Consider the following 230686-nt stretch of genomic DNA (forward strand, 5'->3'; position numbering starts at 1 on the left):
CTTGATCACGTCGGCGTCGCCGGTGTTCACGAAGTACTGGTACCAGGCGTACGGGCTGGTCATCTCGGGGTCGAGCCACAAACTTCCGCCACCGGTCGACTTTCCGAACTTTTTGCCATCGGCCGAGGTCACCAGCGGAACCGTCATTGCATGAACGCTCTCACCGTCGACACGACGGTTGAGTTCGACGCCGGCAATGATGTTGCCCCACTGATCGGACCCGCCGACCTGCAGAGTGCAGCCGAGGTCGCGTCGCAAGTGCAGGTAGTCGTTGGCCTGGAGCAGCATGTAGCTGAACTCGGTGTACGACATCCCGTCCGACTCGAGACGACGCTTCACGGTGTCACGCGCAAGCATGACGTTCACGGAGAAGTGTTTGCCGACATCACGCAGGAAGTCGATGGCCGACATCTTGCCGGTCCAGTTCATGTTGTTCTCGATGACCGCGCTCGTCGGCGAATCGTCGAAATCCACGAATCGTTCGAGCTGACCACGGATGCGACCTGCCCAGTCCGCGACGGTATCGGCGGAGTTCATCGTCCGTTCCCCGACGTCACGGGGGTCTCCGATCAGGCCCGTTGCACCGCCGGCAAGAACGATCGGGCGGTTGCCGGCGCGCTGAAACCGCTTGAGCGCGAGGAGCGGAACCAGGTGACCTGCGTGCAGGCTCGGTCCTGTCGGGTCGAAGCCCGCATACAACGTGACCGGTCCGGCCTCGAGATCTTTACGCAAAGCGTCGAGATCGGTTGATTGGGCGATCAGCCCGCGCCAGGTCAGTTCGTCGAGAATATTCTCAGTCACGGACTCGATCATCCCATCTTCACGAAATGACCGGCGCTCGCGGGCTTCGGCGATACGCGGACACCGCTCGCGAGTCCGGAATCCACAGGCGCCACGGAACCTCCGCCGCGGTACTGACCCCCACCCGCGGTCCACTGACCCATTCCTTCGACTCCCCCAATTCGAGCCGAATCCGCGAGGCAGGGTTGAACACGTCTGTTCCGTTGTCCGCCAACGTGATTGCGACAGAAGCACCGAGATTACCCGGCCCTCTGGCCCATTGGTGAGATGGTCGATCCGGCGATCTCCGAGCAGACACCACATCGTGACCGGCCTCGATTTCGGCCGCTCGGAGCAGAACACCACCCGCGACACCATCCGGGCCGTACGAGATGTTCATACAAAAGTGCATTCCATAGCTGCGGTAGACGTAGAGACGCCCCGCCCGCCCGAACATCACGCTGTTCCGCGGCGTTCTCCCCCGATACGAATGTGCTGCCGGATCCGGCCATGGCCCGTCCTTCTCCCCTCCGTACGCCTCGACCTCGACGATCCTCAGCGAGATGTCGTCGACGGTCAGGGTCGAGCCGAGAATTGTCAGGCCCGCTTCCAACGGGTTCTCCACATTTTCCAAGGTCTCGATGCTCACCCTTCGATTGTGCCCACGCCGTTGACTCATCGGTCGGCCGAGTCGCATAATTCAACAAGTGATGAATTATTGAAACGAGACGAACCGTGACCACAACGCCGGCAATAGATATCCGCGGACTACGAGTCGTTCGCGGCAAGCACGAAGTTCTTCACTCGCTTGACCTGCAGGTATCAGCAGGATCGATCACCGGACTGCTCGGCCCGTCCGGCTGCGGCAAGACAACCCTGATGCGCGCGATTGTCGGAACACAGATCGTCGAAAGTGGTGAGGTCAGAGTGCTGGGCGATCTCGCCGGTTCCGTTGCTCTTCGCCACCGGGTCGGATATGTCACCCAATCCCCCAGCGTGTACGGCGACCTGACGGTCACTCGAAACGTCCAGTACTTCGGCGCTCTTTACGGCAAGTCCGGCGCCGACGTCGCAGCAGCGGTCGACGCCGTCGGATTGAGCCGATACGCCGACCAGACCGCCGCCGATCTGTCTGGTGGTCAACGCGGGCGAGTCTCGCTGGCTTGCGCGTTGGTGGCGTCACCTGATGTGTTGATCCTCGACGAACCGACCGTCGGCCTCGATCCGGTGCTTCGCGTCGAATTGTGGGAACGATTCGCTGACCTTGCTCGCAGCGGAACCACCCTGTTGGTCTCCAGCCACGTCATGGATGAGGCCGACCACTGCGCTGAGCTGATCCTGATGCGAGACGGGCACCTCCTCGCTCAACTCACACCCGATGAATTGCGCGCCAAAACCAGATGTGAACGGCTCGAGGACGCCTTTCTCGAGCTGATTCGGACTTCACCCGTCGGAGGCGAAATATCATGAGCATCAGGATCTTCGGTGCTACGACCGTACGCATTCTGCTTCAGCTCCGCCAAGATCACCGCACGGTGGCCATGATCTTGTTGGTCCCGTCGTTACTGATGATTCTGCTCTATTTCCTCTACCAAGACGTCCCGACGCCACCCGGCCAGGTTTCGCTCTTCCAACGAGTGGCGATCACGATGTTGGGAATCTTGCCGTTTGTCGTCATGTTCCTGGTCACGTCCATCGCGATGCAACGCGAACGCAGTTCAGGCACACTCGAACGCCTGCTCACCACACCGATGGGCAAACTCGACCTTCTCGCCGGATACGGGGCGGCATTTTCGCTCTCCGCCGCCGCTCAGGCAGCCCTCGCGTGCGCGGTTGCTTTCGGATTCCTCGGACTCACCATCGCCGGCAGTCTTGCCTGGGTCATCGTCATTGCAGTTCTCGGCGCAATACTGGGCGTTGCGCTAGGCCTGTTGGCCAGCGCATTCGCGAAGACCGAGTTCCAAGCGGTGCAATTCATGCCGGTAGTTGTGGTTCCACAGCTCTTCCTCTGCGGACTCCTGGTACCGCGCGACCAATTGCCGACCTGGCTCGAATGGATCAGCAACGTCCTCCCCTTGAGCTACGCCGTCGACGCACTTCAGCAAGTGTCGATGCATGCCGACGCGACGGGTCAGATGTGGCGTGATCTCGCCGTCATGGCGGGCTTCGCCGCCGCCGCACTCTCGCTGGCCGCGGCCACACTCGATCGCCGCACTCCATGACCGACAAGGACACGAGTCCTGCACCGATTCGTTCGGGGCGACGACCGGGCAAGTCGGAGACTCGCGCGCAGATCCTCGATTCGGCGCGACGGGCGTTCTCCCAGAACGGTTTTCGACGAACAACCGTTCGATCGATAGCTGCGGCCGCTGACGTCGATCCGGCTATGATTCATCACCATTTCGGGAGCAAGGAGCAGTTGTTCACCGCTGCGATCGCGCTACCGATCGATCCAGCAAAGGTACTGGGACCGGTTCACACCTCCCCGACCGAAAACCTCGGCGAAAGCCTTCTCCGGGCGGTGATCGGGCTATGGGATTCGGAACACCAGCCGGCGATTCTGGCGGCTTTTCGATCAGCCATTTCCGGCGACGGATCGCAGTTGATCCAGAGCTTTCTGCTCGATGTCGTATTGCGCGACATCATTCCGCGGGTGGACACACCACCTGGTACCGGCTTGATCAGAGCGGAATTGGTGGCATCTCAGATGGCCGGACTGCTTGTCACGCGATATGTGCTCGGACTCGAACCACTCGCATCATTGAGCGTTGACGCGTTGGTACCGCTGGTGGCGCCGAACCTCCAGCGGTACCTGATCGGTGAATTACCGATCTAGCCTTCAGCCCGCGCGAGCAACTTCTCGTGTTCGTCGTCCGCTACATCGCGTGCCTCGTCGATCAACAGAACGGGAATGCCGTTCTCGATCGGGTAGGCACGTCGCAGGCGCGGGTTGTAGAGCAACTCGTCCCCGACCAGCAGCAGCGGGCCTTTGTCCTGGGGGCAGGCCAAAATGCTGAGCAACGTCGAATCAATAGCCACGTGTGTCCTCTCGAACCGATCAAACAGAATGTCCTCAGGCTACCGTGCTCCGGTGCTCACCCTCGTCGGCATCAACTGCGCGGCAATTGCCTTGGTCAGCCGCTTGTACGACTGCGACTCGGAATCGAGGAACCAGGTCCGTGGCCCCGGCGCCGGCAATCCGGCCGCAGCCAACGCAGTGGAGCTCGGACGGTACGACGAACCCACCGGGATCTCGTCAACCACGTGCACGATATCCGGACGAGCGTCGAAAGCGATGCGCGAGAGGGCCTCTGCAAGCTCGGCAGAACGGAACTGCCGCCCCGGACGCCATGTCACGGCAGCGACCGCGAGCTGATGCGGCGCGTCACCGACTCCGTATGCGACGGCAAGATCCACCCGCGCCACACTCGACAACGCGTCGACGATCGGCTGGGTGAAGACGGGACCGCGGACCGTGGAAATGACCGTGTTCTTGTGGTCGATCAGCCAGTAGTCGCCGTCGGCGTCCCGGCGGAAGAGATTTTCGGTGGGAATCCACGAATCGCCGGCTTGGAAGAGACCTCGCATGGCTCCGCCCGAGAGATCGGCGGTGAATCCCGCGCGCCCGAGCAGCAATCCGACCTCGTCTTCGGCGCACTCACGGACAAATCCGTTTCCGTTCTCGAGGAGCCGACCACTCAGCGGGTCGTATGCCGCCAACCGCACCTGCGCGCTACCCGGCAGTGGGCGCCCCTTGGAACCAACTTTGGAGCCTGCAACATTGGCAAGAATCACGTCGCCTTCGGTCGACGCATAGAACTCGAGTACCTGCGCGGGGTCGAACGCCTCCGTTGTCCGCTTCCACAGACCATGGGGCATGCCCGAACCGATGAACAGGCGGACCGGATGACTACCGTCGATGAGAAGAAGATCCTCGTCGAGTATCTCGCGCATCATCGACCACGTGTAACTCACGACCGTCACGCCGTAGCGGTGGATTTCCTCGACGAACCTCGCGGGGTTCAGTCCACGTGAGAGCGCAATGCGTGAGCCACCGGCCATGGCACCACCGATGGTCGCGAGCAGACTCGACGAATGATGGAGTGGTGCAAGGCAGTACACGGTGTCACCGCGATCGAGATCTGCCGCCGTGGCCGTGCCGAAGGCCGACAGTGCCCACCGGTAGTTGGTGATCTGCTTGGCCTCGAGCACACCGCCGGATTCCGCAAAGATGATGAAGGCGAGTTCGCGGGCGACACCGGGATCCGGTCGGTACCACCCGGGCAGATTGACCTTCGTCGGATCGATTTGTTCGAGATCGATCACGTCGTGTGACGGATCCACCTCGAGGCCACGGGCATCGCCGCCGCCGAGCACCAGTACCGGCCGACCGGTAACCACTGCAGCATCGACGTTTTCCGGATCGGTGATGATCCGATCGACCGACCCCAGCTTGACCGCCGCCGTGATGTCGGAGCCTGGCGGAAGCATGACCGCGACGGCACCAAGTCGCGACAGGGCCGCGATGGCCGCGAGTGCGCTGGGGCGGGTCTCCATCAGGACACCGACATGCGCTGCCGGACGCACTCCCACGGAGATCAATCCACGCACGACATTGTCGATACGCGCGTTGACCGCTTCATACGTGTGCACGCGATTGTCGAAGAGGAAGCACTCGCCGTTCGGCGCCTTTCGACGCTGCTCCGCCAGCAACTGGCTCAGCGAGATCTTGGTGTGCGGCTGAATCTGGTTGAGTCGAGCCAGACGTGGCAACGCTCGTGCCGCTTCTCCCGACAATTCGAAAGTGCCGCGCAACGCACCGGCGGCAAGGTCACTGATTCCCTTGGTGACTCCTGCACCTACTTCAGCGACCGAGGCGACGGTGTGGATGATCCGATTGCTGATCGACACACCGGTCTGGTCTTCGAGGTCGGCGCCGTAGACCATGTTCGCGATACGGTCCGGGAGGGGTCCACCCGTCTCGGTCCACTGTACGAATTCACCGGTGGTCGGCCAGGTGTGATTGGCCGCGGTGGAACCGACAACCAAACCGAAATGGCCTGCACGCAAGGTAGATTCGTAGACCTTCGCCCGCGGAGCGGCTTGACTGATGCCTCGAACCGCTTGCGGCTGGCCGATGTCGTCGACCTCACCGACGAATGCCAGGATGGGGCAGGTGATCTCGGCGAGCGAGACCAATTGATCCTTGATGACGAACCCACCGGTCATCATTCGGTTGTGCACGATGAACTGCTTGAGCAGTTCGGCTACCGCGGGCCCCGACCACGCGACCCAACCCTCGGTCGCGAGGAAGCGGCGTTGCTGCTCCCGCGGAAGCAACGCCTCACGGTCGTGCAGTTGAAGCAGAAAGTCGACGCGCATCTTCAGCGTCTTCACGGGATCGAGCAACTGGAACCCGGTACGGGCCATCCACCCGGTGACCGCCAGGCGATTGAAGACGTGATCGGCGAGGAAATCTGCACCCTTGGTTGCCAATCCCGCCGGGATGCCGAAGGGTAGCGCGGCGAGTGTGTCGACCGGACTGCCGAAGGTGATGACGCTGGCGATGTTTCGACTACGCCGATACGCGGCAGCCTGATAGGCGAACATGCCACCCTGCGAATAACCGGAGATGTGAACATCTTTTCCGGTGTGACGGTGGATGTGATCGACGATGTCGCTGAGAGCGATGATGTGATCGGCGAGGTTACGATCCCAACCGCCCTCTTCGGAGTCGGGCGAACCGAAATCGACGACCCAGGGATCAAGGCCCATCTCGTGCAGAATTCCCACAGCGCCCTGGTCACGGGTCACGTCGTACACGTTCGCCGACATCATCATCGGCGGGATCAGCAAGATCGGTGCGCCGACGGTTTCCGGGTCACTGTCCGGGAAGTAGCGCCGTAGCCGATACATCGCTGCGCGTTCGACGATCTCGAACGGCGACGTGGTCGCATCCGTTTCCAGCCCACCCAACCGGACGACCTCGAGGCCGTTTTGTGCTGTCGCAACCACCCGACGAATCGGGCCCAGCACAGACTTGGAATTCAATCCCACCATTTCACTCCCAAGTTACTCACCATGTGACGTCAGTCTCATTTTTCCCGCGCGCGACAAGCCTACTTACGACGAATACGCGTACGCGGTCAGGGAGCAAATTCTGCTACCTGACCGCGTACGACCGAAGGACTACTGCCGAAAAGAGAGCGACAACACTCGTGACCGCGAGGTCACAGGGTCCATTCCCGCAGTGACTGCGCCACTGCTTTGACTCCGTCCAGCTGCTCGGCAACCCGCACCCCCGCAGTGCCGCCTCGCGCGTTGCGCGAAGCAATGGAACCCTCGACTGTCAGCACCTCACGAACAGCGGGTGTCAGCGCGCTGTCGACGCCGGCCAGCTCCTCGTCCGTGAGATCTTCGAGTCCGACCCCTCGTGCTTCGGCGACACGCACACACGCTCCGGCAGCCTCGTGGGCAACCCGGAACGGCACGCCCTGACGCACCATCCACTCCGCGATGTCGGTGGCCAACGTGAACCCTGCCGGAGCTAGTTCCGCCATGCGCTCGGTGTGGAACTCGAGCGTCTGCACCAGACCGGTGATGGCCGGGAGCAGCATCTCGAGCTGCGCAACCGAGTCGAAAACCGGTTCCTTGTCCTCTTGCAGATCGCGGTTGTACGCCAGCGGCTGAGCCTTGAGCGTCGCCAACAATCCGGTCAGGTTGCCGATCAAACGACCCGACTTACCGCGCGTCAGTTCCGAGACATCCGGATTCTTCTTCTGCGGCATGATCGACGATCCCGTCGACCATGCGTCGGCAAGCGTGATGTAGCCGAACTCCGGTGTGCTCCAGATGATGATCTCTTCCGCCATACGGGAGAGGTCGACACCGATCATCGCAAGCACGAACGCTGCCTCGGCCGCAAAATCACGCGAAGCCGTTGCGTCGATCGAGTTCTCGGCCGAGCTGTCGAACTTCAATTCCGCTGCAATGGCTTCGGGGTCGAGACCGAGCGAGGAACCGGCCAGTGCACCGGAACCGTACGGGGACACCGCAGCTCGCACGTCGAAGTCGCGAAGGCGCTGCACGTCCCGCAACAGTGGATGTGCGTGAGCGAGCAGGTGATGCGCCAACAGGACCGGCTGAGCCGCCTGCAGGTGCGTCTTGCCCGGCATCACGGCATCCGGATGCGCCCCGGCCTGAGTCGCCAAAGCATCGACCACGTCGAGAACTCCGGTGGAGATGCGGCGGACCGCATCGCGAAGCCACATGCGGAACAGCGTGGCCACCTGGTCGTTTCGTGAACGTCCAGCACGCAGGCGTCCACCGACCTCAGGCCCGACACGCTCGATCAGACCACGCTCGAGTGCGCCGTGTACGTCCTCGTCCGAATCACTGGGCCCGAAGGCGCCACTGGCGACATCTGCCGCCAGACGGTCGAGACCGTCGAGCATTGTCACGAGATCGGCTTCGCTGAGCAGACCGGCCTTGTTCAGCACACGCGCATGCGCCTGCGACGCCCGCACGTCGTACGGAGCGAGGACCCAGTCGAAGTGAGTCGACTTGCTCAGCGCCGCCATGGCAGCGGCCGGTCCGGACTCGAACCGCCCGCCCCACAGCGCACCTTCGTTGGTGCCGTGTTTTTGAGCGTCTCCGTCACCGCGAGCCGTCATGGCTCAGAGTCCCAGATCGCGCTTCGCGGCGACCTTCGACGACAGACCGTGGATCTCGACGAAGCCCTTCGATGCGGACTGGTCGAAGCTGTCGCCCTCGTCGTACGTCGCGAGGTTGAAGTCGTAGAGCGACTCCGGGCTGCGACGACCGTTGACGGTGATGGCTCCACCGTGCAGGAAGAGACGGATGTCGCCGGTAACGCGTTCCTGCGTCTTGTTGACGAACGTGTCCAGTGCGTCCTTGAGGGGCGAGAACCAGAGGCCGTCGTAGACCAGCTCGGACCAACGCTGCTCCATCTGACGCTTGTAGCGACCGAGTTCGCGTTCGAGGGTGACGTGCTCGAGTTCCTGGTGTGCGGTGATGAGAACCATCGCGCCGGGAGCTTCGTAGATCTCACGGCTCTTGATGCCCACGAGACGGTCCTCGACGACGTCGAGACGGCCGACGCCCTGAGCGCCTGCGCGCTTGTTCAGTTCCTGAATGGCTTCGAGAACCGACACCGGGCGGCCGTCGATGGCGACCGGGCGGCCCTTGTCGAAGCTGATGATGAGCTCGTCGGGTGCGTTCCAGTTGACCGTCGGGTCCTGGGTGTAGTCGTAGACGTCCTTCGTCGGCGCGTTCCACAGATCCTCGAGGAATCCGGTCTCGACGGCGCGGCCCCAGACGTTCTGGTCGATCGAGAACGGCGACTTCTTGGAGACGTTGATCGGGATGTTGTTCTCTTCGGCGAAGGCGATGGCCTTCTCGCGGGTCCAGGCGTAGTCGCGGACCGGTGCGATGACCTGCAGGTCGGGTGCGAGGGCGCCGAATCCGACCTCGAAGCGAACCTGGTCGTTGCCCTTACCGGTGCAACCGTGCGAGACGATGGTGCCGCCGTGCGAGCGTGCAGCTTCGACGATGTGCTTGACGATCAGCGGACGGCTGATGGCCGAGACGAGCGGGTAGCGGTCCATGTACAGGGCGTTGGCCGCGATGGTCGGCAGGCAGTATTCGTCCGCGAACTCGTCGCGGGCGTCGACGACAACGGATTCGACTGCGCCGCAGTCGATCGCGCGCTGACGCACGACCTCCATGTCCTCGCCACCCTGCCCCAGATCGATGGCGACGGCGACAACTTCAGCGCCCGTCTCCTTACCGATCCAACTGATGGCAACAGAAGTGTCCAGCCCGCCCGAGTAGGCGAGTACGACGCGATCGGCCATGGTTTTTGTGCTCCTTCGGTTGAAAATCTCTATCAAAGAATAAGGGGTCAGGCGAGCGATTCGATCATGGCCGCGAGTTCCGCTCCGGAAAGCGGTTCCCGGGCCACCACGAAGATGGTGTCATCTCCGGCGATCGTGCCCACGATGTCCGGCATCGAGGACCGATCCAGTGCGCTCGCGAGGTAGTGCGCGGCTCCCGGCGGTGTCCGGAGGATCGCCATGTTGCCGCTGAAATCGGTGGAGACCAACAACTCACCCAACAGCCGTGAGAGGCGGTCGGTACCGCCGGCCACACCGCGTACCGGGTTCCCGTCCTCCGGCACCACGTAAACACCGGCGCCGCCGTCGGCGGCACGCAGTTTCACCGCTCCCAGCTCTTCGAGGTCACGCGAGAGCGTCGCCTGCGTTGCTTCGATGCCCTCGGCACCGAGCAAGGCCGCCAGCTCCGTCTGACTTCGGACAGGGTGAGCCGCCAGAAGCGCGATGATGCGCGACTGGCGACCAGCCCGAGTGGGAGCGACGCTCACGCCGGGTCCAGTTGGGTTCGCTGTTCCAGCAGCCACACGAGCAATGCCTTCTGGGCGTGCAGACGGTTCTCCGCCTCGTCCCAGACAACACTCTGCGGCCCGTCGAGAACCTCGTCGGTGACTTCTTCGCCGCGATGCGCGGGCAGGCAGTGCAGGACGACGGCCTTCGGATCTGCCTTTGCGAGCAGCTCCTTGTTGATCTGGAACGGACGGAAAGGTCCGACCCGATCGAGTCCGTCGTTCTCCTGACCCATCGAGGTCCAGGTGTCGGTGACCAACGCGTCGGCGCCGACGACGCCGGCCTGTGGGTCCTGCGTCAGGGTGATGGTCGCGCCGGTTTCCTCGGCGCGTTTGCGTGCTGCTGCCACTACCCAGTCCGCCGGTTCGAAGCCGGCGGGGCTTGCGATGGTGACGTCTATGCCTGCGGTCACTCCGCCGAGCATCAGCGAGTGAGCCATGTTGTTGGCGCCGTCGCCCAGGTAGGTCAGCTTCAGCCCCTTGAGCTCACCCTTCTGTTCGATCAGCGTTTGCAGATCGGCCAGAACCTGACAGGGATGAAATTCGTCGGACAATGCATTGACGATGGGAATCCTTGCGCCCGTAGCCATTTGCTCCAGGCGCTTCTGGCCGAACGTGCGCCACACGACGGCGTCGACGTAGCGGGAGAGAACGCGTCCGGTGTCCGCCAAGGTCTCTTCACGACCGAGTTGAGTGCTGCGCCCGTCGACGACGACAGCGTGACCGCCCATCTGTGCGATGCCCATCTCGAACGAGAAACGTGTACGCGTCGAGTTCTTCTCGAAGATGACACCGACTCCGCGGGGACCCTCGAGCGGACGCCGAGCGAACGGGTCCTTCTTGAGAATCGCTGCGAGTTCGAGAACTTCGGCCTGCTGCGCAGGAGTCAGATCGTCGTCCCTGAGAAAGTGTTTCACCACGGTAGTCACTTCTCCCCCGGCTGGTCAGCCGATAGTGCACTGTCGAAGATGGCAGGTAGTGCTGCCACGAAGGTTTCGGCCTGCTCGTCCGTGAGGATGAGCGGCGGCGCCAACCGGATCACTCCGGGTTGCGCTGCATTCACAAGGTACCCGGCTTCGCGCGCTGCGTTTTCCACTGCCGGCGCGACGTCCTCGGTCAGCACGACACCCAGCAACAGTCCTGATCCCCGTACGTAGTCGACCAACGGATGGCCCAGATCTTCGATGCCCGCCGAGATCGATTTGCCCAAGCTGTCGGCGCGTGAGATCAGGTCTTCCGCTGCAATGGTTTTCAGCACGGCAAGCGCCGCCGCAGCGCACACCGGATTGCCACCGAACGTCGTACCGTGCTTGCCCGGTCCGAACAACTCTGCCGTTGCCCCGGTCGCGATGCAGGCGCCGATCGGCATTCCGCCGCCGAGTCCCTTCGCAAGAGTGATGACGTCCGGCACGATGCCGACTGCCTGATGTGCGTAGAACCAGCCGGTCCGGCCGATGCCGGTCTGCACTTCGTCGAGTACGAGCAGCGCACCACGTTCGGCGGTGATCCGCCGAGCCTCGACGAGGTATCCCTCGGGTGGCACCACGACGCCGCCCTCACCCATGATCGGTTCGAGGAACACAGCGGCGGTGTCGGAATCGACGGCCTGCTCGAGTGCCTCGACGTCGCCGTACGGCACGAACTCGACACCGGCGGGCATCGGTTCGAACGGCGCCCGCTTGGCCGGCTGACCCGTCAGAGCGAGTGCCCCCATCGTGCGACCGTGGAAGGAGCCTTCGGCTGCGATGATCTTCTTCCGGCCGGTGGCGCGAGCGAGCTTGAAGGCAGCCTCGTTCGCCTCGGTACCGGAGTTGCAGAAGAACGCGCGCCCGGTGACGTTGCCGAGATGAGCGAGCAGCTGCTCCGCCAACTCGACGACCGGCTCGCTGGCGTACAGGTTGGACACGTGGCCGAGTGTCGACAGCTGAGTAGTCACGGCTTCGACGACGGCCGGATGTCCGTGTCCGAGAATGTTGACGGCGATTCCGGCCAGGAAGTCGACGTACTGCTTGCCGTCGGCGTCGGTGAGTACGGCGCCGTCACCGCGGACGAGAGCAACCCGGGGTACGCCGTAATTGTTCATCAGCGAAGCGGACCACCGCTGCTGCAGATCGATCGTGCTCATGAGATAGCTCCCTGCTGGGGACCGGCGACCGAGGAACCCGGCACGACCATCGTGCCGATTCCTTCACCGGTGAAAAGTTCGAGTAGGACTGAATGTTCGAGCCGACCGTCGATCACGTGCGCCGACGGCACACCTCCGCGCACCGCGCGAAGGCAGGCCTCCATCTTGGGCACCATGCCGGCATCGAGACTCGGCAACAACTGAGCAAGGGCGTCGGTGTCGATCTCGGTGGCCAGCGAGGCTCGGTCCGGCCAATCGGTGTACAGGCCCTCGACGTCGGTGAGGACAACGAGCTTCTCGGCACCGATCGCCTCGGCCAGTGCGGCAGCAGCGGTATCGGCGTTGATGTTGTGGACGACACCGTCGGCGTCGGGTGCGATGGTCGAGACCACCGGAATACGTCCTGCTGCAATGAGATCGAGTACCGCGTCCGGGTTCACGGTAGTGACGTCTCCGACCAGGCCGATGTCGGTCTGCTCTCCCTCGACCGCAACAGTGCGTCGAGTAGCGGTGAACAAGTGCGCATCCTCACCGGAGATACCGACCGCGTAGGGACCGTGCGCGTTGATCAGCCCGACGAGTTCACGGCCCACCTGACCGAAGAGCACCATCCGGACGACGTCCATCACCTCGGGCGTCGTGACCCGGAAACCACCGCGGAACTCACCCTTCATGCCAAGGCGTGCCAGCATCGCGTTGATCTGCGGGCCGCCGCCGTGCACGACGACGGGGTGGATGCCGACAGTCCGCAGGAACGCCATGTCGGCGGCAAATGCCGTTTTGAGCGTCTCGTCGATCATGGCGTTTCCGCCGTACTTGACCACGACCACCTTGTCTCGGAATCGCTGCAGCCACGGCAGCGCGTCGGCGAGGACATGCGCCTTCTGATGCTCGCTGATCACGGGATACGTCTCGGTCATGACGAATACGCCGAGTTCTCTTCGACGTAAGCATGCGAGAGGTCCGTGGTGCGAATGCTCACGGACTCGTTGCCGATTCCCAGATCGATGTCGAGTTCGATGTCGATCCCACTCAGGTCCACCTCACGCGCCCCCGGAGCACCGACGCCGTCGATGCAGACGGGACTCCCGTTGAAGGACACACTGATTCGATCGGGATCGAGCTCGATGGGAGCGATACCCACTGCGGCGAGAACGCGACCCCAATTGGGATCGGAACCGAAAAGCGCTGTCTTGACCAGGCTGTCGCGGGCGATGGTCCGGGCGCCGATCAACGCATCGGACTCGGACGCCGCGCCGCGAACCGTCACCTTGACCCGCTTGGTGACACCCTCGGCGTCTGCCATCAACTGATCCGCGAGATCATCACACACGGCCAGCACTGCGGCGTTCAGTTCGTCCTGCGTCGGCGTGACACCGCTGGCGCCGGAGGCCAACAGGAGCACTGTGTCGTTGGTGGACGTGGCGCCGTCGACGTCGAGGCGATCGAAGCTCAGGTGGGTGGCGGCGCGCAGAGCGGTATCGAGCTGATCCGCCGTTGCGACAGCATCGGTCGTGACGACGCACAGCATGGTGGCCAGCGCAGGCGCGAGCATGCCTGCGCCCTTGGCCATTCCGCCGACGTTCCATTTGTTCGCGTGGTGCAGCGACGCCTGCTTCGGCACGGTATCGGTGGTCATGATCGCGTATGCCGCGTCGGTGCCGCCGGAGATTCCGCCGGCCAGTTCGTGCACCACCTCGGTGACACCGGGGATCAGCTTGTCCATGGGCAAGCGGTCACCGATAAGTCCGGTCGAACAGACAGCGACCTCGATCGCGCCCGTCTCGGTGCCCCAATTACTCAGTGCCGAAGCAACTTCCTCGGCAGTCTTGTGTGCATCCTGGAATCCACCCGCGCCCGTGCAGGCGTTCGCGCCGCCCGAGTTGAGCACCACCGCGCGCAGCTTGCCCGTCGTCAGGACCTGCTGAGACCAGAGCACCGGAGCTGCCTTGACCTTGTTCAGGGTGAAGACGCCGGCAGCGGCCAGATCGGGTCCCTCGTTGAGCACCAATGCGAGGTCCGACTTGCCACTCTTCTTGATACCGGCAGCAATTCCGGCACCGCGGAATCCGGCAGGTGCGGTGACGCCCTGCGTGCGGAGCAGACGTCCCCCGGCGACGTGAACCACGTCTGCAACGGTCGCGTCAGGCTCGGTTGCGTTGTCGATCTGCTGCGGATTGTCGGTGCTCACGGAGCTACTCCCACGGTAGAGAGACCTGCGGTCTCGGGTAGGCCAAGGGCGAGATTCATCGATTGCACCGCGCCACCGGCGGTGCCCTTGGTGAGATTGTCGATTGCCGAGATGACAACGAGCTGACCGGCGTCGGCGTCCACGGTGACCCCGATCTGCACGGCGTTGGATCCGATCACAGCGCCGGTCTGCGGGAAGATGCCGGCAGGCAGCACATGAATGAACGGCTCGTCGTTGTATGCCTTGTCGTAGATTTCGCGTGCCTGCTCTTCGGTGGCCGTGGTGGCTGCCGTGCAGGTCGCGAGGATGCCGCGCGGCATGGGCGCGAGCACCGGAGTGAAGGAGACACTGATGTCCTTGCCGCCTGCGGCCGAGAGATTCTGAATGATCTCAGGGGTGTGGCGATGGACACCGCCGACGCCGTACGCACGGACGGAGCCCATGACCTCGGAACCCAGCAGATCAGCCTTCGGTGCCCGGCCGGCGCCCGAAGTGCCACTGACCGCAACCACGTTCACGTGTGAGTCCACGATCCCCGCGGCAACGGCGGGGGCCAGCGCGAGGCTCGCTGCCGTCGGGTAGCAGCCCGGAACGGCGATGCGGGTTGCGCCTACCAATTTCTCACGGGCACCGGGCAATTCAGGAAGACCGTAGGGCCAGGTGCCGGCATGAGCGCTCTTGTAGTACTTCTCCCAGGCTGCGGGATCCTGCAGCCGGAAGTCCGCGCCGCAGTCGATGATGACCGTCGACTCGGGCAGCAACTTGGCGTACTGAGCCGAATTTCCGTGTGGGAGACCGAGGAAGACGACGTCGTGACCCGAGAGGATCTCGACAGTGGTCTCTTCGAGTACCCGCGAAGAGAGTGGAAGCAAGTGCGGATGATGCTCACCGAGCGTCGAACCGGCGTTGCCACCGGCGGTCAGCGAACCGATCACCAGACTGCCGTCGGCGTAGGACGGGTGCCCGAGGAGCAGACGCAGAACCTCACCACCGGCGTACCCACTGGCGCCGGCAACGGCGACTCTGATCGGCTTGCGTGCGTTCTCGGTCGTACCACCTTCAGTCATGTCACACAGTATGCATCATTGTGCATCGGAATGCATAATTACTTACCCATGGATCGTCGAATCTCCTCGAGCTTGGCCTTTGCGGCCTTCTGGCGCTCGTCCCACTGCTCGTCGACGGACTTTCCGGCAGGACTCTCGTGTGCCAATTCGGCCGAACCTATGGAAGTACCGAAGCGCCCCTCTATCTTCTCCCGAACACGGTCGAAAGTGGGGACTCCCCCTTCGGTGTAGTCGGGTTCGGGAATTCTCGGGTCGGTCGCAAGTACCACCGGGACGTCGATGATCTCGTCGACCTCCACAACGGTGTCGGGCAGTTCGACTTCTTCGGCGTCGGTGATCTCGTTCTCGTCCTCGACGCGGTTCGGCTCGAGGCTCGCGGCAGCGGTGTCCACCACGGAAAGAAGGACCGACAAGCTCGGACGGCGCTCGACCACTGCGCGGACGACCGCGAGGAAGTCCTTGTCGTCGAGTGCACTGGCGGCCTCGACTACCTGGTGCACGGACCCATCGTGCTCGGACCCATCATGTTCGGGCCCATCATTTCGTGACACTGTCAGTCCCTTCTCGAAAACGCCGACGGACAATTCCGATCCTTCCACGACCGTCCGTCGAAGGGGTCAGCGTGACGCGAGATACGCGGCAAATGCTTCCTCGCTCGAATATTCGGGGACGTATCCGAACTGTTCCTTGAGCCGCCGATTGTCGAGAACCGGTCGGTACTGGAGAAATCCGACGCGCTCCGGACCGTGTTCCGTTACGCCCAATCGCCGTCCGACGCGTAGAACGCCTCGCAACAACCATGCAGGAAGCGTCACCGTGCTCTTGCCCATCCGGGAAGCCAACTCGTCGACGGTCAACGAGCCGTCGCCCGCGACATTGAAGATGCCCACTTGGTTTCCGGTCACGGCCTCCGCAAAAGCGCCCGCGACATCGGTGTGCCAGACGAAGACGAAGGGGCTGTCGCTCCCGGCAACCTTGAGCAGCTTGCGGCGATCGAACAACGCGGTGATCTGATTGTCGACGCTCTCACCCAAGATCGTGCCGATCCGGAAGACAACCTGTTCCAACTCCGGGTGTTCGACGCGATATTCGGCGAGCATCTCTTCGACCAGGCGTTTGTGGCGACTGTATGTGAATTCGTCGTTGCCTCGGACAGGTACGTCCTCGGTGATCCACGGTGGGCTGTCGGAGTGGTAGCCGTACGCCGCTCCGGACGAAGACACGACGAACCGTCCAACCCCGTGTTCGACGCAGGCCGCGAGCACGTTTCGTGTCCCGTCGACGTCGACGCGATACTCCTGCTCTGCTGTCGTGTTCTTGCCGGGATTCACGATGGACGCAAGGTGGATCACGACGTTCGGTCGGTACTGACCGAACACCCGCCCCAATTCTGTGGGGTCGCAGACGTCCGCCCTGACGCGGCGGATGCGATCGTCCGGCGTGTCCTTGACCGTGAGGTCGACACAGACGACGGCGATGCCCTGCGCGATCAGTGCGTCGATGACAGCGGTACCCAGGAACCCGTTTCCGCCCGTGACGAGTGCGACGGTCATGCCGGTACCGCCTTTCGGGCGCGTCGCTTGGACCAGATCGTCGCCAGAGCCAACCCGGCGATGATGTCCCAGATTCCCCACCAGCCGGCCACGATGGCCATGCCACCGAGCCCGTCGAAGAACGTGAACACCAGGCCAAGCCCCAGCCCGGCATTGCGGATGCCGACCTCGAAAGAGACGGCGCGACGGCTGTATTCGTTCAACCCGGTGACGGCGCCGCAGAAGTATCCCAGTGCGAGGGCAACCGTGTCGTGCAGGAAGACCGCGAGCAGTACCACCCCGATGTAGTCGACGAAGTACGACGCATTCCCCGACACCCCCGCGACGATGAAGATCAACAACGCCACCAACGAACCGTTTTTCACCCAAGGCTGCGCTTTCGCGGCGATCTCCGGAAACCTTCGTGCCGCCCAGATGCCGAGAACGAACGGCACACCGATGATCAGGGCGATTTGCGCGACCATCTCGAGCGCATTCAGGTTCACGGACTGCAACAGAGCGTCGGTCTCCGGGCGTCGGCTCCCCCAGAACGCAAGATTGAGCGGCATGAGGAAGATCGCGAGGACGTTCGACACCGCCGTCATGGACACCGAGAGTGCGACGTCGCCGCCCGCCCGGTGAGTCAGGACGTTCGAGATGTTCCCTGGCGGGCAGCACGCCACCAGGATCATGCCGAGTGCTACCGACGGAGCCGGCGAGAGAATCAGCGTCAGGAGAAAAGTCACTGCCGGCAACAGCAGGAACTGCGCAGCAATACCCACCGCCATCGCCTTGGGTTTGGTGAGCGCACGACGAAAGTCGTCGACCGAGGTGTCGAGGGCGATCCCCAGCATGATCGCGGCCAGCACCACGTTGAGGATCATCAACGATCCCGGGTTGAAGTTGAGCACCACGTCGTCGATCGGCATCACTGTCCTCCCTTCGTCAGAGCGGCATCAAGCAGTCCGATGTGTCGCTTGATCGCCGATCGGTAGGCGTCCTTGTTCACGTAGTAGGCCATTCGTCCCAACTTCAGGTACTTGTATCCCCCGGACAGATCGGGAGGAGGACCGGCCGCCGCCGCCGAGAATTCCCGCGCCGCGGCGGGGGCTTCGGTACGTGCGGTGATCAGTTTGGCCACCAACTCGGCCTGCTCGAAACGGCCCTGCCACCCGAGACCGGATGCTTCGACCATGCCGAGAACAAAGAGATTGTCGTGGCGGCGACTCGCGACGTTGAGGAACAGGTCCGGGGCAGCGCCCGACCAGTCCAAGTCCTCGCGCGCGATGAAGGGATAGTCGAGGTGATACCCCGTGGCGCAGAGAACGAGGTCGTAGTCGGCAGACGATCCGTCGACAAACCGCACCGTCTTCCCCTCGAACCGGTCGACGTCGGCGCGCACGTGCACGTCACCGTGCCCGATGTGGTGCAGGATCAACGAGTTCACGACCGGATGCGATTCGTAGATCTTGTAGTCCGGTGCCGGAAATCCGAACCGCACCGGATCACCCGTGAACTGCTTGAGTACCAAGGTGTCGACGCGTTGTTTGATCCACGGCGGCAACGGCTTTCCCTGATTCAAGGTGTCCGAGGGTCGGCCGAACAGATACTTGGGGACGAAGTAGTAGCCTCGCCGAACGCTCAGGTCGACGCACTCGGCCTGGTGGACGGCATCGACGGCGATGTCGCATCCACTGTTGCCCGCTCCGATGACCAGTACCTTCTTCCCGCGGAAGATCTCGGCGCTGCGGTACTGGCTCGTGTGCATCAACGTGCCGGTGAAGTCGCCCCGGAAAGTCGGCATGTTCGGCTTCGACAGCGTTCCGTTCGCGATGATCACGCCTCGATACCGCGCGACTGTTGTCTCACCGCTGCGACTGCGCGTGGTGACCTGCCATAGCGAATCGACCGGCGAAACGTCGACGACGGTAATGCCGAAGGCAAAGTGCCTGCGAAGATCGTGAGTATCGGCGTAGTCGCGGAAATAATCGGCAAGTTCGACGTGGCTCGGGTAGTCGGCCACCGAATCAGCCATCGGGAACTCCGCGAATGCGGTGGTGCCCTTCGAAGAGATGAGGTGCGCCGACTCGTAGACGGTGCTGTGCGGGTTGTCGATGTCCCAGAGCCCACCGACGTCGTCGTGGCTCTCGAAGCCGTCGAACGCTATCCCGGCCCGATCGAGGTTTCGCGCGCCGGCCAATCCAGACGGGCCCGCTCCGATCAGCGCGTACTTCTCCTCTGTGATCATCCGTCGAGCGTCGCAGATAGTCCGAATCTTGCAGAAATATGCCGGATAATGACGTTATGAGCGCACCAGATACCGGCAACGGTCGCGGGATAGATGAAATCGATCTGAGGATAATCAATGCGCTCCAGCTCGCACCGCGATCGAAGTGGCTTTCGTTGGCCGGACCACTCGAACTCGACGCCGCGACTCTCGCCCGTCGTTGGAATCGACTCTCCGAATCGTCGTTGGCCTGGGTCACGGTCACTCCAGGGCCACAGGTCCTGGGCAGCATCGTCACAGCGATCATCGAAATCGATTGCTCACCTGCTCTTCTCGACACCGTCGCGGCACGGCTGACTCGCTCGGCCCACGCCGTGACCATCGAAGCATCAACGGGCAGAGCAGATCTGCTCGTCACAGCCGGTACCGCGGACCTGGCGTCGATGTCGCGCTTCATCTCGGAAGACGTCGCAACGATCGACGGTGTACTGGCGACACGAACCTCGATCATCACACGCTGGTTCACCGAAGGTGGGCGATGGAGACTCAATGCGCTGGCACCGTCCGAGAAGGGTGTGCTGACCACCAGCGAAAACCGTACTGCCGTGCGCGCTCGGTCGACCGGCATTTCCGAACAGGATCGCAAGGTTCTGACGAAGCTCGCCTACGACGGGCGCACTCCCATGAAGGAACTGGCCGACGCGATCGGTGTCAGTCCCGCTGCGTGCAAACGCCAGATCGACCGGCTCACGTCTTCGGGGTTGGTGGCGCTGCGGTGTGAATTCGCGCGGCCGCTGGCCGGGCTTCCCGTGCTCGCCACTTTGTGGTGCCGCGTCGAACCCGAGCTTCTCGATACGGCGGGACGAGTGCTGAGCCGAGCGCCGGAAGTCCGAAACTGTTTCGCGGTGGTGGGCGCCGACAACCTGGTGGTTCAGTTGTGGCTGCATTCTCCTGCAGAACTCGATGCATTCGAAACTCGTCTGCGCAAGGAGATTCCGGGTCTTTGCGTCACGGAACGATCCATCGTGCTGTATCTGCGCAAACTGCTCGGCCACGTGCTCGACCAGCAAGGGCGACGGACGGACACCGTTGCGCCAGATGTGTGGCTTTCCGATTCACCTCAGTCAAAAAGCCGATAACACGACAGAGCCCACGACCACCGGCAACGGTCGTGGGCTCTGTGATCAGTTGAGGAAATCAGCCACGCATCTGCGCACCGACAGCCTTGGAAGCCGCCTCCACTGCTGCATCGCGCGCGGCACTGGCCTCGTCCTCGGTCAGCGTCCGGTCGACACCACGGAATCGCAATGCGAACGCGAGCGACTTGCGGCCTTCACCGACCTGCTCGCCCTCGAAGACGTCGAAGAGGCGGATGTCTTCGAGAAGCTCACCGCCGCCGGAACGCAGAGCTTCCTGCACCTTGGCTGCCGGAATGTCGCGATCGACAACAACTGCCACGTCCTGGAGCACTGCGGGGAACGGCGAAATGCGCGGAGCGGGCAGATTCTCGACCAATGGCAAAGCGTCGAGATCGATTTCCAGTGCGCAGGTGCGCGCGGGCAGTCCCGCGCGCTCGAGAACAGCCGGATGCAGTTCGCCCGCATGACCGACTACGTTGCCGTCAACGACAACCTCGGCGCAACGGCCGGGATGCCACGGCAGGTACTGCGCCGCACGCAGTTCCACCTCGACGCCTGCTGCAGCTGCAATGACCCGCACGGCTGCAAAAGTGTCCGAAGCCTCGGCCTGACGGCCAGGACCCCAGGGGCCGCTCGGCTCACGCAAACCACTCAACACTGCAGCGATGTGCACGGGCTGAGCCGGCAACGACGCTATCAGGTTCGCGATCTGCTCGTCCGTCGGACGACGATCCACCGGCAATGCATCCACCGGCTTGGTGTCGGGGCCCGGCAGGACGACCTGCGCGATGCCGTACAGCGACAGATCACGCTGACCGCGAGAAGCGTTGCGAGCCAGGATCTCCAGCAGACCCGGGAGCAGCGTGGTCGCCAACTCCGGACGATCGGCTTCGAGCGGGTTGAGGACCTTGCTGGTGTTGCGGCGCGGATCATCCGCGTCGAGGCCCCAGACGTCGAAGACGTTCGTCGGCAGGAAGACCGGAGGAAGGACCTCGACGTAACCGGCGTGAGCCACGGCCTTCGAGACCGTGCGCTTTCGCCGCTGCGACGGAGTCAACCCACGTCCGGCCGGAGCGGCGGGAAGCACAGACGGGATCTGCTCGAGACCTTCGAGGCGAAGAACTTCCTCTACGAGGTCCGCAGGCTGCACCAGGTCCGGACGCCACGACGGCGGCGTCGCGACCAACTGGCCGTGTCCTTCTTCGCTGACGCCGACCTCGACGTTGCAGCCAACCTGGGTGAGGCGGCGAGCTGCGGTGCCGTTGGGGTACGTGACTCCGGCGACACGGTCGGGCAGGTCGATATCCATGCGAATGGCAGCGCGAGGGGCAACATCGCCCACGTCGGTCAGGACCGGCTCGATCCGTCCGCCGGCAATCTCGACCAGCAGAGCGGCTGCGCGGTCGACGGCCGCGAGCGGAATCGCCGGATCGACGACGCGCTCGAAACGCTTGCTCGCCTCACTCGGCAGCTTGTGCCGGCGCGCCGTCTTGAAGACTGCGAGCGGATCCCAGGTAGCTCCTTCGAGGAGGATGTCCGTCGTTGCCGTTCCCACCTCGGTGGTTGCGCCGCCCATGACGGCAGCCAGCGAGATGACTCCGGAATCGTCGGCGATGACAACGTCTTCGGGATCGAGCGTGCGTTCGACGTCGTCGAGCGTCGTCAGCTTCTCCCCCGCCTTGGCGCGACGGACCACCAGGTCGCCCTGCACTGCGGTCGCATCGAACGCGTGCAGAGGCTGACCGAGTTCGAGCATCACGTAGTTGGTGACGTCGACTGCCGGCGAGATCGGGCGAACACCCGAGAGCAGCAGTCGACGCTGCAGCCACCACGGGCTCACTGCCTGCGGATCGATACCCGTGATCTTCCGCATCACGAAACGCGAAGCCTTGGACTCCGGTTCGAGGCGCACCGGCCAGGCTTCACCCTCAGCCGGGTGAGCGGGAACCGAAGCGGGATCGGCGTATTCGAGATCGAAGCCGCACGCGAGTTCTCGCGTGAGACCGCGGACCGAGAAGCAGTAGCCACGGTCCGGGGTGATGTTCAGTTCGATGATCGTGTCACCGAGACCGAGCAACTCGTTGCCGTCCGCGCCGGGTTCGGCGGTACCGGGCTCGAGCACCAAGATGCCCGAATGGTCTTTGCCGATACCGAGTTCCGAGACGGAGCAGATCATGCCGTCGGACACCTGGCCGTACGTCTTGCGAGTGGCGATTTCGAATCCGCCGGGCAGCACCGCGCCGGGCAACGCAACGACGACGAGGTCACCCTCGTTGAAATTGCGCGCGCCACAGACGATGCCACGGGGCTCGGGTTCGCCGACCTCGACCTGGCAGAAGCGGATCGGCTTCTTGAACTCGGTCAGTTCGGTGATGGAGACGACCTTGCCGACGACCAACGGGCCGTCGATCGCCTCGAGTGTGTCGAGTTCCTCGACTTCGAGTCCCACCCGGACGAACCCGGCGTCCAGCTCTTCCGGGGTCACCTCCCAGTTGGGAGTTGCCCGCTGCAGGATCTCGGTCAGCCAGGATTGCGCTACTCGCACGTCTGCTCAGCTCTCTCGTTTGTCGATAAGTCTTTGTGAAGGTTCCGCGGACCGGATCGGTCAGCCTGCGACACCGAAGGGCAGCGTGAAACGCACGTCACCTTCGACGATGTCGCGCATGTCCGGGATACCGTTGCGGAACTGCAGGGTCCGCTCGAGGCCCATGCCGAATGCGAAACCCGAGTACTCGTCGGGATCGATACCGCTGGCGCGCAGAACGTTCGGGTTGACCATGCCGCAGCCGCCCCACTCGACCCAGCCTGCGCCGCCCTTCTTGTTCGCGAACCAGACGTCGACCTCGGCCGACGGTTCCGTGAACGGGAAGTAGTTGGGGCGCATACGGGTACGCGTCTCGGGGCCGAAAAGGGCACGAGCGAACGCGTCGAGAGTTCCGCGCAGATTGGCCATGGTCAGGCCCTTGTCGACGGCCAGGCCCTCGACCTGCGAGAAGACAGGCGTGTGCGTCGCATCGAGTTCGTCGGTGCGGAACGTGCGGCCCGGGCACACCACGTAGATCGGCACCTCACGCGAGAGCATCGTGCGGACCTGCACCGGCGAGGTGTGGGTACGCAGCACCTGGCGAGAGTTCTCGGGCGCCAGGTGGAAGGTGTCCTGCATCGTGCGCGCAGGGTGATCCGGCAAGAAGTTGAGCGCGTCGAAGTTGAAGTGCTCGGTCTCCACCTCCGGACCCTCGGCAACTTCCCAACCCATCGCGACGAATACGTCGGCGACCTGCTCGGAAATCAGGCTGATCGGGTGACGCGCCCCGACGGGGTGACGATCGGAAGGCAGAGTGACGTCGATTGCCTCGGCAACCAACACCGCGGCGTCACGCTCGGCGAGGAGGACCTCACGACGAGCGTCGTACGCGTTGTTGATCCGAGTGCGGAAGATGTTGACGCGCTTACCGGCGTCCGCCTTTTCCTTGCCCGGAAGGCTGCCGAGACCCCGGCGCGCGAGGGCGATCGGGGACTTGTCCCCCAGGTGCTCCACCTTGACGTGCGCCAGCGCGTCCAGGTCAGCGGCGTCCGCCAGCGCCTTCTCGGCGTTCTCAGCCGCAGCGGTCAACGCCTCTTCGGTGAGTACACTCGCGTCGACCTCCGGCGGTGTCGCGCCCTCATTTTTGGCCACGGCTGTGACGCTCCTGTCGCTTCTCGGTTTACTTCTCGTACTGCGTGCTTCTTGTACTGCTTACTTCTTGTACTGCGAGCGAGCATTCGAACTCGCTCGAGCATTGTCTCTGCTCTTGTATTGTCTCAGGCTTCCGCAAATGGGATTCCGTGAGGTCTTCGCGTGCGTTTTCAGCCGTGATCGGTGGCGCGATTTTGCACCCGCGCGCTTGCGTACAGGCAAATTGCCGCCGCTGTCGCGAGGTTCAAGCTTTCGGCGCGGCCATGGATCGGAATCCTGACCCGATGATCAGCCTGCGCGGCGATCGCCGGATCGAGACCGTGCGCTTCGTTACCGAACAGCCAGGCCGTCGGCTTGCTCAGCAACTCGTCGGCCTCGTCGAGATCGACCTCGCCGTCAGCTGCAGTCGCGAGAATCTGAATGCCGGCTGCGCGAATCTGCTCGATCACCGACACTGTGTCTCGATCGCGGACGACTGGCAGGTGAAACAGGCTGCCCGCCGACGAACGAACGACCTTGCCGTTATGCGGATCGACGCTGTCGCCGGCGAGGATTGCCGCGTCGGCACCCACTGCGTCTGCGATGCGAATGACGGTGCCCGCGTTACCTGGTTCGTTGACCTCGACCGGCACTGCGAGCAGGCGGGTCTCCTGATGGACGGCTGCGCTCAGCGGTACATCCAGTAGATCGCTGACGGCAACGAGTCCGGGCGGCGTGACGGTATCACTGAGAGCTTTGATGGCTCGATCGGTCACAAGAGCAACACGAACTCCAGCGGTCAGCGCCCGATCGATGACGTGCTGATAGCGCTCGGCTGCGTCCTCGGTGTAGAAGAGGTCGTGCACCGGGCGGGCCTCGCCATTCGAGAGTGCACCGTTCAACAGTTCGGTGACCGAGTTCTCGCCCTCGACGAGGAAACGTCCTGCTTTGCGTCGTTCTGCTGTGCGCAGGAGCTTGACAGCAGAAACGACCCGCGGAGTCCGCTCGGTGAGCGGGTCCACGGGCCGTTGCTGTGATGCGTGAATCAGGCTGCTTCTCCGGCAGGAGCGTTCACGTCAGCCGGCAGAGCGGCCTTCGCGAGTGCGACCAGGCCGGCAAAGGCCTCGGCATCGGAGACAGCGAGCTCGGCCAGGATCTTGCGGTCGACGTCGACCTCTGCCAGACGCAGGCCCTGGATGAGGCGGTTGTACGTGATGTCGTTTGCACGAGCTGCAGCGTTGATACGCGTGATCCACAGCTTGCGGAACTCGCCCTTGCGCGCACGACGGTCGCGGTACGCGTAGGTGAGCGAGTGGAGCTGCTGCTCCTTGGCCTTGGTGTACAGACGCGAACGCTGTCCACGGTAGCCGCTGGATGCAGCAAGAATTGAACGACGCTTCTTCTGGGCGTTGACCGCCCTCTTTACGCGTGCCACTTGAAAAATCCTGTCAATCTAGGGGCTGAAAGTACGGCCCCGGGTGGTCAGTAAGGGGGCGACTCAGATGCCGAGCATGCGCTTGATGCGCGGAGCGTCGTCAGGGCTGACAACAGCGACACCGTCGAGACGACGGGTAACCCTGCTGGACTTGTGCTCGAGAAGGTGGCGACGGCCGGCCTTCTGGCGCATGAGCTTTCCGCTGCCGGACACCTTGAATCGCTTCGAGGCGCCGCTGTGGCTCTTCATCTTGGGCATGGAGTCCTCAGTTCTTGTTACGTGGTGGATCTTGGGAAATCGACTAGCTGGCCGGAGCCTCGGGAGCGGCATCGCCGGTCGCCGGTGCTTCCGGAGCTGCTTCACTGGAAGCCGGTGCGGCCGGAGCCGGACGCGGAGCAGCCTGAGCCACTGGCGCCTGAGCGCTCTCCTGCGCCTTGACACGAGTCTTGGCGCCCTTGTGCGGTGCCAGGACCATCGTCATGTTTCGGCCGTCCTGCTTTGCCGAGGTTTCGACGAATCCGAGATCTGCGACGTCTGCTCCCAGACGCTGCAGAAGGCGGTAGCCGAGTTCGGGGCGTGACTGCTCACGTCCGCGGAACATGATCGTGACCTTGACCTTGGAACCGGCTTCGAGGAAGCGAACGACGTTGCGCTTCTTGGTCTCGTAGTCGTGGTCGTCGATCTTGGGTCGGAGCTTCTGCTCCTTGATGACCGTCAGCTGCTGGTTCTTACGTGACTCACGTGCCTTCTGTGCAGCCTCGTACTTGAACTTGCCGTAGTCCATGATCTTGCAGACCGGTGGACGGGCGTCAGGAGCTACCTCGACCAGGTCGAGGTCGGCCTCAAGGGCCAAGCGGAGTGCATCTTCAACACGCACGATGCCTACCTGTTCGCCGCCAGGTCCGACCAAACGAACCTCGGGAACGCGGATACGATCGTTGATGCGGGTCTCAGTGCTGATGGGGCCTCCTAGGTTGAACGGTGCGGTCTTCATGACCGCACGCAGCCCGTACCGCCCGCACCCCAACAAAAAAGCCCCGCTGTGATGATTGCTCATCCGCGGGGCCCGATGTCGACCGATCACATAAGATCCAGCTCACGCCGAAACCTATCTCCTCGACTGAGCGAGGAACCTGACGAAGAATGATCTCCGATAACAGGTGACCGGAACCACTGAACTGCAGTTTCACCTGCCGCGCAGAGGTGGGAGTCGGACTCCACTTGCTGCCCCCGAACAAGTCGGAGGCGGTCGTTGCAACAAGAGTAACAGGTCGCCACAGATGAAAGAAATCGGTGCCGCTCCCAGTACTGCCGGGAGAGGCCCGATTCAACACCGTCACGGCCTGATGGAATCCTTACATCCATGAGTGAGAACTTCGAGGCAGAACAGAACACCGACGGCGCGAACCCCGACGTCCGCGAACTCTCCGAAGTTCCCGCGGTCGAGGTCATCAGCCGTGCTGCAGTGATGCTGATGAGTTCGGCTGCCGAAAAACTCGGCCTCTCCGACGCCGATCCGTCTTCCAGCCCCTACCTGGACCTCGACGAAGCGCGTCGCGTCATCACGGCACTTGCCGGACTCGTGACTGCGTCGGTCGAATACCTCGGCCCTCATGCCGGACCCATCCGTGAAGGCCTCCAAGCCCTGCAGCGCGCATTCCGTGAGGCCTCCTCGCACCCGGACGAGCCAGGAAAGGGACCGGGCGAGAAGTTCACCGGTCCGGTCTACTGAGTTGGCAACCGCCAACAAGACTCAACCGACGCCCGAGGACGTCGACGCATTCATTTCACGCGTCGACGACCGCAAACGCGCCGACGCCGTGGAGCTGATCTCCCTGCTGTCGGCCGCAACCGGCGAGCCTGCTGTCATGTGGGGCTCGAGCATCATCGGATTCGGGGCACGGCACTACCGATATGCGAGTGGCCACGAAGGTGACACCCCACTGATCGGGTTCTCCCCCAGGGCCACCGCGCTCACGTTGTACTTGTCGCTGAACTTCGACGACTATACCGACACGCTCGCTCGCCTCGGCAAGCACAAAATCGGCAAGGGCTGCCTGTACGTCAAACGGCTGAGCGACGTCGATATGACGGCCCTGACCGAACTGATCACGGATTCCGTTGCCGCAGCCCGCAACATGATCGACTGAGTCACTCACCTACGGGGAGAAACAGGCCGAGCGTCTTCGGGCGGTTGCCCGAAGACGGTCGAATCGCGTGGTGTGAAGTGATCGTTCGTCAGCGTGGCCCGACGCATTCGATCGAGTCGAAACCACCGCACCGCGTCGCGCTGGCGACACCAGCCGATGAGAAACCACTGCCCACGGTCCTGCGCCAGAATGTGCGGCTCAACTGCCCGCACCGTCTCCGCACCGTCCCCATCCACGTAGTGCAACGACACGACGCGACTCTGCTCGAGACCCTGCTCGACGGCCTGCCGGTTCGCGCGCGAATCCGTCAGAGCCCCGCCGTCACCGCGAATCCACACGCGGCCACCGAGCTCCGCGACCTTGCGACGACTCTCCTCGTCCATCACATCGAGCAGTTTCGCCAGCGCTGCTCGCCCATCCGGCGCAAACGGAGCATCACCCATCGCCGTCAAGGCCAACGCGATCGAAACTGCTTGCGGAACAGTGAAATTCACCGGCGGTAGCGTAGCGCGACCCACGAGTCGGTAACCACCCCCGGGGCCTGAGCGCGCTTCGATCGCCGCACCCGACATCATCAGCGTCTCGATATCCCTCTTGATCGTCCGGGTGGTGACACCGAATTCCTCGGACAATCGGGAGCACGTAGTCCCTCGATCGCCCTGTCGCCGAAGTTCCTCGACGAGAGCATGCAATCTCGCAGCTCGATTCACGTTCACCAGTGTCTCAGATTCCGATACCAAACGGTGACATAATTGGTGACACTCTGTTGTCACCAACCCGGGTGCACTGTGAGTACATGAAAACTCACATCGTTCTTGTTCCCGGATTCTGGCTCGGTTTATGGGCTTGGGATGCAGTACTCCCACACCTCGAACATTCCGACACCCGCGTGACCAGCCTGACACTGCCCGGGCTCGACGCAGTGGACACAGATCGATCAGCGGTCACCTTCGACGCTCACGTCCGTGCAGTCGTCGACGCCGTATCGGACTCCGACGAGCGCACGGTCTTGGTCGTACACAGCGGCGCCGGCCCGGTGGGGTACGCCGTCACCGATCGCATCCCGGATCGCGTCGCTCGGATCGTCTACGTCGACTCGGGCCCCATGCCCGACGGCGCAGCGCTGCGACCGGATCTGGCCGCTGACGTCGTCGAGATACCGCTGCCGACGTGGGCAGAACTTGAAGCAGACGGCAGCAGCCTCGAAGGACTCGACGAAAAGGCTCTCGAGGCGTTTCGCGCCAACGCCGTCCCCGAACCGGCCGGGCCGGCGCGTGAGCCGATTGTCCTGACGAACGAAAAGCGCTACCAGGTGCCGTCAACCGTCGTTTGCAGCACGTTCCCGTCCGCGGTGATTGCCCAGATGGCCGACGGAGGTCATCCGATGGCCGCCGAACTGGCGAAACTCCCCGTGACGTACGTCGACCTCCCGACCGGCCATTGGCCGATGTGGTCGCGCCCCGAAGACGTCGCCCAGGTGATCCTCGAGGCCGCCGCTTCCTGATCGACAAAGCAGTGATGCCGGATCGGATTCCGACCCGGCATCACTGACCGACTTCTACTTGCTCACCTTCTACTAGCTCACGGAAGCAGCTTTCTTCCGTGGCGCCGCCTTCTTTGCGGCAACTGCCTTCGTCGCACGCTTCTTGGTGATCGGCTTGGCCTTGACCGGCGCGTGCTGTGCGGTGAGAACCTCACTGAGGAACTTGCCCGTGTAGCTCTCGGGGACCGCGGCAACGTCCTCCGGGGTACCTTGCGCCACAACGGTTCCGCCGCCGGATCCACCTTCGGGCCCCATGTCGACGACCCAGTCCGACGTCTTGATCACGTCGAGGTTGTGCTCGATCACGATCACGCTGTTGCCCTTGTCCACCAGACCGTTGATCACGATCAGGAGCTTGCGGATGTCCTCGAAATGCAGACCCGTGGTGGGCTCGTCGAGGATGTACACCGTGCGACCGGTGGACCGCTTCTGCAATTCGGCGGCGAGCTTGACGCGCTGCGCTTCACCACCGGACAGAGTCGGAGCCGGCTGACCCAGTCGGACATAGCCCAGGCCGACGTCGACCAGCGTCTTGAGGTACCGGTGAATTGAGGTGACCGGCTGGAAGAACTCGGCTGCTTCCTCGATAGGCATGTCGAGTACCTCGGCGATCGACTTGCCCTTGTAGTGGACCTCGAGCGTTTCGCGGTTGTACCGGGCGCCGTGGCATACCTCGCAGGGCACGTACACGTCCGGCAGGAAATTCATCTCGATCTTCAGCGTTCCGTCGCCGGAGCACGCCTCGCAGCGTCCGCCCTTGACGTTGAACGAGAATCGGCCGGGCTGGTAACCGCGGACTTTCGCTTCCGTGGTGGCCGCGAACAGGGTTCGGATCTTGTCGAACACGCCGGTGTACGTCGCCGCGTTCGATCGTGGAGTCCGGCCGATCGGAGACTGATCGACCTGCACGAGCTTGTCCAGCTGATCGAGACCGTTGATTCGTGTGTGACGCCCAGGTACCTGGCGTGCACCGTTGAGCTTGTTCGCCATGACGGTCGCGAGAATGTCGTTGACCAACGTCGACTTGCCCGAACCGGAGACACCGGTGACAGCGGTGAGAACACCCAGCGGGAAACTCACGTCGATGCCGTCGAGATTGTGCTCGCGAGCTCCGACGACCGTGACCTGGCGTTTGCGGTCCACCGGTCGACGAATGGCCGGAACCTCGATGAAGCTACGACCTGACAGGTAGGCGCCGGTCAGAGATTCTTCACACGTCAGCAGTTCTTCGTATGGCCCGCTGTGGACGACCTTGCCGCCGTGCTCGCCGGCGTACGGTCCGATGTCGACTACCCAGTCGGACGTGCGGATCGTGTCTTCGTCGTGCTCGACGACGATCAGCGTGTTGCCGAGGTCGCGCAAGCGCGTCAGGGTTTCGATCAGTCGTCGATTGTCACGCTGATGCAGGCCGATGGACGGCTCGTCGAGTACATACAGCACGCCGACGAGTCCGGAACCGATCTGCGTTGCCAAGCGGATTCGCTGGGCCTCGCCACCGGACAACGTGCCAGCGGCACGCGAGAGGGAAAGGTATTCCAAGCCGACGTCGAGCAGGAACCCGAGTCGTGCCTGAACTTCCTTGAGGACCTGACCCGCAATCGCCTCTTCGCGCGAGCCGAGAGTGAGGCTGTTCAAGAAGTCCGCGCAATCGGAGATCGACAGTTCACAGACCTCGGCGATGGACTTACTGCCGAAGTCCCCAGCCGCGATAGTTACCGACAGGATTTCCGGGCGCAGGCGAGCACCACCACACGCCGGGCACGGGGTGTCGCGCATGTACCCGTCGTACCGTTCCTTCATCTGATCCGATTCGGTCTGCTCGAGCCGGCGATGCAGGAACGGCATCACACCTTCGAACTCCGCGTAGTAAGAACGGGTACGGCCGTACCGGTTCTTGTACCGGACGTGAACCTGCTCCTCGCTGCCTTCGAGGATTGCTTTACGGGCCTTCGCCGGCAACTTGTTCCACGGCGTCTTCATGTCGAATCCGAGAATGTCGCCGAGGCCGGACAGCAAACGTCCGAAGTACTCCGAACTCTGGCCCATCGACCACGGCGCGATTGCTCCGTCTTCGAGACTCAGGTCGGGATCGGGAACCACCAGATCCGGGTCGACCTCCTTGCGGATACCGAGGCCGGTGCATTCCGGGCAGGCGCCGTAGGGCGAGTTGAAGGAGAACGAGCGCGGTTCGAGATCGTCGATCGCGAGTGCGTGGCCATTCGGGCAGGCCAACTTCTCGGAGAAACGACGCTCACGATCAGGTGCATTTTCTTCACGGTCGACGAAGTCGAGGACCACGATGCCTTCAGCCAAGCGAAGTGCGGTCTCGACCGAGTCGGTCAGGCGCTGCTTCGAACTCGCCTTGACCTGCAATCGGTCGACCACTACTTCGATGTCGTGCTTTTCCTGCTTCTTGAGCTTCGGCGGATCGGCCAGCGAATGGACGACACCGTCGACGCGCACTCGCGAGTAGCCCTGGGTGTTGAGCTGATCGAAGAGATCGACGAACTCGCCCTTACGAGTACGGACCACTGGTGCGAGGACCTGGAACTTGATGCCCTCCTCCATCTCGAGCACCTGGTCGACGATCTGCTGGGGCGTCTGACGTGCGATCTTCTCACCACACACCGGGCAGTGCGCCGAACCCGCGCGGGCATAGAGAAGTCGGAGGTAGTCGTAGACCTCGGTAATGGTGCCCACCGTCGAACGGGGGTTGCGGTTGGTCGACTTCTGGTCGATCGACACCGCAGGAGACAATCCCTCGATGAAGTCCACATCCGGCTTGTCCATCTGACCGAGGAACTGACGCGCGTATGCCGAGAGCGACTCGACGTAGCGGCGCTGACCTTCGGCGAAGATCGTGTCGAACGCGAGGCTGGACTTGCCGGAGCCGGACAACCCGGTGAAGACGATCAGGCTGTCTCGCGGGAGGTCGAGATCGACTCCTCGCAGATTGTGCTCACGCGCACCCCGCACGATCAGGCGATCCGCCACACCAATTCCCTTCATTGTCAATCGTCCGGGGCCGTCCCCCCGGAGAAGTCTCGAGTGGCCTCGCAAACGCGAGTCCTCGAGCGATCGTCATCGTAGGCCGAGCCACCGACACGTTTTTCTCACCAGGCGAGCCCATCGCTCTACCTGCCCCTATTCGAAGGTAGCCTGCGTTTCATGACGAATCAGCCCATCGTGATCGACGACTCCTACACCGGTCAGGTCTCCCCCGATTCTGCCCCTCAGCGGCGCACAGTCGAAGGCGCCGTCATCACGAAGATGTCGGTCGGCCCCATGGACAACAACACTTACCTCGTCGCCTGTTCCACGACCGGGAAATCTCTCCTGATCGATGCGGCCAACGAAGCCGAGAAGATCATCGCGCTCATCGAACAGGAAGCACCTGTTTTCGATTCCATCGTCACCACCCACCAGCACGGCGATCACTGGTTGGCCCTCGAAGACGTTCACGCCGCAACCAAGGTGCCGACCGCCGCGCACCCCCTCGACGCAGAGGTCCTTCCCGTCACCCCGGACGTACTCCTCGAAGACGGCGACAAGGTGACCGTTGGCAACTTGAGCCTCGACGTCATTCACCTGTCCGGCCACACGCCCGGCTCCATCGCGCTGGCTCTCACCGAACCGAGCGGACAGGTTCACCTCTTCACCGGCGACTCACTCTTCCCCGGCGGAGTAGGCAAGACCGCCGACCCCGAGAAGTTCACTTCTCTACTCGACGACGTGGAAAACAAGCTGTTCGGAAGGTACGACGACGCGACCGTCGTCTACCCCGGGCATGGCAAGGACACGACGCTCGGCGCCGAGCGCCCGCACCTGGCGGAGTGGCGCGAACGCGGTTGGTGACGTTTCACCTGTTCCATACTGGACCCCGCTAACCGACTTGGCTGTCGACCTGTTCACCGTTGACTCGAAGTCGCGGAAGCCAGGTCGACAGAGTCCGGCCCAGTCCTTCGACCATCCGTTCCCCGAACACACACAGCGTGCGTTCCCACGGATGGCCGAAGGTCCCTTCCGTGAAGTCGTCCCGACTGAATATGTAGTAGTCACCGTTCGGATAGACCGGGACACGCCACTCCGCAAGCTCCTTCGCAGCAGCATGTGCCTCCGCGTCGAAGGTGTAGCCCGGATGCTGCCAATCCAGAACAACGAAGTTGGGATCGTCGTTCCAATCGGTGACAAAACAGCGCAACGCTTCGGCGTTGATCGCATCCACGCGAGCGGCCCACGCCCCGGGAGTCGCAGCTGGCGCCGCACCCAAATCGAAGACCACGGACGGGATGGGCTCGGCGATGGCGGGCCAAGATCGTGCGTCGATGCCGGGCGTGAACCCAAAGCGGTCACGAAAGACCGCCCAGTTTCTCTCGTTCTCCTCGTCCGACAGCTGTCCCCAGCCGGTGGGAAGGGTCGAGCCGAAATTCTGAGTCATCTTGGTGGTCACAACACCATCGTGCTCGAACGGTGAGCATACTGTGACACCTTCGAACACGCCGTATGCGGACACGCGGTAACGGATGCTTCAGAACGGTGTGTCCGGATCAGTGGAGAAGTCATCGTCGCAGTACAGCGCGCTTCGGCGACCAGGAATCCGGCGACCGGGCCAGGCGTGCCGGGATCGCCGAACCGGACCAATTCCTTGTGAGATCGCTAGGGTGGAAAACGAACCTACATCGGGAGGCTTGAAACATGCTGGTACGTCGAATTGCTCGTCCACTGCTTTCCACGATCTTCATCGCCGGGGGAATCGATGCTTTGCGCAACCCTGCTCAGCGAGCAGCCAAAGCGTCACCGCTGATCGACAAATCCGTCGAGACGCTGCCAGGAGCAGTGACGCAGAAGGTGCCTGCTGATCCGGAAACACTCGTCAAGATCAACGCCGCCGTCCAGATCGGCGGCGGTGCCCTGCTGGCCACCGGCAAGGCGCCGCGGCTCGCGTCGTTGGTGCTCGCGGGGAGCCTGGTACCGACCACGCTTGCCGGTCACGACTTCTGGAACGAAACCGATCCGTCACTGCGAACGATGCAGCGCACCAACTTCATCAAGAACGTCAGCTTGCTCGGCGGACTGATGATCGCCTCCGTCGACACCGAGGGCAAGCCGTCGCTCGGCTGGCGCGGCCGTCGCGCCGCGAAGAAAGCCCAGGCGTCTATCGCCGCGGCACTTCCATTGGTCGCATCGCAGACCGATCACACGAGCGATCGCGTCGAGCATGCTCTGTCGGTGGCATCCGAACGCGGTTCCGAGCTTGCCGAAACCGCGAAGGCACACGGCACGGATTGGCTCGAACTTGCGAAGGAGCGCAGCTCCGAGTTCGCGGAGATCGCGAGCAAGCGAGCCGCGGAATTCGGAGAGGTCGCCAAGGAACGCGGCCCGGACATCCTCGAAGTCGCGCAGAAGCGCGGCTCCGAACTGGCCGAGACCGCACGCGAGCGCAGCGCCGAACTGGCAGAGCTGGCGAGCAAGCGCAGCTCCGAGTTCGCCGAACTCGCGCTCGAAAAGAGCAACGAGTGGGCCGAAACGGCGTCGGAGCAGACCGAGGTGCTGGGTAAGCGTGCCCGAAAGCGCGCCGAGAAGGCGCTCGAAAAGGCTCGCGCCAAGAAGGACGAATTGACGCACTGAGTGCACCGAAAACACGGTCAGGCCACCTTCGGGTGGCCTGACCTGTATCTATGCGGCAGTTCATCTGGGGGAACTAGACTGTCTTGGCGCTTTTGCAGCGCGTGAATTTCTCATCAAGCCTAGGAGATCCTTTGCCCGACGCGGACCCGTCACTGAACGAGCAAGAGCTCGAGCAGCAGTACGTGACGATGTTGTACTCCCGTCTCGACGATCTTCGAAAGTATGCCCAAACTCGCTTGAGCACGGTGCTCCTCGAGACCGGCGGAACCCCGCAAGCACGCAGTGAACGCGAATCCTTCAACGCCATGTACACCGAGGATCTCGCCAAGTACGACGCAGCCGAGAACGGAATGTGTTTCGGACGCATCGACTTCGACGACGAGCGACGCTACGTCGGCCGACTCGGAATTCTGGACACCGACAACGACTACGAAACGCTACTGCTCGACTGGCGAGCTCCGATGGCACGCCCGTTCTATCTGGCGACGCCCGCGGCACCTGAGGGCGTGAAGCGGCGACGCCATATTCGCAGTCGGAGCCGCACCGTCACCGGCATCAACGACGAATATCTGGACCTCGACGCAGCCCGCGCCGCGGGCGTGGTGACCGAAGCCGGCGGCGTCGCCGGTGAGAGCGCTCTCCTGGACGCTCTGAACGCAGCGCGTACGGGTCAGATGAACGACATCGTCGAGACCATTCAGAGTGAGCAAGATGCCATCATCCGCTCCGACCACAAAAGCGTTCTGGTGGTCCAGGGCGGTCCGGGTACCGGCAAAACCGCAGTCGCCCTTCACCGTGCCGCCTTCTTGCTCTACACCTACCGCCAGCAACTGGCCAAGGCCGGTGTTCTCATCATCGGGCCGAACGCGACGTTTCTCGACTACATCAGCCAGGTCCTTCCTTCACTCGGTGAGACCGGAGTTCTACTCTCGACGATCGGGGACCTGTACCCCGGAGTGCGTGCGACTCGTACGGATTCCCTCGCCGCCGGTGAGATCAAGGGTTCCCTCGCGATCCTCGACGTGCTCAAGAACGCCGTCCGGGATCGGCAGGAAGTTCCGTCGAAGCCGATTACCCTTCGATTCGACACGTACGACTTGAAGCTGGATCGAAAGACTGTCACGAAGGCGCGCGGGCGTGCTCGGTCGTCGCGTCGCCCACACAACCTGGCGCGCCCGATCTTCGTGGCAGCAGTCATCGAGGCGTTGGCACTGCAGATGGCCGAACTCATCGGCGGAAACCTCGTCGACGGTGGGTCACTCCTCAGTCGGGACGACATCGCCGACATTCGCGACGAGATGCGTGAGGACCCTGACATCATGTCCGCCATCGGAAAGCTGTGGCCCGAATTGTCGCCGCAGCAAATCCTCGCGGAACTGTGGACGTCGCCGGCGAGGTTGGCCAAGGCAGCGCCGCAACTCGACGACGCCCAACGCGACGAGCTTCTGCAGAGCGTCGGACCGGGTTTCAGTGCGGCCGATGCTCCCCTGCTCGACGAACTGGCCGAGATTCTCGGCGTCGACGACGCCGCCGAACGCGAACGCGCACAACGTGAATGGCGCGCGCAGATCGCCGACGCCCAGGGCGCCCTCGACATCCTCACCGGGTCTGCACCACAGGATCTCGAAGACGAGATGGATCCCGAGATCTTGATGGCGTACGACTTGATCGACGCCAGCCAACTCGCCCAACGCCACGATCAGGGCCAGCGCCAGACCACGGCAGAACGCGCTGCCGGCGACCGAACCTGGACCTACGGTCACGTGATCGTCGACGAAGCCCAAGAGCTCTCCGAAATGGCGTGGCGAATGCTGATGCGGCGCATACCGAATCGCTGGATGACGTTGGTCGGCGATACAGCTCAGACCGGTGATCCCGCGGGAACTTCGTCCTGGCAGAAGATTCTCGAGCCTTACGTCGCCAAGCGCTGGAAGCTCACCGAACTGACCGTCAACTACCGAACTCCCTCGGAGATCATGGATGTCGCGCACCGTGTGCTCGAAGAGATCGACCCGGAGCAATCCGTGCCCCGGTCGGTACGCGACAGCGGATTCGCGCCGTGGGCGCTCAAGACCACGGCCGAAGAATTGGAATCGACCGTGCGCCGTTGCATCGAGTCCGAGTCGCATCCCGGTATCACCGCAGTGATCGCCGGTTCCGAGGTCGTTGCCGATCTGGCGGGCATTGCGAGTGACACCGTAAGCGTCCTGTCCGTCAAGGACGTCAAGGGACTCGAGTTCGACACAGTGTTGATCGTCGAACCTGCCGACATTCTCGACGAGTCACCACGCGGAATGAACGACCTCTACGTCGCATTGACCCGCGCTACCCAGAGGCTCGGCATCATTCACGTCGAGTCGCTCCCCTCGGTTCTCGACGGCGTCGAAGCAGCAGAGTTGGCCTTCGATTCGTGAGCATCACGGAGTAGGTTCGTGCGTGACACCACGAATGGTGGTGTCACTCCAATTTGTGTCGACGACTGAAGGAATGACCCCTCGTGCTTGGCCTGCCCGCAAGTTCCGCCGCACCCATCCGCAAGATCGCTCGCGTGGTGATCGGCGTCGGGATGCTTGCGGCGGTGACAGCCGGTTGCTCAGAGGATGATTCGAGTTCGACGGCTGCTGCCGGCAGCGACGACATCGCTGCTGTTGCTGCCGCACCGACAGAAAAACCGGTAGACGAGGCAGATCGGCTGCGGGCGGCGCTTGCGTCTACCGGGGTCACGCCCGCCTTTTCCGACGACATGTTGCAGGCGCTCGGTGACGGCGTCTGCCAGCAGCTCGCGGCCGGAACGGATCGAGCGATGATCATCGCGAATCTGCGGGCGGTATCGCTGAACGGAGCAAGCGAACCAATGGTCACCTCCGGAAACGGCTCGGCCGCATCGACAACACCCCCCAGCGCCGATCAGCTGGCTGAAGTGTTCGTCGATGCGGCCGAGGCCGACTACTGCCGGTAGTTCAGCGAACGGTGTGCACGATCAGGACATCGGACGTCGCCTTGCGAGCGGCATCGGAAGGCACCGATCCGAGTAGACGCCCGGTCAACGTGTTCAATCCGCGATTTCCGACGACCAGCAAGTCGCCCTTCACCTCGTCGAGCAAAGCGAGAAGCGATTCGACGGGAGCGCCGACGACGGCGCGCTCGACAACATCCTTGGCCCCCTGGGCATGTGCGCGCTCACGAGCGGTGCGAAGGATCTCGTAGGTCGGAGCGGAACCGGTGACCTGGTAGGCCTCGTTACCCAACGCATCAGCGGCAGCGCTCACGTCCTTGGGATCAGCCGGGTAGTACGCACACGCGATGACGAGCTGAGCGTCCGAGCCACTGGCAATGGCGGCAGCTCTGTCGACTGCCTTCAGTGACGACTCGGAGCCATCGGTTCCTACGACAACGGTCCGGTAGGCACTCATTCATTCCTCCATGGTTACGGGACGGACGGTACGGCCGGCACCGGGCGCAACGCTGTTGCGCCCGCTCGACAACCGCTGCGCTGACATTAGCGGGATTGTGCCGCGGATAGTGTTATTTGCAGTACACGCCACAAGCCCACAATGAATGTGATTCTTCGTCACAGACACATTTGTTCGGTGGTGACCACTCAGCGAAGTTTGCCGAAGCGGGGCCCGAACAGCGCCGCCGGAAATACTTCCTGCTCGACCAGGGCGGTACGCCACGGCGTCGCCAATTCCAGCAATCGCTTGGCACCCTCCTCACCAAGCGCATCCCACGGAGCCAAAGCGAGGTCGTCCGTCAGGTCTTCGACGACGTCACGCAAGTCCTGCCCGTCCTCGGTCAGCGCGCCGGACGAACGATCGAGCAGTTCGCGATCCTTCAAACTCTCGACGGCCTCGTCCCACTGATCCTGCGACCATCCGCGGCGAGTCTGTGCGAATTTGCGCTGAAACCCGATTCCCGTCGCGGTGTGCGTGATCAACGCGTCCAGGCCGTTCAATCCCGCGGTCTGAAGGGCCGCAATGTGGCCGTCACCGCGATACTCACGCAGCAGTGTCAGCGCGTGCCAGAAACGCACGTGCGGCTCGGCCGGCCAGTCGAGCGACGCCCAACCCGCGTACAGGGGGCGGCCGTCCACTCCAGGAATGTTCTGGGCAGCAATCGACACGAGTTCGGCGGCCTCGGCCATGTCCGCCGAACCTGTCACGTCTGCACCGAGCAGGCGGACGTACGCCGCGTCGATTGCCCGATACCGCGCGGCGACAACCTCTGTGGGCCTTGCCAATTCCCAGGCACGTGGGATGACACTGGCGATCAATTCAGGATTGAAGTTGAAGAAGGTGGCCGTGACGACAGTCGCGGGTGGAGCGCCGAGCGGAGCTGATCGCCCGGCAAAGTACACCATTCGGCCAGGCTCCAACCCGACGCCGACAAGTTCCTTCTCCGTCTCCGGGACGAAGTAAGCCAAGGAATGGAGAAGTTCGAGAGTCCGCGCGGTCTTGCCTGCAGTCTGTGCATCCATACCTGAAACCGTAGCGGTCGAAAGCACGAACGCACGCGAGGCGACCTACTTGAGACCCGCGGCGTCCATTCCTCGAAGCTCCTTCTTCAAATCCGAGATTTCGTCTCGCAATCGCCCAGCCAACTCGAACTGAAGGTCACGTGCAGCGTTCATCATCTGATCGGTGAGTTCCTTGACCAGATCGGCCAATTCGGCCCGAGGCATCGATTTGGTGTCGCGCCCCTCGTACACACCCGCACTGACCGCACGACCGGCCTCACCCTGCGCACGCCGACCACGCGTCGCATTGCGACCCGAACCACCGACGTCCACGGACGCCGCAGTGTCCTCTGCCTCCTCGTACACCTGATCGAGAATGTCCGCGATCTTCTTGCGTAGAGGTTGTGGGTCGACGCCCATCTTCTCGTTGTAGGCGACCTGCTTCTCGCGTCGTCGCTCGGTTTCCTCGATGGCCTGCGCCATGGAAGCGGTGATCTTGTCCGCATACATGTGCACTTGACCGGATACATTTCGAGCCGCTCGGCCGATCGTCTGAATGAGGCTGGTGGAGCTACGTAGGAAACCTTCTTTGTCGGCATCGAGAATCGCGACCAGCGACACCTCGGGAAGGTCGAGTCCCTCACGCAGGAGGTTGATGCCGACCAGCACGTCGTACTCCCCCAGGCGGAGCTGACGGAGCAACTCGACTCGCCGGAGCGTATCGATATCCGAGTGCAGGTAGCGGACGCGAATACCGAGTTCGAGCAGGTAATCGGTCAGATCTTCCGACATCTTCTTGGTCAACGTCGTGACCAGCACACGCTCGTCACGTTCCGCTCGCTCGCGGATTTCGTGAACGAGATCGTCGATCTGTCCCTTGGTGGGTTTGACGATGACCTCGGGATCGATCAATCCGGTCGGGCGGATCACCTGCTCGACGAACTCACCGCCGGACTGACCCAACTCGTACTTACCTGGTGTCGCCGACAAGTAGACGGTCTGACCGATCCGCTGACTGAATTCTTCCCAAGTCAGAGGGCGGTTATCTGTTGCCGACGGTAGCCGGAATCCGAACTCGACCAGGTTTCGCTTGCGCGACATATCGCCCTCGTACATGGCGCCGATCTGAGGAACCGTCACGTGCGACTCGTCGATGACCAGAAGGAAATCTTCCGGGAAGTAGTCGATCAAGGTTGCGGGGGCAGTTCCAGGGCCACGGCCGTCGATGTGGCGCGAGTAGTTCTCGATGCCGGAGCAGAATCCGACCTGTTTGATCATCTCGAGGTCGTACTGCGTACGCATGCGCAGACGCTGAGCCTCGAGGAGCTTGCCCTTGCCTTCGAGCTCGGCGAGTCGCTCTTCGAGTTCCGCCTCGATGTCCTTGGCGGCACGCTCCATGCGTTCAGGGCCGGCGACGTAGTGCGTCGCCGGGAAGATACGAACCGTGTCGACCTGGCGAACGATGTCACCAGTCAGTGGATGGAGGTAGTACAGTGCCTCGATCTCGTCACCGAAGAATTCGATGCGGACCGCCAGCTCTTCGTACGACGGAATGATCTCGACCGTGTCGCCGCGCACGCGGAACGAACCTCGCGTGAACGCCATGTCGTTGCGGTTGTACTGAACGTCGACGAGCAGACGCAGGAACGCATCCCGCGGCACCTCCACACCGACGTCCAGCTGAATCGAGCGATCGAGGTACGACTGCGGTGTACCGAGGCCGTAGATGCACGACACCGATGCCACCACGACCACGTCCCGTCGTGACAGAAGGCTGGACGTCGCCGAGTGGCGCAGCCGCTCGACATCGTCGTTGACGGACGAGTCCTTCTCGATGTAGGTGTCCGTCTGGGCGATGTACGCCTCGGGTTGGTAGTAGTCGTAGTACGAGACGAAGTACTCGACCGCGTTGTTGGGTAGCATTTCCCGAAGCTCGTTCGCGAGCTGAGCCGCCAAAGTCTTGTTCGGAGCCATCACCAGAGCCGGGCGCTGCAGCTTCTCGATCAACCACGCAGTCGTGGCCGACTTGCCGGTACCGGTCGCACCGAGGAGGACTACGTCCTTCTCCCCCTCGTTGATCCGTTTCTCCAGCTCGGCGATAGCTGCCGGCTGATCGCCTGCCGGTTCGTACGGGCTGACGACCTCGAAGCGCGCGTCTGAGCGCTCGATGTCACCAACCGGCCGAAACTCGGAATGCGCGACCACGGGATGTTCGGAAGCAAACGCCATGAAACCAGGGTAAGCGCACCTACCGACACAATGCCCGCTCGTCCGCGTTCAGCCGAAAATGCAGTTCGGCGGTAGGTTCTTCGACCATGAGCGAGGAACGTCCCCACATTCACCGGCCGAAGGTCGAAACCTTCGACATCGCAGCTCGCACCAACGTCGATCCCAAGGGCTTCGTTCGCCCGGTCGAGCACTACCGCGAAGAACCGTGGGGGCTGTACATGGCGCGCCACGCCGACCATCCCCGGTTTCACTACCTGGAGTCCTGGATCATTCCCGAACTCGGAATTCGGGCGTCGATCCTGCACTTCACCCCGGAACACATCCGAGACTGGGATTTCTATGTCGACATCGGCGACTTCATCCGCGGCGACCAGGTCTGGACGTCCGAGGACCACTACCTCGACCTGATCGTGCAGACCGGACGCAGCGTCGAATTGCTCGACGTCGACGAATTGCTCGAGGCGAACACCGCCGGGATTCTCGACCCGAAGACGTCAGAGCGTGCGATGCTGAACGCGGCCCGCGCTATCGACGGCATCGCCGCCCACGGTCACGATCTCGACGCCTGGCTCACCTCGGTGGGCATGCCGGTCACGTGGCGCTGAGTGGTTAGAGGGACCAGCCTGATTTCTCGGCCCACTCCCATGCCCGGTGGAAAGCGGCGTCGAACCACGGCGTCTTGACTCCCAGGTAGGCGTCGATCGCAGCGGCGTAGTCGTCGATGCCTGCGGCGCTCTCGGCTGCCTTGACCTTGAGTTCGGCATATTCGGCACGCGCCGACGCATCGGCGCGAAGCCAGTCGCGGAACAGGATCGCGAACTGCTGACCTGGCCAACCGTCCACCCGAATGTGAATGTTCGCGCGGCGCCCTGGATCGGCACTCCCGTGGATCCGCTTCGCCCACACCGCCGGATCGGTCTCGCCACCGAGGTACGACGGTTTCGGGTCGTCGGCGACGATGTGCTCGATCCGGGGGAACCCGGCAGCGGCCAGATCTTCCGCGAGGTCGTCGGCAACGCCGAGGTGCTCGACAGTGATCTGAATGTCGATCACGTCCTTGGCATCGAGACCAGGCACTGCGGTCGATCCGATGTGATCGATACGGCGCGCGCGGTCACCGGACGCCAACGACAACCGGCCGATGATTCGTTCGGCCTGCGCCGGCCACGACGGGTCGGCTGGAGTCAGCTCGGGCAGTGCGCGCACTACCGTGCCCTCGCGGAGGTTCTTCTCGAAGGGAACAAGTCGATTCGCCCACAAGTCGCGGACCACGTCGTCGAGTGAACCCGGCTCTCCGCTGTTGTCGAGCCACACGTCGGCAACAGCACGACGCTGATCGTCATTTGCCTGCGCTGCGATGCGCGCACGAGCGTCGGATTCAGGCATGCCGCGCGAGCCCACCAAGCGTCGAACTCGTTCCTCCTCGTCGACGTAAACGATGACGACCAGATTGAATGCCGGCGCCATCGAACCCTCGACCAACAGCGGAATATCTTGAACGAGCACTGCATCCGACGGCGCAGACGAAATCTGCTCCATCGTCCGCGCACCGATCAGTGGGTGGAGGATGCCGTTGAGAGTTCCGCGTGACGTGTCGTCGGCAAACGCCAACGACGCCAGCGCGGGTCGGTTGAGGCTGCCGTCCTCGGACAGAATCCCGTCGCCGAATGCATCGACCAGAGCGGCAAGTCCCGGGGTACCGGGCTCGACCACTTCTCGGGCGATCAGGTCGGCGTCGACGATGACGGCTCCCAGTTCGCTGAGGATTTTCGACACTGTCGACTTACCGGCTCCGATGCCTCCAGTGAGGCCAACTCTCAACACACTCGACAGTCTCTCATCTCCGCGCCCGAGAGATTCAGACACGCCTACTGATCGAACACGCCGGGGCGTTCGAGGCTCAAATACCACAATTTCGGTGACCGTGCGGTTATGTTCTAGCGAACGCACCTGTACCTGCACCTTCTCGAGAAAGTGGACGCCATGCGAGCAGATCGCGACCATCACGGTCAGCACCGCCTCGGAATGCCGAACGGCGTGCACTGCATAGAGTTTCCCGAAGTTGCTTTTGCCCTGGCAGAGCACCGTCGTACGTGGTTCACGATGCTCGTGAGCCAAGGCCGACACAGCTTCGCGTCGATGCGTAAGCGCACAGCCGAAGCGACCGCCACCTACTGGGTGCCTGCTCCCGCAAACTGAGTTCTCTTCACGAAGTACAAAATGACCGGCAACCCCTCGGTGCCGGTCATTTTTGTGTTCACTCACTGAATTGATTCTTCGCTCGCAAGTGACACCTGGCAGAGAAAAGAACCCCGCCCCTGCACGTGCAGGGGCGGGGTTCTTCACAGATCTCGCCTGATCAGATCAAGCGGTAATCCTTATGCGTTGCCCGACAGCTTCTCGCGAAGTGCGGCGAGCTGTGCATCGCTGGCAAGCGATCCGCCAGCGGACTCGGCCGGAGCGGAGCCGGCAGCAGCCGGAGCCTCGGCGTCGTCTGCAGCAGCCGTCTCCGAGGAGTAGCCGGCAGCAGCGGTGGCAGCCTCAGCGGCCTCGTCTGCAGCGGTCTTCTCCATCTGAGCGGTGTGCATCTTGTGGCGACGCTCAGCCTCGGCGTAGCGGTTCTCCCACTCTTCACGCTGCTTGTCGAAGCCCTCGAGCCATTCGTTGGTCTCGGGATCGAAGCCCTCGGGGAAGATGTAGTTGCCCTGCTCGTCGTACGAGTCGGCCATGCCGTACTTGGACGGATCGAACTCGGCGTTGTAATCCTCGTTGGCCTGCTTCAGCGACAGCGAGATACGACGACGCTCGAGGTCGATGTCGATGACCTTGACGAGTGCATCGTCGCCGACGCCGACAACCTGGTCCGGAACCTCGACGTGGCGCTCAGCGAGCTCCGAGATGTGAACGAGGCCTTCGATTCCCTCTTCGACGCGCACGAATGCACCGAACGGAACCAGCTTCGTGACCTTGCCGGGCACGATCTGGCCGATGGCGTGCGTGCGGGCGAACTGACGCCACGGATCTTCCTGCGTTGCCTTGAGCGACAGGGAGACGCGCTCGCGGTCCAGGTCGACGTCGAGAACCTCGACGGTGACCTCGGTGCCGACCTCGACAACCTCGGACGGGTGATCGATGTGCTTCCAAGACAGCTCGGAAACGTGAACCAGACCGTCTACGCCGCCCAGGTCCACGAATGCACCGAAGTTGACGATGGAGGACACGACGCCCTTGCGGACCTGGCCCTTCTGGAGCTGGTGCAGGAATTCGCTGCGAACCTCGGACTGAGTCTGCTCGAGCCATGCGCGGCGCGACAGGACCACGTTGTTGCGGTTCTTGTCGAGCTCGATGATCTTGGCCTCGATCTCCTTGCCGACGTACGGCTGGAGGTCGCGGACGCGACGCATTTCGACGAGCGAAGCGGGGAGGAAGCCACGAAGACCGATGTCAAGGATGAGGCCGCCCTTGACGACCTCGATGACGGTGCCCTTGACGGCCTCGTCCTTCTCCTTGAGCTCCTCGATGGTGCCCCAGGCACGCTCGTACTGAGCGCGCTTCTTCGACAGGATCAGTCGACCTTCTTTGTCCTCCTTGGTGAGGACGAGAGCCTCGACCGCATCTCCCACGGAGACGACCTCATTGGGGTCGACGTCGTGCTTGATGGAGAGCTCACGAGAAGGGATGACGCCTTCGGTCTTGTAACCGATGTCGAGCAGAACCTCGTCGCGGTCGACCTTGACGATGGTTCCTTCGACGATGTCGCCATCGTTGAAGTACTTGATCGTGGCATCGATGGCGGCGAGGAAGTCCTCGGCGGAGCCAATGTCGTTAATGGCAACCTGCGGCGAGGTGACGGTTGTGGAGGGCATATGTTGAATTGCTCCGGACGAGTTGTGGTCGGTTGATGGATTTTGTCGGACGAGATGCGCAACTGTGGCGTACAAATGTTGGAAGTACTTTGTGAAGTACTAGATCGAAGTACCCAGCTGCATCAATAACGAACAACCGAATACCGGATCACATTCCACACCGCGGAAGCGCACCGCGAGCTCCCTCGGTCCGACTGATTCCGAGACCTTGGTAAAGATCTCGTATAGACAATCGGTCGGATGACAGACACTCGCGTGAGTAAGACTACGCGTCGGCTATCTTGCCGGGCAAACCCGGGTACCCTGCGCCCGCATCACCCGTTCTACTGTGTTGTTCATGTCTGACGAGCGCCATGCCGCTGCCAATTCCATTCTCGGTACCAGCGGCGTCGGCCGAGTCCGTGTCGATTCGAGTGCCAGCGACCGCGCCAGCCGTGCGTGGTGGGACGCCGACGCCGACGATTACCACCGAACCCACGGCGAGTTTCTGGGCGTGAACAGCGCGGAAGGTGAATTCGTCTGGTGCCCCGAAGGGCTGCACGAGGGCGATCACCACTTGCTCGGCGACATAGTCGACAAAGACATATTGGAAGTGGGTTGCGGCTCGGCACCGTGTGCCCGATGGCTCGCCGGACATGGTGCTCGGGCCGTCGGTCTCGACATCTCGATGGGGATGCTCGCCCGCGGGCAGGACGCGATGAATGCCGGCGGACCGGCAGTCCCGTTGATTCAGGCAAGTGCGGAACTCCTGCCGTTTGCCGACGAGAGTTTCGACATCGTCTGTTCCGCGTTCGGCGCCGTCCCGTTCGTTGCCGATTCGCAGCGAGTGATGAACGAAGTCGCCCGGGTTCTGCGTCCCGGCGGATCGTGGGTCTTTGCCGTCAACCATCCGATTCGATGGATCTTCCCCGACGATCCCGGGCCGAAGGGCTTGACCGCGACCCTCCCCTACTTCGACCGCACCCCGTATGTCGAGGTCGATGACAACGGAGTCCCCACCTACGTCGAGCATCACCGCACCATCGGCGACCGGGTTCGTGAGATCGTCGCCGCCGGACTTCAGGTGCGCGACATCATCGAGCCCGAATGGCCGGAGTGGTTGGACCGCGAATGGGGACAGTGGAGTCCCCTGCGCGGCCAACTCTTTCCGGGCACTGCAATTTTCAGCGCCGTCAAACCCTGACGGCTACAGCAGCTTCGACAGGAAAGCCTTGGTCCGGTCGTGCTGAGGATTGGCCAGGAGTTCCCGCGGCTCGCCTGCCTCGACCACAACTCCCCCGTCCATGAACACCAACTGGTCGGCGACCTCGCGGGCGAATCCCATCTCGTGGGTGACGACCACCATCGTCATACCTTCTTTGGCCAACTGCTTCATCACGGTGAGAACTTCACCGACCAGTTCGGGGTCGAGCGCGGACGTCGGCTCGTCGAACAGCATGAGCTTCGGGTCCATCGCGAGAGCGCGGGCGATGGCAACTCTTTGCTGCTGACCACCCGACAACTGGGCCGGGTAGGCGTTGGCTTTGGCGCTCAACCCGACCTGATCGAGGAGGTCCTTCGCTCGTTCGACAGCCTTCTTCTTACTGACGCGCTTCACCTGCGTCGGCGCTTCGATGATGTTCTCGAGAGCGGTGCGGTGCGGGAACAGATTGAAGTGCTGAAACACCATCCCGATGTCGCGGCGTTGTTTGGCCGCTGCTCGCGGGTGAAGTTCGTACAGTTTTCCGTTCTTCTCCGAGTAGCCCACCAGGTCGCCGTCGACGTACAGTCGGCCGGCGTTGACCTGCTCGAGGTGATTGATGCAGCGCAAGAACGTCGACTTGCCTGATCCGGACGGACCGACGAGACACAGGACCTGACCGGGGTCGATTTCGAGCGAAATCCCTTTCAGCACCTCCAATGCGCCGAAGTTCTTACAAACTCGGTCTGCTTTCACCATGGGTGTCATTTGCGTTCTCCTCCGGGGGTATCCGGAAGCGTTTCCACTACCGTAGCTTTTCCTTGCGCGTCGGCCAGTGCCTGAAGTTGGCGTGTGGTCAGTGCTCGGGTTGCGCCCTTCGAATAGTGACGCTCGACGTAGTACTGCCCGATCATGAGCAGACTCGTGATTGCGAGGTACCACGTCGCCGCCACCATCAACAGGGGAATCGGCTCGAAGTTGGCGCCCGAGATATCGCGCGCTCGACCGTACAACTCGAAGCTGTAAGGGACCGCCGTCACGAGCGAGGTGGTCTTGAGCATGCTGATGACCTCGTTACCGGTCGGCGGAATGATGACGCGCATCGCCTGCGGTAGAACGGTTCGTCGCATCGTCTGACTCCACGTCATACCCAATGCAACAGATGCTTCGGTCTGGCCCTCGTTGACCGAACTCACGCCGGCGCGGACGATCTCGGCCATGTAGGCGGCCTCGTTCAATGCCAAACCGATCACGGCAAACAGAAACGCTGCCTGCAAGTCCTGGAGATTGATGTGCGCAAACTGATGTACGAAGGGAATACCGAGATCGATGCTCTTGTAAATCGACGGGAACAGGCCCCAGAAGACCAACTGCACGTAGACAGGTGTTCCTCGAAAGATCCACAGATAGCCCCAAGCCGCGGCGCGAAGCACCGGGTTGGGAGAGAGTCGCATGACTGCCAGAATCACACCGAGGACGATCGCGATCACCATTGCCAGCACCGTCAGCTGGATCGTTGTCCACGCACCAGCGGAGATGCGTTTGTCGAACAGATACTGACCGTAAGTCCCCCATGCAAAGGCTTCGTTGGTCGCCGCGCCGTAAACGAACAGTCCGAAGAGGACCACGACGACGACCGCGGCAATCCAACGACCAGGTCTGCGTAGTGGAATTGCCTTGATCGGCACCGGATCGCCGGTCTCAGTTGTTGTCATGTTCATCAGCTTTCCGCGCCGTTGATCTTGGATACTTCGATGACGCCGGCCTCGACACTCCAGGTCTGCGCGATCTGTTGATAGACACCGTTGTCGATCAGGTACTGCATTGCCTGCTGCAGGGCGGGACCGAGGGCGGAGCCCTTCACGATCGGCCAGCCGTAAGGCGCCGAATCGAAGGGTTCTCCCGCAGCTTCCATCCGGCCCTTGCTCCGTTTGATCGCATAGCCGGTCACTGGTGAATCAGCGGACAGCGCGTCGACTCGACCGAGAATGAGCGCGTTGGCCGCGTCGTCCTGGCTGTCGTACTTGATCTTGTCGATCGGGGGTTTGCCCTCGGCCACGCAGGCCTCGCTCTTGGCGGGCACCTCGTCGATGTCCTCGGTGGTCGTGGTCTGCACCGCCACCCGAAGCCCGCACGCATTGTTCGGATCGACTGGCTTGTCCGGCCGCTGGGCCCACTGGATACCCGCGCTGTAGTACGTGACAAAGTCGACCGTCTTCTCGCGCTCCTTGGAGTCGGTGAACGAAGACATGCCGAGGTCGTAGCTTCCCGACTGAATAGCGGGGATGATCTTGTCGAAGTCGGCTTGGTTGAAGACAGCTTCGACCCCGAGCACGGCGGCAACGGCATTCATCAGGTCGACGTCGAAACCGACGATGTTGCCGTCCGCGTCCTTGAATTCGTTTGGCGCGTAAGGAATGTTGACCCCGACCTGCAGTTTGCCCGAATCCGTGACCTTGGACGGCAGAAGTGCGGCGATCTCGGGCACCTTCTGGACATCAAGTGGCGGCCCTTCCGGAACGAGACCCTCGTTGTTGGTCACACACCCGCCGCACAGTGCGACGATCAAGCCCACCAACAAGACTCGCACCACGTTGGCGCGGATACGCCCACCACTGCTCGAGCCATAACTCACGCCACGTGGCCTTGGTGCCCGTGCGTTTTCATCGACCACGACTCTGCTCTCCACTCGTCGATCGCCGCACTTGCAACGTCCATCCGAAATTCAGTCGAACGGTAGGTTACGGCAGGAGTTCCACCGTCGCCGACTTCGCAAGATTCCGGCCTGTCGTACAAGAATCAGCGACGCAGAGTGTGTGCGTACACGACTTCGGAAAATTCGCTGGTCGATGCCAAACCGCCGAGGTCGGCGGTCGCGATGCCCGACGCGATGGTCGTGCGAACGGCCTCTGAAATCCGGCGTGCTGCCGCAGACAACAACCGATCGCCACGCGCATCACCGAGCCAGTCGAGCATCATTGCACTCGAGAGGAACAGTGCCGTCGGGTTCGCCCGATTCTTCCCGGCGATGTCGGGTGCGGCACCGTGCGCAGCCTGAGCCATGACCTGCGTCTCGGAAGCGTTGATCGACGGCGCGGTTCCGAGTGAACCGGACAGCTCGCCCGCCAGATCCGACAAGATGTCGCCGAACATGTTTTCGGTCACCACGACATCGAAGTCGCCGCCGCGCCGAACCAGGTGCGCCGCCATCGCGTCGACGTGCTCGTCGTCGACGACTACGTGTGGGTACTCCGCAGCGACTGTTCGGCAGGCGTCACGGAACAGGCCGGTGGTCAGTGTGAGGACGTTGGCTTTGTGGACGATCGTGACGTGATTGCGCCGTCGCGACGCCAACGCGAAGGCAGTGCGTGCGATCCGTTCACACGCAGCGCGGGTGAACACACCGACGGCCAGCGCGATGTCGGGCGTCGGCATGAACTCGCCGCTGCCGACTGCCATGTTCCGATCCGCGTACAACCCCTCGGTGTTCTCGCGGACGATCACCAGATCCATGTCGGGGACCATTGCCTTGACACCGGGGAACGCCGCTGCCGGCCGAATGTTCGCGAACAGCTCGAACTTCTTCCGGATGACGCCGCCGGGTGTGAGTTGTCCGCGAAACCTCTCCGGATAGGACGCACTGTCGTGGGGTCCGAGAATCCAACCCTGCAGCTGCCCCAACGAATCGATGGTCTCGTCGGGAATCGGTGTGCCGTGGCTGTCGATGGCCGTGTTCCCGAGCGGAAGCTCGACCCACTCGACGGGCGGAGCATGAACCGCTGACAACGCCGCATCCACGATCTGCCGTGTCGCCGGGACGATTTCGTGGCCGATTCCGTCGCCGTGCATGAGTCCCAGCCGCATGGCCGAAGTACCGATTGCGCTCGCACCTGTCATCAGGCAATCATTGCTCACCATGGTCCAGTCGGTGGAATTGCTCCTCGATCCAGTGAGTGAGTCGGAAGTCCGAGCACAGTGGCAGCTTCTCGCCGACGCCGGTTTACCAAGTCAGGCCTCTCATCACAGCCCGTCCAACCGTCCGCACATCACACTGTTCGTCGCCCGTGAGATCCCCGCGGAGATCGACGAACTGTTGAAGCGGCGCTTCTCGGCCCCGGACTTCGAGGTCCGACTCGGTGGCTACATCGTGTTCGGCGGCAAGCAGATGGTCTTGGCGCGCTCGGTCATTCCTTCGCGCGCACTCCTTCACCTGCACCGAGAAATAGCCGAGGCAACCGTTGGTTCGACGGCGCTTCCCGCCCACGTCGAGCCCGGCGCGTGGACGCCTCATGTGACGCTCGCCCGACGCGTCGAACCTGCACGTCTGGGTGAAGCCATCGCCCTGCTGGGAACCGACGTGATTCAAGGGCGCTGCGGCGCGATCAGGCGCTGGGACGGCGAACAGAAGACGGAATGGTTACTGACGCCGCCGCTGTGACAGATCGGGTTGCACGTCGGGTCACCAGGATTCCCGCGATCACCGCGAGTGCACCAACCGGCTGATTCCAGCCAACGCTTTCGTTCAAGACTATTGCGCCGAGAGCGACGCCCACCACTGGACTGAGATAAGTGACGGTGGACGCCGCAGTCGGCCCCCACCCCTGAACGACATTGGTGTTCCAGATGAATGCGAGCCCGGTCCCCAGTGCGCCCAGAGCGATCATCGACAGGACAACTGCCGGCGTCAGGTGCATCGGTGTATTCGCGATGACCGGTGAGGCCAGAACCATCACGAATGCACCGATACTGATCTGTAATAGCGCGACCGTGCGGGTGTCGACGCCGAGAGGAAGCACGAAACGTCTGAGGTAGACAAACGAAATCCCGTACGAGGCAGTCGCTCCCAGGCAAGCGACCTGAGAACTGACACTTCCGCCGACGCCGAGATTCCACGGCGCCAATACGATCAGCACCCCACCGAATCCGAGAAGCAACCCCAGCGATTTGTATCGCGTCAGCGTCTCCCCCGGCAGAAAGGCAAGGGAGACAGCCATAGTCATCAGTGGCGTGGTGGCGTTGTAGATGCTCGCGAGTCCCGAAGACATGTTTTGCTCCGCCCAACTGAACAGCAGCCGCGGCACGATGCATTGTGTCGCTGCGAGAAAAGCCATGTGTTTCCAGACGCGAAAGTCCCTCGGTAGGCCGATCCGGCTGACCGCTGACACGAGAACCAGCGCGAGCGCACCGAAGACCAAGCGCCACAGAACTACCTGCGTGAAGGACAGACCTTCGAGCCCGATCTTCATGAAGAGGAAACTGGCTCCCCACACCACCGCAGCTGCGGTGTATTGAAAGGCCAGACTTGCCCTCAAAGGGTGAAGTCTCCGTGCGGACTGACGTCGTGACGAGTGTCGGGCGTTCGGCCGGCAAGAGCTAGTACGTTCAGGACCAGTAGGACCAAGACGCTGACGACGATGATTGCCATGTGTCCAGCCTGACGGAATGTCCCACGTGGCAGTAGTGGCAGAAAAGCCAGACTTGGACGATTTTCTGCCACTTTCCTGTTTTTCTGTCACACTCGAAAGATGCTCGCGAAAGTGGTGGTCCCACTGATGCCGATGACCGAGGCGTTCGAACTCGGCGTCGCATGTGAAGTCTTCGGCTTCGACCGATCCGACGACGGCCTCCCCACGTACGACTTCTCTCTGATCGCCGCAGTTCCGGGTCCGATCCGAACGCGGTTCGGGTACAACATCGATGTTCCGTACAACCTCGATTCTCTCGACGACGCCGATCTCATCGTCGTGTCCGCCGGCGGAACCTACGACGCCGGCGACGCGTACATGTGCTCACCGAGTCCCGACTCGAGTGTCGATCCCCTGTTGGTCAAACTCAACGAGGCCGTAGCCCGGGGCGCCAAGGTGGCGAGTCTGTGCACCGGAGCGTTTGTCCTCGGGGCGGCTGGACTACTGGACGGAAGGCGATGCACGACGCATTGGCGGCATGCAGAGAGGCTTGCCCAGACGTATCCGGAAGCCAAGGTCGATCCGGACGTGTTGTACGTGGACGAAGATCCGGTGTTCACCAGCGCAGGCACCGCGGCAGGAATTGACCTGTGCCTGCACATCGTCCGAAAAGAACAGGGTTCTCGCGTTGCCAATGGCATCGCGAGAAGGATGGTGGTGCCGCCCCATCGTGACGGTGGGCAAGCCCAGTACGTTGCCACTCCCCTCGCCTCGACGCCGAGTGCAACCCTTGCCCCGCTCCTCGACTGGATGACGGAGAACCTCGCCCTCGACCTCACTGTGGGCATGGTCGCAGCCCGCGCGAACATGTCCGCGCGCACGTTCGCGCGCCGTTTCCAAGCGGAAACGGGAACAACCCCCGCCCGCTGGCTCAGCGATCAGCGAGTACTGGCCGCCCAACATCTCCTCGAGAATTCCGACCTCTCCGTCGACGTCATCGCAGAACGCGTCGGATTCGGCGGCGGTGCCGTGCTTCGCCAGCACTTCATTCGTCTGCGTTGCACCACGCCGCAGGCCTACCGCCGGACGTTTCGGGCGACCGAGAACGCAAGCTGAAATCGGCTCAGGGAAGAATCAGCGGTTCCGGGGCGTTGCACACACCAACAGCCCGCACAATGGAAAGGACCCCTGTGGCCACCCAGACACTCACCCAGCAGAACTTCGACGAAACGATCAACGGCAGCGACGTCGTCCTCGTGGACTTCTGGGCCTCCTGGTGCGGCCCGTGCCGCCAGTTCGCACCGACGTTCGAAGCCTCTTCGGAGAAGCATGCCGACGTCGTTCACGCCAAGGTCGACACCGAGGCCGAGCAGGGAATCGCAGCGGCCGCCAACATCCGCTCCATCCCCACGATCATGGCCTTCCGCGAAGGCGTACTCGTGTTCAACCAGGCCGGCGCGCTTCCCGCCGCTCAGCTCGAGGAGCTCGTCACTCAGGTCAAGGCACTCGACATGGACGAGGTCCGCAAGCAGATCGCAGAGCAGACCGCATCTGCTGAATAGCGTGAAAAGGCTGGGCCGGAATCGAAGTCGATTCCGGCCCAGCCTTTTTCGTTGCTGCCTAGTGAGCCGCGCTGTCCCAGCTTCGACCGGTTCCCACCGAAACATCCAGAGGTACCGACAGCTCGATGGCTGTGGCCATCTTGTCCTTGACCAGCGCGGTGACCTCCTCCAACTCGGAGGCAACCACTTCGAGCACCAATTCGTCGTGCACCTGCAACAGCATGCGCGACTTCAATCCGGCGTCGGCGAGAGCCTTCTGCACGTTGATCATCGCCACCTTGATGATGTCGGCCGCAGTGCCCTGGATCGGCGCATTGAGGGCAGCACGTTCGGCAACCTCACGACGCTGACGGTTGTCGCTGTTGAGGTCCGGCAGGTAGCGACGACGACCGTAGAGCGTCGAGGTGTAGCCGTCCTTACGTGCCTGCTCGACCACCGCGTGGAGGTAATCCCGCACGCCGCCGAAACGAGCGAAGTACGCATCCATCTGCTGCTTCGCTTCTTCGGTCGAAATCTTCAGCTGCGACGCCAATCCGTAGGCACTGAGCCCGTAGGCCAGACCGTAGGACATCGCCTTGACCCGGCGCCGCAGTTCTGGAGTCACCTCTTCGATCGGTACACCGAATGCGCGCGAGCCGACAAAGCTGTGCAGGTCCTCACCGGTGTTGAATGCCTCGATCAGTCCCTCGTCGCCTGATACGTGCGCCATGATGCGCATTTCGATCTGGCTGTAGTCGGCAGTGAGTAGAACGTCGAACCCTTGCCCGACTACGAATCCGTCGCGAATCTCGCGCCCCGCGTCGTTTCGCACCGGGATGTTCTGCAAGTTCGGATCGGTCGACGACAGACGTCCGGTCGCGGCAACCGTCTGGTTGAACGTCGTGTGAATGCGTCCGTCTTCGGCTACGGCCTTGAGAAGACCGTCGACGGTCACCTTCATACGCGTCGCATCACGGTGCGCGAGAAGGTGTTCGAGGAACGGGTGTCCTGTCTTGTCGAACAGACCCTGCAACGCCTCGGCGTCGGTGGTGTAGCCCGTCTTCGTCTTCTTCGTCTTGGGCATGTCGAGTTCTTCGAACAAGACCACCTGCAGCTGCTTCGGCGAACCCAGGTTGATCTGCTTGTCGATCACCTCGTAGGCCGAGTTTGCTGCGTCGGCGACCTGGGAGGCGAAACGGCTCTGAAGATCGTGCAGATGCGCGCTGTCGACGGCGATGCCGGTGGCCTCGATCTGAGCGAGCTCGATCGTCAACGGCAGTTCCATGTCGGAGAGGAGCGACTTGGATTCGATCGACTCCAACTCGGTGTCCAGTGCAGCTGCCAAGTCGAGAACGGCCTGAGCGCTGAGCATCGCGGTCTCGGCCGCTTCGGCATCGAGCTGCTCGGTGTCGTCGAGCAGTGAAAGCTGTTCCTGGCCGGATGTTTCGGCGCGCAGTTCACGCTTGAGGTAGCGGAGCGAGAGGTCGTCGAGATTGAAGCTGCGCTGGCCCGGCCGGACGAGGTACGCGGCCAGAGCAGTGTCGCTGGTCAGTCCACCGAGCGTCCAACCACGCCCACGCAGAGCATGGATCGCCCACTTGGCTTCGTGCAGCGCCTTCGGCTGCGATGCGTCGGCGAGCCAATCACCGAGAGCTGCTTCGTCTTCCGGTGTTGCCGTCGACGCCGCGATGTATGCACATTCACCGTCGGAGGCCGCGATCGCGAGTGCAGTGACGTCGCCGGCGAACGGAGTTCTGGTTCCGAGCACCGTCACGCCGTGACGCTCACCGGTTCGTGCGTGGGCGTCGAGCCACGCGGCAACCGCACCCGGGGCGAGTGCGTCGCCGCTGACCTCGAACCCTTCCTCTGCTTCGGGCTCGGACGACGACAGGGTCGCGAACAGTCGATCGCGGAGAACCTTGAACTCGAGATCGTCGAACAACGCATGAATCTTCTCGCGGTCCCACGGGGCCAACACCAACTGCTCGGGCGTGTACGGCAAGGGAACGTCGCGAACCATTTCGGTGAGCTGACGATTGAGCAGGACGTTCGCGAGGTTCTCCCGCAGTGAGTCGCCCACCTTGCCGCGGACCTTGTCCACGTTGTCGACCAGTCCCTGCAGGTCGCCGTACTCACGGATCCACTTGGTGGCGGTCTTCTCGCCGACGCCGGGGATGCCGGGGAGGTTGTCACTCGGGTCGCCGCGCAGGGCAGCAAAATCGGGATACTGCGCCGGGCTGAGGCTGTACTTCTCCTCTACGGCCGTCGGCGTGAATCGGGTGAGCTCCGAGACACCCTTCTTCGGGTAGAGCACAGTGACGTTGTCGGTCACCAGTTGCAGCGAGTCACGGTCACCGGTCACGACGAGAACCCGGTATCCGAGTGCCTCCGCCTGCGTGGTCAAGGTGGCGATCACGTCGTCGGCTTCGAAACCTTCCTCGGCCATGACCGGGATGCCCAGCGCGCCGAGAACGTCCTTGGTGATGTCGATCTGGCCCTTGAATTCGTCCGGAGCCTTCGCGCGCTGCGCCTTGTATTCGGGGAACAGGTCGGCGCGAAACGTCTGACGCGAAACGTCGAAGGCCGCGGCCAGGTGGGTGGGCTGCTCGTCACGAAGAAGGTTGATCAACATCGACGTGAAGCCGTACACCGCGTTGGTGGCCTGCCCACTGTGTGTCTTGAAGTTCTCTGCAGGCAGCGCATAGAAGGCGCGAAATGCCAACGAATGCCCGTCGAGAAGCATCAGAAGAGGGCGATCGTCCGCCTTGCCGGTGGTGCCGGCTGAAGCGGTGGACGTGCTGGACCGAGTTGTGGTTGCGGGGCTCACGGTTCATCAGTCTAGGGATCGCGACCGACATCGACGCCTTCGCCGTTGTTTACGCAGGAACAGACACAAGAATCGGACAATTGATGCAGCCTTCGGCCTTCGATACGGAACCGAAACATCCCGGAAATCTCAGAACCCCATCTGAAGCGAACGGAGCCGTTAGAGTCCGGAAATCGCAGCAGCGAAACAATCCCTCTGCTGCGCGGCACTTTGTCCAGACGCGCTATTCCCGACCCGCTCGGAGGACGTACGTGGCCCCACCCGTAGTGAAACGGCAGACCCTCGCGACACTCAGCCGACTACTGGCCTTTGCATTACTGACGTTCTTCGCATTACTCAGCCTGGCCGGAACTGCTTCGGCTCAGGAACCGACCACTTCCCCTACACCGCCGACCCCGACAGCATCCGCGCCACCGACAGCACCGGTTCCCGACAACGCTGTCCCCGTCAGCGGCAATCTCAACAACGGCGGCACACGCCTCGAGGGCGTCACCGTGCGTGCACTCGATTCTTCCGGCACGGAAGTCGCCACCGGAGAATCGGCATCGAACGGCCGTTGGGAACTGGCCGTGGCACCGGGCACCTACACCTTCGAGATCGTTGCCGACACACTTCCCGACGGGGTCAGTGTGCAAGCCGCTGTCGAACGCGAGGTGGTGGCCGGCCGCGCGAACACCGTGATCTTCTCGTTCGGCGAGGTACGTACCGCCTCGAATGTCAGCTTCGGCGAGAAGCTGATCCGCACGACGGTCGACGGTCTGCGGTTCGGCCTCGTGATCGCGATCGCCGGTGTGGGTTTGAGCCTGATCTACGGCACCACTGGCCTGACCAACTTCGCTCACGGCGAGATGGTGACGTTGGGAGCCGTTGCTGCCTGGGTGATCAACACGTCCTTCGGCGTTCCGCTGATTCCCGCCACGATCCTCGCGATCTTCGTCGGCATCGGCATCGGCCTGCTGACCAACGGAATCGTCTGGAAACCACTGCGTAAGCGCAAGACCGGGTTGATCGCGCAATTGGTGGTCTCGATCGGCCTCGCGATTTCATTGCGCTACTTGATCCTGATCTTCTTCTCCGACCGCGCCGAACCGTTCGACGACTACCAGGGCCAGGTCGAGAAGAACTGGGGCCCGATCGCACTGACCGACGCCAACGCGATAGTCATGATCGTCAGTCTGGTCGTCCTGGTCGGCGTCGCACTGCTTCTGCAGAAGACTCGCATCGGAAAGGCCATGCGTGCCGTCTCCGACAATCGTGACCTCGCCGCTTCGTCCGGAATCAACGTCGAGCGCGTGATCATGTTCGTCTGGGGTCTCGGCGGCGGATTGGCCGCCCTCGGCGGTGTGCTGTTCGGCATCTCCGAACTCGGCGGACGCGTCCAGTGGGAAATGGGATTCAAACTGTTGCTGCTCATGTTCGCCGGAATCACCCTCGGTGGTCTGGGAACCGCGTACGGGGCGCTACTCGGCTGCGTCATCGTCGGACTTCTGGTCCAACTCTCGACGCTCATCATCAACCCAGACCTCAAATACATCGGCGGACTTCTCGTCTTGATCGTGATCCTCGTGGTTCGCCCCCAGGGCATCCTCGGATCCAGACAAAGGATCGGGTGACGAATATGGACATCATGGGAGCTTTCCAGGTTTCCTTCGCCCAGCTGATCGGGCCGTCGGCAATCTTCTACGCACTGTTGGCAATCGGGTTGAACCTGCACTTCGGCTACGCCGGACTGCTCAATTTCGGTCAGATCGGTTTTGCCCTTCTCGGCGGCTACGGCGTCGGCATCATGACCGTGACCTACGACCAGCCGCTCTGGCTCGGCATCCTCGTCGGACTCACCGCAGCCGGGCTCCTCGCGCTCGTGCTCGGTATCCCGACGCTGCGTCTGCGCGCCGACTATCTCGCCATCGTGACCATCGCCGCTTCGGAGATCTTGCGTCTGATCTTCCGCTCGACCGCGTCGGATTCGGTGACCGGTTCCACTAATGGCCTGTTCGGTTTCGCAGACCCGTTCACCGCACTGAGCCCCTTCGACTCGGCCAAGCAGTACTCATTTCTCGGCGTGAAGTTCTACGGAGACGACCTCTGGTCGATGGTCGTGGGGTGGACGCTGGTCTTGATCTTGTGCGGATTTGTCTACCTGTTGACGCACAGTCCGTGGGGGCGCGTCCTCAAGGCGGTTCGCGAAGACGAGGACGCAGCGCGATCGTTGGGCAAGAACGTCTTCGTGTACAAGATGCAGGCGCTGGTTCTCGGCGGCGTGATCGGTGGTCTGGCCGGGGTGTTCAACGCTTTGCAGACCAAGTCCATCAACCCGGACTTCTACTCGACCGCGCAGACGTTCTTCGCGTTCGGCGCACTGATTCTGGGCGGGGCGGCAACGGTATTCGGCCCGGTGGTCGGCGCAATGTTGTTCTGGTTCCTCCTCGCCATCCCTGATGCCTTGCTGCGTCAGGCGATCTCCGGCGAGAATCCGCTGCTCTCGCTGACCGAACAACAGGTCGGGGCCACCAGGTATGTCCTGCTCGGATTGATGATTGCTCTCCTGATGGTCTTCAGACCGCAGGGAATACTGGGTAACAAGCGGGAGGTGCAACTCAATGCTTGACGCCGATACCAGAGCACAGATCTTTGCCGACGTTCCTCACCTTCCCGGATCGGCGAAACCCGACCCGGTGTTGGTCGCTGACAACGTCTCGCGAACGTTCGGCGGTCTCAAGGCCGTCGACGTCGATCACCTCGAGATTCAACGAGGGTGCATCACGGGTCTGATCGGTCCAAACGGTGCCGGAAAAACGACGCTCTTCAACCTCCTTACCGGATTCGACCGGCCGGACACCGGTACGTGGTCGATGGACGGTCAATCGCTGGGCCGCATGTATCCCCACCAGGTAGCCAGGAAAGGAGTGGTACGGACGTTCCAGTTGACCAAGGCGCTCTCCAAACTCACCGTGCTGGACAACGTACGTCTCGGTGCCACCGGCCAACGTGGTGAACGCATTTTTGCATCTCTCGTCCCGTGGATCTGGAAAGGCCAGGAACGCGAGATCACCGAACGCGCCAACGAACTCCTCGCACGATTCAAACTCGACACCAAGGCCGACGACCTCGCCGGTTCACTCTCCGGTGGGCAGCGCAAACTGCTCGAAATGGCTCGCGCACTCATGACCTCGCCCTCGGTGGTGATGCTGGACGAACCGATGGCGGGGGTCAATCCTGCTCTGACGCAAAGCCTGCTCGGACACATCAAGTCATTGCGCGACGACGGAATGACCGTCGTGTTCGTCGAGCACGACATGGACGTAATCCGAGACATCAGCGATTGGGTGGTGGTCATGGCGCAGGGCAGCGTCATCGCCGAATCCACCCCGGACGAACTCTCGTCCAACACAGCCGTCGTCGACGCATATCTGGGCAGCCACCATGACCAGGCCCTCGAGTTCGACGACAACGGAAATCCGGTGGGCGAGACGGCCGTTCTGGCCGCCGCCCTGGCTGAAGCCGAGGTCGAAACCCTCGAGTCGGGCGGGGACCTGTCGGAACCCGACGTCGACAACCTTCCGGCCGATCTCGCCGCGACGCTGGAATCGAGTCCCGAGGAACCGCGCGGAAGGCACGAGAAGCCATGAGCGAGAACCACGCACGTTCACTCACGCCTGCAGAGTTCGCCGCGACGGCCGAGGAGCATCAGCGACTGTCGGCAGGTGCCCTGCTCCGCGCCGACAGCCTCGTCGCGGGCTACATTCCCGGCGTCAACATCCTGCGTGAATGCAACTTCTTCCTGAAGGAAGGGGAAATCGTCGGGATCATCGGACCGAACGGCGCAGGCAAATCGACACTCCTGAAATCACTGTTCGGACTGATACCGGTACGCGAAGGGTCGGTCACCCTACGCGAGGACAACATCACGTCTGCGCCCGCTCACGTCCTCGTTCAGAAGGGAGTCGGGTACGTCCCTCAAACGCAGAACGTCTTTCAGACTCTGACCATCGAAGAAAACCTCGAAATGGGCATTTATCTGCGTCCCAAGGCATTCGCGGAACGATTCGCCTTCGTGAGTGAACTATTCCCTCTTCTGAGTGAACGACGAAAGGTGAAGGCCGGCGCACTCTCGGGTGGCGAACGCCAGATGGTCGCGATGGGCCGGGCCCTGATGATGGATCCGTCGGTGCTGCTGCTCGACGAACCGTCCGCGGGCCTGTCCCCCATGTTCCAGGACGAGGTGTTCATCCGCTGCAAGAAGATCAATGCTGTCGGTGTCTCGGTCATCATGGTCGAGCAGAACGCGCGCCGCTGCCTTCAGATCTGCGACCGCGGTTACGTACTCGATCAGGGTAAGAACGCGTACACCGACACCGGCGCCAATCTGATGAACGACCCCAAGGTGATCGAGTTGTACTTGGGAACGCTCGCTGGAAGCAAAGAGAAGTAGGACAGACACGAGAATGGGCCAGGGTCGCGAGACCCTGGCCCATTCTCCTTGGCTGCTTACTTGCCCACCACCACGAATCCTTCTGTGGTCAGGGTGTTCTCAGGGCCGAACTTGAGCTTTCCGTACGAACCGATGGACGGCTCCCCCGAATCGTTGAAGTCCAACTCACCGGTGATGCCGTCGTAGTCGATGTCGGTTCCCGCCTTCACCAACGGCAGGCACTCGACGTAGGACGTGCACTTGGTGCCGCCTTCGGTGACGCTGTTGATGTTGGCCGCGATGTCGGTACCGGCCGTCGACTTCGCCTGCTCGGCAGCGAGCGCTGAGATCACCACCGCGTCGTATGACTCTCCGGCGTAGTTGAAGTCGATCAGAGAGGGGTTCACAGCCTTCAGACGATCCTGGAAGGCAGCTCCGACGTCCGTCAGGGGCGTCGTTCCCTGCATGGTGTCGAGCAACGGCTTCGCCACGGATTCGCCGAGAGCGTTGCCCATGTTGCCGTCGACGCCGTACATCGCCATTCCGTCCGACGGGCCGATGCCCACTTCGTGCATGCGCGTGATGATCTTCGCCGACTCTTCGAAGCCCACCAGTGCCACTGCATCCGGATTGAAGTTCTTGACTTGATCGACTTCGGAGTTGAACGACTGCGCGTTCGGGTCGTAGATGATCTTCTCGATCTGATCGGAGGGGACACCCGAATCGATCAGATTCTTTTCGATGTTGTCCGCCAGACCCGTCCCGTACGGGTCGTTGAGGGCCATGATCGCTACGCGCTGACCACCGTCGTCCGAAATGAGCTGTGCGACGGCCTGAGCCTGCAGTACGTCCGTCGGAGCGGTGCGGAAGTACATGCCCTTGTCTGGGTAGCAGACGAATTGGTCCGAGGTGTTGGCAGGCGAGAACATCACGACGCCTGCGCTGGCGATCTTGTCGATCACCTTGAGCGAGACCGAAGACGACGCGGCGCCGACGATGACCTGAGTGCCTGCAGCCAATTCGCGGTCGACGGTGGTATTGGCGGTGTCCGTTGTGGTGTCACCCGAATCGCCGGGAATCAGCTGGACCGGTTGGCCGAGAACGCCTCCGGCTGCATTGACGTCGTTGACTCCCAGCTGGGTGCCCGCGACCATCGGCGGCCCGAGGAACGACAAGCTGCCTGTATCGGGAAGAAGCGTGCCGATGCGCAGCGCTTCCGTGGACGGGGTGGCGCCGGCCTTGGCCTGCTCCGGGGTGCAATCAGTCGTGACGGATGTCGTCGCGGCAGAAGCGCCGGACGTAGAGCCACTCGAAGACGAGTCATCCGACTTGTCCGAGCTACAGCCTGCAAGTGCCAGTGATGCCGCGCCGAGAACTGCAGCAGTACGCACAAGTGTTCGTCTAGCCATCCCACGCTCCTAAGATCAGCCGGTGCTCGCGCCACCCGAACTGGCGCTCGCTGTGGGATCAGACGCTAGACCTTGGAACCGTTTCGCGATCCTTCAAGAAAGCCCTGTGACCTGACTGTTATCTGAAGGTGCACAGTGTTTACACGGCTGTAGCGCTGCGCGACGTTTCGACGGTCGACGCAGCAACCCGGTAACCCGGACACTTTGCTCAAGCGTCCGGTTCACCGCCCAGAGTTTCCAGTACGACCTGTGCGACCGCCTTCATCGTGGAGCGCCGATCCATCGCGGCGCGCTGAATCCACTTGAACGCCTCAGGTTCGGTGAGCGCTTGGCGCACCATCAGAACACTCTTGGCTCGCTCGATCAGCTTGCGCGCTTCGAGCCGGTCCGAAAGATCAGCGACCTCACGCTCGAGCGCCGTCACCTCGCGGAAACGACTGACCGCCAATTCGACAGCGGGAACGAGGTCACTGATCGAGAACGGCTTGACCAAGTAAGCCATGGCGCCGGCATCGCGTGCGCGCTCGACCAACTCGCGCTGACTGAACGCTGTGAGAATGACAACAGGAGCGATGCGTTTGGCGGCAATCTCCGAAGCGGCGTCGATGCCGTCTCTCCTGGGCATTTTCACGTCCATGATGACCAGATCAGGCTTGAGCGACTCGGCCAACTCCACCGCGACCTGCCCGTCACCCGCCTCACCGACGACGTCGTAGCCCTCTTCGCGGAGCATCTCGACCAGATCCATGCGGATCAACGCCTCGTCTTCAGCGACGACAACACGACGGGGTGCGAGCTGATTGCCTTGCGGCTGCGGCGAATTCATGGCCACCATCCTCCTCCATCGAACCGCCCCGACACGAGACGCGAACGATTAGAGGGTACCGGTGTTTGACATTGAAATCGCATCTTCTAATGTAGTCATCGCAACAAGCCCTCGTATCCCAATTGGCAGAGGAAACGGATTCAAAACCCGTCCAGTGTGAGTTCGAGTCTCACCGAGGGCACCGGGAACGCCCAGCTAGTAGCGTTAGTCGCTCACTGGTCTGGGGCTTTCTCATTGCCACCCCGGTTCCACCCCGTCTACCGAGCCGCCTGTACCCTGTCTGCCGCAGGTGACAAGATCCGGCCATGAATTCAACTTTGCACGTCGAACTGATCAACTCCTCGAATTGGTGGCTACCGGTGCTCGGTTCGGCTGTCGTGGCTGCAGTCGCACTCGTTGGAGTGTTGGTCAGTAACGCGACAAATCGAGCCGCCATCACATCGGCGGATCGCCGAGAGATTGACGACTGGCGAAGAACCAAGAATCTCGAAGCTATTGGCAATCTCCTTCGTGTGTCTCAGTCGATTTCGGGAGAAGTCGGCGACCTGCACGGCAAGTTGCTGTCAACCATCGCGGGGTATGCGAGTACTGGCAATTTGCGCAACCACACGGGCGAGTTCTTTTTCACGGAGGCAGATCCCATCGTGCAAAGGTTGCGTTCGTTTCGGACCGAAGTGGAGATATTAGAGTCAACAATTTCGGTCATCGCGCCTAACGATGTGTTCGTTTCGTCAACCGAACTCGCCAACAAGGCCCGCGAACTACTGTTTGCCGAACGCGAGGCGATGAGGTACTGGTACTTGTTCCGCGTGAACGAGCCATCAGACGACGCCCACGACAAGGATTCGTGGTGGCACTACGAAGGCCAGATCGTCGCTCTCACAGCAGATGTGAGAGCCGCGCACGATGCGCTAGCGAACGTCTTCAGGCTCAGCATTGCGCAAGAGTCGGCAGTAAGCTTCGACGCAAGAGTGGACCCAACCAACAGAAGGAGTACGAACTCCACCTCAAGCGAGCAAACCGAGGGAGCGCTGTCGTCGACCGACTAGGCCACCCCCAGCGCCGTTGCTCGACGGGCCTGTCGGTACCGCTCGATATGCTCACCGAATGGAACTGAGTACCGCAACAGCCTTCTGGAGCTATGCACACGCCGACAACGACGCAACCGGTGGGCACGTGCGCGACCTAGCAAAACAGGTCGAGGGCGCATACCTACTGGAGACCGGTGAGAAGCTCACGCTCTTTGTAGACCGCGACGAGGAATCGGGTTTGAAGTGGGGCGACGAATGGCAACAGAAAATTAATTCAACCATCGCGGGCACAACCTTCTTCATACCGATAATTTCAGCAAGCTACTTGAACAGCGATAATTGCAGAGCGGAGTTTCTCGACTTTTGGTCGCGAGCCAAAGAATCCAATCTTGGCGAGCTATTACTTCCAATTGTCTACGCGGATGTTGATTTGTCCGACGAAACTGAGGATGAAATCCGCCAGATTGTCAAGCAGATTCAGTTCTTAGATTGGAGAGACGTACGACTGGAAGACGAATCCTCTTCGGTTTACAAACGTGCACTCGCTAAAATTGGCCGAAGATTAAAAGCTATCGCGAAAGATGTCGAAGCTAAACCCGAGCAAATACCGGCTGCGTCAAGGCTCAAGCCAGCCGAGGCCGACGACGCCGACGCCGACGCCGATGACGAATTTGACGACGACACGGATGAGCCTGGGTTGTTCGAGGCGTTGGAACTAGCCGAGATTGCTATCACCGATTCGGGTGATGACATGAGCGCCATTACTTCGGAGTTCGCAAAGATTGGGTCGATTTTCAACACCGCACCGCGACTCGGTGACTTAAACTCCAACACAGACAGGTTGGCCCTAATCAAAGACTTGGCCAAGCGCATCGACCCACCTGCGACGGAATTCCTAAGCGCCTGCCGCCGCTTTGAGTTCAAACTAAGAGAGGTTGACAGAGGCCTTGACTCCCTCATCGAGTTTTCTCAGTCGCCCATGGTCATCAAAACTGCAGAACCAAGCATCCGCAAAGTGAATGAACAATTCGTTGAAATGCGCGACACCATACAGAACGAAGTAGTCAGCCAGCTTCCTGAATTTCGCGAAGTGTTCACTGTCATGTCTCGAATGAGTCGTGACTTCAAGAAGCCAGCCAATAAGATCAAGAAGGCGTTTACCGTCCTGGAGTCAGCAATTAATATAATCGCTGGTTGGGCCGATTCAACGAGGCTTCCTCTTGCGACTGACCAAGCCTAACTCGATCGCCTGCCGAACAACTGCACTACGTTCGATGTTTGGTCGGTTCGGCAGGCACCGGGGATGCCAGAGGAAAGCACCGGGAGTTCATAGACCGGGTAGCGACTGCCCACCTCGACTGCCACGCGGCCGACCAGATCCGCAAGGAAGTCCTCGCAGTGACGCGGTGAAATGCTCGCGGCCGCTTGCCCGCCGAACTGGTCCATCACGTAGCACCGCAAGCTGCGCCGATACTCCGCAGCGGTGGTCTCCTTCAGCGCACCGCGCGACACCTTGACGTCCATCGACTTTAGCCACCCGTCGGCGTAGTAGCCGAACGGAAGATCGCCAGCTTTGCGCTTGTCAGCCAGTGATGCCGTGCCCAAAGTCTGCCGCGCAGCATTCAATTCGTCGCGGCGCGCCTCCCCGAATTCTCGCGTGCCGAACGATTCCTGCCGTGCGCGCGTCTTCTTCTTTCCAGACGGTTTGGCCGGGTCAACGGGGATGGGCAAACCCATTGGGTCGCGGACGAACTCGGTAAAGACAACTTCATACCGCTTTACTGCCTTGCCTTTGCGTCGAGCCGTGGTGTCATGCGCCCTGATGTAAGCCACTAGATTTCCACCTTTTCATTGGAAGTGATTGCACGGCTGAGGATTCGTGCAACAGTGGGACTGGACCATTGGCCTCCGTGTTTTGTCCGGTGCCGTTCGTCTGTGAGGGTTCGGGCAATCTCACGTGTGCTCACGCCTTGTGCTGCAAGATCACGCATCCGCTTTAGTGCTTCTTGCTCGGCCGGGACCTCGACAAGTGCTCCGTGCGGTTTGGAAGCAGCCGCGGAGCGGGCGTCCAGCCATAGGGCGCGCTACCGGTCGCATGACCACCCTGGTCAGCTTTCGCCTTCCGCCCCTCCTTGAGACGCTACGCTGTCATGCGGCGCTCAAGACCAGCGAACACCGCTGCCATTTCTCGCGTGGCGGTACGCATTGGGTCGTCTGGGTCGTCGCGCCGCACCTCCTGCGCAGGGTCGGACGTGAACACGCTCGCCAACCGCAACTAGCGTAAACAGGTCGTCTAGCTGTACGAATATGGCAATCCAAAAAACATCTGCGCAAGTGCAGACGTCCGAGAGAAACCACACTATCCGTTTTCAAAACCCGTCCAGTGTGAGTTCGAGTCTCACCGAGGGCACCACCTGCCGCAGCCGCCGCACCGCAAGGTTCGGCATTCGGCTGTACCCCAGATCAACCGCAGCTAGATTCGATCCATGAACGGTCGTCGCCTGATTGCTCTGCTCGGAGCCATATCTTTTTTCGCGCTGCTCACCGGGTGTCAGACTGACGACCAATCCGACACTGCCGGCGAATCTTCCACCCAGACCGTCCTCGATGCTGCAACACAGACAGGCACCCTTCAGGTCGGCACTCCCCCGATCGATGCCCCACCAACCGAGATCTCCACGCTTGCTCCGTTCCCGAACGACACGGAGATCCCTTCACCGAATCCGCGCGTCGACGTGACCGAGATCGACGTAACCGATCACGACGGTTTCACCCGAATCACCTACCGATTCGACGGAAATGGATCAGTGTTCTGGAAAACCGAATACGTCAGTGAAGCAATCCGAGCGGGTGACAGCACAGTCGTGGACGTCGGAAGTCGATCGATACTTCAAGTCGACCTGATGGGAGTCCAATCGGATTCGTCGATCAACTCCGTATCTCACGAGGGCGAAAACATCACGCGCATAGACAGTGCAGCCAGGAACAGTGCGATCCTGCAGTCGTTTGTCGGCACGGTCGACATCCGTCCGGCATACACCGTATCGACATCCGATTCACCGTCCCAGTTGACGATCGACATCCCCACAGCACACAGCTGACTGTCGAATACCCAATTGCGCGCTCAGCTCAGCCATTCCAGCGCAGCGGTGCTCGACGCGGTAATTCGGGTATCGCGGGGCGGATGAATACTCCGTCTCGAAACCGAGGTCTCACAATCGATCCGAGGCGATTGCGGGGTCCGGTTCAACACGACTGTCATGATTCTCACTCCATGCCCGAACTCTCACTGCATGCCCGAACTTCCGCTGCTCGAACTGCTGCTGCCAGTGTTTGTTCCAGCAGGACTGCCACCGTCATGGGGCCGACGCCACCCGGCACTGGTGTGATCGCACCGGCATGTGGGAGCGCAGCGGTGTACTCCACATCTCCGACGTTGCCCTCGTTGTACCCCGCATCGATCACCACTGCCCCAGGCTTGATCCACGCCCCTTTGATCAGTTCCGGAACACCGACGGCCGCGATGACGACGTCTGCCGAGGCGACGTGGGCGGCCAGGTCGACGGTTCGCGAATGGCAGTATGTCACCGTTGCGCCTCGACGCAGGAGGAGCATTCCCATCGGCAATCCGAGTATCGGGCTTCGGCCGACCACGACAGCATGCTTTCCGGTGAGTTCGACGCCTGTGGCGCCGAGCAGGCGCAGGATGCCACTCGGCGTACACGATTCGAATCCCCCACCGGTCAACGCCATTGCCGCAAAAGATGCCGAAGTGACGCCGTCAACGTCTTTGTCGGCCGAGATGGCATCGAACGCGGCCCGTTCGTCGATGTGGTCTGGCACCGGGTGTTGCAGCAGTATGCCGTCGATCGAAGGGTCCGCCGACAACGCTCTCAGCACGCCGACCAGTTCTTCGGTGGTTGTACTCACCGGGAGTTCGACCGTCCGCGACGTCATTCCAACGGCGACAGATCGTTTGGCCTTCATCTGTACATACGCCTTCGAGGCCGGGTCCGCTCCCACGATGACGGCGGCCAGGCAAGGAACGTGCCCCGCCTCATCACGAAACTGCCTGGTGCGCACTGACAGGTCCGCGAGCGCAGCATCGGCAATTGCGCGTCCGTCGATTATTCGAGCGGCCACGTTCTGGCTGGGCAGATTTTCGGTAGACAGATTTTCGGTAGGCCGATTCTCGGTAGACATGGATCCCCCTTCACACAAGATGTGTGAAGCACCCAGGCGGTCGATGCCTCGCGATGTGCACTCCCCGGTGGTAATCCCCACCCGCGCCAGTCGTGCGTGGTCAGCGTACCGCGCGGTTCTTTCAGCGCCACGAAACGCATCGAGAACGCAACTCACAAAACGAGACAAATCGACATAACCTATCAATAGGTAACGATCTGACCTGCAGTTATTCCATCCTGTGCAATTAGATGGCACGATGGGGGCAACCGCACGGGCACCAAGCATTGGAGGCACCGATGGACAACGGCAAGATAAACCTGACCTATGACGGTCGGGTGTCACTGAGCTTCCAACTGGCGATTCCGCACGCACCGGACAAGGTCTGGAAAGTGATAACGGAACGCGAGTACCTCGACGCCTGGTTTCCGGCGGACGTCGATTTCGATCTCACTCCCGGCGCGGATCTACTGTTCAAGGTGACACCGGAACAAGTCGAGCGTTTCGGACTGCCCGCAGATCACGTGACGCGCGGGACGGTCATCAGCGTCCACCCGCACCGAATTCTCGAATTCCTCTGGGACGCAGACACTCTTCATTGGGAACTGGCACCGGACGGCACCGGCGGCTGTTGGCTGACTCTCACCCACACGATGGAGGACGAGGAATCCGCGTACGCGCACGCCGCCGGCTGGCACGCGGGCTTGGAAGTTGTTGCGGCCCAACTCGATGGACGCGAAGTCGACTGGTCTCCGTGGGACCGCGCCGACGAACTCTCACCGCAATATCGCAAGTCTGCTTGATTCTGGGCCCGAGTTCGGTCTCGGGCCCGCATCTCATTCCCCTTTACGCGGGAAATGCCTGATCATTCCTTCTTGGACCACCGTCGCCAACAACAGACCTTCCACCGAGAAGTACCGTCCCGTTGCCAGACCGCGCGAACCTGCGGCGACCGGCGATTCGGTGGCGTACAGAACCCAGTCGGTGAACCGGAACGGGCGATGGAACCAGATCGAATGATTGACCGTCGCCGCGACGATACGATCATGACCCCAGGACAAACCATGAGTGGTCAGAATCGAATCGAGCACGGTGGTGTCGGACGAATATGCCAGCGTCGCAGCGTGAATGAGCGAATCGTCCGGCAGATCACCGTCGGGGCGCATCCACACCCGATTGTGGTTGAGTTTCTCGCCGGTGCCCTTGAGGATCCACGCCGGATCGTTGGCGTACCGCATGTCGATCGGCTTGAGCGCCGCACTGAAATGCGGCAGTTTTTCCTCGTACCCCACCAGATGATCGCCGATGGGAGGCAACGACTCCGGAAGTGGAACATCCGGGATCTCGACAGCATGGTCGAGCCCCTTGCCGGAGTCCTGGAACGCCGCGAGCATCACGAACAATTCGTTCTCACCCTGATAGGCAGTCACCTGACGGTTGGCGAACGCCCGCCCGTCGCGATGACGATCCACCCGATACTCGATGGGCGCCTTGACATCTCCGCCGCGAATGAAATGGGCATTCACCGCATGGATGGGGCGATCACCGTCGACGGTCCGCCCGGCGGCCATCAGTGCCTGAGACACCAACTGACCGCCGAACGTCCGCGAACCTACCTGTTTCGGGTGGTATCCACGGAACGCGTCTTCACCGATCTGCTCCAGATCCAACAGACCGAGGAGAGTACCGAGGTCGGTGGACGCGTTCGCGTGGGTCACTCAGTGGTCCTCTTCGCCGATACGGTGGACGTGAATGAGGTTGGTGGAACCGACAGTTCCCGGAGGGGATCCGGCAACGATGACCACGAGGTCGCCCTTGACGTACCGCCCGAGGGAGAGCAACGCACTGTCCACCTGACGCACCATCTCGTCGGTGGTGGCCACCGCATCGACCAGGAACGTCTCGGTTCCCCACGTCAGCGTCAGCTGACTGCGCACCGCGGGCAGCGGTGTGAAGGCGAGCAACGGCAGCGGCGTGTGCAGACGAGCCAGTCGACGCACCGTGTCACCGGACTGAGTGAACGCAACCAAGGCCTTGGCGTCGAGACGTTCGCCGATGTCGCGTGCTGCGTACGAGATGACACCGCGCTTGGTGCGCGGGACGTGGGTCAACGGTGGGACACGGGTCGATTCGTTCTCGACGGCCTCGACGATGCGGGCCATGGTGCGAACGGTTTCCATGACGTACTTGCCCACCGAAGTCTCGCCCGAGAGCATGACTGCGTCGGCGCCGTCGAGAACGGCGTTGGCGACATCGGATGCCTCTGCGCGAGTGGGACGTGAGTTCTCGATCATCGACTCGAGCATCTGCGTCGCGACTATGACCGGCTTCGCGTTCTCACGAGCAATCTGGATTGCGCGCTTCTGAACGAGCGGGACCTGCTCGAGCGGCAACTCGACACCGAGGTCACCGCGGGCGACCATGACGGCGTCGAACGCGAGCACGATGGCTTCGAGATTGTCGATGGCCTCGGGCTTCTCGAGCTTCGCGATGACGGGAACGCGGCGCCCGACTCGATCCATGATGGCGTGAACCAATTCGACGTCCGCCGGTGAGCGAACGAAGGAGAGTGCAATGAAGTCGACACCCAGCTTGAGAGCGAACTCGAGGTCGGCGATGTCCTTGCCCGACAGGGCTGGAACGGAGACGTTCATACCGGGCAGTGAGAGGCCCTTGTTGTTGCTGACCGGACCGCCTTCGGTGACCCGACAGACGACGTCGTTGCCGTCGATGGACGTGACGACCAGGCCGACCTTTCCGTCGTCGACCAGCAGTCGATCGCCGGCCTTGGCGTCGCGCGCCAATTCCTTGTACGTGGTCCCGACGCGATCGTGCGTTCCCTCGACGTCGTCGACGGTGATACGAACCTCTTCACCGTTGGCCCAGGTGGTCCGCTCGTCCTTGAATCGGCCGAGGCGAATCTTGGGCCCCTGAAGGTCGGCGAGAACACCGACGGCCTTTCCGGTGGCGTCCGACGCGGCGCGGACGCGAATGTAGTTTTCTTCGTGATCGGCATGCTCGCCGTGGCTGAAGTTGAGGCGCGCCACGTCCATGCCGCTCTCCACGAGCTCACGGATGCGGTCGCCAGAAGCTGTCGCAGGTCCAAGTGTGCATACAATTTTTGTCCGTCGGTTCACGGCTCGAGCCTAGTCGCTACCCCACCGCACTTCTATCCGGCATTTGCGACCTGCACTTTCTGTACTTACTCGATTCAGTTGGTCAGCTCACGAACAGCGGAAATGCCTTTGGATGAACCGGAGCCGGAAGCGCCGACTCGCCTGTGAGAAACATGTCGACGGCACGTGCGGCCGACCGTCCCTCGGCAATCGCCCACACGACCAGCGACGCCCCGCGATGCGCGTCGCCGCAGACGAATACGCCGGGTGTCCGGGTCTGCCACCCGACATCACACTCGATTCTGCCGAGTGGATCGGTGCCGACATCAAGGTCGGTGAGCAGCGGGGCGGTTTCGACGCCGTCGAAACCCAGAGCGAGTAGGACCATCTCGCACACCAGATCCGTCGTGTCGCCGGTCTCCACCAGGGTCCGTTGTCCGTCCTTCGCTCGTGACACGGCTACCGGAACCATCCGGATTGCGCGGACCGCACCCCCACCGTCGTCGAGAAATTCCTGCGCCGCCCATCGGAATCGTTTGTCACTGCCCTCCTCGTCCGCCGGCGAGGTGCGTAGGAGCCGCGGCCACAGCGGCCATGGGTCGCGATCTCGATCGCGGTGTGCCGGAGGTGGGACGTGGTAATCCAATTCCGTCACCGAGAGGGCGCCTTGGCGATGCACCGTGCCGAGGCAGTCGGCGGCCGTGTCGCCGCCACCGATGATCACGACGTTCTTACCTCGCGCCGAGATGCTCGACGCACCATCACCCTCGCATTCGTGGTTGGCCGCACGCAGGTACGTCATCGCACGATGGATTCCGCGAAGACTACGACCCGGTACGTCGGTGTCTCTGGCACGATCAGCCCCGACCGCCAGGACTACCGCCTCGAATTCCGTCGAGAGGTCGTGCGCGCTCACGTTCACTCCGACGGCGCAGTCGGTGACGAATCTGATCCCCTCGGCGGTCAGTTGGTCCAGCCGCCGGTCGATGAGGGCCTTGGGCAACTTGAATTCCGGAATTCCGTAGCGAAGGAGTCCCCCGATCCGATCGCTCCGCTCGAACACCGTGACACTGTGTCCGGCTCGTGTCAGTTGTTGAGCCGCGGCCAGTCCCGCCGGTCCCGAACCGACAACCGCAACACGGTTTCCGCTGTGAACTACCGGCGGCCGTGGTCCCAGTGAACCCGACTCCCAGGCGTTGTCGACGATCGCCTGTTCGATGCGCTTGATGGTGACACCCCCCGACGTGTGCTCGTCGTCGAGTGCGAGAACGCACGCCGTTTCGCACGGTGCGGGGCACAGATGTCCGGTGAACTCGGGGAAATTGTTGGTGGAATGCAGATTCTCCGAGGCTTCGGACCACCGTCCACGCCGAACCAGGTCGTTCCATTCCGGAATGAGATTGCCGAGCGGACACCCTATGTCGGCCGAATGGCAGTACGGCACAGCGCAGTCCATGCAACGCGAGGCCTGTGCAGATACGTCTCGATTTCGCACGACGGGATCCAGCGACTCGTATACCGACGCCCAGTCGCCGACGCGCACGTCGGTCGGTCTGGTCGGTGCGCCGGATCGTTTCACGTTGAGGAACCCGCGTGGGTCAGGCATGAGCCGGCTCCACCAGTTGGTTCTGTTCCACGACCTTCTGATAATCGACAGGCAAGACTTTGGTGAATCTCGGACTCTGTCCACCCCAGTCGTCGAGTAGTTTTGCCGCCACCGGCGAACCGGTAGCGGCCAAATGCGTGCCGAGAATGTCGACCAGCTGACGACAGTCTTCCGCCGAGGGCTGCTCCAGAACGACCATGTCGCGGTTGACCTTTTCTGCCTTCACGTCGAGTACGAAGGCAAGTCCGCCGGACATTCCCGCAGCAAGGTTCCTACCGGTTGGGCCGATGATGACGACGCGACCCCCGGTCATGTACTCGCACGCATGGTCGCCGACGCCTTCCACCACAGCGACCGCACCCGAGTTGCGCACCGCGAATCGTTCCCCGACACGCCCCCTGGCATAGAGCGCACCGCTCGTAGCGCCGTACAGCAGCGTATTGCCGGCAATCACCTGCTCCTCGGCCACGAAGGGTGCGTCCTCACTCGGCCGAAGCGCGATTCGTCCACCCGAGAGCCCCTTTCCCACGTAATCGTTTGCATCGCCGACGACGACCAGCGAGATGCCCGGTGGCAGGAACGCACCGAGTGACTGGCCTGCCGTTCCACGGAGCACGACGTCGATGGTGCCTTGAGGTAGCCCGACGGCGCCGTAGCGTCTGGTCACCTCAGCGCCCAGCCTCGTTCCCACCGCTCGATCCGTATTGTGTACTGGCAGTTCGATATGCACCGGTCGAGCGTCCTCGAGGGAGTTCGCAGCCAACTTGATCAGGGTGCGTTCGAGTTCGCTCGAAGTAGGTACATACGGTTGGAAGGCCGCGCCGGCCGGCGCGGCCGGAACGTCGAAGAGTGGTGAGAGGTCCAACGTGCGACTCTTCCAATGTGCCACCGCCGGAGACATTTCCAATACGTCTGCGTGCCCCAGAGCATCGTCGATACTTCGAAACCCCAGTTCTGCCAACAGCCGTCGTACGTCGTCGGCGATGAAGCGAAAGAAGTTCTCGACGTACTCGGGCCGGCCGGTGAATCGCTCGCGCAGTTCGGGATTCTGCGTCGCTACTCCGACAGGGCAGGTGTCGAGGTGACATACCCGCATCATGACGCACCCGGCCGCGATGAGTGGCGCCGTGGAAAACCCGTACTCCTGCGCCCCCAGCAACGCGGCGACGACGACGTCCCGCGCCGTGCGCAAACCCCCGTCACACTGGACGACGATCCGATCGCGTAACCCGTTGAGCACCAGGGTCTGCTGAGTTTCGGCCAGCCCGATCTCCCACGGCGTACCCGCGTGGTGGATGGACGAGAGTGCCGCAGCACCCGTCCCACCGTCGTGACCGGAGATCAGCACCACGTCGGCGTGCGCTTTGGCCACACCTGCCGCAACAGTCCCGACTCCGACTGCGCTGACCAATTTCACGTGTATCCGCGCACGATCGTTTGCGCATCTGAGGTCATAGATCAATTGGGCGAGATCCTCGATCGAATAGATGTCGTGGTGCGGGGGCGGAGAAATGAGCCCGACCCCAGGCGTCGAGTACCGGGTTTCCGCGATCCACGGGTACACCTTGGACCCCGGAAGCTGCCCTCCTTCACCGGGCTTGGCACCTTGGGCCATCTTGATCTGAATGTCGGTGGCATTGACCAGGTAATCGCTGGTCACCCCGAAGCGCCCACTCGCGACCTGCTTGACTGCGCTTCGACGCTTGTCGTCACGCAACCGCTCCGGCGACTCTCCGCCCTCACCGGTGTTGGAACGCCCGCCGAGAGCATTCATCGCAACCGCCATCGTCTCGTGCGCCTCCGCAGAGAGGGAGCCGTAGCTCATCGCACCGGTGTTGAATCGAGCGAGAATCATCTCGACGGGTTCGACCTGATCGAGCGGAATCGGCGGACGAACCTCACACCGAAATCGAAACAATCCCCGCGGTGTTCCGCCCTGCGCGCTCAGTCGATCGACTTCATCGCTGTAGCGGCGAAAGATTTCACTTCGCCCCGTCCGGGTCGCGTGCTGAAGGAAGAACACGGATTCGGGTGTGAACACATGCAATTCACCATCGCGGCGATACCGGTACTGTCCGCTGTCGGTCAACTGACGATTGTCGAACTGACGATGCTGCACTGCGGACGACGAGAACGCAGCCGTGTGGCGCATCAGAACTTCGCGCGCGACTTCGGTGATACCGATCCCGCCGATCCGGCTCCGTGTGTTGCAGAAGTATTCGTCGACCAACTCTCGACCCAAGCCCACGGCCTCGAATACCTGTGCGCCCGTGTAGGAGTGAACCGTAGCGATTCCCATCTTCGACATCACTTTGAGCACGCCGAAATTTGTTGCTCTCAGGTAGTTGTCCGACGCAGTCTTCGGATCTATCCCGGGAAGTTCGTCCTGCTCGCTGAGGGCTTGGACAGATTCGAGAGCAAGATACGGGTGGACAGCCGCCGCACCGTAGCCGATCAGCAGCGCGATGTGATGAACTTCGCGCGCGTCACCCGAGTCGACGACAAGGGAAACCTTGGTCCGCAGGCCATGACGAACCAGATCGTGGTGCACGGCTGATACTGCGAGCAATGACGGAATGGGAGCCTGCTCAGGGCCTGATCCACGGTCGGAGATCACCAGAATCTCGATTCCGGCTGCGGCGGCTGTTCGGGCGGACTCACGAAGCCTCTCGACGCCTTCGGTGAGACTGCCCCTCGGATCGAAACCTGCGCGAAGGACAGCGCTTCTCGGAGTTCTTGCGCCGTATAGTTCGGCGACCTTCGCCATCTTTCCCGGTCCGATCACCGGTTTGTCGAGAACAATCCTTCGGCACGACAGCGCCGACGCTTCGAACAAGTTCTGCTCAGCGCCGAGGGTGACACCAAGCGTAGTGACGACTTCCTCGCGAATCGCGTCCAAAGGCGGGTTGGTCACCTGAGCAAAGAGCTGAATAAAGTAGTCGTACAACAGCTTCGGCCGATCCGAAAGAACGGCGAGAGGCGTGTCGACACCCATCGACCCCAACGGCTCCGATCCTGAGCTTGCCATCGGGACAAGAATGTCCCGCAGGTCCTCGGCGTGGTATCCGAAGAGCAACTGCCGTTGCAACAGCGGAGCCGGATCGCCTCGGGCAGGCGCAGTCTCGGGGATTTCCTCGAGGTCGACCAATCCCCCGTCGACCCAGTCCCGGTAGGGGGCTGTGCTCGCGAGTTCGGACTTGATCTCCGCATCGGAAACGATCCGATGGCGAGCGGTGTCCACGAGAAACACGCGTCCCGGTTCGAGGCGCCCCTTCTCCAACACCTCGGACGTGGGAGCGTCGAACACACCGCTCTCACTGGCCAACACGATACGGTCGTTCTTCATCCGCCACCATCGCCCTGGGCGAAGACCGTTGCGATCCAACACGGCCCCGACAACAATGCCGTCGCTGAACGTCACGGACGCCGGACCGTCCCACGGTTCCATCAGACAACCGTGAAATTGGTAGAAGGCCTTTATCTCGTCGGGCATCGAAGAATCGTTCTCCCAGGCTCCGGGAATCATCATCGCGATGGCGTGTTGCACACTGCGGCCCCCGAGCGTCAAAAACTCCAGTACTTCGTCGAACGACGAAGAGTCGGATCCTCCCGGGGTGCAGATCGGAAACAGGCGATCGATGTCCCCACCTAAAAGTGTGCTCCGCAGCATCGGCTCGCGAGCGCGCATCCAATTCCTGTTTCCCACAATCGTATTGATCTCGCCGTTGTGGGCGATGCAGCGATACGGCTGAGCGAGTGGCCACGACGGAAATGTGTTCGTGGAGTATCGACTGTGCACGACTGCCAACGCAGTTCGCATTCGGTCGTCGCGTAGGTCGGTGAAGTAACCGGATAACTGCGTCGGCGTCAGCATGCCCTTGTACACGATGGTTCGGGCGGACAATGAGGGGAAATACACTGCAGTGTTGGCACAGTGAATCCGCTCGACCTGTCTCCTGAGCGCAAACACTCGTCTGTCCAAGGCAATTCCGCCCACACTACGATCTCGCGACTCGGCGCACGTCACAAAACACTGACTGACGTACGGAGCGCACTGCGCGGCAACGGTTCCGACGCAGTCTCGGTCGACCGGCACCTCTCGCCACCCGATAATCCGCAGTCCTTCTGCCGCTGCGTACCGGTGTATCCGAACTACCGCGCGCCAACGTGCTTCCTGATCCACCGGGAGAAAGCAGTTTCCGGCCGCGTAGGTGTTCTCACCCATCGCGTTGGGTGGTGGAAGCTCGAACCCGGTCACCGCGTCGAAGAACTCCGTCGGCAGCTGAATCAGAATGCCCGCGCCGTCTCCGCTGTTGGATTCGCGCCCAACTGCGCCGCGATGGGAGAGATTGCCCAGGACCGCGAGCGCATCGTCGACAATGGAATGCAGGTGGCGTCCAGAGGTGTCTGCTACCACGGCTACACCACACGAATCGGTTTCCTGATCGGGGTCGTACAGGCCCCGAGGTTCAGGTATTCGAGAAAACAGCACTCGGCGACCTCCACGCGGACATGCAGCCGACGTGCGCTAGTTTATCAGCCCATAACCGCAGGTCGCGAGAGCAAAACGGTGACCCCCTGATACGGAGGCATCAGGGGGTCACACTTGCCGAGGGTCGTTTCGATCAGCTACGCAAAGGGCGGTTGTACTGATCGCGCACACTGCCGGTCAACATCATGATTCCGTCGATGAGCGGCCAGATGCCACCGATTCCACACGTCAACCAAGTGACCGCGATCTGTGCGACAGCCATGCCGGGCTGGTTGAGATAAAAACGTCCTGCACCGAATCCGCCGAGCAGAATGCCCAGCAATCCGGCAGTCGTCTTCGACTTGTCCGAGTACGGTTCACCGGTCATCGGGTCACGTCCGTATGGTGCGGACGGGTCGACCAGGCCGTAGCCAGGCTGAGGATAACCCTGAGCTTGTGGGTACCCCTGAGGCTGACCGTAACCCGGCTGTGAGTATCCCGGCTGTGCGTATCCCGGCTGGGGGTAGCCCTGCGGCGGAGCCGCGTAGGGATTCGGAGTCTGATCTGCCGGTGCACCGTAGACGGGACCGTCCGTCGGGGTTTGGGTCGGGCTCGAGTAGTCCGGCGCCGGATAGTCGGTCGCCGGATAGTTCTGGGCGGCGTAGCTTTCCTGCGACGTGTACGGCGCTGTGGGCTGATTCGGGGTGGAATCAGAATCGGCAGCGGGAAACGCTGTGGTCGATTCGGTTCCGGTCGGCGGCGGGTAGATGGGGTGGTTTCCCCACCCCGGACCGTTTCCGACTCCCGAATACGTGTCCCAGCCTGGACCGGTGCCGGTGGTCTCCGTCGACGGCGTCTTTTCGGTGGGTGCCGAGGTTTCCGTCAACGACGCATCCGCCGTCGCGTCGTAGTCGAACGGCGACCCGAACTGCGGTGGAACCGGCGGCTGTGATCCAGACGAGTCCCCCGACTCGGAAGGTTCCGGATTCTTGTTCAAGTTAGGCAACGTACTTTCCTTCGATTCGACGACGGTACGTAATAGCTTTTGTTATCGGACTTCGAGAAGGTTCGACCTTCTCGAGGCCAGTCCCCCACACATGTTTCCTCGGTTCGCGCTCGCGACTCATCCTCGCAATGGCCGGCGAGCACCGTCCCGCGCATTGCCCGAAAGTATCACGATGCCGTCGACGAACGCCCAGATCCAGATTCCGATCGCAAATGGAATTCCGATGAGGAACGCCGACATGAACAGCGCGAAGAACATGCCGAGCAGTTGGCACAATCCGATGCCGACACTTCCGATATAGAGGCGCCCGACTCCACAGATTCCGAAGAAGCCCAGCAAGATCTGCAACAGTCCAGCGGTGGCCTTCGACTTGTCGGAATACGGTTCCCCGGTTACCGGGTGCCGACCGTACGGGGCGTAGGGATCTCCGAACCCGTACATCGATGGAGGCGGCAATGGCTGCTGATATCCGTACGGATTGGGCGCGCCGTAGACCGGTCCCTGATCCTCGGGGAATCCCCCCTGCGAATAGGGACCTGTCACGGCTTGTCTTTCTTCGACAGCTTCACCGCGTCCGACGACTCATCCGACGCTGCCGTGGAGGCGCTTGCCTCACTGGAAGCGGATTCAGCAGCATCGGATTCAGAATCTTCAGCGTCGGCGACTTTCGCGTCGGCCTTCGCCGAATCAGTTTCGGTAACTGGCGCCGCGACTCCTGCTTCGCCGGCAGCTACCGCAGCGACGTAGTCCTTCGACTTCAAATCAGCCGGATCCTCACGACCCTTCTTCGCCAGGAAGAAGTAAGCCAGTGCGGCGAAGAACACGATCCCCGAAGTGAATGTGTTGACGCGAATGCCGGCGATCTCGTAGGCGAAATCGTCGCGCATCAGTTCGACGACGAACCGGCCCAGGCAATAGCCCGCGACGTACAGAGCAAACAGGCGTCCGTGGCCGATCTTGAATCGGCGGTCGACGAGGACCAGCAGGATCACGATCAGGACGTTCCACACAGCTTCGTAGAGGAACGTCGGGTGAACGACCCGAATGACTTCTCCGTTGGAGACACCTGCCAGTTGATCGAGCTGGCCGGAAGAGTTCACACGCTCGAAGATCTCGAGGCCCCATGGGACGGTGGTCTCGCGACCGTACAACTCCTGGTTGAAGTAGTTGCCGATACGACCGATGGCCTGCGCGAGCAAGATTCCGGGCGCAATCGCATCACCGAGCGCGGACACCGGAATGCCGCGTCGACGGCAGCCGATCCACGCACCGATGCCGCCGAGGAACACTGCTCCCCAGATTCCGAGGCCTCCCTGCCACACCTTGAGTGCGTCGAGTGGCTGACCGTTCTCGCCGAAATAGGCGGGCCAGTCGGTCAAAACGTGGTAGAGCCTGCCACCGATCAGACCGAAGGGAACGGCCCAGATCGCGATGTCGAGAACGGTCCCCTTCTCGCCGCCGCGGGCGACCCAACGACGATCTCCCCACACGATCGCGACGATGATGCCGAGGATGATGAAGAGCGCGTAGGCGCGAAGCGCCACCGGTCCGACGTACCAGACGCCTTGGGGCGGGCTGGGGATATAGGCCAGCAGGTCCACAGTTGAGGTCACGACGCCACGGTAGCCGAGCGGACGCCCTCGGCGAGTTCTTCGGTGAGCGAGCGAACCGCTCCCAGGCCGTTCTCGACCGCGGAGACCAGAGCCGAGCCGACGATGACGGCATCGGCGTATGCCGCGATTTCGGCAGCCTGTGCGCCGGAGCGAACTCCCAATCCGACGCCGACGGGAATATCGGAATGCGCGCGGATTCGTGCGGTCAGTTCCGGAGCCATCGAAGACACTGAGTCGCGAGCGCCGGTGACACCCATCGTCGAGGCCGCGTAGATGAATCCACTACTCGCATCGAGTGTCATCGCGAGTCGTTCTTCCGTCGAGGACGGAGCGACAAGGAAGATCCGGTCGAGGTGGTGCTCCTCGGATGCTTCCATCCAGGCGCCGGCTTCTTCCGGAATGAGGTTGGGGGTGATCAGTCCGAGCCCGCCGGCGGAAGCGAGGTCTCGTGCGAACTTGTCGACGCCGTACTGCAGTACCGGGTTCCAGTACGTCATCACGACGGCCTTGCCGCCGACCGAACTGATCTGCTCGATCACGGTGAAGATGTCGCGAAGGCGAACGCCGTTGGTGAGTGCAGTTTCGGCTGCACGCTGGATGGTCGGACCGTCCATGACCGGATCGGAATACGCGACACCGACTTCGATGATGTCGCAGCCACCGTCGACCATCGCCTTGAACACGTCGATCGATTCGGGAACGGTCGGATAACCGGCAGGCAGGTAACCGACGAGGGCGGCACGCTTGTCAGCCTTGCAGGCGGCAAAGGTGGGTGCGAGGCGTGATGGTCGTTCGCTCACTTGTCCGAGCCTTCCGTGTTGTCGTTCTCGTCTGCTGCATCATCCGGAGCGGCTGCCTGACCTGAGGCGCCGTCGAAAAGACCGAACCAGCTTGCGGCGGTGTCCATGTCCTTGTCACCGCGACCGGAGAGATTGACGACGATGATCGCGCCCTCACCGAGTTCTTTGCCCAGTCGGAGTGCGCCGGCGACGGCGTGGGCCGATTCGATGGCCGGGATGATGCCCTCGCGGCGCGAGAGCAGCAGCAGCGCATCCATGGCTTCACTGTCGGTGACGGGTTCGTAGGTCGCACGCCCGATATCGCTCAGGTAAGCGTGCTCGGGTCCGACGCCCGGGTAGTCCAGACCAGCAGAGATCGAGTGCGATTCGATGGTCTGACCGTCTTCGTCCTGGAGGAGGTAGGAGTAGGCACCCTGGAATGCACCAGGGGTACCGCCGGCGAACGTTGCTGCATGCCTTCCGGTTTCGACACCGTCGCCGGCCGCTTCGTAGCCAACCAGCCGTACCGACAGATCGTCGATGAACGGGTGGAAGATTCCGATTGCGTTGGAGCCGCCTCCGACGCAGGCTGTGACTGCATCGGGCAGGCGGCCGGTCAGTGCCTGAACCTGGACGCGTGTTTCGAGGCCGACCACTCGCTGGAAGTCCCGAACGATGGTGGGGAACGGGTGCGGGCCTGCCGCGGTACCGAAGCAGTAATAGGTGTTGTCCGCGTGGGAAACCCAGTCGCGCAAGGCTTCGTTGATCGCGTCCTTGAGCGTGCGCGAACCGGTCTCGACCGAAACGACCTCCGCGCCGAGCAGGCGCATGCGTGCGACGTTCAGTGCTTGACGTTCGGTGTCGACAGCACCCATGTAGATGACGCACTCGAGACCGAGCAGTGCACAGGCGGTGGCCGATGCCACACCGTGCTGGCCCGCTCCGGTCTCGGCGATGATGCGGGTCTTGCCCATACGCTTTGCCAGCAGAACCTGACCGAGAACGTTGTTGATCTTGTGAGAACCGGTGTGGTTCAGATCTTCACGCTTGAGAAGGATGCGCGCACCGCCGGCGAACTCGCTCATTCGCGTTGCCTCGAAAATCGGCGACGGGCGCCCGGTGTAATCGCGCTGCAAGCGGTCGAGTTCGTTCAAGAACGTGTCGTCCGCTCGAGCCTTTTCGTACTCCGCAGTGACTTCGTCGATAACCGCCATGAGGGCTTCCGGCACATGCCGTCCGCCGTAGACGCCGAAATGGCCTCCGGCGTCGGGATCGTGGGAGCGCTCGGTGAGTCCCGCGCTGGCCGGCGGCAGATTGCCGCCCTTGAATATTGCACCGGAGCCTGGTTCCTGAGTACGTGAAGTCACCCCACCAGTCTGCCCCAACGGTGTCGCTGGTCACCGCCCGGGTGCATCAAAGCACGCCGGGCGGGTGAAGCGATTTATCGAGACGGTTTGGGGCAGGACGGGTGCGCACCTGCATTGACCAGATCTGCGACGGCCTTGCGAGGGTCGCCGCTGGTCACGAGGCCTTCACCGACGAGCACTGCGTCGGCGCCCGCCCCGGCGTACGCCAACAGATCGGCAGTTCCGCGAACACCGGACTCGGCAATCTTGATCGTCTCGGTCGGAAGACCGGGAGCGATGCGACCGAAGGTGTTCTTGTCCACCTCGAGAGTCTTGAGATTGCGGGCGTTCACACCGATCACCTTGGCGCCGGCTTCGAGCGCGCGGTTGGCTTCTTCCTCGGTGTGCACCTCGACGAGGGCAGTCATTCCCAGAGATTCGGTGCGATCGATCAACGAGGCGAGCGCCTGCTGCTCGAGTGCCGCGACGATCAGCAAGATGACGTCGGCGCCGTGAGCGCGAGCCTCGTGAATCTGGTACGGCCCCACGATGAAGTCCTTGCGGAGCACCGGAATGGTGACCGCTTTACGGACTGCGTCCAGGTCGGCCAACGAGCCGTGAAAACGGCGCTCTTCGGTGAGAACACTGATGATGCGTGCGCCACCGGCTTGGTACGCCGCGGCAAGCTCAGCGGGATCGGCAATGTCGGCCAACGCACCCTTTGACGGGCTCGCTCGCTTGACCTCGGCGATGACGCCGATGCTCGATTCCAGAAGTGCTGCTGCAGCATCGAGTGCAGGCGGTGCAGCGGCCGCAGCAGCCTTGACTGCAGCGAAGTCGAGTACGGCTTCGCGGGCGGCGACGTCAGCGCGCACCCCGTCGAGAATCGAGTCGAGTACGGTCATCGTGGCCCGAATCCTTTCTGGGCAAGAGCCCGATGTGAGATACGTCATCAGGGTGGTCTCAGCCTAGTGGGACGAAATTTTGCTACTCCGTCGGGGTACCCACGCAGGTGAGGGTTCAGTCTTACTCAGTGGGACGACCCCGGTTTCGCGCCGTTGTCTCCCCCAACTCCGTCGTCCCCGTCAGTCGCTGTCGGGTCCTCTCCGGCGTCGAGCGCATCCCACAACATCCGTTGTGTCACAGGCTCGTCCGATGCAGGTTTGTCTCCCTGACCAAGCTTGGCCGCGGCCTCGCGGCGCGCGGCAGGGTTGTCGTATTTCGACGACAACCCGCCTCGCACTGGAGGTTTGCGCATCAGAAGTACTGCCGCGCCGAGCGCCGCCACCGCTCCGACCAACGCAAGCAAGGCAGGCAGTACCGAAACAGTCGTCGAGAGATCTTCCGGGTGACCGGACAACTCGGCCAACTCCACCGCTCGGTCCGCAGAGGCTCCGGACACCAACGACTGCACTGCCGGAACCGCTACCGCGACGGCGACGAGGGCAACCAACAGTCCGACTACCCGAAGTGCCCAACCTCGCACCGCAAACGACGCCGCGATCGCCGCCAGAAGCGCGAGCGCGAGCGGAGTCATCGCCGCCGCCCAGGTGCTGCCGTCGAGATCCGTCGTCCTCTCCAGCGTCTTGCCGTCGCTCGAGGTCAGATGAACCCACGTCATTCGTGAGCTGCCCCACAGAGCTGCTGCCGACAACGCCAGCAGAAGCGTTCTCGGCACGGCGGTGCCACGAGAAACGCTTGTAGGCTCCGCTGCACTCGACTCGTTCTCACTCACTGATCGTCACCTCCGATGGTGCGCAGGGTGTGCGCCGACGCAATCGCGCTCAGCACTGCCATCGCCTTGTTGCGGGCCTCGGTGTCCTCGTAGACCGGATCCGAGTCGGCGACGACACCGGCGCCCGCCTGGACGTATCCGATCCCGTCCTTGATCAATGCCGTTCGGATCGCGATCGCGGTGTCGGCGTCGCCGGCGAAGTCGAGGTAGCCGACGATGCCGCCGTAGATACCGCGCCTGGTCGGTTCCAGTTCTTCGATCAGCTGCATCGCTCGGACCTTGGGTGCCCCCGAGAGGGTTCCAGCAGGGAAGCATGCGGTGACGGCGTCGAGAGCGTGCTTTCCCTCGGCCAGATGACCGGTGACCGTCGATACGAGATGCATCACGTGGCTGTACCGCTCGATGTGCCGGTAGTCGTGCACCTTCACCGTGCCCGGGCGACAGACACGACCCAGATCGTTTCGCCCCAGATCGACGAGCATGAGGTGCTCGGAGTTTTCCTTCTCGTCGGCGAGGAGGTCCTTCTCGAGCAGGATGTCGTCCTCCTCTGTGGCACCGCGCCATCTGGTTCCAGCGATCGGGTGTGTTGTCGCGACGCCCTCGGCGACGGTTACCAGTGCTTCCGGGCTCGAACCGACGATCGAAAACGCCGTCTCTCCATCACCGTTCGGCACGTTGAGCAGATACATGTACGGGCTGGGGTTCGACGCTCGCAGCATCCGGTACACGTCGATCGGTGCTGCAGTGCAATCGATCTCGAATCGCTGCGAGAGAACTACCTGGAATGCCTCGCCCGCTTCGATGTCGCCGATCAACTTGTCGACATCGACACCGAAGCTCTCGGTGGTGCGCTGACGACGGTAGTTCGGAGTCGCTTTCGAAAATGTCGACACCGTCGATTTCGCCGGCGCCGCGAGAGCACGAGTCATCGCGTCCAACCTTGCGACTGCGTCGTCGTACGCCGTGTCGACGCGCTCGTCCGTGCCGTCCCAGTTGACGGCATTGGCAATGAGGGTGATCGCCCCTTCGTGGTGATCGACTGCGGCGATGTCGGCGGCAAGCAGCATGACCATTTCGGGGATCTGCAGGTCGTCGACCGCGGAGTCACCCAATCTCTCGAGGCGCCGCACCGCGTCGTAGCCGAGGAATCCGACCATTCCGCCGGTCAGCGGGGGCAGGTCGGGCAGCCGCTCCGAACGAAGCAGCTCGAGGGTGGCACCGAGCGCGTCGATCGGGTCGCCGCCGGCCGGAGCGCCGGCCGGAACGTTGCCGTACCAGGCCGCCTCTCCGTCCACGACGGTCAGTGCAGCCGGACTCCCGACGCCGATGAACGACCACCGCGACCACGAACGACCGTTCTCGGCCGACTCGAGCAAGAAGGTGCCGGGACGATTGCCGGCCAACTTCTCGTACGCCGAGAGCGGAGTTTCGGAGTCCGCCAACACTTTCCGAGTGACCGGAACGACCCGGTGCTCAGCTGCGAGAGCTCGGAACTGCTCCCGGGTCGTGGTGGAATCGGACGCGTCACCGACGATCGCGGTGTCGGATGACCGTGCGGACATGGAGGTGGGCTCGCCGTGCATGGCTCCATCATCCCAGGCTCCCCCATGTGGCCGTCGTGCGCGGGTAACCTCGGCCGAATGAAACCAGGCCAACTCGCTCCCGATTTCTCACTGCCCGACCAGGACGGGACTCCGCGCTCGCTGACGAGCCTGCTCGAGAACGGACCCTTGGTCCTCTTCTTCTACCCGGCAGCCTCGACGCCGGTGTGCACCGCCGAGGCGTGCCACTTCCGTGACCTCGGCAGCGAATTCGCCGCGGTGGGCGCTTCGCGAGCGGGCATCAGCACCGATACGGTCGAAGCTCAGTCCACGTTTGCCACCGCACAATCCTTCGACTACCCCCTACTCGCCGACACCGACGGCAAGGTAGCCGAACAGTTCGGCGTCAAGCGCGGACTCCTGGGCAAGTTGGCTCCGGTCAAACGCTCGACCTTCGTGATCGACACCGACCGCACCGTCCTCAAAGTCATCTCGAGTGAACTACGCGCCAACACCCACGGCGACCAGGCGCTCGAGTTCCTTCGCAATCGAAGCTGACCCACCTGGGCGACCTGATTCTCTGCGCGATTTGAAATCTCTAGGCGACCTGAATCGAGCGCTTCGCAAGCCCCATCCAGAATCCGTCGATCACCTGGGTGGGCACCTGTTCCGGATCGGATGACGCACCGAGCGTGACGAACAACGGGGCGAAGTGCTCGATGGTCGGATGCGCGTACGGCATCCCGGGAGCTTGAGCGCGGAAGTCGATCAAGGAATCGACGTCACCGGCAGCGAACCTCTCCCCTGCCCACGCGTCGAATTCCGCCGACCATCCCGGGGCCTGCGCCTCCGGTGACGGATCGCGCAGGAACGGTAGCCCGTGCGTGGTGAATCCGGATCCCACGATCAGTACACCTTGCTCACGGAGTGGCCGTAGGCGCTGTCCGAGATGGAGCAAACGCTCGGGATTGAGGGTTGGCAGCGAAATTTGCAGTACCGGGATGTCTGCGTCCGGGTACATCACCGTGAGCGGCACGTAGGCACCGTGATCCAGGCCTCGATTCGGCTGCTGAACCACGCGTTCGTTGTCCGGCATCAACGCGGCAACCTGGGCGGCGAGTTCCGGAGCGCCGGGAGAGTTGTACTTCGCGCGGTAGAACCTCTCGGGAAAACCACCGAAGTCGTAGATGAGCGGGGTGCCCGTGGTCGTCGATCCGATCGTCAGCGGTGCTGATTCCCAGTGCGCCGATACGACGAGGATTGCCGTCGGCCGCGGAAGATCGCCGGCCCACGCCCCCAACTGGTCGACCCACAACGCGCTGTCCACCAGCGGCGGAGCACCGTGGCTGAGATACAGCGCAGGCATGGTTGTGGTGGACATACGGACTCCTCGGGACAGACATTCGTCGTAAGTTGAAGATTCAACCTAATATAGAACTCAACACTTGCGTCCCGCAACTATTCCCCGCAGGATTCTTCTGGACATGCGTCTGAGACGCTGTACACAAGCACGCTCCGTGCACGAAGAATGCTCGACCCGAAGGAGAAGTCACCGATGAGTGAACCGACCGCGCAGCCCGACGCGCAGTCTCAGACGAAGTGGCTCACAGCCGAGCAGCAAGAAGCATGGCTGACACTGATCGCTCTCGTGACACGGTTGCCTGCCGCACTCGACACTCAACTACAACGCGATTCGGCACTCACACACTTCGAATACTTCGTACTCGCGGCACTCTCGGACGCCCCCGACCACAAGCTCCAGTTGTCGGTACTGGCCCAGCGCGCGAACGCGTCCCTGTCCCGCCTCTCGCACGTGATCACGAAGATGGAGAAGGCCGGCTGGGTGAAACGGGAAGTCATTCGTGGCAGCCGCGGCTCCAACGCAGTGCTCACCGATGAGGGAATGGCAAAGGTGGTCGCGGCCGCACCGCCGCACGTCGCCTCAGTTCAAGGTCTCCTCTTCGAGGGCCTCGACGATCGCCAGGTCGCCCAGCTTTCGTCGTTGGGTACAGCAATGCTCACCCAACTGGACAAGGGAATCGCCGCCGGACTCGGCAAGGCCTGACCACATCCCCGAGACGCGCGACTGATGATCAAGACGGCAGCTTCGCGAGGTCGAGAGCAGCCAAGTGACTGAACAGCATGCTCGCTCCGATCGGGTTTCCACCGCCGGGGTACGTAGTCCCGCTGGCCGCTGCCATCGTGTTCCCCGCCGCGTACAACCCGGCAATCGCCGTACCGTCGGCTTTGAGCACCCTCCCGGTCGCGTCGGTCCGTAGACCACCTTTGGTCCCGAGGTCGGAGATGCTGAAAGCGGCAGCGTGAAACGGCCCTTGATCGATCGGTACGAGCGGCGAAGCCCCCTCAGAGAAGGCGCGGTCGTACGCAGTGTCTCCTCGACCGAAGTCCGTGTCGACGCCAGTCGCCGCAAACGCGTTGAATCGCTTCACGGTCTCCACCAGTTCCGCTGCGGGAACATCGATCTGGGCAGCGAGGTCTTCGAGTGTCTGTGCACTCTTCCACAACCCCGCATCCACATACTGCTCCGTCTGTGCCATGGGTACGTTGGGCGCCTTCACCGGCGGCACTGCGCCTTCGCTGTTGTCGTAGATCATCCAGTACGGCGTGGTTACTTTCCCTGCCCGCATGTGTTCGATGACGGCGCGACCCAAGCGGTCGTACGGCGCTGATTCGTTGACGAATCGGCGACCGTCGTCGTCCACGAAGATTCCGCCGGTGAACCACAGCGCAAACGCGGAGCGGCCATCCGGATGGGTCAGTCCCGGCGACCACCAGGCCTCTCCCATGAGGTCGGTGTCGGCGCCCGCGGCGATGGCCGCCTGGTGTGCCTTCCCGAGGTTGCCGGGGCAGCCCATCGTGTCGAGAGCGGATCCGGGGACACCGAATTCGGCCCGCAAGGTCTCGTTCTGCTCGAATCCACCGGCGGCGAGGATCACTCCTCTGCGTGCCTGAATGGTTCGACGCCGACCATCTCGGTCGACGACCGCGCCGACGACCGATCCGTCCTCGACAACCAGTTCCTCGAGAGTGGTCTTCAGGTGCATGGTGGCGTTCGGGAGTTCCGCAAGAGCCAACAGGAATCGACCGATCAACGACTGGCCGCCGACGAGGTACTTCGGCAACTCCTCCCCCAGACGTTCCGTCGCCAGCGGCGGACGAAGCGAATCACGAAGCGCACCCAGCTTGTTCGCGTTCATCGGCTTGGGAACAATGTGCCGTCCGCTCGCTCGAGCCTTGGGCTCCTCACCGAAGTAGTCGGGCCACGGCAGTATCTGGAACTCGAAGTTCGAGTCCTCTTCGAGGTAGTCGATCAACCCGGCGCCACCTCGAACGTAGGCTTCCTGAACGTCGGCGGGCGTACGATCACCCACCACTGATCGGTAGTACTCCAGCGCATCCTCGATGGTGTCGTCGTCCCCGCCCCGACGAAGAACGGCGTTGCACGGGAACCACATTCCGCCGCCGCCCGAGTACGCCGTTGTTCCGCCGTACTTGTCGGTTGCTTCGATCGCAATGACGTCGAGGCCTTCGCGGGCTGCCGTGTACGCGCCGGTGAGTCCGCCGCCTGATCCCACAGCGAGTACGTCGCACGTCTCGTCCCACTTCGTCATCGTCAGCCTCTCTGATTCTGGGCACAGTTTCCGAACATGTTCTAGAAATCGTTCTAACACATGGACTTAGCGATCGCGGGGGTTCGAAATTCTGTCCCACCGAGCGGGAGCGAGACATGACGCCGAGCGGGAGCGAGAACGAGAACGAGAACGAGCAGCGATAGCGCACACTTTGCTCGCACGGGTCCGATCCCGTAGTGTCTGGACACATGTCTGGTAAGACCAAGTTCGAGTCCACTCGTCGACGGCTCACACAGCAGCAAGCCGAAACCGTCGATCGATTGACCGCGGCAGCGATCACGGTCCTGCGCGACAAAGGGTTTGCGGATCTGACCGTGCGGATGGTGGCAGCGGAAGCCGGTGTCGCCGCGGCTACGGCGTACACCTATTTCTCGTCCAAGAGTCACCTTGTGGCAGAACTGTTCTGGCGCCGACTCGACGCGGTACCGCACGAGCCCTCCCCCGAGGCGGAACGAGAAGCGCAGGTCTGCTCGGTCCTTCGAAGCGTCGCACTCCTCGTTTCCGACGAACCGGAGCTGGCCGCGGCCGTGACCACGGCGATGATGGGCAACGATCCCGACGTCGAACACCTTCGGGGACGTATCGGCAAGAACATCCGCGAGCGGCTCATCGAGGCGCTGGGGCCGTCATACGATCCCGACGTACTCGAAGCACTCGAAATCTCCTGGTCCGGAGCGCTTGTCCGAGCCGGCATGGGTTACGAGTCCTATTCGCAGATCGCAGACCGGCTCGAAGTCACTGCCAGGCTGATCATGGCGGGCCGCGACAACCTTCACTAGATGGGGGTCATGGCACTCACCAGCCATGTGCCGTCGACTCGATCGAGTGTCACCTCGACTCAGCTCGACGTCGACGCTGGTGCCGGCCGCGCGATACTCGTCGTGATCTGATCGACGAACAGGACCAATTCCGCTCGGTCTGCAGCAGCGGAGAGCACTCCGACATCGACTACTCGCGCCTTCGTGCTGATTCCTTGCTCCTTCGACTGGGGCGCAACGGTTTTCGATCCGAATTCAGCGAAGCGGTCCTGAAATGTTCCACTTGCGCCCTCGGCAGCATGTGCAAGATCCTCGTCCACCGTGTCGCTGTTGTAGCTCAAGAGATTCTCGACGAGCATCGGCGCCACACCGATCACCTCGGCACGTGCGGTTTCGGCGGCTGCCGAACGGTGGTGACTCCAGAGCAGAGTCCCGCCGGCTCCCACCAAGATCAGCACTGCAAACGCCAAGACCACGCGCTTCACGGGACGAACTCCACACTCGACATCAGTATCCGCCCGCCAACTTCATCGACACCGACGCGAAGACGGTAGGTTCGCGCCGAAGACTCTCCCGCCGAATTGCCGACCTGAGCCGATGCCGCGATCAGTACCACCCCCGAGGTTCCGGATTCCGATGCCAGGGCTGCGGTGTCGACACGACCGTCGGAATCGACGGCAAAATCACGGATGGACGCGACGAACGCAGATTCACCGGACTTCAGTTCGTCTGCAAAAGTCCCCGTAGTCAGCGACTTCAGCGCCGCGAGATCCTCGTCGAGCGTGGCAGAGTGAACGTCGATCAGAGCAAGGGTTCCTGCACAGCACCGTCGACGAAGTCTTGACGCTGGGTCTCGCGCGCCCGGTCGGATCGAACTGCCAGAGCACCGAAGACCACAACGACGCTCAGAGCCGCGAGTGCAATCCAGACCAGGGCAGTGAGTACACCGCGCTTCCCTCCGACCGGATCCAGCACCTCACCTCTCAGCGATTCGTCGGCGTCAGCAACTGTTGCCACGGCTCACCCTCCCCCGGACCGGAGTCAGCCGGAGCCAACTCCGTGTGTTGATAGTCGACTCCGTCAGGCCCGGTGTACAACTCGCCGGGCGCATTGGTCCCCGACGGCACGTACGCTTCGGGGCTCCGGCAGATCTCCGGGCTCGGTGCTCGTTTGCCCGGTACCTCCATGCAGGGAATGTTCCGAGATCCACGAACGGCGAAGACCGAGTTCTGTGGCACTTTGCAGTACAGATCAGCCGGGGTGTCCGGCACACTCATCTGGGTCGGGTCCCGTCGCTGATCGGCCGGAAGGTAACCGGTCGAGCACGCCGCAGGGTCCTGCGCTTGGAGATGGAAATTGACATTCGCGGCGCCGTCCACCTGCCCGCGTTGTACGACGGTTTCCTGTGCCGCGACCAGTGGCGGCAAGATGACGAGCACCTGCTCCAACCCGGCGTTGTACGTCAAAGCCACCTGAGCGGTGCTGGTGAAATTGGCAAGCAGCACAGGCAAAGTGGGTTTGAGGCCTTGAAACAGCAAGTCGGCCTCGGTCGCAAGGCCCGGTCCGGTCTCGAGGATATTGCGCACGGACCCGTCGGCGACCTCCAACTGTCCACTGAGTTGAGCGACACTGGACGCCCACCGGCGAATCTGATCGCCCGTCACCACCTGTGTCTGCAGGAGCGGATCCAACTGCTGTACGAGCGTCGTAGCCGGCGTTGTGGCAGCGGACATCTGATCGACGAACGAAGTGGTCGAATCCAGCAGACGAGCCAGATCCTCTCCCCTGCCTCCGAAAGCTGCCGCGGACTCGTCGATCACCGATCGCAACTTGTCCTGCGGTACGGATGCGAGCATCGCCTGCGCCTGATCGAGGACCGGTCCGATCTCGGTCGGGATCGTGACAGCGTCGGGGCCGATCACGTCTCCGTCGGTCAGAAACGGTCCGTCCGCGGTGCTCGGTTGCATGTCGACGTATTGCTCGCCAATGGCCGACACGCTTCGCACCGCTACTGCGAGCCCGCTGGAGGGAACGGGAACCGCACTCTCCAAAGATAATTCGGCGCGTACCACTCCCGGAGACAGACGCACCGACCTGACCTGACCGATGGTGTCGCCGCGATAGGTCACGTTCGCGTTCCGATACAGGCCGCCGGCGTCCGGCAGTTCGACTGTCACCGAGTAGCGCCCGATGCCGAGCATGGTCGGAACTCTCAGGTACGAGATAGCCGCTGCGCTCATGCCCATCACCGCCAGGATCGCGAAGATCGTCAATTGCCTTCGCACCAACTTCGTGAGAATCATCGTCCACCTCCCTGGGCGGGTTGCGCTGTGCCAGGTGGGCCGGGCTGCCCTGTGCCGAGTGGGGCGGTCAAGGGATCGACCAGTACTCCGTTCTCCACGGGGGTTTGCGGCGCCCCGAACGGAGTGCCGAAGCCGAGCCCCGACTGGAGACGATTACTCGTGAGGTCGATCAGCGCCCACAGATTGGTGTAATCGCCGCGCATTCCGTCGTCGATGGTCGTCTGAGGGAAGGGAAAGGTACTCAGGTTGCCCAAATTGTTGATCAGGTCCGGCCCCGTTTCGACCACCTTCTGCAGCGTCGATTCCAAGGAGCTCAAATTGGCTTTCAGATCGTCGCGGGTCCGATCGACCAGATCGGTCCCGATGTCCCCGAACCTACCGACCGCATCGAGCGCGGTGGTCAGGCTCACGCGCTGGGCGCTCAGTTCCGCCAAGGCAGGATCGAGCATCTCCAAGGCCTGACCGAGAACATCTCTCTGGGCCGTGATTTCACCGGCGAAGACGTCGAGATTCTCCATGGTCGTGACCATCGCATCACGTTGGCGGTCGAGTGTTTCGGTCACGGTATCCATCTGACTCAGCAGGTCGCGCGCCGCGTCGGTCCGTCCGCCGAGCGCCGTGTTCAGCTCCGTGGTGATGCTGTGAATCTGAGCGAGCCCGCCGCCGTTGAGGACCAATGACAGTGCCGTCAACGCTTCCTCGGTGGTGGGATAGACGCCGGCCGACGCGAGGGGGATCACCGATCCCTCCGACAACCGCCCTTCCGGCGCAACATCGGTAGGCGGCGCAAGCGCAACGTGTTTGGACCCGAGCAGACTGGTTTGGCCGATCTTGGCAGTCGCGTTGGCGGGCAGCGACACCGAGCCGTCGAGCGCAACCGTCACTCGTGCGTGCCAGTTGTCGGTCTCGATCGCACTGATACTTCCGACTGTCACGTCGTTGACCATGACCGGAGAGTTGGGACTGATCGACGTGACGTCCGGCATCTCGATCACGACCGAGAAACTTCCCTCACCGCGGCCGGCCGCGCCCGGCAGCGACACCGAATTCAGCCCGCTCCATTGACAACCCGTCAGAACGAGCACGGCGCTCGCCGCCACACACACTGTTCCCCACCGGCGGCCAGTCATCGTGATCCTGTCGACGGCATGAGCAAGCCGGTCAGATCAGACGCCACCGGTACCGTCGGAAAGCCCAAGGCGCCAGTCGGTTCCAGATCAGGCTCGCTGTACACCAGTTGGTCCGGAAGAGCGCCGAGCGCCCGGGTCGGATTGATGCTCAGGTCCGGGTAGTTGGCCTTGATCGTGTTGAGCAACGGGCCGAGGTATTCGATGCACAAATCCGCGCCCTTCTTCGAGGTGTCGTTGGCCAGGCCGGCGATTCCGCCGCAGATCAAGTCGATCGGGTTGCCGACGTTCTGGAATGCGGGCACACCCACCATCGCTCCTTGGGCCGGCCGGTAGACGTTGTAGTAGTTCGACAACGCTGTCGGAGCCAGATGCAGTACCTTCTCGAGGCCTGCGCGCTTGTCGACCAGTACCTGGGACACGTCGGCCAACTTCGCGATCTGCTCCGTCAAGCCGGTTCGGTTCTGTTCGACGAACCGCTGTACGTCGACGACGGCGGCGTCCAGATCGGCGAGAGCCGGAGCCAATTGCGTCCGGCTCTCGGCGAGCACACTCGAGACATTTGCCAGTCGTCCTTGGAACTGAACGATCTGTTCGTCGCTTGCGGCGAGTGCGGTCGTGAAGGTCTGCAGGCCGCGGATGGTGCCGAACAGATCGGCTCCGCCTTCGTCGAGTGTGCTCATAGCCTCCGAGAGTTCGGTCACCGAGCGCCCCAGCGCTTGCCCGTTGCCGACCAGTGCGGATCCGGCACCGTCGAGGAAGTTGGCGGCGGGACCGCGATCGTCCCCGACGGGACCCAAAGCATCGGCAGCCCGGCCCAGCTGTTCCTTGATCTGGTCCCACTCGACCGGGACGGCCGTTCTGTCGAGTGGGATCTCCGCACCGTCATTCAGTGCGTCGGCGCCGTCCGTCACCGCCGGCGTCAACTGCACGAAGCGGGCCGAGACCAGCGACTGGGCAACGATCACCGCTTTCGCGTCCTCGGCGACGGGAACCTCGCGCGCCAATTTCAGTTCGACGCGCATTCGATCTCCCTGTGGGGCGATCGCGGTGACGCGGCCGACGTCGACTCCCACGACACGAACGTCGTCACCGACATACAGACCGGTCGTCGAGGTGAAGTAGGCCGTCACGTTGTAGTAGCGCAGATGTTGCACCGCAAGGTATCCCGACACGACGACGATCGCCGCACCGATGACGCTTCCACCAACGACGGCGATTCGACGCCAGTTCACCGGTTTGCGAACTCGTAAGGCACCCATCATCGAACCTCCGGAATCGGTAGCGGCGCAGGTGGTAGCCCGAACATCGCGTTGATCAACGGTTGGGTGTATTGCGCCGGCACCAGGTTCTGAACGTAGGCGTAGTAGAAGGGGCCGCTGGCCACGGTGTCACCGAGCGTGCCCACGTACGTACCGAGACCGTCGATTCCCTGAGAAAGGTTGTCCTTGTTGTTCTGCAGAATTCCGACAACCGTGTCGAGTTTGCCGAGGACCGGCTGCAATTGCGCCTCGTTGTCGTGGACGAGTCCGCTCAGCTGGGTCGACAACGCCGAGATGTTCGTGATCACTTCCCCCAGCGCCGCCTGTCGCCGATCCAGTTCTCCCAACAAGGCGTTGCCGTCGACGAGTAGCGCGTTGACCTGTGGTCCACGCTCGGCCAGCGTCCCGGCGACGTCGTTTGCATCGGACAGCAAGGTGCGCAACATGTCGTCGCGTCTATTGACGCTCTCGGAGATCCGTGCGACACCGTCCAGCGCCGGCCTCAGGTTCGGCGCACTGTCGGACATCACCTGCCCCACTGCGTCGAGCGATTCGGAGAGTTGGTCGAGATCGATGTCCTCGACCGTCGTGGTGAGGTCACCGAGCACGTCGGGCAGCGAGTACGCCGATCTTGTTCGCTCGACCGGGATCTCACCGCCGACCGCGATCCTTCCCGGACCGTCCAGATCGAGCGATACCGCTCGCTTGCCGAGCAACGACATCGTGGTGACGGCCGCCGATGTGCTTTCTCCCAAACCGATCGAGCCTTCCAGTGTGAAATCCACGCGCGCGAGTCCGTGCTCGACCTCGATCCGATCCACCGTTCCGATCTTCACTCCGGCGGCGTTGACTTCGTCTCCCGGCGCGAGACCGCTGGCGTCGGCGAACACCGCGCTGTACCCGACACCCGATTTCAGGAACTGCAGATTCTGATACTGGAGCGATGCCAATACGACGGCGGCCGTGACGACCAATCCCACGACCCCCACGCGTACGGCCTGGCTCTGTGCCATCTCTCTCATCGTGGTGCGCACCTTCCGGTCGTCTGATCCACCAGGTCGACAGTGAGCGGCGTACCGTCGGCACCGTCGACCTTCAGTGCGATTCCGCACAGATAGAAGTTGAAGAACGACCCGTACGAGCCGACTCGGATCAGCTGCTTGTAGTTCGAGGGCATGGACGCGAGAATCCGATCGAGCTCACTCTGTTGCTCGATCAGCGGATTCAGGCTTGCGTCCAGCTTCGACAGGTTTCCCGCGATGTCCGGGCGAACTCCGGCGAGGAGATCGGCGAAGGTGCCTGATGCGGTGTTCACACTCTCGACGGCAGTCCCGATCATCTCCCGGTCCGCCGCGAGCCCGCTGACCAGCTGTTGTAGGTGATCGAGAGTGTCACTGAACTGACCACCGCGGCTGCGAAATTCGCTGAGCACACCGTCGAGGTTGCCGATCACTCGACCGATCAGTTGGTCGCGGTCTGCGAGAGTGTTCGTAATCGATCCGGTGTGCGCCAGCACCGATGCCACAGTTCCGGACTGGCCTTGAAACACCTCGAGCAAGGACATCGACAACGCGTTGACCTGCTCCGGGTCCAGGGCTTGAAACAGCGGCTTGAAACCACCGAGTAGCGCATCGAGGTCGAGTGCCGGTGCGGTGCGATCGACGGGGATGCTCTCGCCCTCCGGTTGCGGTTCCGCGATCCCCGGATCGTCGAGCAATTCGAGGTATCGATTACCCACCAGATCCTGATATCGAACAGCGGCTCTGGTCGATACGGTCACGGTGTCACCCGTATCCACACTGAAACTCACGTGGGCACGGTGATTCCCACCGAATTCGACGGAGCCGACAGAACCGACCGGCACACCGGCGATGCGCACCTTGTCGCCGGCTCTGAGCCCGGAGGCGTTGACGAACTCCGCCGAGTACGACCTCGCGTCGCCACCTCGCATCTGGCCGAACACGAGGATCAGCCCGGCGTTGACGAGGATCATCACCAGAACAAAAATTCCGAACTTGACGGTGTACCCACGAACTTTCATCGGATCTCCGTCCCGAACAGGTAGCTCATCAGATCCGGGACCGTGTTCATCGGTTGCCCACCATTCGGCTGACGCTCGGGCGCAAACGGATTCACCCCGGTGTCGGTCACCAGGTACGGAGCATTGACGTTCGGGTCGCGCAGTGGAAGGCCCATACACTGCGGGCCACCGGTTGCCGCGACCTTCGGAAGGTCGTCGGGATATCGGTACGGTTCGGTTCCGGCGATCAGACCGATCGACATCTTGATTCCTGGTTGTCCGTTGTAGGCGCCGTCGCCGATCTTCTTGCTCTCCTGAAGTCCGTGGAACATGCAGGGAATCACCGGGGAGTATTCCTCGAGCAGTGCGGTGGTCGGCCGCAGTAACGACAGAACGGTGTCGATACCGTCGGCGTTGGCTCCCAGTACATCTTCTCCGGTGCGGGCGACCCCGATCACGTTGAGCAAGAGGAGATCAAGATTCTGCTGCTCGTCGAGAACAGTGGTTCCCGTAGTCGTGAGCGAGTCGAGGGTGTCCATCAAGTCGAGAACAGCGTCGCGGTAGGTCTGCGTGACGGCTGGCAGGTCAGTCAACACATGATCGAGAGCCTCACGTGCAGTGTTGAATTCGAGCAAGGAGGAATCTGCTTGTTCGAGTGCGACCCCGAGCCGTTCGCCGCGTCCTTGCAGAGCAGTCGAGAGGGCACCCAATGTCGAATCGAGTTTGCCCGGGTCCACCGTCCGGAGCACGGCGGTGAGTTTCTCGAACACCGTGTTCAGCTCGACGGTCACCCGGGATGCGTCGATCGTCGCCCCGGCGGCAAGTCGCGCACTACTCGGCTGCTCCGGCGAGGACAGGCTGACGAACTTCGCGCCGAAGGCCGTGTTCGACGTGATCGCCACATCCACGTTTGACGGAATCGACTCGAGCGCTTCGGGATCGATCGACAACGACAGTTGCGCGGTGGCGTAGTCAGTCGGCGTGATGGACTCCACCGAGCCCACGGTCACCCCGGCCATCTTCACCCGCGCGCCCGGATCCATCACGAGCCCCGCGCGCTCCGCGATCACCGTGATCGGGACGCGAGTGACAAACACCTGGTTGAAAGACGCGACCGACAACGCGATGACCCCGACGATCGCCGCAGCCAAGCCCAGAGCAGCCAACTTGTAGCCGTATCTGTGCACGCAGTCCCCCTAACCGGACAGATTGAAGTTGCCGGAACCGCCGTAGAGCGCGAGTGAGACGAGCAGGGTCACCGCCACGACGCAGATCAGCGAGAGCCGAACCCCGCGGCCCACTGCAGTTCCCACGCCCGACGGTCCCCCGGACGCGTTGTATCCGTAGTACGTGTGGATCAGCATCACCAGTAGTGCCATCACGAGCACTTGAACGAAGGACCATGCGACATCGACCGGATCGAGGAACGTCGTGAAGTAGTGGTCGTAAAGCCCTGACGATTGACCGAACAGGACGACAGTGGTGAACCTTCCGGCCAGAAAAGATCCCACGAGCGCCAGTGAGTACAGCGGCAAGATCGCGATCATCCCTGCGGTGACGCGGGTGCTGACGACGTACGGGACCGAACTGATCGCCATCGATTCGAGGGCGTCGATTTCCTCACTGATGCGCATGGCACCGATCTGCGCGGTCGAACCTGCGCCGATCGTGGCCGACAGGCCGATTCCCGCGATGACCGGCGCAGCGATACGAACATTGATGAAGGCGGAGAAGAATCCGGTGAGCGCTTCGACTCCGATATTTCCCAGTGAGCTGAAACCTTGGATCGCAATGGTGCCGCCCGAGGCGAGAGTCAAAAATCCTACGACCGCAACCGTGCCGCCGATCACTGCCAAAGCTCCGGTTCCCATGCTGATCTCGGCTACCAGCCTCAACACTTCCTTCGGGTGTTTGCGAATTGCCCACGGGATGTGAGCGATGGCGCGCGCGAAGAAGACAGCTTGTCGCCCGACGTCGTCGATCGAGCGTGACGTTCGAGCCACCCGCGCCCGCGTGCGTCCGAACTTGCCGATTTGTGCCAGCGAATCCGACAGCGTCACCTCGATCACCCCGCCGTCAATCGGATGCCGACCGCGGTGACGATGGTGTTGACGACGAACAACGCCATGAATGCGTACACCACCGTTTCGTTGACGGCCTCCCCCACGCCTTTCGGCCCACCCCGTACCGACAGTCCGCGATAGCAGGCCACCAATCCCGCCAGCATCCCGAACAGTGCAGCTTTGACCATCGACAACGCCACCTCGGGCAGGCCGGTCAGCAACGTGATTCCCTCGACGAAGGCGCCAGGGTTCACTCCCTGGAGAAACACCGAGAAGGCGTAACCGCCGGCGATGCCGATGACGCAGACGAGTCCGTTGAGCAGCAAAGCCACCACGGTCGACGCGACCACCCGAGGAATCACCAGCCGAGTGATCGGATCGATCCCGAGCACCTCCATGGCGTCGATCTCTTCACGAATCGTTCTCGATCCCAGATCGGCGGCGATGGCTGTCGCGCCCGCACCTGCCACGATCAGCACCGTCACCACCGGACCGACCTGAGTCACGGCACCGAGCGCGGCCCCGGCGCCGCTGAGGTCGGCGGCACCGATTTCGCGGAGAAGGATGTTGAGGGTGAAACTCACCAGGACCGTGAACGGCACGGCTACCAACACTGTCGGCACGATCGACACCCGCGCGATCATCCAACTCTGCTCGAGAAACTCCTGCACCTGAAAGCGGGTGCGGAACAAGCCCACTGCGACATCGGCGCCCATCCGGTAGAACTGGCCGAGTTCGCGCATCGGGCCCGCAAGTGCAACTCTTCCGCTGTACACGTCAATGCCCCGAAGGACATGACGTGGAGTTGCCGTAGTCGACCTTGAATTCCTTGATCCCGTTGAGCCAACCAGACGAGAGCCTGCTCGGATCGCCGAGCTTGCTGATGTCGGGCATGTGATCGGCGATCTTGCCGAAGATCAGATCGACCTCCATTCTGGCCAGGTTGGCGCCGACGCAGTAGTGCGGCCCGGTTCCTCCGAACGCGAGGTGCGGGTTCGGGTCTCGGGTGATGTCGAAGACGTCGGGGTTCCCGAAGACGGTTTCGTCGAAGTTCGCCGAGCCGTAGAGCAGTACGACGCGCTGCCCCTTCGCAATCGCAGTGCCGGCAATCTGTGTGTCCACCACTGCTGTTCGTTGCATCGACGTCAGTGGCGAAGCCCAGCGGATGATCTCGTCCGCGGCGGTGCGCGGACGCTCGCGCTTGTACAATTCCCACTGATCCGGATGCTCGAGAAATGCCATCATGCCGAGTGTCGTTGCGTTTCGCGTCGTTTCGTTGCCCGCGACAGCCAACATGATGACGAAGAAACCGAACTGTTCCGGGGTGAGTTTCTGCCCGTCGATGTCGGCATGCACCAAGCGCGAGATGATGTCGTCGAGCGGTTCCTCCCGTCTCGCCTCAGCCAGTTGATAGGCGTAGCCCAATATCTGCGCCGACGCCATCCGAGACTCGCCGGCGAGTGACTCGTCGTCGTATCCCGTCATCTGATTCGACCATTCGTACAGCTGACGGCGCCCGTCCTGCGGTACACCGATCAGCTCCGAGATCGCCTGCATGGGTAACTCGCTGGCGACCTGGCTGACAAAATCACCGCTACCTTCCGCCACGGCAGCCGACGCTATGTCTTCTGCCCGCGCTTCCAACCCGGCCCGCATCGCTTCCACCGACCGCGGAGTGAACAAGCGTGCCACCAACTTGCGCAGCTGTGTGTGCTCAGGGGCGTCCTTGTTGATGAGGACGTGTTTTGTCGCCTCCAACTCCTCCGCCGAGATGTTGTCTTCATGCCGCGGAATGCAGCCGTTGACGTTGCTCGAGAACTCCTCGCTGCGCAACGAGACGTCGCGGACGTCTGCGTGGCGGGAGACAACCCAACAACCACCGTCGTGAAATCCGCCGGTACCCGGTTCCTGGGCGTTCCACCAGACCGGAGCGCATCGTCGTAGTTCGGCGAACTCGGCAAGCGGGACGCGCTCGCCGTACAGATGTGGGTCGGTCACGTCGAACCCGTCGGGAAGGTCGATCTCAGGCATTGCAGATGCTCCTTTACGGATGGGTGCCGGGTGCCGGGTGTTGCGTGTGAGCGCTAGTCGATCCGGTGGACCGGGTCGCTGTTCTGTGAGAACTCCTTGGCCCAGCGGTAGTCCGGCTTGCCGCTCGGCGCTCGAACGACCTCGTCGGCGATCCAGAAGGAACGCGGAATCTTGTAGCCGGCGAGGTGACTGCGGGCGTGCTTCTCGATGGATTCGAAATCCGGTTCCACACCGTCGCGGATGCGAAGCACTGCCGCCACCCGATTGCCCCACCGCTCGTCCGGAACACCGATCACTGTCGCGTCGTAGATGTCGGGATGGGCCTTCACCACGGCTTCGACTTCTTCCACGAAGACCTTCTCGCCGCCGGTGTTGACCACCATGTTTCCCCGTCCGAGGAGGGTGACCGAGCCGTCGTCCTCGATCCGCGCCCGGTCTCCGGTCACCACTGCCCGTGCGCCGTTCACCTCGCGGAATATCTCGGCCGACTTCACCGGATCCTTGTAGTAGCCGAGTGGAACGTTTCCGAGTTTCGCCAGCCATCCTTCGGCGCCCGAGCCCGGCTCCAACACACGGTTGTCGTCGTCGACGACGACCGTGAATCTGTTGGCACCCACTTTGGGTCCGCCACGCTGCTCGAGCCCTTTGGTTGCGAATCCGATTCCGCCGAAGCCTGTTTCGGACGATCCAACCGAATCGGAGATCATCAGATTCGGAAAGACGTCGAAGAACGCATCTTTGACCGATCCGGAGAAGAGCGCAGCGCCAGAGGCGAGCACAGCCAGGCTCGACCCATCCGGTTGCAATTCGTGATGGGCTTCGACCAGTGGACGGCCCATGGCGTCGCCGGTGATGACCATGACCTGCGGCCGATACTCGGCGACGACTTTCCAGACCTGTGCCGCATCGAACTTCGGTTCGAAGATGACGGTGTTTCCGGAGAACAGAGCGTTAAACGTCGGCATCAGTGCCGAGGTGTGGATCAGCGGTGGAAGCATGCACCACCGCATCGGTTCGGCTGCCGCGGCGCCACCGCGCGACTGCTGGTACTCGTCGGCGATCGGCTCACCCGAATAGAAGTCGTAACCGCCGGCCAATACGCGCCAGATGTCTTCCTGCCGCCAGACGACGCCTTTCGGTCGTCCGGTTGTTCCGCCGGTGTAGAGAACGTAGACGTCATCGCCGGAACGCTCGGGAAATGCATGTTCACCTGTGCGAAGCGAGGATTGGTTGCCGAGCGCATCCTCGTACGCCACTGCCCCTGGAATCGACGGTTCGTTCCCGAGAGCGAGTTCGTCCGCCGCCTCGATCACGTACTTGACCCGCGGCGTGGCCACCAAGGCCTCGGCGACCCGCTCAGCGAAACCACGATGGAAAACCAACGCCGTGAGATCCGCGTTCTCGTACAGATAAACCAATTCGTCGCTCGTGTAGCGGTAGTTCACCGTGATGGGAACGCCGCGGATCTTGAAGGCCGCGAGGACAGCAACCATCGCCTCGATCGAGTTGTGCAGCTGAATACCGATGTGCGAACCGACACCCAACCCGACGGACTGGAAGTAATGCGCCAATCGGTTGGCCCGCTCGTCGAGCTCACGGTATGTCACCTCCTCGCCGGAAACGATCAGCGCGAGGCGATCGGGCATCACATCGACGGAATGCTCGAACAGGTCTGCAAACGTGTACGCCATAGGTTGAGTCCTTCGGGTTCGGCCGGTCAGACGACGAAGAGAGGCAAGGGGATTCCGCGATCTTCGAATACGAATGCCGCGCCGGTACTGACCTTCGTGATGGCGACTTCGACGCATTCCGGAGCGGGAGCTTCGGTGATGTCGACGGCCAGAAGAAGCCCCGCGGCATCTTCGGCCACCACTCTCACGGTGAAGTGCGGATTCACGCCGCGGACCAAAGCTTGGAGAGGATCGAGGTGCTCGCTGCCGAGCAAGGTCGGCCAACCGCCGTCGCGGTCGACAAGAGCTTCTCGCGAGATCCGCAGCTCCAGAGCACCGCCGTCCTGTCGAATCTCGCTCTCCACATACTGCTTCGGATTCAGCAAGGGATGCACGGACAGGACCAATGCCAACGATTCCAGCGTCGAAGGAAGCCCGAGCGCATCTCGAATACGCTGTGCCGCAACTCCCGCGATTCCGGTCAATTGCTTTCGCGTGATCTCGCGAGCCTTGTCTTCGTCGGCACGGCGGCGAACCGCTGCCAGAAAGCCCAACGCCAACAGATGATGCTGCACGCAGATCTCCTCTGCGATACGAACCAAGGCTGATCGCGAGAAGTCGGAAAACCTCAGGTCGGACAACAACGGACCCGAGTAGTCCGCCCTACCGTCCCCACCGTGATCGATCGGGCTCAGCTCGACCGTCACCGCGGCGGTGCTTCCGATCTGCTCGGTGTGCGCGGTCATCACGGGAGGCGTGTGCGACGGGTCGATGGACACGGTCCAGGCGCAGTGCGGATGTCGGTCGGCGGGCCTGCGCGGTGGTCGGTGAATCGGCCGGATCTGGGCGCGCGGGTTGGTCGCGATAGCCGTTGCATCGAAAGTCGGATCCTCGATGTCGTGACACATCGAGGTCACGAACTCATCGCCCAACGGCTCGACGTCCATGAGTGCTCCGCAATGGTCGAGCCAGAATTCACCGTGCAGCGGATCGTCGACCCGGTATCGGAAGTCCATGAACTGTGGAGGAGCGCCGATGTCGAGTTGTAATCCTTTGAAGATCGTCACGACGTCGTCGCCCTCGTATCCGAGAGCCTTCTGCATGCGGCGGGTGTACCAGGGGCTGGCCGACTCCCACTCCTCGACGGCCACCTGTGCCATACCCTCGCGTCCGAATTCGACGATCAGATGCGCCATGCCCGAGCGATCGATCAGCTGCCCGCACAGGAGCAACTCGGGCACCAGCACGGCAAGGTCGCGCTGCGAGAGTGCCTCGAAGGAATCGCGCACCGACATCGGACTCACCACAGCGAAACCGGCGCGGTGCCCACCGGATACCAGCCCGGTAGCGGGTCGCCCGAGATCGATCGCTGGATCCGGCCCTGCATCCCCTTCGAGAGAGCGTTGTTGCCGATCATCTCCATGAACAGTGCCGACACGTTCCCGAAGTCGAAGAAGTCACGCTGCCACGACCATTGGAAATCCCCGCCGTAGCGGAACCAACTACCACCGATACCGTAGACGGAGTAGTTGCTACCGTCCTCACGCTTGGCATCGGAAATCTGCTTCCACAAGCCGATCACGTTTCCGCTACGGTCGTCGATCACAAAGTCTTGATACGGATACTCCCAGCCTTCGAGGCCCTTCATCTCGAGACCGAGCGCGACTTCGCGAATCTCCTCGCGCCCCACCGCCATGAAATCCTGCTTGGGGCCGTAGTTCCACCCGTACGTGGCGTCCTCGGTATACATGTCCGCCAACGGTTTCCAATCGCCGGCGGCTTCGGCCTTTTTGTTCGCCTCGATCCAGCGTTGGACCATCTCGTCGAGCTCTGCGCGGTCGAAACCCGTCATCTGAACTTCCTCCCTCGAGCACATGAATTCGCTGCAATCAATCGACAATTCTCAGGGCGCCGGTCGGGCAGTACCTGACCGCCATCTCGGCTTCACCGCGGAGCGACTCGGGTGGGTCCGAGTCCAGAAGACTGACCTTCCCCCGCTTCGGGACGACAAAGATCTCCGGTGCCTCCAGCTCACACGCCGCATGGCCTTGGCACAGGTCGAGGTCGACTTCGACGTGCATGATCACCCCTCACGCCCGGGACGTGTTCGGCGCCGGTACCTCACCGCGCACGGCTGCTGCAACTGGACGACCATCTTGCTGTGGTCGTTTCGGTAGGATTCCGACGGCTGCGCCATCTCGAACTCGAAGTCCCGCAGCAGGATCGAGAAGATCGCTTTGAGCTGCATCTGGGCGAACGCAGCGCCGACGCAGCGATGCCGGCCGGCTCCGAACGGAATCCACGTCCAGCGGTTGACGATGTCCTCTTGATTCGGGTCGATGTACCTCCCGGGATCGAAGGTGTCCGGCCGGGGAAAGTCCTCGGCGATTCGATTGGAGATCGCGGGTGTCGCGGCGACAAGATGGCCCTCTCGGATCTCGAAGCCGCCCACTTCGAAATCTCCACGTGCCACCCGCAACAGGATGATCAACGGCGGATGCAGTCGAAGGGTTTCCTTGACCACAGCCTCGAGAACCGGAATCTGGCGCAGGGCATGAAAACTGATGTCGGCGCCGTCGGAGTACAGATTGTCGAGTTCGTCGACGACGTCCGTCATGGTGTCGGGATGCCGCAACATCTCGATCAGCGACCACGCTGCCGTGCCGGAAGTCGTATGGTGGCCGGCGAACATCATCGAGATGAAGATTCCGGTGATCTCGTCGGCACTGAACCGGAGGTCGCCGTTCTCGTCCTTGACCGAGACCAACACGTCCAACATGTCGCGGTCATCCTTGCCATGCGGAGGATTCGCGATGCGCCCGTTCATGATGTCCTGTACCAGAGCGACCAACGCCAACCGGGCCTCGTCGCGGCGGCGGAAACTATCGATCGGCGCGTACGGATCCACGAAAGCCAATGCATCCGTTCCCTGTTCGAGCTCGTGATACAGCTTGGCGAAGCTATCATCCAGTTCGTCGCGGAACTTCTTGCCGATCAGGCACGCCGACGAGGTATAGATGGTCAGCTCGGCGAAGAAGTCGAGCAGATCGATCTCGCCTTCGTCTCCCCACTGCGCGACCATCGCCTCGACTTCGCGGCCGATCGTGGCGGCGTGCCCGCGCATCTGTTCGCCGCGCAGAGCCGAGTTGTGCAGCATCTCTTTACGCCGCTCCGGGCTGGCGTCGAAGACGACGCCTTCACCGAATATCGGCTTCATGAAGGGGTAAGCCGCTTGTTGGTCGAGATCCTCGTCGGTGGAGCGGAAGAAGAACTCGTTTGCCTCGGCTCCGGACAGCAAGATCACTGTGCGGTCGGCAAGTTGAAAGGCGCCGACGTCACCACATTCCTCACGCACCCGGCGCATGAGCGCTATCGGGTCGGTTCGCAGTTCCTCGAGATGCCCGTGCGGGAGATCCCCGCCGGACACCCGCGGCGGCTCTGGCAGTGTTCGCGACGTCTCTTGCACTCCGTGCGTCATGTCGTCTCCTGTGAGTTCGCAGTGGGAAGTTTGTCCAGTGGCGCCTCGGGCTGAACTTCGACGAGCACGATGTGTGCTCCTCGCGGCGCCGACACAACGGCGACGATGGCATTGGCGATGTCCGAGGCGCGCAGAAAGTAACCATGGCGGGCGAACCCCCACTTGCTCCACGATTCCCCGACCGGTCCGATGATCTCCGGCGTCGTGTCCATCCCCATGCCGGTCAGTGTCGGCCCGGGTCGCACGATCGACGCGCGAATGCCTGTTCCCTCGAGCTCCATTCGCATCTGACGCCCCATTGCCTCGAGCCCGGCCTTCGCTGCGTCGTACGCACCCATGAGTGGACGCTGGCGCTCGGCACAATCCGAGCCGATCAGTACGAAGTCACCGCGCTGTCGTTGCCTCATACCGGGAAGAACACGATGCGCCAATCGCTGCGCACCGACGAGGTGAACTTGGATCTGCCGTAGAAACGCCTCAGGATTCATCTCGTCCGCAGCCCCGAATTCGAGGTCTCCGGCACCGGAGACGACGATTTCCGCGGGGCCGTGGACTGCCTCTGCGGCCGAGACGAACCCGTCGACCGAATCACCGTCCGTGACGTCGAGGAAGTGGGCGAACGCTTCACCACCGTTGCTGCGGATCTTCTCGGCGATGGCTTCGCATTCGGCGACTCGACGCGCACCGAGTGCAACCGGATGCCCGAGTTCGGCCAGGGCATACGCGGTGGCTGTGCCGATTCCCGACGACGCACCACTGATCAGTGCCGGCCGGCGAACAGGATTGGGTTCGAAACGAGGCATCAGCGCACCTGCACTTTCACCGGCAGGGCCGCAAAGCCCCGGACATTTGTCGAATGAACACGCTCGATTCCGGACTCGACGACTTCGTAGTCGCTGACCCGACGCCCGAACTCCGCCAGGGCGATCTTGGCTTCGAGCTTGGCAAGGTGGGCACCGAGGCAGAAGTGCACGCCACCACCGAAACTCGCGAGTTTGCCCGACGAACTCCGGCCGATCTGGAAGCTGTCGGCATCGTCGAAGACGTCGGCGTCTCGGTTGGCCGATCCGATCAGGAGCAGGACCTTCTCCCCCGCCGGAATCGTGCGCCCGTGGTATTCGAGGTCGACAACCGAAGTCCGAGCCACGATCTGACTCGACGTGTCGTAGCGAAGAGTCTCTTCCACCCATTCCGAGGCTCGTTCGGGATCGTCGAGGACCGGTGCGATCTGCTCCCGGTGGTGCGAACCCCAGTACAGAGCGTTTCCGAGAAGCTTGGTCGTGGTCTCGTTTCCGGCCACGACCATCAGAAACATGAATCCGAGGATCTCCTGGTCCGAAAGCTTGTCTCCGTCGATCTCGGCGTCGAGCAAGGCCGAGGTCAGATCGTCCGTCCGCGATCGGCGACGCTGCGCGATCATCTCCTTGTAGTAGCCCATCAAACTGATCGAAGCCTCCACCGCAGGTTGCGGCACGTCGAGAACACCCGCCTCTCGATGCACCACCAGATCCGCCTTGCGCCGCAGTTCGGCTCGGTCGGGTTCGGGGACACCCATGAGTTCGGAGATGACGTCCATCGGCAGCTTTCCCGCCACCTCCGTAATCCAGTCGAACTCCCCCGCGCCCAGCGCGGGTATCAGATGTTGCTTCGTCAGTTCGAGTATCCGGCCGTCGAGCTCCGCAACACGCCGCGGTGTGAATCCGCGAGAAACCAACTGGCGCAACCGCATATGGCGGGGATCATCCATAGCGAGAAACGACATCACATAATGCGCGTGTGGACCGTAGGCTGCGGGGTCGAGTGATACTCCGTTTGCGCTCGACAGACGCTTGTTGTCCTTGAATCCGTCGACCACGTCCGCATATCGCGACAATGCCCAAAATCCCACGTCCGGATTGTGATACAGGGGTGATTCTTCGCGCAGACGCTTGTACGTCGGATACGGATCGTCGTGAAAGTGGTAGTCGTACGGATTGAAGACCACCGGATCGATCAAAGCTTCTGTCATGATTTCTCCAGGATCAGTAGAGCTGAGGCCTCGAGGCGTCCAGCGATTTGCGCGTAGGTTCCGTAGCCGATCCCTGCCCGCAGAAGCGCCCCGGCATAAAGCATTTCGAGCGCTTCCAACACTTCGGGTTCGCCATTCGGATCCAACGCCGAGGCGAGTCGTTGATGGATCTCGAGCCCGATCCGGCCGCGAAGATGTTCCACTTCAGGGTCGGATCCGAGCAGTGCATTGGTCACGGCGGCCGATACCTCCGGTTCGTCCGCGAGAAGCAGCGCGATATTTCGAAGTACAGACAGCACGTGCGCGGTGCGATCCAACCCTGAGCCATCAGGCGCCGACGAGTTCTGAAGTCTTCGCCAGAAAACCTCTGCGACGAGATGCTCCTTGGACGCGAAATACGTGTAGGCGGTCGCAGTTCCTACACCCGCTTCGGCCGCAACCGAACGGACAGTCAGCCCGGAAAACTCTTGTTTGCGTAGAACTTTCACTGTTGCTTCGGCAAGCCTGGCCACAGTTTCCGCCTGTTTGCCCGTGAGGCGCCTGCGAGTGGATTCGTAGACAATCGATCCCCCGCCACTTGAATCGCCCCGTTTGCTGGACACATGTCTGGACGTTACTACAGCGTCCTGTCCAGGGCAACGAAATGGGGAAACTTGGAGAATTCACCACGAACAGGCAGCAGCGACGCGAAAAGTTCTACTACAGACCGATCTTCATCCCGGCACCAGCGTCCACGCGCAGTTGCTGGCCGGTGACGAATCGCGACTCGTCCGAGGACAGGTACACGACTGCATGCGAGATGTCCGCGGGTTCGACCCACGGGATCGGCATCGCCTGCATGAACGGGAACGTCACAGCCGCATCCTCGGCGGTCGGATTCTCGAGGTCGGGACGGAACGTCCGGTACATCGGCATGCTCTGCAACATGTCGGTGTTCACATTGGTCGGATGAATCGCGTTGACGCGAATGGAACTCGGCCCGAGGGTCAGCGCCAACGAACTGGTGTAGGCCTGAATCAGCTTCTTGGCCAGGCCGTATCCGTCGCCACCCGGACCCTGGAGCGCCTGTTGCCCGTTGAATCCGGTCTGCGGCACCAGACCGGCAACAGAGCCGATCGCGATGATCGAACCCCCTTCGCCGAGGTATTCCATCGACGCGTGCACTGTATTGATGACACCGAGAAAGTTCACATCGAAGGCGTCGACGAAACCGGCGGTCGACACGTGTTTGCCCAGCGGACAGATACCGGCGTTCGCCACGACGACATGCAATCCGCCCAACTGCCCTACCGCCTCGGCAAGTGCTGTTTCGAGTCCGGCGCGATCACGGACGTCGACACGCGCCGTCACCACCTGCTGCCCGGCCTCTTTCACCAGGCGAGCGGTTTCCTCCAGATCGGCTGGACTGGCGAGCGGGTATTCGTTGCTGGCGATGTCTGCGCACAGATCGAAGGCGATGATGTGCGCGCCCTCCTCCGCGAGACGGACGGCGTGACTGCGCCCCTGACCTCGAGCAGCGCCGGTCACCAACACCACTTTTCCGTCAACTCTGTTCATTTCGACCTCTCTCCTGTGGATGTGAAGACGTGGTTGTGAATGTGCGGTGAACCGTAGCGGCGCCGCACCGGACACGAGGCGCTTTTCGTCGAAGCAGATCCGAGACCCTCTCGAGACCGCTGGGCTCTCGAAATCTCTTATGCCCCAAAAACCATTGCCTCAACCACAAGTGTGAACTAGAGTCCAGACACATGTCCAGAAAGAGAGGGTTTGCGCTATGACGCTTCGACCCGCAGACAGTTCTGCACTTCTCGTCGACGGAAAACTGGTTCCCGGATCCGGCGGGACCTTCGAAGTTTTCAACCCGGCGACCGAGGAACTGATCGGCGGTGCGGCCGAAGGCACCGCCGCGGACATGGACGCGGCCATCGCCGCTGCGCGCCGTGCGTTCGACGACACCGAATGGGCACGCGATCACGGGTTTCGCGCTCGCTGCCTGCGCCAACTGTGCGATGCACTCCAGTCCCACATCGAGGAGTTGCGTGAGATCACCGTCGCCGAGGTCGGCGCACCGGTCATGCTGACGAGCGGTCCGCAACTCGAAGGCCCGATCGAAGATCTTCGCTACTGGGCCGATCTGATCGAAACCTATTCGTGGGAACAAGATCTCGGGCACGCGTCACCCATGGGGATTCCGACCCATCGCCGACTGCTCAAGGAAGCCGTCGGCGTCGTCGGCGCAATCACACCGTGGAACTTTCCGCACCAGATCAATTTCGCCAAGCTCGGTCCCGCCCTCGCAGCCGGCAACACCATCGTTCTCAAACCCGCGCCGGACACGCCCTGGTGCGCCGCGCTGGTCGCCAAGGTGATTGCAGAAGAAACCGAGATCCCGGCCGGCGTAGTCAACGTCGTGACGTCGACGGATCACTCCCTAGGCGCGCAGCTGTGCAGCGATCCGCGCGTCGATCTCGTGTCCTTCACCGGTTCCACCGCCACCGGACGCACAGTGATGGCCACGGCCGCGCAAACTCTCAAGAAGGTCTTCCTCGAACTCGGGGGTAAGTCCGCATTCATCGTCCTCGACGATGCGGACATCAAGGGTGCATGCTCGGTTGCCGCGTTCTCCGTCTGCGTTCATGCCGGTCAGGGATGCGCGCTCAGTACCAGACTTCTGGTGCCGCGCGCTCGGTACGACGATGCTCTGGCCGCGGCATCTGCCGCGATGGCGGGTATCCGAGCCGGCGACCCCAGCGCGCGCGGAACGGTGTGTGGCCCGGTCATCTCGGCGCGCCAGCGCGCCAGGGTGGAGAGCTACCTCGCCCTCGCGGTCGAAGAGGGCGGCACGATCGTGACGGGTGGGGGCCGTCCCGACGATCGCGAGAGGGGATTCTTCGTCGAGCCCACTCTCATTGCGGGGCTGGACAACTCGTCTCGCGTAGCGCAGGAGGAGATTTTCGGGCCCGTCCTCGTGATCCTTCCGTACGACAACGACGACGACGCTATCCGGATTGCCAACGATTCCCCATACGGCCTGTCCGGGTCGGTGTGGGGCACCGATCCCGATCGCGTCGCGCACGTCGTTGCCGGTGTCAGAACCGGAACGCTGAGCGTCAACGGCGGCGTCTGGTATTCGGCCGACGCACCGTTCGGCGGCTACAAACAATCCGGGATCGGCCGCGAAATGGGCCTCGCGGGTTTCGAGGAATACCTCGAAACCAAGCTCGTCGCTTCACCTTCCTGACATTCCACACCCTCACCACAGGATCATCACCACGAAAGTAGGTCGACATGGGACGTTTCGACGGTCGCACCGCGATAGTCACCGGAGCAGCGCAGGGTATCGGAGAGGCGTATGCCCGCGCTCTGGCCGCGGAGGGGGCCAACGTGGTCGTGGCGGACCTCAATCGCGAACTCGGTGAAGCAGTCGCCAAGCAGATCAACGCGGACGGCGGAAATGCCGTGTTCAAGGACGTCGACGTCGCCGACGGGGAGTCGACTGCGGCACTCGCCGACTTCACGATCGAGCAGTTCGGCAGCATCGAGCACCTGGTGAACAACGCTGCCATCTACGGCGGAATGAAGATCGATTCCCTGTTGACGGTGGACTGGGACTACTACCGAAAGTTCATGAGCGTCAACATGGACGGCGCATTGCACGTGTGCCGGGCGGTAGTACCTCACATGCGAGCGAAGGGCGGTTCGATCGTCAACCAGTCCTCCACAGCAGCCTGGCTGTACTCGAATTACTACGGACTCGCGAAGGCCGGCGTCAACAGCCTGACACAACAACTCGCGACCGAACTCGGCTGGTCGAACATCCGGATCAACGCCATCGCTCCCGGCCCTATCGACACGGAGGCGACTCGAACCGTCACCCCCGGCAACATCGTCAAGGACATGGTGAAACGAATCCCGTTGCAGCGCATGGGAACACCGGACGATCTCGTCGGCATGTGCCTGTTCCTCCTCTCCGACGACGCAGGCTGGGTGACCGGGCAGATCTTCAACGTCGACGGAGGCCAGGTGTACCGGTCATGACGCAATCGGCGCCGAAAGCCAGCGCTTCGAAAACCAGACTGGGATACATCGGCCTAGGCAACATGGGCGCGCCGATGGCGCAGCGCCTCCTGGACTGGCCGGGCGGACTGGTGGTGTGTGATGCCCGCGCAGAAGCGCTCGAACCGTTCACCGCTGCGGGCGCGAGCGCAGCATCGACGCCCGCCGACGTTGCAGCGCAGGCGAGCATCATCTCCGTCACGGTGCTCGACGACGCGCAGGTACGCGAGGTTGTGTGCGGGCCGCACGGGATTCTGTCGACCGCACAGCCAGGCACTGTCGTCGCGATTCACTCCACTATCTCGGACACCACGGCGGTGGAACTCGCTGACATCTGTCAACAGCGTGGTGTTCTGCTGGTCGACGCGCCGATCAGTGGCGGTGCCGGCGGCGCAGCGCAGGGCAGGCTGGCAGTGATGATCGGCGGCTCCGACGAGGCGTTCGAAGCCGTCCGCGAGCCCTTCGGATCCTGGGCCGAGCTGGTGGTTCACGCCGGTGACGTCGGCGCTGGAACGCGAATGAAGCTCGCACGCAACCTTCTTCACTTCGTCTCGTTCACCGCCACGACCGAGGCCGCGCGACTCGCCGAAGCAGCAGGACTCGATCTCCGCACGCTCGGAAAGGTCGTCAGGCACACCGATGCGATCACTGGTGGCGCGGGCGCGATCATGCTCCGCGACACCACCGCACCGGTCTCGGAGGACGACCCGTGGTTCTCGATACTGCGGCATGTTCGCAATCTCGGGGAGAAGGACTTGGCCTTGGCCATCGACCTCGGTGATCGGCTGAATCTCGACCTGCCGCTCGCGCACCTTGCGCTCGCCGGACTCGGTGCCGGTCTGGGCGTCGGGAATGACAGCGAAGACAGGCCGGCCGAACCTTCAACGGCATCTACTACTCGGGAGCACGCATGACCGACACCACTCACATGACCGATGCCGGTGGAACCGACGAAAGCCGCATCTCCGAGGCCCGTGCTCGTGGCGTCGCGAAGATGAACGAGGTGTACGGCTGGGAGCTTCCCGCCGACGTTCCCGGCGACTTCTTCGCGGTCACCGCCGACCACCTCTTTGCCGACATCTGGACGCGACCGGGACTGTCGGTACGTGATCGACGACTACTCCTGATCGGTGCCATCACCGCCCAGGGGCAGAACGATGTGGCGAAGATCCAGATCAACGCTGCTCTCCACAACGAGGAGTTGACCGAGCAGCAGTTCGAAGAGGCCGCAATCTTCCTGTGCCACTACGTCGGCTGGCCGCTGGCCACCGGGCTCAACAATGCGCTGATCGCCGTGAAGGCCGACAGACGTAAAGCCGCGCGCGCCAAGGAGAAGGCCGCGGCCGATTCCGCGAAAACGGACACCGACTGACTTTCGGTCGAGATACTGCCATCAGGGCATCGATCACACCCACTGATTCCCCCACCAACCAACCAGAAGAACGAAGGATCCGAATCCATGGCCGAGGCCAGCTCAATCCGTCCGCAGTCCTCCGCAAACATCGAGCAGTGGCACTTCGAGGCTGACGTCGTCGTCGCCGGCTACGGCATTGCCGGAGTGAGTGCTTCGATCGAGGCCGCGCGAGCGGGCGCCGACGTGTTGGTGCTCGAGCGCACGAGCGGCTGGGGCGGCGCTGCGGCGCTGGCAGGCGGATTCATCTATCTGGGCGGCGGGACCCCGTTGCAGCAGGCACTCGGGTTCGAGGACTCCCCCGCCAACATGAAATCGTTCATGATGGCCGCACTCGGTCCCGGCGCCGACGAGGAGAAGATCACCGACTACTGCGAAGGCAGCGTCGAGCACTACAACTGGCTCGTCGACAACGGTGTGCCGTTCAAGGAGAGTTTCTACGGCCAACCCGGCTGGGAAACACCCTTCGACGACGGACTCATGTATTCCGGCGGCGAGAACTCGGCACCGTTCAACACGATCGCGACACCGGCCCCTCGCGGGCACGTTCCACAGATGAGCGGCAAGCGCACCGGGGAGAAGGGCGGTGGTTTCATGTTGATGAAGCCACTGATCGAGACGGCCGAAAGCCTCGGCGTACGAGCAGAATACGACATGCGAGTCCAGCGCCTGGTCGTCGACGGAGATCGAGTGGTCGGCATCATCGCCAAGCAGTACGGCAAGGAAGTGGCAGTTCGAGCACGCACGGGTGTCGTACTGGCGACGGGAAGCTTCGCCTACAACGAAGCGATGATCCAGTCGTACGCCCCACGGCTGATCGGGCGCCCCGGTGCGGCTATCGAAGAGCACGACGGAAAGTCCATCCAGATGGCGCAGGCTCTCGGGGCCGACCTCGCGCACATGGACGCCACCGAGGTCGCATTCTTCGGCGACCCCCAGTTGATGATCCGCGGCATTCTCGTCAACGGACGCGGCCAGCGCTACGTCAACGAGGACACGTACCCGGGAAGAATCGGCCAGGAGACGCTGCTGCGCAACGAGAATCAGGCCTACCTGATCATCGACGAAGCTTCCTACGAAGAGGGCTGCGCCGCCGACAGTTCCACACCGTTCTTCAGATTCCAGCCCAAGTGGGTGGCCGAGACCGTCGAGGAACTCGAATCCGACATGGGTCTGCCGGAAGGCACCCTCCAGTCGACCGTCGAGGTCTACAACCGCCACGCCGCCCGTGGTGAGGACCCGGTACTGGGAAAGAAGAAGGAGTGGGTCAAGCCGATCGGCTCACCCGTCGCTGCGCTCGATCTTCGCAATTTCACCGCCGGATTCACGCTCGGCGGCCTGCGCACGTCGATCAACTCGGAGGTCATCCACGTCTCCGGCGAACCGATCCCGGGTTTGTTTGCCGCTGGACGCTGCACCGCCGGCGTCTGCGCTGGAGGGTACGCCTCCGGAACGTCCCTCGGTGACGGCAGCTTCTACGGGCGACGCGCCGGAGTCAGCGCTGCCAAGGGCTGAGCGTCTCTTCTCAGATGTCAGCGTCCTCGCTGCGACGTTCGAGGAACAACGTGTCACGCCACCGCCCACCCAGTTGAGCGATACGCGAGCGAGTGCCGACGACTCGGAATCCGACGGCCTGGTGCAAGGCGACGCTTGCCCGGTTCTCCGGGAAAATCGACGACTGCACTGTCCATATCTCACTGGCGTCGGCGGCTTGCACCTGTCGGCGAAGCAGCAGCTTGCCCACGCCGCGCCCGCGAGCGCCGCTACCGATGTAGATGGAGTTCTCGGCGACCCCGCGGTAGCAGTCTCGCGAGGACACCGGGCTGAGGCTCGCCCAGCCTTCGACGCGACCGTCGATCTCGGCCACCCATCGATGATCGGGTAACCATTGCGCGTCGAGCTTCTCGGCGGATGGCACCGAGGTGGTGAACGTCGCGGTTCCGGTGTCGATTCCTTCGCGGTAGATCGAGCGGACGGCATCCCAGTCGCCGGATTCCATGCGGCGCACCACCACGTCATCGGGAAGAACTCCCAGTGTGTCTTCGACCGGACCACGAGCAGCCACGACGGCGGCCGCTGCCATCAGATCGGAGTATGCCGTTCCGGCAACACTGACAACCGAAGTGCCTTCACGCACCGAAGCCTCGACAAAACCGACCTCGATCAAGGCCTCGAGGTGGGCACTCAACGCCGACGGCTCGAGTGATGCGGCGTGTGCAATCGTGTCGACGTCGATCGGACCGCCGGCAGCTAGTCGGAGCACTCGCAGCCGCGTCGGATCACCCAGGCACGCAAACCTGCGCGCAAGTACGTCGGTGTCGAGGGGAGCGAGTGTTTCTGAACTCATGAGGCGACTATAACGCCGCTGACCTGCAGTTCGGTCGGCTAGGTTCGGCAAGAGTGTCCCGGAGTGAGAAACAACTCAGCCACCGACCCCAGGGTTCGCCGGCTAACGCGCACCGATCGACGCGGCAATCATCGACCACGAGTTGTGAAGATCGTCCTGCCAGTAACCCCAAGAGTGAGTGCCAGTTGCCCGGAAATCATAGGTGGCCGGGATGCCCAAGGAGTCGAGCCGCTCGGCCAAACGCTGGGTGCACTGGTTCGTCCCGGCCTCGATGACTCCACCCACGATCACCTGGTTCGCCAGAACGCCGAGGTCGCCGTTGACCATCGGTCCGCCCAGATTCTCGTGTGGGCCGGGCAGGCCCGATCCATTGCTGATGTAGAGGTCGACCCCCCGCAATCTCTCGGCGTTGACCACAGGATCGTTGGCTACCCAGCCCGGACCGCCGGGAGGACCCCACATGTTGTCCACGTTGCCGCCGCGGAATCCGACCACGAATCTCACGTAGTCCTGACCGGGTTGAGTACTCGTCTCGGCACACCCGCTGAAAGCACCGACGGCACGGTAAACGGATGGCGCCGCCTCGGCCAGGCTCAGAACCGAGGTACCTGCCATCGACAATCCGGCAACGGCATTCGTACCCGTAGTCCCGAGCGTGGCATCGACGATCGGTGGCAACTCCTGGGTGAGAAATGTGGTCCACTTGTTCAGTCCGAGAACAGGATCGGGCTTCTCCCAGTCGGTGTAGTAGCTGTAGGCACCGCCGATCGGGTTGACGACGTTGACGTTCTTGTCGCCGAAGAAGTCGACGACGTCTGTCCGTGTCTGCCACGTCGCCGTGTCCTCGCCTCCGCCGGCGCCATTGAGTAGATAGAGGGTCGGCCGGGGCGCACTCGTGTCTGCCGGCCGAATCACCTCGAGCGGAATCACCTTGTCCATCGCAGCCGAGTAGACGTACATAGTCAGCTGACGGGCGTTGATCTCCTCGACGTGATCGAGAGCTGAACCGCCTGAAGGGGATGTCCAGGCCGGGTCAGCCGAGGCCAACGCTGCTTCGCCGAACAGTCCCGTCCACGCGACGAGGGCGACGAGGGCGACGACAAGCATTGCCCGAGTACGTCCGATTCTTCTCATTGCCGCTCCTCGTGCTCGATTGCGGTGCCCGGCAACAGCTCGGTGGCGCTCGCTTCGCGGGCGTGCGGCTTGGTGGCTTGAAGTTGTCATGCCCGTTCGGAGTATCCGGAAAACATCGAGAGCACCCGGGCGAGCTCCGGTCCGATGACCGCCATGGCCGGAGGTTCGATCATCTCGTTGTGTTCGCAGCGCACGGGCACCTCCACGATCCGGCCCGTCACGAGTGGGCTCCATTCCTGCGGCGACCTGTCGCGCGGAATTGTGTCGTCTTCTCCGGATGCCAGGAAGATCAGCAGATCTCCTTCGTAGACCTGGGGAACGAACTGGTGCGTGATTCTCTGTGAAGTCTCGTACCCTCGGGCAATCCGTTCGAGGTCCCGACCGTCGACTCCCGTCTCGGGCCCGAGCCTCCGGGCCAACACGGCCGCCGCCTCGTCGAAGGTCAGATCTCGGTCGGTCTGGGGTTCGAGGCCGAGTCCTCGCAGTAGGTCTCGGACGTCGAGTTCGGCTGACGCAGGGGCATCGCCGTTGTCGGGGTAGCTGTCCATCATCGCCAGTGTGGCGACGTCGCGGCCGGACGATTGCAATTCGACGGCCATGGCGTGCGCGATGACTCCGCCGAGGGACCAACCGAGCAAGTCGTACGGCCCGTCCGGCGAAACGGCCTCCATCTCTTCGACGTAGCGATGGGCTAACTGTTCGATCGACTGATAGTCACCGTCGTCGCTGAGTGCGGGGAGCTGAAGTCCGTACACCGGTCGGTCCTCGGGCAGATACCGCACCAAGCCGGCGTACCCCCAGGACAGGCCGATACCGGGGTGCACACAGAACAGCGGTCGCCCAGTCCCTTTCGTCCGCAGTGGAACAACCACGGCGAGAAGCTCTTCCATACCGGCGTCGGCTGTCGGCATGTCGAGGCGTCGAGCGATTCCAGCGGGTGTCGGGTCGAGGAACATCCACTGAAGCGGGATTCTCCGTTGGAAACGAGAGTGCAGTGCGCTGACGATTCGGGTGGCCACCAGGGAGGACCCGCCCAGGTCGAAGAAGCTGTCGGTAGTGCTCACCCGGCTGACACCCAGAACCTCGACGAACGAGTCGACCACGGCACGCTCGGTGTCGGTGACCGGCTCGCGGAACTCGCCTGCAGCCGAACCGAATTCGGGTTCCGGTAAGGCCTTTCGGTCGAGCTTGCCCACCGGTGTCATCGGAATCCGCTCGAGAAGCACCACTGCCGACGGAACCATGTGCGAGGGTAGTCGGTCGGCTGCGTACGCCCGTATCTCGTCGCTGCCGGTGGCGTCGGCAGCTGACGCACGCACGTACGACACCAGGACCGTTTCACCCGACGGTCCCGTGTGGCCGACAGTCGCGGCGAAGTCCACCGACGGATGGCGTGAGAGAACTGCATCGATTTCCCCGAGTTCGATCCGAAAACCACGGACCTTGACCTGGAAGTCGCTGCGCCCGATGTATTCGAGCGTGTGATGCACTCCATCGCCGGAGCCAACGATTTTGGCACTGTCACCGCCGGATTCACGCCAACGCACGACATCTCCGGTGCGGTACATCCGGCGCCCCGGCGACCCGTACGAGCACGCGACAAATCGTTCCGACGTGAGCGACGCCCGATTATGGTACCCACGTGCCATACCTGGACCGATGATGTACAACTCCCCCGGCACGCCCACCGGGACGGGCTGCAAACGCTCGTCCAGCACCAGGAAGCCGAAGCCCACTGCCGGCGAGCCGATATTCACTCCCGCACCGGGTTTCATCGAATCGCTGACACTCGCCTGCACGGTGGTTTCAGTCGGGCCGTAGCCGTTGTGCAGCCTCCGACCCGGCGCCCATTGCGCGACGACCTCCGGCGGGCAGGCCTCGCCCACCAGATCGAGAACACGGAGCGCCTCGAAACCGTTGTCACCCAACGCCGCCAGCGCGGTCGGTGTAATGGTGGCATGAGTGACCTGCTCGCGCCGGAAAACATCGGCCAATTCGGCGCCACCGTACACAGCAGGCGGAACGATCACGACTTGCGCCGAGGCGCTGAATGCCATCGTCAACTCGAAGATGGAAGCGTCGAAACTCGGCGATGCCAACTGTGAGACATGAGAGTCGTGAGTGACCTCGAACCTCTCACGAGTTTCGGCCGTGAAGCTCGCCAAACCTCGATGAGTAATGTTCACTCCCTTGGGTTTCCCGGTAGATCCCGAGGTGTAGATCAGGTAGGCCGGATGATCGAGGTTCAGTTCACCGGTTCGATCGTCATCGGTGATCGGTTCCGGCGACAGCGCGGCTACCCGCCGGGCGAAGTGTGGGTCGTCGAGTTCCAGCCAGGGAACAACGTCGGGTAGGTGAGTTCGGCTGGTCTGAACAGTCAAACCGAGCGAGGCTCGGCAATCGGCGAGCATGTATTCGACGCGCTCGCGCGGATAGGCCGGATCGACAGGCACAAAAGCCGCTCCGGCTTTGGTCACCGACCAGATCGCCACCACCGATTCGATCGAGCGAGGCATTCCCAGTGCCACGAAGGTCTCCGGGCCCACACCGCGACCGCACAACTCCCGGGCAACACGATTCGACCACTCGTCCAGGTCGCGATAACTGAGCTGCCGGTTCTCGAGCGACAGGGCCACCGAGTCAGGATCGATCGCCACGGCGTCCGCCAACAACTCAGGCCACAGTTTCGGAGGTACTTCGGGGAGCCCATGCGCCGGCGTCAACTCGCGACGTTCGAGATCGCCGAGTAGGTCGATGTCACCGATCGGTACCTGCGGATTCCGGGTCACTGCCTCGAGCACACGAACGAACATGTCGGCAAAACCGCTGACCGTACCGGGGTCGAAGAGATCAGTGGCAAAGTCGACGGCTCCGCTCATCCCTCCCGGTTCACCGCGATCGTCGTACTCCTCGGCCAGAAGGAATTCCAGGTCTACCTTCACTACCTCGAGTTCAGGGTCGATCCCGCGGACTTCCAGTCCCGGTAGCTTCAGAATCGGTCGTTCGTTGTTCTGGAATTCCAGCGACACCGAGGAAATCGGTGCATAGGCGCTCGACCGTTTCGGCCCGACCGCCTCCACTACCCGCTCGAAGGGCACGTCGGAATGAGCGAACGCGGCGAGGTCGACTTCGCGGCAATGCTCAACCAACTCCCGGAACGATCGAGCCGGATCCACCTGTGTGCGCAATGCGAGCGTGCCGACGAACATGCCGACCAGATCATCGAGGGCACGATCTCCCCGGCCGGCGATCGGCGTGCCGATCACGATGTCGTCGGTGCTGCCCAAACGTGCCAGCAAGAGCGCGAGAGCTGCATGCACAGTCATGAATGCAGTGGACTCGTGCTGCCGCGACACGTTCCGAATACGGCGGTGAAGATCATTGCTGATCGAGAAGTGAATCCGCGAGCCGTGAAAACTCTGTTGCGTCGGCCGGTCTCGATCGAGCGGAAGTTCCAAGAGGTCGGGAGCACCTGACAGTGCACGTCGCCAGTAAGCCAACTGCTCGGCGATCACCGACCCGGGGTCGTCGACTGAGCCCAGAATCTCCCGTTGCCAGAGCGCGAAGTCGGCGTACTGGACTGGAAGCGGCGTCCACTGGGGATCCCCGCCGTACGCGTGGGCCTCGTATGCAATCATCACGTCTCGGGTCAACGGAGACATCGAGAAGCCGTCAGCCGAGATGTGGTGCACCACTACGGCAAGCACGTGTTCGCGCTCATCGATGGTGAACAACGCTGCCCACAGGGGAATTCGTGCGGCGACGTCGAAACCGGCCGAGACCATCCGGGCAAGCTCGTCACGGAGATGATGTTCGTCGGTCACCGTTGTCTCGGTCAGCTGCGGCAGCTCGGCGCTCTCGGTGGGCACGATGTGCTGGACCGGTCCGTCACCGTGGACCGGGAACATCGTTCGCAGCGATTCGTGGCGGGCGATGACATCGGACATCGCTGATCTCAAGGCCGGTTTGTCGAGTTCACCGCTCAACCGCACCACGAGCGGAATGTTGTATGCAGGAGAACTGGTGTCGAGTTGATTGACGAACCACATCCGCTGCTGAGCAAACGACAATGGGATGTTGTCGGGTCGGGGGCGCGGTCCCAGTCGCTCCGACCGTTCGGCGACCGACTGGCCGATCACCGTAGCCAATTCGGCGACCGTCGGCGTCTCGAACAGATCCCGCACGCCTACGGTAACTCCGAGCACCGCCCGTAGCCTCGCCGCGACCGAAGTGGCGCTCAGAGAATTTCCACCGAGCTCGAAGAAACTGATGTCGGTACCGACTCGTTCGAGGCCGAGCACCTCTGCGAACACGTCCGACACTGCCTGTTCGACCGGGCCGACCGGGGGACGGAAATCCCCTGTGGTCGTCTCGATTTCGGGTCTTGGCAACGCCGAACGGTCGACCTTTCCGACAGCGGTCAACGGAATGTTCTCCAGGACGGTGAGACCGGCAGGCACCATGTGCGAAGGCAAGCGCCTGGCCACGGCGCGAATCAGGAGCCTGGTGTCCAGTCGACCCGCCGTGGGCACGACGTACGACACGAGTCGGGTGTCTCCGGTGGGGACGCAATCGGCAACCGTAACGGCAAAACCGACGTTGGGCTCCGACATCAGCACACTGTCGATCTCACCGAGTTCGACACGGAAGCCTCGAACCTTGACCTGGAAGTCGCTTCGCCCGACGTACTCGACACACATGTCCGCCGTCCATCGCACGATGTCGCCGGTGCGGTACATCCGCGTTCCTGGGTCAGCCAGGTTGGCAACAAAGCGTTCTGCCGTCAACCCCGCCCTTCGGTGATATCCCCGTGCCACGCCTGGTCCGGCCAGGTACAGCTCGCCGGGGACCCCGACGGGAACCGCTTGAAGTCGAGTGTCGAGCACCAGTTCGCTGACGCCCCTGACGGGTCCACCGATGGTGATTGGTTCTCCGGCGGTCATCGGCGGGCTGACGTTGGACATGATCGTTGCTTCGGTCGGCCCGTACGCGTTGTACAGGCGGCGGCCAGGTGCCCAGCGAGCGACGAGGTCGGGCGGGCACGCCTCGCCTCCGAATACGACTTCCGAAAGTTGTTCCAGCCCAGCCGGGTCCACCGATGCCAATGCCGCTGTGGTGACGAACGCGTGCGTGACGGCGTGCTCTGCCAGAAGTTGCGCCAGGTCCTCGCCCCCGTAGATCCCGGGTGGAGTGATAACCATCGTCGCCCCGGCTCCGAAAGCCTGCAGATATTCGAAGAGCGACCCGTCGAAACTCGGAGTGGAGAAGTGCAGCGTGCGTGATTGTGGAGTTGCGCCGTAGCGTTCGAGCTGGTCTCGGGCGAAGTTGTCGAGCCCTCGCTGCGTGACCACGACGCCCTTGGGCACGCCGGTCGACCCCGAGGTGTAGACCACGTAGGCAGCTGAATCCAACCCGATCGGACGGAGTCGGTCGTTGTCGGTCAACGGGCTCCCCGAGAATCCCTCGCACTTCTTAGTGAAATGCGGATCGTCGATAATCAGCCACTCCGCGATATCGGGCAATCGATCTCGGCCCGCGGTGGTGGTCAATCCGAAGCTGACCTTCGAATCGATCAGCATGTGATTGATCCGCTCGTCCGGATAGTCGGGATCGATCGGCACGAACGCAGCGCCTGTCTTGGCGACGGCAAGTATCGACACCACGGACGCGAGAGAACGTGGGATACCGACCGCCACATAGTCCTCGGTTCCCAGGCCGTGCGAGACGAGCATGCGAGCAATGCGATTGGAGAGGATGTCCAGCTCGCCGTAGGTCATGCTGCCGTCCGCCGATTCCACGGCCGGTGCGTTCGGATCACGCTGGGCTGCCTGGTCGAAGATCTCCGGGAAGACGCGCGACGACCCGCCGGCCGTGCCACGGACTGGCACCAATTCAGCATGTTCGGAGGCTGCGAGCACCGACACCACAGCCAAGGGACGATCCGGCTGGGTACACGCTTCGAGTACGCGCCGCAGTCGTCCGGCGATCTCTTCGATGTCGGCGGCACCGAAAACCTCGGGTATGTACTCGAATTTCAGGCGGAGCCTGGTGTCGACCGATGCTACGAGGCTGAGCGGGTAGTGGGCAGCGTCCTTGGCTTCGACATCGGTGATCCGGACCCCCGCAATATCGGCATCGGACGAAAGCCCCTGACGGTCAACGGGATACGATTCGAAGACAGTCAACGTGTCGAATCCGATCTCCGGCCCCGCGCCTACGTGGATCTCGGAAAGCCCGAGACAGTGGTGATCCGACAGCTCTGCTTGCTCGGCCTGGATCCGCGCGAGGAGTGTGCCGATACTTTCACTCGGGCGCAGCGTGATTCGGACCGGAATTGTGTTGATGAACAGCCCGACCATGGTTTCGATCCCGGTCAGCTCGGGAGGTCGACCCGACACCGTCGCTCCGAACACCACATCGTCTCTCCCGGTCAGTGCAGCAAGGACGATCCCCCACGATGCCTGAACAATCGTGTTGATCGTCAGCCCGAGTTCACGCGCCATTCCGCGAAGTGAGGTTGTGAATTCCTCGTCCAGATCGAACACCCACTCGGCCGCCATGGTGGAGAGTCGACGCGATCGAACCGCTGGAGCCAACAGCGTCGGTCTTTCGACTCCGCTCAGCGTCCTCGCCCACACAGCTCGGGAAGCTTGCTGATCGCGGCGGCTCATCCAGGTCAGATAGTCGCGATACGCGCGCGCGTGAGGCAAGGCCGCCACTTGACCGTCGGCGGCATAGAGCGTCGCCAATTCCCGGATCAGCAGGGGCATGGACCAGCCGTCCAGAAGGATGTGATGATTGGTGAGCACGAGCGTGAACTTCTCGGGGGCGAGAGCGATCAGGGTGAATCGGATCAACGGCGCCCGTGCCATGTCGAACGGGCGCGCTCGGTCCTCGGCCAGCGCTCGATCAATTTCCTGATCTGGTGCACCAGTGAGGTCGATTTCCTGCCACGGCGCTGCCACGTTGCTTCGGACCACCTGGACGGCACGGCCGTCGGCGCTGTGAAGGAAGGCGGTACGCAGGTTCTCATGCCGGCCGAGCAGCGCGTCGGCGGCGCGGCGCAGGCGCTCCGAATCGACTGCGCCGGCTAGATCGAGAGCCACTTGTACGAGGTATGCGTCGACCGATCGTTCGGCCAATTCGGCGTGGAACAACAACCCCGCTTGCAGTGGAGAGAGTGGCCAGACATCGCTCAGGTCGGGACACCGACTTTCGAGGTCGTCGATCGCCTCCTGTCTAAGATCGACCAGATCGAAGTCCGAGGGTGTGAATCCGCCGCCGCCCGCCGCGAACTCTCCGAGCCCGGCCAGTGCGTCGAGCCACCACTGCCCCAGTTGCCGAACGTCGTCCGCACCCAGAATGTCCGGTGGGAACGTCCAGCCGGCAACGAGCTGCGGACCGTTCTCGGTATCGCTGTCGACCGTCATCACGTTGACCTCGAGGACGCTGGCGAGTGGGAGATCGACGGCCGCAACCGTCCGCAGGTCCTCGTCACGGATCGGTACCCATCCCGCTGAAGCGTCGGCGTCGGTTCCACCGACGCGTCCGAGGTAGTTGAAGCTGATCTGAGGCACCGGAAGTTGCGAAAGAGTGTGTGCCGTTTCGCGGTTCAGATAGCGCAGCAACCCGAAGCCGATGCCGCGGTCCGGCACCGCCCGGAGTTGTTCCTTGACAGTCTTGGCAGCGACGCCGGCAGCCGGGCCGCCGGCGAAGGCGTCACCCGGATCCACTCCGCTCAGATCGATCCGCACCGGGAAGATCGTCGTGAACCATCCCACCGTGCGAGCAAGATCTGCCCCGGGAACCACCTGTTCCTCGCGTCCGTGCCCCTCGAGACTGATCAATGTCTCCGGATTGTCGATGCCGCGGTCCATGCGCCAGCGGACCATCGCAAGTGCCAAAGCCGTCAACAATCCGTCCTCGACGCTCCCGTGAATCGCCTGCGGAACTGTCGTCGACACGGCCTCGGTCAATCCCGTGGGAACTCGTACTTCGATGTCAATGGTGGCCGAGGCGGTGTCCCTCTTCGTCAGGGCGTGCACACCCAGAGTCGGATCGGGACCCTCGAGCACCTCTCGCCAATAGTCGATCTCAGCCACCCGATCGGGCTCGCACGCGGCGTCGACGAGGCCATGTGCCCATCGACGCATCGAGGTTCCGACCGGAGCAAGTGACGGGTCGACGCCTGACTGCACCTGCGCACAGGCAAGTGCAAGATCGGGGATCAGGATTCGCCAGGAAACACCGTCCGTCACCAGATGGTGCGCTACCAGTAGCAACCGTTTCCGGCTCTGCCGGTCCTTTTGAATCTGCCCGTCGGTGTCGAGCAGGACTGCCTGCACCATCACACCTGCCTCCGGGTCGAGCCGCCCCAGAGCTGCGTCGAGTTCTGTCGAGACCGTCTCCGCGGCAGAACCCCCGAGGCTCACGTGGCGTACGACGGTCTCCGCCCGCACCGTACCTACAGGCGCAACGTCCATCCGCCGAGCGGATTCAGGATGATGCGTCGCCCGGATGCCCGCGCGGAGGATGTCGTGGTGGTCCAGCACAGCCTGCATGGCCAGTGTCAGCGTGACCTCGTCGAGCGTGGCAGGAACCGAGAGCAGAACAGATTGGAAGTACCGGCGAAAATCTCCACCACGGTCAAGCATCCATTCGACGATCGGCGTCAATTCGATCTCACCGACGCCGCCGCCAGGCAATTCGTCGACGACGACACGGTTGCCAGCCGTTCCGGCCGTCTCGGACAGCGCCGCAACAGTTTTGCGTTCGAACACCTCGCGCGGTGTGATCAGAACTCCGGCAGACCTGGCGCGCGTCACCAACTGGATGGACATGATCGAGTCACCGCCTAGAGTGAAGAACGAATCGTCGACCCCCACCTCCTCGAGTCCCAGAACTTCGGCGAACAGACTCGCAAGGATGTTTTCCGTCGCGGACGCGGGGCCACGACTTACGGTTGCCTGTCGCCCGAAGTCAGGTTCAGGCAATGCATTCCGGTCAAGCTTTCCGTTCACCGTCAGCGGCAAACCCTCGAGAACCGTCACGACAGCGGGGACCATGTGGGGCGCCAACCTCTGTGAGACATACTCGAGCAACGCCGCCGGAGAGATAGTGGCACCGGACTCCGGCACCACGTAGCCCACCAACCGGTCTCTGCGGGCTACCACCGCCGACTGAGACACGCCCACTCCGGAGAGCAGTGCAGCCTCCACCTCGCCGAGTTCGATTCGGTACCCCTTCACCTGCACCTGCAGATCGTTTCGTCCGAGGTACTCCAGCTGCCCGCTGTCGTTCCAGCGCCCCAGGTCACCGGATCGATACATACGCGCACCACTGACCGCGAGGTCGGGAATGAACCGCGCGGACGTCAGACCGAACCGGCCGAGGTATCCGCGTGAAACCTGATCACCGGAGACATACAGTTCACCCACCACACCGGGCGGCACCGGGTGCAACCGCTGATCCAACACATACACACGCAATCCGGGTAACGCCCGACCAATCACCGAGGCCGATCGTTGACGCACCAGCACACGATCGAGCGGTAAATGGCTGACGTGCACAGTGGTCTCCGTGATGCCGTACATGTTGACCAGATCTGGTGACGAAGTCCCGCGACGGGCGTACCAGCGCGTCAACTGTCCGAAGTCGAGCGCTTCTCCGCCGAAGATCACGTAGCGCAATGACAGGGCCGCACCCCCGGTAAGCCGGTCGGCTTCCGCCAATTGATAGAAGGCGGTGGGAGTTTGATTGAGCACCGTGACACGTTCGTGCCGTAGCAATTCGAGGAATGCCTCTGGTGAACGGGCCGTGAAGTAGTCGACCAGTACCAGTCGGCCACCGTGTGCGAGTGCGCCCCACATTTCCCAGACCGAGAAGTCGAATGCCTCCGAATGGAACATCGTCCACACATCGCCGCTGCCGAAGCCGAAGAGCGCTCTGGTGTTTGCCAGCAACGTCACTACGCTGCGGTGAGAAACCTGCACCCCCTTCGGGCGCCCGGTGGACCCCGAGGTGTAGATCACGTAGGCCACCGATTCGGGTCGGAGCGGTAGCAGCCGATCTCGGTCGGTCACCGCAAGCGGAGAAAACCTGTGCAGTGCATCGAGAATCACCGGGTCGTCTACCGCAATCACTGGAATCTCGCTGTCTGCGATTGCGTCACTGTCTCGTATGTAGTCGCCGTCGGCCCGGGTGGTCAACACACACTTCGGCCGGGCGTCACGCAGCACGAAGTCCACCCGGTTTACCGGAGAAGTCGAGTCCACCGGTACGTATCCGCCACCCGCCTTCACCACCGCCAGCAATGCCACCATCAGGTCGATCGAGCGGGCCATCGCGACTGCCACCAAGGTTTCCGGCCCCACCCCCTGCGCCACCAACAGTCGAGCGAGGCGGTTTGCTCGCTCGTCGAGTTCGCGGTACGTAACCGACAATTCGCCGCAGCGCACCGCCACGGCAGCACCGGACGTCCGCGCCGTGCGATCGAAGAGATCCGACAACGAATCCTCGTCTGTTCCGGCGCCAGAGGGCGTGGGCGCAACCAGCAACCCGCTGAGTTCGCCGGCCAGAATCATGTCGATATCACCGACGACCACCGACTGGTTCTCGGTCACGGCGCCGATCACTCTTTCGAAGCGCGCCGCGATGCGCGCCACCGACATTCGATCGAAAATATCTGTTGCATAACGGAAACCGGCGCTGATACCAGCGGGCTCACCGTGCTCGTCGACGTGCTCCATCACACTCAGTTGCAGATCGAATTTCGCAACCGCGAGATCGACGTCGAGCGAGCGAACCGTCAGTTCCGGCAAGTCGAAGCGCAGTCCCGTATCGGTCTGGAATTCGAGGAGTACCTGAAACAGAGGTGAATGCTCGGTGGAACGGTCGGGCGAGAGGTAATCCACCAACCTCTCGAAGGGGATGTCTGCATGGTCCAGAGCACCGAGATCCGTTGACCGCACCGCGGCCAACACCTCGGCAAAGGTTGCTCCGGATGAGACAGGTGTGCGAAGGACGAGCGTGTTGACGAACATCCCGACCACATCGTCGAACTCCGATGCACCGCGACCTGCGACCGGAGTCCCGATCACTACGTCGTCCGCTGTAGTGAGCCGTGCCAGCAATACCGCCAGAGCCGCATGCATCACCATGAACAGAGACGAACCGTTCTGGTGTGCGAGTTCGTTCAAAGCTCGATGGATCTCGGGCGAGAAGTCCATCGAAACCACCGCGCCCTCGGCAGACCGTTTCGAGGTTCGTGGTCTATCGAGAGGGAGCGGCAAGACGTCCGGAATACCCGACAGCTTCGCTGTCCAATAATCGAATTCGGCCGAGAGCGAAGTTTCCGGACCAACGTCTGCGTCGACGATCTCACGCTGCCAGAGGGTGTAGTCGGCGTACTGAACCGGCAGCGGCGCCCAGTCCGGGCTCCGACCTTGCGTGCGCGCGGTATATGCACTCATCAGGTCGCGTGCCAGTGGTGCCATCGAGAAGCCGTCTGCGGCGATGTGGTGAACAACGATCGCGAGTACATGCTGCTCCGGTCCGGTTCGGAGTAACCTCACGTGCAGCGGGAACCCTTCGGACACATCGAATCCGATGTCGAAGAACGCGTGCAAGTCCGTGAAAAGCCACTCGCCGGGAATCGGCACGGGGTGGATTCGAGGAGCAGCGACCGCGGGTTCGGCGATCACCTGGTAGGGCCCGTCTGCGGACGCAGGAAAGATCGTTCGAAGAGATTCGTGCCGTTCCACCACATCACCCAGCGCGGCTTGGAGCGCACCCGAATCCAGGAACCCGTCCAGTTGTAGTGCGACGGGGATGTTGTAGAGCGGAGACGACGTGTCGAACTGGTTGACGAACCACATCCGCGATTGCGCGAACGACAGCGGAATACGTTCTGGCCGTGCCCTACTCGTGAGGGGCACACGAGTAGCTTCCTCGGGTCCAGGCTCGCCCGGCGCGGAGTCGATTGGATCTATCGAGGCCGCCAGGTCCGCGACCACGGGGGCGTCGAACAGTGCATTGACCCCCATATTGGTGTGCAATGCGGCGTTGATGCGGGCGATGACTCGAGTGGCGCTGAGGGAATCCCCGCCGAGTTCGAAGAAACTGTCGTCGGCACCCACCTGGTCGAGACCGAGAACGTCGGCAACAGCACGGGCGATTCCGATTTCGGCAGGAGTGGCAGGAATCCGATATGCAGCGCTCGCAAAATCGGTGTCCGGGAGGGCTTTACGGTCCAACTTCCCATGCACCGTCACCGGAAACTCCCCCAACACCACCACCACCGACGGCACCATGAACCCCGGAAGAGACCTCCGCACCCCCTCCAACACCACCACCTCATCGACCACCACCCCCACCTCACCCACCACAAACCCCACCAAAAAATCCCCACCCACACCCGACCGCAACACCACCACCGCACCAGCCACCCCCACCTGAGCAGCCAACACCGCCTCCACCTCACCCAACTCCACCCGCTGCCCCCGCACCTTCACCTGAAAATCCGTGCGCCCCACAAACTCCAACACCCCACCACACCCCCACCGCACCACATCACCCGTCCGATACACCCGAGCACCCACCACCCCCGACACCGGATCCGCCACAAACCGACCCACCGTCAAATCCACACGACCCTCATACCCCCGAGCCACCTGCACCCCACCCACATACAACTCCCCCACCACACCCACCGGAACCGGCCGCAACCGCGAATCCAACACCAACACCCGCGTATTCCACACCGGCCGACCAATCGGAACACCCACCCCCACAACACCCTCCACCACATGAAACGTCACATCCACCGACGCCTCCGTCGGCCCGTACAAATTCACCAACTCCGCACCACACACCCCCGCAAACCGCCCCGCCAACACCGACGACAACCCCTCACCCGACACAAACACCCGACGCAAACCCGAACACCCCACCCCCAACTCCCCCACGCTCAACTCCCCCACGAACACCTCCAACATCGACGGCACAAAATGCACCACCGACACCCCCCACCGCTCGATCACACCCACCAAATACACCGGATCACGATGCCCACCCGGATCCGCCACCACCAACCGCGCACCCACCATCAACGGCCAAAACAACTCCCACACCGACACATCGAACGACACCGGCGTCTTCTGCAACACCACATCCCCCACACCCAACGGAAACTCCCCCTGCATCCACAACAACCGATTCACCACCCCCGCATGCGACACCACCACCCCCTTCGGACGACCCGTCGACCCCGACGTGAACATCACATACACCGCATGCTCAGGCAACAACACCCCCAACCGATCCCCCACCCCCACCGGACCACCCGAAAACCCCGAAACATCAACACAACCCACATCAACAAACCCCACCCCCACCGGCAAACACCCACCATCACCAACCCGCGACAACACCACCACCGGATCCACCACACCCACCACAAACCCCACCCGCTCCACCGGCGCACCCACATCCACCGGAACAAACACCCCACCAGCCCGCACCACCGCAAACACCGCCACCAACAACTCCACCGACCGCGACAACGCCACACACACCCGCGACTCCGGACCCACCCCCAACGAAATCAAAAACCGCGCAAAACGATTCACCCGAACATCGAACTCACCCCACGACAACACCACCCCACCACACACCAACCCCCCACCACCCACACCAGCAAACCGCCCATCCAACACATCCACCAACGTCAAACCCCCCACCACAACCCCCACACCATCCCAACCACCCACCACCAACCCACGCTCACCGGCGACAAACACGTCGACCTCACCGACCGGTGTATCCGCGTTCGCTGCGAAGGCGGCAAGAATCCGCGACATTCGCTGTGCAATGGTGTCGACCGCGGCGCGGTCAAATGCCGCCGGCTGGTACCGCAGGCTGACCTGCAGCGTCGGTTCCGCGACCGACAGCACGGTGAGCGGGTAATGCGTGGCGTCGCGGGCATTCACAGCGGTGACGCGCATACCGGCAATGTCGGTGTTCCCGCCCATCCCCGAGGTATCGATCGGATACGACTCGAAGACCGACAGTGTGTCGAACAAATTGCCTGTCCCTACGACAGATTGAATCGCGCCGAGTCCGACATAGTGATGATCGAGCAGAGCTGTCTGCTCGCTTTGCAGTCGAGCGAGCAGCTGCGTACACGTCTCGTCCGGATCCAGTTGCACTCGGACAGGCAACGTGTTGATCAGCAGCCCCATCATGTTTTCCACACCAGGCAACTCGGGTGAGCGGCCCGAAACCGTGACGCCGAAGACTACGTCGTCACGGGAAAGCATCCGAGACAGTAGGACACCCCACGCCGCCTGGATCACCGTGTTCATCGTGATCCCGCTCCGTTGGACCAGCGCACCGAGTCCGTCGCGCACCGAATCGGGTAGATCGACGGCAACCTCTTCGGGCACCAGCTGCTCCGCGATCGGCGTCGAAGGCGCCAACAACGTCGGCTCGTCGACGCCTTCCAAGGCGTCCTCCCACGCCGCGAGCGAGGTCTCCATATCGCGGTGCATCAACCATTCCAGATAGGTGCGGTACGACGGAGTCTCGGGAAGATCGGCCGGGGCCCTCTCGACCGAGAGACTGTCGTCCGCGTATCGCATCAACAGTTCGCGAACCAGCAACGGCATCGACCAACCGTCGAGAACGATGTGATGGTTCGTCACCACCAACACACACCTCGTCGGCGAGGTTCGCAGCAACGTCAGCCGAAGCAGTGGCGGCGAAGCGAGGTCGAAGGGTGCACTGCGATCCTCGTCGAGGCGGCGCTCCAAATCTGCGTCGGTTGCCGATCCGCGATCACTCAGGTCGACCTCGGTCCAGGGAATCACTGCATCGTCGACAATCAACTGCACCGGTAGGCCGTTCACGTCGTAGAGAAACGCTGCACACAGATTCGGGTGGTTTGCGAGTAGTCCGGCAGCAGCGCCGCGCAAACGCTCGGAATCAACCGCTCCTTCGAGCTCGACGCACAACTGCGCTGTGTAGACGTCCGTCGACGTGGCCGCCAGTGAGGCATGGAACATCAGCCCGGCCTGAAGGGGCGACACCGACCAGACATCGCGCAATCCGGGGAAATCGTTCTCCCAGCGTTCGATCTGTTGTTGGTCGACCGAGACGATGGGAATGTCCGACGGCGTCAGACCGCCCGCATCAGGTCGCGACGCGTGCGCGGTGAGTCCGTCGAGCGCACGACGCCACAGTTCCGCGAACTCCGCGACGTCAGACCCGTCGAGCACTCCGCGGGGAAAGGTGAAAGATGCTGTCAGGCAGGGCCCGTCGACATGGTCCTCAACCGCCGCGTTGATGTCGATCACGGACGCCACAGGCATGGACGGGTTCTGGGTTCCGCCGAGCCTTCGATTGCCCTCCACCGGCAGCCAGTCCTGTGTTCCGTCAGAGGAGCTGATCCGGCCCAGATAGTTGAAACTGATCTGAGGAGAACGGAATCGGCCGAGTGGGTCGCTCTCGCCCGACAGGTACCGCAACATCCCGAATCCGATTCCATGATCGGGGATCGCACGCACGTACTCTTTGACAGCTTTGAGAGCCCGCCCGGCGTCGGCGCCACCTGCCAGTGCGTCGTCGACGTCGATTGCGCCGAGGTCCACGCGCACCGGGTAGAGCGTGGTGAACCAACCAACGGTGCGACCGAGGTCTGCGCCAGGAACCACCCCTTCCTCGCGGCCGTGTCCTTCGAGAGTGATCAGGGCGGCAGCGGTGTCCGAACCGCGGCGTCGTCGCCACCCGATCGAGGCCAACGCAACAGCGGTGACGAGTCCGTCGTTCACGCCGGCGTGGAATGCCGCAGGAACCGTGGTGAGAAGGTTCCTGGTCACCGAAGGCGAGATGTCCACTGTAACGGTGTCGACCGTGTCGTCGACGTCGATCGTGGGATCGAGTGGGCGCGAACCGATCAACGGGTCATCGCCGTCCAGGATCGTTATCCACATGTCCCGTTCGACGCTCCGGTCGCCCACGTGCTCGACAAGCCCATGCGCCCATCGCCGGAACGACGTTCCGATCTGTGGCAGTTCGGGGGTGACACCGGCCTGGAGTTGTGCTGTCACGGACGCCAGGTCGGTGACCAGAATGCGCCACGAGACGCCGTCGACAACCAGGTGATGAATCACCACAAGTAGTCGGCCCCGCCCGGTCGACACGTCAGGTTTGTCGGCCAGGTCGAACCAGATCACGCGCACCATGTCAGCCGTGGCGGGATCCAAGCTGTCGGCCACGGCCTCGAGTTCTCCCGACGCCAAGGCCCTGAAACCTTCGTCGTCCACCGAATCGACAGCTACGCGGTGGATCAGTCCTTCGGCCGAGATCGAGCCGGGTGGTAAGACTTCCATGACCCGGTCACTCTCAACCAAGCGAGCTCGAAGCATTCCGTGGCGGTCCAGCAACACCCGGAGACCACGGACAAGGAGGTCCTGGGTGAGATCAGCGGGAGCTGTCAGCAAGAGCGCCTGGGAGAACCGTTTCACTCCGCCGCCACGCAGCCCGCCACTGCTGCGGTCGAGCATCCACTGCGCCACCGGGCTCAGTGGAACAGTTCCGACAGCGGATCCCGGTAGCTCCGCGAGTACATCAGGCCTGTCCTGCTCAAGGTGCGCCGACTCGGCAAGCGCGGCGACGGATTTGTGGTCGAAAACATCTCGGGGTGAGATGATCACACCCGCATCGCGAGCGCGGGCCACCAATTGGATGGACATGATGCTGTCGCCACCGAGCTCGAAGAACGAATCATGCACTCCTACCGCGTCGAGACCGAGAACCTGCGCGAACAGAGCGGCAAGAAGATTCTCGGTTTCCGTTCGCGGTGGCCGGTCGGGTGTGGCGGCGGACGAGAAATCGGGTGTGGGAAGCGCTGCGCGGTCGAGTTTTCCGTGAACCGTCAGCGGAACGGCGTCGAGCACCACCACCGCCGCCGGCACCATGTACGACGGCAGGCGCTTGCCTGCATGGGCGAGGACGTCTCGCGGATCGACACTCGCTCCGCGATCGGGAACCACGTAGCCGATCAACCGATCCCTGCCGTCGCCGTTCCAGACGGCCGTCACCGCCTGGGCCACGCGCGGGTGCGTCTGCAGTGCCACCTCGACTTCCCCGAGTTCGATGCGGAACCCACGGACTTTGACTTGGGCATCGGTGCGCCCGAGATACTCCAGCCGTCGGTCGGGCGTCCACCGCACGCGATCGCCCGTGCGATAGATCCGCGTTCCCGGCGCACCGAAGGGATCTGCGACAAACTGCGTGGCGGTCAACGGGTATCGCCGGTGATAGCCGCGAGCGAGAGCCGGCCCGGCAAGATACAACTCCCCCGCGACACCTACCGGTACCGCTCGCAGACGCGAGTCCAGCACTACCTCACTGAATCCGCGAGTAGGTGTGCCGATAGTGACCGGGTCGTTCGGAGCCAGTGCCGCACTGATGCTCGACACGACAGTTGCCTCGGTAGGACCGTAGGCGTTGAACATCTTTCTGCCCGGCGCCCAGCGGGCCACCAATTCCGGCGGACACGCTTCCCCACCTGTCACGACACAACCGACAGTGGTGAGACCGTCTGGGTCGACGGACGTTAAGGCCGCCGGAGTCACAAAACAATGGGTGACGCGCTCGCGCTCCAGTAGCGCCGCCAGTTCCGACCCGCCGTAGACGGTCGGTGGCACGATCACCATCGTGGCTCCAGCACCAACGGCCATCACGAGCTCGAGAACCGACGCGTCGAAACTCGGCGAAGCGAAGTGCAGAGTTCTGGATCGGGTCGTGGCGGCGAAGGTCTCACGCTCCTGGAGCGCGAAGTCGCTCAACCCGCGATGTGTGACCGTCACGCCCTTGGGTGTTCCTGTCGACCCCGACGTGTAGATCAGATAGACCGGATTGTCGATGCGAATCGGTGCCTTCCGATCCGCGTCGGTGACTTTCGATAGCGAGTACGCCCGCAGCCGTTCCTCGAAACCGGCATCGTCGAGGACCAGCCACGGCACGAGGCCGGACAATGCCGCGTTGTGAGCTCGAGACGTTATCCCCCACCCTGCACCGGAGTCGCCCAGCATGTGCTCGATACGAGCAGCAGGATGTCCCGGGTCCACGGGAAGGAATGCCGCACCTGTCTTGGCAATGGACCACACCGCCAGAACGGACTCGATGGAGCGTGGGAGACACAACGCCACCACCGATTCGGGACCCACTCCGGATTCGATCAGCATGCGGGCCAATCGGTTCGACTGCGCGTCGAGTTCGAGATAGGTCACTTCACGTTCCTCGAACACCAGCGCAACGGCGCCGGGATCCTGGGCAGTCGCCATATCTGTTGCTGCAGTCAGCAAATCCGGAAGGGTCTGAACAGCGGCGGAAATCTCACCTCGCACGGGTACCAGTTCGGCTGACTCATAGGCGTCGAGGATCTCGATATCTCCGATCCGTGATTGCGGATCCGTGATAACGCGCTCGAGAATCCGTTGCAGGCGGTCGGCGAAGCCCGCTACCGTTTCCTCGTCGAAAATATCTGTGGCATATCCGAATTCGGCGCGAAGACCGTCCGATTCGCCGGCTGCGCCGGCATTCTGCGTCACCGTCAACTGAAGATCGAAGTTGATGGTGTCGATCTCGACGCCCACGTCGGTCACCTGCAGGTCGGGGAGTTCGAGTGCAGGCCGTTCGATGTCTTGGAACTCCAACATGACTTGAAACAGGGGCGAGTACGCCGTCGAACGTGAAGGATTCACGATCTCGACGACTCTTTCGAACGGCACGTCCGCGTGAATGAAGGCGCTCAGATCTACGTTTCGGACCTGGTCGAGGAAGTCTCCGAAAGTTGCGCCGCGGTCCACTGCAGTGCGCAAGACCAACGTGTTGACGAACATGCCCACCAGGTCGTCGAGTTCGCGCTCCCCACGCCCGGCGATGGGAGTTCCGACGGCTACGTCGTCCTCATCACTGAGCCTCGCCAGCAGCACTGCCAAGGCTGCGTGCACAACCATGAAGACCGTGGCGTTGTGTTTGCGCGACAGGGCAACCACACCCGCATGCACCTTCGGACCGAACTCGAACCTGATCCGTCCGCGTCGAAGCGAACGCACATCACCGCGCGGTCGATCGGTCGGAATGTCGAGAACCTCAGGTGCGCCCGCAAGATTCTCGGCCCAATAGCCGAGCTGTTTCGAGATCAGAGACCGAGAGTCCGATTCCGAGCCCAACCAACCACGTTGCCACAACGCGTAGTCGGCATACTGGATCCCGAGCGGCGCCCACTGCGGTGCCTTACCGTTCACACGGGAGGAGTATGCGCTCATGAGATCTCGGGCCAGCGGTACCGTCGAGAATCCGTCGGCGGCGATGTGGTGAATCACGATCACCAGGACATGCGAGTGGACCTGGTCGTCTCGCCGCAACAAGGTGGCGCGCATCGGGACCTGCTGCGTGACGTCGAAACCATCCGAAGCGATCTGCCGGCTACGCTCGCGCAGCTCTTCCTCTCCCTGCACAAGTATCGGTGCAAGATCCGATACCACCTGTGAGGTGGACATGATCACTTGACGCGGGCCGTCGTCAGTGAGAGGAAAAACAGTGCGCAAGGACTCGTGCCGCTCGACGACGTCGACAAATGCAGCGTGAAGCGCACTCACGTTCACTGCACCTTCGAGCCTCAACGCGCACGCGACGTTGTAGGCGGCGGACTCGGGGGCGAACTGATTCGCAAACCACATTCGCTCCTGCGCCGGTGAAAGTGGGATATCTGTCGTCATAACCCGCGGCGTCAACGCCGGCTTGGCCCCCTCTCCTCCGCGACACTGCGCCAATTCGGCCAGCGCTGCAACGGTAGAAGCATCGAAGACGTCACGAATATTGATCCGTTCGCCGAGAACAGAATTCACTCGCGCAACCAACCTGGCCGCACTGAGAGAGTTCCCACCCAGGGCAAAAAAGTCGTCGTTCACGCCCACCGTCGACGTTCCCAGCAGATCATCGAAGATTGCGGCAACCGTCTCCTCGACCGGCGTTCGTGGCGCAACATACTGCAGCGCTTGAGGTTCGAAGTTGACGTCCGGGAGGGCTTTACGGTCCAACTTCCCATGCACCGTCACCGGAAACTCCCCCAACACCACCACCACCGACGGCACCATGAACCCCGGAAGAGACCTCCGCACCCCCTCCAACACCACCACCTCATCGACCACCACCCCCACCTCACCCACCACAAACCCCACCAAAAAATCCCCACCCACACCCGACCGCAACACCACCACCGCACCAGCCACCCCCACCTGAGCAGCCAACACCGCCTCCACCTCACCCAACTCCACCCGCTGCCCCCGCACCTTCACCTGAAAATCCGTGCGCCCCACAAACTCCAACACCCCACCACACCCCCACCGCACCACATCACCCGTCCGATACACCCGAGCACCCACCACCCCCGACACCGGATCCGCCACAAACCGACCCACCGTCAAATCCACACGACCCTCATACCCCCGAGCCACCTGCACCCCACCCACATACAACTCCCCCACCACACCCACCGGAACCGGCCGCAACCGCGAATCCAACACCAACACCCGCGTATTCCACACCGGCCGACCAATCGGAACACCCACCCCCACAACACCCTCCACCACATGAAACGTCACATCCACCGACGCCTCCGTCGGCCCGTACAAATTCACCAACTCCGCACCACACACCCCCGCAAACCGCCCCGCCAACACCGACGACAACCCCTCACCCGACACAAACACCCGACGCAAACCCGAACACCCCACCCCCAACTCCCCCACGCTCAACTCCCCCACGAACACCTCCAACATCGACGGCACAAAATGCACCACCGACACCCCCCACCGCTCGATCACACCCACCAAATACACCGGATCACGATGCCCACCCGGATCCGCCACCACCAACCGCGCACCCACCATCAACGGCCAAAACAACTCCCACACCGACACATCGAACGACACCGGCGTCTTCTGCAACACCACATCCCCCACACCCAACGGAAACTCCCCCTGCATCCACAACAACCGATTCACCACCCCCGCATGCGACACCACCACCCCCTTCGGACGACCCGTCGACCCCGACGTGAACATCACATACACCGCATGCTCAGGCAACAACACCCCCAACCGATCCCCCACCCCCACCGGACCACCCGAAAACCCCGAAACATCAACACAACCCACATCAACAAACCCCACCCCCACCGGCAAACACCCACCATCACCAACCCGCGACAACACCACCACCGGATCCACCACCCCCACCACAAACCCCACCCGCTCCACCGGCGCACCCACATCCACCGGAACAAACACCCCACCAGCCCGCACCACCGCAAACACCGCCACCAACAACTCCACCGACCGCGACAACGCCACACACACCCGCGACTCCGGACCCACCCCCAACGAAATCAACAACCGCGCAAAACGATTCACCCGAACATCGAACTCACCCCACGACAACACCACCCCACCACACACCAACCCCCCACCACCCACACCAGCAAACCGCCCATCCAACACATCCACCAACGTCAAACCCCCCACCACAACCCCCACACCATCCCAACCACCCACCACCAACCCACGCTCGGGCGCGCCCAAAATTTCCGTATCCCCTACTGGCACTGTTGGATCCGACACGACCGACCGGAGGAGGCGGACGAAACGCTCGCCGAACTCGGCGACTGTGGTGCGCTCGAAGATATCGGAGGCATAGGTGAAGGCGGCATCGAAACCCATGGGGACGCCGTCTTTGCCACGCTGCTCGGAGAGCGACAGTTGCAAGTCGAATTTGGCGACACCGACGTCGACTGGAACAACATCGACACCCAGTCCGGGTAGTTCGAGGTGGGGATCTGCGGTGTTCTGGAATTCCAACAGAACCTGGAAGAGCGGTGAGCGAGATGACGAACGCTCCGGCGCAACTGCATCGACGACTCGCTCGAACGGCACCTCGGCTTGTCCGAACGCTGCCAGATCGACTTCGCGAGTTCGTGAAAGGATCTCCTCGAAAGTCGCGGCGGTGTCAACGGTGATTCGCAGGACGACCGTGTTGACGAACATCCCGACCAGATCGTCGAGGACTTGCTCGGCGCGCCCTCCTACCGGAGTCCCGATCGCTATGTCCGGCGAGGCGCTCAGCCGTGCCAACAGAACCGCCAGCACTGCGTGCATCACCATGAACGGTGTCGTGTTGTGATTCCGAGCGAGTTCGAGGAGTTCACTGTGCACGTCTGCGGGCACCGAGAATCGGACCGATTCACCGCGCATGGATCGTTCCGCCGGTCTCGGTCGATCCAGCGGAAGGTCGATCACGTCAGGTAGACCGGCCAGGGTGGACGTCCAGTAGTCCAACTGCTTCGCCTCGAGCGTGTCCGGATCGTCGTCACTGCCGAGCAGTTCGATCTGCCATTGGCTGTAGTCGGCGTACTGCACAGGCAAAGGCGACCAGTCCGGTGCCCGTTTCGCAGCCCGCGCCGCGTAGGCGCGGGTCAGGTCGCGGGCCAGCGGCTCGAGGGATGCTCCGTCCGCCGAAATATGGTGAACCACCAGCGCAAGGACATGATCGTCCGGCGTGACCCGAAAAAGGGAGCCGCGCAGGGGCACGTTCGCGCTCACGTCGAACCCCTCGCGAGCGAGATCGGCGATGCGCCTGTCCAAGGCTTCCTCGTCCACGGATACTTCCCACGCGATCTTCGACGTCACGCGTTCCGAAGGCACTACTACCTGATGGGGGCCGTCGACCGACGCCGGGTAGACGGTACGGAGCGATTCATGCCGATCGACAACATCTCCCACCGCGCGCTGCATCGCAGCGACATCCAAGGCACCTGACAGTCGGACCACCATCGGAATGTTGTAGGCCGGGGACGACGTGTCGAACTGATTGACGAACCACAGGCGTCGTTGTGCCACAGACACCGGAATCTTGTCCCTGTACGAATGTGCCTGCAGGATTGGACGCTTCGAACGCGTGCGATCAACGCGGGATGACTTCGCATCCCGCACGTGACGGGCCAATGATTCGATAGTCGGTGCTTCGAACAAAGTCCGCACCCCGAAATCGATTTCTTCAGCGGCATTTACGCGAGCGATCAGCTTCGTGGCAATCAGTGAGTTCCCGCCCAGATCGAAGAAGTCGTCACCCGCACCCACCGTCTCGAAGCCTAGAACATCGGCAAAAATCTCGGCGAGCACTAGTTCCTCAGCGCCCTCGGGCGGTCGAAAGTCGTCCGACCGAGCATCGAGCCGAGGTGCAGGTAAGGCAGCGCGATCGACCTTTCCCGCCGGAGTTACCGGCAACTCGTCGAGTAGAACAAATGCCGCAGGAACCATGTACGACGGAACACGGCTCGCGACGTACCGCGTCAGCTCGGCCGTCGAGAGCGCACTTCCGCCGGCAGGCACGACGTACGTGGTGATCGTCGCTGTCCCGGAGGGAGCCGCACGCGCCACGGTGACTGCATTCTCGACCTGCGGACACGACCGCACGACGCTGTCGATTTCCCCGAGTTCGATACGAAATCCGCGAACTTTCACCTGGAAGTCACTACGACCGACGTACTCGAGTCCACGGCCACGGCGCCACCGCACCAAATCCCCCGTTCGATACATCCGCTGCCCGGGGAGGCCGAAGGGGTCTGCCACGAATCGTTCTGCGGTCAACGCATACTTCCGGTGATATCCACGTGCGAGCGCGTCTCCCGAGATGTACAGCTCGCCCACAACACCGTCGGGGACGGGGTGCAATCGCTGATCGAGCACGATCTCCTCGAAGCCGCGGAGCGGACCGCCCACTGTGATGTCCTCCGACGACACCATCGGCTCGCCGATGTTCGACATGACGGTGGTCTCGGTCGGCCCGTACGCATTGCACAGCCGTCGGCCGGGAGCCCACCGCTGCACGAGATCCGGCGGACAGGCCTCACCACCGACCACCACTTCGCCGAAGTCCGAAAGGCCCTCGGGCGAAACTGTTCCGAGCGCCGCAGTAGTGACAAAACCATGCGTGACACGCTGGGATTCGAGGAAGTGAGACAACTCGTCACCGCCGTAGATCGTGCTCGGCGCAATCACCATGGTCGCTCCGGCACCGAAAGCCAGCAGGTACTCGAAAATCGAGGCGTCGAAACTCGGGGTCGAGAAGTGCAACGTTCGCGCATCCTGGGTCGCACCGAACCGCGAACGCTGTTCGGCAGCAAGCGCTTCCAGTCCACGATGCGAGACCGTCACCCCCTTGGGGAGTCCGGTGGACCCGGACGTGTAGATCACGTATGCGGGATTGTCGGGCCGGATCGGGCGCACCCGATCGACATCGGAGATGGAGCGCACGGACAACCGTGCAAGTCGGCCACGGAACTCAGCGTCGTCGATTGCTATCCAGGAAATCGAATCCGGCAAGCGATGAAGTTCCGCGACGACCGTGAGCCCCAGTACGGCGCCGGAATCGGTCAGCATGAAGCGAACACGTTCATCCGGATAGGTCGGATCCACCGGCAAGAATGCCGCGCCGGCTTTGGTCACCGCCAACATCGCGACAACCGATTCGATCGAACGCGTCAAACCCAGCGCCACACTGTTTTCCGGACCGATGCCGCGGTCGATCAATTCTCGGGCCAACTTCGACGAACGCTCGTCGAGTTCTCGATACGTCAACTCGGCATCGAGATACGACAGGGCCACGCCGTCGGGGTGTGTGCGCGCCGCACCGTCGAACAAATCGGCCAGGGTGCGATGCGAAGCGCGCGGGTCACCGCGGACAGGCCGTATCGCGGATCGCTCGTCGTCGGACAAGATATCGATGTCGCCGACCATGATTGCCGGATCCGCTGTGACGGATTCCAGGACGCACGCGAGCCGCAAACCGAGGCCGCGTACCGTCTCGGCGTCGAATAGATCGGTGGCAAACGCGAGCGTCACCGTGATTCCGGACGGCGTACCCACCTCGTCGAAAGTCTCGACTGCAGACACTCCGAGATCGAAGCGGCCGATGTCGCGAGGGTGCTCGTCAGCGCCGGCGACGGACTCGAACGTCACCTGTATCACCGGCGCATACGCAGGTACATCCTCCACCTCGAGCGACTCCGCCACCTGCTCGAGCCGTATCCCACTGTGCGGCAGCGCATTACTTCGGACCTCGACGACACTGCCCAAGAGTGCCGTGAACGGCGTCTCCAGATCGATGCGACTCCGGATGGCGACGATGTTCGCGTCGGATCCCGCGGGCGTACCGATCACAACATCCGAAGCACCGGACAACCGGCTCACCAGGAGAGCAAAGCTTGCATGTAAGACCGCACGAGTGTCCGTCCCGAGATCACTCGCCATCGCCGTGATCCGCGCGTGGGTGTCGGCGGCGATCAGGACCTCAACCCGTCCGTTCTCCAGCGATTGCGTTGCAGGTCTGGGCCGATCGAACGGAAGTTGCAATAGTTCGGGCGCCCCGGTGAGCTCATGTCTCCAATACTCGAGGTGCCGCACTTCGCGTTGTCGTCGCTCGCCCTCCCGGGCCGTCGGGCTGTGAATGTCTGCGAGTTCGGCACCGGAATCAGACGCGATCAACTCTTCCAGCAAGCCGACAAAATTCCGGTGGTGCTCGCGTAAACCCGCCTCCTCGTATCGGATCGGGTTTGCCCGGAAGTCGACACGCAGCCTGTCGCCGCTCGGATACACGTTGACCAGAAGGTCGTCCACCGGCCCGGAGGTGACGATGTGATACTCCCCAACCACCTCGCCCAACTGCACCTCCTGGCGAAACAGCATGACGTTGACCATGGGCCCGGCATATGAGTCTTCGCCTTCCAGACCGCTCGTCACGCCTGCGTCCCTACGGATGTCGTCGAGGCTGCAGCGCTGGTGCCGCAATGCACCCATGAGCTCATGCTGGACCTGGGCGAAGAGTTCACCGACGGTGTCGACCGCTGCGACACGGATGAGCAGTGGCGTGACCTTCACCATCATGCCGCCCGAGTCCCGCAGCACCGCCGTAGTACGCCCGGACATCGGAACATGAATCTGGACAGTCTCTTTCGCCGTCATCCGCGCGAGGTACAACGCGAGCGCAGCGATGACCGGTGCAGCGTGGTTCTCGGATTCGTAGAGAAGGGCACAACTTCGGTCCGACATCAGTGTGCTTTCGAGTCGGCTCTCGGTTTGCGCGGGCCCAGAAGCCTCCGCCAGGCTGGATCCGGCGAGGGTGGTATTGCGCTCAGCCCAGTACTCCCGGTCGGCGGCGAATCGATCCGACATTCTGTACCGCTCGTCGATGTCGTACAGCGTGCGCAGTGTCGCGGCACGACTCGGCTGCGAGTCCTTTCTCGCCGCCGAGGCCGAGTACCGATGCGCAATGCGGTTCATCATGGTCATGGCACCGAAACCGTCGAGCGCAACATGATGGATGCGGCTGTACCACAGATAGTGCGCGTCACCCACGCGCAGCACAGCGGTCGCGACGATTCCGTCGACTGCCAGGTCGAGCTGTGTCCGGCAATCTCGGCGCATCCACCCGAGGGCATCCTCGATCGGATCGGGGGACCCACGGAGGTCGACCAAACCGACCGAGATTTCGGCCTTCTCATCCACGTACTGCATCGGTTGACCGTCGATCTCGATCACTTTGAGCAAAGGAGATTGAAACTCGTATGCCACCGCTCGCGTTTCGCGATCCAGCAGTTCGACGTCGAGTTCGCCGCGCAGCTCCACGTAGTGCGCTATCAGAATCGGGACTTCGGGATCGAATTGCTGAGCGAACCAGGTTGCCCGTTGGGCGGCCGAGAGCGGAAAGAGCGTCTCATCAGAAGGGTCGGTCCGACTTACCTCGAAGGGTTTCACAGCGCCCCGCCCCGCATGATCTCCGCGGCCGCCGAGTGCGTAGCCGCGTCCGAATCAACAGCGCGAAAGCAAGAGGCTGATCGCGCCTCTCAAGCAGTCGTACCCAGAATCGGCAAGCGCATGCACCGCCCCACCAGTCGATGTCACGTACGTATCGCTCATGTTTCGCGTGCCCGATATGTACTAAAAGTGTGAATGTGTCTCGTCACCTCGGTAATGTCCCACTCCGAGAAGACACATCCCCCGAGGGGAGCAGGCGCATGGACATCACCACCATTACCGACGTGATACGCCGACCACCGGATCGCCCAGGGGACGTGTGGCGTCCCGGCGACGCCTGGCTCGCGGGAGGAACGTGGCTGTTCTCAGCGGAACAACCCGACACCCGTCGACTCGTCGACCTCACCGCGCTCGGCTGGACATCACTGGAGGTCGGCGCGACTCATTTCGGTGTCGGGGCCACGTGCACCGTTGCCGAACTGTATGCGTTTGTCCCGCCGGACAATTGGCGTGCGAGCCCACTTATTCGCGTCAGCTGCGAGTACTTCCTCTCTTCCTTCAAGGTGTGGAATTCGGCAACCGTAGGCGGCAACATCTGTATGTCACTTCCAGCCGGACCGATGATCACCCTGGCAGTTGCACTCGAGGCTTCGTTCACACTATGGGCTACCGACGGAACAGTGAGGACCGTCGACGCGTGCGACTTCGTGACCGGTGACCACCAGAATGTCCTGGAGCCGGGCGAAGTCCTTCGGAGCATCGAGTTCCCGGTGCACTCACTCACCAAACGGCACGCCCACCGCCGCTTCAGTCTCACACACCTCGGCCGTTCGACGATCTTCATGATCGCGACGCAGACTCCTGGCGCCGACGACTTTCACCTCACCATCACCGCCGGCACCACCCATCCGATCCGGCTGACATTCGACACGATGCCGGACGAGCACTCTCTGCGACGAGCCGTCGACTCCATTTCGGCCGACAGTTGGTTCGACGATCCCAACGGAACCCCCGACCACCGCCTCCACCTCGCCCGCCACTACGCCGACGAGCTCCGAAACGAACTCACGGGGAGCCAGTCATGAGCTACACGGTGAACGACCGGCAGTTCCACGAGGAGCCGTTCCCGGGACAGTGCCTCCGGACGTTTCTTCGGCACCTCGGACACCACGGGGTGAAGAAGGGGTGCGACGGCGGGGACTGCGGGGCGTGCACAGTGTGGCTCGACGGAGTGCCGATACACAGCTGCATCACGCCCGCCTTTCGCGCCGACGGTCGCGCGGTAACCACGATCGAGGGACTCGGCACGCCCGAAGATCTCCATCCGATTCAGCAGCAGTTCCGGGATGCACCCGGCTTTCAGTGTGGGTTCTGCACCGCCGGGATGATCATGACCTCGGCGGCGCTCACCGACGCGCAGAAAGAAGACTTGCCGCGAGCGCTCAAGGGAAACCTGTGCCGCTGCACCGGTTACCGATCCATCGAAGACGCGGTCAACGGTGTCGGTGCTGTCGAAGTTGCCCTCCCGGGACAGGCCGTCGGAACCAGCGTCGGGGCGCCGGCGGCCACCGACGTGGTGACCGGCCGAGCCGAATACACTATGGACACCGCCATCGACGGCATGCTGCACCTGAAAGTGCTGCACTCGCCGCACGCACATGCACGCATCACTTCCATCGACACCACCGAGGCGCTCGCCGTCCCCGGTGTCCATCGCGTCTACACCTGGAAAGACGTGCCGCGCAAGCTCTTCACAACGGCAATTCATACCGACCACCTTGTTGATCCGGACGACACGTACATCCTCGACAACGTCGTGCGGTTCGTGGGTCAGCGTGTAGTGGCCGTCCTCGCCGACTCCGTCGTCGCTGCGGAAGAAGGCCGTCGGAAGGTGAAGGTCGATTACGAGATCCTGCCTTCCGTGTTCGATCCGGAAGAGGCCATGGCCGACGGCGCTCCAGCCCTGCACGGATCCGACGATCCCTTTGTTCGGGATCCCGAGCACAACATCCTGCTCGAACTTCACGGTCATGTGGGCGACGTCGAGGCAGGGTTCGCCGAGGCCGACGTCATCCACGAAGGCACCTACTTCTCGCCGCGGGTTCAGCACGCGCACCTCGAGACGCACGGTTCGATCTCCTGGATGGAAGACGGACGCCTTCACGTTCGCACAAGTTCGCAGTCCCCCTCCATCGCCAAGGTCAAACTCGCCCATCTCTTCGACCTCCGCCCGGATCAGCTACGCGTGTTCTGCAAACGCGTGGGCGGCGGGTTCGGAGGAAAACAGGAAGTGATCAGCGAGGATCTGGTGGCGCTCGCCACCCTCGACACCGGTCGTCCCGTCTGCCTCGAGTTCACCCGAGAAGAAGAGTTCACCACCGCGTCGCCGCGTCATCCGATGAAGCTCACGATCAAGCTCGGTGCCAAGTCGGACGGAACCCTCACAGCCTTTCAGTATCGCAACGTATCGAACACCGGTGCGTACGGAAACCACGGTGGAGAGACACTCTTTGCCGGCGGCGCGGCAGTATCGCTCTACCGCTGCGCCAACAAGAAGTTCGATGCGTATTCCGTGTACACCAATAACGTCCCGAGCGGCGCTCTGCGTGGGTACGGGATGACGCAACCGGCCTTTGCCGTGGAATCGGCCATGACCGAATTGGCCGTCGCGCTGAACATGGATCCGCTCGAACTGCGTCGACGCAATATCGTCCGACCGGGCGATTCGCTGATCGCACTCGAAGACGGCCCAGACGACGTGATCTTCACCGAAGACGGACTGGGGCAATGCATCGATCTGATCGACACCGCGTTGAAGCGGCAACAGGTTCCCTCGCTCGGAGACGATTGGCTGATCGGCACCGGTACCGCCAGTTCACTACATGAGACCGCGCCACCCACCGAGCACATTTCCGAGGCTTGGCTCACCCTCGGCGAAGACTGTGTATACGAACTTGCCATCGGCACAGTCGAATTCGGTGAGGGAACTTCTACGGCCCACGTGCAGATCGCCGCAAATCAGCTGGGCACAACTCCGTCGCGTGTACGAATCATTCAGTCGGACACCGACCGAACCGGTTTCGACACAGGCGCTTTCGCCAGCGCCGGCCTGTTTGTCGCTGGGAACGCGGTACTTCGCGCGTCGAATGCGCTCCGCGATCGCCTACTTGCCTTCGCCGCGCACCACACCGGCGTGTCGATTGACCAGTGCTCGATGGACGACGACAAGATCGTCTGCGGTAGTACTCGATTAACACTGCAAGAGATACTCGAGGCCGCGCGCCCGCGCGGGATCCGATTCACCGAGGCGCGGAAGGCATACGGATCTCCGCGCAGCGTGGTGTCCAACACTCATGGCTTCCGGATTGCCGTCCATCGCATCACCGGCGAGATCCGCATTCTCTACAGCGTCCAAGCCACCGACGCTGGGGTGATCATCAATCCGGCGCAGGTGCGGGGACAGATCGAAGGTGGCGTCGCCCAGGGCATCGGCTTCGCACTCACCGAGAACTTCCACGTAGACGCAAACGGCGCGATGATGAACCCGAATCTACGTAACTACCGGATCCCGACATATGCAGATATCCCACGCACGGAGGTGATCCTCGTCGAGTCATCAGACTCCGTCGGTCCTCTCCGCTCCAAGGGCATGGCGGAGTGCTGCATCAATCCGGTTGCCCCTGCATTGGCGAACGCACTGCAGGATGCAACCGGGTCACGATTCCGGTCGCTACCGCTCACCCCGGAACGCATCTACACAGGCCTGAACCGATGACCGCGCACACGTCGGCGGACAGCGCCGCGACGGTCATCATCGGCCAGCGAGTGCGTGCCGGACTGGAGAAAGAATTCGAGGTATGGCAGAAAGATCTCAACCGGGCGGCCGCAGATTATGCAGGCTTCCTCGGGGCAGAAATCGCGGCTCCGACGCCCACCCAACCTGATTGGGTGATCGTGTACCGATTCGACTCCATCGCTCATGTTCAAGCGTGGATCAACAGCGCGACGAGGCAGGACTACCTCGACAGCGGTCGTCAGTTCTTCGACGGCCCGGCCACGCAGCAGGTAGTGAGCGGCGGGATCAGGCCTCCGGACCCACTGCTGACCGTCGTAGTGACGCACCGAGTCGGTGACGACAGCATCGACGAGTTCCTTGCCTGGCAGGATCGCCTTCGGGAGGTGGAGAGTGCTTTCGACGGATTCCGCGGCACCGAACTGTTTCGCCCCGTCGACGGTGTGCAGGATGAATGGACCCTGCTGTATCGCTTCGACAATGCTGCCCACCTCGATACGTGGCTGACTTCCCCTGAGCGACAACAACTCCTCGCCGAGGGCCGCAAGTTTCACGACTTCGAACTGCGAACCGTGGACAATTCGTTCGGCAGTTGGTTTGCCTTCGACGAGAACGGAAACGAGGCCCCTCCACCTTCGGAGACAAAAACCTCGATCGCGGTCTGGGTCGGTCTCTACCCGACTGTCGTCTTGCTTACTTTGGCGCTGTCACCGCTGAAGCTGCCACTCTGGCTCGGATTGTTGATCGGCAATCTGCTGTCGAGCTTCATCATGAGTTTCTTCACGATGCCGTACTACGTGAATCGACTCCTGCGCCGTTGGCTGCGTCCGCCTCCGGGGATTCCTGTCGCAAAAACCAACGCACAAGGGGTGGCAATCGTCGCCGCTGTGACCTTGTTCTGGGTTATCGTCTTCTACCTCGTGACTACTCAGTTCTGGTCGCTGCCCTGAACTCTCCGGAACACGAAAAGCCAGCGCATGTAACGGGGCATGATTCTTCCCCGGTGCATACGCTGGCATTTTCAGTTATGGCCGTTCACGCGGCCGTTGGTGGGCTGTTCCCGCCGATCGGCTGCTGGAACGGATCGATCGACATCGGTGGATAGAACACCGATTTCCGATCCGGACCGATCTCCACCCGCCACTCCGTGTGATGCAGCGTCCGATGATGATGACCACACAACAAGACCAGATTATCGAGATCCGTTGGGCCACCATCGTTCCAGTGAACAATATGATGAGCATCGCACCACCCCGACGGAGTCCCGCACCCCGGAAACGCACACCCACCATCACGAACCGCCAACGCCCGCCGCTGCGGAACCGTCGCCGTTCTCGCTTCCTTACCGCACTCGAGCGGAACACCATTCTCATCCAACAAAATCCGCGTCACGGTGCAGTCGCACGCCAACATCCGCGCGGTATCGATACTGATCGGACCGACCCAATCCGTCCACGCGAAACCCAACTCCTCAGTGGACGGCAAGAGGTCTTTCAACGCCTTGAGGTCCGTCATGTCTTTTGCGCTGGCGGTGACCGTGATGTGCGGTTTCACCCCGCCCTCGACCGGACCCAACCCCGCCCGCTCGTACCGGCGCAACAACTCGCAAAACCCGTCCGCCCGCCGCAGCGCCGGAGTACGCGTGTCCTTGACGCCGTCCTTCTCCGGCGTCGGCGCAGACAGGCTCGACAACAACGTGATCAGACGGGCCCCGTTCACCGCATCCAGATCACCCTTCACCGACACCCGCCCGTACAAACCCTTCGACGCGTAGAACTCGTTACGCTCCGAATCCTCACCCACCGGAACGCCGTCCTCACGCTTGCCGTACTGCTTCTCGATCCGCCGAATCGCTGCCCGCACCGCATCACAATCGGCGATGTTCTTCGACGCCAACCCCAACAGAATCCCGCGAGCCTTGTCCACATCCGCCGGCGTCATGTTCTTCGGCGGATGCTGACAAAACGACGCCACCTGCCGCGCCTTCAACGCATCCACGTCACCGCGATGAAACGCATCCGCCACCACGGGTTCGAGCATCAACAACCGCGCCAACCCGACCAGCAGACTGCACTCACCGATCTCCAGATTCGTCGACCCGTGCAACCACTGCGCGATCGCCCGAAAACCCTTCCCGACCACAGTCTCCCGGGAAAACATCTCCACGATCAGCAACACCATCCGCGACTGCAACTCGTGCCGGACACGCACCAGATCCAGAACCTCACCCTTGAGGCCCTCGCCATCCAGCTGCCACGCTTCCCGACTGTCCATACCGAAAGTTTAATCGAACATACTTTCGATAACCAGAGACAAAACGGACAACTTCGAGAACAGGAAGGCTCGAGACCCGTTGACATGAAACTACTTTCAGTAAATCTCAAAACCGGATCATCGGCCACCGAGCGGCAAAACTCCCCCGCCGACGGGATAGGGCGGCAGCGTTCCCACAAGCGTCGGTGTCAATGTGGTCGCAGACGGATCGGAACGACCGAGAGTGAATTTCCGAACTTCGGCACCACTTCCGTCGCTGCCGCTGACGAGGAGATCCGCGCCGGTAGTCGTGCTCGTCGTGGCTACTCCGACACCCGTCCCTGGACCGGCGAACGGATCGAAGGATGCAACTTCCCGAAACACCACGTCCGTCGAATGATGATCTGGGCTCTCCAGGTACATCTCGGGCGCACCGTCGAGCCTCGATCCACTCGAGAAGACGCGGACGGATCCTTCGCCTCCGAGCATGCCTGCCACTATCGACTTTGCTCCGCCCTCGGCGCCGGCCACCCAACCCGTCGACAGAGACACCCCGTCGCGGTAGTCCTGATCGAATGCCAAGAACTGTGATGTCGTTGCCGGACCAGCCGTATGACCTGCGTGTTCATCGGAGCCGCCCTGCGCAGCCGCCGTCGGTTCGTACAGGTCGTAGCGGAACGTCTTGATCAACGGCTCCTCGCCCGCACCGGGTGCGGTCACGATGCTCGCTCGACCGGAGTGACTGTCAACCATTCCGGTTGCGAACGTGACTCCGCTACTCGATCCCGGGTACGGCGAGAACGAACCGAATTCTGTGGGTGCGGACCTCTTGTCCGCCGGAAGGTCGGTGGAGTAAATCTTGACCTGCGACTCCATCCCTGGGCCCGAGGCAACGATGATGTTGTCCGCCAGTGCGTTTCCGTCGATATCGACGCTGCCGATGTTCACTCCGCCACGAAAACCCACATCGAAGGGGGCAAATCTTGCCAACTCGTCGGTGAACGGCACGCCGCCGACTGCGTTGTACGCCACCACTTCCGGAGCCGAGCCTGCACCTGTTCCAGCGACCAGATCAAGCACCATGTCTCCGTTCACGTCCGCCATCGCAACACTCGGGGTGCCTTCGAACGACGGGAAGGGCGTCACAGCAGTGATCAGTTTGTCGCCGTTGGCATCGAATATCTGCACCTTGGCGGGCACGCCGGCCGAACCAGGTATCGCGACGGCATATGTCGATACCTCGGGAATCACGTTGACAGTCGCCATCAAACCGTTGTCCTCGTGATTGAGTCGGTGGCAGTGAATCACAAAGGTTCCGGTGTACTCGGTGAACTTCGTTCGCAACGTCACTGACGCAGGCTCGAGAGCATTCTCATTCTCGTCAGTCACCGGAGCGGGCACGTTCACGTTGTCGATTCCCCATGGCTGAACCCCTGTCGTGGTACCTGCGACGGGATCCACAACTTCCGTTACCTGGAAGTCGTTGACGTGAATATGCATCGGGTGTTCGTCGTTGTTGAGGTTCGTGATCTTCCATTCCTCAACGGAATTCAGTCGCGGTTGAATCAGCGGAATGTTGGGGAACGTGTTGTCGGCGAATTCGTAGGTGAAGGCCTTCGGATCACTGTTGCTGGACTTCTCGTTTCCGAACCCACCGGACACTGTGAGGTTGCGGGTCACGTCGGGCGTCATCGCTGCGGTATCCACGAACGAGGTGTAGGTATCGAGCTTCTGTCCGAACTCGAAGGGAGTCGTCTTTCCTTCACCCTCGTCTGGCGTCGCACGGATCAACTGCTGAGTCGGGAACGTGAAGAATCCGTCCGCGTAACTGATCACCGACGGGTCGACGGTGACGGTTCCGAGTTCGGCGGGCGGATTGTCAGTACCGTTGTTGGTGTAGAGAATGCCTGGATTGCTCACCGGCTTCGCACCTTCGAGCGGAGGCATCTCCAGCACCAGATCGCCGGACTCCGGCATCGTCACTGCGATTGCGTATCGCGAGGCCGGCGGAATCACCAGCCTGGTTCCGTCCCCGTCCACGGGTGGCCTGACCTCGTCGAACGGGTTTCCGTCCTGCCCTACGATGGCGAACTTCGGATGGGCGCCGGTTGCGGTTTCCGTCAACGTGACCGGCATGTAGGCAAAGTCGCTGATGTTGGCAAGCACCCAGATCTCGGTCTGCCCCGGCTTCAGTTTCAGCGACGGCTGGAACTGACCGTTCACGGTGTACTGCACATCGCGTTGGTTGTCCGGCAGTGAAGGATCGGCCGGTACAGTCGTCGCTTCACCCACGAAGCTCTGCAGATTGCCTGGAACGAATTGATTCTGTCCACGATGATTGGCCGGGGACAACGGTCCGGTGTACCAGTTGGTGAAATACTGCGCGCCCTCGGTGGTGTCCGAGAAATTCACCGGAGCAAGGCTCGGACGGTACGTGCCGTCGGCTAGTTCCGTACCGGCGGGTGGCGTCAACGTACTGACGAATTGGGGCCAGTTCGCGTCGTTGAGCTGTCGGCCCTTTCCTTTTCGGTCGAATACGAAGTTGTACTGCAGTGCCATATCGCGAATCGGAACGTCGTTTGCCGTCACGACAGGCAGATTGCCGTCCGGCCGGCCGATTTCCAGTAGCCCGGCCAGGCCCATGTACGTCTGCTGGGCGGTGAGGGTGTGCCGGTGACTGTGATACCAGTACAGACCGTTCGGCATCGTCCCCGGAATCGCGTAGTCGTACACGTTTCCCTGGCCGGCTGGAATGTTGAGCAACACGTTGTCCGCATTGCCGTCCGGACTCACGTGCACTCCGTGCGTGTGCAGATTCAGCGGAGCCGACGTCAGCGCCGGCGGATAGATCGGCACGTCCCCGCCCGCCGGTGTGAATGCCGGAGCGTAGAAGTCCTGGATCGTGAGATCCTGCAAATCGTTGTCGTAATGAATGATCAATCGCTCTCCGGGATTGACGCGGAGAGTCGGCGCCGGATAGACGTCACTCGCCGAGGTCGATCCGTCCGACGCCGTACCGCGGATGACCTCGTACCCGAAGAGCAGAAAATTCGACACGGGCGCCGAAGCGGTATCGAGCGGAATCACTCCCTGATGAGCGGACAAGCGCACCTCGAGAACACCATCTCGGCTACTCAGTTTCACCGGCTCCCGATAGTCGACGGCGGTTCCGCCAGAGCCGTAATTGCCGCCCACCTCGGGCGCCGATTCACCGGAGGTACACGCGGCCAACGCCATCGTCATGGACACCACAACTGCTGCGGCTAACGACTTTCGTCGCAGTGCGATCACTGGTTTCCCCGTTCCATGGTGGCGTGAGGTACGTCCGATCAGCGCTCACCAGCCTATCGAGAAAACATCGGCTGAACAGGATATTCACGACAAATCGCCCACCTAAGGCCTGCGTGAGTGCTGCACCTTGCAAGCAGTCTCAGCAAACCGATCAGAAATCGAGAAGCACAGCCACGGGACCCGCAATTACGTTGAAACACATGAACACACCACAGAAGTCCACTTCCGACCACACGTCGCCAATCCACACATCAGCAGGGAGCGCCCAGATGACCACCGCGAAATCCGTGATACTCGACGTTCCCGACCTCGCGGCAGCCGAAGCCTTCTACAACGCTCTCGGCGTCGGAGATCGAATCCAGCTACGCGAATCGAACGAACCGACAACAGGGTTTCGTGGGTACACCCTTTCGCTCGTCGTCTCCCAACCGAACATCGTCGACGCCTTCGTCGGCGCAGCACTCGCAGCCGGTGCCACCGCCTTGAAGCCTGTGAAGAAATCCCTCTGGGGATACGGCGGAGTCGTCCAGGCTCCAGACGGTTCGATCTGGAAGATCGCCACGTCGTCGAAGAAGAACGACGGGCCGGCCACCCGCACGATCGACAGCCTCGTGCTGCTGCTCGGCGCCGAAGACGTCAAGGCCAGCAAGCAGTTCTACCTCGACCGCGGACTCGAGGTGTCCAAGAGCTTCGGTCGCAAGTACGTCGAATTCACCAGTGCAGCAAACAATGTGACACTCGCACTGTATGGTCGCCGCGCTTTGGCAAAGGATGCCGGGGTTGCTCCGGAAGGCACCGGATCACACCGTCTGACCGTTGCCGGCACGTCTGAAACCTTCACAGACCCAGACGGTTTCGCCTGGGAAGCCGCCTGCGCTTGACATCAAGCACAGATCACCGGGAAGGCGGCCGGTATCAGACTTCGGAGTTGGCCGCGTCATGCGCCGGGTACGCATGCACCAAGGCAGTAGCGAGTTTGGGCACCGCGTGAGTGAGCGAATGCTCGGCGCTGTGTGCAATCGCATGAGCTTCGGCAAGTGTTGCCCGGGGATCGATGTCGAGTTCTGCATCGGCATGCAGTCGGTGTCCGATCCACCGCATCTTCAGATCACGAACACCGAGGACTCCAGGTTCGTGCATCAATGCATGCTCTGCGTCGTCCACCAACTCAGGTTCGACGCCGTCCATCAACCTCCGGAAGACGTCTCGCGCTGCAGTCCTGAGCACCGCCACGATGGCAACGGTGATGACAAGGCCGATGATCGGATCTGCCAACGGGAAACCCAGCGCAACTCCCCCCGCCCCCAGAAGGACTGCGAGCGAAGTGAATCCGTCGGTCCGAGCATGCAATCCATCGGCCACCAGGGCCGCTGAACCGATTTGCCTGCCGACCCTGATCCGATACAACGCCACCAATTCGTTTCCGATGAAACCGATCAAACCTGCCGCCGCTACCCAACCGAGGTGCTCGATCTCGACCGGGTTGATCAATCGCCTCACCGCCTCGACACCGGCGATCACTGCCGACAGTGCGATCATGGCGAGCACGAACAGTCCGGCCAAATCCTCCGCACGCCCGAAACCATAGGTATAGCGCCTGGTCGCAGCGCGCCGACCGAGCGCGAAGGCAATCCAGAGTGGGACTGCCGTGAGCGCGTCGGAGAAGTTGTGAATGGTGTCCGCCAGCAGCGCCACCGAACCCGAGATCGCCACGATCGCGACCTGAGCAACTGCGGTGACTCCGAGCGCAACAAGACTGATCTTGACCGCCCGGATGCCGATTGCGCTCGATTCCAATGCGTCGTCGACACTGTCGGCAGCGTCGTGACTGTGCGGCGAGAACACTTCGCGGACTGCCGATCGAAATCCCTTCGGCCCGTGGCCATGGGTGTGGCCGTGGCCGTGGGACGTCTTGGGTTCGTGCGTCACGACGCACCTTCTTCTTGATCGGTCCGATCGACGTTCGCCGAGCGCTCCGGGTGTATCTCCCGAAGCTCACCTTCACTACGGTGATGCCCCGGCAATCCGGGTCCGGCATGCTCCGCATTGAAGACCGCGTCCGTAACCAGTTGGCGCACATGGTCGTTCTCCAGGCGATAGAACACCGTCGTACCATCGCGGCGGGTTCGTACCAACCTTGCCATGCGCAATTTCGCCAGGTGCTGCGACACCGAGGGCGCCGGCTTGCCGACGCGTTCCGCCAGTTCGTTCACCGAGCACTCGCGGTCGACCAATGCCCACAAGACCTGCACACGGGTTGCGTCGGCCAGCATGCGGAACACCTCGACGACGAGGTCGACTTGATCATCGGGAAGCTTGCGGCGACAAACACCACTATCTGCGTTCATACGTAGATAGTAGATCATGCTGGACGCCGAAGATGACCTCTCGTCGATTCACCAGTTGTGCAAAGCTTGGCGGCAGAGCCCTTCGCCACTCGCAGACCGGGAGACAACGATGAGTACCGACGATTGGAACGCAGGAATCATTGCGGAATTTCGGGAGAACGAGGGCAAGGTAGGTGGCCCCTTCGAAGGTGCGCCCATGGTGTTGGTCCACCACACAGGACGCAAATCCGGACGCGATTTCGTGAGTCCCATGATGTATCTGGCAGACGAGCAGGATCCGAAGACCATCTACGTTTTTGCATCCAAGGCCGGTGCCCCGACCAATCCCGACTGGTACTACAACCTCGTTGCCACCGACCAGGCAGAGGTCGAGATCGGCACCGAAACATACCCGGTCTCCGTCAGCGAAGTAACCGGCGAGAAGCGTGACCGCATCTACGACGAGCAGGCCAGTCGATACCCGGGATTTGCCGAATACGCGGAGAAGACCGCTGGGATCCGCACAATCCCGGTGGTAGCCCTGACTCGCGCGTAAATCCTGGTAGCACCTCCCAGTCGTTTCCATTCGGAAACGGCTGGGATCGTTTGTACGGAATCAGGTCGCTGAAGGGGCTTTGACCTCACCCTTCGCATGCCGTCCGAGCAGCACGTATCCTACCCAGGATCCGACAACCACTGTCGCCGCGAGCGCCTGTACAAGGCCTTCGATACTCGCCGGATAGAACACGCCGGTGATGTAGTGCGAGATGAATCCGGTGGACGGCAACTCCGCGATCCCGGCCATCCGGCGGGCCCAGTTCTCGAGATTGGTCAGCGGGCAGTCATATCCGACCGCTATCGAACCGGCTCCCCAGACGACTGCAAGTAGGTGGAAACCGATGGTACGACGCCACTTCCACGCCACGAATCCACCCAGCACCACATAGAGAACAAACCCGAAGTGAACGAACACCGTTACTACTTCGATGAGCCGATACACCATCGTCGTCTCCGCTCGTGGCGCGGAAGTCCCGCAACAACCAGACTAATCCGATGTTAGTCCTCGTAGAGGTGATCTACCCGGTGTATGCAGCGGTCGTGCGAGCAGCGGCGGCTGCAGCCGCATCCGGGTCGTCGCCCGATGCGATCGCAGCTTCGGCCCACAGTTCACTGCTTCCCGCGATGAATGCCTTGGCCTCGTCGCTCGCCGACCACTCGGGTGTCTCGAGTGGCGTCGCGATCCCCAGTTCCACGTGTCGAGCCAACCCGAGCAGTCCCATGTCCCACCCGACACCGACGGCACCTGGACCGTACTCGGCCCACCGATCCGGCGCCACGTCCGCGGCGTGTGCGAAGTCGAACAGAATTGCACGACGGCGCTCCTTGGTTCGGGAAAACTTCAGCTCAGGCGCTGCTGTAGATGTACCGCTACCTCTTCTCCAGCGGCGCTCTTGCCGATCGCCTTGCACAGCGCCACGCGCAGCGGAAGCCAGTGCGGTCCGTCGCCGGAGGGCATCAGCGTCGCCTCGAAGGGATGCTCACCATCGAGGGTTCCGAGCACCTTCACAGCGCGTCTGGTTCCCAGAAGTTCCGCCGAGCCGGGCACGGTCAAGAACGTTGCGAACGCACCGTCTTTCTCGATGGGAGCGGTGAACGAGTAATCGAGCGGTTGTGGAGTCTTGTCAGTGGCCATCTCGCGTCACTGCTCAGCAGCGAGCAGGACGTCGGTGTCGAAACACGTGTGAGTGCCGGTGTGGCACGCGGCGCCCTCCTGATCGACGATCAGCAAGACGGAATCGCCGTCACAGTCGAGGCGCACCTCGTGCACGTACTGGGTGTGCCCCGACGTCTCACCCTTGACCCAGTACTGCTGCCGCGAGCGCGAATAGTACGTCCCCTTACGGGTTTCCAGTGTTCGCGTGAGCGCTTCGTCGTCCATCCACGCGACCATCAGCACATCACCGGTCGACTTCTCCTGCGCAACCGCGCTGAACAGTCCGGCGTCGTTTCGCTTCAGCTTCGCCGCGATTGCGGGATCAAGACTCATATGACGTTTATACCTTCCACCTGTGACTTCCGTGGAATTCCCCTGCACGGCCGCCCTAGAATGGAAGTTCCTTCGCTTCTCGCTCTGGAAGAAGATCCGACATGAACCATCAGCATCATGACGGTCCGCACCCGGAGTACATCTGCCATCTCGCGAACCCGAGTACCGATCGCGTCCGAACCCGCCACGTCGTTCTCGGCATCGGCCCAGGTGCTACCAGCAAGAATGTACTCAGCTACGCACTGACGCTTGCCGCCAAGGAGGATTCAGCCCTCCACGTCGTTCACTGCATCACGTCAGAGGACCTACCTGTCGAAACCGACTCACCAGAATTCGAAACGCGTCTGCACGACGAGATGGTGTCGCAACGCGAGCAGACAACCTCGGCACTTGCCTCGCACGCCGACACCTGGACGTACGACTGCACCTATGGAGACCCGGCCGGTGTCATTCTCGCAACCGCGGACAAATACGACGCATTTACCATCGTGATCGGATCTCCGCGAAAAGGCGCTGCCTCCGCGGTGAGCCGACTGATGCACATCTCGGTCACTTCCCGACTGAACCGGCAGAACCGTTATCCCGTGATATCGGTTCCGACCGGAGTCAGCTCGGCAAGATAGCCGAACGCGGGACAAGCCCGCCTAGATGATCGAATAGTCCTCGAGCGGAAAGCGTTTCGCTTCGACGAACGCATTCCGTGTAGACGTGGGCCGCAGAATCGCAGCCTCGCCGTGCTGATTGAAGTAATAGCTTCGTGCAGTCTGGCAACTACCGCCGTAGAAGACGGAGTCCGCCAGGTTCTCGGTCATCCGGTCGAGGAACTCGGCGTTGGCAGTTTCGGTGACCTCGAATGTTTCCGCGCCGCGCCGTTTCACCTCGCCGAACAGTCGATCCATGTGCTGCATCTGGGATTCGATCGTCGTGAAGTAGGACAACCCGCTGTACGAGTACGGACTGGCGAGCGTGAGGAAGTTGGGGAAATACGGAACCGCGACCCCTTCGTAGGCCTGGAAACGGTTGTCGCGCCACCACTTACCGAGGTTTCGTCCCTCGCGACCGATAACCTCGATGGCTGGAAAGTTCACATCCCAGAGGTTGAATCCCGTTGCCAGCACCAAGGTGTCGATCTCGGTCTTGCGACCGTCGGCGGTGACGATTCCGTCGGCAGCGATGTGGTCGATCGGCGTCGTTTCGAGATGCACGTTGTCCTTGGTGAACGTACGGAAGTAGTTGTTGGAAAATGTGGGACGCTTGCACCCGAAGTCGTAGTCCGGTGTGAGTTGTTTGCGAAGGCTGGCGTCGCTGACCTGGGACCGCAGAAACGCACGTGATGCGGCCGCCGCACCCTTGTTCAACAGTTTGACCTGCTTGTAGTGAAGGACCGCGCTGACCATGATCATTTCTAGGATCGACGAACTGACAGCGCGGGCGATTCGCTGGGTGAGCGGAATACGCGAGAACAGCTTCTGCACTGCATTCGGAATGGAGACGTCGATCTTGGGAACCACCCAGATCGGGGTGCGTTGGTAGACGGTCAACTCTGCGGCCTGCCGCGCCACCTCGGGGATCAACTGCACAGCGGTGGCGCCGGTTCCGATGATTGCGGTCTTGGTGCCGGACAGATCGTAGGAATCGTCCCAGGCCGTGGTGTGGATGATCTTGCCGGCGAAGTCGTCGATACCGGAGATGTCGGGCCGATGCGGTTGCGAGAGGAAACCCGTCGCAGTCAGGAGGTACTTGGCAGTGATGTCCGGCGCGCCTTCGACGGATACGACCCAGTGCGAGGAATCCTCGTCCCAGCGGGCTCCGTTGACCACGGCACCGAACGTCATGTGCTTCCGCAGATCGTACTTGTCCGCGACGTGATCGGCGTACTTCTTCAGTTCCGCGCCCGGTGCGAAAAGCCTGGACCAGTTCGGATTGGGCTCGAACGAATACGAGTAGGTGACCGACGCGATGTCGACAGCCAGACCGGGATAGCGGTTGACGTGCCAGGTTCCACCCAGATCGTCCTCGCGCTCGAGGATCGCCAGGTTGTTCAGGCCCAGCCGCTTGAGTTGAATGGCCGCACCCATTCCGCCGAAGCCCGCCCCCACCACTACTGCGTCGTACTGCACTGCCATCGGAGAATCCCTCTCGTGAACTGCACATCAGAAAAACTGCACATCAGAAACTGACACGTCATTCCGTTATTGAGAACGGTATCATTCCTGATGTGACGAAGGCCATGACCAGAGCGGAACGAAAAAAGGCGGAATTGCGCCGCGAGATCATCGACGCATCATTCGAGTGCTTCGCGGAACGCGGCTACCACGCGACCGGAATTGCCGATATCGCAACAACTCTCGGAATCGGTCACGGGACCTTCTACCGGTACTTCGAGAACAAGCGCGACATCATCGACCACGTCATCGACGATCTGATCGCAAAGATCATCAGCGCACTCGCCGTCGAAAATGCCCCTGACGCAGCAAATACATTGGACGAGTACCGCGCTCAGGTCGGTCGCATCGCCGAAGCGCTCCCCCGCATCTTCTTCGACGACCCGCGCATTCCGCGGGTTCTGCTCTTCGAGACGACGGGCGTCGACGCCGATCTGACGGGCCGGATGCTCGATCTACTCGACCAGTCGGCTTCGTTGACCGCGGCGTACCTGCACCACGGAGTCGAATGCGGCTATCTACGCGCCGACCTCGATGTCGACAACACTGCCCACGCCGTCAACGGCATGATGCTGGCAAGTGCGATTCAAGGATTGCGAGCCGGTTCGTCCGTCGACTGCACGGCGTTGAACCAAGCCATCAGCCGCCTCATGTTCGACGGAATCCGCGCCGAGAACGCCTAGCGAACGACGATTCCCTCGGCACGCATCGCATCCTTGACCTCCGGGATGCTCAGATCGCCGAAGTGGAAGACACTTGCTGCGAGAACTGCGTCCGCGCCCGCTTCGACAGCCGGGGCGAAGTGCTCGACCAGGCCGGCACCGCCACTGGCGATCACCGGTACGTGGACCGCTGCACGGACAGCGCGGATCATCAGAAGGTCGAAGCCCGCTTTGGTGCCGTCGGCATCCATCGAGTTGAGCAGGATCTCCCCCACTCCCAACTCTGCACCACGCTCGGCCCACTCGACAGCGTCGATCCCGGTGCCGCGCTTGCCCCCGTGCGTGGTGACCTCCCACCCCGACGGTGTGTCCGGCTGCCCCTGGGGAACGGTGCGGGCATCGACCGAGAGGACGATGCACTGCGAGCCGAAACGCTCACTCAGTTCCTTCAGCAGTTCCGGGCGCGCAATCGCCGCGGTGTTGACGCTGACCTTGTCGGCACCGGCACGCAGCAGACGATCGACATCCGCGACCGTGCGCACTCCACCGCCGACGGTCAGAGGAATGAAAACCTGCTCGGCAGTGCGACTTACGACGTCGAGCATCGTGCCGCGATCCGACGTGGAGGCGGTCACGTCCAGGAAGGTCAGTTCGTCGGCGCCCTGAGCGTCGTACGCTGCCGCGAGTTCCACCGGATCTCCGGCGTCGCGAAGATTCTCGAAATTGACACCCTTGACCACTCGCCCGGCGTCGACGTCGAGGCACGGAATCACACGAACTGCGAGGGTCATGACTGTGGTCCTCCTGAGGACGAAGCGCGCGGATCACCGAGCGCGTTGAGGATATCGAGAATCTCACCGTGGATGCCCGGAGCGGCAGCGAGCACCGACTCCGATTCTACGGTCCACGGGCGGCCGGCCAGGTCGGTGACCACCCCGCCCGCACCGCGAACGAGCGCGACCCCGGCCGCGTTGTCCCACGCGTTGCGGCCGTAGACGATCGCACCGCCCAGGATGCCGGCCGCGGTGAAGGCCAGATCGACTCCGGTTGAACCGTGTATCCGGATCCGCGAGGACACCTTGCTGATCTCGGCGAGGAGGTCGAGACGGAAACTGCCGGGGATCCGCCCTCGACTGTTGACGTTGAGCGCACCCAAGCCGACGATCGACGACGCCAGATCGGTTGGCTCCAGCGGCGGTACGGCGATTCCATTGACCAACAACGGACCGCCGGCGCGAGTCGCGTACGTGTGACCGATCAATGGAAGCCAGGTCAATCCGAGCACCGGGACACCGTCGTCGAGAAGCGCCAACAGCGTTCCGGCAGTGGGCAATCCGGCCGAGTAGTTGAAAGTACCGTCAACGGGGTCGAGAACCCAGACGAGCCCGGAACCGACGTCGGGACCACCGAATTCCTCGCCGTGCACCTCGATGCCGGTCTGCTCGAACAACTCCGCGGTCAACCGCTTCTCGAGCGCAAGATCGACCTCGGTGGCAAAATCACCCCAGCCCTTGCGGACCGCACTCGGGGCGCCGACACCGGAGACGAACTGATCGTGGACGCCGTCGAGAAGCCGACCCGCAATCGCGAGAAGTTCGTCGAGGTCACGCGTCGGAGTCATCTGGAAAATCTATCCGGAAACTGCTGCCAGTGCTTCGGGGAGAGTGAAGCGACCGGCATACAATGCCTTGCCCACGATCGCGCCCTCGACACCCTGATCAACCAGGCTGGAAATGGCGAGTAGATCCTCGATGGTCGACACACCACCGGAGGCGACGACGTGCGCGTCGGTGACCGCGCAGACCTGGCTGAGAAGTTCGAGATTGGGACCGGTGAGTGTGCCGTCCTTGGAGACGTCGGTGACGACGTAACGAGTGCAGCCGTCACGGTCCAGACGCGCGAGGGTCTCCCACAGATCGCCGCCGTCGGTGACCCAGCCGCGACCACGGGTGCGGTACTGACCGTCGACGAGACGAACATCGAGGCCGACAGCGATCTTGTCGCCGTACTTGGCCAATGCACGCGCACACCACTCGGGATCCTCGATAGCGGCAGTACCGAGATTCACGCGAGCACAGCCGGTGGCCAGTGCGGCTTCCAGGGAAGCGTCGTCGCGGATTCCACCGGACAGTTCCACCTTGACCGTCAGGTCGCCGATGACGCCGGCCAACAGTTCACTGTTGGACCCACGCCCGAAAGCAGCGTCGAGGTCGACAAGATGCACCCATTCGGCACCGTCGTTCTGCCACGCAAGAGCAGCGTCGCGGGGCGACCCGTAACCGGTCTCACTTCCCGCCTCTCCTTGCACGAGGCGAACAGCTTCACCGTTGACGACATCTACAGCAGGCAAAAGGACCAGGCTCACGTGCGGTAACCCTAGTAGGTCAGGACCTCGAACCGTCTTCCGGGTCACCGAACGCTTTTCGGGTCATCCGCTTGGATACGACACCCATTGCCGCAATCGCAGCGACGACCCCCACGAGACCGATCACGAGGCCGACGCCCGGCGATGGTTTGAGAACAACGATGACGACGGTTGCGACCGCCAGCGCAGCCACAGCGGCGCCGAGCGAGAACAACGCCAGACGGGCGAGGGAGAAATCGTCACCGCGGTTCGGTCCGGATCCCCCGGTCACAAACTCTGCACCCAGTTGCTCAGCAACTCGGCGCCTGCGTCACCGGATTTCTCGGGGTGGAACTGCGTTGCCGACAACGCACCGTTCTCGACGGCAGCGAGAAACTTTCCGCCGTGATCGGCCCATGTCAGCTTCGGGGGTGCAATGTGCTCGGACGGCGCGAGCTCCCAACTCTGCACACCGTAGGAGTGGACGAAGTAGAAGCGGGTATCGGCGTCTATGCCCTTGAACAGGGTGCTGGACTCCGGCGCCTCCACGGTGTTCCAGCCCATGTGCGGCAAAACCTCTGCTTGCAGCCTCTCGACGGTGCCGGGCCATTCGCCACAGCCCTCCGCCTCGACACCGAATTCGACTCCCCGGTCGAACAGAATCTGCATGCCGACGCAGATGCCCAGCACCGGTCGGCCACCGGCCAGGCGTCTGCCGATGATTCGGTCACCCTGCACTGCACGCAGACCTTCCATGCAGGCCGCGAACGCGCCGACGCCGGGCACCACGAGACCGTCGGCCGCCAGTGCAACCTTCATGTCGTTGGTCACCTCCACCTGCGCCCCGGTGCGCGCCAGTGCGCGAGTAGCCGAATGCAGGTTGCCGGAGCCGTAATCGAGTACAGCAATCGTGGAAGCGCTCATGCCCCAACTCTATCGGGCAACCCTGCTGCCGATCACTTTGCCGCCCGCGGCCAGTGCCGGGAGCAGAGCGACAACGACCGCGGAGACCGCGAAGACCCACGCATAGCCGGCAGTCGTGGCCACGAATCCCAACGCCAGTGCACCGATTCCGGTGCCGGCGTCGTAGCCGATGTTCCAGATCGCGCTGGCGGATCCGAGTTGCCTCGGGCCGGCAGCCTGAAACGCCATGACCAAGGACTCGTTCTGCACCGCCCCGAACCCCAGCCCGAAAAGGACCGCCGCGCAGAACAAGACCGGCGTCGACCCGCCGTCGACGTTGATCGCGAACAGCACCAATCCGATCGTCGACGACGCCAATGCCGGCGCGAGTGTCCGACCACTGCCGAGACGATCGGCGATCAGTCCCGCCGAGTACCGGCCGACCAACATCGACCCACTGGCGGTCGCCAACACCACTCCAGCAACGGCCGCACGCTCCGAGATTGCGATCGGCAGTAGAGACGACAATCCGCCGAACGAGGCGGACACACACGCCAGAGCGAGCACCGGAACCAAGACGGCGAACACACTCAGTCGAACGGATTCCCCGGTCGGCTGGGCGAAGATCTTCGGCAACCCGGCAATGGCCACCAGCGCGAGCGCCGGGATCAGCGCACCGAGGACGAACACCGGTGTCGCCGACCACCGTTCCATGATTGAAAGCCCCAGCGGAAGCCCCGCCATTTGTGACGCTGCGATCGCGATTCCCTGGGCACCGGTGGCACGGCCCAGAATTCGTTTGGGCGCCAACTCCGCCACCAGTGCACTGCCGGCCACCGTCAGCATGCCGAAACCGATACCACGCACCGCGGAAACCGCCAGGACAGGGCCGGCGTCGGCCGAGATCAACAGCACCAACGACGGTGGACCGAGGAGCAGACACCCGACCGCCAGCACGCGCCGGTAGCCCTGCGTCCGCAACAACCGAGGCACGAGCAGTTGCGTCAAGACCGTGGCCGCCATGAAGACACCGGTCACCGATCCGGCAAGCGCATCCGATCCGCCGGACTGCGCAACCAGCAACGGCACCACCGGCAACAGCAACGACCAGCCACCGAAAGCTGCTGCCGCCATGATCAGGACACCGATCATGCCCGGAGTGCGAAGCAACCCCGGCGATGGAGCAGGATCTTGCGTCTCAGACGCAGTCACTTTTCGCGTCACAGACGCAGTGCGCCCGCTACCGCCGCCAGAACCGCCAACGCCAGAAGGATTCCCGACGCAAGCTTGTTGACCTTGAACATCGAGTAGGCGCCGCCCACGGCAATACCCGCGCCGATGAACAGCAGATAGGTGAAGAGGACGCTCACAGTGTGCCCTTCGTCGACGGCACGCCACTCACGCGCGGATCCGGCTCGACCGCCTCACGCAGAGCGCGCGCAACGGCCTTGTACTCGGCTTCGGTGATGTGATGCTGATCGCGGCCGTACAGAACCCGAACGTGCAGTGCGATACGTGCATTCAATGCGATCGACTCGAACACGTGGCGGTTGATCACCGCGTGATACGGAACGCCCGGGTACCCGCCGATGACGGAATGCACCATGTAGTCGGGCTCACCGGTGTGCACGCAGTACGGGCGACCGGAGACGTCGACCGACGCGTGCGCCAGCGTTTCGTCCATCGGGATGAAAGCGTCGCCGAAACGACGGATGCCCTTCTTGTCGCCGAGAGCCTGGCCGAGCGCCTGGCCGAAAACGATCGCGGTGTCCTCGACGGTGTGGTGAGCGTCGATCTCGACGTCGCCCTTCGCCTTGACGTCGAGATCGAAGCTGGCGTGCGTACCCAGGGCGTTGAGCATGTGGTCGAAGAACGGAACGCCGGTGGAGACGTCGACGATGCCGGTCCCGTCCAGATTCAGTTCGACGACGATGCTTGATTCCCGAGTTGTTCGTTCGATCCGCGCGATGCGATCGCTCATGCCGTCTCTCCTGAATTCGTGTCGACCAGCTGGGTGCCTGCGATTTCGTCACTGGCCTTGATGAACGCGTCGTTCTCGGATTCGAGTCCCACGGTGGCCCGCAGATATCCGGGGATGCCGATGTCGCGGATGAGAACCCCGCGGTCGAGGTATTCCTTCCACGCCTGTGCACTGTCGGTGAACTGACCGAACAAGATGAAGTTCGCGTCACTGGGAATCACTCGGAAACCGTTGTCCGCCAGCGCCTTCGACACTCGATCGCGCTCGGCGGACAAGGCGTGCACACTGCCGAGGGTCTCGTCGGCGTGACGCAGGGCGGCACGTGCCGCCGCCTGCGTGACCACCGAGAGGTGATACGGCAAGCGCACCAACAACAGTGCGTCGATGAACGCGGGAGCGGCGGCGAGGTAGCCGAGTCGGCCACCGGCAAACGCGAAAGCCTTGCTCATGGTGCGGGTCACAACCAGCTTGGCCGGGAACTCGTCGATCAGCGTCATCGCGCTGGGGGCAGCGGAGAACTCCGCGTACGCCTCGTCGACGATCACGATGCCCGGCGCCACGTCGAGGATGCGTCGCAGTTCCGCAATGCCGACGCTGTGTCCGGTCGGGTTGTTGGGGCTGGTCACGAACACGACGTCGGGTCGACGTTCCGCAATCACGGTGACGGCAGCATCCACGTCGAGTGCGAAGTCGTCCCGACGGAAGACCTCGACCCACTCGGTATCGGTACCGTCGGCGATGATCGGGTGCATCGAGTACGAAGGCACAAAACCCATCGCGCTACGTCCCGGACCTGCGAACGCCTGAAGAAGTTGCTGCAGAATCTCGTTCGATCCGTTTGCCGCCCACAGATTGTCGACGGTGACCGGTACACCTGTCTGCTTCGCCAGGTACGCAGCCAGATCCGTCCGCAACGCCACAGCGTCACGGTCGGGGTAGCGGTGCAGTTCCTTCGCGGCTTCGCGCACGGATTCGGCGACATCGTCGATGAGCGCCTGCGTCGGCGGATGCGGGTTCTCGTTCGTGTTGAGCTGAACCGGCACCGTCAACTGCGGTGCGCCGTACGCCGACTTTCCACGCAGGTTCTCGCGAATCGGAAGGGCGTCGACCGTAATCGATTCTCCAGGAGCACCACTCATCGCAGAGCCTCGAATCGTAGACGCACAGCCTCGCCGTGAGCGGGCAGGTCCTCCGCATTGGCGAGCGTGATGACGTGTCCGGCAACGTCTTTCAGAGCCGACTCGGAGTAGTCGATCACGTGGATCCCACGCAAGAAGGTCTGCACGCTCAGACCGGAGGAGTGACGTGCACACCCGGCCGTCGGCAGAACGTGGTTGGAGCCGGCGCAGTAGTCGCCGAGACTGACCGGCGCCCACGGGCCGACGAACACGGCACCAGCGCTGGTGACCTGAGCTGCCACCCCGGTTGCATCCTCGGTCTGGATCTCGAGGTGCTCTGCCGCATATGCATTGACGACGCGCAGACCAGCGGAAACATCAGAAACGAGCACCGTGCCCGACTGGCTACCGGTCAGTGCCGTGGTGACGCGCTCGCGATGCTTGGTGATCTCGAGTTGCGCAGCCAGAGCCTTGTCGACCGCGTCGGCCAAGTCGACGCTGGTCGTGACAAGAACGCTGGCGGCCATCACGTCGTGCTCGGCCTGGCTGATGAGATCGGCGGCAACGTGGACCGGGTCAGCGGTGTGGTCGGCGAGGATCGCGATCTCGGTGGGACCGGCTTCCGCGTCGATGCCGACCAGTCCGCGGCACAGACGCTTGGCGGCAGTGACGTAGATGTTGCCGGGACCGGTGATGAGGTCGACCGGGACAAGCTCGGTTCCATCGGTGTCGGTTCCGCCGTAGGTAAGGAGGGCGACGCCCTGCCCGCCGCCGACGGCCCACACCTCGTCGACGCCGAGCATGGCTGCTGCGGCAAGGATGGTCGGGTGCGGCAATCCGCCGAAGTCGGCTTGGGGCGGCGAGGCGACAACAAGTGATCCGACGCCGGCCGTCTGAGCCGGCACGACGTTCATGACAACGCTGGACGGGTACACGGCATTGCCGCCGGGCACGTACAGCCCGACGCGCTCGACCGGAACCCAACGCTCGGTGACCGTGCCACCCGGAACGACCTCGGTGACGGTGTCCTTGCGACGCTGATCGGCGTGCACCTTGCGGGTGCGCTCGATCGCAACCTCGAGGGCTTCCTTGACTGCGGGGTCGAGTTCACGAAGTGCGCGCTCGAGCTCGGCTGCTGGTACACGAACCGAAGCCGGACGAACGCCGTCGAACTTCTCGCCGAATTCGAGGGCGGCTTCTGCCCCGCGATCACGGACGGCTTCGACCACCGGGCGAACCTGATGCAGTACCGCGTCCACATCCACTCCACCTCGGGGAAGCGCGGCGCGAAGTTCGGCCGTGGATGGGGTACGACCACGCAGGTCGGTGCGGGCAAGCATGAGAGTTCCTCTCGTACGCAAACGGGGTGCCTGTGCAAGCGGCAGCAAACCGGTCCGGCATCACAGGCCCTGAACAGAGCGCCTGAAACACAGAACTGATGTCAATTATCCAGGATAGGCGCACCCCGTTTTTCACCGGTCCACCTGCAACGCTCACTGCAGGTCCGGCGCCCGCCGCCGGGCGAGTTCGATCAGCTCGTCCCTTCGAGGTGTTGCCACCGAGATTTCACGGCCGTCATGCAGACGAAAGCGGACCCCGTCGCCGGGAGATGCGAGAATTACCCGCATACCTGGGCCGGTCATTCGATAACCGATTCCGGAGCCCATCCCGATATGTACTGCAGTGGCAGACACAACTTCGTCCCACCGAAATACCTGACGCAGCCCCGGAGACAGCGCGATCGACACTCGTTCGACGTCTGTGGTGATGATCACGCGCACCTTCCACATGTACGCGGCCAACCCGAAGGACAGGACCGCGGACAACACGGCGCCGACGTAGCCCGCCGAGTCGCGATCCACGATTGCCGCGAACCCGCAGACAATTACCAGGACAATTCCGAGGACGATGCACAATGCGACCGCCGACCGCCGCAGTAGTGGGCTCAGGGGAATGGACTCGTGAAATTCGCGCACAGCACCCCCCGCCTCGATCGCCGACAACCCCACCCCGAGGAATGACACCGGGAACACGACCATCCCATTACTCGCGCTTTTATAACAAACACGTCACGCACAGCTAGGGTCCAAAGTCGTGACAGACAGTGACGTGGCCACGACCGCACCTCCGGCCTTGCCGACCCCTCAGCGATCCAGCGGACCGAACCGAGCACGGATCGTTGCGATTGTCGCATCGATCCTCGGCATAGTTTTGTGCGGCTCGATACCGTTCCTGCCGATCGAACAGGACACCGCCGCCGTCAACTGGCCGCAGGCCGGGTCGACGACAAGCGTCGAGGCGCCATTGGTCTCGTACACACCGTTGCGCATGGAGGCATCGATTCCGTGCGCGTCGATCAGTGAGTTGGCCGCCACCGGCGGAACGCTCGTCTCGACTGCTCCCCCGGGCGCCGCCGATGCTCGCCGCTACGGATTTGTTGCCACTGTCTCCCCCGAATCCTCCGACGCTCCCGCTCGGGTCGACGTTGTCCTGCGCGATCGAGTGTTGCTCTCGACACCCGTCGCTGATCTGCCGAGTGGATGCGCACTCACGCTCGCCGCCGAGCCGACCCGAACCACCTTCAGTGCCACCGGTTCCGAACCGCGCGTCATCGAGGGCGACAGCCGGCCACAGGTAGTCGGCGTCTTCAGCGACCTCGATTCGGCGGCAGCCGGTTTGAACGTCTCGATCGAGGCGGACTCTCGCTTCACGTCGAGCCCGTCGGTGATCAAGACTCTCGCCATGATTCTCGGGGCACTCACGGCTGTCGTGTCCCTCTTCGCGCTGCACCGCCTCGACAACCGCGACGGTCGGGGCACACGCAAATTTCTGCCCGCCCGATGGTGGAAGTTCACCGTCCTCGACGGCGTCGTCGTCGGAACGCTGGTGCTGTGGCACTTCATCGGCGCTACCACCACCGACGACGGCTACCAGTTCACGATGGCAAGAGCCTCCGAGCAATCGGGCTACATGTCCAACTACTTCCGGTGGTTCGCGGTCCCCGAAACCCCGTTCGGAACGCCGTATTACAACATCCTCGGACTCCTGGCCCACGTCAGCACCGCAAGCCCCTGGGTCCGTCTGCCTGCTCTGTTGGCAGGCATCATCACCTGGCTCGTCATCAGCCGGGAGGTTGCGCCTCGGCTGGGCGCCGCCATTCGCGGAAATCGACTCGCCCTCTGGACCGGCGCGCTTGTCTTCCTCGCATTCTGGCTTCCGTTCAACAACGGACTGCGCCCCGAACCGATCGTTGCCCTCGGCGTGCTGCTGACCTGGTGCTCGATCGAACGCGCCGTCGCGACGAGACGACTTCTGCCGGTCGCAGTCGCGATCCTGATCGCCGGATTCACCTTGACTGCCGGCCCTTCCGGCCTCATCTGCTTTGCCGCACTCATCGCCGGAATACGCCCGATCATGCGCATCATCATCGAACGTGCGCGCACCACCGGTTACGTCGCGGCTGTCGGGCCACTGCTAGCTGCCGGACTCTCGATTCTCATCCCCGCGTTCGGCGATCAAAGTCTGGCCGCCGTCATCGAGATGCAACGCGTCCACTCGATCTCACCGAATCAGCCCTGGTTCGACGAGTACCTCCGCTATCAGTACCTCTTCAACATCTCCGTCGACGGTTCCCTGACTCGCAGATTCGGTGTGTTCGTCATGGTTCTGTGCCTTGGCGTCTGCACCGCGATGATGCTGCGCAAGGGGGGCCGGATTCCCGGTTTGGCCGCCGGCCCGTCACGCCGCGCCGTGGGGCTGACGATCGGCGCACTGCCACTGCTGATGTTCTCGCCGACCAAGTGGACGCACCACTTCGGAATCTTTGCCGGACTCACCGCCGTTCTGGCGATGATGACGGCCGTCGCCGTGGGAACAAAACTCCTGCGCTCGCCGCGCAATCGGGCCCTCTTCGCGGCGGCCGTCCTGTTCCTCCTCGCGGTGGCATTCACCGGCAGCAACAGCTACTACTACGTGTCCAGCTACAGCGTTCCGTGGTGGGACAAGCCTGTGTCCATCAGCGGACTCGGCGCGAGCACCGTCCTCCTCGGGCTGACGGTGCTGATGCTCGGCGTCGCCGCGTGGTACTTCTTCCGTGAGCCGTACACCGCGGGGAAGGAACCGTCCGCGAAGCACGCTCGACTGCTTGCCATCTCGCCACTGACGGTTGCCGCAGGTGCCATGGTCCTCTTCGAGGTGCTGTCCATGGCCAAGGGCGCGGTCACCCAGTACCCGGCCTATTCGGTGGGCCGTGCAAACGTCGACGCCGTTCTCGGCCAACACTGCGGACTCGCCAACGACGTTCTGCTCGAGACCGATCCGAACGCCTCGATGCTGACGCCCCTCTCGGGCAGCGTCGCCACAGGACTGTCCGCCGGTGGGGCTACGGGATTCGATCCGAATGGCGTCGCCTCCGACCTTCGAGCAGACAAGGAAGCCACGGCTACCGGCGGCGCGAACACCGTCGACACCTCCGAGGACACCGCCGGCAACTCGGCCGGAACCGGCGGTGGCGCCGGACAGACCGGAGTCAACGGCAGTTCGGTCGCGTTGCCGTTCGGTCTCGACCCGGCGACAACACCCGTCATGGGTAGTTACGGTCAGCCCTCCCCCGGCACTCTGACCAGTGACTGGTACCAACTCCCCGACGTGGGCGAGAACGCCACACGTGGCGACATCATCTCGATTGCCGCGGCTGGTCGTGTTCGGTCCGTCGACAAGGACGGAATCGTCACCTACGGCCAGAACGTCGAGGTCGAGTACGGCACAGCGCGTGGCGTCGACGATGCCGAAACAGACGCTGTCGAAACACTCGGAAAGATCGCGCCCCTCGACATCGGCCCGGCGCCGTCATGGCGGAACCTGCGTGTGCCGTTGGATCAGATTCCCGTCGAAGCCAACAGCATTCGACTGGTCGTCAGCGACTACGACAGCAAGCCCGACCAATGGGTGGCCGTCACCCCGCCGCGGGTTCCGAAGACCCAGAAGCTCAACGACGTCGTCGGTTCACAGGCGCCCGTCATGCTGGATTGGGCTGTCGGACTGGCATTCCCATGCCAACGCCCCTTCGATCATCGGGTCGGTGTCGCCGAGGTCCCCGAGTATCGGATCCTTCCCGACCATTCCGGCGCGCTCGTGACCAGTGCCTGGCAGGACCACTACGGTGGTGGACCGTTGGGGTGGATCGATCTGCTCCTGACCGCTCAGACCATTCCGTCGTATCTCGACAACGACTGGGCTCGCGACTGGGGTTCGATCGAGAAGTACACACCGATCGATCCGAGTGCAGTACCTGCCCAGGTCGACGAAACGACCGTTCAGCGCTCCGGGACGTGGAACCCGGGATCGATGACCATGGTTTTCTGAGCGGAATTTCTGAGCGGCTGGGTCACTGAGTGACACGGTCCAGCCGCGGGCGGATCGGACGAAACGCCTGCGACTGGACACTTGTATGACTTAGTCTCCCAGGCATGGGAGCCCTGTCACGGTCTATCGCGCCTGCGCTGATGGCACTGACGTGCCTGTTCGGGGTGCTGGCCCTTCCCGCGCACGCCTCGGCTGAGGTACCGGATGACTTCCTCTGGGGCGTTGCCACCTCCGGGTTCCAATCGGAAGGTTCGTCGCCGGACAGCAACTGGTCTCGATACTCCGATTCCGGACGAACCCACGACAAGATCGGTGACTCGGTCGACTTCCGTCATCGCTACGCCGAGGACATCGACCGGGCGGCCGATCTGGGATCGAAGGTTTTCCGATTCGGCGTCGAGTGGGCGCGAGTTCAGCCCGCCGCCGGGAGCTGGAACGAGACCGAATTCGCCTACTACGACGACGTGGTAGCTCACATCCGCGCGCGGGGCATGACTCCGATGATCACACTCGACCACTGGGTGTATCCGGGATGGGTTGTCGATCAAGGCGGCTGGACAAATCCGAAGACGGAAGCCGATTGGCTGGTCAACGCAGAGAAGGTAGTCGAGCGGTACTCCGGAATCGGGGCGCTCTGGATCACGATCAACGAGCCGACTGTGTACGTTCAGCGCGAATTGACCTACGGCGGAATCGCACTCACCCAGGCGCCGTCGATGTTCGACTCATTGGTCCGAGTCCACCGGGCGATCTACGACCGCATCCATGTTCTCGATCCCGGTGCCCGCGTAAGCAGTAATTTCTCCTTCATTCCCGGCGTGTCCGAGGCGATCGATTCGGTATTCACGGATCGAGTGCGCGACAAGCTCGACTTTCTCGGCATCGACTACTACTACGGTGTGGCCCTGAACAATCCGACTGCCGCGTACGCCGCACTCGACGAGTTCTACAACGTCACGCCGCAGCCCGAAGGCCTGTACGACGCATTGATGCGGTACTCGGGCAAGTATCCGGAACTCCCCCTCTACATCGTCGAGAACGGCATGCCCACCGACAACGGAGCGCCGCGCGCCGACGGATACACACGCGCGAATCACTTACGCGATCACATCTATTGGATGGAACGCGCCCGAGAAGACGGTGCCGACGTGATCGGCTACAACTACTGGTCCATCACCGACAACTACGAATGGGGTTCGTACCGACCTCGATTCGGCCTCTACACGGTCGATGTTCTCGGCGATCCCACTGCGGCCCGAATCCCGACCGACGGCGTCGCCGCCTACCGCCGAATCATCCACGACAACGGCGTCGGAGCCGACTACGTGCCCGTCATGGCCCCGGCTTTCTGCTCGCTCGTCGATCCTCCCCGCAGCTGTACGGCTACTCGATGAGGGCCGTTTTCCGAATTTCCTCCACTCCTCGTCGTTAGGATGTCCCATGCGAACACTGCGAAATATCGCCGGAACTGCCGCTGCCACCGCTGTCCTGATCCTGGTTGCCGGAGGCGCTGCGACGGCAGCCCCGAACCCGGCCGATTCACCCCGCGAGGCGCAAGCACGCGCCTACATCGACGCCCTCGTCTCCCATGACGTCTCCGATGTTCATTTCGCCCCGGATGCGACCCGCGTCGAAGCCGGACTCAATACGGGGTTCTCCGGACCACAGATGTCCGCCGACCTCGAAAACGGCATCCAATACCGCGTTATCCAGGGCGTCCGAGACCTAGAGATGTCGGAAGCCGGGGACATCGTCTCGACCACCTACCTGCTGGACGCGGGAATCGGCGGCACTCGCCTCATGACCGTGGAGATTCGTGAAACCTTCGAAGTCCGTGACGGTCTCATCCACGACGTCGTCGCCGACATCATCCCTGTGTCTGTGTCGTGACGCGCGCCCGATAGCTACTGGGCGGTGCACCCGAGACTCGGGTGCACATCGCCGCGAAGGCAGCCGGCGTCGAGTATCCGAGTTCAGACGCAACGGCCGTCACACTGGCCCCGGCAGAAAGTTTCGGAAGCGCGTGAAGAATGCAGGCACGCTGCATCCACGACGACGCGCTCATCCCCGTTTCCGAGATCAGCAAGCGGTGCAGTGTCCGTTCACTGACGTGGAGTCGGTCAGCCCACCGCGTGGGCGAGTCATGGATCGACGGGGCTGCGAGATACTGCGCGCACAACGCCCGCAATCCCGGGTGCCGAGGCAGCGGGAGTTCCACAGGTAGGGGCGCAAGATCGCGAAGTTCGTGCAGGATCAGCTGAAATACCGCGGCGCTGCGTCCGTGTGCGGGGAAGTCGTCCTCCACATTCAGCTCGACATCCACGTCGACTGCAGCGACAAGTAACTCACGCAGGAGCGACGATACTGCGACGACTCGGCACCTGACCGGGAACCACGGCGCTGCGGACGGTTCGATGTAGAGGCTTCGCGTGCTGACGCCGTCCATTGTCACGGCATGAGCGACACCGGCGGGAATCATGACCGCATTGGACGGCAGAACAGTCCACTCACCGTCTTCGGTTTCGACGTTCATCGCGCCGTTCACAGCGAAGAGAAACTGGGCTCGTCGATGTTCGTGGGCGGCCAGCACGTGACCGGGTGGGTAGTCGGTTCCGATTGCGAGAACACCGCGGGGTGAGTGATCGACGTCGTTGATCGAGATGTTGCGCACCGGAGGAACCTACCGAGTCCGTGTCTGATTGACAATGGAACCTGGCGAACCTTCGAATGTGCGCCAGCGGAGAAATCGCTACCGTTCATCGAGTGCTTCACTACGCCCTCATCCTTCTCGCTTTCGGCGCCTTGACCGGAGTCACCACCGTTCTGTTCGGATTCGGTGGCGGGTTTGTCACTGTCCCAGTCGTTTACGCTGCATCGACGCTGAGGCCGGACGTCATCGATCCGATGCATGTCGCCGTAGCATCCTCGGCGGCCGTGATGGTGGTCAATTCACTCGGTGCCACAGTCGCATTCAGGAAGTCAGGACGGCTTCGGACGGAGTACATCAGACCTCTGATCGGTCCCGTCGCACTCGGAGCCGGGCTCGGAGCGGTTGCGGCGGGCCACGTAGACGACGGCGTCGTCCGGATTCTGTTTGTGCTCTACCTGCTGGTGACAATCCTGGACAGTCTTCTGCGACAAGGGTTTCTGACACCATCTGAACCTCGCGAACATCTTGACCGTCGCGGCGTTCGCGCTGTCGGGATAGGCATCGGTGCCGTCGCAAGTTTCCTCGGAGTCGGCGGGAGCGTCATGACGGTTCCGATGATGCGACGCCGCGGAGTTCCGATGGCCGACGCCGCCGCGAGCGCCAACCCGTTGAGCTTGCCTGTCGCCGTCGTCGCGACTGCGGTGTATGCGGTCTCATCAGGGCACAGTTCAGCCTCGGATCTGTCGGCGGGCAGAGTCGGCGCTGTCGACCTTCTGGCCGTCTGTGCACTACTCGCCGGTTCCCTACCGGCGATCGCGCTGAGCCGACGAATCGTCGGTGCCATACCGGACCGAGTCCATGCCGCCGCCTACATCGCTCTACTCGGCGTCGTCACGGCAGTGATGGTGATTGCTTAGCGAACGGCGTATCGCAGATAGATGACGCCGCCGTCGAAGGTTTTCTCCTCGAGCAGTTGCAGATCAAGCCGGCTTTCCGGGAGAGCTCGCAATCCGCCACCGATATTGACCGGACACAGGAACAGTCTGACTTCATCGACCAAACCCGCCGCGAAAGCACTAACCGCAACCGTCGGTCCACCGATCGAGATATCTTGTACCGCTTCACTCTCGAGCAAACGGATGAAGTCTTCATCGAAGCTCGGGACAATCCTGGTACGTGCGGTCGACACCTCGTTCAGCGTCGTGGAGTACACGATCTTGTCGATTCCACGCCAGATCTGAGCGAACTCGGCGGTCGCCGCCTCGATACCGGCAAACTCGCCCGGAGCCGAAGGTCCTCCTGCCACCGAAGAACGCTCGAGATCCTCGGACGCCATTGTTTCCCAGGGAATCATCGTCTCGTACATCCGGCGCCCGAGCAGGTACGTGCCGACTCCCCTCTCTAGCTCGTTGACGAACGCGTGGACCTGCGCGTCGGGAACCGCCCAGTCGAAGTTCCCCTGCTCATCGGCCACATACCCGTCGATCGAGCAGATCGCCGAGTAGATCAGGCTCACCATCGGTCCACGTGCAGCACGTTGTCGACCGGTTCACGGGCGGCGGGTTTGAACGTCTCGCCGGTGAAGTACGCCGTCGGGATGAGCGCAGCCTGATGGAATCCGGCCGGAATGCCCAGCAGCTCGGCAACTTCCGCTTCACGCTGCAAATGCAATGTCGTCCACGCCGTACCGAGCCCACGTGCCCGCGCGGCCAGCGCGTAACTCCACACAGCCGGGAGTAGCGAACCCCACAGGCCGGCTTGGTTCCCCTCCGGAAGCGTCTTGCCCGCCTTGATACACGGAATGAGAAGGACCGGCACCTCACCCATGTGCTCACCGAGCCACGCGACGCTGGTGCCCACGCGTTGTTGAATCGGCGCGCGATCGAGATCATCGGCGAAGAGTTTTGCCGCCGAACCGTGAGAGGCAAGGTACTCGTCGGTGACTTCCTTGTAGATCTGCCCGACTGCTGCACGCAGTGCCGGATCGGTCACCACCATCCACTGCCAGCCCTGGCGATTCGAACCGGAGGGCGCTTGCAGGGCGATCTGGAGGCATTCCTTCACCAGGTCCAACGGCACGGGACGGGTCAGATCCAGACGCTTTCGAACGGTCCGCGTTGTGGTCAGCAATTCGTCGGGTGTCAGGTCGAGTACGGGATACGACGTCATCCCCCGATCATTGCACTGTCGCGAGCAGTGAGCAGGACTGTCCGTCTACACTTTTCTGATCCCGTGCGTGCTCGTTGTCGGGAGTATTTCCCGATCAAAGGACTTTCGACATGAGTTGGCACGTCTGGTTGGCGTTCTTCGGAGCAAGTTGGGTGATCAGCCTGTCGCCGGGGGCCGGCGCCATTGCGTCGATGTCGTCGGGACTTGCCTACGGCTTGCGACGCGGATACTGGAACATCTTCGGGCTGCAGTTGGGATTGTTGCTGCAGATCGGAATTGTCGCGGCGGGGGTCGGTGCAATTCTCGCCAGTTCGACCGTGGCCTTTTCCTTGATCAAGTGGTTCGGTGTCGCATACCTCGTCTACCTGGGGATCAGGCAGTGGCGATCGGCGCCCACCGAGGTGGAGACCGACGAGGCAGCCGCGAGCAGCTCCGGTCCGATGATGATGCTTCGCGGATTTCTCGTGAACGCGAGCAATCCGAAGGCCGTCGTTTTCATGCTCGCAGTGCTCCCGCAGTTCCTGGACCCGTCGGCGCCGCTGCTGCCGCAGTATCTGATCATCGCCGCCACGATGTGCGCAGTCGACGTGATCGTGATGACCGGATACACCGGCCTGGCCGCCCGGGTGCTCACCTTGATGCGCTCCCCCAAACAGCAGCGAACCACCAATCGAGTGTTCGCCGGTCTGTTCTTCGGAGCCGCCGGCTTCCTCTCGAGCATCGGGCGTGCAGCGGCTTGATCGGTCACACGGCTCGAGAGATCACAGGCCCGCAATCAAGTTGACGACGGACGCCACGATCACCGAACCGAACAGGTACGACAGCAATGCGTGGCCGAGTGCCATCGCGCGCATGTCCGACGACTTCAAGTTGGTGTCGGAAATCGCGAAGCTCATCCCGACCGTGTACGCCACGTAGGCGAAATCGCTGTACCTCGGCGGTTCTTCCTGATTGAAATCGATTCCGCCGTCGGGGCCGGAGTAGTACAGCCGTGCATATCCGAGGGCGAAGAGCGTGTGGACCGCCAGCCACGAGATCACGACGCTGCCGACTGCAACCGATGCCGCCACTACTTGGTAGTGATGTCCGTCGGGTGCCGCCAGGAGCAGGAACGCGATACCGACCAGGCTCGCGACGGCGGCACCGAGAATCAGCAGGTGCGCGATGTTTCGGGCCGGCTCTTCGCGCGTTGCGTGGCTTGCGGTGAGCGTCGCGTCGAAGGGCCAGACCAGAATCCACGTCCACACCGTGAACACCATCGCCGCCACATCCCAGCCGATCAGAAACGCGAATCGGGGGTAGCCGACCAACGCCGTGACGACACCGGCGGCCACACCGAGCAGCAGACCCGTCGACACTCTCAGCGCCGGCCCGGCACCCAGGGCGCTCCGTGGAACCGGGTTGATCGGAAGGTCGTGCGGTCGATCGTTCACGGGCTCAGTCAACCACTGTTAGAAGTGAGACGGTGGTTACGTGACACGGCGACTCAGGCGTTGCACGCACCGACTATCGGCTTGCCGTTGAATCTGTCCAGCACGTACTGCAATCCGACGCCGAAATCCGCTACGGCCGGCGCGAGGTGGTTGTTGCCGCTCCCCGGATTCACCGCAGGCAGGGTGTCGGTGAACAACGTCGCCTCGGCCCCGCGCGCGCACCAGTCCTGAACCAGGCGCCGGGTTTGCTCGTACGGGATGAAATCGTCGTTGAGCGCTCCGTTGACCAGAATCGGCGAGGCCGGGGTTCGCCGCCCGATGCGTTGTTCCTCGATCACCTGTTGGATCTCCGGTACCGATTCCACCACGTCGGCGAGTGGTCGTCCGTCTGTGGTCCACGACGCCGTCGACTGCTTCCCGTACTTGGTTCGGGAATCGATGAGGCATTGCCCGGCGACGTCGGCGAGCACGGACCGGCCGTAGTCGTTGAGTCGAGATTCGATCGGCTCTCGGGCGGCGGGATAGCGGTCGAGGACGCCGTTGATCGTGTAACCGATCGCGGCCATCAGGCCGGTACCGTCGATATGACGCAGAACGCTTGCCAAGTCTGCCGGGGGCGCGCTCGCGTAACTCCCGACCAGATTCAACTCAGGCGCGTATTCGGGTGCCAGTTCGGTTGCAGCGGCAGTGGCGCCGCCGCCCTGCGAGTGGCCCCACAGCGCTATCGGATCGTCCTCTCCTGCCCGCGCGAGGGCTCGGGCAGCGCGTGCACCGTCCAACATCGCATGGGCTTCCTCGGCGCGATTGACGTAGGTATGAACGCCGGGTGTTCCGAGTCCGATGTAGTCGGTGACGAATACACGAACGCCCTGGGTGAGGAAAGCGAAAGCAAAAGCTGACTCGTAGTTGACACCGACACTGTCCACACCGGCACCGTAGTTCGACGGATTCCCGGGTTCCGCCAGGCGGAGCTGACCGGCAGTGGGAAACATCCTCGACGGCGCGCACTGATCACCTTGGCCCTGCGTACCCGGACCGATCACCACCGTCGGGCGGGGGCCCGCTCCTGACCACGGGGCAGCCGGCTCCAGGTACGAGCCCGACACAGCAACCTTTGATCCGTGGGTGTCGGTACTCGAATACAGGATCCGGGTCCCCACACCAGGCACTCCGCCGACGGCACCGGCCAGAGCCAGCGGTTCCGTCCGAATCACCGAACCCGGATCACCGACGTCGCCCGGAATCGCATCGTAGAAATCGTTCACAGGTTCGGCGTTCGACATCGGTGTGAACAGCAGCGAGGTCGGCAACAGCGCTGATACCGCAACGGCCGAAATCTTCAGTGCCGCGAGGACAACCTTCCGGGTGCTCATGGAAATCCAACGTATAGGCCTCAGTCGACGCGCGGACCGGTTTCGATCTGCGGGACTTCAATCGATCGATACCAACTGTCACGCGAGCGGGCCATGCCGCTGGCCCCCCGATCCCCTGGTTTCACGGCCAGAACCTGATGAATCGTAAGCCTGTGCGGCTCCTCGAAACCCAGGGCACTGGCAGCGAGATACAGCAACCAGGTACGCACCCGGGGAGCACCGACCTGTAAGACCGATGCGTCCCAGTTCTCGCGAAGGTTCTGCACCCATGCGCGCAGTGTCAGTGCGTAATGCTCGCGCAACGCTTCGCTGTCACGCGTCTCGAAACCCGAAAGTTCCAGCGCATCAATGGTTTTACTCAACGGAAGGATCTCACCGTCCGGGAAGATGTACCTGTCGATGAAGCTGGGACCGTCATCGACGTTGTCCGACAACGACTTCACCGCGGCGATGGCATGATTGAGCAGACGACCCCGCGGCACGAGCAGGTCGTAGAGTTTTGCCGTGTACACCGGCAAATTGACCAGGCCCACGTGCTCGGACATGCCGATGCTCGAAATCGCGTCGTAAGGGCCGTCGTCGACGTCGCGGTAGTCCTGCACCCGAATCTCGATGCGATCGGTCAAACCCGCGTCGGAAACTCGCCCCTTGGCGTATTCGACCTGCTCGTTGCTCAGCGAGACTCCGACGACGTCGACGCCGTAGTTCTGGGCGGCGTGCAATGCCATCGATCCCCAACCGCAGCCGACGTCGAGCAGTCGCATTCCCGGCTTCAGATCGAGCTTGCGGCAAATCAAGTCCAGCTTCGCGTACTGAGCAGCTTCGAGAGATTCGACACCTTCCGGCCAGTATCCGCACGAATAGACCATGCTCGGCCCGAGGAACAGTTCGTAGAAGCGATTCCCGACGTCGTAGTGATGGGAGACAGTCGCCGAATCGCGTGATCTACTGTGCCGCTTGCCTCGCTTACTACGCATCTCGATCGCCGGGGGTGACGGTGGTGGACCCACCGCTCCCAAGCCGGCGAAAGTACCGGCGGCGCGAACAATCGAGCGCAGCGGCAAGGTCGACAAACGATTCTCACCGAGCCGCGTGACCAGTTCCGGAACGTCGAGGAGCGCGAAGATATCGCCGTCTACGTCCAGATCGCCGGAAACGTACGCCCTCGCCAGCCCTAATTCGTTGGGAGAGTATAGGACCCGCCGTAGGGCACGCCGATTCCGGAAGTGAACCTGCGCAGCGGCGTCCGGTGGCCCTGCCTCCGAACCGTCCCAACATCGCACGCGAACCGGAAGCGGAACCCCGATCACTTCCTCGAACACCGTCAAAATCTTGGCCGCGGCACCAGTCACTGATCAACCCTCCGACAAAAGATGGTTAGCCGATGACAGAAAACTTACGCCCGATTCGCGAATCTTTCGCGCCATTTGTCCGAGTTTTGGACAGTGTTCATCGCGGTTTCGGTATTCATCGCCGAGTTCAGGGTTCCACCATTCCGGCGAGGAATTCCACCAGCAGTCTCTTCGTGACCTCACGTGGCAGCGATTCCACTGCCGCGAGGACGGCCGCCATGTCCAAGGGAGAATCGGAAGAGCCCCGAGGATCCAGCCCCGCCGACGTCAACGCTGCCGCGACGGCGTCACTGGGCAACGCAAGAACATCGGCGACGGTGACATCGCCACGTTCGAATGCTCCGGCCAACTCTGCCAGGGCCGGCGGCGCCTCGGCTGCCGCCGAGCCGCGAACGTCGTCGGCACCGAGGACGAGTGCGCTGGTCAACTCGCCGAGCACAGATTCCGTCACCGGGGTGACGGTGAGGTGGGTCGTTCGAGGCAACGTCGTCCCGTCAGGTTGCGTCGACGCCGGCTGCCCTTGAAGGACGAAGCCGCGAGCACCGACAGCGCTCACCCAGCGATGCGGATCCACTCGCCGTTCGAGCGGCACGGAATCGTCGGTAGCGACCGCGAACAGTGGTCCCACCGGCGAGCCCACGACGCGAAGACCCTCGATTGCCTCGACCGTGCCGATCAGTGCACGAGTGGCCCGCTGCGCCCGGGACACCAATTCGGCGTACCCGGATTGCCCGAGGACTTGCGAAATCGCCCAAGCACCGGCAAGAGCAGCAACGGATTTGGAACCGAGAAGCGTGGGATTGACCACCGGGTACCCCGGCCAGTCCGTGAGTCCGAAATACTGCTTGCGATGCAGATCTCGCCCTCGGTGCAGCAGGACCGAAACGCCTTTGGGCGAGTATCCGTACTTGTGGAAATCGACCGACATGCTGGTGACCCCGGGAACCCGGAAATCCCAGGGTGGCAGATCACCCCACCACGGCAACGCAAGCCCACCGATGCAGGCGTCGACATGCAGTGGAATCGAATGTGCACGAGCAACTTCCGCGACATCGGCGATCGGGTCGAGCGCCGCGAACGGGTAGCTGGGCGCGGAGACGACGATCAAGACCGTGTCTTTCCGAACTGCCGTCGCAATATCTTGTGCGCCGACGCGCCCCGACGTGGGATCTACTGGTACCAGGATCAGTTCCAGTCCGAGCAGGTGAGCTGCCTTGTGGAAAGCGGCATGCGCGGTGGTCGGAAGAACCAGCGAACCCTCACCCGGCGGGAGCCCACGGAAGTCGCGAGCTGCCTTGACGGCCAACACACAACTCTCCGTTCCGCCGCTGGTGACATTGCCGACGACTACGCCTCCGGCGTCTGTATCTGCGGCTGGGTCTGAAGCTCCATGGAGGAACTCGCGTGCGAACGCAACCAACTCACGCTCCATCACCGCGGTGGACGGGAACACCGTCGGGTCGAGACCGTTGACCGGCTGAACCAATCGAGCTGCGTCCGCTGCCAACTCGTCGAGCGCTGCGAGGCCGCTGTCGTACACGTACGACAGAACCCGGCCTCCGTGCGTCGGAGCGTCCTGCTCGCGAAGCGAACGCAACCGACTCAAGATGTCGGCCGCCCTCTTCTCGAGGTTTGCGCTCTCGACGATCTTGCCCTGAAGTTCCTCGGCCCGAGTGGAACTCATCGTTCACCTTTCGTTCTCGTGAGTGGATTCTTGTTCAGTGCGGTAATTCCGCAATACGACCAGGCTGATCGCAACCAGGATCGCCGGCACGACCGAGAAGCCGAGGGCAATTCCGGTCAGCGCCGATTCCGGTTGCACGACAGTCTCGCCCGCAGTTTTCGAGACGAAGCCGGTCACCGCGAGTACACCCAAGAACACCGCGGGTCCCAGGGCAAGGCCTGCGGTTTCCGCGGCGGTCCAGATACCACTGAGCGAACCACCGCGTTGGCGCCCACCGATTCGCGCGTCGTCCTCGATGACGTCCGGAAGCATCGCCAGCGGGAACACCTGCATGCCGGCGTAGCCGACGCCGGCAAGCGCGACGGCACCGTAGATCCACGAACCCGCGTCGACTGCCGCAAGCGTCAACAACGCCGTGGCGACGACGAACAGAACCGAAGACACCACGTAACCGCGAAGCTTTCCGTACCGATGCGAGAACCGGTACCACAGCGGCATGACGACGAGAGCTGGTCCGACGAGTGCAACGAACAGACCGGTGAGCGCACCTTCGTTGCCCATCACATAGCTCGCCAGATATTGCGCACCCGCCAACATCACGGCGGTGGCAAGAGCTTGGAGCACGAAGACGCTGACCAGCAATCGGAACGCGCGGGTACGTCGTATCGCGTCGAACCCGTCCCGGTACTGCGAGAGCAACGAGCCGACCGGCGCGTCCGCGTGAGTCACCGTGTGGCGCGCGGCTCCGCGAACTGCCCAGATCATTGCCCCGCACATCAGCGCCGACACCCCGATCGCCATGACCAGATAACCGCGTGCTCCGCCCCCGGCAGCATCGCGGAGCTCGGGTCCGCCGGCGCCGATGACCAGAATTGTCAGGGCCAACACCGCAATTCGAACCGATACCAACCGAGTGCGCTCGTGGTAATCGCCGGTCAACTCGGTCGGCAACGCGATATATGGAACCTGAAAGAGGCTGTAGGCACTCGCCGCGAGCAGGAAGAAGACGAGCACCCACATCGCCCCGACTCCTGGGCCGGCCGACACCGGGGCCGAGAACGTGAGAATGAAGAGCAACGGCAGTCCCAGAGCGCCTGCGAGCATGAGTGGCACTCGCGTACCGGTTCGATGAGAGCTTCGGTCGCTGATCGACCCGATCAGCGGATCGATCAGGACGTCGGCGATTTTCGGGACAATGACCACAAGCGACGCGAGCGCCGCGGCAACGCCGAGCGTGTCGGTCAGGTAGTACGCCAGTACCAGACCTGGCAGAACACCGAATCCACCCGTACCGACACTTCCCGCTGCGTATCCGGCCACCACACCACGCGAAAGCCTGTCAGGCGATCTACCTTCACGAAGACGTACCGGTTTGTCTGTAGTCACCGTCCACACACTAATGTCACGACTCCGTACCGCGAGGGCAAAAGAATCCCGATGACCAGAAGTCGCTCACTCGGACGGGCCTGGCATGCCAGACTGTGACCCGATTCGCACACGAAACGAAGGTCTGAAGACGATGGTTGACCCACTGCGAGAGATCTGGCCTCCATACGGAGTCACGATCACGTGTGGGCCCATCACCTTGCTCCCTGTGCGCGACGATCATTTCCCCGAACTCACTGCGCTGGTCCGAGCCGGCATTCACCCTGCCGAACAGATGCCGTTTCTCGTCCCCTGGACGGTGGGCACTCCCGACGAAGTGTCGCGAAGATTCATCCAATACCACTGGTCGGTCCGCGGAGCGATGACCATGACCGACTGGAAATTCGAAACAGCCATTGTCGTCGACGGAGAAATCGTCGGCTGCCAGGCGTTCGCCGCGACGGACTTTCCTACCAGTCGTACCGGTGAAACCGGCTCGTGGATTGGACGCGGGTTCCAAGGCCGGGGTGTCGGCACTCTCGCCCGACAGGCAATCTGCGCATTCGCATTCGACTCTTTGGGTGCACGAAGCGTGGTGTCATCGGCATTCACGGACAACCCCGCCTCGATCACGGTGTCCACCAAAGTCGGGTACCGCGCAGACGGCACAGTAGAGGAGTTGGCTGCCGACGGTCGCATGACCGTGCGTCGTCTCTTCACCCTCAGCCGCGAAGATTTTGTCGCACCGCCGTATCCCGTCGAAGTGACCGGCGTGCGCGCGTTCAAGACGATGCTCGGCATCGACTGAGCGAGCTACCCGTGCACCGTGAGAACCGAGAGAGCAGCGACAACCGGAAGACCAGCGACAACCGGTAGAACAGACACATGGAACCCTCCGACATGATGGCCGCAGTCACCTCGTCCATGCGCGACCGTACCGGGCGCACCCTCGAAGAATGGGTTGAGGCCGTACGGACGTCCGGGGTCGACCCGCTCGATCAGAACGAAGTGCGCAAGTGGCTGAAAGCAGAGCACGGTGTGCCGCAGAATTCGCAGTGGGCAATTGCATTCGAGACTGCCGAACAGTCCGGATGGGTGGAGCCGACCGTCGAGCAATACATCGACCAGCAGTACAGCGGCCCGAAGGCGGCACTGCGGCCGATCTTCGATGCAGCCCGACGTCTGATCGAAGAACTCGGAACCGATGTTCGGGTCGAAGGCCGCGGAACCTACACGCCCTTCGTTCGCGCTCGCCAATTCGCCGCCATCGCAGCGGCCACCAAGGCCCGAGTCGACCTCGGACTACGTTTTGTCGAGGTCCCCGAATCCGAACTTCTTGTCCCGGCCAAAGCTCCCGGGCAGTCGACCCACAAGATCGGGCTCAGCAGCACCGCAGACGTGAACGACGAAGTCGGATTGCTGACAGCGATCGCGTATCAACAGAACGGCCGGTAGGTCACTCACTCACCGCCACGCAAACGCTCACCTGCAGGCTGCACGAAAGTCCCTGTTCTCCTTGTCGGAGAACAGGGACTTTCTTCACCGCGGGGGAAGGTCGCTGCGACGTGTCAGCTCAGGCCGAAGAGCGCGCCGATGATGGTCCGAGCAGCCTCGAAGAGCGCGTCGACGGACGGAACACCGATTTCAGAGCTGATGGAAAAAAGGGAACCCAACATACGATCCTCCGGAGATAGTTTCTGAATGGCTTACTGCCACAAGGGAAATGCTACAGATTCTACTTGCGGAACTGAAGCAAGGGGACCACGGGAGTGACAATTCCGGACCAAAGTCCCGGCCCGTTAGATCTACTGCACCCCAGTATGATTGCGATCCTTCGAATCCGAATCGACACCTTCGAGATAGCCGACGAGAACTTGGGCGACCTCTGCCAACACCTCAGTGCTCGACATTTCCGAGTGGGAGCAGTCGACCAGGTACGCCCGCAACGGCCCCACCAGTTCGGACCACCTTTCGACCAGGTGACGATGTTCAGGCAGATCATGCTGCGCCACAAACAGTTCCACTGACCCGAAATAGTGCCTCGGCGTGTGGTCCCGAACGATTCGCGACAGTTTTTCCACCCGACCCACTACGGATTCGAGTACCGTATCGGAAAGGAAATCCATACCGGTCTGCCTTCGGATCTCTGCCGCAACGTCTGTGAAAGTCAGTGCTGCAGTGTCAGTTTCAACCTCGGATAGCCCGATCTGCGCGAACAGTTCGGAAGGTTTCGGAGCCGCTTGTACCGATGGCATCATCTCCGGTAACAGCGCGTCGAGCATGACAACCGAACCGACCAGATCGCCGGCCTCTTCGAGCTGGCTCGCCATTTCGAGCGCGATCGTTCCGCCGGCAGACCAACCGAGTAGATGGTATTCACCCGACGGCTGCACCGTCCGTACGGCATCGACATACCCCGACGCCAACTCCGCCACCGTGCCTGGCAATTCACCTGCTCCCGTTGCCTGGATGCCGTACACCCGTCGACCCCGCAGCTGACCGACGAGTCCGGCGTAGCACCAGGCGATTCCGCTGACCGGATGCACACAGAACAACGGCGGCCGTTGGTCATCGGGGTCGCCTCCGAGCATGACGACCGTGTCCAGCGGATCCGAACGAAGCGAATCACCCTCGAAGACATCGGCATGAACGAGATCCATCCGAGAGGCAAGCTCCGCCACAGTTCGGTCGGTGAAAATCCATTGAACCGGGAATTCCCTGTTCAGGCTCTCACGCAAGCGCGTAGCCACTCGAACTGCACCCATCGATGTCCCGCCGAGCTCGAAGAAGTCGTCGTAGCGGCCGACCGATATCGCGCCGGTCACGCCCTCGAATGCCTGTGCCACGTGACGTTCGGTATCCGAGATGGGTCGATCCACACTCGACCCTGGCTGCGGTGAAGGAGCAGGAAGTGCCGCTGCGTCTATCTTCCCCGAAGCGAGCAACGGTACCTCGCCCACTATCGTCACCGACGAAGGCAGCAGGTGCTTCGGCAGCAGGCCGGAGACGAACCCGCGAAGCTCCGATTCCGTCGCCGAACCGTTTTCCGCCAACGTCACATACGAACGGAGCTCAGCGGATCCGTGCCCGTCGTCACAGACAACGGTTACCGAGAAGGCCACTGCTCCATGGCTTGACAGAGCCGCGTCGACCTCCGCCGGTTCCACGCGGACACCCCGCACCTTCACCTGCGCGTCGTTGCGACCCAGGTACTCGAGCGCTCGGTCGTGACGCCTACGACGCACGAGGTCACCCGTGCGATACATCCGAGTCCCCACCGCATGAGGATTGGCAACAAAGCGCTCGGAAGTCAGAGCCGGGGAAGCGACGTACCCCCGTGCCACATTCTCACCGGCGAGGAACAGTTCTCCCGCAACGCCATCCGGAACCGGTCGGAGCCTCTGATCGAGAACAAATGCTGTCGTACCAGGGACTGGAGTGCCGACAGTGACGTCCGCGTCAGTGATCCGTGCGGAAATCGATGCCGCGATCGTTGATTCGGTCGGTCCGTATCCGTTGACGATGCGATGTCGGGGTGACCACGCCGACGCAAGGCGCGCAGAGAGCGGCTCCCCCATCGATTCGACGATCAACGGTTGCACTGCATCCGGATCGACTGTCGCCAGGACCGTCGGCGTCACGATCAGATGTGTTACGTCGGCGGCTATCAGCAGATTCGTGAGTTCTTCTCCCCCGTAGACGAAGTCGGGAGTCAGAATCAGCGTTCCACACCCTGCAGCCGCGAGAAGGATCTCGATCACCGACGCGTCGAAGGTCGACGACGCCAATTGCAGGACTCGGGGGCCACGCTCGAGCTCGGCGATCTCGGCGTGTGCGGTGCAGACGTTCATGATTCCGCGGTGTGAAACCTCCACGCCCTTGGGTCTTCCCGTGGAACCCGACGTGTAGATGACGTAGGCGAGGTTGTCGGGGTGAGCCGGCGTTGCCGATACCTCGGCAGCGCCACCAGCAGTGCGGGATTCGTCCATCGCCACCCACTCGACGCACTCGGGCAAACTCTCGGATGCACCTCCCGCTGTCAAACCGACAACCGAACCGCATTCCTCGACCATCGTCTGCCGGCGCGCTGTCGGCAGCGCCGGATCGAGCGACAGCCACGCTGCGCCTGCACGCGCTACTGCCCACAACGCAACGATCCACAGATGCCCGCGCCCGAGCGCAACGGCCACCACGTCGTCGGGTCCGATTCCTCGGACCACCAACTCGCGTGTGCAGTGCGACGACTCCTCGTGCAGGTCGCGGTAAGTCCAGCGTCTGCCGTTCTCTTCCAGCGCGACGCCGTCGGGCGCCTGACGCAGAGCGCGTTCGAAAATGTCGGCAATCGTCAGAGGTTCGACGTGGCGAGGATTCGCAGCAGTCAGCGCCGAGCGTTCGAGTCCGGACAGCAGTTCGATCTCCCCGATCACAATCTCGGGTTCCGCGGTCACTGATTCGGCGATACGTCTCACCCGCTGCATGAACAGTTCCGCGGTCGACTCGCGGAACTTGTCCGTCGCATACAGCAATCGAATAGTCAGACTGTCACCGGTGTCGACCAGGTCCCACGTCAAGTCGTAACCGGTCGACGCCCCTGAATTGTCGATGTCGAAGACGGTAATGCCGTCGATCTGCGGCAACTCCAGCGCTCGCCGGTACGCCAGCATGACCGTGAACAGCGGATGCTCGTTCATCCTGCGCGGCGGATCGACCTTCGCAACGACGTCGTCGAACGAGACGTCCGCGTTCGCCATTGCTTCCAGATCGACACGGCGAACCTCGTCCAGAACAGCAGCGAAGCGATCGGTGGAGTTGATCCTCGTGCGCAATGCGACAGTACCCACCATCATTCCGGCGACGCTCAGCAGCGCCGGATCGTTCCGCAGACTCACAGCTGCTCCCACCACGACGTCGTCCGTGACGCACTCGCGAGCGAGCAGCACGGCAATCACGCTGTGGACGACCATGAATACCGTGACGCCATGCGAACGAGCCAACGCCGACAACGCGTCGTAGGTGGCGCCGTCGAGGACTTCCGTCACCATCTCCTCGGATCGTGAAGACACGGGACTCCGGGGGTTGTCGACGGGTAGAGCCAACACATCCTCGACGCCACAAAGTGCGTCCGACCAATAGTCGAGTTGCCGGTGAGCCATGCTGAGAGAATCCTCGGGGTCACCCAAGCTCTCTCTCGCCCAGAAACTGTAGTCGCCGTAGCTGATCTCCCCCGACGAGCGATCCCAGGGAAGACCTGCCGACCTGGCCTGGAAGGCTGCCACGAAATCGGTCAGGATCGGGCCCATCGACGCTCCGTCGATCGCGATGTGGTGAACAACGATGACCAGGACCGTCAGTCCTGCAGAGTCGACTCCTGCCTTTTCGGCGAACACACGCACACGGAACGGAACATCTCGTTCGAGATCGAACGGCGCAGTCGCGAATGCCGAAGCGCTCGCACGGATATCGCCGACGTGTACCGCAGTGAGATCGAATGCAACAGAGTCCATTTCAAGTTGTTGCGGACCGAATTCACCCGGAACACAGACAGTTCGCAAAACGGCATGGTGATCGACGACGTCGCCGAGCGCGCTGCTCAAGACCGAACGATCGACGTCGTCTGCCAGGACCGCTGCAAACGTCAGGTTGTACGCAGTCGATTCCGGCTGAAGCTGATTGATCAGCCAGAGTCGTTGTTGCGAGGGCGCCAGCGGGGCCGGCTTGCCGGGATCACGTCGAGTCAGTTCGCGGCGTTTGCCATCGGACGCGCTCGCCGACAGCCACTGAGACATCGCTCGCGGCGACGGATTGTCGAAGACGGCGCGAACAGGCACATCTCGCGCGAAGATCGAGGCGAGTCGACCTGCCACCGCTGCCGCGGCCAACGAATCACCACCTGATTCGAACAGGTTGTGCAGAGCGCCGAAACTTCCGGACACGTGTTCCGACATGACAGCGGTGACGAGTTCCTCCGAAACCGTCACTGCTGCATCGGGCGCCTGGCTCTCGAACACATGGCGCCGCAACGCATCTGCGTCCAGTTTTCCGTTCGTCGTGAGCGGGATCGACTCCAATACGACCACGCGGCCGGGCATCAGATACGCAGGCAACATCGCGGCCAACTCGATTGTCAGCTGATCCGCCTCCACACCATCGCCAACCGCGCACGCAACGGCGATGTCGTCGACGAGGACAACCGCCGCAGCCTCGACGCCCGTGCACCGACGCAGAGCTGATTCGATTTCGGCGGGCTCGACGCGGATTCCTCGCACGCTCATCTGACGGTCGGAGCGTCCGACGAATCCGAGCCTGTCATCCGTGCGGCGATGAACCAGATCACCGGTCCGATAACGGCGGTGCCCACCGGGTGCTGCGATGAACGACGTGGCGGTGCCGGCAGGATCTCCGGCATAGCCCATCGCAAGCCCGGGCCCGCTGACGTACAACTCACCGATCCCGGCCCACGGCACCGGACGCAGTCGCGTATCGAGCACCTCTGCACCGATTCCGGCGAGCGGGACTCCGATGGTGACCCGATGATCCACTTCGGCGACAGTGGTGACCACCGTGCATTCCGTCGGTCCGTACGCATTGAGCATTCGCGCGCGGCGACTCCACGCACGCGCGGTGGAAGGTGAGAGCACATCGCCACCGACTGCCACCACCTCGAGCGAATCGAACCGCTCCGGAGCCATCGTGTCGAGTACGGCTGGAGTGGACAACATGTGAGTGACGCCGCGTTCTGCGACGAATTCTTCGAGTGCCCTTCCGCCGAAAGCCTCCCGAGGAGCGACCGCCAAGGTAGCCCCGGCGCCGATCGCCAACATCATCTCGAGGATTGCTGCATCGAACGTCGGTTTGTAACCGTGCAGCACAACCGATTCCGAAGTCACGCCGTACTTGCGGACAGCATCGTCGGTCAGCAGGCCCAGTCCTCGGTGTGTGACTGCAACGCCTTTCGGTTCACCGGTCGACCCGGACGTGTGAACAACGTACGCGACTGAATCCGGATACTGCCGACCGGGAACAGGGCTGCGATCGGAGAGGACGGTGCGCAGCTGCTTCAGACGTGCCGGCGGCAGGTCGGGGTCGATCGGTACGAATGCCGCGCCCGTCTTCGAGATCGCCAACATTCGGACCAGGTACGCGATAGTCCGTACCGCCGGAATCTCGTACACGGCACCCGGTCCTGCTCCCCGGGCCACCAGTTCCCAGGCTTGGGCATCCGAGGCAGAGTCGAGTTCGGCATACGTCACCGTGCGGTGTCCGTCGTCGAGAGCAATGTTGTTCGGGAATCGCGCCGCGGTGGCGGCGAAGATCTCGGTCAGCGTGCGGGACGAATCGACCTCGGCAGCAGTCCAACTGGGCGCCGCGCCCACCACGAGATCCGAAACGAGTACTGGTACATCCTCGGCAATCGAGGTGAGCACTCTCGACAGCTGTCGGGTAACCGCGTCGGCGCTCGAAGGATCGAATGCGCTCGCGGCATAGATGAGCGCTCCGGTCAATGAACCGTCGTCAGCGGGTGCGAGCGAGACATGCATGGGGAACTTCGTTGTCGCGGTCTCGATTTCGCGAGCCTCGATCGTGAGGCCGGAAACCTCCACGGCAGGGATCGCGAAGTTCTGCAGACCCAGCGCAATCTGGGGAGTTCGTCCACCGAGCAGCTCACCAACCAACTCGGCAGGAACAGAGCTGTTTTCGAACGCTGCCACATCAGCATCGAAAGCTGCACCCAACAGAAGATCGATCGGCACGTCCCCGTCGATCCGAAGGCGAAGAGGCACCGTATCCACGAACATGCCGACCACGCCGTCGAGCTGAGGCGCCCGCCGTCCGTCGACAGCTGTCGCGATCACGACATCGGGATTTCCACTCAGCTTGGCAAGCACCACCGACAACGCCGCATGAACCACCGCGAACAGCGAGACCTTCAATCGGTCGGCTCGCGCCTGCAGTGCCGAGGTGATGACGGCTGGTATCACGAAGTTCACTCGCTGCGCTAAGGTATCCGGCCCGCCATCGGAGTGATCCACCGTCAGCGGAGACACAGATGTCACACCGTCGAGCGTTCGGCGCCAGAACTGCTCGACGACAGGGGAAACGTCACGTGCTGCCTCCCACGCGGCAAAATCCCCGTACTGGATCGGCAACGGAGACCATTGCGAATCCAGTCCAGCTCGTCGCTTGCCGTACGCGGTCAGCAGGTCGCCGACCACCGTTCGCATCGACACCCCGTCGACTGCGATGTGATGAAAGCTCACTGCCAGAACGTGCCTGACCGGTGACACCTGGAGCAGCATCCAGCGCACCGGCAGGTCTGCCGCTACATCGAAACCACGCGAGCCGAACTCTCGCAGCAGCACCTCGACCTCGATGTCGGCGACCAGCCGCGTTTCCATTGTCACGGAGGTCGGAGGATCCACGACCTGAACCGGTGGAGTGCCCGGATACCGGGTTCTGAGGACATCATGACGACCGACAAGATCCGTTGCTGCCTGACGCAGCGCGGCCGCGTCGAGTTCACCGTCGATCTCGATGCAGATCGGCAGGTTGTACGCGCCGCTCGCCGTGTTCCGCTGATTCAGTACCCACATCGCACGCTGGTTTCGTGACAGGGGTGCGGGCGTGGGGTCGCGGCGCGGTTCCAGTCGGACAAGATCGTTCACCGAGTCGTTCTGCTCGAGCGAATCGAGCCGGGCTGCCAACGCCGCAACTGTTGGATGCTCGAATACGGTCCTGAGCGGAACAACCAGCCCCAGAGTACTACTCAAGAGCGAGGTAACCTCCGCGGCCGACAGCGAGTTGCCCCCGAGCGAGAAGAAGTCTGCGTCGCGGTCGTCCTCATTCCCACCGAGGACGGAACCAAAAGCTCCGGCTACAACACGTTCGGTGGCGGTGGCCGGCCCCTCGGCACGGGAAGCATCCAGTGTCGGCGACGGGAGACGGGCGAAGTCGACCTTGCCGTTCCGCATCGGAAGCTCGCCCTCGATGTCGACGATGGCATGCGGAACCATGTACGTCGGAAGGACTTCTGAGACGGCAGCGCGAAGTTGACCAGTGTCAACTCTTTCGGCACCTGAACTTCTCACGTAGGCGACCAACAGAGGACTTCCACCTTCGGCCGACCGAACCCCGACGACACAGAAGTCGACGTTCGCGACAGACTGAATGACTGCCTCGATCTCACCCGGTTCGATCCGGACACCGTTGACCTTCACCTGCACGTCGGTTCGCCCGAGATAATGCAGGCGATACGTATTTCCCTCGGATTTGGGGCTTTCCGGCTTCCACATCACCAGATCGCCCGTCCGGTACATCCGGGCGCCTGAACCGGTTGCCACGAATCGTTCCGCAGTTCGGGCCGGTTGGCCGGCGTAACCGCGAGCGAGCATTCGACCTGAGAGATACAGTTCGCCGACGACTCCCGGCGGCACCGGTTCGAGTCGATCATCGAGTACGACGGCGTCGACCCCGGCCAGTGGATACCCGATCGATCCGTCGTGAGTGTCAGCTGACAGTTGTTCGATCGACAGTGGTTCGGTAGCAAGCGAATACATCGTCGACTCGGCAGGTCCGTATCCGTTGATGACTCGGCGTCCGGCTTGCCAGCGCTTCGCCAACGCGCCGCCGAGTCGCTCGCCCCCGAACATCACCGTGGAAAGGTCCGGCAGCGAAGGATCGCCGATCGAGGCGACGACAGTAGGTGTGGCGCACAGATGAGTAATTCGCTCGCGCCTCAGTGCTGATGCGAGTCCCGAGCCGAACAGTTCTTCGTTCTTCGCCAGAACGAGCGTGGCCCCGGACGCACTCGCGATGAGCACCTCGAGCAACGTCATGTCGAATCCTGGCGCTCCGCGATGGAATACGCGAGAACCTGGCCCAGCCGAGAATCGACCGGGCAGGTCTTCGGCGATCACACCGAGCCCGCCGTTGGTCACGACCACAGCCTTGGGGGTTCCGGTCGTTCCTGACGTGAAAACTACGTAGGCCGCCAGGTTCTCGGAATATTCGCGCACCGAGTCGGTGACTTTCTCACCACCAGCGTCTTCAGCACCAGCGTCTTCACCACCAGCGTTGCGGCCGCCGATCGCTCCGGTGCCCAGTGTTTCGAGGACATCGCGTACTCGCGCCTGCGGCTGTTCCGGGTCCGTCAATGCCGGAGCTGCACCGACCTTCGCGATTGCCCACAGTTGCACGATCGACGCAATCGACCGATCTGCAGTCCAAGCAGCGACCTGGTCGACTCCAACTCCCCGGGAGCGCAACTCGTCGGCTGCGACATCCGACTGGGCATCGAGTTCCCGGTAAGTCAGTGTGTTGCCCTCACCCTCGACCGCCACAGCGTCCGGGGCGGATTCGACGCCGAAGCGCAGCATGGAGGCAAGTGTCGTACCGGAAAGTCGAGATCGATCAGGCCGGTCGACCGCGCCGTGTGCGGGGACGAGAAGAGCTCGTTCCGCACTGTCCAACAGGTCGATTTGCCCTACGGCGACATTCGGGTCGACAGACACTTGATTCAGGAAGCGCTCGAACCGGCCCGCAAAGCTCGATACCGTCAGATCATCGAATAGATCAGCGTTGTAGACGAATTCGAGACCGAGTTCGCCCCCGACCCCCTCGTCCGTGACGTTGACCTGCAGATCGAAATTTGCGTGCCTGACTTCAGGAGCAATCTGTGTGATGTCCAGCCCTGGTATCGACCACGCGGCGGTCTCAGCAGTTCGGAACGAGAGCGCCACCTGGAACAACGGATGTCGCGAACGCGATCGCGGTGGGTCGATCAGATCGACCAGCGATTCGAAGGGCATCTCTGCGTGCGCGAACGCCGCTACGTCACGCTGACGAACCTGCTCGACCAACCGGCCGAACGAGTTCGACGGATCGACTTCGGTTCGAAGAACAATCGTGCCGGCAAACATGCCGACCAGCTCGTCGAGTTCAGGTGTGACGCGTCCGGACACAACAGTGCCGACAGCTACGTCATCGCTACCGTTGTACCTCGCCAACAGCGCCGCGAGAGCGGCGTGTACAACCATGAACATGGTCGCGTTGTTCGATCGTGCGAGTGTCTGAAGGCCCGTTCGTACCGAACCTGAGATCTCCACCCGACAGCTCGACGCACGGGCGAACGTCGAACGTGGACGATCGAGGGGAAGCGTCACCTGCTCGGGAAGTCCTTCGAGAGCCTGCATCCAGTAGCTGCGTACCGTCTCGGGAATCCCCGATTCCCTTTGCCATGCACTGTAATCGGAGTATTCGAGCGCGAGCGGCGACCACTGCGGAGCGTGCTGCGCCGAGCGGGCGATGTACGCCGCAGTGAAGTCGCGGACCAACAATTCGAGTGATCGAGCGTCGGCGGCAATGTGATGGACGACGACAGCCAGGATGTGCTCGACAGGTGAAACCTGGAGAAGTGCCGCACGTACGGGCGGATCAACGGTGACATCGAAGCCCGAACCCACCAGTTCTGCTACACAATTCTCGGCGTCGCCGCCGTCGAGTGCCTCGAGCTGAAAGGCCGGAAGCGCATCCTCGGCGTCGAGCACCGTCTGAACCGGGCCGCCGCCGACAACCGGGTACACGGTCCGCAGAGTGCGATGGCGATTGATCACGTCACGAATTGCCAGTTCGGCCGCAACCACGTCCAGCTCGCCTGCCAAGCGCAGCACGATCGGGATGTTGTATCCGGCGGAGTCTGTATCCAACTGATTCAGAATCCACATTCGATGCTGGGAAGCTGACAGGTGCACTTCCGTGTTGTCCGAACGAGGCCCCAAGGACACGTCAGACGCGTGCTCCGCGCCGGTTCGCCCTACACCTATCCGCGCAGCAGCGATGTCGGCGAGCTGATCGACGGATGGGTGCTCGAACACATCGCGGACGTCGAGGTTACAGCCCAGGGCGGAGTTCAGACGCGACGAAAGACGAGTGGCGATCAAGGAATTGGCGCCTTGATCGAAGAGGTTCCGGACCGGATCGACATGCGGAACTTCCATCAAATCGCTCAGAATAGCTGCGACTGTCTGCTCGAAGAAGTCTCGCGACTGCCGAGTCGGCTGCGTGAGAGACACCGGGGTCGGCAACGATGCTCGGTCGATTTTGCCGTTGATCGTGACCGGTAATGACGCGAGCGCCATCAAAGCCGACGGAACCATGTGCGCGGGCAGCAACGAACGAGCAGTCCGCAAGACGCCGTCGAGGTCGTGTCCGCTCCCCGGGGTGATGTAACCGACCAAAGTCGGCCCGCTGTCGAGTTCTCTCACCACTACCGCGGCCTGCTCCACCGACGTGTGAGCCAACAGCGCGGATTCGACCTCGCCCGGTTCGATGCGGTAACCGCGCAGTGCCATCTGACCGTCGGCGCGGCGAACATATTCGAGTCGGCCGGCTCGCCAACGGACCAGATCGCCGCTGCGGTACATCCGTGATCCATCGAATCCGGGTTCAGGTACGAATCGCGAAGACGTCATCGCGGGTCGACCCAAGTAGCCTTCGGCCACCTGCGGACCCGCAACATACAGTTCGCCGACAGATCCCGGAGGGACGGGCTTCAACGACGCGTCCAGTACGTAGCTGCGCAACCCTGGTAGTGGGGATCCGATCGGCGAGACAGTCTCGTCACCGGGGACAAGATCGAAACTGGTGACATGGACTGTGGTTTCGGTGATTCCGAACATGTTGACGCCCCGCACGTCCGGGTGCCGATCGAACCAAGCCTCCACGCGGCCGGCGTCGAGGCGATCACCGCCGAAAACAATCGTCCGGAGCGGAAGCAGCATTTCCTGCGTGACTTCCGCCAACGCATAGAAGGCGGCCGGGGTCTGATTGAGAACGGTCACTCGTTCCCGCACAATCAGATCCGCGAATCTTTCGGGTGAGCGCGCGACATCACCGTCCACGATCACGAGGGATCCGCCAGTGGTCAACGAGCCCCACATCTCCCAGACCGAGAAGTCGAATGCGTACGAATGAAACATCGTCCATACATCTTCGGCGTTGAAGTCGAAGATCTCTCGGGTCGAGGCGAGCAGCGCCAACACGTTGTCCTGAGACACCACTACGCCTTTGGGAGCTCCGGTCGATCCGGAAGTGTAGATCACGTAGGCGGCGGACTCCGACTGTGCAACGGGCCAGTCGGCCGTAGCGTCAGTCGTCTCGTCCACGAAGATGACAAGTTGCTCGTACCCAACGAACCGCCCAGCAGATTCGTCCGTCGACAGAATCGCTTTCGGGCCTGCATCGGCAAGTACGTAGTGGATACGAGCGTCGGGATACTGCAAGTCGATCGGTACGTACGTCGCGCCCGCGCGAATGACAGCGATGATGGCTACGACGAGGTCGACCGATCGAGGCAGGGCGACCGCCACGCGATCACCGACTCGAATTCCTCGATCGATCAAGACAGCGGCAAGGCCCTCCGAACGAACTCGCACCTCTTCATAGGTGACGCGAGTATCGCCACTCGACACCGCGATTGCATTCGGATGCCGGGCTGCGACGGCCCCGAAGAGGTCAGGCAGCGACTGCGCGACAATCGACGGCGCCGGCACCCGAGTCGACAATTCTTCGCGTTCCGCAACACTGAGAACATCGATGTCACGCAGCATGATTGACGAGTTCTCGGTAATCGAGTCACATACTCGACGAAGCCGCTCGACCCAGCTCTGCACGGTGCCTGCATCGAACAGATCGGCGGCATATCGGAAAGTGCCGCGAATACCGCTCGCGTCGCCGTCAATCGTACGATCCTCGCGCACCGTCACTTCGAGGTCGAAGCGAGGGTGCACGGGGGGTAGCGGAGTGCCGTGCGCCGTCAGAGTTCCCATCGCGATCTCGGAGTCGGGCGCTACCGGATCGACAGCGAGAACAACTCGGAGGAAGGAATTCTTCTCACCTACGCCCCCGCCGACCGCACGGTCGACCACCCAGTCGAACGGAACGTCCGCATTGGACAGGGCCGCCACATCAACCTCGCGCACCCGAGTCAAGAACTCACCGAACGTGTCTCCGCCGCGAAGGAGGGTTCGCAGCGCGACGGTCCCGACGAACATACCGACGACACCGTCGAACGAAGGATGCGTTCGTCCGGAGGTCGGGGTCCCGATGACCACATCGGACGCACCGGTGATCTTGCTCAGTGCGATCGCAAGGCAAGCGTGCAACACCATGAAGGTTGTGCAGTCGTGCGCGCGAGCGATCTCGTTCAGCGCCGCATGGATAGGTGAGGGCAACTCGAACGTCACGTCCCGAGCCGACGACGGTTGGTCCGGCCGGCGGGATCTGTCCACGGGAAGCGCCAGAGTCGGATCAACACCGGCGAGTGTGTCGGACCAGAATTCCAGCTGGCGTCCTGCCAAGCTCTGTGGATCCGCGGGATCACCGAGAATGGTTCTGTGCCAAGCGGAATAGTCGCGGTAGTCGAGAGCGGGCGAAGGCCAGATCGGCGACCGTCCGTCGGCGCGAGCGTCGTACGCCGCGATGAGGTCCGAGACGATCGTCGCGAACGAAAGGCCGTCCAGGGCGATGTGATGGGCAACCACGGTCATGCGGTGGTCGGCATCGCTGCCGGAGGCGAGGATCAAGCGAAGAGGCGTATCGGTCGCCAGGTCGAAACCCGCCGCAACCAAATCCGCTGACGCAGCCTCGTAATCCTCGGACGCAACCTCGATCAGAGTCACCGGAGTCGCGGTCGCAACCTGGATCGGCCACGCGTCGTGATTCTGGTCGAACGAGAAAACAGTACGCAAGACGAGATGGCGATCGGTCAGGTCACCTACCGCCACCCTCATCGCCTCGATATCCAGAGCACCACTGAACGCGACTTCGAACGCAATGTTGTACGCCGACGACTGGGGATCCAGACGGTTGAGTAACCACAGGCGTTGTTGCGCCGGTGCGATTTCCACGACGAGGTCGTCCGAAATGCGTTGGGGTTCCACCATCCACTCCGCCCGCCCCGCACGGATCACCCGGGCCAGGCGCGCCGGCGTCGGGGCACCGAACACGTCCCTGACACCAACCCGTCTTCCGAGAGCGGAACTCACTCGCGCGGCAACATACACGGCGTCGAGTGAACTACCGCCCCAGGCGAACAAGTCGGAGTGCGGTCCGAGAACTCCGACGCCGAGGACCTCGGCCATCACCGAGGCAATCAATTCCTCGTCGTACTCGATCGGACGGTTGACCGCCGCGCGCTGCTCGGCCGGCGCGGACGACGCCGGTTCGGGGAGCGCTGAACGGTCAGTCTTTCCATGGCTCGTGACGGGCAATACTGCCAAAATAGTCACCGAACTCGGCAGCATGGAACGAGGAAGTCGGGAAGCCAGATGATCGAGCACCATCGTCTGGCTCAACGGATGAGCTGCACCTTCGGCCACGGTCACATACGCCGCAAGCGACCCGGATCGCTCGACCACCGCTGCTTGCGCAACGCCGGGAGTCGACAGGAGCACAGCCTCGATCTCGCCCAGTTCGACGCGTACTCCACGGATCTTGACTTGTTGATCAGAGCGACCCAAGAACTCGAGTTGACCGGCATCGTTCCATCGCACGACATCCCCGGTGCGGTACATGCGCTCGCCGGCACCAGTGGCACCAAAGGGCGCAGCGACAAAACGCTCCGCGGTGAGCGTCGGAGAAAGGTACCCTCGCGCCAGTCCGTGTCCCATCACGTACAGCTCCCCCGCGGCGCCGACCGGAGTGGGCAGCAACGACGAATCCAACACCACAGCGGAAACGCCGTCGATCGGGCGCCCGATCGGAGTATCACCACCAGGCTCGAGCGGCTCGCTCATGAATGCCGCGACGGTTGCTTCACTGGGCCCGTACGAATTCACGATGTCGACGTGACTCGACCACGCATCCACTAGCGCTCCCGGCGGTCGCTCGCCGCCGACGTTCAAGACTCGAAGTTCCGGCAAAGCCCGAGGATCCATCGTCAACGGAACCGATGGCGTCGAGTTCAGGTGCGTGACGCCTTCGAGCCGCAAATAGTCTTCGAGGTCCACTCCGCCGATCAATCCGGGAGGAACGATCACTGCGGTCGCGCCGCAGCCGTGTGCAAGCAGAATCTCGAGGATCGCCACGTCGAACGATGTGTTTGCAAGGAGCGCGACGCGGGAGGAACTATCGATGTTCAGACGCCGTGCGTGAGAACGCAGCAACGGCACAATGCCTCGGTGCGTGACCGCGACACCCTTCGGTCGCCCGGTAGAACCAGAGGTGTAGACCACGTAGGCGGTGTCGTCCAGAGACAGGTCGGCGATAGATGAACCCGCCCCCACGCGTCGATCCACCGGCCCTTCGACGGTCTCGTCGCCACTGGGATCAACGACGCACACCCAAGCCGGCACGTCCACGAGTTCGCCACCGACCACAACCGACACGTCGGCGTCGTCGAGAATGAAAGCGACACGCTCGGAGGGTGTTTGAGGATCCACGTAAAGAAGGACAGCACCAGCCCGCACTACCGCGTGGAATGCAACTACGGAATCGGTCGAGCGCCCGGTGAGGATCCCGACGACGTCGCCTCGTCCGACTCCGTTCTCCACGAGCAAGGCGCAGAGTGCATCCGCGCGAGCGCCGAGCTGGTCGTAAGTGACGTCCACACCTTGCTCGCGGATCGCGACAGCACTCCCCTGCCCTGCGCCGCCTCTGATGACCGAATCGAGCGTCGCGAATCCGTCCGTCCGCGGACCCAGCGCGGGGACCAGATCCTTCACTTCGTCCGTCGAGAGGATGGGGAGGTCACCGAGCGCACGGGTAGCCGAGTCGAGGAACCCCTCGAGTAGCCGAACGAACTGACGATGATGCATCGCCAGGTCACGTTCGCTGTAGAGGTGCGGATTGGCTTCGAAGGACAGGCGAACGTTCTCCCCCGCGATCGACGGATAGATGCTGAAGAACAGGTCTTCGGTGGGGCCGGATGTGAGGACGTGAAACTCGCCGACGACGTCGCCGAGCCGAATGGCTTCGTGAAACATCATGACGTTCACGGCCGGGCCCGCCGCCTCACGGGATCCGCCCTGACCCTCCTGGAAGCCCATGTCCTCGTAGCGGAATCGCTGGTGGCGTAGTGCACCGGTCATCTGAACCGAGATCTGACGCACCAGTTCTCGTGGCGACAGATCCCGTTCGAGTTGCGCACGAACAGGCACGATGTTGGACAGCATCCCACCTGAACGTCTCGACGTCGCCGTGGTGCGGCCGGACACCGGCAAGCTGAGGACTACGTCATCGGAATCAGTCATGCGACCGAGATAGGACGCGAATGCACCGACGAGGACCGCCACCTCGGAGGTAGTCCACTCGGTCGCGACATCCGAAAGCTGTTTTGCAAGAGTTGGATTCAGTGTCCGCACCATCATGCGCTGCGGCATGGACGTCAGGCCGGCGCCGTCGGCGAGGCGAACCGGGCGGGGCAGGCCTTCGGACATCTCCGTCCAGTACTGCTCGTCCGATCGATACCGCGACGAGGATCGGTAATCGACGTCGAGGTCATGCAGTGCACGTACCCCGAGACCACCGAAAGGAGTCAGCGTCTTGCCATGAACCAGATGCGAATAGCGCTCGGCCACCCGAGCGGTGAGTGTCATCGCCGCATGTCCGTCGAGCACGAGGTGATGGGCGTGCGAGTACCAGTAGTAGTGCTCATCTGCCAGGTGAAGCAAGGTTGCCGAGATCAGGCGGTCAGACATCACGTCAAGTGGCCGTGAGTATTCCGCTGTCATCCACTCGTTCGCGCGCTGAACCGGGTCGCGGTCGCTGCGTAAGTCGAGGTATGCGAGATCGTCGACGATCGAATGATCGACGACCTGTGCCGGCTCGGCATCGGTAGCGACGAGGCGAACGAACGGCGACTCCAATTCATGACATGCCGTATTCGTTGCCTCGATCAGCGCGTCGACGTCAACCGGTCCGCGTAGTTCCACGTACTGAGCCACCACGAACGGAGTTGACGGACTCAATTGCTGCGCGAACCACAGCGCGAGCTGAGCCCGAGACAACGGAAAAGCACTCAACCCGTCACCTCACATTTCACCAGCCTTGTTTTTCACGAACGTTCGGTGGCTGATCACGTGAATCCATGGGAGCGAACACCACGAACGGCCGAACCGAACCCTACTGTCTCGTCTAAGTTTTCACCACTGGGCCAACACTGCTAGACATGTCGACGCAGCTTTCACGCACTCAAACGTCAGGAGCTTCAGCGGATGAACAACGACACGGTGGGACCAAAGTCCGACGACGATTCCGGGGCTGAACCGAGCGGCTCCAACACCATCCCACCGAGGGGCCCGGAGCGCGAAACCAAGGGGGCGGCCGCTTTTCTCCGAAGCCGTAGAACGGCAGTCGCGATCACCGCAACGACGCTGGTAGTGGGCGGTTTCGTGGCATGGCTCGGGTACACGGCATACGAGGCGAAAGACAACCTGGAGGCGGCTCGCGACCACGCACAGTCGGCGAAGAGCGCTCTCCTGGCCGGAGATACGGGAGTCGCAGAGTCTGCCGCGGCGGAAGCCGATCGCGAAGCATCGGCCGCATACGACAACACCCATTCACTCCCCTGGAACATCACCGCCGCAATTCCCGTCATCGGGTCGCCGTTCGAGTCGACGCGCCGGATGACCGAGGTCGTTCAGGGGCTTACGCGTGACGTTCTCGGTCCTGCCGTGACTACCGGAACTTCACTCGCACCAACGGAATTGGTGCAGCCCGGTGGGCGCTTGGCACTCGCACCGTTACGCGAAGCGGAACCGAAACTGGCCGAAACAGCTATCGCCGCGGAATTGCTGTCGTCGCAGGCACAGGAAGTTCCCGAATCGAAGTACCTGGGCCGAGTTAACGATGCCAGAGCAGAATTACAGTCGCAGACAAGCGAACTGGCTACCCTCCTGACGAACACCGCCACCGCGGCGCGCATCGCACCGGCGATGCTCGGCACCGACGGACCGCGCAACTACTTCATCGGTTTCCAGACCAATGCGGAAGCGCGAGGAACCGGCGGCCTGTTGGGTGGATACGGCATCGTCCGAGTCGACGACGGCGCCGCTCGGGTGGACACACTCTCCCCCAACTCCGAACTAACACTGGACAATCAACCGATAGACCTTGGTCCTGACTTCAACCAGCTGTACGGAAACAGTCGACCGACCACCGATTTTCGCAACAGCAACCTCAGCTCGCACTTTCCCTACGCAGCGCAGATCTGGCAGTCCCTGTGGTCACAGGAGTCCGGGGGTGAGCTGGTCGACGGCGCGATAGCGACCGATCCGATAGCACTGAGTTACCTCCTCGAGGCGGTGGGACCAGTAGAGATGCCGGACGGAGAGTCGGTCACCGCCGACAACGTCGTTGAGTTGACCGAGTCGACCGCGTACGCACGCTTTCCCTCCGACAACAAGGCACGAAAGCAGTATCTGCAGACAATCGCGGCCCGTGTCGTGGCGAAGATGACCGGGAACATCAAGTCGCCGAGCGCATTACTGGAGGCTCTGGGCAGAGGTGTCAGCGAGGGCAGAATCGCAGTGTGGAGCTCTCACCCCGACGAACAATCGGTTCTTGCCGACACCGTCCTCGGGCACACCATTCCCGATGATGCGGCTCCGTATGCCGGTGTGGTGATCAACAACCAAGCCGGTAACAAGCTCGACTACTACCTCACACGAGAAATCGACTACACAGCCCAGACGTGCACCGGCGACACCCGAAAGACAACGGTCACCGTTCGACTGACCAACAACGCGCCCGACGCCGACCTGACCGAATATGTCAGCGGGATCGTCGACAACCCCGGACGACTGCCCAATGGCACCAATGTGGCTGCAGTCACTCTGCTTGCGACAGCCGGCGCCAAACTCGATGCCGTCTCCGTGGGTGGACAGATTTCGTTTGCCGTCAACGGAACTGAACAGGGTCACCCGGCCTACATGACCAGGGCCGTCATTCCGCGAGGCCAGACGGTTGAGCTGAAGTTCGATCTGACCGAGCCCACAGCCGAGGGCGAAGCTCGCGTACCGGTCCAGCCGCTGGTCGACGACCCGAAGATTACCGTCGACGTGCCTACCTGCTGAGCTTGACCGGCAAACGTCGACGAGGCCCCTGGCATGTCGCCGTTTGTCGGGCTCGTGAACTTTCAGCAGATTTGAAACTTTGGCGAAGGCTAGCCTATGCTTCCTGACGCGCCTGGAACCGGCCGTCGGCTGCGATCCGTCGGAGTCTCACTCCTCGGCGCATCGACAACGGAAGGTTCCCCATGCGATACGCCCGTGTGCGCTCACTTCGCCGAACTGTGGCGCTGAGTGGATTGGTCATTGCTGCCCTGGTAATCGGCGGATGCAGTAACAACGACACCGCAACCCAATCGAGCAGCAGCGACTTCGAAACCGTCACCATCGAAAGTGCGCTCGGAAACGCCGTCATCACCGAAAAGCCCGAGCGAATCGTGACTCTCGGCATGGGGTCGGCGGAGACCGTAATCGCGCTCGGCACGATCCCCGTCGGCGTCGAAAAGTACGCATGGGGCAGCGACGACACCGGGTATCTGCCGTGGGTGCACGAAGCGGTCACGAAGCAAGGTGGCGAACTGCCAGAGCAGTTCACCGGCGGAACCGATCTCAACATCGAGGCGATCATCGCTCTCGAACCCGACCTGATCCTCGCCCCCTGGTCCGGCATCACACAGCAGCAGTTCGACTCACTCAACGCGTTCGCGCCGACCGTCGCCTACGCCGAGAGCCCCTGGACCATCACGTGGGAAGACCAGATCAACGTCATCGGCAAAGCCATGGGCGAATCCGAGAAGGCGACAGCCGAAATCGACAAGATCAAGTCGCAGTTCGCGGAATCGACTGCAGCACATCCGAACTACGCCGACGTCAGCTTCTCCTTCATCTACAACACGGGCCCAGGAACCCTCGGCGTCTTTTTCGCCGAAGAGCAGCGTGTGGCCATGGTCCGCGCACTTGGCCTGCAGGTGGATCCCGTCGTCTACACCTTGACGGAATCTGAAGGAACAGACTCCGCCGTCATCGGCCTCGAGAACGCAAACCTCCTCGACAAGTCCGACCTGCTTTTCACCTTCTACTCGGACCCGGCCAACCGGGCCGAGATCGAAGCGCAGCCCGCTTACCAGGCAATCCCCGCTGTGGCTCGGGGAACTGTCATCGCTCCGACCGAACAGCCCTTCGTCACCGGTTCCTCGATGATCAACCCTCTGACCGTGCCCTGGTCGCTCGAGCGCTACGTGCCGATGATCGACAAGGCAATCGCGAAGCTGAACAAGTGATGTAGATCAGCATCGTGCGATCGAGAAACCCGCGTCCTATTCGGACGCGGGTTTCTTGCCGTCGCGTTCAGCTTTGAATCGCATCCACTCACTGCTCAGCATGCGATTGTCGATGATCCACCCCATGTAATCGCGCATGTTGAGCACACGAATGTACGCGGGACCGTTGGGATTTGCGTACTGCAGGGCCTCGGTCGCAAGCTTGCGTTGATTCTCGAGATACACGTGCTCTGTTTCGAGGAATCCGCCCCACACGTCGGAATCCATGACGTAGTAGTGAGTCCGATCCCGAGGCTTGCGCGTGAGCTTGACGAACCCCCGGTCGATCAACCGACGAATGTAGGTGGACACCGATCCGCGACTTGCTCCGAGTGCCTGCGCCAACTCTTCGGCGCTGACCCCTGGCGACTCGCTGATCAACAGATAGCCCGCAATACGTCCTTCGATGCGGGCCCCACCGCCGGACTGCCAGTACACGGAGAACTGATCGATGAACCAGGTGGAGAAATCGTCACCGCGAGCAGGGCTGGCATCGCCCATTCGTTGAGCCTCCGACGTCTCTAGGTACGAACAATTCGCCACTATTGTGCCAGCACCACCGTCACCGAGCCGAAATCACCAAGCCTGGAGTGGTTGCAATGAACTCGAGCTGTTCGATCGTCAAGGGTGGCGCTGTAGTGGTGTCGGCCGATTTCACGAACTGGGTAATCACCACGGTTTCGCCGGAGGGCTGGACAACCCGGACCGTGTCATCGCCCGAGCCATCGGGATCGACCAGGCGAGTCACGGTCGTGGAGCCTGGCAACGTCAGTGTCTCACCCGGTTCCGGCACAGCGGTACCAACTGATATTTCGACATCGCTGCTGCCGTCCGCTGTCGAGGCGACGATCCGCTCGCACACTCCTCCCTGTCCGTAATCATCTGGAACCAACGAACCGAGCGGGCGCTCCAAAGTGACGCCTGCCGCGCCGAGATCCTTCCAACGTGCATCGAGCAACTGATTCAGTCGGTCGATATCCATGCGCGACGCAGGTGGACCGGCATTCACAGAATCGGTGTAGCAGGATGCCATCGGCGGCGGCGTCGAGTCTGGAACCGGCGCAGTCACCGCAAGCCCCGGCGCGGTCGCTAACGCGATCAGTTCGTCCATCGTCAAAAGCGGACCAGTATCCGTCGAAGTCTCCGTCGACGTGTCGACGCTGGCAACAACCCGGGATCCATCACCGAGATACGCGACGACACCGCGCTCGCCCCCGACTTCCGAACCGTCTTTGTCTTCGAAATCGGCTCTGTCCTCGAAATCTGAGATATCGAGCACTGTTCCGTTTTCGAGATGCTCCCGCCGATCCACCAGACCCTCCAAGCACGGCGGCACCGGCTGATCCCATGCACGCACCTGAACCGAGATATCCGCAGTCCGCCCGACGCGAGTCAAGGTTCCCTTCGCCGACGTAGAACCGCTGAACTCGATCGGGTCGACCCCGTCAGGAAACGAGGCACCCCGGTAATTCTGGATCGGCGCAAACTCGAGCGATTTCGATGGACTCGCAAATGCAACGTCGACATCGGAAGGCAGCGATTCGAGTAGTGCGTCGCTCATGGCGGTGGCCTTCGGTCCCGAGAACCATGGATAGTCCGGGTCGTCATAGCCGGGCTCACCGGCAAAACCGTAGTTGATACGCACCGGCGGACCCGGCGATGCCACCGAATCGCAGCCGGGAATCGACGTGCCCGTGTCTTCGTTCGTCACCGCCGCGACAACAGTTCCCAAGGCGACGATCGAGACGATCACCAGCCCGTCACGCCAGGTCCATTGCTCGCGGCGACGGTTCGACTCGTGTGCGGTGCGCCCAGACATTTCTCGATCATTGCCTACCACAACAACTACGTCGCTATCCGACATACCCGCTGAGGTCGTAGATCGTGGAATTCCCCACCGTTGTCGACGTGAAATTCGCTTCGACCCATTCCTGGATGACACTCGACGTGCTGTCCCCGCTTTGGCCCTCTCGCTGGCTTCCGCCCTGGCCACCGGCAATGTAGTAGTGAATTTTTCCGTCTGCCACGTACTGGATGAATTGATCCAATGTCGGTGCGGGATCGGAACTCCAACCGCCGATCGCCATCACCGCGGTATTGCTGGCCAACTCGTAGGTTGCTGCGCTTTGCGAGCCGTTGGTCGCGGCCGACCACGTGGTGCCCGCATTGACCAGCATTGCCGTCAACTCGGAAGTACTTTCGCTGCCGCTACTCAGTTCTTGCCCGTTCGACGCCGGATTTACAGTCGCGTCAGAAGAATTCGGCGGAGCGTCACCGTTTTGCAGCTCTGGGCCCCCACCCATACCTCCTCCCCCGCCCATTCCGGAGTCGGACACGGCGCCGGTTGGTCCGGCCGTCGGGATGGATCCGCCGTGCGCTGTTGCGGCAGTGGCAATCGCGTAAGACGCAGAACCGGTTATCCCTGCCAACGATCCAAGAATCAATCCAGCGACAGCGAGCTTGCGGAATCGATCCTTGGCTCCCACGAGAACCAGGATCGCGCCGACGACAGTGCCCGCCAACAGAATCCACTTCAGCATCGGCAGCCAGTCGGCATTGCGGTGCAACAACACCCAACTCCAGATTCCTGCGGCCAGCATCGTCGCAGCCAAGCCGCAACGTCCGATCCAACGGGCACGGACCAACCACAGAGCGTATCCACCGGTCCCGATCATCCCCGCGACGGCGGGCGCCAGCGCAACTGTGTAATAGGGGTGGATCGTGCCGGACATGTAGCTGAAGATCAGGCCGATAACGAGAAACCAGCCACCCCAAAGGATCAACGACGCACGGACAAGATCTGTGCGCGGTGCGCGTCCCCGAGCGAGCAGTCCGAACACCACTGCGATCAGTGCCGCAGGTATCAGCCAGGAAATCTGGATACCCATCTCGCTGCCGAACAGCCGTTCGAGTCCGGCACTTCCCCCGAAGCTCGAACCTGCACTGCCACCGGCCATTCCGCCACCGCCACCGGTGCTCCCGAAAAGTCGACCCAATCCGTTGTATCCCAGTACCAAGTCCATGACGCTGTTGTTGGTCGATCCGCCGATGTACGGGCGAGAATCGGCGGGCCACAGCCACACTGCCAACACCCACCACCCAGCCGATATGACAACGGACGCAGCACCGATCACCAGGTGGACCAGGCGAGTCCGCAAGCGCACCTGTCCGGCGATCAAAAACGCGGCACCAAATGCAGGCAACACCATCAGCCCTTGCAGCATCTTGGTGAGAAAGGCAAACCCCAGCGCTACTCCTGCGAGCGCCACCCACATCGCGGCTCGACGACCGATCGCCGTGCCCATAGCCCGAATCACGAAGTAGCCGGCAAGAGTCATGAGCAGAACCAACAGTGCATCAGGATTGTCGAACTTGAACATCAGGGCGGCAGCGGGCGTAGCTGCCAAAACAGCTCCCGCCACCAAACCCGCAGCGGGCGACGCCACTCGTTTGACGGCCGCGTATACGAGCGCTACTGATCCGACGCCCATCAATGCCTGCGGAACTAGAAGACTGGCACTCGAGAATCCGAAGATTCGTCCGGACACACCCATGACCCACAATGAAGCGGGCGGTTTGTCGACAGTGATGAAATTCGAGGTATCGAGGGAACCGAAGAACCACGCTTTCCAATTCTGGGAGCCGGCCTGCGCCGCTGCAGCGTAGAAGGTGTTGGCGTAGCCACTCGCGGTCAGATTCCACAAATACAGGACTGCCGTTGCTGCCAACAGGATCGTCAGCGCCAATCCTGTACTGCGCGTGCGGAACCACGACGGCGAGGGCTCCGCGCGGTGGGCAGTTGGTGCCGGCCGCTGACGCGGGGCCGGATGCAGAACGGCGGTCATCAGGAAGTCCCTTCACGAGTTACTGTCCTGCCAACGATCGCGTCTCCAACCCTGGCGGCACTGGGAGCCGGCTGGAAAGTTGCTGTGAATGGCTCAGGTCAGGGAGCGCTCGAACAGCACGACGCTGAACCAACCGGTGTCGGCATCGTCTCCGAAGTCACGACGCCCTACCTCGGTAAAACCGGCGTCCAAGTAGTAGCGGCGCAACCGCACGTTGGTTTCTACACAATCGAGCCGCAGGTACTGCGCGTTCTCGTCCGCGGACCGTCGATGGGCCCAGACGAGTAAGCGTTCGCCCATCGAGGTTCCCGAGAATTCTCGATCGATAACCAATCCGTGCACGTAGCCGGCAGGCTCGTTCGAATCGGGCCAGACCACAGGGTCCGACCAGATCAACCGCAGGGCACCGACAATCCTCGACTGCTCCCGGTCTCGCGCAACAAAGAACTCCCCTCTCGAAATCTGCTGCTCGACCTGCTCGACAGACACTTCACGCGGGCGCCACTGGATGATTCCGCGTTCTGCCAACCAGTCTTCTGCCGCGTGCCGCAGCGCCAGAATCTCCGGCCCATCGGTCTCGACCGCTTGCACAACGTCCACAACCATATGACCTCCCCCATATCTGCAGCCGTTCACAACAACACGGCCTCCAGGCCCCAACCCGGGTGTATCTCCGAGTTGAAGCCTATCGGCGTGAAGTTGTGCGCCTGAACGGGTGTCACCACTCAGTCAGGTTTTGAATGTGGTGTTGGCCGGTCGCGGGTGCTGGCCGGGGTCGATCGAGAGCGGCGGGATGAACCACGGTTTGTTGTCGACCCCGATCCGGATCACCCACTTCCCGACGAACTCTGATTTGCGGTGCATCAACCGATGATGTGAACGGCACAGCAGGACCAGGTTGTTCATCACCGTCGGCCCGCCGTTCGCCCAGTGCCGGATATGGTGCGCATCCGTCCAGGCGGGCACGCATGTGCAGCCCGGGAACGCGCAGCCCTTGTCCCGGGCGATCAACGCCACTCGCTGTTCGGCGGTGACCAATCGTTTTCCTGGTTGCGCATCCAAGGGCGCGCCGTGATCGTCGAGCAGAACGGTCGACAGGAAACAATCACACCCGAGAAGCCTGGTCTGCGATACGGACAGTGGTCCGAGCCAGGGCATGTGCCCGACATCGAGATCCGACAAGTCCAGATCGGGTGAGCCTTCGTCGTCCACATCAGAAGGCGACGCGGCGCAATCCCGATGCTCCGCCAAATCACGAGCATTGATGTGCACATTCACATGCGGACGCTGACCACCATCGGTACCGGTTTTCGCGCAATCGAGATAACGCCGGATCAGTTCCGTGAACCCATCCGCAGTCCGCTTCGCCGCCGACCGAGAATCCGGGGTTCCATCGAGTGCCGGGGTCGGCATCGTCAGATTCGACAACGCCGACAACAACATTTCCCCGGTGAGAGCATCGAAATCACCACGCACCACCACCCGACCATTCAAGGTCGACGCGATCCGCAACTCATTGAGATCGACATCCTCGGCGGGCGGGATCTCATCCGATTCGAACAACCGCTCCAACGTCGCGATCACGTCCCGCACCTTCGTCGTCGTCGCCTCCACACCCGACGCAGCAGCCAACAACAAATCGATACAGCGAGGGAGCGCCTCCTCCGACATCCCCTTCGGCGGTGACTCACAGAACGCCACGATCAACACAGCATGATCGAACGAGCAATCCCCGCCATCGAACCGAGCAGCCACCGCCGGAAACGGCCGCAAAGCCGCACCCAACGCGGCGATCTTCTTCCCGTCCCGAACCTGCAGCATCGTGTTCGCCGCCAACCACGCACCCACTCCGCGGCTGGCAATCACCTGATCATCCGGGCGCAACGACAACTCGTCCACCACCGCCACTCGAACGGCTTCCAGGCGCAGAATCTCCGCACTCGCCTCGACAGCAGCAGCAGCAGCAGCACGCAACTCAGAAGCAGACAACTGCCACAACCGTCCACGTAACCCCACCGCAGAACCAGACACCACATCCGACAACAAGACACTCATTGAATCCCCCGATCCCCTCCCCAAAGGATACTCGAACACCCGTTCGAGTCAAGAGTGGTAGACCTCGAGCGCCCGCGCTACCGATTCGTCACCCGCAGGTAGCAACGGCAGTCGCACATGGGGAGACGGAATCTGTCCCAACGCATGCAATACGCCCTTGATCACAGTCGGGTTCGGTTCGGAAAACAGAGCTCCGGACAGCTTCGACAAACTCCGCCCGAGGTCACGGGCGCCGTCCACATCGCCACTGTCCCAAGCTTTTACCAAGCGGACGAACTCAGCGGTCGACAGATGAGCGGACGCCAAGATGCCACCGGCCGCACCCAAGGCCAGAAGAGGCGCGAGAAACAGATCATCCCCCGCCAGTACGGCGAAGTCGCCCGGAAGATCCGCGAAGAGTTCGACGGCAGCTGCGTCGATACCGCCCGCGGCATACTTCACACCAACAACCCCGGGCAAAGTACCCACCTCCTGCAAAGTGCCGCTGTCCAGATCGCACGCAGTCCGGTACGGCACGTGATAGACGATCAGCGGCACTGGGCTGGACGACTGCAGATGCGCGAAATGCGCCACCACACCGGCTTTCGACGGCCTCGTGAAGGAGGGAACCGGCACCAACGCCGCCGAGACCTCAGGCCACCGAGCCAGCCTCCCGAGCGCCTGCGCACTGGCCGCCGTGTCGTTACTGCCCGCGCCGACGATCAACGTCGCACCTCTCGCACGGCACACATTCGCACAGATATCCAGAACGGTCACTCTCTCCTGTTCGGTGAGTGTTGCGGCTTCCGCTGTAGTCCCCAGCGCAACGAGTCCGACCGCACCCTCGGAGAGGACCTGGTGCGCAAGCTGTTCGAGTGCATCGGTTGCAATACGACCGTCGCTCTCGAAGGGCGTGATCAGTGGAACATGGATTCCGGCCAGGTCAACTCGAGTCGTAGTCATAGAACTCAGCCTCACCGAACAAACCTTGTAGGTCTAGTTCGCATTTCCATCGTCGAGCGTAAGCTGAGCTGATGCTCGATGTTCGCCGACTGAAGCTCTTGCGCGAACTAGCGCTGCGCGGAACCATCGTTGCCGTTGCCGAGGCGCTGTCGTTCAGTCCCTCCGCGGTGTCGCAGCAGTTGGCCGTCCTCGAACGTGAAGCCGGCGTGCCGCTGCTGGAACGAACAGGCCGTCGCGTCCGACTCACACCCGCCGGTGAGAACCTCGCACGTCATGCCGAAGCCATCCTGCAACGCCTGGAGCAGGCGTCAGGTGAATTGGTCGACGCACGTCGTGGACTGGCGGGGCCGCTGCGCCTCGGAACGTTCCCGACCGCGGCACGGGCGATCCTCCCGGCGGCATTGATCGCCCTGTCTCGCGAGCATCCCGGGTTGGAACCGATGGTTTCGGAGATCGACCCGGCGGACGTCGCCGACGACCTACGAGCTGGGACTCTGGACTTGGCGTTGATTCACGACTACGACTTCGTCCCTCGCCCCACCGAACCGGGCCTGACGACATTGCCGCTGTGCAGCGAAGCCGTGTACCTCGCATCGAGTGACATCGAGTCAGATCCCCACGACGCTGTCGCATCGCTGACCGACTGCGTAGAACGTCCCTGGATTACCGCAATTCCCGGAACTGCTTGTCATGCAATGACTATTCGCGCATGCCAGGCAGCTGGATTCACCCCGAAAGTGCGACACCACATCGACGAATTCGCCACCGTTCTCGCCCTCGTCGCTGCGGGACAGGGTGTTTCGCTGGTTCCTGAACTCGGAGCAATCCATCCGCCGCTAGGTGTGCGCCTGACGCCGATGCCCATTCGACGAAGGACCAAGATTGCACACCGAGCGGGCTCCGACGCTCACCCGGCGGTCGCAACCGTGACAAACGCGCTTCGCTCGGCCGTCCCGCAACTGCTGGACGCCGAGCAATAGCGACACCTACATGTCGAGCCCGAGGTCGAGGACCGTCACCGAGTGCGTCAAGGCACCGACAGCGAGGTAGTCGACGCCGGTTCGGGCGTACTCTGCGGCAACGTCGATGGTGAGACCACCGGATGACTCGAGTTTGGTTTCTGGAGCAACAGCGTCTCGGCGCTGGACCGCGATCTGCGTCTGCCACAGCGGGAAGTTGTCCAGCAGAACAAGTTCCACGTTCTCCGCCAGCACCTGATCGAGCTGAGTGAGGTTGTCGACCTCAACTTCGCACTCGATGTCCGGGGCGAGCTCACGGACCGCACGAAGTGCTGCGACCACCGAACCGGCAGCAGCAACATGGTTGTCCTTGATCAACGCCGCGTCGCCCAATCCCATACGGTGGTTGACGCCTCCGCCCACGTGGACTGCATATTTCTGCAGAGAACGCAGTCCGGGCAGCGTCTTTCGGCTGTCCCGCACTTTGGCATGAGTGCCGGCAATGGCGTCGACCCACTGTGATGTCGCCGTGGCGATTCCCGAGAGATGGCAGACGAGGTTGAGCATCGTGCGCTCTGCCGTGAGAAGTCCGCGGGTGGGCGCGACAACGGTGAGCACCGATTGACCTGGCGCAACCCGAGTTCCGTCGGCCACCCGATCAACGACCTCGTAGTTACCCGCGCCGATCACCTCGTCGAGAACAAGCAGTCCGACGTCGATGCCGGCGACAGTACCCGAGGAGCGTGAGACGACCGACGCCTTCGCGACCGCATCGGCGGGAACCGTTGCGGTAGAAGTGATGTCGGGTCCATAGCGCAGATCCTCGTCCAGAGCGAGCCTGACCAATGTGAGCAGCTCGTCACGGTCGAGCGGCGCGGGCAGGATCTTCTGCTCGGTCATCAATGAACTCCTGTCAACAACATGTCGGGTATTTCGAGCGCTCCATCGGCACCCATCTTGATCCGAGTGCTGCGACGCTGATTCGGATCTGTTTCAGGATAGTCGGTGCGGGCATGGCAGCCACGGCTCTCGGTTCGCGCCACGGCCACGTCGACCAATGCAGTCGCGGTCAACGTGAGCGCCGCGTCTTCGAGGTCCGGAGCAGCCACCGCCACTGTCTGTTCGGCGTCGGCAAGCGCGGCTCGCGCAATCTGGAGACCGCCTCCGTCGCGAACCACTGACGCGTGTGCCGTCATGACGGACTGCACGGTCTCTCGCGGCAGGATCGGCATCGGCTTGCGCACCACGTTGACCACTTCGGCATGAACCTCGCGACGCTCGGCAGCTGCGATTCCTGCACGCTCCCCGACTACCAAACCCTCGAGAAGGCTGTTGGACGCAAGACGATTCGCGCCGTGCAATCCCGTGCGAGCCACTTCGCCTGCTGCGTAGAGACCAGGCACTCCCGTTCGTCCATGGACGTCGGTGGCGACTCCGCCGCACGAATAGTGCGCGGCCGGAGCGACCGGAATTAATTGGGTGCGTGGATCGATGCCCGCTTCGAGGCAGGACGCCGTGATGGTCGGGAATCTCGAATCGAAACCGTCGAGCTTGCGAGCGTCGAGATAGACGTGATCAGTGCCGAGATCGCGTAGGCGTGCTGCGATTGCCCTCGAGACCACGTCACGCGGGGCGAGATCACCCAGCGGATGAACACCTGCGGTGACCGAATCACCGTTGGTGTCGACAAGAATCGCGCCCTCGCCGCGGACCGCCTCACTGATCAGGGGTCGGCGGCCTACCCCGCCCGGAGTGAAGAGCACCGTCGGATGGAACTGAACGAACTCCAGGTCCGCAATCGCCGCACCGGCTTCGAGTGCCAACGCGATTCCGTCGGCAGTCGCTCCGGGCGGATTTGTGCTGCAGGCATACAGCTGACCGAGTCCGCCGGTAGCGAGCAGCACCGCGGGCGCATGGATCACTCCGAGGCCTTCCGGCGAGGAGACGATGAGTCCGCACACCCCACGCCGGTTGGTCACCACCTGGACTGCCGCTGCACCGAACAGAACGGGGAGCCCGGCAGCATTGAGAGCCCGCTGCACTTCCGCGCCAGTGGCGTCGCCGCCGGCATGGATGATCCGACGCGTGCTGTGCCCACCCTCGCGGGTGCGCGACACCTCGCCGTCTCGCCCGCGATCGAAGACCGCTCCCAACGCGGCCAGCGCAGCAACAGCGTCGTGACCAGCTTCGACGATGGAATAGACGGCTTCCTCGTCGCACAAACCGACGCCGGCCTCACACGTATCCGAAACGTGCGACTCGACGGAATCGGTATTCAGATCGTCGACGACCGCGATGCCGCCCTGCGCGTACTGAGTCGCGGTGTCCGTCGGACCGCCCTTGCTGACCGTGAGTACTTTCAATCCCCGCAGAGAAGCGGTGCGCGCAGCGGTGAGGCCCGCGACACCGCCTCCCACGACGACCAGGTCGGCATGAGCCTCCCAGGCGAAACGCCCGGCAGGGCTGGTCACTCGCCGCCGCCCGGATTACCGATCTCGATCATGCGCTGCACCGACTTCTGTGCACGCTTGGCCATCTCGAGATCGACGTGGACCTCGTCCTTGCCCTCGAGAAGGCAGCGAAGCAACGCGGCAGGCGTGATCATCTTCATGTACGGGCACGACGCGCGGTCGTTGACGGCCTGGAAATCGACGTCGGGCGCTGCCTTGCGCAACTGGTGCAGCATCCCGATCTCGGTCGCGACCAGAACCTGCTTGCTCTTGGTGACGCGGGCAGCGTCGAGCATTCCGCCGGTGGAGAGAATCTTGACCTTGTCCGCGGGGACCGCGCCTTCACCTGCTAGGTACAGAGCCGAAGTAGCGCAACCACATTCAGGGTGCACGAACAGCTCGGCGTCCGGGTGCGACTTGGACTTGGCCGTCAGCTCGTCACCGTTGATGCCGGCGTGCACGTGGCACTCGCCAGCCCAGATCTGCATGTTGGTACGGCCCGTCACGCGCTTGACGTGAGCTCCCAGGAACTGGTCCGGCAGGAACAGAACCTCGCGGTCGGGATCGATCGAGTTGACCACGTCGACCGCATTGGACGAGGTGCAGCAGATGTCGGTGAGACCCTTCACCTCTGCGGTTGTGTTCACGTACGACACCACCAGGGCGTTCGGGTTGTCGGCCTTCCACTCACGAAGCTGCTCGGCATTGATCGAGTCGGCCAGAGAGCAGCCGGCTCGCTCGTCCGGGATCAGCACAGTCTTGGACGGCGACAGGATCTTCGCGGTCTCGGCCATGAAGTGCACACCGCAGAAGACAATCGTGCCCTCGGGCGCCTCGGCAGCGATTCGCGACAGCGCCAGGGAGTCACCGACATGATCGGCGACGTCCTGAATCGCAGGCAGCTGGTAGTTGTGCGCAAGAATCGTCGCGCCGCGTTCGCGAGCCAGACGTTTGATCTCAGCGGCCCACTCGGGGGTCGCTTCGACTCCGTTGTATCCGCCGGGGCCGTCGTGAATCTGCGAGGCCGATCCCTCCCATAACGTCGTGGTCGTCATGGCGTTCTCCTTCACCGTGAACCCGGGCTCGTCACCCAGTTCAAATCCGGACGGGCTGGCCCGGATTTCCGTATTCGAGGTTTTCGACTTAGGATCGAAAACGTGCCCAATAGTAACACCACCCACGAAGTGCTTGCAGCGGTGTTCCAAGTTCGCACCTTCCCCGCAAGCATCGCCGCAGGTGACGGCGATCACTGCCCGCAAGGTCGTGAAGAGTTGGCCGTGCTGCTGTGGCAGCGTGCACTCAACCCACAGAAGGGCACGTGGTCCCTGCCCGGGGGCACTCTGCGCGACGACGAGGACCTGACGACCTCCGCTCGACGACTCCTCGCCGAGAAGGTCGACCTACGAAAGGTCGCCCACCTCGAACAGCTCTCCGTCTTCAGTGATCCACAGCGCGTGCCGGGTCCGCGCCGCATCGCGTCGACCTTCCTCGGACTCGTTCCCCTCAGCGCCGACCCACAACTGCCACCGGACACGGCCTGGCACCCCGTTTCGAAGTTGCCGGAGATGTCGTTCGACCACGGAACCGTCGTACGGCACGCGCGCAATCGACTTGCCGCGAAACTCTCGTACACCAACATCGCATTCGGGCTGGCCCCGGAAGAGTTCGCGATGTCGACACTGCGCGAAATCTACTGCGCTGCCCTCGGTTACCAGGTCGATGCCACCAATTTGCAACGCGTGCTGGGGCGTCGAGGCGTTCTGACTCCCACCGGCAACACCGCACCGTCCGGCAAGTCGGGTGGACGTCCACCCGCCCTGTACCGTTTCACCGACTCCACCTTGCGGGTCACCGACGAATTCGCCGCACTACGGCCGCCAAGCTGACACCGATCGCACTGTCAGGCAACAGCTTCGAGACTTCCGCGCTGCAACCACACCGAGGTCACGGCGCCGGCCGGATCGATGACCCGATTGATTACACCGAACCGAGTCGTCACCCGATCGAGAATCCGATCGGCCTGCCAACGATCCGTCGGATCGGCGACAATCGCAAAGAAGCGATGGGCAGGTTTTCCCGCCATGACGCGAACCAATTCGGTGACCGTCCGCGCCGTGACTGCCACGCTCCAACCAGCGTCGAGAAACTCGGCGGCCGTGCGCGCACCGTGCTCGAATCCGATGTCCGTGACAAGTACAACTCCCCTGTTGGCGGCGCTCTCTGAAACACTCATTGCCGAACCTCCACTCGGAATCAATCTTCTTGACTCCTATGTAAGTCCGCAATCTTGTGCTTCCCTTGTGCTGGTTCTGTGAGAACTCTGGGGAATTGCGCGCCCCACCTCAGACAGCCCTGGAAAGGCCCGCCCAGAAGACCGTCGAGGCCGCGTTCACCACCTCGCCCACCGGCACGTCGCCCAACATTCCGCCCGCAGCAAGCGTCGCGACGCCGTGGAACGTCGCAAAGGCAACCAGCGCAATACTTTCCGGATCACCGGCGGCAATGTCACCTGCGGCCTGAGCTTCCGAAACGAGCCGGACGGTCAGGTCCATCGTCGCGTGCCCCGCGTTGACGACAGTTTCGGCGGCGCCCGGCGCATGCTTGTTGCTGTACATCAGAGAGAGCAGGCCCGGATGCTCCAGCGCAAAATCCACGTAGGCATTGGCGAGCGAGGAGAACCGGGCCCTCGCGGTCGGTGGAGCATCCGCGACTGCCCGCTCGAGCGCACCGGTCATCCGATGGAATCCACTTTCGGCCAATGCATCGAGCAAAGCCCGGCGATCACGAAAGTGCTTGCCCGGAGCCGCGTGGCTCACGCCCGCCTCACGCGCGAGTTGCCTCAGCGACAACTTGTCGACGCCATCTCGTTCGAGTGTTGCTTCGGCCGACGCCAGGAGTTCCTGTCGCAGGCTGCCGTGATGATACGGCTGTTCGTGGGCGGGCATGGTGGCACCATATCAAAATGTTGTCATTGACAACTATGGTGTCAGTGCCTACATTTGGGATCACCCGAACCGAAGGAGCCACCATGGCCATCGACGTAGCCGGAACCACCGTCCTCATCACCGGAGCCAGCGCTGGGCTCGGAGTGGAATTCGCTCATCGCTTTGCCGCTCGCGGCGCAAACCTGGTTCTGGTCGCCAGGCGGGCCGACCGCCTCGAGGCACTCGCCACCGAACTCCGTGGCGCCCACGGCATCATCGTGACAGTCCTGCCCGCCGACCTGGCCGCACCCGGCGTCGGTGCATCGCTGCACCAGGAGCTGACAAACCGTGGCATCACCGTCGACTCGCTGATCAACAACGCCGGATTCGGAACACACGGGGCATTCGTGGACGAAGATCTCGAGCGCGTCACGTCCGAGATTCAGCTCAACATCGCCACGCTGGTCGAGCTGACACACACATTCCTGCCCGACCTTCTCACCGGCCGCGGAGCACTGGTCAACGTCGCCAGCACAGCGTCGTTCCAGCCGACACCGGGCATGGCCGTCTACGGCGCGTCCAAGGCGTTCGTACTCAACTTCACCGAAGCACTCTGGGCCGAAGCTCGCGGCAGCGGATTGACTGTATTGGCGGTGTGCCCCGGTCCGACGCGCACCGAGTTCTTCGACGTAGTCGGCTCCGAAGACGCGGCGGTCGGGCGAATGCAGACGGCAACTCAGATGGTGGACACCGCTTTCCGCGCACTGGATCGACGCTACGCGCCGCCGACCGTCGTATCGGGACTGCCGAACTGGGTGTCCTCGATCAGCACTCGCTTCGCAACCCGCCGGTTGGGCGCGCTGATTTCCGGGCGACTGTTGGGTGACGTGCGAATGAAAGCCGAAACCAAGCGCTCGTCGACCTCTGCGGCGTAGCGACGCAACAGTTACGGAAGTTTCGGCTGGCTTTCGACTTCGGCCTGTTCGGTGTCGGTGGCCGGATCCCCAGATTCCGGATCCCCGGATTCCGGGTGGTCCCCCACCCCGAGGTCGTCGTACGGATTGAGCACTGCAAGAACCAATGTCACGACGCACGCCGCGAGCGGCTGAAACAGAAGCACGAGCAAAGTTCCGACGTTCGGGGCCCGCGCGATGATCTCCCCGACCGCCGGATTGTCGGCCGTGGGGAAACGCAGTTTTGTCACGCCCGAACCCACGAGTGCCATCAGTCCGGTACCTGCCACTGAACCGACTATCAACCCGCCCAGGGCATAAGGACCTCGACTCAGGCGTGCCAACCAGGCCGCCACCGCCGACAGCACACCGACGATCAGTGCCAGCCAGATGAACACGGCGCTCGCGTCGAACTGATGAAGGCTCTCACCCGTCAACGCGACGCCGCGCCCCTCGGACACCACCAACAGGTGCTCGGCCGGAGCCAAGAACGCCCACAGCACACCGACGAGCACGCTCACGCCCGCAATGGTTGCGGCGATCACGATCGCGGTGCGCAGACGAGTCTGCCGAAGAGAGATCACACAGAGTGACGCTACCTGCGGGCGACGTCGATCGAGTCGACGACACCGTGTCGGGAGCATTTCGCCCACCATCCGTCAGGGCTGACCTGAACGATCATGCGGCGCCCGCACTGCTCGCAGAAGCGAGGAGGCTCGAGCCCCATCGACGCCGCAGTCGGCGTCGGATCGTCGACGCCGTCGACGATCCGACGCCCGGTGAACGGGTTGTACCGCTCCTCGGTCACCGGAGTGCTCACAGAGTGTCGTTCAGTGCTTTGATCGGCATCTGCAGATCCACCAACAAATCCAGATCCTTCTCGGCGGGACGTCCGAGGGTCGTCAGATAGTTGCCGACGATCACGGCGTTGATTCCGCCGAGGATGCCCTGCTTGGCACCCAGGTCGCCGAGAGTGATCTCGCGTCCACCTGCGAAGCGCAGGATCGTGCGAGGCAGCGCGAGACGGAAAGCGGCCACGGACTTGAGCGCCTCACTGGCGGGCAGCACGTCCAGATCACCGAACGGCGTACCCGGACGCGGGTTGAGGAAGTTGAGCGGGACCTCGTCCGGCTCCAGTTCAGCCAGGTTGGCCGCGAATTCTGCGCGCTGCTCCAGCGATTCGCCCATGCCGAGGATTCCGCCGCAGCACACTTCCATGCCTGCTTCACGAACCATCCGAAGCGTGTTCCACCGCTCTTCCCACGAGTGCGTGGTCACGACGTTCGGGAAATGCGACTTCGAAGTTTCCAAGTTGTGGTTGTACCGGTGCACACCCATGGCGGCCAGTTGGTCGACCTGCTCCTGGGTGAGCATGCCGAGCGAGCAGGCGATCTGGATGTCGACCTCGTTGCGGATCGCCTCGATGCCTGCGGCAACCTGAGCGAGCAACCGGGCGTCGGGTCCGCGGACGGCGGCCACGATGCAGAACTCAGTAGCGCCCGACTTCGCAGTCTGCTTGGCAGCTTCCACCAAGCTCGGGATGTCCAACCACGCCGCGCGAACCGGCGACTGGAAGAGTCCGGACTGCGAGCAGAAATGGCAGTCCTCAGGGCAGCCGCCCGTCTTCAGGCTGATGATGCCCTCGACCTCGACCTCCGGTCCACACCACTTCATACGCACATCGTGGGCGAGAGCCAGCAGGTCTTCGAGCCTGTCGTCGTCGAGTCGGAGTACGTCGAGCACCTGGCTTTCGGTCAGGCCAACTCCTCTTTCGAGAACTTGCTCGCGCGCCTGGTCGAGGATGTCGACCGTCGCAGGGGCCGTGCTAATCGGGGGCGGGGTCACAGACGTCTCCTTCGAAACCAGCAAAATTGAACACCGTACAAGTTGAACGGTGTTCACGTTAGAGACGTGGTGGAATACTGTCAAAGGCGGGTCCGATCGACATTCGATCGAAAGCGCTCCACAGCGGGACGAAACGAGGGGAGCAACAAGTGCAGTTGCGACGCGGCGACGTGCTGGACGGCGCCATGGCGATACTCGACGAGTTCGGACTTGCCGACCTCACGATGCGCAGGCTCGCAACGTCACTGGGTGTCCAACCCGGCGCTCTCTACTGGCACTTCCCGAACAAACAGACCTTGCTGGGCGCGGTCGTCGACAAGATCCTCGAAGACCTCGACACCCCCGTCGACGCAGACACGTGGCAAGAAGCGTATTCCGAACTGGCACAAAGACTTCGGTCTGCCCTACTGGCGCACCGCGACGGCGCCGAGTTGGTCAGCGCCACCTTCGCCTCGCGGATGACAAGCAGCAAGGTGCGCGAGCATTTCGTACAAGCCGGGCAAGAATCCGGGCTATCACGCGAGCATGCCCAACTCGCGGCGTACGCCCTGCTGTATTACGTACTCGGCCATACCGTGGACGAGCAGTCCCGAGCGCAGATGGAAGAAATGGGGGCACTTACCCGAGCACCCATTTCCCCCGACTCCCCCGAGGTGATCGGCGGCGGTTCCGACGAGGACCTCCTCGACGGCGATCCGACAGTGCGCTTCCAGTTCGGCCTGGACCTGTTCATCGACGGCATTCGCACTCGCCTGAATTCGATCCCCGATTCAACGCCCATCGAATCGGCTCTACGACACTCCTGACAGTCGGAGTACTGCAGTAGTGCCGGCCGCGACAATCACCACGACCACCAACGGCGCCTTGAACCAGGCGCAGATGCCTCCGGCCACCACGCCGAGCATCCGCGCCGGCCCCGCAACGTCATGCCCGGTGAAGACCGTCGATGTCACAACCACTGCGAGCAGCAGCACCACGACAGCACGATCGAGGGTTTTCTCGGCGAAGCCGGAGAGCTTCACCCGAGCGCGGAGCAGAACGCCACTTGCCCGCAAAGCGTAAGAACCGCAAGCGAACACGACGATACCGATCCAGACCGACGCGGTATTCATCGAACCTTCTCCCGGAACGGTATCGTCACCGCGATACTCAGCAGCGCTACGAGCGGCGCGGTACCGGGCGGCAGGAACGGCGACGTGGCCACCGCGACTGCTGCACCGATCAGGGCGGCAAGCAGCGTCACCTTCTCCTTCAGCGCAGGAAAGACAAGGGCCAGAATGACAACCGGAAACGCGGCATCCAATCCCAACGCGCCGGGGTCTCGGACGACGCTGCCGAGCAGCCCGCCCAGGAGAGCTCCGATCGGCCACGACACCGCGATCCCGATTCCACAGAACCAAAAAGCCGCACGCTTGCGCTCCACCGATTCCTGCGCCATGGCGACCGCGACGCTTTCGTCGTTGACCAGGTGCGCGCCGACCAACTTGCGCCAGCCCGAGCCCCTGCGCCAGCCTGAATCTTTGTAGCGATCCCTGCCGAGGAATGATCCTGCCGACATCCCATAGGCGAAGTTACGGGAGTTGATCAACAAGCCCGCCACAACAGCAGCGGTGGCACTGCCTCCGGCTGCGATGATTCCGATGAACAAGAACTCCGAAGACGCTCCCAGAACGAGTACAGCCAACGCCAAAAGCTGCCACAACGAGAATCCAGCCGATCCTGCCGTCACACCGTAGGACACACCGACGATGGCCACGGAGAGACAGATCAGCACGCTCACCCGAACCGTGTCTCGATCAACTGTTCGCCATAAAGAACGCATGTATTCTATGTTGAACGAAGTGACACCGTTCGTCAAGTAGAACGATCGATCGGAGAATCGAACGATGCCCAGTAATGAAACGGATACAGCGGAGACTCCTCAGAAACTGGTCGCCGTCGCACTCAAACGCGAACGTGCCCGAGCAGGCTTGAGCCTTTCGGAGGTCGCCAGGCGCGCCGATATCGCCAAGTCCACACTCTCCCAACTCGAATCCGGACTCGGAAATCCGAGCCTCGAAACTCTGTGGGCACTCGGAAACGCATTGGGCGTGCCGTTCTCACAACTCGTCGACTCTCAGGCACAGACCGTTCAGTTGATTCGAGCCGGAGAAGGTCCCGCGATTGCGTCGGCAAACGCGTCGTACATCGCGACACTCTTGGCGCCGAGCCCACCGAACGCACGACGCGATCTGTATCGGATAGTCGCCGAACCGGGCGAGCCGCGTATTTCGACTCCGCATGCACGCGGCACCACCGAACACGTCGTGATCGGCACCGGACGGGCGGAGGTCGGGCCCACTGCAAATCCGATCGAACTCGGACCGGGCGATTATCTTGCTTATCCCGGCGACGAGGAGCACATCTTTCGGGCGCTCGAGCCCGGGACGACAGCGATCTTGGTGTCGGAACACACCTGAGCCGCGATGAGTTTCGCCGCTGCGGGAAGTCTGTATCTGGGAGGTGATGTGGCCAGAGCCTCGATTGCCGAAGACAGTAACGACCGACAGCAGGAGGACCCATGTCCGGATCCAGCATCAGCAGCATTTTGCTCTCGAGCACCGACCCCGAACGCTTGCGCGACTGGTACGCCGAGGCGTTCGCCCCGAAGGTCGACCGGACTCCCGGCGAACCCGGCTACGACGTGCTCGACTTCAACGGTTTCTACGTGATGCTCGACAGACGCGACGACGTCGGCGAGACCAACCCCCAGCCGGGTCGCATGTTCCTCAACGTCGAAACCGACGACGCCCGGTCGATCGCACAGCGCATCGATGCGCTCGGCGGAAAATGGCACGCTCCACTCGAAGACCGCGGGGGCAGTTTGTTCGCCACTGCGATCGACCCCGACGGAAACTACGTTCAGATCATCGAGTTCAGCGAGGAAGCCAGGGCCGAGATGGAATCCGGAATGACGGATTCCCAAACCACCTAGTCCGGCAACCGCTGGGAACGGAGATAGTCATGCTTACAGACACGAAAGCATTCAGCGGATTTTCGGTGACAGACATCGACTCTGCAAAGAAGTTCTACGGCGAAACACTCGGGTTGAAGGTAACCGACGGAGACATGGGACTGATTCGCCTACATCTTGCCGGCGGAACCGAGATCCTCGTTTATCCGAAGCCGAATCACGAAGCGGCGACCTACACGATTCTCAACTTCGTCGTCGACGACATCGACACAACCGTCGACCAACTGACCGCACGTGGCGTGGAGTTTCTCAAATACGACGGATTCCCCCAGGATGCGCGAGGCATCATGCGTGGCAACGGCCCCGACATCGCCTGGTTCACCGATCCCGCCGGCAATGTTCTGTCGGTGATCAAGGAGTCCTGACGCGCTTAACCGCTGAACAGCTGCGACTGCCGCTGTTCAGCGGTGTCGGTGTTGGAGCGTTCTGCTGCCGCAGTTTCACGCTCGGCAGCCAGTTGCTCGGCGCTTTTTGCGTCGACAACGGGCTCCGACGCGCTGAGGTCGGAAAACAAGCCACTGCTCGATTCGTTCACATGCCACCCTTTTGCCTGGTCATCGTTGCCGCGCGCAGATAAACCTGCGTTAGAGATCGGTCGATGGCTACTCAATTACTGCCGCCCGTACGGCGCCGACAAGACGCCGATGACTCAGCAGTTCTTCACCCAGTGTTGCACGCCTGTGTTTTCCACGAGAAATTCGGTCCAGACGGGTTGTCATCGCCCGCACGGCGGAGCAATGTGAAAGATGAGCGCGGAGCAGGTCGGCAGCACTTTCGTCGGACACCTGGCCCCTCAATTCACCGCACAATTTTTGGAGGAATCATGTTGGGAATTGCTTTGGGCCTCGGCAGCGCCGCTGTCGGAATCGGCCTCGGACTGCTCGGCGCAGGAGCGGGAATTCTGCTGAGCGACAAGACCGTCAAAACCGCACGACGTGAACTCACCGCCTGACGAGGGCGAGCGCACTGAATTTTTGGGCACTCGGGTCGGTATTCGGGTGAACGCCGCGATGCGACACCCCGCGCAGTGGGTGTTCGCACGGGCCGCGCATCGACGTGGCGTGCATACCGGCGTAGATGTTCCGACGAGCGCGCAGGACGTGCTCGACCGGTTGACGGCACTCCGAATAAGTACGTGGAGTTACGGATTCGACCACAAGTCGGTCCGTCACCTGGGTCCGATGGCGCAAGACTTTGCGGCGATTTTCGGCTTGGGATCCAACGCCCGCCGGATCTCCGCCGTCGACGCGAACGGCGTCTGCATGGCGAGCATTCAAGCGTTGAACCGCAAAATCAGTGCCCTCGAGACAGAAGTCAGCGCGCTCGAGAAGGACGTGAACAGACTGAGACGGGAAACGGGAGACACGAGCACGACTCGGAATGCATTGGAAACAAACAACAATCACATATCCACACCGCTCGACGAATTCGGTGGATCCACCGGTCTGTAGTTTGTTCGGTGTGACCGCCCCTTATTCAGACTCCGACTCAGCGCCCAACGTGATTGCCGCGCTGTTCGACGTGACGTCCGATTCAGTCGGCGACGAACATGTCGAACAGGTACTTGCCGAATTCGGCTTTGGCGCAACCGAGGTCGCGGAGACCGCGGCCCTCATCCGGGCCAGTCGGTCGGAATTTCGGCGACTTCGCCGTCGCGAGAACGAATTGGCGGTTCTCTATTCGAGTGCACGTGAGCTCGCGCAGGTTCGCGACGTGGACACACTGCTGCAGAGGCTGGTCAACCGCGCACACGACATCATGGGCACCGACGTCACGTACCTGTCCGAGTTCGACGTGATCACTCGTGACCTGAATGTTCGAAAGACGGCCGGCGCGGTCTCGCCGGAACTCCAGCATCTGCAAGTTCCTGCCGGCGCGGGACTGGTCAGCGCGATTGCCGAATCTCGAGCAGCCCAATGGGTTCAGAACTACAGCGACTACACGCAGTCGCGCCATGACGAAGTGGTCGATGCCGCGATCGTCGCCGAGGGTCTGGTGGCGATTCTCGGCGTGCCGATGCTCTCCGACGGCCAGATCCTCGGAGTCCTGTTTGCCGCCGACCGCCGGGAACGACGATTTACCGCAGATCAGATCGCCCTGCTCTCTGCGCTGGCTGATCACGCCTCGGTAGTCCTGCAAACCGCGCGGGCGCTGGACCGCGCCGAGGAATCCGCCGCCGAGACCGGGCGAGCACTCGACGAGCTGCGCGAGCACGTGTCCGCGCGGGACAAATCGAACATCGTCCACCAGGATCTGATCCACGCCGTTCTCCGCGGCGGTGGCTACGCCCAGGTTGCACGAACCCTCAGCAGCGCACTCGAACGCAGCACCGTCGTCGTCGACAATGAGCTACGCCCTCTCGTGAAATCCTCTGGCGAGCAGATCACGACGGTGCCGTTGTCGCTACCTCGCGCCGTGTCCGATGCCATCGACCAGAGTCGCCGCAGTGGCCGATGCACGTTTGTCGCCGATAACAGCGAGACCGTGATCCAACTCGTCAGCGCCGTCACCGCCGGAGAATCGTTCCTCGGGGCCATCTTGCTGAATCGTTCGGACGCGCAGATCGGCCCCGTCGAACTCCGGACCGTGGAACGGGCAGCTCAGGTCACTGCCATCCTCGTGTTGCAACACTCGGCGGCGGCAGCAGCGGACCGGCGTGCACGTGACGAACTGGTCGCCGACTTGCTGAGCACTGCCCCCGAGCGCAGGCGCGATCTCGAACGTAGGACCCGAAACCTCGGCATCTCACTCGGCGAACTGGACACCGTCCTCGTGGTGTCGGTCGCTCCGGAACTCCGCACCGCCGCGCTCCGCGCAATCGGGCAGTCTCTGCCGGTAGCGGGGTTGGCGGCGCAGCATGCCGGATTGATCGCGGTGGTCTCGCGCTCGGGAAACCCGGCAGCCGCGGCGACGGTCATTCACCGTCAGATCACCGGTTCGGTAGGACCGCACGCAGTAGTCATTGCGCCGGCGACGGCGGAACGCCCCGAAGAGCTCCCGGCGCGCTTCACCTCGGCGCTGCGCACGGCCCGCCTACTCACGGCATTGGGCAAGACCGACGGCGCGGTCACGACGGCGTCATATCTGCCGTACACCGTTCTGTTCGGCGAAAATCCGGAATCACTTCATCAGTTCATCGACGAAGTAATCGGCCCGGTACTCGCGTACGACCGCGACAAGGACACCGATCTCACCGCGACCCTTCGTGCCCTGGTACGCAACGACGGGAGCCCGACCAAGGCTGCCCGCGCACTCAACTATCACCCCAACACCGTCGTTCAGCGTCTCGACCGCATCCGTACGCTCCTCGGTCAATCGTGGCGGGAAGACGAGAACTTTTTCCGGGTGTCCATGGCGACGAGGCTCGACGAACTTCGGGACGTGGGAACCGAAGAGGCCGGAAGCGGCATCACCGACAGCGCCGATGGTGCATGACACTACAATTTCGACCGATCGATGTGTCGTGAGCACGTGGCCTGGCAAGCATCGACCTCCCTACTGTGAAGCGGAGCACAGAACCACTTCAGGAGGACGACCCCCCGTGTCATCAACCAGCAGCCGATCAACCAACAGCCGCATCGCCGATTTCCGGTCCTACGACGTCGCCGCACGGCGCGCCGAGATCGTTCGCCAGACCGACCTGACCGAAGCAGACATCGCGGTCTACGACGCTGCCGACGGCCTCACCATCGATCAGGCCGATCGCATGGTCGAGAACGTCCTCGGCGTCATCGGCATCCCGGTCGGTGTGGCCACCAACTTCACGATCAACGGCACGGACTACCTGATCCCCCTCGCCACCGAGGAGCCGTCGGTAGTCGCAGCCGCGAGTAACGCTGCTCGCATCGCACGCGGACTCGGGGGCTTTCACGTCTCGAGCACGCAGCCGATCATGCAAGCCCAGATTCAACTCGTCGACGTCGTGGATCCGGCAGCTGCCCGCATCCGACTCCTCGAGGCACGTGAAGAAATCATTGCACTCGCCAACGAGCAGGACCCGAAGCTGGTCAGCGTCGGGGGTGGCGTGAAGGACATTTCGGTTCGCATCGTGTCCTCGGACAAGGCCGCCTACGTCGTCCTCCACCTTCATGTCGACGTACGAGATGCCATGGGCGCCAACGCAGTCAACACGATGGCAGAGGCAATCGCGGATCGAGTAGCCGAGATCGGCGGCGGGCACGTCGTTCTTCGCATTCTCACCAACAAGGCAGATCTGCGGCTGACGCGCGTTCGTGCCGTGTTCGACGCCGAATTGATCGGCGGTGCAGAGGTAGTGGACAACCTGATCCATGCCGCACGCTTGGCGGAGCTGGATCCCTACCGCGCCGCGACACACAACAAGGGCATCATGAACGGCATCAGCGCCGTGGTGTTGGCAACCGGAAACGACACGCGCGCAGTCGAAGCCGGGTGCCATTCCCATGCAGTCAACGCCGACGGGATCTACTCGTCGCTCTCGCATTTCGAGAAGAATGCCGACGGCAACATCGTCGGCACCCTCGAGCTACCCATGCCGGTCGGCCTCGTCGGCGGCGCCACCAAGGTGCACCCGGTAGCGCAGGCCGCAATCAAGATGCTCGGCGTCGAGAGCGCCGAAGAACTCGCCGGCATCATTCTGGCAGTCGGCCTGGCGCAGAACCTGGCTGCTGTCCGCGTTCTGGCCAGTGAGGGTGTCCAGCGCGGACACATGGGGCTGCACGCCCGCAACATCGCTGCCACCGCCGGAGCGCAGAAGAGCGAGATCGACGCCGTGGTTGCACGCCTGATCGCGGACAAGAGCATTCGCGTCGAGCATGCCGAGAAGGTTCTCGCCGAGATCCGCGGCGGAAACTGACGACAATGACCGAAACAGTTGCAGGATCACCGGTGCGGAAGCCGGCGCCTCATCGAGTGCCGGCGCCGGGGCTGCCGACCTCGGTCCGGATCTACGAAGTCGGGCCACGCGACGGACTTCAAGCGGAAACAGCGGTGATCCCGACCGAGACGAAAGCCCAGTTCATCGAACGCCTGGTCGCGGCCGGCTCCCGCACTGTCGAATTGACGAGTTTCGTCTCACCTCGATGGATCCCGCAACTTGCGGACGCGGAAGAATTGATGGGTCGGCTGCACCTGCCGGACTCGGTACGTACGGTCGTTCTTGTCCCGAACCGCAAGGGTCTCGAGCGGGCCGTCGCCGCCGGAGCAAGCGAGGTTGCAGTATTCGTCAGCGCCACAAAGGAATTCGCGAAACGCAACCTCAATTCCACGGTGGACGGCGCGATCGCCGCGGCTGCCGAGGTCACTACGGCCGCCCGAGCCCTGGGACTTCCCGTCCGCGGCTACATCTCCATGTGCTTCGGCGACCCCTGGGAAGGCTCCGTGCCCGTCGAGCGTGTCGCCGACATCGCAAAGACCCTGATCGACAGCGGTGTCACGTCACTCTCACTCGGCGACACCATCGGCGTCGGCACACCTGGCCATGTGCTCGCTTTGCTCGGCGCCCTCCGAGAACGTGGCATCCCCACATCGCAGATCGCCATGCACTTTCACGACACCTACGGCCAGGCGCTGTCGAACGTCTATGCGTCGTTGACCGCTGGGGTATCCGAATTCGACAGTTCCGCAGGTGGTCTCGGACGGTGCCCATATGCCAAGGGCGCGACCGGAAATCTCGCGACCGAGGATCTGGTGTGGATGCTCCACGGCCTCGGGATCGACACCGGCATCGACCTGGATTCGCTCACCGATACAAGCATCTGGATGGCCGAACAGATCGGGCACTCGAGCCCGTCCCGAGTTGTCACCGCCCTCCGCGCAGCACGCACCTGACACCCGCAACGCAAGCCCTCATCTCGCAAGCCCCTCCCTGTACGACCCCGCCATGCATGACACTGGAGAAGACTGATGTCACCACCGCAGCCGGCAACGACGCCGACCACCACAACCGAGCCGACCGAGCAGCAGACATACCTCGAGGTCTGGGGTGACACCGTCAACGGTCGACACCTCGCGATCTCCGTTGCAGTCGGCAGTGTCGTCGGCGCCTCGGCCCTTCTCGCGGCCCAGGCACTGTTCGAACGGGTCGTCAGCGAACCGTCGTTGGCCCAGGCGTACAGCCTGCTGGTCGGCATCGCGGCCTGCCTGCTCGCCGGCGTGGTCTGCGGAATCTTCATCAAGCCGAAGCGGATAGTCGCCTTGGCCGCCGCCGACGCGGAGTCGATCGACGGTGTCATCACGACGATGAGTGAACAGCGCCAGGGTCTGGGCACTCTCGCCGACATTCCGGAGCAGAGCCGACAGGAACTTCGCGAGCTGGGTCTGTACGACCACTTCGCCGCTGCCGAGGCCGAGCACGCACGGGTCTCGAACACACCGAAGGACGGTGGGCGCGCATGAGTTCGGTTCTGACCAACGAAATTCTGATTGCCGTTCTCTTCGGCATCATCGGTGCGGTCG

The 230686-nt window shown here is 62.4% G+C and carries 187 protein-coding genes, 1 tRNA gene and 1 riboswitch (2 of these 189 cut by a window edge); of the genes, 64 read left to right on the forward strand and 124 right to left on the reverse strand.

Translation table 11 applies throughout. The annotated features are described in order from the left end of the window. Both tyrS and ACVZUB_RS15935 read right to left on the reverse strand, forming a co-directional pair. A protein-coding gene (gene tyrS / locus ACVZUB_RS15930) for a tyrosine--tRNA ligase (RefSeq protein ID WP_007736194.1) crosses the window boundary here: on the reverse strand, positions 1–801 show its 5' portion. The gene continues 477 nt to the left of window position 1, outside the view; the window shows 801 of its 1278 coding nt (coding positions 1–801); its start codon is at positions 799–801; its stop codon lies off the left edge, out of view. A 19-nt stretch (positions 802–820) separates the two neighbouring features. Continuing rightward, complete coding sequence (locus tag ACVZUB_RS15935; RefSeq protein WP_003944023.1) at positions 821–1429, reverse strand: DNA-3-methyladenine glycosylase; 609 nt, start codon at positions 1427–1429, stop codon at positions 821–823. An 86-nt stretch (positions 1430–1515) separates the two neighbouring features. On the opposite strand from ACVZUB_RS15935, the gene ACVZUB_RS15940 reads away from it, so the two are divergent. From ACVZUB_RS15940 to ACVZUB_RS15950, 3 genes are read left to right on the forward strand one after another with little or no spacing between them, the layout of a single operon-like run. Further along, positions 1516–2250, forward strand: a complete 735-nt coding sequence (locus ACVZUB_RS15940) for an ABC transporter ATP-binding protein (RefSeq protein ID WP_007736198.1) — start codon at positions 1516–1518, stop codon at positions 2248–2250. Continuing rightward, on the forward strand, positions 2247–3002 hold the full coding sequence (locus tag ACVZUB_RS15945; RefSeq protein ID WP_003944033.1) for an ABC transporter permease: 756 nt from the start codon (positions 2247–2249) through the stop codon (positions 3000–3002). The genes ACVZUB_RS15940 and ACVZUB_RS15945 overlap by 4 nt, the downstream gene beginning before the upstream one ends. After that, entirely contained in the window at positions 2999–3616 is a 618-nt protein-coding gene (locus tag ACVZUB_RS15950; RefSeq protein ID WP_030536723.1) for a TetR/AcrR family transcriptional regulator, read from the forward strand. The genes ACVZUB_RS15945 and ACVZUB_RS15950 overlap by 4 nt, the downstream gene beginning before the upstream one ends. Here the strand turns inward: ACVZUB_RS15950 and ACVZUB_RS15955 are convergent. From ACVZUB_RS15955 to ACVZUB_RS16020, 14 genes are all read right to left on the reverse strand, one after another. Next, positions 3613–3819 carry a Trm112 family protein gene (locus tag ACVZUB_RS15955; protein WP_003944045.1) on the reverse strand — a complete coding sequence of 69 codons (207 nt, stop codon included), beginning with the start codon at positions 3817–3819 and terminating at the stop codon, positions 3613–3615. The genes ACVZUB_RS15950 and ACVZUB_RS15955 overlap by 4 nt on opposite strands. A gap of 39 nt (positions 3820–3858) precedes the next feature. Further along, positions 3859–6840 (reverse strand): acyl-CoA synthetase, encoded by a 2982-nt coding sequence (locus tag ACVZUB_RS15960; protein ID WP_007736206.1) that lies wholly within the window; start codon positions 6838–6840, stop codon positions 3859–3861. Between the two features lie 170 nt (positions 6841–7010). Continuing rightward, positions 7011–8453: an argininosuccinate lyase gene (argH, locus tag ACVZUB_RS15965; RefSeq protein WP_063316067.1), complete on the reverse strand. Its 1443-nt coding sequence runs from the start codon at positions 8451–8453 to the stop codon at positions 7011–7013. A gap of 3 nt (positions 8454–8456) precedes the next feature. Next, the gene (locus tag ACVZUB_RS15970) at positions 8457–9656 is read right to left on the reverse strand and encodes an argininosuccinate synthase (RefSeq protein WP_007736221.1); all 1200 of its coding nucleotides are present in this window, start codon (positions 9654–9656) and stop codon (positions 8457–8459) included. Between the two features lie 47 nt (positions 9657–9703). Then, the gene (locus tag ACVZUB_RS15975) at positions 9704–10183 is read right to left on the reverse strand and encodes an arginine repressor (protein ID WP_007736224.1); all 480 of its coding nucleotides are present in this window, start codon (positions 10181–10183) and stop codon (positions 9704–9706) included. Further along, positions 10180–11130: an ornithine carbamoyltransferase gene (gene argF / locus ACVZUB_RS15980; RefSeq protein ID WP_482627511.1), complete on the reverse strand. Its 951-nt coding sequence runs from the start codon at positions 11128–11130 to the stop codon at positions 10180–10182. Before argF ends, ACVZUB_RS15975 begins: the two co-directional genes overlap by 4 nt. Then, a complete protein-coding gene (locus ACVZUB_RS15985) occupies positions 11127–12326 on the reverse strand; it encodes an acetylornithine transaminase (protein WP_007736227.1) in 1200 nt (399 codons plus the stop codon). Before ACVZUB_RS15985 ends, argF begins: the two co-directional genes overlap by 4 nt. After that, a complete protein-coding gene (gene argB, locus ACVZUB_RS15990; RefSeq protein ID WP_007736229.1) occupies positions 12323–13246 on the reverse strand; it encodes an acetylglutamate kinase in 924 nt (307 codons plus the stop codon). The genes ACVZUB_RS15985 and argB overlap by 4 nt, the downstream gene beginning before the upstream one ends. Then, entirely contained in the window at positions 13243–14493 is a 1251-nt protein-coding gene (gene argJ, locus ACVZUB_RS15995) for a bifunctional glutamate N-acetyltransferase/amino-acid acetyltransferase ArgJ (protein WP_064075620.1), read from the reverse strand. The genes argB and argJ overlap by 4 nt, the downstream gene beginning before the upstream one ends. Before the next feature lie 20 nt (positions 14494–14513). After that, positions 14514–15584, reverse strand: coding sequence for an N-acetyl-gamma-glutamyl-phosphate reductase (argC, locus tag ACVZUB_RS16000; protein WP_482627512.1), 1071 nt, complete (start codon positions 15582–15584; stop codon positions 14514–14516). Positions 15585–15622: 38 nt separating this feature from the next. Beyond that, complete coding sequence (locus ACVZUB_RS16005; protein ID WP_193595259.1) at positions 15623–16084, reverse strand: hypothetical protein; 462 nt, start codon at positions 16082–16084, stop codon at positions 15623–15625. A 117-nt stretch (positions 16085–16201) separates the two neighbouring features. Continuing rightward, positions 16202–17137, reverse strand: coding sequence for an SDR family oxidoreductase (locus ACVZUB_RS16010; RefSeq protein ID WP_482627513.1), 936 nt, complete (start codon positions 17135–17137; stop codon positions 16202–16204). Then, a complete protein-coding gene (locus ACVZUB_RS16015; protein ID WP_322942604.1) occupies positions 17134–18045 on the reverse strand; it encodes a bile acid:sodium symporter family protein in 912 nt (303 codons plus the stop codon). Before ACVZUB_RS16015 ends, ACVZUB_RS16010 begins: the two co-directional genes overlap by 4 nt. Further along, positions 18045–19364: a flavin-containing monooxygenase gene (locus ACVZUB_RS16020; protein ID WP_007736253.1), complete on the reverse strand. Its 1320-nt coding sequence runs from the start codon at positions 19362–19364 to the stop codon at positions 18045–18047. Before ACVZUB_RS16020 ends, ACVZUB_RS16015 begins: the two co-directional genes overlap by 1 nt. 56 nt (positions 19365–19420) lie before the next feature. Between ACVZUB_RS16020 and ACVZUB_RS16025 the strand changes: the two genes are divergently transcribed. Further along, positions 19421–20482 (forward strand): Lrp/AsnC family transcriptional regulator, encoded by a 1062-nt coding sequence (locus ACVZUB_RS16025; protein WP_482627514.1) that lies wholly within the window; start codon positions 19421–19423, stop codon positions 20480–20482. Positions 20483–20540: 58 nt separating this feature from the next. Here the strand turns inward: ACVZUB_RS16025 and pheT are convergent, their stop codons facing one another. The 6 genes from pheT to infC form a co-directional block, all read right to left on the reverse strand. Next, complete coding sequence (gene pheT / locus ACVZUB_RS16030) at positions 20541–23027, reverse strand: phenylalanine--tRNA ligase subunit beta (protein ID WP_063316070.1); 2487 nt, start codon at positions 23025–23027, stop codon at positions 20541–20543. 60 nt (positions 23028–23087) lie between these two features. Continuing rightward, complete coding sequence (gene pheS / locus ACVZUB_RS16035) at positions 23088–24158, reverse strand: phenylalanine--tRNA ligase subunit alpha (RefSeq protein WP_003944109.1); 1071 nt, start codon at positions 24156–24158, stop codon at positions 23088–23090. Positions 24159–24328: 170 nt separating this feature from the next. Next, positions 24329–25159, reverse strand: coding sequence for a TrmH family RNA methyltransferase (locus ACVZUB_RS16040; protein WP_007736261.1), 831 nt, complete (start codon positions 25157–25159; stop codon positions 24329–24331). 23 nt (positions 25160–25182) lie between these two features. Further along, positions 25183–25572, reverse strand: coding sequence for a 50S ribosomal protein L20 (gene rplT / locus ACVZUB_RS16045; RefSeq protein WP_003944011.1), 390 nt, complete (start codon positions 25570–25572; stop codon positions 25183–25185). Positions 25573–25635: 63 nt separating this feature from the next. After that, on the reverse strand, positions 25636–25830 hold the full coding sequence (rpmI, locus tag ACVZUB_RS16050; RefSeq protein WP_003944043.1) for a 50S ribosomal protein L35: 195 nt from the start codon (positions 25828–25830) through the stop codon (positions 25636–25638). Between the two features lie 43 nt (positions 25831–25873). Further along, a complete protein-coding gene (gene infC / locus ACVZUB_RS16055) occupies positions 25874–26566 on the reverse strand; it encodes a translation initiation factor IF-3 (RefSeq protein WP_003944008.1) in 693 nt (230 codons plus the stop codon). A 369-nt stretch (positions 26567–26935) separates the two neighbouring features. Here infC and ACVZUB_RS16060 point away from each other — a divergent pair, with 369 nt between their 5' ends. Continuing rightward, a complete protein-coding gene (locus ACVZUB_RS16060; protein WP_007736262.1) occupies positions 26936–27304 on the forward strand; it encodes a DUF1844 domain-containing protein in 369 nt (122 codons plus the stop codon). A gap of 1 nt (position 27305) precedes the next feature. Further along, entirely contained in the window at positions 27306–27722 is a 417-nt protein-coding gene (locus tag ACVZUB_RS16065) for a DUF1801 domain-containing protein (protein ID WP_003944044.1), read from the forward strand. 5 nt (positions 27723–27727) lie between these two features. Here the strand turns inward: ACVZUB_RS16065 and ACVZUB_RS16070 are convergent, their stop codons facing one another. After that, positions 27728–28438, reverse strand: coding sequence for a helix-turn-helix transcriptional regulator (locus ACVZUB_RS16070; RefSeq protein WP_047270467.1), 711 nt, complete (start codon positions 28436–28438; stop codon positions 27728–27730). Positions 28439–28518: 80 nt separating this feature from the next. On the opposite strand from ACVZUB_RS16070, the gene ACVZUB_RS16075 reads away from it, so the two are divergent. Continuing rightward, the gene (locus ACVZUB_RS16075; protein ID WP_165639869.1) at positions 28519–29226 is read left to right on the forward strand and encodes an alpha/beta fold hydrolase; all 708 of its coding nucleotides are present in this window, start codon (positions 28519–28521) and stop codon (positions 29224–29226) included. Positions 29227–29298: 72 nt separating this feature from the next. On the opposite strand, the gene uvrA is transcribed toward ACVZUB_RS16075, so the two are convergent. Then, positions 29299–32259 carry an excinuclease ABC subunit UvrA gene (gene uvrA / locus ACVZUB_RS16080; protein WP_024487477.1) on the reverse strand — a complete coding sequence of 987 codons (2961 nt, stop codon included), beginning with the start codon at positions 32257–32259 and terminating at the stop codon, positions 29299–29301. Positions 32260–32433: 174 nt separating this feature from the next. On the opposite strand from uvrA, the gene ACVZUB_RS16085 reads away from it, so the two are divergent. Next, on the forward strand, positions 32434–33120 hold the full coding sequence (locus ACVZUB_RS16085) for an MBL fold metallo-hydrolase (RefSeq protein ID WP_054187410.1): 687 nt from the start codon (positions 32434–32436) through the stop codon (positions 33118–33120). 28 nt (positions 33121–33148) lie between these two features. Here ACVZUB_RS16085 and ACVZUB_RS16090 read toward each other — a convergent pair whose 3' ends face one another. After that, positions 33149–33715, reverse strand: coding sequence for a DUF2716 domain-containing protein (locus ACVZUB_RS16090; protein WP_225320039.1), 567 nt, complete (start codon positions 33713–33715; stop codon positions 33149–33151). Positions 33716–33960: 245 nt separating this feature from the next. Here ACVZUB_RS16090 and ACVZUB_RS16095 point away from each other — a divergent pair, with 245 nt between their 5' ends. The 3 genes from ACVZUB_RS16095 (at position 33961) to ACVZUB_RS16105 (ending at position 37852) form a co-directional block, all read left to right on the forward strand. Beyond that, a complete protein-coding gene (locus ACVZUB_RS16095; RefSeq protein ID WP_482627515.1) occupies positions 33961–34893 on the forward strand; it encodes a DoxX family protein in 933 nt (310 codons plus the stop codon). A gap of 131 nt (positions 34894–35024) precedes the next feature. Next, positions 35025–37307, forward strand: coding sequence for a HelD family protein (locus tag ACVZUB_RS16100; protein ID WP_482627516.1), 2283 nt, complete (start codon positions 35025–35027; stop codon positions 37305–37307). Between the two features lie 83 nt (positions 37308–37390). Further along, positions 37391–37852: a DUF732 domain-containing protein gene (locus tag ACVZUB_RS16105; protein WP_007728747.1), complete on the forward strand. Its 462-nt coding sequence runs from the start codon at positions 37391–37393 to the stop codon at positions 37850–37852. 1 nt (position 37853) lies between these two features. Here ACVZUB_RS16105 and ACVZUB_RS16110 read toward each other — a convergent pair whose 3' ends face one another. The 3 genes from ACVZUB_RS16110 to uvrB all read right to left on the reverse strand — a co-directional run bounded on the left by ACVZUB_RS16110 (position 37854) and on the right by uvrB (position 41578). Then, entirely contained in the window at positions 37854–38306 is a 453-nt protein-coding gene (locus ACVZUB_RS16110) for a universal stress protein (RefSeq protein WP_003944055.1), read from the reverse strand. Positions 38307–38494: 188 nt separating this feature from the next. Beyond that, a complete protein-coding gene (locus tag ACVZUB_RS16115; protein ID WP_003944062.1) occupies positions 38495–39370 on the reverse strand; it encodes an SCO6745 family protein in 876 nt (291 codons plus the stop codon). Between the two features lie 45 nt (positions 39371–39415). Next, positions 39416–41578, reverse strand: coding sequence for an excinuclease ABC subunit UvrB (gene uvrB, locus ACVZUB_RS16120; RefSeq protein WP_007728743.1), 2163 nt, complete (start codon positions 41576–41578; stop codon positions 39416–39418). Positions 41579–41664: 86 nt separating this feature from the next. Here uvrB and ACVZUB_RS16125 point away from each other — a divergent pair, with 86 nt between their 5' ends. Further along, positions 41665–42183 (forward strand): ribonuclease FAU-1 family protein, encoded by a 519-nt coding sequence (locus ACVZUB_RS16125; RefSeq protein ID WP_054187412.1) that lies wholly within the window; start codon positions 41665–41667, stop codon positions 42181–42183. Between the two features lie 4 nt (positions 42184–42187). Here ACVZUB_RS16125 and coaE read toward each other — a convergent pair whose 3' ends face one another. Beyond that, positions 42188–43402, reverse strand: coding sequence for a dephospho-CoA kinase (gene coaE / locus ACVZUB_RS16130; RefSeq protein WP_030536741.1), 1215 nt, complete (start codon positions 43400–43402; stop codon positions 42188–42190). Positions 43403–43561: 159 nt separating this feature from the next. Here coaE and ACVZUB_RS16135 point away from each other — a divergent pair, with 159 nt between their 5' ends. Next, positions 43562–43777: a hypothetical protein gene (locus ACVZUB_RS16135; protein ID WP_003944056.1), complete on the forward strand. Its 216-nt coding sequence runs from the start codon at positions 43562–43564 to the stop codon at positions 43775–43777. Between the two features lie 179 nt (positions 43778–43956). Here ACVZUB_RS16135 and rpsA read toward each other — a convergent pair whose 3' ends face one another. Next, positions 43957–45444, reverse strand: coding sequence for a 30S ribosomal protein S1 (gene rpsA, locus ACVZUB_RS16140; protein ID WP_003944095.1), 1488 nt, complete (start codon positions 45442–45444; stop codon positions 43957–43959). A gap of 337 nt (positions 45445–45781) precedes the next feature. Between rpsA and ACVZUB_RS16145 the strand changes: the two genes are divergently transcribed. Next, a complete protein-coding gene (locus tag ACVZUB_RS16145) occupies positions 45782–46627 on the forward strand; it encodes a class I SAM-dependent methyltransferase (protein ID WP_007728737.1) in 846 nt (281 codons plus the stop codon). A gap of 3 nt (positions 46628–46630) precedes the next feature. Here ACVZUB_RS16145 and ACVZUB_RS16150 read toward each other — a convergent pair whose 3' ends face one another. The 4 genes from ACVZUB_RS16150 to ACVZUB_RS16165 form a co-directional block, all read right to left on the reverse strand. After that, positions 46631–47392 (reverse strand): amino acid ABC transporter ATP-binding protein, encoded by a 762-nt coding sequence (locus tag ACVZUB_RS16150; protein ID WP_019748634.1) that lies wholly within the window; start codon positions 47390–47392, stop codon positions 46631–46633. Continuing rightward, the gene (locus ACVZUB_RS16155; RefSeq protein WP_019748635.1) at positions 47389–48345 is read right to left on the reverse strand and encodes an amino acid ABC transporter permease; all 957 of its coding nucleotides are present in this window, start codon (positions 48343–48345) and stop codon (positions 47389–47391) included. The genes ACVZUB_RS16150 and ACVZUB_RS16155 overlap by 4 nt, the downstream gene beginning before the upstream one ends. After that, positions 48345–49217 (reverse strand): ABC transporter substrate-binding protein, encoded by an 873-nt coding sequence (locus tag ACVZUB_RS16160; protein WP_024487476.1) that lies wholly within the window; start codon positions 49215–49217, stop codon positions 48345–48347. Before ACVZUB_RS16160 ends, ACVZUB_RS16155 begins: the two co-directional genes overlap by 1 nt. A 206-nt stretch (positions 49218–49423) precedes the next feature. Continuing rightward, the gene (locus ACVZUB_RS16165; protein ID WP_165639867.1) at positions 49424–50521 is read right to left on the reverse strand and encodes an isocitrate/isopropylmalate dehydrogenase family protein; all 1098 of its coding nucleotides are present in this window, start codon (positions 50519–50521) and stop codon (positions 49424–49426) included. Between ACVZUB_RS16165 and ACVZUB_RS16170 the strand changes: the two genes are divergently transcribed. Beyond that, complete coding sequence (locus tag ACVZUB_RS16170; RefSeq protein WP_482627517.1) at positions 50487–51062, forward strand: 2'-5' RNA ligase family protein; 576 nt, start codon at positions 50487–50489, stop codon at positions 51060–51062. The two genes, ACVZUB_RS16165 and ACVZUB_RS16170, sit on opposite strands and share 35 nt — an antisense overlap. Here ACVZUB_RS16170 and ACVZUB_RS16175 read toward each other — a convergent pair. Next, positions 51007–51936, reverse strand: coding sequence for a DMT family transporter (locus ACVZUB_RS16175; protein WP_482627518.1), 930 nt, complete (start codon positions 51934–51936; stop codon positions 51007–51009). The two genes, ACVZUB_RS16170 and ACVZUB_RS16175, sit on opposite strands and share 56 nt — an antisense overlap. A 213-nt stretch (positions 51937–52149) precedes the next feature. Between ACVZUB_RS16175 and ACVZUB_RS16180 the strand changes: the two genes are divergently transcribed. Together ACVZUB_RS16180 and trxA are read left to right on the forward strand one after the other, a co-directional pair. Then, positions 52150–53145, forward strand: a complete 996-nt coding sequence (locus ACVZUB_RS16180; protein ID WP_003944097.1) for a helix-turn-helix domain-containing protein — start codon at positions 52150–52152, stop codon at positions 53143–53145. A gap of 74 nt (positions 53146–53219) precedes the next feature. Beyond that, positions 53220–53591: a thioredoxin gene (gene trxA, locus ACVZUB_RS16185; RefSeq protein ID WP_003944106.1), complete on the forward strand. Its 372-nt coding sequence runs from the start codon at positions 53220–53222 to the stop codon at positions 53589–53591. A gap of 58 nt (positions 53592–53649) precedes the next feature. Here trxA and polA read toward each other — a convergent pair whose 3' ends face one another. Continuing rightward, the gene (gene polA, locus ACVZUB_RS16190) at positions 53650–56397 is read right to left on the reverse strand and encodes a DNA polymerase I (RefSeq protein ID WP_030536747.1); all 2748 of its coding nucleotides are present in this window, start codon (positions 56395–56397) and stop codon (positions 53650–53652) included. A 302-nt stretch (positions 56398–56699) separates the two neighbouring features. Between polA and ACVZUB_RS16195 the strand changes: the two genes are divergently transcribed. The 4 genes from ACVZUB_RS16195 to ACVZUB_RS16210 are packed head-to-tail and all read left to right on the forward strand — an operon-like array spanning position 56700 to position 60829. Then, positions 56700–58010, forward strand: a complete 1311-nt coding sequence (locus ACVZUB_RS16195; RefSeq protein WP_223304673.1) for a branched-chain amino acid ABC transporter permease — start codon at positions 56700–56702, stop codon at positions 58008–58010. Positions 58011–58015: 5 nt separating this feature from the next. Next, complete coding sequence (locus ACVZUB_RS16200) at positions 58016–59005, forward strand: branched-chain amino acid ABC transporter permease (RefSeq protein ID WP_003944088.1); 990 nt, start codon at positions 58016–58018, stop codon at positions 59003–59005. Next, positions 58998–60026 (forward strand): ABC transporter ATP-binding protein, encoded by a 1029-nt coding sequence (locus ACVZUB_RS16205; protein ID WP_029255470.1) that lies wholly within the window; start codon positions 58998–59000, stop codon positions 60024–60026. The genes ACVZUB_RS16200 and ACVZUB_RS16205 overlap by 8 nt, the downstream gene beginning before the upstream one ends. Beyond that, on the forward strand, positions 60023–60829 hold the full coding sequence (locus ACVZUB_RS16210) for an ABC transporter ATP-binding protein (protein WP_211921106.1): 807 nt from the start codon (positions 60023–60025) through the stop codon (positions 60827–60829). Before ACVZUB_RS16205 ends, ACVZUB_RS16210 begins: the two co-directional genes overlap by 4 nt. Positions 60830–60885: 56 nt before the next feature. Here ACVZUB_RS16210 and ACVZUB_RS16215 read toward each other — a convergent pair whose 3' ends face one another. Together ACVZUB_RS16215 and ACVZUB_RS16220 are read right to left on the reverse strand one after the other, a co-directional pair. After that, positions 60886–62217 carry an ABC transporter substrate-binding protein gene (locus ACVZUB_RS16215; RefSeq protein ID WP_003944031.1) on the reverse strand — a complete coding sequence of 444 codons (1332 nt, stop codon included), beginning with the start codon at positions 62215–62217 and terminating at the stop codon, positions 60886–60888. A 208-nt stretch (positions 62218–62425) separates the two neighbouring features. Beyond that, the gene (locus tag ACVZUB_RS16220; protein ID WP_003944029.1) at positions 62426–63043 is read right to left on the reverse strand and encodes an ANTAR domain-containing response regulator; all 618 of its coding nucleotides are present in this window, start codon (positions 63041–63043) and stop codon (positions 62426–62428) included. 107 nt (positions 63044–63150) lie between these two features. Here ACVZUB_RS16220 and ACVZUB_RS16225 point away from each other — a divergent pair. The 3 genes from ACVZUB_RS16225 (at position 63151) to ACVZUB_RS16235 (ending at position 65314) form a co-directional block, all read left to right on the forward strand. Then, positions 63151–63224, forward strand: a tRNA-Leu gene (locus tag ACVZUB_RS16225). Between the two features lie 124 nt (positions 63225–63348). Beyond that, on the forward strand, positions 63349–64092 hold the full coding sequence (locus tag ACVZUB_RS16230) for a hypothetical protein (RefSeq protein WP_482627519.1): 744 nt from the start codon (positions 63349–63351) through the stop codon (positions 64090–64092). Positions 64093–64150: 58 nt separating this feature from the next. Continuing rightward, entirely contained in the window at positions 64151–65314 is a 1164-nt protein-coding gene (locus ACVZUB_RS16235) for a toll/interleukin-1 receptor domain-containing protein (RefSeq protein ID WP_482627520.1), read from the forward strand. Here the strand turns inward: ACVZUB_RS16235 and ACVZUB_RS16240 are convergent. Together ACVZUB_RS16240 and ACVZUB_RS16245 are read right to left on the reverse strand one after the other, a co-directional pair. Next, on the reverse strand, positions 65311–65907 hold the full coding sequence (locus tag ACVZUB_RS16240; RefSeq protein WP_482627521.1) for a hypothetical protein: 597 nt from the start codon (positions 65905–65907) through the stop codon (positions 65311–65313). The two genes, ACVZUB_RS16235 and ACVZUB_RS16240, sit on opposite strands and share 4 nt — an antisense overlap. Beyond that, positions 65907–66065: a recombinase family protein gene (locus ACVZUB_RS16245; protein WP_482627522.1), complete on the reverse strand. Its 159-nt coding sequence runs from the start codon at positions 66063–66065 to the stop codon at positions 65907–65909. The genes ACVZUB_RS16240 and ACVZUB_RS16245 overlap by 1 nt, the downstream gene beginning before the upstream one ends. A 495-nt stretch (positions 66066–66560) precedes the next feature. Here ACVZUB_RS16245 and ACVZUB_RS16250 point away from each other — a divergent pair, with 495 nt between their 5' ends. Next, positions 66561–67175 (forward strand): AMIN-like domain-containing (lipo)protein, encoded by a 615-nt coding sequence (locus ACVZUB_RS16250; protein ID WP_054781294.1) that lies wholly within the window; start codon positions 66561–66563, stop codon positions 67173–67175. A gap of 166 nt (positions 67176–67341) precedes the next feature. On the opposite strand, the gene ACVZUB_RS16255 is transcribed toward ACVZUB_RS16250, so the two are convergent. Further along, positions 67342–68277: a bifunctional 5,10-methylenetetrahydrofolate dehydrogenase/5,10-methenyltetrahydrofolate cyclohydrolase gene (locus ACVZUB_RS16255; protein ID WP_482627523.1), complete on the reverse strand. Its 936-nt coding sequence runs from the start codon at positions 68275–68277 to the stop codon at positions 67342–67344. A gap of 23 nt (positions 68278–68300) precedes the next feature. Then, a riboswitch (ZMP/ZTP riboswitch) is annotated at positions 68301–68381 on the reverse strand. Between the two features lie 174 nt (positions 68382–68555). Between ACVZUB_RS16255 and ACVZUB_RS16260 the strand changes: the two genes are divergently transcribed. Next, complete coding sequence (locus ACVZUB_RS16260) at positions 68556–69059, forward strand: SRPBCC domain-containing protein (RefSeq protein WP_042923025.1); 504 nt, start codon at positions 68556–68558, stop codon at positions 69057–69059. A 33-nt stretch (positions 69060–69092) separates the two neighbouring features. On the opposite strand, the gene ACVZUB_RS16265 is transcribed toward ACVZUB_RS16260, so the two are convergent. From ACVZUB_RS16265 to ACVZUB_RS16320, 12 genes are all read right to left on the reverse strand, one after another. Continuing rightward, entirely contained in the window at positions 69093–69974 is an 882-nt protein-coding gene (locus ACVZUB_RS16265; protein WP_003944096.1) for an acyl-CoA thioesterase, read from the reverse strand. Continuing rightward, positions 69975–71393: a pyruvate kinase gene (gene pyk / locus ACVZUB_RS16270; protein ID WP_003944038.1), complete on the reverse strand. Its 1419-nt coding sequence runs from the start codon at positions 71391–71393 to the stop codon at positions 69975–69977. Positions 71394–71475: 82 nt separating this feature from the next. Then, positions 71476–72978, reverse strand: a complete 1503-nt coding sequence (locus ACVZUB_RS16275) for a glutamate synthase subunit beta (RefSeq protein WP_482627524.1) — start codon at positions 72976–72978, stop codon at positions 71476–71478. Continuing rightward, a complete protein-coding gene (gltB, locus tag ACVZUB_RS16280) occupies positions 72971–77470 on the reverse strand; it encodes a glutamate synthase large subunit (protein WP_482627525.1) in 4500 nt (1499 codons plus the stop codon). Before gltB ends, ACVZUB_RS16275 begins: the two co-directional genes overlap by 8 nt. Before the next feature lie 133 nt (positions 77471–77603). Further along, positions 77604–78446 (reverse strand): NINE protein, encoded by an 843-nt coding sequence (locus tag ACVZUB_RS16285; protein WP_341514477.1) that lies wholly within the window; start codon positions 78444–78446, stop codon positions 77604–77606. 126 nt (positions 78447–78572) lie between these two features. Further along, complete coding sequence (locus ACVZUB_RS16290; RefSeq protein WP_030536756.1) at positions 78573–78998, reverse strand: TM2 domain-containing protein; 426 nt, start codon at positions 78996–78998, stop codon at positions 78573–78575. Next, entirely contained in the window at positions 78995–80068 is a 1074-nt protein-coding gene (lgt, locus tag ACVZUB_RS16295) for a prolipoprotein diacylglyceryl transferase (RefSeq protein WP_180279703.1), read from the reverse strand. Before lgt ends, ACVZUB_RS16290 begins: the two co-directional genes overlap by 4 nt. Next, complete coding sequence (trpA, locus tag ACVZUB_RS16300) at positions 80065–80868, reverse strand: tryptophan synthase subunit alpha (protein WP_341514357.1); 804 nt, start codon at positions 80866–80868, stop codon at positions 80065–80067. The genes lgt and trpA overlap by 4 nt, the downstream gene beginning before the upstream one ends. Then, a complete protein-coding gene (gene trpB / locus ACVZUB_RS16305) occupies positions 80865–82214 on the reverse strand; it encodes a tryptophan synthase subunit beta (protein WP_007728699.1) in 1350 nt (449 codons plus the stop codon). Before trpB ends, trpA begins: the two co-directional genes overlap by 4 nt. Positions 82215–82288: 74 nt before the next feature. Continuing rightward, the gene (gene trpC / locus ACVZUB_RS16310; RefSeq protein ID WP_003944016.1) at positions 82289–83098 is read right to left on the reverse strand and encodes an indole-3-glycerol phosphate synthase TrpC; all 810 of its coding nucleotides are present in this window, start codon (positions 83096–83098) and stop codon (positions 82289–82291) included. 125 nt (positions 83099–83223) lie between these two features. Then, positions 83224–83928 carry a TIGR02234 family membrane protein gene (locus tag ACVZUB_RS16315; protein ID WP_482627526.1) on the reverse strand — a complete coding sequence of 235 codons (705 nt, stop codon included), beginning with the start codon at positions 83926–83928 and terminating at the stop codon, positions 83224–83226. After that, positions 83925–85511, reverse strand: coding sequence for an anthranilate synthase component I (locus tag ACVZUB_RS16320; RefSeq protein WP_058227001.1), 1587 nt, complete (start codon positions 85509–85511; stop codon positions 83925–83927). Before ACVZUB_RS16320 ends, ACVZUB_RS16315 begins: the two co-directional genes overlap by 4 nt. Positions 85512–85568: 57 nt before the next feature. Between ACVZUB_RS16320 and ACVZUB_RS16325 the strand changes: the two genes are divergently transcribed. After that, positions 85569–86027, forward strand: a complete 459-nt coding sequence (locus ACVZUB_RS16325) for a peroxiredoxin (protein ID WP_007728696.1) — start codon at positions 85569–85571, stop codon at positions 86025–86027. 40 nt (positions 86028–86067) lie between these two features. On the opposite strand, the gene ACVZUB_RS16330 is transcribed toward ACVZUB_RS16325, so the two are convergent. Further along, entirely contained in the window at positions 86068–86850 is a 783-nt protein-coding gene (locus ACVZUB_RS16330) for a dioxygenase family protein (protein WP_482627527.1), read from the reverse strand. 174 nt (positions 86851–87024) lie between these two features. Here ACVZUB_RS16330 and ACVZUB_RS16335 point away from each other — a divergent pair, with 174 nt between their 5' ends. Continuing rightward, positions 87025–87534, forward strand: a complete 510-nt coding sequence (locus ACVZUB_RS16335; RefSeq protein WP_030536759.1) for a MarR family winged helix-turn-helix transcriptional regulator — start codon at positions 87025–87027, stop codon at positions 87532–87534. Positions 87535–87562: 28 nt separating this feature from the next. On the opposite strand, the gene ACVZUB_RS16340 is transcribed toward ACVZUB_RS16335, so the two are convergent. Then, complete coding sequence (locus tag ACVZUB_RS16340) at positions 87563–89101, reverse strand: FAD-binding protein (RefSeq protein WP_482627528.1); 1539 nt, start codon at positions 89099–89101, stop codon at positions 87563–87565. A 209-nt stretch (positions 89102–89310) separates the two neighbouring features. Here ACVZUB_RS16340 and ACVZUB_RS16345 point away from each other — a divergent pair, with 209 nt between their 5' ends. After that, on the forward strand, positions 89311–89901 hold the full coding sequence (locus tag ACVZUB_RS16345; protein WP_003943994.1) for a TetR/AcrR family transcriptional regulator: 591 nt from the start codon (positions 89311–89313) through the stop codon (positions 89899–89901). 59 nt (positions 89902–89960) lie between these two features. On the opposite strand, the gene ACVZUB_RS16350 is transcribed toward ACVZUB_RS16345, so the two are convergent. The 20 genes from ACVZUB_RS16350 to ACVZUB_RS16445 all read right to left on the reverse strand — a co-directional run bounded on the left by ACVZUB_RS16350 (position 89961) and on the right by ACVZUB_RS16445 (position 109399). Next, entirely contained in the window at positions 89961–90365 is a 405-nt protein-coding gene (locus ACVZUB_RS16350; protein WP_482627529.1) for a hypothetical protein, read from the reverse strand. A 316-nt stretch (positions 90366–90681) separates the two neighbouring features. Continuing rightward, the gene (locus tag ACVZUB_RS16355; protein ID WP_482627530.1) at positions 90682–90897 is read right to left on the reverse strand and encodes a hypothetical protein; all 216 of its coding nucleotides are present in this window, start codon (positions 90895–90897) and stop codon (positions 90682–90684) included. Beyond that, positions 90864–92183 carry an MCE family protein gene (locus ACVZUB_RS16360; protein WP_217017136.1) on the reverse strand — a complete coding sequence of 440 codons (1320 nt, stop codon included), beginning with the start codon at positions 92181–92183 and terminating at the stop codon, positions 90864–90866. The genes ACVZUB_RS16355 and ACVZUB_RS16360 overlap by 34 nt, the downstream gene beginning before the upstream one ends. Continuing rightward, the gene (locus ACVZUB_RS16365) at positions 92180–93313 is read right to left on the reverse strand and encodes an MCE family protein (protein WP_193777213.1); all 1134 of its coding nucleotides are present in this window, start codon (positions 93311–93313) and stop codon (positions 92180–92182) included. The genes ACVZUB_RS16360 and ACVZUB_RS16365 overlap by 4 nt, the downstream gene beginning before the upstream one ends. Then, positions 93310–94572 carry an MCE family protein gene (locus ACVZUB_RS16370; RefSeq protein WP_217017140.1) on the reverse strand — a complete coding sequence of 421 codons (1263 nt, stop codon included), beginning with the start codon at positions 94570–94572 and terminating at the stop codon, positions 93310–93312. The genes ACVZUB_RS16365 and ACVZUB_RS16370 overlap by 4 nt, the downstream gene beginning before the upstream one ends. Beyond that, positions 94572–95594, reverse strand: coding sequence for an MCE family protein (locus ACVZUB_RS16375; protein WP_234552479.1), 1023 nt, complete (start codon positions 95592–95594; stop codon positions 94572–94574). Before ACVZUB_RS16375 ends, ACVZUB_RS16370 begins: the two co-directional genes overlap by 1 nt. Further along, positions 95591–96613, reverse strand: coding sequence for an MCE family protein (locus tag ACVZUB_RS16380; protein ID WP_482627531.1), 1023 nt, complete (start codon positions 96611–96613; stop codon positions 95591–95593). The genes ACVZUB_RS16375 and ACVZUB_RS16380 overlap by 4 nt, the downstream gene beginning before the upstream one ends. Then, a complete protein-coding gene (locus ACVZUB_RS16385) occupies positions 96610–97779 on the reverse strand; it encodes an MCE family protein (RefSeq protein ID WP_050656506.1) in 1170 nt (389 codons plus the stop codon). Before ACVZUB_RS16385 ends, ACVZUB_RS16380 begins: the two co-directional genes overlap by 4 nt. Before the next feature lie 9 nt (positions 97780–97788). Beyond that, complete coding sequence (locus ACVZUB_RS16390; protein WP_003944051.1) at positions 97789–98661, reverse strand: MlaE family ABC transporter permease; 873 nt, start codon at positions 98659–98661, stop codon at positions 97789–97791. Further along, positions 98658–99398 carry an MlaE family ABC transporter permease gene (locus ACVZUB_RS16395; protein ID WP_030536769.1) on the reverse strand — a complete coding sequence of 247 codons (741 nt, stop codon included), beginning with the start codon at positions 99396–99398 and terminating at the stop codon, positions 98658–98660. The genes ACVZUB_RS16390 and ACVZUB_RS16395 overlap by 4 nt, the downstream gene beginning before the upstream one ends. A gap of 34 nt (positions 99399–99432) precedes the next feature. After that, positions 99433–100686: a cytochrome P450 gene (locus ACVZUB_RS16400; RefSeq protein ID WP_030536770.1), complete on the reverse strand. Its 1254-nt coding sequence runs from the start codon at positions 100684–100686 to the stop codon at positions 99433–99435. Between the two features lie 53 nt (positions 100687–100739). After that, positions 100740–102377 (reverse strand): acyl-CoA synthetase, encoded by a 1638-nt coding sequence (locus tag ACVZUB_RS16405; RefSeq protein WP_030536771.1) that lies wholly within the window; start codon positions 102375–102377, stop codon positions 100740–100742. Positions 102378–102403: 26 nt separating this feature from the next. Further along, the gene (locus ACVZUB_RS16410; protein WP_081557939.1) at positions 102404–103651 is read right to left on the reverse strand and encodes a hypothetical protein; all 1248 of its coding nucleotides are present in this window, start codon (positions 103649–103651) and stop codon (positions 102404–102406) included. Positions 103652–103656: 5 nt separating this feature from the next. After that, positions 103657–104208 carry a Cif family virulence factor gene (locus ACVZUB_RS16415; RefSeq protein ID WP_007728648.1) on the reverse strand — a complete coding sequence of 184 codons (552 nt, stop codon included), beginning with the start codon at positions 104206–104208 and terminating at the stop codon, positions 103657–103659. A gap of 37 nt (positions 104209–104245) precedes the next feature. Beyond that, entirely contained in the window at positions 104246–104437 is a 192-nt protein-coding gene (locus tag ACVZUB_RS16420; RefSeq protein ID WP_020907945.1) for a ferredoxin, read from the reverse strand. A gap of 2 nt (positions 104438–104439) precedes the next feature. Further along, positions 104440–105834 carry a cytochrome P450 gene (locus tag ACVZUB_RS16425; RefSeq protein ID WP_058037532.1) on the reverse strand — a complete coding sequence of 465 codons (1395 nt, stop codon included), beginning with the start codon at positions 105832–105834 and terminating at the stop codon, positions 104440–104442. Beyond that, entirely contained in the window at positions 105831–106637 is an 807-nt protein-coding gene (locus ACVZUB_RS16430; protein WP_003944110.1) for an SDR family oxidoreductase, read from the reverse strand. The genes ACVZUB_RS16425 and ACVZUB_RS16430 overlap by 4 nt, the downstream gene beginning before the upstream one ends. Then, on the reverse strand, positions 106637–107842 hold the full coding sequence (locus ACVZUB_RS16435) for a cytochrome P450 (RefSeq protein ID WP_003944019.1): 1206 nt from the start codon (positions 107840–107842) through the stop codon (positions 106637–106639). Before ACVZUB_RS16435 ends, ACVZUB_RS16430 begins: the two co-directional genes overlap by 1 nt. Continuing rightward, positions 107839–108405, reverse strand: a complete 567-nt coding sequence (locus tag ACVZUB_RS16440; protein ID WP_024487471.1) for a TetR/AcrR family transcriptional regulator — start codon at positions 108403–108405, stop codon at positions 107839–107841. The genes ACVZUB_RS16435 and ACVZUB_RS16440 overlap by 4 nt, the downstream gene beginning before the upstream one ends. A gap of 136 nt (positions 108406–108541) precedes the next feature. Next, positions 108542–109399, reverse strand: coding sequence for a mycofactocin-coupled SDR family oxidoreductase (locus ACVZUB_RS16445; protein WP_058037533.1), 858 nt, complete (start codon positions 109397–109399; stop codon positions 108542–108544). Positions 109400–109616: 217 nt separating this feature from the next. Between ACVZUB_RS16445 and ACVZUB_RS16450 the strand changes: the two genes are divergently transcribed. The 5 genes from ACVZUB_RS16450 (at position 109617) to ACVZUB_RS16470 (ending at position 114824) form a co-directional block, all read left to right on the forward strand. Further along, positions 109617–111083: an aldehyde dehydrogenase gene (locus ACVZUB_RS16450; protein WP_482627532.1), complete on the forward strand. Its 1467-nt coding sequence runs from the start codon at positions 109617–109619 to the stop codon at positions 111081–111083. Between the two features lie 47 nt (positions 111084–111130). Continuing rightward, a complete protein-coding gene (locus ACVZUB_RS16455; protein ID WP_030536773.1) occupies positions 111131–111880 on the forward strand; it encodes an SDR family oxidoreductase in 750 nt (249 codons plus the stop codon). After that, the gene (locus tag ACVZUB_RS16460) at positions 111877–112812 is read left to right on the forward strand and encodes an NAD(P)-dependent oxidoreductase (protein WP_007728637.1); all 936 of its coding nucleotides are present in this window, start codon (positions 111877–111879) and stop codon (positions 112810–112812) included. Before ACVZUB_RS16455 ends, ACVZUB_RS16460 begins: the two co-directional genes overlap by 4 nt. After that, positions 112809–113270 carry a carboxymuconolactone decarboxylase family protein gene (locus ACVZUB_RS16465; RefSeq protein WP_003944075.1) on the forward strand — a complete coding sequence of 154 codons (462 nt, stop codon included), beginning with the start codon at positions 112809–112811 and terminating at the stop codon, positions 113268–113270. The genes ACVZUB_RS16460 and ACVZUB_RS16465 overlap by 4 nt, the downstream gene beginning before the upstream one ends. A gap of 87 nt (positions 113271–113357) precedes the next feature. After that, on the forward strand, positions 113358–114824 hold the full coding sequence (locus ACVZUB_RS16470; RefSeq protein ID WP_050656861.1) for an FAD-dependent oxidoreductase: 1467 nt from the start codon (positions 113358–113360) through the stop codon (positions 114822–114824). A gap of 10 nt (positions 114825–114834) precedes the next feature. Here ACVZUB_RS16470 and ACVZUB_RS16475 read toward each other — a convergent pair whose 3' ends face one another. The 3 genes from ACVZUB_RS16475 to ACVZUB_RS16485 form a co-directional block, all read right to left on the reverse strand. Further along, positions 114835–115656 (reverse strand): helix-turn-helix domain-containing GNAT family N-acetyltransferase, encoded by an 822-nt coding sequence (locus ACVZUB_RS16475; protein ID WP_003944042.1) that lies wholly within the window; start codon positions 115654–115656, stop codon positions 114835–114837. Between the two features lie 102 nt (positions 115657–115758). Next, positions 115759–116790, reverse strand: coding sequence for an alpha/beta hydrolase (locus ACVZUB_RS16480; protein WP_482627533.1), 1032 nt, complete (start codon positions 116788–116790; stop codon positions 115759–115761). A gap of 86 nt (positions 116791–116876) precedes the next feature. Then, a complete protein-coding gene (locus tag ACVZUB_RS16485) occupies positions 116877–143669 on the reverse strand; it encodes a non-ribosomal peptide synthase/polyketide synthase (protein WP_482627534.1) in 26793 nt (8930 codons plus the stop codon). Between the two features lie 260 nt (positions 143670–143929). Here ACVZUB_RS16485 and ACVZUB_RS16490 point away from each other — a divergent pair, with 260 nt between their 5' ends. Genes ACVZUB_RS16490 through ACVZUB_RS16500 form a run of 3 tightly spaced genes read left to right on the forward strand, consistent with a single transcriptional unit; the run spans position 143930 to position 148412 of the window. Then, positions 143930–144754, forward strand: a complete 825-nt coding sequence (locus ACVZUB_RS16490) for an FAD binding domain-containing protein (protein WP_065456557.1) — start codon at positions 143930–143932, stop codon at positions 144752–144754. Next, complete coding sequence (locus ACVZUB_RS16495; protein WP_482627535.1) at positions 144751–147444, forward strand: molybdopterin-dependent oxidoreductase; 2694 nt, start codon at positions 144751–144753, stop codon at positions 147442–147444. Before ACVZUB_RS16490 ends, ACVZUB_RS16495 begins: the two co-directional genes overlap by 4 nt. Then, positions 147441–148412, forward strand: a complete 972-nt coding sequence (locus ACVZUB_RS16500; RefSeq protein WP_021333615.1) for an antibiotic biosynthesis monooxygenase — start codon at positions 147441–147443, stop codon at positions 148410–148412. Before ACVZUB_RS16495 ends, ACVZUB_RS16500 begins: the two co-directional genes overlap by 4 nt. 85 nt (positions 148413–148497) lie before the next feature. Here the strand turns inward: ACVZUB_RS16500 and ACVZUB_RS16505 are convergent, their stop codons facing one another. Then, positions 148498–149736 carry an HNH endonuclease signature motif containing protein gene (locus ACVZUB_RS16505; protein ID WP_482627536.1) on the reverse strand — a complete coding sequence of 413 codons (1239 nt, stop codon included), beginning with the start codon at positions 149734–149736 and terminating at the stop codon, positions 148498–148500. Positions 149737–149853: 117 nt separating this feature from the next. Then, a complete protein-coding gene (locus tag ACVZUB_RS16510; protein WP_482627537.1) occupies positions 149854–153006 on the reverse strand; it encodes a multicopper oxidase family protein in 3153 nt (1050 codons plus the stop codon). A gap of 269 nt (positions 153007–153275) precedes the next feature. Here ACVZUB_RS16510 and ACVZUB_RS16515 point away from each other — a divergent pair, with 269 nt between their 5' ends. Then, complete coding sequence (locus ACVZUB_RS16515; protein ID WP_007732226.1) at positions 153276–153887, forward strand: VOC family protein; 612 nt, start codon at positions 153276–153278, stop codon at positions 153885–153887. A 34-nt stretch (positions 153888–153921) separates the two neighbouring features. Here ACVZUB_RS16515 and ACVZUB_RS16520 read toward each other — a convergent pair whose 3' ends face one another. Further along, complete coding sequence (locus tag ACVZUB_RS16520; RefSeq protein WP_007732228.1) at positions 153922–154935, reverse strand: cation diffusion facilitator family transporter; 1014 nt, start codon at positions 154933–154935, stop codon at positions 153922–153924. After that, positions 154932–155354, reverse strand: coding sequence for an ArsR/SmtB family transcription factor (locus ACVZUB_RS16525; RefSeq protein WP_003942406.1), 423 nt, complete (start codon positions 155352–155354; stop codon positions 154932–154934). Before ACVZUB_RS16525 ends, ACVZUB_RS16520 begins: the two co-directional genes overlap by 4 nt. Positions 155355–155463: 109 nt before the next feature. Between ACVZUB_RS16525 and ACVZUB_RS16530 the strand changes: the two genes are divergently transcribed. Then, complete coding sequence (locus ACVZUB_RS16530; RefSeq protein WP_029255500.1) at positions 155464–155889, forward strand: nitroreductase/quinone reductase family protein; 426 nt, start codon at positions 155464–155466, stop codon at positions 155887–155889. Positions 155890–155949: 60 nt separating this feature from the next. Here the strand turns inward: ACVZUB_RS16530 and ACVZUB_RS16535 are convergent, their stop codons facing one another. The 4 genes from ACVZUB_RS16535 to hisI form a co-directional block, all read right to left on the reverse strand. After that, positions 155950–156336 (reverse strand): DUF2784 domain-containing protein, encoded by a 387-nt coding sequence (locus tag ACVZUB_RS16535; protein ID WP_042449546.1) that lies wholly within the window; start codon positions 156334–156336, stop codon positions 155950–155952. A gap of 73 nt (positions 156337–156409) precedes the next feature. After that, positions 156410–156670: an SRPBCC family protein gene (locus tag ACVZUB_RS16540; protein WP_228232681.1), complete on the reverse strand. Its 261-nt coding sequence runs from the start codon at positions 156668–156670 to the stop codon at positions 156410–156412. A 62-nt stretch (positions 156671–156732) separates the two neighbouring features. Further along, positions 156733–157026: a DUF1905 domain-containing protein gene (locus ACVZUB_RS16545; RefSeq protein WP_042449548.1), complete on the reverse strand. Its 294-nt coding sequence runs from the start codon at positions 157024–157026 to the stop codon at positions 156733–156735. A gap of 6 nt (positions 157027–157032) precedes the next feature. Then, positions 157033–157380, reverse strand: a complete 348-nt coding sequence (gene hisI, locus ACVZUB_RS16550) for a phosphoribosyl-AMP cyclohydrolase (RefSeq protein ID WP_482627538.1) — start codon at positions 157378–157380, stop codon at positions 157033–157035. A 101-nt stretch (positions 157381–157481) separates the two neighbouring features. Here hisI and ACVZUB_RS16555 point away from each other — a divergent pair, with 101 nt between their 5' ends. Beyond that, a complete protein-coding gene (locus ACVZUB_RS16555; protein WP_054187191.1) occupies positions 157482–158003 on the forward strand; it encodes a universal stress protein in 522 nt (173 codons plus the stop codon). Positions 158004–158024: 21 nt separating this feature from the next. Here ACVZUB_RS16555 and ACVZUB_RS16560 read toward each other — a convergent pair whose 3' ends face one another. Next, the gene (locus ACVZUB_RS16560; RefSeq protein WP_058226986.1) at positions 158025–159506 is read right to left on the reverse strand and encodes a flavin-containing monooxygenase; all 1482 of its coding nucleotides are present in this window, start codon (positions 159504–159506) and stop codon (positions 158025–158027) included. Positions 159507–159610: 104 nt separating this feature from the next. On the opposite strand from ACVZUB_RS16560, the gene ACVZUB_RS16565 reads away from it, so the two are divergent. Beyond that, positions 159611–160228: a TetR/AcrR family transcriptional regulator gene (locus tag ACVZUB_RS16565; RefSeq protein WP_174519500.1), complete on the forward strand. Its 618-nt coding sequence runs from the start codon at positions 159611–159613 to the stop codon at positions 160226–160228. Here the strand turns inward: ACVZUB_RS16565 and hisF are convergent. From hisF to ACVZUB_RS16620, 11 genes are all read right to left on the reverse strand, one after another. After that, positions 160225–160998, reverse strand: coding sequence for an imidazole glycerol phosphate synthase subunit HisF (gene hisF, locus ACVZUB_RS16570; RefSeq protein WP_003942380.1), 774 nt, complete (start codon positions 160996–160998; stop codon positions 160225–160227). The genes ACVZUB_RS16565 and hisF overlap by 4 nt on opposite strands. After that, positions 160995–161828: an inositol monophosphatase family protein gene (locus tag ACVZUB_RS16575; protein ID WP_003942414.1), complete on the reverse strand. Its 834-nt coding sequence runs from the start codon at positions 161826–161828 to the stop codon at positions 160995–160997. The genes hisF and ACVZUB_RS16575 overlap by 4 nt, the downstream gene beginning before the upstream one ends. 9 nt (positions 161829–161837) lie before the next feature. Beyond that, positions 161838–162572, reverse strand: coding sequence for a bifunctional 1-(5-phosphoribosyl)-5-((5-phosphoribosylamino)methylideneamino)imidazole-4-carboxamide isomerase/phosphoribosylanthranilate isomerase PriA (gene priA, locus ACVZUB_RS16580; RefSeq protein WP_003942371.1), 735 nt, complete (start codon positions 162570–162572; stop codon positions 161838–161840). A 19-nt stretch (positions 162573–162591) separates the two neighbouring features. Beyond that, the gene (locus ACVZUB_RS16585; protein ID WP_042449550.1) at positions 162592–162843 is read right to left on the reverse strand and encodes a hypothetical protein; all 252 of its coding nucleotides are present in this window, start codon (positions 162841–162843) and stop codon (positions 162592–162594) included. Beyond that, complete coding sequence (hisH, locus tag ACVZUB_RS16590) at positions 162840–163475, reverse strand: imidazole glycerol phosphate synthase subunit HisH (RefSeq protein WP_003942389.1); 636 nt, start codon at positions 163473–163475, stop codon at positions 162840–162842. Before hisH ends, ACVZUB_RS16585 begins: the two co-directional genes overlap by 4 nt. A gap of 9 nt (positions 163476–163484) precedes the next feature. Continuing rightward, complete coding sequence (locus ACVZUB_RS16595; protein WP_482628538.1) at positions 163485–164606, reverse strand: MFS transporter; 1122 nt, start codon at positions 164604–164606, stop codon at positions 163485–163487. 68 nt (positions 164607–164674) lie between these two features. Next, positions 164675–164824 (reverse strand): hypothetical protein, encoded by a 150-nt coding sequence (locus ACVZUB_RS16600; RefSeq protein WP_007732248.1) that lies wholly within the window; start codon positions 164822–164824, stop codon positions 164675–164677. Further along, a complete protein-coding gene (hisB, locus tag ACVZUB_RS16605) occupies positions 164821–165435 on the reverse strand; it encodes an imidazoleglycerol-phosphate dehydratase HisB (protein ID WP_003942383.1) in 615 nt (204 codons plus the stop codon). Before hisB ends, ACVZUB_RS16600 begins: the two co-directional genes overlap by 4 nt. Then, complete coding sequence (locus tag ACVZUB_RS16610; protein ID WP_482627539.1) at positions 165432–166574, reverse strand: histidinol-phosphate transaminase; 1143 nt, start codon at positions 166572–166574, stop codon at positions 165432–165434. The genes hisB and ACVZUB_RS16610 overlap by 4 nt, the downstream gene beginning before the upstream one ends. Then, entirely contained in the window at positions 166571–167893 is a 1323-nt protein-coding gene (gene hisD / locus ACVZUB_RS16615) for a histidinol dehydrogenase (protein ID WP_482627540.1), read from the reverse strand. The genes ACVZUB_RS16610 and hisD overlap by 4 nt, the downstream gene beginning before the upstream one ends. A gap of 153 nt (positions 167894–168046) precedes the next feature. Further along, entirely contained in the window at positions 168047–168592 is a 546-nt protein-coding gene (locus ACVZUB_RS16620; RefSeq protein WP_482627541.1) for a hypothetical protein, read from the reverse strand. A gap of 55 nt (positions 168593–168647) precedes the next feature. Between ACVZUB_RS16620 and ACVZUB_RS16625 the strand changes: the two genes are divergently transcribed. The 3 genes from ACVZUB_RS16625 (at position 168648) to ACVZUB_RS16635 (ending at position 173807) form a co-directional block, all read left to right on the forward strand. After that, complete coding sequence (locus ACVZUB_RS16625; RefSeq protein WP_482627542.1) at positions 168648–171917, forward strand: arabinosyltransferase domain-containing protein; 3270 nt, start codon at positions 168648–168650, stop codon at positions 171915–171917. A gap of 140 nt (positions 171918–172057) precedes the next feature. Continuing rightward, positions 172058–173311, forward strand: coding sequence for a glycoside hydrolase family 1 protein (locus ACVZUB_RS16630; protein WP_007732259.1), 1254 nt, complete (start codon positions 172058–172060; stop codon positions 173309–173311). 46 nt (positions 173312–173357) lie between these two features. Continuing rightward, the gene (locus ACVZUB_RS16635) at positions 173358–173807 is read left to right on the forward strand and encodes a DUF8021 domain-containing protein (RefSeq protein ID WP_083060008.1); all 450 of its coding nucleotides are present in this window, start codon (positions 173358–173360) and stop codon (positions 173805–173807) included. Here ACVZUB_RS16635 and ACVZUB_RS16640 read toward each other — a convergent pair. Continuing rightward, complete coding sequence (locus ACVZUB_RS16640) at positions 173785–174588, reverse strand: AraC family transcriptional regulator (protein WP_054187183.1); 804 nt, start codon at positions 174586–174588, stop codon at positions 173785–173787. The genes ACVZUB_RS16635 and ACVZUB_RS16640 overlap by 23 nt on opposite strands. 92 nt (positions 174589–174680) lie before the next feature. On the opposite strand from ACVZUB_RS16640, the gene ACVZUB_RS16645 reads away from it, so the two are divergent. Continuing rightward, positions 174681–175484 (forward strand): sulfite exporter TauE/SafE family protein, encoded by an 804-nt coding sequence (locus ACVZUB_RS16645; RefSeq protein ID WP_242430894.1) that lies wholly within the window; start codon positions 174681–174683, stop codon positions 175482–175484. Here the strand turns inward: ACVZUB_RS16645 and ACVZUB_RS16650 are convergent. Next, positions 175481–176086: a dihydrofolate reductase family protein gene (locus tag ACVZUB_RS16650; protein ID WP_030537073.1), complete on the reverse strand. Its 606-nt coding sequence runs from the start codon at positions 176084–176086 to the stop codon at positions 175481–175483. The genes ACVZUB_RS16645 and ACVZUB_RS16650 overlap by 4 nt on opposite strands. Beyond that, positions 176080–176736, reverse strand: a complete 657-nt coding sequence (locus tag ACVZUB_RS16655; protein ID WP_482627543.1) for a nitroreductase family protein — start codon at positions 176734–176736, stop codon at positions 176080–176082. Before ACVZUB_RS16655 ends, ACVZUB_RS16650 begins: the two co-directional genes overlap by 7 nt. Before the next feature lie 110 nt (positions 176737–176846). Here ACVZUB_RS16655 and ACVZUB_RS16660 point away from each other — a divergent pair, with 110 nt between their 5' ends. Beyond that, positions 176847–177476, forward strand: coding sequence for a LysE family transporter (locus ACVZUB_RS16660; protein WP_037130153.1), 630 nt, complete (start codon positions 176847–176849; stop codon positions 177474–177476). Between the two features lie 21 nt (positions 177477–177497). On the opposite strand, the gene ACVZUB_RS16665 is transcribed toward ACVZUB_RS16660, so the two are convergent. The 5 genes from ACVZUB_RS16665 to ACVZUB_RS16685 form a co-directional block, all read right to left on the reverse strand. Then, positions 177498–178169, reverse strand: a complete 672-nt coding sequence (locus tag ACVZUB_RS16665) for a DUF1345 domain-containing protein (protein WP_482627544.1) — start codon at positions 178167–178169, stop codon at positions 177498–177500. Positions 178170–178222: 53 nt separating this feature from the next. Continuing rightward, on the reverse strand, positions 178223–179542 hold the full coding sequence (locus ACVZUB_RS16670; protein ID WP_482627545.1) for a lipase family protein: 1320 nt from the start codon (positions 179540–179542) through the stop codon (positions 178223–178225). 20 nt (positions 179543–179562) lie between these two features. Then, a complete protein-coding gene (locus ACVZUB_RS16675) occupies positions 179563–180894 on the reverse strand; it encodes an SAM-dependent methyltransferase (protein ID WP_209922435.1) in 1332 nt (443 codons plus the stop codon). A gap of 127 nt (positions 180895–181021) precedes the next feature. Next, a complete protein-coding gene (locus ACVZUB_RS16680; protein WP_176742016.1) occupies positions 181022–182578 on the reverse strand; it encodes a pyridoxal phosphate-dependent decarboxylase family protein in 1557 nt (518 codons plus the stop codon). A 3-nt stretch (positions 182579–182581) separates the two neighbouring features. Then, positions 182582–183973, reverse strand: coding sequence for an MFS transporter (locus ACVZUB_RS16685; RefSeq protein WP_174519496.1), 1392 nt, complete (start codon positions 183971–183973; stop codon positions 182582–182584). 124 nt (positions 183974–184097) lie between these two features. Here ACVZUB_RS16685 and ACVZUB_RS16690 point away from each other — a divergent pair, with 124 nt between their 5' ends. After that, positions 184098–184751, forward strand: coding sequence for a GNAT family N-acetyltransferase (locus ACVZUB_RS16690; RefSeq protein WP_180279627.1), 654 nt, complete (start codon positions 184098–184100; stop codon positions 184749–184751). 77 nt (positions 184752–184828) lie between these two features. Next, on the forward strand, positions 184829–185398 hold the full coding sequence (locus ACVZUB_RS16695; protein ID WP_070161662.1) for a DUF5655 domain-containing protein: 570 nt from the start codon (positions 184829–184831) through the stop codon (positions 185396–185398). A gap of 350 nt (positions 185399–185748) precedes the next feature. Here the strand turns inward: ACVZUB_RS16695 and ACVZUB_RS16700 are convergent, their stop codons facing one another. Further along, positions 185749–201960, reverse strand: coding sequence for an amino acid adenylation domain-containing protein (locus ACVZUB_RS16700; RefSeq protein ID WP_482627546.1), 16212 nt, complete (start codon positions 201958–201960; stop codon positions 185749–185751). A gap of 192 nt (positions 201961–202152) precedes the next feature. On the opposite strand from ACVZUB_RS16700, the gene ACVZUB_RS16705 reads away from it, so the two are divergent. Both ACVZUB_RS16705 and ACVZUB_RS16710 read left to right on the forward strand, forming a co-directional pair. Next, positions 202153–204012 (forward strand): DUF4012 domain-containing protein, encoded by a 1860-nt coding sequence (locus ACVZUB_RS16705; RefSeq protein WP_054781896.1) that lies wholly within the window; start codon positions 202153–202155, stop codon positions 204010–204012. Positions 204013–204194: 182 nt separating this feature from the next. Further along, positions 204195–205226 carry an iron-siderophore ABC transporter substrate-binding protein gene (locus tag ACVZUB_RS16710; protein WP_311093611.1) on the forward strand — a complete coding sequence of 344 codons (1032 nt, stop codon included), beginning with the start codon at positions 204195–204197 and terminating at the stop codon, positions 205224–205226. Between the two features lie 36 nt (positions 205227–205262). Here ACVZUB_RS16710 and ACVZUB_RS16715 read toward each other — a convergent pair whose 3' ends face one another. The 6 genes from ACVZUB_RS16715 to ACVZUB_RS16740 all read right to left on the reverse strand — a co-directional run bounded on the left by ACVZUB_RS16715 (position 205263) and on the right by ACVZUB_RS16740 (position 212107). After that, the gene (locus ACVZUB_RS16715; RefSeq protein ID WP_003942377.1) at positions 205263–205766 is read right to left on the reverse strand and encodes a GbsR/MarR family transcriptional regulator; all 504 of its coding nucleotides are present in this window, start codon (positions 205764–205766) and stop codon (positions 205263–205265) included. Between the two features lie 61 nt (positions 205767–205827). Continuing rightward, positions 205828–207084 (reverse strand): hypothetical protein, encoded by a 1257-nt coding sequence (locus ACVZUB_RS16720; RefSeq protein WP_312639182.1) that lies wholly within the window; start codon positions 207082–207084, stop codon positions 205828–205830. A gap of 34 nt (positions 207085–207118) precedes the next feature. Further along, positions 207119–209110: a glycosyltransferase family 39 protein gene (locus tag ACVZUB_RS16725; protein WP_312639183.1), complete on the reverse strand. Its 1992-nt coding sequence runs from the start codon at positions 209108–209110 to the stop codon at positions 207119–207121. A gap of 93 nt (positions 209111–209203) precedes the next feature. Further along, positions 209204–209716, reverse strand: coding sequence for a GNAT family N-acetyltransferase (locus ACVZUB_RS16730; protein ID WP_047272184.1), 513 nt, complete (start codon positions 209714–209716; stop codon positions 209204–209206). A 123-nt stretch (positions 209717–209839) separates the two neighbouring features. After that, positions 209840–211165, reverse strand: a complete 1326-nt coding sequence (locus ACVZUB_RS16735) for an HNH endonuclease signature motif containing protein (RefSeq protein ID WP_482627547.1) — start codon at positions 211163–211165, stop codon at positions 209840–209842. Positions 211166–211213: 48 nt separating this feature from the next. Beyond that, positions 211214–212107 carry a dihydrodipicolinate synthase family protein gene (locus tag ACVZUB_RS16740; protein WP_482627548.1) on the reverse strand — a complete coding sequence of 298 codons (894 nt, stop codon included), beginning with the start codon at positions 212105–212107 and terminating at the stop codon, positions 211214–211216. Positions 212108–212178: 71 nt separating this feature from the next. Here ACVZUB_RS16740 and ACVZUB_RS16745 point away from each other — a divergent pair, with 71 nt between their 5' ends. Next, a complete protein-coding gene (locus tag ACVZUB_RS16745; protein ID WP_063316122.1) occupies positions 212179–213087 on the forward strand; it encodes a LysR substrate-binding domain-containing protein in 909 nt (302 codons plus the stop codon). Between the two features lie 6 nt (positions 213088–213093). Here the strand turns inward: ACVZUB_RS16745 and nadC are convergent, their stop codons facing one another. From nadC to nadA, 3 genes are read right to left on the reverse strand one after another with little or no spacing between them, the layout of a single operon-like run. Beyond that, positions 213094–213966 (reverse strand): carboxylating nicotinate-nucleotide diphosphorylase, encoded by an 873-nt coding sequence (gene nadC, locus ACVZUB_RS16750; RefSeq protein ID WP_003941805.1) that lies wholly within the window; start codon positions 213964–213966, stop codon positions 213094–213096. After that, positions 213966–215537 carry an L-aspartate oxidase gene (locus ACVZUB_RS16755; protein ID WP_482627549.1) on the reverse strand — a complete coding sequence of 524 codons (1572 nt, stop codon included), beginning with the start codon at positions 215535–215537 and terminating at the stop codon, positions 213966–213968. The genes nadC and ACVZUB_RS16755 overlap by 1 nt, the downstream gene beginning before the upstream one ends. Beyond that, positions 215534–216571, reverse strand: coding sequence for a quinolinate synthase NadA (nadA, locus tag ACVZUB_RS16760; protein ID WP_482627550.1), 1038 nt, complete (start codon positions 216569–216571; stop codon positions 215534–215536). Before nadA ends, ACVZUB_RS16755 begins: the two co-directional genes overlap by 4 nt. Positions 216572–216673: 102 nt before the next feature. On the opposite strand from nadA, the gene ACVZUB_RS16765 reads away from it, so the two are divergent. After that, positions 216674–217402 carry an NUDIX hydrolase gene (locus tag ACVZUB_RS16765; RefSeq protein WP_007733069.1) on the forward strand — a complete coding sequence of 243 codons (729 nt, stop codon included), beginning with the start codon at positions 216674–216676 and terminating at the stop codon, positions 217400–217402. A 14-nt stretch (positions 217403–217416) separates the two neighbouring features. On the opposite strand, the gene ACVZUB_RS16770 is transcribed toward ACVZUB_RS16765, so the two are convergent. Then, complete coding sequence (locus ACVZUB_RS16770) at positions 217417–217749, reverse strand: Rossmann-fold NAD(P)-binding domain-containing protein (protein ID WP_209447517.1); 333 nt, start codon at positions 217747–217749, stop codon at positions 217417–217419. A gap of 109 nt (positions 217750–217858) precedes the next feature. Then, on the reverse strand, positions 217859–218461 hold the full coding sequence (locus ACVZUB_RS16775; protein WP_209447518.1) for a TetR/AcrR family transcriptional regulator: 603 nt from the start codon (positions 218459–218461) through the stop codon (positions 217859–217861). 83 nt (positions 218462–218544) lie between these two features. Between ACVZUB_RS16775 and ACVZUB_RS16780 the strand changes: the two genes are divergently transcribed. Continuing rightward, positions 218545–219375: an SDR family NAD(P)-dependent oxidoreductase gene (locus ACVZUB_RS16780; RefSeq protein ID WP_482627551.1), complete on the forward strand. Its 831-nt coding sequence runs from the start codon at positions 218545–218547 to the stop codon at positions 219373–219375. A gap of 11 nt (positions 219376–219386) precedes the next feature. Here the strand turns inward: ACVZUB_RS16780 and ACVZUB_RS16785 are convergent, their stop codons facing one another. The 3 genes from ACVZUB_RS16785 to bioB are packed head-to-tail and all read right to left on the reverse strand — an operon-like array spanning position 219387 to position 221223. Then, positions 219387–219977 carry a DUF2567 domain-containing protein gene (locus tag ACVZUB_RS16785; RefSeq protein WP_058226961.1) on the reverse strand — a complete coding sequence of 197 codons (591 nt, stop codon included), beginning with the start codon at positions 219975–219977 and terminating at the stop codon, positions 219387–219389. An 11-nt stretch (positions 219978–219988) separates the two neighbouring features. After that, positions 219989–220213 carry a biotin synthase auxiliary protein BsaP gene (gene bsaP / locus ACVZUB_RS16790; RefSeq protein WP_003941741.1) on the reverse strand — a complete coding sequence of 75 codons (225 nt, stop codon included), beginning with the start codon at positions 220211–220213 and terminating at the stop codon, positions 219989–219991. Further along, the gene (gene bioB / locus ACVZUB_RS16795) at positions 220210–221223 is read right to left on the reverse strand and encodes a biotin synthase BioB (protein ID WP_024487821.1); all 1014 of its coding nucleotides are present in this window, start codon (positions 221221–221223) and stop codon (positions 220210–220212) included. The genes bsaP and bioB overlap by 4 nt, the downstream gene beginning before the upstream one ends. A 164-nt stretch (positions 221224–221387) precedes the next feature. Between bioB and ACVZUB_RS16800 the strand changes: the two genes are divergently transcribed. After that, the gene (locus ACVZUB_RS16800; RefSeq protein WP_054782043.1) at positions 221388–222044 is read left to right on the forward strand and encodes a TetR/AcrR family transcriptional regulator C-terminal domain-containing protein; all 657 of its coding nucleotides are present in this window, start codon (positions 221388–221390) and stop codon (positions 222042–222044) included. Here ACVZUB_RS16800 and ACVZUB_RS16805 read toward each other — a convergent pair. Together ACVZUB_RS16805 and ACVZUB_RS16810 are read right to left on the reverse strand one after the other, a co-directional pair. Beyond that, a complete protein-coding gene (locus ACVZUB_RS16805) occupies positions 222030–222350 on the reverse strand; it encodes an AzlD domain-containing protein (RefSeq protein ID WP_007733089.1) in 321 nt (106 codons plus the stop codon). The two genes, ACVZUB_RS16800 and ACVZUB_RS16805, sit on opposite strands and share 15 nt — an antisense overlap. Then, positions 222347–223060, reverse strand: coding sequence for an AzlC family ABC transporter permease (locus ACVZUB_RS16810; protein ID WP_064444274.1), 714 nt, complete (start codon positions 223058–223060; stop codon positions 222347–222349). Before ACVZUB_RS16810 ends, ACVZUB_RS16805 begins: the two co-directional genes overlap by 4 nt. Before the next feature lie 64 nt (positions 223061–223124). Here ACVZUB_RS16810 and ACVZUB_RS16815 point away from each other — a divergent pair, with 64 nt between their 5' ends. The 3 genes from ACVZUB_RS16815 to ACVZUB_RS16825 all read left to right on the forward strand — a co-directional run bounded on the left by ACVZUB_RS16815 (position 223125) and on the right by ACVZUB_RS16825 (position 224616). Beyond that, on the forward strand, positions 223125–223697 hold the full coding sequence (locus ACVZUB_RS16815) for a helix-turn-helix domain-containing protein (RefSeq protein WP_030537098.1): 573 nt from the start codon (positions 223125–223127) through the stop codon (positions 223695–223697). 101 nt (positions 223698–223798) lie between these two features. Further along, entirely contained in the window at positions 223799–224212 is a 414-nt protein-coding gene (locus tag ACVZUB_RS16820; protein ID WP_030537099.1) for a VOC family protein, read from the forward strand. Positions 224213–224241: 29 nt separating this feature from the next. Beyond that, the gene (locus tag ACVZUB_RS16825) at positions 224242–224616 is read left to right on the forward strand and encodes a VOC family protein (RefSeq protein WP_030537100.1); all 375 of its coding nucleotides are present in this window, start codon (positions 224242–224244) and stop codon (positions 224614–224616) included. A 5-nt stretch (positions 224617–224621) separates the two neighbouring features. On the opposite strand, the gene ACVZUB_RS16830 is transcribed toward ACVZUB_RS16825, so the two are convergent. Next, positions 224622–224786 carry a hypothetical protein gene (locus ACVZUB_RS16830; RefSeq protein WP_003941708.1) on the reverse strand — a complete coding sequence of 55 codons (165 nt, stop codon included), beginning with the start codon at positions 224784–224786 and terminating at the stop codon, positions 224622–224624. A gap of 288 nt (positions 224787–225074) precedes the next feature. Here ACVZUB_RS16830 and ACVZUB_RS16835 point away from each other — a divergent pair, with 288 nt between their 5' ends. The 7 genes from ACVZUB_RS16835 to ACVZUB_RS16865 form a co-directional block, all read left to right on the forward strand. Beyond that, a complete protein-coding gene (locus ACVZUB_RS16835; protein ID WP_003941742.1) occupies positions 225075–225203 on the forward strand; it encodes a hypothetical protein in 129 nt (42 codons plus the stop codon). After that, on the forward strand, positions 225187–225702 hold the full coding sequence (locus ACVZUB_RS16840; protein WP_030537101.1) for a tail fiber domain-containing protein: 516 nt from the start codon (positions 225187–225189) through the stop codon (positions 225700–225702). Before ACVZUB_RS16835 ends, ACVZUB_RS16840 begins: the two co-directional genes overlap by 17 nt. A gap of 10 nt (positions 225703–225712) precedes the next feature. Further along, complete coding sequence (locus ACVZUB_RS16845; protein WP_256082665.1) at positions 225713–227686, forward strand: helix-turn-helix domain-containing protein; 1974 nt, start codon at positions 225713–225715, stop codon at positions 227684–227686. 106 nt (positions 227687–227792) lie between these two features. Then, complete coding sequence (locus ACVZUB_RS16850; RefSeq protein ID WP_050655329.1) at positions 227793–229085, forward strand: hydroxymethylglutaryl-CoA reductase, degradative; 1293 nt, start codon at positions 227793–227795, stop codon at positions 229083–229085. Between the two features lie 5 nt (positions 229086–229090). After that, positions 229091–230059: a hydroxymethylglutaryl-CoA lyase gene (locus ACVZUB_RS16855; RefSeq protein ID WP_082920636.1), complete on the forward strand. Its 969-nt coding sequence runs from the start codon at positions 229091–229093 to the stop codon at positions 230057–230059. 75 nt (positions 230060–230134) lie between these two features. After that, a complete protein-coding gene (locus ACVZUB_RS16860) occupies positions 230135–230626 on the forward strand; it encodes a hypothetical protein (RefSeq protein WP_003941716.1) in 492 nt (163 codons plus the stop codon). Next, positions 230623–230686 carry the 5' portion of a tripartite tricarboxylate transporter permease gene (locus ACVZUB_RS16865; RefSeq protein WP_003941745.1) on the forward strand. Its footprint extends 1319 nt past the window's final position, so only the first 64 of its 1383 coding nucleotides appear in the window; it begins with the start codon at positions 230623–230625; its stop codon lies beyond the right edge, outside the window. Before ACVZUB_RS16860 ends, ACVZUB_RS16865 begins: the two co-directional genes overlap by 4 nt.

This window comes from Rhodococcus sp. OS5 (genome assembly GCF_056837585.1).

Excerpts from the sequence above, each read along its gene's own strand:
- ACVZUB_RS16565 (WP_174519500.1), top strand. The coding sequence starts at position 159,611 with ATGACCAGAGCGGAACGAAAAAAGGCGGAATTGCGCCGCGAGATCATC.
- ACVZUB_RS16515 (WP_007732226.1), top strand. The coding sequence starts at position 153,276 with ATGACCACCGCGAAATCCGTGATACTCGACGTTCCCGACCTCGCGGCA.
- ACVZUB_RS16200 (WP_003944088.1), top strand. The coding sequence starts at position 58,016 with ATGGACATCATGGGAGCTTTCCAGGTTTCCTTCGCCCAGCTGATCGGG.
- ACVZUB_RS16815 (WP_030537098.1), top strand. The coding sequence starts at position 223,125 with ATGCCCAGTAATGAAACGGATACAGCGGAGACTCCTCAGAAACTGGTC.
- ACVZUB_RS16420 (WP_020907945.1), bottom strand. The coding sequence starts at position 104,437 with ATGCACGTCGAAGTCGACCTCGACCTGTGCCAAGGCCATGCGGCGTGT.
- ACVZUB_RS16085 (WP_054187410.1), top strand. The coding sequence starts at position 32,434 with ATGACGAATCAGCCCATCGTGATCGACGACTCCTACACCGGTCAGGTC.
- ACVZUB_RS16370 (WP_217017140.1), bottom strand. The coding sequence starts at position 94,572 with ATGGGTGCCTTACGAGTTCGCAAACCGGTGAACTGGCGTCGAATCGCC.
- ACVZUB_RS16405 (WP_030536771.1), bottom strand. The coding sequence starts at position 102,377 with ATGGCGTACACGTTTGCAGACCTGTTCGAGCATTCCGTCGATGTGATG.
- ACVZUB_RS15960 (WP_007736206.1), bottom strand. The coding sequence starts at position 6,840 with ATGGTGGGATTGAATTCCAAGTCTGTGCTGGGCCCGATTCGTCGGGTG.
- ACVZUB_RS16410 (WP_081557939.1), bottom strand. The coding sequence starts at position 103,651 with ATGTCGGTGCGCGATTCCTTCGAGGCACTCTCGCAGCGCGACCTTGCC.
- nadA (WP_482627550.1), bottom strand. The coding sequence starts at position 216,571 with ATGACGACCACGACGTTATGGGAGGGATCGGCCTCGCAGATTCACGAC.
- ACVZUB_RS16740 (WP_482627548.1), bottom strand. The coding sequence starts at position 212,107 with ATGACTACGACTCGAGTTGACCTGGCCGGAATCCATGTTCCACTGATC.
- ACVZUB_RS16445 (WP_058037533.1), bottom strand. The coding sequence starts at position 109,399 with ATGAACAGAGTTGACGGAAAAGTGGTGTTGGTGACCGGCGCTGCTCGA.
- ACVZUB_RS16725 (WP_312639183.1), bottom strand. The coding sequence starts at position 209,110 with ATGACCGCCGTTCTGCATCCGGCCCCGCGTCAGCGGCCGGCACCAACT.
- ACVZUB_RS16375 (WP_234552479.1), bottom strand. The coding sequence starts at position 95,594 with ATGAGAGAGATGGCACAGAGCCAGGCCGTACGCGTGGGGGTCGTGGGA.
- ACVZUB_RS16650 (WP_030537073.1), bottom strand. The coding sequence starts at position 176,086 with ATGGTGAGCCTGATCTACTCGGCGATCTGCTCGATCGACGGGTATGTG.
- ACVZUB_RS16690 (WP_180279627.1), top strand. The coding sequence starts at position 184,098 with ATGGTTGACCCACTGCGAGAGATCTGGCCTCCATACGGAGTCACGATC.
- hisI (WP_482627538.1), bottom strand. The coding sequence starts at position 157,380 with ATGAGTCTTGATCCCGCAATCGCGGCGAAGCTGAAGCGAAACGACGCC.
- ACVZUB_RS16230 (WP_482627519.1), top strand. The coding sequence starts at position 63,349 with ATGAATTCAACTTTGCACGTCGAACTGATCAACTCCTCGAATTGGTGG.
- ACVZUB_RS16135 (WP_003944056.1), top strand. The coding sequence starts at position 43,562 with ATGCGAGCAGATCGCGACCATCACGGTCAGCACCGCCTCGGAATGCCG.
- ACVZUB_RS16695 (WP_070161662.1), top strand. The coding sequence starts at position 184,829 with ATGGAACCCTCCGACATGATGGCCGCAGTCACCTCGTCCATGCGCGAC.
- ACVZUB_RS16150 (WP_019748634.1), bottom strand. The coding sequence starts at position 47,392 with ATGACACCCATGGTGAAAGCAGACCGAGTTTGTAAGAACTTCGGCGCA.
- ACVZUB_RS16680 (WP_176742016.1), bottom strand. The coding sequence starts at position 182,578 with ATGAGTTCCACTCGGGCCGAGGAACTTCAGGGCAAGATCGTCGAGAGC.
- ACVZUB_RS16210 (WP_211921106.1), top strand. The coding sequence starts at position 60,023 with ATGAGCGAGAACCACGCACGTTCACTCACGCCTGCAGAGTTCGCCGCG.
- ACVZUB_RS16220 (WP_003944029.1), bottom strand. The coding sequence starts at position 63,043 with ATGAATTCGCCGCAGCCGCAAGGCAATCAGCTCGCACCCCGTCGTGTT.
- nadC (WP_003941805.1), bottom strand. The coding sequence starts at position 213,966 with ATGACCGAGCAGAAGATCCTGCCCGCGCCGCTCGACCGTGACGAGCTG.
- infC (WP_003944008.1), bottom strand. The coding sequence starts at position 26,566 with ATGAAGACCGCACCGTTCAACCTAGGAGGCCCCATCAGCACTGAGACC.
- ACVZUB_RS15945 (WP_003944033.1), top strand. The coding sequence starts at position 2,247 with ATGAGCATCAGGATCTTCGGTGCTACGACCGTACGCATTCTGCTTCAG.
- ACVZUB_RS15985 (WP_007736227.1), bottom strand. The coding sequence starts at position 12,326 with ATGAGCACGATCGATCTGCAGCAGCGGTGGTCCGCTTCGCTGATGAAC.
- ACVZUB_RS16460 (WP_007728637.1), top strand. The coding sequence starts at position 111,877 with ATGACGCAATCGGCGCCGAAAGCCAGCGCTTCGAAAACCAGACTGGGA.
- ACVZUB_RS16810 (WP_064444274.1), bottom strand. The coding sequence starts at position 223,060 with ATGCGTTCTTTATGGCGAACAGTTGATCGAGACACGGTTCGGGTGAGC.
- ACVZUB_RS16020 (WP_007736253.1), bottom strand. The coding sequence starts at position 19,364 with ATGATCACAGAGGAGAAGTACGCGCTGATCGGAGCGGGCCCGTCTGGA.
- ACVZUB_RS16015 (WP_322942604.1), bottom strand. The coding sequence starts at position 18,045 with ATGCCGATCGACGACGTGGTGCTCAACTTCAACCCGGGATCGTTGATG.
- ACVZUB_RS16525 (WP_003942406.1), bottom strand. The coding sequence starts at position 155,354 with ATGAACGCAGATAGTGGTGTTTGTCGCCGCAAGCTTCCCGATGATCAA.
- ACVZUB_RS16715 (WP_003942377.1), bottom strand. The coding sequence starts at position 205,766 with ATGGGCGATGCCAGCCCTGCTCGCGGTGACGATTTCTCCACCTGGTTC.
- hisD (WP_482627540.1), bottom strand. The coding sequence starts at position 167,893 with ATGCTTGCCCGCACCGACCTGCGTGGTCGTACCCCATCCACGGCCGAA.
- ACVZUB_RS16825 (WP_030537100.1), top strand. The coding sequence starts at position 224,242 with ATGCTTACAGACACGAAAGCATTCAGCGGATTTTCGGTGACAGACATC.
- ACVZUB_RS16575 (WP_003942414.1), bottom strand. The coding sequence starts at position 161,828 with ATGACTCCGACGCGTGACCTCGACGAACTTCTCGCGATTGCGGGTCGG.
- ACVZUB_RS16335 (WP_030536759.1), top strand. The coding sequence starts at position 87,025 with ATGAGTGAACCGACCGCGCAGCCCGACGCGCAGTCTCAGACGAAGTGG.
- ACVZUB_RS16455 (WP_030536773.1), top strand. The coding sequence starts at position 111,131 with ATGGGACGTTTCGACGGTCGCACCGCGATAGTCACCGGAGCAGCGCAG.
- ACVZUB_RS16630 (WP_007732259.1), top strand. The coding sequence starts at position 172,058 with ATGGCACTGACGTGCCTGTTCGGGGTGCTGGCCCTTCCCGCGCACGCC.
- ACVZUB_RS16620 (WP_482627541.1), bottom strand. The coding sequence starts at position 168,592 with ATGGTCGTGTTCCCGGTGTCATTCCTCGGGGTGGGGTTGTCGGCGATC.
- ACVZUB_RS16180 (WP_003944097.1), top strand. The coding sequence starts at position 52,150 with ATGCTCGCGAAAGTGGTGGTCCCACTGATGCCGATGACCGAGGCGTTC.
- ACVZUB_RS16450 (WP_482627532.1), top strand. The coding sequence starts at position 109,617 with ATGACGCTTCGACCCGCAGACAGTTCTGCACTTCTCGTCGACGGAAAA.
- ACVZUB_RS16025 (WP_482627514.1), top strand. The coding sequence starts at position 19,421 with ATGAGCGCACCAGATACCGGCAACGGTCGCGGGATAGATGAAATCGAT.
- ACVZUB_RS16360 (WP_217017136.1), bottom strand. The coding sequence starts at position 92,183 with ATGATTCTCACGAAGTTGGTGCGAAGGCAATTGACGATCTTCGCGATC.
- ACVZUB_RS16735 (WP_482627547.1), bottom strand. The coding sequence starts at position 211,165 with ATGAGTGTCTTGTTGTCGGATGTGGTGTCTGGTTCTGCGGTGGGGTTA.
- ACVZUB_RS16805 (WP_007733089.1), bottom strand. The coding sequence starts at position 222,350 with ATGAATACCGCGTCGGTCTGGATCGGTATCGTCGTGTTCGCTTGCGGT.
- ACVZUB_RS16075 (WP_165639869.1), top strand. The coding sequence starts at position 28,519 with ATGAAAACTCACATCGTTCTTGTTCCCGGATTCTGGCTCGGTTTATGG.
- ACVZUB_RS16250 (WP_054781294.1), top strand. The coding sequence starts at position 66,561 with ATGAACGGTCGTCGCCTGATTGCTCTGCTCGGAGCCATATCTTTTTTC.
- ACVZUB_RS16415 (WP_007728648.1), bottom strand. The coding sequence starts at position 104,208 with ATGACGGGTTTCGACCGCGCAGAGCTCGACGAGATGGTCCAACGCTGG.
- ACVZUB_RS16165 (WP_165639867.1), bottom strand. The coding sequence starts at position 50,521 with ATGACAGGTGCGAGCGCAATCGGTACTTCGGCCATGCGGCTGGGACTC.
- ACVZUB_RS16095 (WP_482627515.1), top strand. The coding sequence starts at position 33,961 with ATGCTGGTACGTCGAATTGCTCGTCCACTGCTTTCCACGATCTTCATC.
- ACVZUB_RS16555 (WP_054187191.1), top strand. The coding sequence starts at position 157,482 with ATGAACCATCAGCATCATGACGGTCCGCACCCGGAGTACATCTGCCAT.
- ACVZUB_RS16595 (WP_482628538.1), bottom strand. The coding sequence starts at position 164,606 with ATGATCGGTGTCCTGATCATGGCGGCAGCAGCTTTCGGTGGCTGGTCG.
- ACVZUB_RS16495 (WP_482627535.1), top strand. The coding sequence starts at position 144,751 with ATGAGCTACACGGTGAACGACCGGCAGTTCCACGAGGAGCCGTTCCCG.
- ACVZUB_RS16855 (WP_082920636.1), top strand. The coding sequence starts at position 229,091 with ATGACCGAAACAGTTGCAGGATCACCGGTGCGGAAGCCGGCGCCTCAT.
- ACVZUB_RS16535 (WP_042449546.1), bottom strand. The coding sequence starts at position 156,336 with ATGGTGTATCGGCTCATCGAAGTAGTAACGGTGTTCGTTCACTTCGGG.
- ACVZUB_RS16820 (WP_030537099.1), top strand. The coding sequence starts at position 223,799 with ATGTCCGGATCCAGCATCAGCAGCATTTTGCTCTCGAGCACCGACCCC.
- ACVZUB_RS16660 (WP_037130153.1), top strand. The coding sequence starts at position 176,847 with ATGAGTTGGCACGTCTGGTTGGCGTTCTTCGGAGCAAGTTGGGTGATC.
- ACVZUB_RS16730 (WP_047272184.1), bottom strand. The coding sequence starts at position 209,716 with ATGGTTGTGGACGTTGTGCAAGCGGTCGAGACCGATGGGCCGGAGATT.
- ACVZUB_RS16710 (WP_311093611.1), top strand. The coding sequence starts at position 204,195 with ATGCGATACGCCCGTGTGCGCTCACTTCGCCGAACTGTGGCGCTGAGT.
- ACVZUB_RS16470 (WP_050656861.1), top strand. The coding sequence starts at position 113,358 with ATGGCCGAGGCCAGCTCAATCCGTCCGCAGTCCTCCGCAAACATCGAG.
- ACVZUB_RS16770 (WP_209447517.1), bottom strand. The coding sequence starts at position 217,749 with ATGAGTGTTTCAGAGAGCGCCGCCAACAGGGGAGTTGTACTTGTCACG.
- ACVZUB_RS16475 (WP_003944042.1), bottom strand. The coding sequence starts at position 115,656 with ATGAGTTCAGAAACACTCGCTCCCCTCGACACCGACGTACTTGCGCGC.
- ACVZUB_RS16205 (WP_029255470.1), top strand. The coding sequence starts at position 58,998 with ATGCTTGACGCCGATACCAGAGCACAGATCTTTGCCGACGTTCCTCAC.
- ACVZUB_RS16245 (WP_482627522.1), bottom strand. The coding sequence starts at position 66,065 with ATGCGTGATCTTGCAGCACAAGGCGTGAGCACACGTGAGATTGCCCGA.
- ACVZUB_RS16670 (WP_482627545.1), bottom strand. The coding sequence starts at position 179,542 with ATGAGCACCCGGAAGGTTGTCCTCGCGGCACTGAAGATTTCGGCCGTT.
- ACVZUB_RS16490 (WP_065456557.1), top strand. The coding sequence starts at position 143,930 with ATGGACATCACCACCATTACCGACGTGATACGCCGACCACCGGATCGC.
- ACVZUB_RS16145 (WP_007728737.1), top strand. The coding sequence starts at position 45,782 with ATGTCTGACGAGCGCCATGCCGCTGCCAATTCCATTCTCGGTACCAGC.
- hisH (WP_003942389.1), bottom strand. The coding sequence starts at position 163,475 with ATGAGCGCTTCCACGATTGCTGTACTCGATTACGGCTCCGGCAACCTG.
- ACVZUB_RS16505 (WP_482627536.1), bottom strand. The coding sequence starts at position 149,736 with ATGGACAGTCGGGAAGCGTGGCAGCTGGATGGCGAGGGCCTCAAGGGT.
- ACVZUB_RS15970 (WP_007736221.1), bottom strand. The coding sequence starts at position 9,656 with ATGGCCGATCGCGTCGTACTCGCCTACTCGGGCGGGCTGGACACTTCT.
- ACVZUB_RS16705 (WP_054781896.1), top strand. The coding sequence starts at position 202,153 with ATGAACAACGACACGGTGGGACCAAAGTCCGACGACGATTCCGGGGCT.
- ACVZUB_RS16655 (WP_482627543.1), bottom strand. The coding sequence starts at position 176,736 with ATGACGTCGTATCCCGTACTCGACCTGACACCCGACGAATTGCTGACC.
- ACVZUB_RS16010 (WP_482627513.1), bottom strand. The coding sequence starts at position 17,137 with ATGACCGTCGCACTCGTCACGGGCGGAAACGGGTTCCTGGGTACCGCT.
- trpC (WP_003944016.1), bottom strand. The coding sequence starts at position 83,098 with ATGACCGTACTCGACTCGATTCTCGACGGGGTGCGCGCTGACGTCGCC.
- ACVZUB_RS16430 (WP_003944110.1), bottom strand. The coding sequence starts at position 106,637 with ATGCCTCGTTTCGAACCCAATCCTGTTCGCCGGCCGGCACTGATCAGT.
- rpmI (WP_003944043.1), bottom strand. The coding sequence starts at position 25,830 with ATGCCCAAGATGAAGAGCCACAGCGGCGCCTCGAAGCGATTCAAGGTG.
- ACVZUB_RS16395 (WP_030536769.1), bottom strand. The coding sequence starts at position 99,398 with ATGCGCGAACTCGGCCAGTTCTACCGGATGGGCGCCGATGTCGCAGTG.
- hisF (WP_003942380.1), bottom strand. The coding sequence starts at position 160,998 with ATGACCCTCGCAGTTCGTGTGATTCCGTGCCTCGACGTCGACGCCGGG.
- uvrB (WP_007728743.1), bottom strand. The coding sequence starts at position 41,578 with ATGGCGTTTGCTTCCGAACATCCCGTGGTCGCGCATTCCGAGTTTCGG.
- ACVZUB_RS16255 (WP_482627523.1), bottom strand. The coding sequence starts at position 68,277 with ATGTCTACCGAGAATCGGCCTACCGAAAATCTGTCTACCGAAAATCTG.
- ACVZUB_RS16835 (WP_003941742.1), top strand. The coding sequence starts at position 225,075 with ATGTTGGGAATTGCTTTGGGCCTCGGCAGCGCCGCTGTCGGAATCGGC.
- ACVZUB_RS16155 (WP_019748635.1), bottom strand. The coding sequence starts at position 48,345 with ATGAACATGACAACAACTGAGACCGGCGATCCGGTGCCGATCAAGGCA.
- ACVZUB_RS16425 (WP_058037532.1), bottom strand. The coding sequence starts at position 105,834 with ATGACGCACGGAGTGCAAGAGACGTCGCGAACACTGCCAGAGCCGCCG.
- argB (WP_007736229.1), bottom strand. The coding sequence starts at position 13,246 with ATGACCGAGACGTATCCCGTGATCAGCGAGCATCAGAAGGCGCATGTC.
- ACVZUB_RS16780 (WP_482627551.1), top strand. The coding sequence starts at position 218,545 with ATGGCCATCGACGTAGCCGGAACCACCGTCCTCATCACCGGAGCCAGC.
- ACVZUB_RS16480 (WP_482627533.1), bottom strand. The coding sequence starts at position 116,790 with ATGAGAAGAATCGGACGTACTCGGGCAATGCTTGTCGTCGCCCTCGTC.
- ACVZUB_RS16345 (WP_003943994.1), top strand. The coding sequence starts at position 89,311 with ATGTCTGGTAAGACCAAGTTCGAGTCCACTCGTCGACGGCTCACACAG.
- ACVZUB_RS16465 (WP_003944075.1), top strand. The coding sequence starts at position 112,809 with ATGACCGACACCACTCACATGACCGATGCCGGTGGAACCGACGAAAGC.
- ACVZUB_RS16110 (WP_003944055.1), bottom strand. The coding sequence starts at position 38,306 with ATGAGTGCCTACCGGACCGTTGTCGTAGGAACCGATGGCTCCGAGTCG.
- ACVZUB_RS15950 (WP_030536723.1), top strand. The coding sequence starts at position 2,999 with ATGACCGACAAGGACACGAGTCCTGCACCGATTCGTTCGGGGCGACGA.
- ACVZUB_RS16560 (WP_058226986.1), bottom strand. The coding sequence starts at position 159,506 with ATGGCAGTGCAGTACGACGCAGTAGTGGTGGGGGCGGGCTTCGGCGGA.
- ACVZUB_RS16380 (WP_482627531.1), bottom strand. The coding sequence starts at position 96,613 with ATGAAAGTTCGTGGGTACACCGTCAAGTTCGGAATTTTTGTTCTGGTG.
- ACVZUB_RS16860 (WP_003941716.1), top strand. The coding sequence starts at position 230,135 with ATGTCACCACCGCAGCCGGCAACGACGCCGACCACCACAACCGAGCCG.
- ACVZUB_RS16320 (WP_058227001.1), bottom strand. The coding sequence starts at position 85,511 with ATGCACGGCGAGCCCACCTCCATGTCCGCACGGTCATCCGACACCGCG.
- ACVZUB_RS16720 (WP_312639182.1), bottom strand. The coding sequence starts at position 207,084 with ATGTCTGGGCGCACCGCACACGAGTCGAACCGTCGCCGCGAGCAATGG.
- ACVZUB_RS16340 (WP_482627528.1), bottom strand. The coding sequence starts at position 89,101 with ATGACGAAGTGGGACGAGACGTGCGACGTACTCGCTGTGGGATCAGGC.
- argC (WP_482627512.1), bottom strand. The coding sequence starts at position 15,584 with ATGACTGAAGGTGGTACGACCGAGAACGCACGCAAGCCGATCAGAGTC.
- ACVZUB_RS16500 (WP_021333615.1), top strand. The coding sequence starts at position 147,441 with ATGACCGCGCACACGTCGGCGGACAGCGCCGCGACGGTCATCATCGGC.
- rpsA (WP_003944095.1), bottom strand. The coding sequence starts at position 45,444 with ATGCCCTCCACAACCGTCACCTCGCCGCAGGTTGCCATTAACGACATT.
- ACVZUB_RS16545 (WP_042449548.1), bottom strand. The coding sequence starts at position 157,026 with ATGGCCACTGACAAGACTCCACAACCGCTCGATTACTCGTTCACCGCT.
- ACVZUB_RS16060 (WP_007736262.1), top strand. The coding sequence starts at position 26,936 with ATGAGTGAGAACTTCGAGGCAGAACAGAACACCGACGGCGCGAACCCC.
- ACVZUB_RS16400 (WP_030536770.1), bottom strand. The coding sequence starts at position 100,686 with ATGCCTGAGATCGACCTTCCCGACGGGTTCGACGTGACCGACCCACAT.
- ACVZUB_RS16125 (WP_054187412.1), top strand. The coding sequence starts at position 41,665 with ATGAGCGAGGAACGTCCCCACATTCACCGGCCGAAGGTCGAAACCTTC.
- ACVZUB_RS16215 (WP_003944031.1), bottom strand. The coding sequence starts at position 62,217 with ATGGCTAGACGAACACTTGTGCGTACTGCTGCAGTTCTCGGCGCGGCA.
- ACVZUB_RS16170 (WP_482627517.1), top strand. The coding sequence starts at position 50,487 with ATGGCCGAAGTACCGATTGCGCTCGCACCTGTCATCAGGCAATCATTG.
- argH (WP_063316067.1), bottom strand. The coding sequence starts at position 8,453 with ATGACGGCTCGCGGTGACGGAGACGCTCAAAAACACGGCACCAACGAA.
- ACVZUB_RS16235 (WP_482627520.1), top strand. The coding sequence starts at position 64,151 with ATGGAACTGAGTACCGCAACAGCCTTCTGGAGCTATGCACACGCCGAC.
- hisB (WP_003942383.1), bottom strand. The coding sequence starts at position 165,435 with ATGAGCGATCGCATCGCGCGGATCGAACGAACAACTCGGGAATCAAGC.
- ACVZUB_RS16635 (WP_083060008.1), top strand. The coding sequence starts at position 173,358 with ATGCGAACACTGCGAAATATCGCCGGAACTGCCGCTGCCACCGCTGTC.
- ACVZUB_RS16775 (WP_209447518.1), bottom strand. The coding sequence starts at position 218,461 with ATGCCCGCCCACGAACAGCCGTATCATCACGGCAGCCTGCGACAGGAA.
- ACVZUB_RS16435 (WP_003944019.1), bottom strand. The coding sequence starts at position 107,842 with ATGACAGAAGCTTTGATCGATCCGGTGGTCTTCAATCCGTACGACTAC.
- ACVZUB_RS16260 (WP_042923025.1), top strand. The coding sequence starts at position 68,556 with ATGGACAACGGCAAGATAAACCTGACCTATGACGGTCGGGTGTCACTG.
- ACVZUB_RS16745 (WP_063316122.1), top strand. The coding sequence starts at position 212,179 with ATGCTCGATGTTCGCCGACTGAAGCTCTTGCGCGAACTAGCGCTGCGC.
- ACVZUB_RS16365 (WP_193777213.1), bottom strand. The coding sequence starts at position 93,313 with ATGACTGGCCGCCGGTGGGGAACAGTGTGTGTGGCGGCGAGCGCCGTG.
- ACVZUB_RS16330 (WP_482627527.1), bottom strand. The coding sequence starts at position 86,850 with ATGTCCACCACAACCATGCCTGCGCTGTATCTCAGCCACGGTGCTCCG.
- ACVZUB_RS16530 (WP_029255500.1), top strand. The coding sequence starts at position 155,464 with ATGAGTACCGACGATTGGAACGCAGGAATCATTGCGGAATTTCGGGAG.
- ACVZUB_RS16610 (WP_482627539.1), bottom strand. The coding sequence starts at position 166,574 with ATGAGTGGTGCTCCTGGAGAATCGATTACGGTCGACGCCCTTCCGATT.
- ACVZUB_RS16275 (WP_482627524.1), bottom strand. The coding sequence starts at position 72,978 with ATGCCTGACCCACGCGGGTTCCTCAACGTGAAACGATCCGGCGCACCG.
- ACVZUB_RS16325 (WP_007728696.1), top strand. The coding sequence starts at position 85,569 with ATGAAACCAGGCCAACTCGCTCCCGATTTCTCACTGCCCGACCAGGAC.
- ACVZUB_RS16115 (WP_003944062.1), bottom strand. The coding sequence starts at position 39,370 with ATGGATGCACAGACTGCAGGCAAGACCGCGCGGACTCTCGAACTTCTC.